A 230,686-nucleotide genomic window follows, 5' to 3' on the forward strand; every position below is an offset into this window, starting at 1 on the left:
GGCGGAGGTGTTCAGCGAGGTGCTGGGAGCGAAGCGAGTCGGGAGGAAGGACGACTTCTTCGAGCTGGGAGGGCACTCGCTGCTGGCGACGCAGGTGGTGGCGCGAGTGCGCGCACTCACCGGTATCGACCTCCCACTGCGCGCACTCTTCGAGGCCCCCACGGTCGAACAACTCGCGTCATGGCTCGAAGTCTCCCGCGGTGACAGTCCCGCCCGAGACTGCGTGACGTTGCAGTCCGAGGGTACGGGCACGCCGGTGTTCCTCGTTCACGCAGTCGGCGGAGCCGTGGGGCCCTACCGGTTGCTCTCGCGGTGGATGGGCACGGACCGACCGGTCTACGCCTTCCAGTCGCCGGGGCTCGACGGCATCGAGCCACCCCTCGAACACATGGACGCGCTCGTGCGGCGATACGTGGCCGCCATGAGAACCGTGCAGCCGGAGGGCCCCTATGTGCTCGGGGGCTGGTCCATGGGCGGCGTCGTGGCCTTCGAAATGGCGCGTGAACTCGAGCGTCAGGGACAGCGTGTCGAGAAGCTCGTGCTCCTCGACAGCTTCGCGTCCACGGATGAATTGCTCACGCAAGGACCCGACGATGCGCTGCTCCTCGCGGGGATGGCGATGGACCTCGCCCGGACGGCGGGAGTCGAGTCGACGCTCCGGCCCGAGTCACTCGCGGGGCTCTCCGAAGACGAGCAGCTCACGCGCGTCATCGCGCATGCACGGGAGTCCGGGTGGCTTCCCCGCGAGCTCCAGGACGCGGACCTCCGAGCCTGGCGCGACGTGACCCGAGCGAACCTCCGGGTCCTGTCCACGTTCCGTCCAGGGAACTACGGAGGCTCTGTGTTGTTGCTGCGCGCGAAGGACGCGAAGCGGGAGCGCTCGGTGGAGCCGACCCACGGATGGTCTCGCTTCGTGGCCCAGGAGAAGCTCGAGGTCGAGGACGTCCCGGGTACCCACTACAGCCTGCTGCACGCTCCGCACGTCCAGGCCCTGGCCGCGCGAATCGTGAAGCACGTCTCCGGGCCCTTCCCTCTGCGGGACGACGAACGGAACAAAGGCGCCTGAGCATCCTCAGTGCCTCGTCCCCTCGGCATGGGCACTCGCGCGCGGTACCTGGCGACGAGTGCCTATTGCCTCGTCGCGAGGTGCTGCTCGAGCCGCGCGAGCGTCTGCTGGCCACCTTCGATGGCGTACTTCGCCGCCTGCTCGCGTGCTTCGACGGTGGGCAGCGTGTGCTGCATCGTGACGCGCGTCTTCCCCGCCTCATCCTGGAAGGTGACGACGGCCTTGAACAGCACCTCGCCTTCCTTCGTGCCGTGATCCCACTCGAGCCGCTCGTTGGGGACGACCTTCGTGTAGACGATGTGGTTCGCGTAGTCGGTGCCATCGGGCCCGTGCATGGTGAACCTCCACGCGCCACCCGGACGCACCTCCTTGCTCACCGTGGTCGTGCGGAAGCCATTCGGCCCCCACCAATGGGAGATCATCTCCGCGTCGGTGAACGCCTGGAAGACCAGGGCGCGTGGGGCGTTGATGAGCCGCGAGAGCTCCAGCTGCCGCTTCGCGAGTTCGTTGAGGTCGAGCGCTGCGTTCATGGGTGTGCTCCTCGTTCCTACTTCTTCGGGGTTGGAACCTTGCGGGCGCGCGTCGGGCGCTGCTGCCCCTGGACATCGGCGAGGTAGTCCTCGAGTCGGTCGAGGCTGGCCTCCCAGAACTCGCGATAGTCCTCGAGCCAGTCATTCGCGACCTTCAGTGGCTTCGGTGCGAGTCGGCAGGGGCGCCACTGGGCCTCGCGGCTCCGCGTAATCAGCCCCGCGCGCTCGAGCACCTTGAGGTGCTTCGTCACGGCGGGGAGGCTCATGTCGAAGGGCTGTGCGAGCTCCGTGACGGAGGTCTCCCCCTTCGAGAGTCGCGCGAGGATCGCGCGGCGGGTCGGGTCCGCCAGTGCGGCGAAGGTGGCGCTGAGTGGGTCGGTCGTCATGGCTTGGTTAACCTGTCGTTAAAATAACCATCTGGTTAATAAAAGGGCAAGTGCGAATCGCATCGAGCGGCGCCTGCGCGCCTGCCCCATGAGCAGTTTCGCTGCCGTGCGGCTCAGGGTTGCTGCGTCGACACGTGCGTGGGCGGAGCGGGCGCGAAGGACTCCACGAGCCCCTGGGTCATCGCCGTGGCGAAGACCTCCAACGTGCGCTCCTCGCGCCAGCGCGCGGCCTCCTCGAAGTCGAGCGCGTGGTGCGTCTCCACGATGACCGAGGGCATCGTCGGCTTGCGCAGGACGAAGATCTGCCGGTGTGAGGGCTCACGGGACACGAAGACGCCGGGCTGCGCGGTGTCGGTGGCGTAGAGGCCCACGTAGTCCACGCCGTCGTAGTGGAGGAACCCTCCGCGCGACAGGTTCCGCGCCAGCGCTCGCGCGAGCTCCGCGCGGCGCCCCTGGAGTGGCGCGGGCGCATCCTCGGACCAGAGCACGCTGAAGCCAGGCGTCGTGTCCTGCCGGTTGCACGCCTGTCCTTCGGCGGGCGCCCACGGCTGCGACGTGCCTCGCGAGTCCGAGTGCAGGCTCACGAACACGTGCGCGCCCCAACGCTCCGCATCGGCGAGCCGGTTCGCGTACGGCACCCGCTGTCCTGGCTCACGGCTGATGCGCACCTCGAAGTGCCCCGTGGCCACGAGCCGCCGCGCCAGGTCCCGCGCCACGCGCAACGTGAAGACCTCCTCGTCCTCGCAGGTGACGGAGCGGTTGCCCGTGTTCCCCTCGGCGCCATGCCCCGCGTCCAGGTACACCCGACGTCGCGCGAAGCCCTTGGGCACGCTCGCGGGGACGAGCGTCAAGGTGGCGCCCGGCGCGGGCCACCTCGCGGAGGGAGGCGGCGTCCCAGCCTCGCCCCGGGTTTCGGGCGCCCGCGGACTCGAGGGTGGCTCGACCACCGTCTCCGGTGCGCGCATCGGCGCGTGGGGAAGGGAGCCCCTCGTGCCCTCCACGGACTCCCGGATGGCGCTCGGGTCGACGGGGAGCGCGCTCCGCTCCGGCGCTTCGGCTGGGGAGCGGGCCGCGTGCGTCGAGGCATCGGGGGCGACGTCGCTCGAGGCGCGCATGCAGGCGGTGCCCGTGAGCAGCAAGACTCCCAGTCCCCACACTCCAGCGGCGGATGTCGGCATGGCAGGTTCGACGCCTGGCGAACGAGCGTCGTTCCGCAGTGTGACCCGGAATGACGGGAAAGCGGAAGCCCGTGTGAGGAGCCCGCCTGCCCGGCCGCCATGTCGTCGCGCTTGCGTTTCCGTCGCGCATCGCGAAGAAGCGGGGAGCCATGTCCGTGGAGCGCCCGCAGCCCGATTCCTCCGCTGTCCCACACTTCGCCACGGAAGGCGCCCTGCGCTCCTGGTTGCGCGAGCACGGCGTCGAGCACCTGTCCCGCCTGAGTCTCACGGTGCTGTCGCCCTACGTGGACCCCGCGCTGCTGCCGCAGTCCCGCCCCGCGATGGCTCGCCGCCGGCTGGTGGAGATGCTCAACGAGGAGGGCCGTACTCGCTGGACGCAGGAGTCCCTGCCGTCGCCGAAGATGAAGGAGCTGCTGCCCCGGCTCGCGTGGCGCTTCGTCGAACAGGAGCGCAAGCAGGCGGAGGAGACCCACGCCTCGCTCGCCGCGCGACTGGCGCCTCCCGAGGACTCGCGCACGCACCGCGTCCATGGCCTGTTGTTGGACCTGCGCTCCCGCGCGCCCGCCACCGTGGCCTCGCGTCCCTTGCACGCGCTGCAACTGGAGTCGCTCCAACACGACGCCGAGCTCCCCGGCTTCCGCTTCCGTGAGACGCGCTGCTCGGAGCTGCCCTACGGCTCGCAGATGGGCTTCATCCTCCCCGAGGCCCGGCTGACCTTCACGCCCTCCGTTGCGCAGGGTGACTGCACCTGTGGCGCGCCGCCGTGTGTCCACCTCGTCGCCGCCATCGACACGGTGCTCTTGTGGCTGAACCAGCCCTGGACCGAGGGCTTCGGCGAGACACTCGAGGAGCTGGTGCGACCGGGTTGGGACCGCACGCTGAGGGCGCTGGAGCGCGCGCTCGACGAAGGGACGGGCAGCGGCGCGGCGGTGGAGGTCTCCTGGCGCGTCGACGTCATCGAGGGCTACGGCGTGGAGGTCCACCCGTACGTGCACCGGCGCAACAAGAAGGGCCAGCGCTCCACGGGGGCCAAGGTGAGCCGCCGCAAGCTCCTCCAGGAGCATGGCTCGCAGCTCTCCTCGCTCGACGCGCGTCTCGCGTCGCTGCTGCCGGATGGCGACGCGCCGGCCTCGCGCGCGCTGCTGCTGGAGCTGGTGGACCATCCCCGGCTGTACCAGGAGGGGACGCAGGACCTGCTGGTCCAGGTGGACCGCGCCAAGGTGGGCATCGTCGCGGCGGAGCGGGGCGGCACCGTCGTCGTCTCCGCGGGCGTGGATGGCGCGAGCCTGCCCGCGTCCATGGTGGACCGCGTGCGCCGCTCGAAGCCGGAGGAGGCCCTCTTCCTCTGGGACGAGGGCGCGCGCAGGCTCACCGTGCTGGACGCGGGGCCGGAGGTCCGGGCGCTCGTCTCCGTGCTCCAGCGCCACGGCAACGTCTTCCCACCCGAGAGCCACGGCGTGCTGCTGGAGAAGCTGGCGAAGCTCTCGGTGCGCCTGCCGGTGGCGATGCCTCGCGGCGTCATGGGCGAGAAGCTGCCTTCGCTCCAGCTCCCGGTGCTGCGCTTCGAACTCGAGCCTGGCAGCGCGGTGCGCGTGGAGCTGCGCGTGCGGGCGCTCCCGGACAGCATCAGCTTCATCCCCGGCGAGGGGCCGCGGGACGTGTACCTGCGCCGGGGCCTGGAGCCCGTCCACACGGTGCGCGACTTCGTGAAGGAGCTCGCGGTGGCACACGCGCTCCAGGTGAGTCTGCCTCTCGCCGCCGCGGAGGCGCAGGCGCTGCCGTTCAGTTTCTCGTTCCCGAACGTCCAGGGCGCGCTCGGGCTCTTGTCCGCGTGTCAGTCCCTGGAGTCGCCGCCGGAGCTGGAGTGGGGTGGCTCACCGCTGCGCCTCGTGGGCTCTCACGGCGCGAGCGCGCTGCGAATCACGGTGGAGCGCAAGCGCGACTGGTTCGGCGTGCTCGGAGGTCTGTCGGTGCAAGGCGAGCGCGTGGAGATGGCGCGCCTGCTGGACGCCGCGCGTCGCAAGGAGCGCTTCGTCCAGGTGAAGGACCAGACCTACGTGGAGGTCGAGGAGGCGCTGCGGCAGCACCTGGAGCGCCTGGCGGACCACGCCCACCTGTCGCGCCACGGACTGGAAGTGGGCCCGGCCGCGGCGGAGTCGCTGTCCGCCCTGGGCAGCGCGGGCGCGACGCTGGACGCGGACGCGACGTGGAGGGGACTCGTCGAGCGCATCTTCGCCGCCCGGGAGCTGAAGCCGAAGGTCCCCGCCACGCTGAAGACGGACCTGCGCGACTACCAGGTCGAGGGCTTCCGCTGGCTCACCCGGCTGGCGTCGTGGGGCGCGGGCGCCGTGCTCGCGGACGACATGGGTCTGGGCAAGACGGTGCAGGCGCTGGCCGTGCTGCTGGAGCGCTCGAAGCTGGGGCCCGCGCTGGTGCTAGCGCCCACCTCCGTGGCCTTCAACTGGATGGACGAGGCGAAGCGCTTCGCGCCGTCGCTGAAGATGCGCCTCTTCTCCGAGGCCGCGGACCGGGGCGGGCTGCTCGAGCGGCTGGGGCCTCGCGACGTGCTCGTGCTGAGCTATGGCCTCTTGACGCGCGACATCGGCCGGCTGTCCGAGCTGCGCTTCGCCACGCTCGTCTTCGACGAGGCCCAGGCCCTGAAGAACGCGGGCACGCACCGCTTCCGCGCCGCGCGAGCGCTGCAGGCGGACTTCAAGTTCGCCCTCTCCGGCACCCCGCTGGAGAACCACCTGGGCGAGCTGTGGAGTGTCTTCTCGCTCGTCTTCCCCGGGCTGCTCGGCAGCCACGACGCCTTCCGCACGCGCTTCGCGATTCCCATCGAGCGCAGGGTGGACCCCACCGCGGCGCCCGCGCTGGCGAGGGTGCTGCAACCCTTCCTCCTGCGCCGCACCAAGGCCCAGGTGGAGGCGCAGCTGCCGCCGCGCACGGACATCCGCGTGCCCGTCGTCCTCTCCACCCAGGAGTGGACCATGTACGAGGACGCGCGGTTGGCGGCGCTCTCCTCGCTGGAGTCCGCCCCGGAGGTGCTGCGCGAGCGGCAGTCGCGCGAGCTGGAGCGCCGCTTCGAGGTGCTCGCCGCGCTCACCCGACTGCGCCTGCTGGCCTCGCACCCGCGCCTCTACGACGCTGAGTCCCGCGTGGAGTCCTCCAAGCTGGAGCGCTTCATGGAGCTCGTCGAGGAGCTCCGCGCCGAGGGCCACCGCGCGCTCGTCTTCAGCCAGTTCACCTCACACCTGGCCCTGGTGCGCGAGGTGCTGGACGCGCGTGGCATCCGCTACGACTACCTGGACGGCTCGTCCACGCCCAAGGCCCGCGAGCAGGCCGTGCGCTCCTTCCAGGACGGCACCGCGCCCCTGTTCCTCATCTCGCTCAAGGCCGGCGGCTTCGGCCTCAACCTCACCGCCGCCAACACCGTCATCCACCTGGACCCGTGGTGGAACCCGGCCGTGGAGGATCAGGCGTCGGACCGCGCGCACCGCATCGGCCAGGAGCGCCCCGTCACCGTCTACCGCCTGGTGGCGCGAGGCACCATCGAGGAGCAGATGCTGTCGCTCCACGAGCACAAGCGCGCGCTCGTCGCGGACGTGCTCGAGGGCAAGGACGGCGCCGGGCGGCTCTCCACGAAGGAGCTGCTCGGCCTCTTGTCCCAGCGGCTCGCGGGCCCGGACGAGGAAGACGTCCCTCGGACCCGGCACTGAAAGCAGGGGAGGGCACCCCGCAAAGACAACGGGCAGGTCCCTCATGGAGGAACCTGCCCGCGTCAGGCTTCGAGTCGCTGAAGTCCGCCTCGCGTTACGCGCGGACCTCGGGCGCCCCGGGCTCGGTGGACGCAGGAGGCAGCGAGGCCTCCTTGCCCGGCTCGCCACCCGGAGTCCCCGCCGACGACTTGAACGGCGACGTCTCCAGCGCGGCCTTCAGGACCTCGTCCATCTGGCTGACGAAGATGAACTCCAGCTCGTTCTTCGCCTGGTCCGGCACGTCGATCAGGTCCTTGCGGCAACGCTCGGGCAGGATGACCCGCTTGATGCCCGCGCGGTGGGCCGCCAGCACCTTCTCCTTGATGCCGCCGACCGGCAGCACCAGGCCACGCAGCGTGGCCTCGCCCGTCATCGCCGTGTCGTGCCGCACCCGGATGCCCGTGAGCAGGCTGGTGAGCGCCGTCAGGATGGTGACGCCCGCGGAAGGACCATCCTTGGGGATGGAGCCCGCCGGGAAGTGCAGGTGGATGTCCGTCTTCTCCAGGAAGTTGGAGCTGATGCCCAACGACTCGGACTTGCTGCGCAGGTAGCTCAGCGCCGCCGTCGCGCTCTCCTTCATCACGTCGCCGAGCTGGCCGGTGAGCGTCATGCCGCCCTTGCCCGCCATCTTCGTCGCCTCGATGAAGAGCAGATCGCCGCCGGCCGCCGTCCAGGCCAGACCCGTGGCCACGCCCGGAACCTCCGTGCGCTCCGCGACCTCCGAGTAGAACATCTCGGGCCCGAGGATCTCCTTCACGCGCTCGGCGTTGATGGTCTGCTTGTCCAGCTTCCCACCCGCGACCTCCACCGCCACCGCGCGGCAGATGTCCGCGATGCGCCGCTCGAGGTTACGCACGCCCGCCTCGCGGGTGTACGAGGTGGTCAGCGTCAGCAGCGCCTCATCGGTGATCTCGATGTGGTCCGGGTTGAGCCCGTGCTCCTTGAGCTGCTTGGGCACCAGGTGGATGCGCGCGATGCTCTGCTTCTCCTCGAAGGTGTAACCCGACAGCTCGATGATCTCCATGCGGTCGCGGAGCGGACCGGGGATGGGATCCAGCTGGTTCGCCGTGGCGACGAACATCACCTTCGACAGGTCGAACGGCACGTCGAGGTAGTGGTCGCTGAACGTGTTGTTCTGCTCCGGATCCAGCACCTCGAGGAGCGCCGCGCTCGGGTCGCCACGGAAGTCGGCGCCGAGCTTGTCGATTTCGTCGAGCATCATGACCGGGTTCTTCGTGCCGGCCTTCTTCATGCTCTGGATGAAGCGGCCGGGCAGCGCGCCGACGTACGTGCGCCGGTGGCCGCGGATCTCCGCCTCGTCACGCACGCCGCCCAGGGACAGGCGCACGAACTTGCGGCCCGTGGCCTTGGCCACGCTCTGACCCAGCGACGTCTTGCCGACGCCCGGGGGACCGACGAGGCACAGGATGGGCCCGCGCATGTCGTTCTTCAGCTTGCGGACGGCCAGGTACTCCAGGATGCGCTTCTTCACCTTCTTGATGCCGAAGTGATCCTTGTCGAGCTGCTGGCGCGCGTTCTCGATGTCGAGGTTGTCCTCGGACAGCTTCGACCACGGCAGATCCGCGATCCAATCCAGGTAGGTGCGCGCGACGGTGTACTCGCTCGACGCCGCCGGAATCGTCTTCAGGCGGTTGAGCTCCTTGTTCGCGACCTTCTCCACGTCGGGAGGCAGGGCGGCCTTCTTCAGGCGCTCCTGGAGCTCGTCGAGCTCCTCCTCCTCCTCGCCCATCTCGCCGAGCTCTTCCTTGATCGCCTTGAGCTGCTGGCGCAGGTAGTACTCGCGCTGCGTCTTCGACATCTCGCCCTTCACGGCGGAGTCGATCTTGTTGGAGAGCTTGAGGATCTCGCGCTTGCGGTTGAGCAGCTCGAGCACGAGCTTCATCCGCGCCTTGAGGTCCACCGTCTCCAGGACGGCCTGCTTCTCCTCGATCGGCACGTCCACGTTGGCGGCGATGAGGTCAGCCAGGTGACCGGGGTGGGTGATGCTCTCCACCAGCTCCGTGGCGGCGGCCGGCAGCTCGGGCATCAGCTCGATGACCTCGCGCGCCAGCTTCTTGAGGTTGATGCCCAGGGCCTCGACCTCGACGTTCTCGGCGGAGGTCTTGTCCTCCACCGCGTCGACGCGGGCCTTGAGGTACGGGGCCTCCTGCACCAGCTCCACGACGCGGAAGCGGGCGAGTCCCTGCACGACGAGCGAGTAGTTGTCCTCGCCCATCTTCAGAAGCTTCACGATACGGGCGACCGTCCCCATGGTGTAGAGGTCGGCGGCGCCCGGATCCTCTTCCTCGGCGCGGCGCTGCGTGACGACACCGATGACCTGGTCGTCGCGCACCGCGTCCTTGATCAGGGCAATGGTCTTCTGACGGCCGACGGCCAGCGGGAGCACGCCGCCGGGAAAGAAGACGCTGTTCCGCAGGGGCAGGATCGGCAGCACCTGCGGGATGTCTTCCTTGTTGATGAGCCCGGGAGGGGCCATCGCGGTGGGCATTGCGCTCGCGGCGGTGCCCTTCTTCTTCTCATCGGACATGAAGTTCGGCCTCTTCCTTCTTCAAGCCCGGCCCTACGAGCGGCCAGGCCGGTGAACATCTGTCGGTTTTCTGCGGCAGATGAACCAACGTAACAACCAAAACGGCTGTGGCAAACGCCGTGTACGATTTTCCACGCTCAAGTCGGATGCCAGACGCTGCGTCCTTGTCTCGCGTCCGGGCCGGGGGTGGGGCATGCTTGCCCCCCCAGCCTCGATGCGACGCACCGCCCGGGTGCGCCGCTTTCCCCCTCAGGAGGACGCCATGAAGTCCAGAACCCGTGCCCCCCTGCTCCTGTTGCCGGCCCTCTGGGTGGCGTCCTGTACGTCGCCTGTCGACGAAGCCGGATCCACCTTGCCGGGCAAGTGTCAGAGCGAATCCCCGGTGGTGGCCCCGCAGAAGACGGACATCCTCTTCGTCATCGACAACTCCGGCTCCATGGCCGAGGAGCAGGCCGGAATCGCCACCGAATTGCCCGCCTTCATCCAGGGCCTGCGCGAGGGCGGCGGCGTCACGCAGGACTTCCGCGTGGGAGTGATCACCACCTCCGTGTACCGCCGCGTCTTCACCCAGGGTCGGGAGTTCTACTCGGAGTATCCGAGGGAGTCGGGGCTCTTGCAGAAGGTGCCCGCGGCGGACGGGAGCGCGTCGGAGGACCGCTTCGTCGAGAGCTCGGATCCGAACCTGCTGGAGCGCTTCCGGTTGCTGGTGAAGCAGGGGACGGGGGGCAGCGGGCAGGAGACCCCCTTCGAGGCCGCCCGACTGGCGGTCTCCGAGCCCCTGACCACCACCTCCATCGCCGAGGGTGGGAACGGAGGCTTCCTGCGGGACGGCGCGCGGCTGCTCGTCGTGGTGGTGACGGACGAGGAGGACTGCAGCTCCACCGCGCGGCCGCCGCCGGTCATCGTCACGGACGACACGTCGGTGGACAAGTGCCACGAGGGCGCGGCGCTGCTGACGTCGGTGGAGGAGTATGCGGAGGCCTTCAAGAACCTGCGCGACTCCAAGGGCGGACGTCGGGAGGTGCTGTGGGCCACGGTGGGCCCGGTGGCGCTGAGCGACAAGCGGGCGGAGCTGATCCAGGACGTGACGCCGCAGGGCACGTACGTGCGCAACGCGGATTGTCCCACGTCCTATGGGCCGGGCTACCGGCATCGGGCGATGTCGGAGAAGTTCGACTCGACCTTCGACAACCTGGACTCCATCTGCCGGGACAACTACCGGGACACGCTCTTGCACATCGCGGAGCTGGCGGCGGTGGCGCAGAGCCTGGACGTGGTGAACCTGCCGGATCCGCGGCTGGCCCGGGTGGAGATCACCCGCGCCGGGGGCTCGGTGGAGAGCTGCTCGGTGGCCGCCGGGGACCTGAGCTACGAGCCGTCCGGAGCGGACCGCCCCGCGCGGATCTACTTCGGCGGCAGCTGCCTGCGCCGCGCGGATGACCAGAAGGTCGAGGTGAAGGTCATCTGCGCCGGCTAGGTCCGCCGGAGGGGTGACGCCCAGGGGCGCGAAAACCCTGGCGTCGCCCCGGTGGATCCAAGCCACCACGTCGTGTCGCCGTGCCCATCGCCGTGCGTCCTGTGCGGGCGCACGTCAGACCCGTGAGCATACTGAACCGTCGTGCAGGCGTGCGTTCGGTGTGTCGGGTCCTGGCGAGGAGGCGAGATGAGCGCGGTGGCGGAGCAGCGCAGTGGCGGCGCGGTGGTCGAGCAGCTTCGCGAGCGCATCCGCCAGTTGCAGGCGGCGCCGCGCAGCTACCTGGCGGTGTTGCGCACGGGGATGGAGGCGGTGGACGCGCTGCTGCCCTCGGGTGGCTTCCCGCTGGGGCAGGCGGTGGAGCTGTGCGGTGAGGCGGCCTCCGGGCGGACCAGCCTGGCGCTGAGCGCGGTGGCGTCCGCGCACAAGGAGGCGCGGCTGTGCGCGTGGGTGGATGGACCGCGCGAGCTGTATGCCCCGGCGGCGGCGGCGCAGGGCGTGGACTTGGAGCGGCTGCTCCTCGTCCGGCCCAAGGCGCCCGAGCAGCGGGTGTGGGCGGCGGTGCAGCTGGCCCGGAGCGGAGCCTTCGCGTGCGTGGTGCTCGACCTGACGCGAGGGGTGGGCGCCACGGGGAGGCCGCTCCGGGTGGGGCTGGCCGAGGCGCGCAAGCTGGCGGACGCGGCGGAGCGTGGCGGCGGGCTGCTGCTGTTGCTCACCTCGCCGGAGGCGCCGGCGGATGGGGTGACGCGGCTGCGGACGGAGTCCCAGGGGGCGGAGGGCTGGGCGGTGGAGGTGGTGCGCAGCAGGCGCGGCGGCACGGGGACGCGGGCGGTGTTGCCGTGGAGCGCGCTGTACCCGGAGCTGGGGCTCGAGGACGGGGGGCGGGTGCTGGACGTGGGGCCGGTGGACGCGGACGCGACGCCGGACTTCCTGCGGGAGACGCCGTGGGTGGCGCGCAATGGGCTGGGGCACCAGGGCCAGCGGTCCGGGCGGGATGGGGACGCGACGCCGAACTCCGCGCGGCAGGCTCGCCAGGGGCTGGGCCATCAGGGCGCGCGGGGCGGACGGGATGGGGTGATGCCCTCGCTGCGGGTGGCGTCGGGCTTGGTCTCGGCGGCGCACTGAGGGCGCCATGCGCAGGGCCTATCTGCATTTCACGCGCTTCCCGGTGCAGCGCAAGGTCATCGAGTGTCCGGAGCTGGCGGGCCGGCCCTTCGTGCTGGTGGAGGAGTCGCGCGGCCAGCGGCGGGTGGTGGCGGCGTCCACGTCCGCGTTGAAGGCCGGCGTTCGCCCCGGGGTGACGCTCACCGCGGCGACGGCGCTGGAGCCGGGGCTGCGGCACTTTCCCTATCGGCTGGAGGAAGAGAAGCGGGCGCTGGTGTCGCTGGGGGAGGCGCTCATGAGCCTGGGGCCGGGCTTCCAGCTCTCCCTGCCGGATGGGCTGTGGTTGGACGCGGGGGCGGCGCACCTGTCGGGAGGTGAGGCGGGGCTGTGCTCGCGGGCGTTGGCGTTGTGCGAGGGGCTGGGGTACCGGGCGCACGTGGTGGTGGCGTCGGAGGCGTTCACCTCGCGGGCGTTGGCGCGCTTCGGCTCGCGGCGGGTGGAGGTGGTGGCGCCGGGGGCGTCGGACCAGGCGCTGGCGCCGTTGCCGTTGGCGGCGTTGGAGGGGCGGGAGTCCGCGCCGTTCTCCGCGTTGGGGTTGAGCACGTTGGGGGAGGTGGCGGAGCTGCCGCCGGGGGCGGTGGCGGCGCGGGGTGGGGTGATGGGGGCCCGGGCGCATGCGTGGTGTGGCGGGAGGGATGAGACGCCCTTCGTGGCGGAGGTGTTGGACGAGGTGTTGGAGGAGCGGCGGGTGTTGGAGTGGCCGGCGGAGTCGTTCGAGCCGTTGGGCTTCGCGCTGAAGACGTTGCTGGACAGGTTGGGTGCGCGGCTGGTGGGGCGGGGGCGGGCGGCGGTGCGCGTCACCTTCACGTTGAAGCTGGACCCCACGGGGCAGCAGCGGGTGACGCTGTCGCTGGCGAGGCCCACGGCGGCGGCGAAGCTGTTGTTGGACCTGGCGCGGCATCGGCTGGAGGAGCTGCGGTTGGAGAACCCGGTGGCGGAGGTGTCCGCGCGGGTGGACGAGCACTCGGAGGACCGGGGGCAGCAGCTCTCGTTGGGGGACGCGCCGGAGGGGGACGCGGCGCTGGAGGTGGTGTTGTCGCGGTTGGCGACGACGCTGGGGGAGGAGTCGCTGTGTTCGGCGGGATTGGAGCCGGTGCATCGGCCGGAGGGAGCGCAGGGGACGCGGGCGTTCCGACCGCCGGAGGCCCGCAGGGGATGGGGGGAGGCGCTGACACCGGTGGAGCGGAGGGAGGGTGGGCCGCGGGAGCGGCCGTCACGACTGCTGGCGGAGCCGGCGTGGCTGGATGCTGAGCTGGGGGACACGGGACGGCTGCTCGCCGCGCGAGTGGGCGGACGGCGTCACCGGGTGACGGCGGTGACGGGCCCCGAGCGACTGGGCGGCGAGTGGTGGGCGGAGACGCCCTTCCAGCGCGACTACTACCGGGTGCACTTCGAGGGACTGGGGCCCGCCTGGGTTTTCCAGGACACGCGCGACGGCCGCTTCTACCTGCAGGGGCTGTTCGACTGAGCTATGGAGGGTGACCATGCGCGCCTTCACACTCCTCCTGCTGTCGCTGCTCGCCACCGCGTGTTCCGCGCCGCAGGTCCGGCCTCCGGGCGCCATCCGCAAGGTGGTCGTCGTGGTCGGCACGCGCGTGGATTCGCTGCCCGTGGCGACCTACCGCGAGGACATGCTGGGGGAAGGCAACCCGCGCTCCGTCCTCATCGGACAGACGCAAGCGGTGCTGCGTGAGCGCGGCTTCGAGGTGGTCGGCTCGCGCATCTCCGACGCTCCGTCCCCCTCCACCGGCGAGGTCGTCGCCCTCATCCGCGAGAACAAGGCCGAGGCCGCCGTCATCGTCGTGCTCAACTGGGTGGACGTGTCCTCCATCCGCGCCATGGGCCGCGCCGAGGTCTTCCTGGAGGCCGGCCTCGTCTCGCCGAACGGCGACCTGCTGTGGCGCAAGGACTCCCGCACCGTCTCGTCCATCAGCATGTACCAGACGCAGACGGACTACAGCTCCTACCTGCGCAAGGCCGTCATCGACGCCGTCAAGGAAGTGCCCTGAGGCACCTCAGGGCTTCGGCTGGGGGCTCGCCAGTCGCAGGTGCTCGTGCACCGTCTCCGCGCGCAGGTAGAGGAACTGCGCGTCGCCGAACGCCAGCGTGTCCCCGTCGTTGAGCGTCACCTGCGCGCGGAAGCCCAGCGGCGCGCCGTTGATCCACGTGCCGTTCATCGACTGCGCGTCCCGCACCTGGAATCCACCCGTGGTCGCGCTCCACCGCAGCGTCGCGTGGTGCTGCGACACGGACGGGTCCGGCACCACCAGGTCGCAGTCCGAGCGCCCCACGGTGAGCTCCTCCCCATCCACCTTGGGGTTCAGGAAGTGGACCTCCAGGTTGTCGAAGTCGCGGAGCATCGCGAGCAGCCGCTCCGTCATGCGCGAGCGGTGCGCCATGCCCACCGTGCGAGCGCCCGTCAGCTGCTGGGCGACGTTCCGGAAGACCGGGTCCACGGGCTGCTGGATGAGCGCCACCGGACCGGACGCGGCCCGGAAGGCCTCCAGCGAGGCCGAGGCGAAGGGACGGAGCTGGTTCACGGACACCATGCCTCCCACCCTACGTCCAAGCCGGGACGACGGGAAGTCGCGTGAAGGTGCCCGCCAGTCCCCCTCATCGCCACCTCACCAGCGTGGCTTCCGACCCGAGGGCATGAAACCCTGACGCTTCATGCGGGTCCTCGTCACGGGCGCAGCGGGCTTCATCGGTCACCACGTCAGCGCGAAGCTGCTCGCCCGAGGTGACACCGTCATCGGCGTGGACAACCTGGACCCGTCCGGAGACGTCGCCCTCAAGCGCGCCCGACTGGCCCGGCTCCACTCCCTCCCCGGCGCGGAGCGCTTCACCTGTCACGAGGTGGACATCATGCAGGCTCCCGCGCTCGCGAGAATCTTCCAGCAAGAGCACCCCGAGCGAGTCATCCATCTCGCCGCGCGAGTCGGCGTGCGAGAGGCCGGGGCCTCCGCTTCGTCCTACGTGGACGCGAACGTCGTGGGCTGGCTCCACCTCCTGGAGCAGGGCCGCGCCGCGGGTGTCTCGCACCTCGTCTACGCCTCCTCGAGTTCCGTGTACGGCGCGGACACGCCGCCTCCCTTCCCTGAGAGCGCCCGGGCCGACCATCCCCTCAATGTCTACTCCGCGACCAAGCGCGCCGGAGAGCTGCTGGCCCACACGTACAGCCACCTCCACGGACTGCCCACCAGTGGCCTGCGCTTCTTCACCGTGTACGGCCCCTGGGGACGCCCGGACATGGCGCCGCTGCGCTTCCTGCGCGCGCTGAGAGAAGGCCGCGTCATCGACCTGTACGGCGAGGGACGCATGCTGCGCGACTTCACCTTCGTGGGGGACGTGGCGGAGGCGGTGCTGCGTGTCCTCGACCGACCTCCCGCGGGGAGCCCCCCGTATCGACTGCTCAACGTGGGACGCGGCGAGCCCATCTCCGTCAGGGACTTCGTCGCCGTGCTGGAGCGGCTCCTGGGGACGCGGGCCGTGCTGAAGCTGTTGCCCGCCCAGGCCGGGGAGATGGACTCGACCTGGGCGGACCCCACCGCCCTCGAGCGTGAGACGGGCTTTCGCCCCCGTGTGTCCGTGGACGAGGGGCTCGCGGCGCTCGTCGCCTGGGCGCGCGAGCACCCCCTCTCCTGAGCTAGAGTCCGGGCCCTCGTCACCCGGGCCGGCGAGTGACCCGCTTCCATCTCGATGCTCCTGGTCCTCCAGGAGGAGTGTCGTCATGCCCCGGACTCATCGCGTGAGCTCCCGTCTCACGTTCTTCGCGCTCCTGTCGCTGCTCGGCGCCTGCTCGGATTCCGAGGAGTCGTGTCGTCGCGGTGGCGTGGGCACCTACAGCCAGCCGAGCTTCGCCGCCCCGAACATCGAAGCGCGACGCGTGGACTGTGGCTTCCAGAGCAGCGTGAGCGACGTGGCCCTGGGCGAGGACGGCCTCGCGTGGATCCGCCGCGGCGAGTACGTGGACCGGGGCGAGGACACCTTCTTCTTTCCTCCGAGCAAGTTCCTCTCGAAGCTGGACCCGATGGGGAATTGGCTCGGGGAGTTTCCGCTGCCGGACTTCGTCACCCACCATGTCGTGCACCCCAGCGGTGAGGTCACCGTCTTCGGCTGGGAGAAGGATGCGGACCCGCGCGTCATCCAGGTGCGCCGCCTCCGCCGGGACGGTTCGCTCGTCGCGCAGCGGCGCTTCACCCAGGACATCCCTCCTGCCGAGCGCCTGGACTTCATCGCCCAGCCGGACGGCGCGGTGACGCGGGTGCGAACGCTGGAGTCGGAGCGCTCCGCCGCCATCCTGCTGGCGCGAGCGGATGGAGAGGAGGTGGTCTTCCTCGGGGCGATCGACGGGATGCGAGTGGGGCGTCTCGACGCGAGCCTGGAGACCTCGTGGCTCAGCCCCGTGGCGCCCACGGTGGCCCTGAAGGACTTCTCCACCGGGGAGCAGATGGCGGCGGTGGGCGCTCCCTGGGTGGGCTGGGGCCTGGATGTGGACGAGCGGCACCAGGTCCACGTCGCCACGCCGCTGATGGACCTGCAGCGGCGCGCCTACGTGGAGTCCTTCGAGCGCGAGCCCACGGGCGCGACGGGGCGCGCCTTCCTCCTGTCCTCCTTCTCACCCACGGGCGCGTTCGTCTCCGCGCGCGCCGTGTCCGCGCCCAAGCCCCAGGAGATCGTGGGCCTGGTGGTTCGCGCAGGGGCCTTCGCGCTCGGCGCCAGCGAGCGCGCCCGGGTGGGCGGCCGGGCCCTCTCCCCGGACCTGTACTTCGCCTCCGGGCGCCTGGAGGGGCCCGTGGAGGACGACCTCGTGCGCACGCTCGACGTCGATCGCGACGACGTGCCCGTGTCCTTCGTTCCGTGCGGTCGGGAGCGCTACTGCTTCGCGGGCGACACGGGCTTCGAGCAGGGCTCCACGGACCTCGAGCAGAGGAAGAGCAAGGGCTTCCTGCTCGAGGTCGATCCGCTGGGACAGCAGGTGGGCCTGTTCCAGATTCAGTACGGCGAGGGTGTCCACGTCCTCGTCGCCAGGGAGGGCCGCTGGGACAAGCCGGTGTTCGCGTTCAGCCTCGACGGCTCCCAGACCCCGGGTGGGGCCGGGAGCCGCGCGAAATCCAACCAGACATGGGTGGGCATCCTCTCGCCACTGTGAGCCTCACCCGCTCGTGACCTCCACCTGGCCGTGCTCCACGCGCCAGCACTCGGTGGTGCAGGCGCGCGCGAAGGCGGAGTCGTGACTCACCAGCAGCAGCGCGCCGGGGTACTCGCGCAGGGCCGCCTCCAGTCGCTCGATGGAGGGCAGGTCCAGATGGTTGGTGGGCTCGTCGAGCACCAGCGCCCAGGCGTGCTGTCCCAAGCCCCGCGCGATGAGCAGCTTGCGCACCTCACCGGGGGACGGCTGCTCCGAGCCGAGCAGTCGCTCCGGGTCCACGCCGAGCGCGGCCACGAGCGACAACACGCGGCCCTTCTCCTCGGGAGGCAGCGCGCGCACCGCGTCCAGGGTGGCCCGGGCCTCCTCGGCGCCCACGTCCTGCGGCAGGTACAGGATGCGCTCGCGCGGAACGCGGGTGTTCTCGAGCAGCGCGCGCACCAGGGTGCTCTTGCCCGCCCCGTTGGGGCCCTCGATGCGCACGCGCGCCTCGCGGCCCACCGACAACTTCACCGGGCCCAGCAGCGGCACGTCCCCGACGCGCAGCTCCGGTACGTCCACCGTGATGAGCCACGGGTTGGGCGAGCGAACGTAGTCGACGAAGATGGAGCGCCCCATCGTCTTGTCCGCGTGGAACTCGCCCACCGCCTCGCTGACGCGCTCGAGCTCCCGACGGAGGATGCCCACGCGGCGGCCCGCATGGTTCTCCGCCCAGCCGGCGACGACGGACGCGCCCATGGAGCGCGCGTCGTTGTCGTTCTTGTCCTTGAGCCGCTTGCGGGTGCTGCGCCCCGCGTCCGCGGAGGCCTGCTCTCGCCGGGCCTGGTCCAGCATCCGGGCCGCGCGTTTCTGCTCCGCGCGGGCCTGTTGATAGGCGCCCAGCTCCGCCTCACGCTCGGCCTCCCAGTGCTGCTTCGCCGCGGAGTAGGCCCCGGGCCACAGCCGCGCGTCGCCACCCTGCACACGCAAGGTGCCCGTGGTGAGCGACTCGAGCAGCGGCCGGTCATGCGACACCACCACGCCCACGCCCTTGAAGCGCTTGAGCGCGGAGACGAGCCAGGCCCGGGCCTCGGCGTCCAGGTGGTTGGTGGGCTCGTCGAGCAGCAGCACGTGCGGCTCGGCCGCGAGCGCCGCGCCCACCTGCCAGCGCTTGCGCTCCCCTGGTGACAGCGTGGACCAACGCTCCAACGCGGAGACATCCAATCCCAGCTGCCCATGCAGCCGCCGCGCGAGCGAGTCCCAGGACTCGGCGAACTCGGTGATGTCGGGCGTGAGCGCCTCGACCTCCTGCCGGCACAGCCGCAGGGTGGGGGAGGGCGGCTCGAACTGGAGGTGCCCCTCGGTGGGTGTCAGCTCTCCGGCCAGCAGGCGGAGGAGCGTGGACTTGCCAGCACCATTGGCGCCCACGAGCCCTGTCCAGCCAGCGGGCAGGTGGAAGTCGACTTCGGAGAGGACGGAGACAGCGTCGGAATAGGCGTACGACACGCGGTGCGCGCGGAGGGATGACATCTGAGGCGAACTCCTGAATCCAGGGCGCGAGCCCGCACGAGGCGGCTCAGCGCGATGACGACCGGAACGACCTGGGACTCAGCGGTTCTGCCTCAAGGGTGAATCGACCTCGCGTAGGGAGGGGTTGTCAGGCCCTCCGGTGGATGCGTGCCTTCAATCTATGACGCGCGTGGGGGTGGATTGCAACTCCGACGTGCCCGCCGTCCAGGTGTGACGGCGGGCGTGGAGCCTTCCAGACGACGGCGGGACTACTCGTCCTGCTCGGAGGGCGGGCGAGGGCGCCGCGGCGGCACGGCGGGGACGCCGGCGAGCGTGGCGGACTCGGAGAGCACGTTGCCCCGGGCAATCGCCTGCGCGCTGAGGGCCGCGGCGGTGGGCGCCTGACGCTGGGCGGGAACCTTCGCCTTGGTGGCCTCCTCGTCCTTGAAGAAGACCTCCTTGAGCGCGGAGACGGCGCCGAGCGTGGCGGTGGCCTCGTAGGGGATGAACATCTTGTTGTCCCCCTTGCTCATCTCCTGGAGGGTCTCCATGTAGCGCAGCGCGAGGATCTCAGGGGTGGCGCGGCCATTGTGGATGGCCTCGAAGGTGAGGCGCGTGGCCTCCGCCTTGCCCTCGGCCTCCAGCATGGTGGCGCGCTTGTGGCCCTCGGCGCGGGCGATCTCCGCGTCGCGCTCGGCCTCGGCGCGCAGGATGCGGGAGATCTTCTCGCCCTCGGCCTGGAGGATGGCGGCGGCCTTGTCACCCTCGGCCTTGGTCACCTCGGCGCGGCGCTCGCGCTCGGCGGTCATCTGCTTGGCCATGGCGGACTTGATGGCCTGGGGCGGCTCGATTTCACGCAGCTCCACGCGCGTCACCTTCACGCCCCACTTCTCCGTGGCCTCGTCCAGCACCATGCGCAGACGCGTGTTCACCGTCTCGCGGCTGGTCAACGTCTGGTCCAGCGTCAGGCCGCCCATGACGTTGCGCAGGTTCGTCATGGTGAGCTGCTCGATGGCCAGCGCCAGGTTCTCCACCTGGTACAGCGCCTTCGCGGGGTCGACGATCTGGTAGTAGATGACCGAGCCGACCTCCATGTTGACGTTGTCGTGGGTGATGACCTGCACCGTCTCGAAGCCCATGACCTGCTCACGCAGGTCCACCATGGTGCTGCGCATGTAGCGGTTGCCCGTGCGCATCTCGATGGGGCGGGGGCTGTCGATGAACGGGATGAGGATGTTGAGGCCGCTGGTGGCCACGTCGTGGAACTTGCCCAGACGCTCCACCACCATGACCTTGGCCTGGGGAACGATGCGCACGCAGGTGTAGAGCAGGAAGCCCAGCGCGCCCACCACGGCGAGTAGAAGTACAACCGTCCCTGCGTCCATCAGCGCTTCTCCTGGTTCTGTCCCCCGGGGGGAACCGATGACATCGTCGCCGAGGGGCGGCGCACCCAAAGCTTGAGTCCTTCGACCTGCTCCACCGTGACGAGCTCGCCGGCGAGGATGGCGCCCGTCAGCGAGCGGGCCATCCACAGCTCGCCGTTGATGCGCACCGTGCCGCCGTGAGGCGCGTCGATGGCCTCCGTCACCACGGCCTCTTGCCCCACCATGGCCTCGATGCCCGTCTTCAAATGCGAGGCATCCCGCATGAAAAGGTTCTTGAACAGGGTGCGCGAGGCGGCGATCAACCCGATGGCCACGACGCTGAAGAGCGCGAGCTGGAGCAGGAAGGTCAGCCCCAGGGCCGCGGCGAGCGAGGCGACGAGCGCCCCGGCCGAGAACCACACGAGCCCGAAGCCGGTGAGCTTGAGCTCCAGCACCCCGAAGACGAGGGCGGCGGCAATCCAGAGTTGCCAGGCGGAGGGGAACAGGTCCATGAAGGTCTCTTTGTCAGTCGATTCCCCTCCCTGTCAAACGGGGGTCGGCCGGGACGAAAGCGTCCTTCAGGAAATGAGCGGGCGAAAGGCGCCGCGTCCCCTCAACGCGGGGCTTCTCGGGTCTATTTCACCCGGAACAGCTCCCGGGTCTCGACGATGGGCTGATAGCCGCCCACGGTCCGGGTGAAGAGCAGCCGCTGGGGGACGCCGGTGCTGTCGCAGTCCAGGGCGTCCAGGGCGAGTGTCTCCTTGAAGACGAGCGTGTGCTGCTGGGGGGCCCTGGCGCGCGAGGCGGTCTTCTCGATTCCGGCGGTGCGGGGTGGCTCCTGGGGACGGACGGGGTAGGACTTCGCGGGGCGGCGGGTGACGATGAACTCCACCTTGGCGGGGGTGCGCTCCAGGTCGAGCACGTAGTCGCTGGTGTCGTTGTGGCTGGGGCCCACGGTGTCCGGGTTCAGGCTGTCGAACTGCACGTGGGTGTCCGCCCAGTAGGCGCCCCGCTCATCGCGGTGGAAGCGCACGGTGAGCGTGTAGTTGTTCTTGAGCAGGGCGTCATTGGCCATGCGGATCAGCGGGTCCTTGAGCTGCGTGTCGGTGAGCGGTGTCTGCCATTCCTTGAACACGCGGCCCTTGTAGGTGCCCAGGTACAGCTCGCGGTTGACGCCACAGGGGGCGGGCTTGCGTGAGGTGTAGCGCGTTTCCGCGCCCTGGCCCGGCGATGGGAACAGCAGGGCGGACGCGAGGATGAACAGGAAGGGAAGGGCGAAGCGGTTGAGGCCGTGCGACGACATGGGTCCTCCTCGTCGGGAGATGACGGGGCGACATGGGCCGATGCCGCCCTCCGGAGCGACTCGCGCCAGATGGGGCGAGAGCCGAGCGGACGACGACGGTAGGCACCGCGCACGGGCGTGACAGCGATTCTCAGGCGTTGAGCGTTGCTGCGCGGACAGCCTCGCGGGGTGTGGCGCGCGCGTGTCCGAGGTCGAACGCGGACCTCGGACGAAGGGCTGTCTGGAAACGTCGTGGTGAGGCGATGATGGAGGCGCGCGCGGACTGTTATGCCTTCAGGGTCATGAACAGCTCGACGACGCCGTCCTCGTGCTGCGCGTTCTGCTGGGGCTCCACGCGGAAGCCACACTTCTCGAGGACGCGGATGGACCCGACGTTGTGGGAGGCGACGCACGCGTGCAGCGGACGCGTGGGCTCCAGCGCGAGGAACTCCGACAGCGCGCGGGTCGCGATGCCCTGGCCCCAGTGCTCACGGCCGACCCAATAGGCGATGAGGCGCTCGCCGTTCTGCTCCCAACTGCTGATGTATCCGGCGACCTGCTCGTCGACGACGATGGTTCGGGTGACGTTCTGGGGGATCAGGACCTTCGTGCGCCAGTGCGCCATGAAGGCCTCGCGCTCCCGTGTCGGGAACGCGGCCATGTGCAGCGCGACCTCGTCGCGTTGGTGCTCGAAGAAGTGGGGGAGGTCTTCGTCCGTGACGTTGCGCAGGTGCATCAAGAGGGCCTGCCTCCGTGAGTCGGGTGGCGCGCCGGTTCTAGCCCTCGTCCTCTGTCGGGGTCCATGTCCCTGTTCCTCGGCCCGGGGGCGCGCTTCCGGGGACCGGCCCTCCGTGAATCGGCGCTGACGCGCAAATGACGCGTCAGTGGCGTGGCCCTGGCGCCACGACCCGCCCGCTCCCTCCCGGTGGGGCGTCCTCCTTGTCCGGCGTAGCGGTTGCACTGCCGCCAGCGCAACAGCTCGGACGAGCTCGAGAGGATGTGCACCTTGCCGCGATGGATTGACTTTCCCTCAGGCTGGCGGATCCCAGGCCTGCTGCTCGTGATGGTGTCAGCGCTGCTCTGGAGTGCGTGTGATGCCCCGCCGCGCAATGACCCGCCGGACGGGCCTCCACTCCAGGACTCCCGGCGCGGCGCGAGGCTGGCGGGCACGACGGGGCAGTGGAGCGCCATTCGCCCCCTGCTGACGGCGCGAGGCGGCCACACGGCGACCCTGCTGAAGGATGGCCGGCTGCTGGTCGTGGGCGGAGGCTCGTCTCCCTTTGGCATCGAGCCCATCACCGGGGTGGAGCTCTTCGAGCCCGACTCAGGCCGCTGGAGGGCCCTGCCGCCGCTGCCGCACGCCCGGGGTGGCCACACCGCGACCCTGTTGGGCAACGGCAAGGTCCTGGTCATCGGCGGGACGAGCAACGAGGGCGCGCTGGCTCGCGTGGAGCGCTATGACCCCCACCTGGAGCGATGGGAAGTCCTCCAGCCGCTGAAGCAACAGCGCTTCCTCCACACCGCGACGTTGCTCCCCAACGGCAAGGTGCTCGTCACCGGAGGGCTGGTGAGCCGGACGCAGCCCTCGCTGGACAGCGTGGAACTCTATGACCCCGAGACGCAGATCTCGACGGTGCTCCTGTCCATGGCGTTCAGGCGCTTCACGCACACGGCGACCCCGCTGCCCGATGGCAAGGTGCTGATCGCCGCGGGGGATCCGGGAATCCAGACGGGGCTGAACAGCGCCGAGGTGTTCGACCCCGCCACGAATGAATGGCGCCTGACGAGACCGCTGCTCACGGCCCGCTTCTGGCACACCGCCACGGCGCTGCCTTCGGGGCAGGTGCTGGTCACCGGTGGCGCGAGCGCTGATGGACGGATTCACGACGAGTCGGAGCTCTATGATCCGGTCACCCAGCAATGGAGCGCCGCCGGGCCCCTGAACACGGCCCGCAGCCTCCACGTGGCCGTGAGCCTGCCTTCCGGCATGGTGCTGGTCGTCGGGGGCGCGCAGACCGAACTGGCGCCCCTCTCCAGCATCGAACTCTACGAGCCGGACACGAAGCGCTGGCGCATCCTGGGCTCGATGAGCACGGCTCGTTTCGCCCACGGCGTGACGGTGTTCCCCTCGGGCCGGGTGCTGGTCACCGGCGGCGCGATCCGACTGGACGGCACGCTCGCCACCGTGGAGTCCTTCGAGCCCGGCGCCGGGAACTGGAGCACGACCTTCCCCTTGAAGACGGGGCGCTATGGGCACACGACCACGCTGCTGCCTTCCGGGGAGCTGCTGATCACGGGCGGGATGGATGTCGAAGGAAACCCGCTCGCCAGCGCGGAGCTTCATGACCCGGCCACCGGGCTCTGGCGAGAGACGGCGCGCATGGCCAGCGCACGCTACCGACACTCCGCCACGCTCCTCCCCTCGGGCGCGGTCCTGATCGCGGGTGGCGCGACCCTCGATGAGGCCTCGAACCACTCCGTCGCCCTCCGCGACGTGGAGATCTATCTCCCGGCTCTCGGCTCGTGGCGGAAGGTCACGGGGCTGCACATCGGCCGCGCCACGCATACCGCGACCCTCTTGCGCGACGGCAAGGTGCTGGTGACCGGCGGCGCGGCGAGCTCCACGGGCTTCGCCCGGACCGCGGAGCTCTACGACCCGGTCGAGGACCGTTGGTCGGAGACCTCGAGCGTGAACGCGTTTCGCGGCGCTCACACGGCGACGCTGCTGTCCGACGGACGGGTGCTCGTCACGGGCGGGCTCAGCGGAGAAGGCGCCTTCCTGGGTGTCTCGGAAATCTATGACCCGGGCCTGAACCGGTGGGAGGCGGTGGCACCCATTCGCCCCCGTGCGGGACATACGGCGACGCTGCTGCCGGATGGGCAGGTCCTGCTCACCGGCGGACTGACCGAGACCGGTCCCCTCGACGAAGTCCTCGTCTATGACGTGTCCAGGAACACCTGGACCGCGAGCCCCGCGCTCCTCCAGAGGCGCTCAGGACACTCCGCCACCCTGTTGTCGTCAGGCCAGGTGCTCATCACCGGTGGCTCGGGAACACGCGAGCCCCTGGTCAGCGCGGAGCTCTATGAGCCTGCCTCGGGGAGGTGGCGCGAGGCTCCGCCTCTTTCCGGAGCCCGTGAGGCGCATACGGCGACGCTGCTGCCCAGCGGCAGGGTGCTCGTGGCTGGCGGACGGGATGGGATTCCCACCATCGGTCTCTCCAAGAGCGTGGAGGTGTTCGATCCAGGCCTGGACCAGTTCCTCGCCACCGGTCCGCTGACCCAGGACCGCTGGCACCATACGGCGACGCTGCTGCCCGACGGTGACGTCCTCGTGGTGGGAGGCCAGGACGCGGGTCGGGCACCGCTCGCCACCGTGGAGCGCTATGCCTCAAAGGTCGGCCGTTTCGCCGCGGCGCCTTCGCTGCGAGAAGCGCGCAGCCGTCACACCGCGACCCTGTTGGTGAACGGAACGGTGCTCGTCGCGGGAGGCGAGTCCGCCCAGGCCCCGCTCGCCAGCGTGGAGGCCTACGATCCGTGCACCGGCGCGTGGACGGCGCTCCCCGCGATGAACCAGCCCCGGCATTCCCATACCGCCACGCTGCTTCCGGGGGGGCGGGTATTGGTCGCGGGGGGGCAAGGCCCAGCGGCCCTGTCGAGCGCGGAGCTCTACGACCCCCAGACGAACCGATGGACGCCCCTTCCACGGTCGATGAACCACCCCCGGTACTCCCACACGGCCACGCTGCTTCCCGGGGGGCGCGTGCTCATGCTGGGCGGGCGTGATGACACGGGCCCTCTCACCCCCTCCGCGGAGGTCTATGAGCCGGTCACGCACGCGTGGCTCCCGTTCACGCCGCTGAGCAAGGCGCGGTACGCACACACCACCACGTTGCTCTCCGGCGGGAGGCTGCTGGTCGCTGGCGGGTGGGGTCCGGACCTGGCGCCCCTGGCCCACGTGGAGCTGTACGAGCCCGCGACCGACAAGTGGGAAGAGAAGGGGGCCCTGTCCTGGCCGCGGCAATCCCATACAGCGACGCTGCTGCCAGGAGGGAGGGTCCTCCTGATGGGAGGAAACGATTCGAGTGGTGCCTTCTCCAGCGCGGAGGTGTACTCCCCGGACTCCCGCCGTTGGACGCCCACCGCGCCATTGACCGAGGAGCGACATGGTCGCTTCACGGCGACGCTCTTGATGGACGGGCGGGTGCTCGTCGTCGGGGGGGGGCTCGGCCCGCGCCGAAGTCCATGACAGCACGGGGGCGCTCCCGCGATGGCGTCCGAGCGTGACGCCCTCCCGTGTGACCGCCATGCGGGGCGAAGCGCTCGTCATCGGAGGCGAAGGGCTGTACGGCATCTCGGAGGCGAGTGGGGGAGGCCCGCAGTCCTCCAACGCCAATCATCCGATGGTCGGCTTGATTCCCGTGGAGGGCGGGACGCTCACCCTGCTCGCGCCCGTCCAGACGGCGGCGGAGGCACACCTGGCCGTCAAGCTCCCGCTGACGCTGCGCCCGGGGCACTACCGCCTGTGCGTCACGGCCAATGCCATCCACGGTGGCGCCATGTTGTGGGTGCAAGGGCTGGAACCCACCGCGCCCCAGCTCTCCGCTCCCGGGGATTTCGCCACCGTCAGTCGCCCCCTGTTCGAAGGAACGGCCGAGGCCAGGAGTCAGGTGACCGTCTGGCTGGAGGACAAGACGCAGGACCTGGGAACCACCACCGCGGATGACCACGGCTGGTGGTCCCTGTCCTCCGAAAAGGAGCTGGCCGAGGGGACGCACCGGGTGTTCTCCGTGGCACTCGGAGAGGCTGGCGACCTCAGCGCCGACAGCCCGGTGCATGCCTTCACGGTCGATACCCTGGCACCGGAGGCGCCGCGGATCCTCGAGCCACGCGGCCATGTGAGCACCCTTCGACCGACCCTGGGAGGCACCGCCGAGCCGGGAAGCCTGGTGAAGGTATGGCTGGATGACGCGGAGGCCTCGGCGGGGTCCGTCCAGACGGATTCAGAAGGGAACTGGCGGTTGACCCTGTCCGTGGAGATGGGAACCGGACCCCACCGCATCAAGGTGCGGGCGGAGGACCTCGCCGGAAACGACAGTGACGTCTCCGAGAACCACGCCTTCGTCATCCAGTTGAGCCATTACGGCTTGAGCTGCGCCACGGCTCCAGCCTTTCCCTGCCTCGGCGTCCTCGGACTGTTGGCGCTCCTGCTTCGAGGACCGCGGCACGGAGGCTCGCGACGGGCTCGTCCCACCTCTGACCGCGCTCCGAGACAGCCCCTCACGAGGGTCCTCCTCCTCACGTCCGGGCTCATCGCGGCCCTCGTGCCCCGGAGCAGTCTGGGACAGGTGGTCGCCGACGGCTTCGACAACCCGAGCCGCATCAACCGGAGCGCCTCTGCTGGGCATGCGCTGGTGAGCGGGACGCTGCGCTCCTTCGGTGGTGTCGACCTGGGCACCGGGGCCGACGGCGCTTGCAAACGGGATGAGGGGGAGCTCAGTCTCTCGGACGACTCGTGCGTCGGGCGCCAGCATCCCGACGCGGTCATCCACCCGGTGAAGGGCTTCGTCGGCGCGAACCAGGGCCGGATCTCCTTGTCGGGCACGCCGAACGGGCTCTCCGTGGGTGACGAGGTCCTCATCATCAATCTCCACGGCGCGGTCGACACGAGCTCGAGCGTGGGGCTCTACGAGACGCGTCGCATCGCCGCCATCACCGGCACCACCCTCCACCTCGACGCGAACCTGCTCCATGCCTACGACGGCACGCGAGACATCGTCGTGGTTCAGCGGGTGCCCAACTACTCGTCGGTCACCTTGGACGGCAACGCCAGACTCTCGGCGGGGGCCCATGATGGGAACCGCAGCGGGGTGCTCTTCCTCCGGGTGCATGAGACCCTGAAGGTCTCTTCCGCCGGGGCCATCGACATGAGCGAACGAGGCTACCGTGGCGGCGCGGGGGCTCCGGCAGGGGGCGGAGGTGGCTTGCGTGGCGACGGCCCCGACTCCCGACATGCCGACAAGGGCAGGGCGACCCAGTCCATGGGCGCTGGCGGCGGTGGCGATGCCAATCGCTGTCTCGCGGGTCAAGGAGGCGGGGGTGGCGGTTATGGAGGCCGGGGCGAGCAGGGCGGGGCGGAGTGGCGTGAGTGCGAGCAGCGCAACACCTGGTACTACGGCAAGGTCCGAGCCGAGGGAGGGGAGCTGTTTGGTCGCGAAGACCTCTCGAAGCTCTTTCTCGGCCCCGGCGGAGGAAGCGGGGGCATCGACGGCGACAACCCGGACCCGGGGGGAGCGGGCGGCGCAGGCGGCGGTATCATCGCCATCGCCGCGCAGGTCGTGGAGGTGGATGGGAGCATTCACGTGGCAGGCGCCGACGGCTCCACGGGGATCCGCGAAACAGGAGGAGGCGGCGGCGGCGCTGGTGGCTCCATCTTGATTCAAGCCCATGCGATGGATTTGGGGAATCAACGCGTCACCTCCTTGGGTGGGCAGGGGGGCTCCTCGCAGTACTTCCCGGAAAACCGAGGAGGAGCGGGCGGCCTCGGGCGTATCGCGCTGCGCGCTCATTCAACGACAGGCACCACCGTCCCCGGAGCTCACACCCAATCGCTCGCCTACGTCCCGGCCCTGGTGACGTCCACCAACCTGTTGGAAGGAACCCAATCCCAAGGCAGCATCAACTTCTTCGACTTCAGCGTGAGCTCGCTCCCCTCGGGCACGGACGTCTCCGTCCAGTTCAGCCAGGACGGGGTGCAGTGGTACGACGTGCACCATCAACCCCATCAATGGACGTCGCTCCCTCGTGGGCTGGAGCAGCGCCTTTCACTCGAGTCGCTCGGATGGTCAGGGGCGTCGTTCTACTACCGCCTGAGGTTGACGCCGACGGAGAACCGGACGCCCGTGGTGGACCAGGTGGCGGTGGTCTATTGCCGCGACGGCGTCGGCAATGTCTGCACGCTGGATACGGACGAGGATGGGGTCCTCGACGATGTCGACAACTGCCGGTGGGTCGCCAATCCGGGACAAAGAGACACGGACGGCGATGCCCTGGGAGATGTCTGTGATGATGACGACGACAATGATTCGGTGAAGGACACCCAGGACAATTGTCCGCTGAAGCCCAACCCGGAGCAGCGGGACCAGGACAGGGACGGGCTCGGCGACACCTGCGATGATGACCTCGACGGGGACGGCCTGACGAACGACACGGAGGGCCGGGTGGGAACGGATCCACGCCGCACGGATACGGACGGCGACGGCATCTCCGACACCCTCGAGTTGGGTGACCCCCTGGCGCCCTACGACACGGACGGCGATGGTCGCCTCGACGCGCTGGATGACGACTCCGATGGAGATGGGGTGTCGGACGCGGAGGAGAGGGGGCCGGCTCCGGCATCTCCCAGGGACACCGATGGTGACCTCGTCCCGGACTACCGGGACACCGACAGCGACGACGATGGCGTGGGGGACGGCACCGACAACTGCCGCCTCATCGAGAACGCGGCGCAGTCCGACCTGGACGAGGACGGGCCGGGTGATGCTTGTGACTCCGACATGGACGGGGACGGCCTCGAGAACGCGACGGAGCTGGAGGTGGGGACGGATCCTCTCGCGGCGGACTCGGATGGAGACACCCTCCGGGATGACCTCGAGCTGGCCCCTGGCGCTCGCGGCCGCGATACGGACGGGGACGGGGTCCAGGATGCGCGCGACCCCGACTCCGACGATGATGGCGTGCCCGACCAGGTGGAGAACACAGGCGCGCTCCCAGGCCAGTTGTTGGACTCCGACAGGGATGGGTTGCCTGACTTCAGGGACACGGACAGCGACAACGACGGCGCGGAGGATCGCATCGACAACTGCCGGCTCACGAGGAATCCCAGCCAGGCGGACCTGGACCGGGATGGTGTCGGTGATGGATGTGATTCGGATGCCGACGGCGATGGGCTGAGCAATGACCTCGAGACACGGTGGTCCCTCGACTGGATGCACGGGGACTCGGATGGCGATGGCATCTCGGATGCGGAGGAGTTCGGGGCGGGCGCCGTGACGCCTCGTGACACCGACGCAGACGGGGAGATCGACGCCCTGGATGAGGACTCCGACGGGGATGGCGTCCTGGACGACGAGGAGCGAGGTCTCTCCAGCTCTTCGGTGGACACGGACCAGGATGGCCACCCAGACGTCATCGATAGGGACTCGGACGGAGATGGGCACGATGATGGCCAGGACAACTGTCGGCTGACGTTTGCCATCGACCTGCGGGACCTGGATGAGGATGGTCAGGGCGATGCCTGCGACCCCGATGTCGACGACGACGCCGTGCTGAACGAGCGCGACAACTGCGCCCGGGTCTCGAACCCCGACCAGCTCGACCTGGACGACGACACGTTGGGAGACGCGTGCGACGCGGATGTCGATGGGGATGGCGTCGCCGATGTGGTGGACAACTGCCCGCGGCTCTCCAACGCGGGGCAGGACGATGTCGACCAGAATGGGCTCGGTGATGCGTGCCACCCCGTCGACGATCTCCAGATAGGCGGAGGCGGGTTTGCCTGCTCGATGGGCGCGGGCGGCGCGGCCTTCCTCGGTCCCCTGGGACTCCTGCTGCTGCTGCGCCCGGGGAGGGCGGGGCGCCACGGAGGCGCCGCCGCGGTTGATGGTAAGTGTCCCCCATGTCGAAAATCCTCATGGCGGCCCACCCCACGGCGGGCCACACCAACGCCCTGCGCGCCATGGGCGTGCGGCTGCGTGAGCTGGGGCACGAGGTCTCGATGGCCCTCGCCGCGCCGCCGCTCCCGGTCTCCAACCTCTGGCCCGAGCCCCTGCGCGTGGCGACGACGCTGCCCCAGGCCATCCAACGCGACGGCCTCCGGCTCATCCGTCTCCGGCCCGCGCCCTCCATGCTCTGGTATGGCGCCCGCATCCCCCACGCCCGCGGCGTCGACGAGCTGGCCCTGGCGCTCCGTCTGTTCACCGCGGGGATGAAGTCCCAGGCCCGCCACCTCGCCCGTGAAATCGAGGCGTCCAGCATCGACGTGGTGGTCGGCGACTACCTCATGCCCGCCGCGCTGCTCGCGGCCCGTCTGACGAAGCGGCCCTACGCGGCGCTCTACCACTCGGCGCTGCCGTTCCCCGTGGAGGGGGCGTCTCCCTTCGGCAGCGGCCTTCCCGACGACGCGCCTCGCGACGAGACATGGGCGCGCGCGGAGCAGGCCACCCAGGCGCTGGGCCAGTGGTTCGATGCGCGCGTCGCCAGGGACTCGCGCGCCCTGGGCGTGCACCTGCGTCCGGGCGGGCTGCTCTCCGCGCCCATCTCCGACGACCTCAACCTGCTGGCCACGATTCCGGAGCTGGAGCCCGGCCTGAAGCCCCTCACGGGCCCGGTGGAGATGACCGGCCCCTGTCTTCCCCGCGTGCGCGACGCGGACCAGGACGACCCCGTGCTGCGCGCCCTCCAGCCGGAGCGCCGCTACGTGTACGTGTCGCTGGGGACGGTGTTCAACGGCCAGCCCCGCGTGTTCGACGCCATCCTCGACGGCCTGGCGCGACATGACGTCCACACCGTCGTCAGCGCGGGCGCCAGCTTCGGACGGTTGGAGCGACGCGCGGGCCCTCGCACGCTCGTGTTCCGTCAGGTGCCCCAGGTGCCCCTGCTGCGGCGCGTGGACTTCGTGGTGACGCATGGCGGGAACAACACCGTGCAGGAGTCACTCGCCGCGGGTCGCCCCATGGTGGTGATTCCTTTCGGTGGAGATCAGCTCGCGAACGCGTGTCGCGTGGAGCGGCTCGGTGTGGGGCGCGCGGTGCTGCCTTCCTCGCTGGAGGCCACCTCGGTCGCCAGCGCGCTCTCCCGGCTCCTGGAGCCCTCCGTCAGGACCCGGGCCCGCGCGCTCGCCGCCTCGCTGGAGGGCGTGGACGGAACAGAGCGCGCGGTCCAGGCGGTGCTGCGCCTGGTGAAGTGAGCGCGGCGGCGCCGCTCAGTCCTGGACCCAGCGGAACGTCACGCGATCCCCGCCGGTGAGCCGCGCCGAGAGGTTCGAGAGCTCATACACGTCGGTATGGGTTCCGAAGAGGCCCTTCGACTTGCTGAAGAGGAACCGGGTCGACGGGTCCAGCACGATGCTCGACCACTCCGAGTTGGTGTCGCAGTTGGCGGTCGACGGCGACGGCCAGTTGCACCAACTGCTGCCGGACTCGTTCCACACCTTCCACGGCTGGCTGCTGCTGAGGACGGTCACCTGCTTCCAGCGGCCGATGCCCGACGCGGACTGGAGCCGGAACTCGACCACGTTCGAGGCCGCGATGCCGTGGTCGATGGTCACGTCGATGAGGTCCCCGTCCGGCAGCTCGACCCGCTCCGTCACCGGGAAGAGCGCCTTGTCACACGTGAAGCACCGGTTCGTGATGTCTCCCGGCGAGGTGCAGCCACTGGTGAAGTACTCCGCGGAGTACAAGCCGTCGGCGGCGCAGAACGCACATGAGTGCGCGTAGACGCTGGTGGCGCAGGAGAAGACATACTTCACCTGCGTCGCGGAGAAGTCCGCCCAGGAGATGCCTGTCGCGGCCATGGCGGAGACCCTGCCATCCACCTCTTCCCGTGGGGGCTCCGGCTGGGTGGGGTCCGCGGGGACTCCAGGCGTCTGTCCATCCTCTTGGGGCCCGCATCCAGCGCCCCCAACGAGGCCAAGGCCCAGCACGGTCGAGACGAGCCAGTTTCGCATCTGCATGGTGTGTCTGCTCACGGGTGACGCCCAGGGCGGGCGCGACGCATCGGGCTGCTCGAGCGACGAAGGTTCAGGATGAAAGACACGACAGCCGCCAGGCGCTCGCGGACCGTGTGTCGGTGGCCGCGAGCGCCTCGGTCCAGAAGGAATACGCACAGCCCTTCAAAAACGGGCTGTGGGCGGTGGTGCTTTCTTCCCGACGCGCGCTACGGCTTTCGCGGGCCCTGCGCGATGAAGTAGGGCTTCGCCGCGTCATCCGCGGCCTTGCGATACTCGGGGATGCGGCTCCGGTCCGAGGCGGCGAGGGCGGCCTTCAGCTTCGGCGCGTCGAGATCCTGGGTGTAGCAGGGCGTGCCTGGCTGCTGACGCCAGGAGCCCTCGAGGTCTCCCGCGTCGACCGGGTCGAAGCCGAGCGCGTCGATGAGACGCAGGACCTTGGCCTTGGCCTCGGCCGCGCCCGCGACGGGGAGCGCGATGCGGCCCGGCGTGCCTGGGGGCTGGCTCTTCTCCGCGAGGGAATGGGAGTAGATGTTGTTGAAGGCCTTGACCACCGGCCTGCCGAGCCGCTCGCTGACCCAGACGCTCTCCGTCTGGCCTGCCTCGAGCGCGGGGATGGAGCCGTCTCGGGTCGGGTAGTAGTTGCCGGTGTCGATGACGACCACGTCGGCGGGCACGCCCTCGAAGAGGCTCTTCTGTACGTCCAGCACCGCGCGCTGGGGGATGGTGAAGACCACGACCTCGCCACTTCTCGCCGCCTGCTCCGCCGTGACGGCCTTGGCGCCGATCTCCTTCGCGAGCTCCCGGAGCGACTCCGGTCCACGCGAGTTCGCCAGGGAGACCTCGTGCCCCAGCTTCACCCACTTGCGCGCCAGCGTTGCGCCGATGTTGCCCGCACCAATGATGCCAATCTTCATGTGTGCCTCCTGGGGGAGGGGAGCCGGCGATGCGTGCTCCCGACCGATGGGCTCGCCTGATAACCCCCGCACCGGCCGGCTGCTCGAAGGAAATCCAACTTTCGTGAAGAAGGGTCCGCCGTGGGTCAACCCTGCCCAATCGACGCCCTGTCCGATGGCGCCCGCATGGAGTCTGGGTGGAGGCAAGTCCTTGCCCCGCCATGCGCCAGGCGGTCGATGACTGTGTTTCACGAAGCATCAGCGACGCGTCCAATTGAACTGGAGGCTACTCGACAGCGCGCGCCGTGGATTCGACTCCTGAGCGACGCCCTCCTGCCCTTTGCGATGCTGCGTGGTCGTCTGGCCTTAACTTGATGTCCTCGAATCAAACAGGAGACGGATGGTGTCAGGGAGCCAGAATGCCGTTTTGCATCGCGCTGATTGCTCACGATACGAAGAAGGACGACATGGTTGCCCTGGCCACTGAGTACAGGGCCTTCCTCTCGACATGCACGGTCATCGCCACCGGCACCACCGGCGGTCGCCTGTCCGATGAGCTGGGACTGAAGGTGGACCGGAAGCACTCCGGTCCTTTCGGTGGCGACCTGCAGATCGGCGCGCTGCTGGTGGAAGGCAGGGTCGACTGCGTCATCTTCCTGCGCGACCGGATGACGCCGCAGCCGCACGAACCGGATATCAACGCCCTGGTCCGCGCCTGCGACGTCTACGATACGCCGTGCGCGACCAACGTGGCGTCCGCGCGTCTGTTGTTGTCACAGCTCCAGCAACGCGCGACCGACAAGCAACGCGCTCATCACTGACGCGCGTCCCGACTTCCTGGGCAACGGTATGGCGGGCTTACGGCGCGACCTGGGACCACAGGCTCACTTCGGCCGTGTGCTCGCCCTCGATGGCGTAGAGGGTGCCAGGGATGTACACGGCGTCCACCGTGTCGCCTTGCTTCAGGGCGGCCCAGGTCTCCTGGGACAGGTTGCAGTTGGTCCCCTTGGCCTCTTCGCCCTTCTGGGTCTTGAAGGCGAGCCGCACGCAGTAGGAGATCTTGTCGCCCGTGCGGCTGCTCCAGCCCGTCTTGTTGGAGGAGGTCTCGAGCACGGTGGCGGAGACGCGCACGCCGTCGGTGCGGACCTGCGCGGCCTCCTGCTCATTGAGGACGATGGCTGTGACCATGATGCCACCGAGCACGACGACACAGCCAATCGCGACGTAGAGGGCGGTCTTGTTCATGGCGCTTGCTCAGATCTTCTTGATGATTCCCAGGAGGGTGAGGGCCACCCCGAGGACGCCGAGCACGCCCGCGATGACGGCGACAGGGATTCCGGCGACGCTCCAGGTCTGGGGTTCCGAGCCGTCCAGGCCGCTCTTGGACACCCACTCCACTCCACCGAGGATCGCGGCGACGATGAGGAAGCCGATTCCCGCCTGCTTGACCGTCAAATCCCCACTCTTTGCCGCGGTTTGATTCGTCGCCGGATCCATGGTGCTCCTTCTGGGTTGTGCGGGCGACGCTGATAGCACGGGTGTAGTTTTGCAGAGAATACCCCGGTCGAAAATGACAGCACGGCGGTAGGGCGGTGCTCCGTCGGACGAGCCCCGATGGTGCCAATAGGCGCAAGTTTGTTGCTGTAACCTCTAGGTATCATTGGTTTCGGTGTGGTTGGAGCTCCGCCGGACCTGCTCGGGTCGTTTCGACCTCGAAGGGCTGTCCGGGGAAATGTCCCACGGAATGAGGGTCATGCGTCTCGCCAGGCGGGACGTGTCCCCGTGGGCGCCCGCACCGGGCGAGACTGACGACGGGGGCGGCAATCGACCCAGGGCGAGGTTCGTGCGTGGGCGATCCGGTGAACGAGGTCGAGCAGACCGAGGGCTACTACCGTCGCTATGGCGAAGCCGTGCATCGGCGGTGTCTGCGACTGCTTGGCGATGAGGCGCTGGCCTGGGACTCGACGCAGGAGGTCTTCCTTCGCGTCCATTCCAACCTGAAGCAGCTTCGCGCCGCGGGCTCCGCGTTGTCGTGGCTGCTCACCGTGGCGGACCGACAGTGTTTCTCGGTGCTGCGTCGCCGGCGCACCGAAGCCACCCACGCGCTGGCCCGCCTGTCGCCGCTCCCGGACGCCGAAGCGTCCCCCGAGGCCACGCTGGAGCGACTGCTGGTGGACGCGGACCTGGTCAGGCGCGTGCTCGCGCACTGTCCGGAGGACGTCCAGCGCATCGTCGCCCACCGCTTCATCGACGAGCTGGAGCAGGAGCAGATCGCCACGCTGCTCGACGTCTCTCGCAAGACGGTGCAGCGCAAGTTGCAGACCTTCTTCGACACCGCGCGGCGACTCCTGGAGATCGCTCCCCGCACCGAGCCTCGAAAGGGAACGGCCCCCGCATGAACCCCACCTCCATTCCTCGCTTCCCCGGCGTGCCGGACCTCCTGCTGGAGCGCTACCTGTGTGACGAGCTCACCGCGGAAGAGGCCCGGCACGTGGAAGAGGCGGCCCGCGCCTCTCCCGCGCTGGCCGCGCACCTGCGAGAGCGTCAGGCCGAGAAGGCCGCCTTCGCCCTCGTGCGCCCCTTCGGCCCCATGCGGGCCCGACTGGAGGCTCCGCGTCCGAGCCGCTGGAGCGGACCCTGGCGTTGGAGCCCGTCCTTGCTGGTGCTCGGCATCGCGCTCGCGGTGATGCTGCCTCGGCTCGTCACGCGCGAAGAGGTGGAGAAGGTTCGCGTGCGCGGCGGTCTCACCGCGCGGGTGCTCGTCAAGCGCGGCGACGCCGTCTTCGAGCAAGGGCCCGGCGTGGTGCTCCGCCCCGGAGACCGGGTGCGCGTGGAGGTGGAGGATGTGGACGGCGGCGCGCTCTACGTGCTGGCGCTGAGCGAGCACGGTCGCGTCACGCCGCTCCAGGGCTTCGAGACCACCGGCGGCGCGCTGTCCATGGGCCCGGGCCGTTGGGTGTTGCCCGGGAGCCTGGAGCTGGATGCCGCCCCCGAACAGGAGGTGCTGGTGGTGGTGCTCGCCTCCGACGTCCGCGACGCCCCGTCGCCCGAGGCCGTCCAGCGCTGGCTGGAGGACTCGGCGCGAGAGGTGGACTTCCCTCCATCGCCCACGCCGCTCCCCGGCACCCGCCACGCGGTGCGCGTGCTCACCAAGGAGCTGCCATGAACGTCCGGGCCCCGTGGATGCCGGGCATCCTGCTCGTCCTGTTCGTTACCTCCGTCGCGAGCGCGGAGAGCCGCTTCTCCATCAGCGTGGGCCACAACCTGGGCCGGGACACGGACGAGCCCCTGCGCTGGGCTCAACAGGATGCCGAGCGCATGGACGCCGTCTTCGGTCAGCTCGGCGGTGTCCCCGAGGACCGTCGCCTCCTGCTGCGCGGAGAATCCATCTCCAACCTCAAGCTCGGGCTCGCGCGGATGCGAGGGCGCATCGAGGAGGCACGGCGCGCCGGGGAGCGCACGCTGCTGTTCTTCTTCTACTCAGGCCACGGAGACGAGGTGGCGCTGCGCCTGGGCGGTGAGGCGCTCCCGCTCGCGGAGCTGCAACGCCTGCTGTCCGAAGTCCCCGCCACCGTCACCGTCGCGGTGCTGGATGCCTGTCACAGCGGCGCGCTCGTACGAGGCCGCTCCAAGGGCCTCAAGTCCGCGCCCGCGTTCGATGTCTCCTTCCTCCGGCAGGTGGGGCCGCAGGGGCGCGTGTTCATCGCCTCCGCCGGAGCGCATGAGGTGGCGCAGGAGTCGGACAGCCTCCGGGGTTCATTCTTCACGCACCACCTGATTTCAGGCCTGCGGGGCGCGGCGGACGTGGACGCAGATGGCCGCGTCTCGCTCACGGAGGCCTACGGCCACGTGTACCACCGCACGCTTGCGGGCTCGCATGCCTCCACGGCGGCGGTGCAGCACCCGGAGCTGTCCAGTCAGCTCGCGGGAGAAGGAGACCTGTTCCTGACCACGCTCTCGCGGGCCCACGCGCAGCTCGAGCTTCCTCCCCGGGTGGGCGACAGCGTCGTGCTCGTGGACGAGCGCACGCTGCAGGTCATGGCGGAAGTGGAGCCGCGAGGTGAAGCGCCGGTGCGCGTCGCGCTGCCAGCGGGGCGCTATCGGGTCCAGGTGCGGCGCGGTCCCCAGGTGCTCTACGGCAAGGTGTACCTGCCCTGGGGCGACCAGCAGCGCCTCGACCCCGAGACGCTGGAGGTGCGCACGCTGGCCCTGCACCAACGCAAGGGCGCGCTGTTGGAGGCCAGCAACTGGCGGCTGCAAGCCGCGTTGGGCGCGGCCCGCTCATCGACGCAACTGGGAGGATGGGGCCCCCAGGTGGGCGTGCTGCTCGCGCGCGAGAGCTCCGGAGGGCTGGGGCTGTCCTTCCTCGGAGGGCTCAGCCTGGGCGCCACCCGGGGCGCCACGGACGCGCAGCGGTTCGAGCAGGTGGAGCTGGGGCTGTGGAGTGGCCTGGGCCTGGCGGGCTCGGTGGGACGTGTCTGGATGGGCGCCCACGCGGGCCTCGGCGTGCTGGGCCTGGCACAACGCGCGACGAGCCCGGATGCGGAGCGCCGCCGTGAGCTGGGCCTCCCCATGCGGCGGACACGCACGGGCGCGGGAGCGGCCACCTTCGCCGCGCTCTCCGCCGAGGTGCCGGTGAGCGCCCGCGCGGGCCTGTTCGCCCGGCTGGGCGGACATGTCGCGCTGATGCGCGAGGACGAGAAGCTCAGGACGCAACTCGCGCCACAACTGATGCTCGGTTGCACCTGGGGGCTGTAGCGCATGAAGCCATGTCCCACGCCTCGCGGGTCGCGCGTCTCCTGGCTCGCATCGACTGGATGGCGCGAGCGCGAGGTGTGCGTGGCCGCCGGCTGATGCCTGTCACGTGACATGGGATTGCACCCATGGACCGGGAGGAAGGCCATATGACGACGCTGGGACGTGGTTTCTGGAAGTGGGGAATGGTTGCACTGGCATTGACGGGTTGTGGTGGGGTCATGGGTGAAGAGGCGGAGGACGAGCCGCTGCTCACGCTCGATGGCACGCTGCAGACCACCGCCTCATCCGACCTGGGCCACTCCGACCGGCTGCGCGCCGTGCTCCACTGGGTCACCTGGCCCAAGCCCGTGGTGGATTGCCTCGTCCAGGGAACGGCTCGGGGAGGCCTGGCCAATTGCCAGCGACTGAGCCCCAACTCGTCGTTCTATCACCCCGGGGTGGAGGTCCAGGTGGATGGCCGCTTCCCCAACACCTTCAGCATGCCCCTGCGCCGCCTTCCGGAGCCCGTGGCCCTGATGGGGGAGGCGGGCTCCAGGCTGGGGGTCGCCGATGTGTTGGCGTACGTGGACGGCAACGGCAACAGGAAGTTCGACCGGGTCCCGACCGAGGCCTACTCCAGTCCTGACATCGTCATCGGACTCCAGGATGGCTACCAGCCAGACGCGCAGGAGCACTCCTCCATCGTCTACCGCGAGGGGGCGCTCCACCCCCTCTTCTACAAGATGTTCCCGAGCTGCCCGGAGATCCCCCAGGGGTATTCCGTGCTGACGGTGCGCACCTTGGATGACTCCGAGGAGTGCTCCCTGAAGACGCGCAAGGTGGACCTGGACATCCGTCTGGAGTCGTTCCAGGCGCTCCAGGAGCTCGCTTGCGTGCAGCCCAACTTCCCGGCCCTCATGGACATGGTGCGCGCCTCGACCCAGGGGCAGCCTCCTCCGGGCAGCTCGCGGCACTGCGGCACGTTCCTGTATTCCGTGTCGCGCCAGGAGCAGGTGCTGTACGTGAATCACCACCCGGGTCGCTTCTGCACCGCCGCGAACACGGTGGTGTACACGCTGCGCGACTACTTGGATGGCACCTGGGATGACCGGGCCTCGCCGCCCTCGTGGTGGCCGTGCCCTGTGACCGCGCCCTGACGTGACGACCGAGGGGAGCAGGAAGGCGCGCTGCTCCTTCTCGGCGACTCGCGTGAGGCCCGCCGGTGCTCGAAGTCCGTATGTCGGGTGGCGCTCCCGGGCCCCTCATGGCGTGGGGTAGGAGCCCTTCGCTGCTTCCCGGCGGGCCCGCTCCGCGGCGTCGGACTCCTGGCGATGGCGGTCCGCTGACGCGCGCTCCGCGATGGCGCGCGTCAGCGCTTCTGGCGCCTTCTCGCGGAGGAGGGGCGCGAGCTGCTCGAGGGTGCGCTGGAGATCCGGGAAGGAGACCTGGCTCTTGTCGACCCGGATCTTCCACGGTTCGGAGACCGCGCCTCGCTCCAGGTTGAACGTGACCTGCCGCACCTGCTGCGCGGTGGGGACATCGATGCGGGCCCCGGCGAAGCGGTCCTGCTCACAGGCGCTGACCCGAACGTACTCATGCGAGCCCGACTTCATCCGCCTTCCTCGAACGCCGTACTGGATGCCGCAGGCATTCAGGGAGCGCAGCTGGGCCTGGATGCCGGCCATCTCCTGGAGCGCGCCGACGTCGATCTCCTCGCTGTCCCCGGCCCGTGACCCGCCCAGCATCACCCCGGCGCCCATGGCGCCTGCCATGACCGCCACGGCGGCGCCGGCGAAGAGAATGGCCTTGTTGGACTTGGGCGCGGGGGCTGGGCGGGCTGGGCTCATGGGCGAAACACCCTAAGTGGGGCCTCTCAGGGGGACAAATCGAAAGAGGAGAGGGGATTGCCAGGGCGGCCCGCCCCAAAAATCAGCCCGCCGGCGAGAGCCCCTGGTTGCATGCAATCCATGTATGCCAGAGTTTTCTGAATGCCCGGTTCCACATCTCGTGTTGTCGTCCACCGCCTCGCCGCCTGTCTCGTCACGTTGCTTTCGCTCGCGGGATGTCGGGAGGGCGATTCGACGGTGGCGCCACCGTCGGAGGTCGGGCGCTCATCCCTGCCGCTGACGGGCTCGGCCGCGGAGGGCCTGCCGTCCATCGCGCTGCGAAACGCGCTCGTGACGCAGCCCTTCGCGCCGGACCTGCTCACGCCGGATGGCCGGTTGGGGCTCGTGTTCGAAGGGACGCGGGTCCGCTTCATCGCCTTGGGCGACCCTTCCGTCGACGTGCTCTCCGGGGTGCCGCGCTTCACGGCGGGCATGGCGCAGGGGGAGAGCCTGCTCACGCTGCTGCCCGGGACCACGGCGCGGTCGGGAGATGTGTCGCGCTCGGATGGGACGACGTGGTTGCTCGCCTCCGCGTCCGTGACGCCCCGGTTCCAGTCCGGACAGGGCGCGCTGGTGATGGACCCGCGCTACTCGCCTTCGGGCAAGCCTTTCCCCACGGGCCATCCCGCCAACTGTCTCGACGCGACGGTCGCCACGCGCGACGCGAGCGTCTCCCTGGGTGGCCGGTATGACTGCTATCGGCTCCTGCACTTCCAGCCCTTCACCGCGTCGGTGAACGGCGATGGCTCGGTGGCGGTGCCTGTCTATCAGGCGGAGCTCGTCGTCGTGGTGGACGCGCGCCGCCCGGACACCGCGACCGGCGGTGTGGCGAGACTGCCAACGCCTGGCATCATGTGGGGCACGTACCTGTCTTCGTTCCAGCTCAGTCGCAGCGCTTCGCCCTCCAGCTTCTACACGTGGGGACAGGAGCTGAGCGCCACCGCGGATGGACGGTTGCTGGTCTCCGAGGGCGGCCGGTGGGCCTACAACGAGACGCCCTGGAACCCGGCGACCTGGACGCGGCAGCGGGAGCTCGGCGCGTTGTACGAGAGCGTCCTGCAAGACGTCGACGGGCTGAAGAACGTCTGTCGTCACCTGGTGTCGGGCGCTCCCTCGTGTACCGCGGCCCAGGAGGAGCCGTTCGCGCGCGTCTACCCGCTGGCCGCGCATCCCTTCTACCTGGCGGATGGCACCCGGCGTCTGGACGGCGGGCTGCCCACGCACCTGCGATGCGGTTACACCTGGGTGACGCCTGACGGGACGGATGTCTTCTGTCGTCCCAACCCGGCGAACAACGCGTCGGTGCAGCCGGCCGTCGCGTTGGAGCTGCCGAACGGGTTCGAGCGCTCCACGGGCATGCACACCTTCGCCATCGGGCAGCACACGGCCTGGATGTTCCAGCGCTTGGACAGCACCATCAACAGCCGGCGCTTCAACCCGGAGTGGGCCGTCTCGCCCCCCAATCCCAGTGAGCCCGTCCATCGCGCGTTGTCGCCGCTGCTGCTGAACACGGCGACCGGCTTCTGGGCGGAGAATCGCACCGGGGCCGCGCACGCGCTGCCGTTGGACCGACGGTGGCCGGTGTTCCAGTTCATGAGCCAGGACGACGGACTGCGCACGGCGTCGGGCCCGGCCTACGCGGCCCTGGGGTTGGTCCCGGAGTCCAACAACGGCGGCATGTGGACGAACAAGCACTACTGGGAGGCGTCGTTCGCGTGCGCCGTGAATCCCAGCTGTCTGCTCCACCTGCCGATGAACGAGCTGTTCTATGACCCGAGCTCCTCGCTGCTCGTCCCGCGAGCCCTCCGGCGCACGCCCGATGTCTCCGGCAACGCGCACTTCGCCGACAGCCAGGGCGGCGCGATGCCCTACGTCTACCCGTACGTGGGCGAGTTCGTCGGCGCGGTCCGCTTCATCGGCGAGGTCTACGGCGTCAGCGCCGACGAGCGCTACCTGTCCGGCTTTCGCGGGACGGGCGTGAGCCTGGGCGCCACGGGCGCGGTCTCCGTGCGGGCGGATGGCTTCGATGCGCCTTTCTGCGCGCGCAACAAGGGCTGCCTGACGGGGCAGGACTTCTCCGCGTCCGGCTTCACCGCGGAGCTGGCCTTCCTGCCGCTCTTTGATGTCTCCTCGTCGGACCTCGTCGTCGCCCGACACAACGGCTTGTGGCGACTGTGGCTCCAGGCGGGAAGCCTCTATGCGACGATCGAGTACTCCGTGGCCGGCGCGGCGCGGACGCACACCCTGGGGCCGATAGCGGTCTCCCAGTCCTCCTCGCTCACGGAGTCGCCCGCGACGCAGGCGTCGAAGTGGGTCCACGTGGCGTTGCGTGTGGACCCGAAGACGCGGCGCTACAGCCTGTGGGAGAGGGGCGCGTTGCTCTCGCAGGGACAGTTCGAGGCGGGGGCGACCTTTCAGGGGACGGTGGTGGAGGGCGAGGCCCTGCGTGTGGGGCCCGGTGCCGGTGGCTGTGTGGGGTGCCCCGCCGAGGACGCGTTCTTCATCGACGAGCTGGTCTTCCACGCGGCGCCGCGACCCGACGACGAGCTGGCCGCGGCGGCCGCGAGGTACGCCGGGCGCACGGACCTGCTGACCGCGGCACAGGCGCGCACGTTGCTCGCGCGTTACTTCTCCATCACCAACCCGCGCGGACTGCAGCTCCAGGCGGACGGGTTCCCGCGCCATCTGCGCGCCGAGGACCTGCGCATCCCCAGTGTCTTCAGCGCCTTCCTCACGCAGGGGCGTGAGGTGGCCTTCGCCCAGCTGGTCGACCTGGGGCAGCAGCTCTTCCAGTCGCCCGGGTTGGCCCACCATGCGCCGGGGGAGGTCCGCAAGCGGTGGGGAAGCGAGGTCCCTCTCGCCTGCGCGACGTGCCATCGATTGGATCGCTTCTTCACCGATGGGCTCGTCACGGGGATGGGCGCGGGGCCGGAGCCGCTGCTCAACGTGCCCACGTTGGTGAACCGCGCGCTGGCCACCCACCACGGCGCCACGCGACGCTCGGCGAGTCTGTTGGACGCGGTGGTGGAGGCCATCGAGGACCCCGGGCAGTCGCGCGCGAGCGTCGAGCAGGCGCTGGCGTACATCAATGGCTCACCTGAGCTGCGCTCCCGGTTCGAGGGCCTCTTCGCCGAGGCGCCGGTGAGTCGTGAGCGTCTCCAGCAGGCGCTCGCGGCCTTCCTGCTCGTGCAGCTCCAGGTGGAGTCCCTGGCGGACGCGGTGGCCGTCGCCGGCAAGCCCGTGGTCGACCTCCAGGGCAACCTGTTGCGAGCCGAGCAGGTGAGGTTGGGGAAGGAGCTGTTCCAAGGCAAGGCGCGGTGCATCGCCTGCCACGGTGGCCCCAACTTCTCCGACGAGCTCGCGCACGACACGGGCACGGATGACACGGGGGGATCGCGGCCCGTGGCCTACAAGACGCCCACGCTCTGGAACGTGGCGGAGACCGGGCCGTACTTCCACACCGGGAGGGCGGCGACCCTGCGCGACGTGCTCGACTTCTACAACCGGGGAGGGCACGCGCACCTGGGCGCGCTGGGTGGCCTGCGCCCGGTGGACCCGCAGCTGCGTCCGTTGGCGCTCGACGAGCGGGAGCTGGTGGCGTTGGAGGTGTATCTGCGCTCGTTGCGAGACGCGAGGCCGGTGCTGGCGGCGAACTTCGAGGGGCTCGCCTTCAGTGACCATGGACCCATCCCGGGCATGGTGTGCACGGCCATCACCGAGGGCTCGGACAGCCAGGGCTGGGATGACAACTATCTGTGTGCGCCTCAGGACCAGGGCTTCGTGTGGAGCAACGTGGGCGCTGTCTCGGGGATGCGCTGCACGCAGGTGCACGAGTCCGACGAGCCGTCGTCGAACGGCTGGGGGAACAACTACCTCTGTGTGCCCGAGGCCTCGCCGTTGCGGCTCTCGTGGTCATCCGCGGGCCCCGTGTTCAACAAGGCCTGTGTGCGCTTCCAGGAGCCCATCGAGAGCTACTCCTGGTGGGACAACTACCTGTGCCACGACGCGCCGTTGAAGGTGCGCTTCAGCGCGGCGGGCCCCATCGCGGGGATGACGTGTACGCAGATGCTGGAGACGGCCGATGTCGCGGGCGGCTGGTCGGACAACTACGTCTGCACGAACAAGGAGATCGGCCTGCGTTGGTACTCCTCCACGCCGCCGGCGTCGGCCGGGCGTTGCACGCCGATTCGCGAGCCGGCGGAGCCGTCTTCGACGACGTGGAACGACAACTACCTGTGCGTGCCCCCGGAGTCGCCGGCCGTGTTGTCGTGGTTCTACGATGGCGCGCGTTCGGAGGCGGGGCTCACGTGTACGGCGTTCCTGGAGCCCGAGGATCCTCACACGTGGACGGACAACTACCTGTGCTACCGCGAGGAGCCGCTGACGCTCGAGGTCCGGTTCGCGGGAGCGCCGTCGACGATGACCTGTACGGCACTCGACGAGCCCTCGGACCCTTCGGGCACCTGGTACGACAACCACCTGTGCTCGGACCGCGACCTCCAGTTGACCTGGAGCTCCACGGGCCCGGGTGGCAGCGGAAAGCGTTGCACGCGCGTCTTCGAGCCGAGCGAACTCTCCGGGTCGGGATGGGACAACAACTACCTCTGTGTTCCCAGCACGTCGCTGCTCGACTTCCAGTGGTCCCATTCGGGAGAGATACCGGGGCGGACCTGCATCTCCTGGGCGGAGCCCGCCGAGTCGTCCGCGTGGGCGGACAACTATCTCTGTTATTGACCCGCAGCGGGCAGCGGGGCGGGGAGAGAGCCGTGGAAAGTGGAGACGGCTGACGCGGGCATGCCGTCGTCGAGACATTGTGCAGGCCGTGCGGGTCAGAAAAGACCAACAGACCGCGATGACCGACGCGTGGGACACCGTCGCGGTCGCGAAGCGCCTGGCGTCGTAATGAGAGGCGTCACCTCACGTCAGTCTCACGGAATCGAAGGCGTCCGGTTCGAGCGCATCGTGTGCCTTTGCATGCGACGCTCAAGGAGAGACAACCGTGAGACCTTTCAACATCATCCGAAATACCCTCATGACGAGCACCCTGCTCGTCTTATCCCTCCCCGGCTGTCAGGGGCCAGACGCCCCCGATGTCGTCAGCCCTCCGGAAGAGACAGGCACGACGTCCCAGCCACTTGTCTGCGGCACCATCGTCCCGGTGATGACGGGGCCCACCACCCCCGGTGGGAGCGTCGTCCGCTCTGGCGTCTATTCCGCCGCCTACGAGGCGTGGATGGCCTTCGACAACTCCAGCAGCTACTGGGTCTCCGAGGTGATGCAGACTCCCGCCTGGATTGGCTACCAGCCCGTCACCACCACCACACTGCACCGCTACGCGCTCGTGTTCCACAACGGGGCTGCCCACACCGCGCGCGCACCGAAGGACTGGACGTTCCAGGGCTTCAACGGCTCCTCCTGGGTGGTGCTCGACACGCGCAACAACCAGACGAACTGGGCGGGCTACGAGCGCCGTGAGTTCACGCTGTCCTCGCCCGCGACCTACGTGCGCTACCGCCTGCACGTGACGGACGACAATGATGCGGCGCCGGGCGTCCACGTCGTCTCCCTCCGGACGCTGGAACTCATCACCTGCGTCAACGATGGGGTGACCAACCCCGTCTCCACCCTGTGGACGCAGACGTTCGGAGCCACGGAGGCCAACACCCAGGTGATGGACCTGGCGGGAGACTCGACGGGGAACACCTACGTCACGGGCTACACGGGGGGCGCCCTCAACGGCACGCCGATGGTGGGCCTGCTGGACTCGTTCCTCCAGGCCCGCAATGCGGGCGGAACCCTCCTCTGGTCCAAGCCGATTGGCGCTCCGGAGAACTTCGCCCTGGGCTACGGCATCGCGACGGGCCAGGTCTCCGACGACGTCTACGTGGCGGGCTATACCGCCGGCTCGGTGGACGGCACGCCTGTCATCGGATCGCCGGATGCGTTCGTGACGAAGTACAGCAAGACGGGCGTGCGCCAGTGGACGCGACAGGTGGGGGGCGCGGGGTTCGCCACGGAGGGGTATGACGTCGCGGTCGACGCTTCCGACAACGTGTTCCTCGTGGGGGTCGCCGAGGGAGGCCTGGACGGAAACACGCGCGTGGGCAACCGGGACATGGTCGTGACGAAGTTCGACACGGCGGGCAACAAGCTGTGGACCCGGCAGACCGGCGCCGCGGGCAAGAACACCCAGGGGCGGCGCGCGGCGACCGACGCGGCCGGCAATGTCTTCGTCTCCGGATGGACCGAGGGTGGAATGGACGGCAATGCCCTCATGGGCGTGCAGGACTTCTTCGTCGTGAAGTACGACTCCGCCGGCAACAAGCTGTGGACCCGGCAGCTCGGCTCGAGCGGCAACACGGTGTGGCTGTATGGCTCGGCGACGGATGCGGCGGGGAATGTCTATCTGACCGGCCAGAGCGGCGGCGGCCTGGATGGGAACCCCAACACCACGGCGGCTGGAGACGTCTTCCTCAGCAAGTATGACACCTCGGGGACGCGGCAGTGGACCCGGGAGTTCAGCGCGACGAATGGCATCTTTGCCTCCGGGATCTTCATCGACGCGTCGGGAATCTACGTGAGCGGTGGAGGCCGTGGTGACGTGGGCAACCCCTCCAACACCACGTACAGCGTGGCGCACAACTACATCGCGAAGTTCGACACGGCGGGCACCCGGCAGTGGGTCCTCCAGCAGAACCCGGCGATGGCGGCGGGAGCACCGGCCCCCGTCTATAGCAACGGCGTCAGTCGCGCCTCCAGTGGGGCCTTCTACCTGGGCGGGTACACCAGCGGAAACTTCAATGGCAACGTGCTCTTCGGAAACACCGACGGGTTCGTGACGAAGCTGCCGGCGCAGTGAACGAGTAAGGGCGCGGGGTCCCAAGGTCCCCGCGCCCTTTTCACACGAAGCCAGGGCGGCCCGACACGCGGCCGCCCTCACTTCAGCAGGGGCCTGGGGGGCGTTGACCCGTCTCCAGGCTGTTCTGGTAGTCCACCGGCTCGTCAGCCACCCGGGTGATTACTGCCCGAAACACTCCCACCTGAGCCTGGACGTCTGCTCGCAGATGCACACCCCGGGCGCGGTGCTGCTGAAGCAGCACTGCACCTGGACCCCAAACGAGCCGCAGGCCCTGCCGCTATAGGCAGAGCACCGAGGCAGGGAGTCAGGACAGGACGGGGGCGGCGGACACGCATACGTCGTCCCATCACACGTCACACCCACGTTGTTCGTCGCGGAGCAGGTGGTCGTCCCTGCCGGACAACTCACGGTGCCCGTGGGACACGTGGCCGAACACGCCGTGAGCTCCTCGGACGACACCGCGAGCTCCTCGACCGCGCCGCCCTCTACCGTGCCACCGCAGCCGAGTGACGACAGACCCAGGAACACAGCCACCAACAAGACATGACGCATCATCGACCTCTGGATACGGGGTTGAGTGCTCCTCCTTCAGCTCGGGTTGTGGGTCGTGGAGAGTCGCCTAGTGAGGCGCGGCGCCATCATTCATCGGAAGCGTGCGGGGCCGCCAGCGCTCCGCCAGCGTCGAACTCGGGTCTCCTGTGACGAAAGGACGTGAGAGGGCGGTGAGACACCGACCCTCTCCGCTACCAGGAGGGGTACCCATGACGTGCAGACACTGGAACTGGCGCTGGCGTGTCGCCGCCACCCAGAAGGAACTCGATGACGTGGCTCGCATCCGCTGGGCGGTCTTCGGTGGAGAGCTGGGCTTGTTGTCCGAGCAGTCCGCGGTGTCCCGGCGGGAGGTGACGTGTGTCGACACGCTCGACACCACCGTGCACGTGCTCGTCTATGCCGGCGACGAGCCGGTGGCGACGATGCGGGTGGCGCTGCCCAACGCGGAGGTGGCGGCGAACCTGGGTGGGAAGGTGGGGCTCGAGATGGAGCAGCGGGTGGACCTGTCGGGGCTGCTCCGGCCGGGCCGGGTGGTCGCGGAGCCCTCTCGCTTCTGTGTGTTGCCGAAGTGGCGGCGCTCGGAGGCCGTCACGTGGCTGCAGGCGGGCATGTACGCGGAGAGCCGTCGACGCGGGGTGACGCACTGGATTGCGTCCGCGAACCTGGAGACGGACTCGCCCGAGGACGCGCGCCTCGCGTGGTGGGTGGCGGCGCGGCGAGGATGGCTGAGCCCTCACTGGCGCGTCTCCGTGTCCGAGCCTTCCCGGGCCCCGGGGCAGGCTCGCAGCCCCTTCTACACGCCCGAGGAGCGGGCCCTCGCGGCGCGAGGACAGTGGGAGGGGCTGCGATTGCCCCGGGCGCCCGCGCTCTTCGCCAGGACGATGGGCGCGCGCTTCATCGCCGAGCCCCTCTACGACGCGTATTTCCAGTGGTTCACGCTGCCGCTCGTCATGGCGCTCGATGAGATTCCGACGGACTCCCTGGCGCGCTTCCACGCGCTGGAGCACGGCGTGAGCCTGGCCGCCTAGTCGGTAGCGGTTGCTTCCCTTCACCTTCAACACGCAGCGACCGGGAGCCCCCTGGGCACCGGATACAGGAGACGTACGTGCACACCCAGACGACGGAGAACCCCGTGGGAACGAATTGGTTGGCGGCGCTGGACGCGGAGGCGCGAGGACTGGTGGCGGCGGTGGACGCGCAGCCCGACGCCCGACGCCTCCTCGAGGGCACCCTCGACAAGGCGGGCTACATCCACTTCCTCGTCCAGACGTACCACTACGCCCGCTGGAGCACGCCCATCCTCGCCGAGGCGGGCGTGCGCCTGCGGCAGCAGGGCCGGCTCCCGGTGCTGGCGGCGTTGCTCATCCAGAAGGGCGAGGAGGAGCGGGGCCACGACCGGTGGTTGCTGTCGGACCTGAAGAACCTGGGGTGCTCGGAGGCGTCCGTGGAGTCGGCGGTGCGCAGCCCCGCGGTGAAGGCCTATACCGGGTGGAACTTCTTCACCTCCCGCGCGGGCGTGCCCACGGCGGCGCTGGGGACCGCGTACGTGCTGGAGTACCTGTCACAGACGCGGGCGGGCGTGTGGGCCGAGCGACTGAAGACGGTGTCCACCATCCCCAACATCCACAAGTCGGTGACGTTCCTGCGCAGCCACGGGGCGCTGGACGGAGACCATGTGGCGGAGATGGAGCGGCTCTTCGCGGGACTGACGGAGCCGGAGGACCAGGAGGCGATCCTCTTCTCGGCCCGTGTCGCGCGGTGCGTCTACCCGCGCATCTTCCGTCAGGGCGGTGACCTGTCGAGGTAGCGCCCCTCGCTCGTGAGTCGCAGGCGCCTCCCGTTCGCGGTGGGGCGCCTCACACCGGCTTGCTGAGGAGGGCGAGCTGGTAGAGGAAGTCCGCGCGGTCGTCGACGCCCAGCTTGCCGAAGAGGTTGCGCACGTGGGTCTTCACCGTCTGGTCGGAGATGCGGAGGTCATCGGCGATCTGCCCGTTGGACCAGTTGCGGAGCACGCCCTTCGCGATGTCGAGTTCGCGGGCGGTGAGCTCGCGCTGCATGTGCAGGGGCAGGGGGATGGAGTGGGGGAGCTCCGTCAGCAGGAGGGCCCACTGGCGGGGGCCGTCATTGGCGGGCAGCTCGATGAACCGGCACGTGCGGTAGCCATCGCGATGATTGACGACCCAGAGGTTCTTTCCGAGCCGCTCGTCCGCGTCCATCCGGCGCAGGGCGTCCAACTTCTCCTTGAAGTCCACTGGGAGCCCGGAGGCGTGGAGCTCCGACGACTTGAACCAGCGCTCCAGCAGGTAGGTGGCGTGCTGGGAGCGGAACACCTCGCGCCTGGGCGGCTCCAGGATGATGAAGGCCGAGTCGTTGCGCTGATAGAGCTCTTGCAGGAGCTGCGCGCCGGCGGTCATGTCCTGGAAGTCCTGGCAGTTGCCGAGGGTGTTCGCGAAGTGTCGGGTGAGGCTGGAGAGGGCGGTGATGCTCTGGGTGGGGAAGGGGGAGCGCTGGTGCCGGTAGAACGCGAGGGCGCCGACGAGGCCCGGGCGGATGGGCACGAGGACGGCCATGATGTGTTCCAGGGGCTGCTCCAGCTCCCGGCTGCGTTGATAGACGAGGGTGCGCTCGTAGTCCCTGCGTGAGAGCAGTTGCGTATCGCAGATGGGGACCCCGGGCTGGGCGAGGATGGGTTCCCGCAGGAAGTCGTGGTCGACGATGCCGGCATACTCCTCGAGGATGGGGATGCGGTGGCCGGGGACGTGCCAGCGGAAGTCGAGCGAGGGCGCGATGCGCATGAGGCACAGGGCCATGGCGTCGGCCTGGACGAACTCGAGCATCGACTTCCGACTGGCTTCGAGGACCTTCGGGACGGAGCGCTCGCTTCCGAGGGCGATGATGGCGTTGTCCCTGACCGCGAGCTCACGAGTGTTGAAGTCCGTCGGATTGAACATCCACCCCTCCTGATCAGGCCACCCCCGTGGGGTGTGCCGGCATGTCCTTCATCCATACATAAGTCCGGGCTGTAAATCTGTCCCTCACCCCACAGTGGTATGGACAGACGCCTCGGAGCGGCCACCGACACCGAGTCGGCGAAGACTCAGTCCCGGGTGTGTGGGAAGAGCGTGGCGACGAAGTCGAGGAACACTCGGGTGCGAGAGGGTAGGTTTCGGTCGGGTGGATGGAGGACGTGGATGGCGCGCGTCTGGGTTGCGTGGGTCGCCAGCACCTCGACGAGCGCGCCGGAGGCCAGGTCGCGAGCCACCATGAAGTCGAAGAGCCAGGCGATGCCGAGCCCCAACAGCGCCGCATCCCGCAGCGCGCCTCCGTGGTTGATGTGGAGGCCCGCGCGAGGCGCCATCGACACGTCGGTGCTGCCTTTCCGCAGGCGCCAGGGAAGGGGCCGGCCGTCGCGCATGAAGCCGAGGCAGTCGTGGCGTGCGAGGTCCTCGGGCGTCGTCGGCGTGCCACGGCGCTCCAGGTAGCGAGGTGAGGCGCAGGCCAGCAGTCGAGCCTGGGTCAGCTTCCTCGCCACCAGGGTCGAGTCCTCCAGCGCCCCCAATCGCAGATGGACGTCCGCGCCTCCGGTGACCGGGTCCGTGACTTCATCACGGAGCGTCAGGTGCAACGTGAGGTCCGGGTAGCGAGCGAGGAAGCGGGGCAGGGCGGGGACGAGCACCAGCTGTCCGATGACCTGTGGCGCCTCCACACGCAACACGCCGCTGGGGCGGACGCGGGCGCGGGACAGGGACTCCTTCGCTTCACCCAGCTCCGCGAGGATGCGTTGGCAGCGTGCATGGAAGTCGCGGCCATCCTCGGTGAGGCGCAGGGCGCGCGTCGTGCGCTGGAAGAGCTTCACGCCGAGCTCCTCTTCCAGCCGGGAGATGCGACGGCTCACCGCGGACGCCGTGAGGTGGAGCTTGCGCGCGGCGCGGGTGAAGTCGCCCTCCTCGACGACTCGGACGAAGGCGTCGATGTTGGCGAGCGAGTGCATGGGGCTTTCCGAGGCGGCATTCGTGCCCGGGACGCATGAATGTCGTTCCCGGACTTCACTCGCACTCTAGCGGAGCTGGCGGCACAAACCGGGGAGGGCGTGGGTCCGTTTGGCGCGGATGGCCCCGGAGGTGTTCATGTCGAAGCAGGTGCTCATCGTGGGGGGCTACGGACAGGTGGGACAGGCGGTGGCCAAGGCGCTGGCGCCGGAGTACCCGGGCCGGGTCGTCATCGCTGGACGGAGCCGGGAGCGCGCGGAGGCCTTCGCCGCGAGCCTGGGGCACGGCTCTCGGGGGCTGGCGCTGGATGTCCAGGTGGAGGGCGCGGCCGCGCGGCTCGAAGGCGTGGGGCTGGTCGTCATGTGCGTGGACCAGGAGCAGGACACGTTCGTCCGTGCCTGCCTGGAGGCGGGCGTGGACTACGTGGACGTGACGGCGCGCCATGCCTCGCTCGTGGCCTTCGAGCGGCTGGACGCGGTGGCGCGACGTTCAGGTGCCACCGCGGTCCTCAGCGTGGGGGTGGCGCCGGGGGTGAGCAACGTGCTCGCCGCGCGGGTGGTGGCGGGGATGGAGCGGGTGGAGCGCCTGGACCTCTTCGTCCTGTTGGGCGCGGGGGATGCGCATGGTGACGCGGCCATCGCCTGGACGCTGGACCAGCTCGACACGCCCTTCGAGGTGCTCGAGGAGGGGCGTCCGCGTCGCGTGCATGGCTTCAGCGAGCGGAGCTGGGTGCAACTGCCGGGTGAGGCGACGCCGCGCGCGGGCTGGCGTTTCGACTTTCCGGACCAACACACGGTGGCGCGGACCCTGGACCTCCCCACGGTGTCCACGTGGTTGAGCGTGGATCCTCGGTGGCTCACGGGCCTGTTGGCGCTCGCGGTCCGGCTCGGAATCGGACGGGTCCTTCGCCGCCCCTGGCTTCGGCGCGCGGTGATGTGGCTGCTTCACCGGGTGCGGATGGGCTCGGATGTGTGCGCCGTCGTGGCTCGCGCTCGAGGGTGGAGCGCGGGGCACGCGGTCACCCGGGAAGGTGTGCTCCAGGGACGTCGTGAGGCGGCGCTGACGGCGTGTGTGGCGACGGAGGTCGCTCGGGAGTTGCTGCGCGGCCCTGGCCCCGGAGGTGTGCTGCAGCTCGATCAACTCCCGGGTCGGGAGGCGCTCCTTCAGCGCGTGGTGGCCGCGAGCCCTGGAGCGCGGTTGTCCCTCCCTGAATCCGCGCGCTCTGGCGTTGGCGCGGCGGTGTTTGCGGTGCGGCCAACGCCTTCTTAGAGAGGCCCTCAGCCGCGCAGTGCTCGGACGTTTCCGGGCGTCCCCCGGCGAGTGGTCGCGCGGCGCGAACGCCACTTCGCCCTCACGAAAGCAACTCATGAACCGTTACATCGCAATTGCCGCAGTGGGCCTTGCCGCGTCCGTGCTCACCGCTTGTGGAGATGACGCCGAGAAGAAGCCGGGATCGTCCACGGAGGCGACAGAGGGCTACGCCTTGAGCGGCCAGGTGACGTCGTTGGTGCCCGCCATGGTGCCGGGGCGAAGCAAGGTGGCCATCGCCTGGGACAACTGGATGGGGTCCGGGGATGTCATCACCGTCCAGGGCAACCGCCTGCTCACCGGGAGCCTCCCTGGTGCGTTCACGTTGACGCTGGAGGGCGCACCTCCGACGGTGGCCCTCAACGATTTGAATCCCGGACTGCTGGGCACGGGGTACTTCGCCGTCTACGACGACGTGGACGGTGATGGCGTCATGGACCTGGATGACGACGAGGCGCTCCAGGGGCTCTCCATCCACCACGCGGTGCTCTACGTGCCGGAGGTGACGGAGGACGTCCTGGCGTGGCTGCGCACGAGGGGGCTGGTCACCAACCTGGAGGCGCTGAAGCCCGGCTTCAACATGGCGAAGGGTGTCTGCCGCGAGGACCAGTCGTTCGACGCTCTCGAGATCATCCCTGTCGAACCGGTGGAGGTGCTCGGGGGTGTCGACCTGAGCGACGGGTGCCTCAACATCCACTGAGCCGAGGCTCCGTGGAGCAGCGGGAGTGAGGTGCTCCATGCGACGCGGAGCAGGTGCGTCGCGTGGGGCTTCAGGTGCGCCTGTTCGCTCACCGTGCATTGACCCTGCGACAGGGTGCTCCTTAAGGTGCGTGCTCACCTCTGGAAGGATCACCTGGATGCATCGCCAGCTTGTCGCCGCGCTCTTCTGCGTGCTCGCCGTTGCTCCGATGGCCGCTCCGGCGGCGAAGACGGAGCTGGCCACCCGCCTCGACGCGCAACTGGAGCGCAACCGCGAGCGCTACGGTATCGCCGGACAGGCCGTGCTGATTCGCCACAACGGTCAGCTCGTCTATCGAGCAGCGAATGGCGAGAAGGACGTCGAGCGCCACGCGCCTGTCTCGACCGATACCGTGTTCAACGCCTATTCGTTGGCGAAGCTGCTGGCCAGTACGTTGGTGATGCAGTTGGTCGAGCAGGGCCACGTCGATTTGGATGCACCGGCCAGCCGCTACGCGCCCGACCTTCCCGCCGCGTGGAAGGCGATCAGCGTGCGCCACTTCCTCGACCACAGCTCCGGTGTGCCGGAGTACTTCGAGAATCACGAGGGGGCCCTGGTCTCGAAGGGGTATGCGGGGCTTGCCCCCACTTTGGAGACAGCGCTCGCCGGTCTGGCGGACACTCCGATGCAGTTCGCCACCGGCAGCAGCAATCGCTACACCCAGACGAACTTCCTGGTGCTGACCGCGCTGCTGCAAGCGCATTACCGGCAGCCCTATGCGGACATCGTGCGCCAGCGCATCCTGAAGCCATTGGGCTTGCGCAATACCTGGCTGGGGCCCTCGGGCGTGCCCGCCGCGCGTCTGGCCACCGCGTACATCGGCAAGGACGGCGCCCTGCGGCGGGAAGACGATATCGCGTGGCCGGCGTATGCGTTGGGTCATGCCAGTCTGCACACCACTGTGGGAGATCTCGATCGCTTCCTGCAGGCGCTGGCTGCCGGCAAGTTGGTGCGTCGGGCGACGCTCCAGACGTTGCTGCAGCCGCGGAAGCTCAGCACGGGCCGCGACAGTGGGTTCGTCGGTGGCTGGGAGTTCGGACAGAGCGGCGATTATCGGCTGATGAGCCACGACGGTGGCACGCGCGTGCGCGCGCGCCTGCTGTTCAAGGACTCGTTGGCCGGTGATACCTGGACGTTCGTCTATTTCACCAACGGCAGCGCGCGCAACGTCTGGTCACGCACGCTGGTGGACAGCGCCATGGCGCAGGTGGCCCCACGGTTGTTTCCGCGAGAGACGGTGTCCGAGCGCCTGTTCACCCATGCCCTCGCTGACGACGGCGCGGACGACACGGCGTTGAAGGCGTGGCTGCGTGACGGCAGCGGTATCGCCGCGGAGGCGTTGGAGCGGGCGATCAACGGCGCCGGCTATGCCATCCGTGGGAACCTGGGTGATCGCCCGGCGTTGAAGGTGTTCAAGCTCAACACCGTGCTCCATCCGGAGTCGGCCAATGCCTGGGACAGCCTGGCCGAATGCCACGCCGCGCTGGGCGATGCGACGATTGCGGCCGAGCTGTACGCGAAGTCGCGGCAACTGATCGAGGCCGCGAAGGCGAAGCCGTAATCCCGTGGCCCGCGAGACCTCGGTGCGCGATGGGCCACGGTGGAGCGGGGCGCGTCCATCCTGCGCTGAGCGAGGTTCCACTCAGCCGAGCGGGGTGATGCTCGGCTTCTCCACGGCAGGCCCCGCCGGTAGCGCGATGCCCGTGGCGGGCACGAAGGTGGCCACAGGCTCGCTCTTTCCCTTCACCGGCACAGGGGGCGCGGGGGACCAGGTGAAGGTTTCTCCCGCCGTTGCACGCGTGGTCGCGGACACGAGCAGGGGTGTTCCGACCTGCTTGGTGAGCCCTTCGATGCGGCTGGCCAGGTTCACCGCGTCACCAATCACGGTGTACTCGCGCCGCTGGGGGCTGCCGACGTCCCCCACGACGACGCGGCCGGTGTGGATGCCAATCCCGATGTGCAGCGGCTCCTCGCTCCTCGCAACGCGCTCCACGTTGAGCGTCGCCAGCACGTCGAGCATCTCCAGTCCGCACGCCACGGCCGCGCGCGCATGGTCCGGGTGGTCCAGCGGCGCGCCGAAGTACGCGAGGATGCCGTCTCCGATGAACTTGTCGAGCGTCCCGCCATGGCGGAACACCACCGCCACCATGCGCGACAGGTACTCGTTGAGCAGCGTGACCACCTGGGGGCTGTCCATCCGCTCGGACATGGAGGTGAAGCCTCGGATGTCGGAGAACAGCAGCGTCACCTCGCGATGCTGGCCATTCGTCAGCCCCGTGCCTCGCTCGGCGATGTGGCGGGCCACCTCGGGGGAGAAGTAGCGCCCCAGCCGCTCACGCCGGGCTTGTTCGCGGGAGATGCCGTGCAGCAGGTGCTGGATGCGGTGCGTGGCGTAGGCGAGCGTCAATGCCGTGACGCCGAGGATGACGACGAGCACGGGGGCGAGGTTCCAGGCCGCGGGTGGGCCCAGCTTCATCAAGGTGACCGAGAAGCCCATGCCCATCACGGCGCAGAGCGCCACGGTGCCCACGTCCAGGGACAGCACCGACAGCGCGAGGAGCACGCAGTAGACGCCGCAGGACATGGGCCCCACGAGCTCGGCGGGCACTCCGGCCTGGAGGGTGACGTATTGCTGGAGGAAGACCATGGGCGCGTCCACCAGCGCCACGGCCAGGCCCGCATGTCGGGACCCGCGGGTGATGCCCGCCGCTGCCCAGAGCGCACCCGCGAGCACCAGATAGACACCCAGCGCCGCCGGGGAGGCGGGCCACGAGAGGCTCAGGCTCAAGCAGAGCCAGGCGAGCACGCCGACGAAGCGCAGTGCCCCCAGGCGGCGGGCCACACGAAGCCGTTCGTCGACGAGGTTGCGCTCGAAGGCGATGGACAGGTCCGGCTCAGCTGGGTCGAGGAGAGGCGTCACGAGCTGCGGCAGCATGTATTCATGACGCTACCAGAGCCCGCCTGGGCTCTTTTGCTCGTGAATGACGTGTTACCCGCCGTGTGTTTCGAGAGGGGGCACCGTCACCCTGGGTGATACCTTTGGTTTCAGTCCGAGGATGTGTGGACTGCGTCGGAGGTGTCTCCGCACATGCTGGGGGACGAGTCCGAGCTGGAGGCACAGCCCTCGTTGGAGGTGCCATCCACCCAATCTGCTATCCAGCCGCGAATGCCGGTGAGCTCGAGTTCACGTTGGCTGTAGATGCCGAGGGCCGCTTCAGCGGCGGCCTGTCGACACTTTCGCGCGTAACGGTAACCGAGGACGACTGCCCAGCCTGCGCCCAGGAGACACATCAGGACCGCCAGCACCACCGCTGCTTGAAGTACCCAGGTCATGGACACCCCCTTGAGAGCCACTCTATCTCAAGTTCACTCGGCCGCTGATCTCCGGGAAGCGCTGTCAACTGTGCATGGCCGCCTGGGCTGAAGAGTCCATCCCTTTCCGACCCAGTGACTGTCACGGGAAAGCCTATGTCCCCGTTACACATGAGAGGGAATCCCCCATCGATTGTACTCGAGCGCCGACTTGTAGCGCATCGAAGCGCACTCCGTTCACGATGACATCCATGCCGGGATGGTGGGAACACGTCCTGACCCGCTGACTCAGGCTTTCGATTCGCGGAAGGCTCCCGCAGAGCGGGCTTCGTCGGCGCTTCATCCACCGAGCTGCTCCCGCGCAGCTCATATGCCTCCAACGCTTCCTCGATGACGACCCCCACCACCACGACACCCACGACGATCACCGCGCCCACGACAATCTCGTCAAGGAGGCTCGGTTCTAGACGGGCCCTCCGGAAGCACGTGGAAACAGGGGAATCGAACCCACCGCGTCCCTCGCACGTCGAACGAAGATCCGACCTAGCGCCTGAACGGCTGGTCAGTGTCTTGATCGGGCGTGGACTACGCCGAGCTCGTGTGTCGCTCCAACTTCTCGTTCCTGCGCGGGGCCTCTCATCCGGAGGAGCTGATTGTCACGGCCGCCCGATTGGGACAGCGCGCGCTGGCGCTGACGGACGCGGATGGCCTGTACGGGGCCGTGAAGGCGCACCTGGCGGCGAAGGAGCACGGCGTGCGCCTCATCCTGGGCGCGGAGCTGACGCTCGAGGACGGGCCTCCCGTGGTCGTCTACGCGGCGGACGCCGGGGGCTACTCGAACCTGTGCTCCCTGGTCTCCCAGAGCCGGATGACGCACCCCAAGGGTGAGGCGGGGCTGCCCTGGCGAGCCCTGGCCGAACGCTCCAGCGGGCTCCTCGCGCTCCTCCCCGAGCCCGCCCCCCTGGAGCGCGTGGCCCCCCTCGCCGAGGCCTTCCCGGAGCGCTTCCACGTCGGCCTCTGCCGCACGCTGTCCGCAGGAGACTCGGCGCGCGAAGCGCAAGCCGTCGCACTGGCCCGCGACCTGGGGACCCCCCTGGTCGTGCACAACGACGTGCACACGCACCACCGTCGACGTCAGCCGCTCCAGGACGTCCTGACCGCCGTGCGGTACGGCACCACGGTGGACCGCGTGGGCACGCGCCTGATGCCCAACGCGGAGCGCACGCTGAAGGGCCCCCAAGAGATGGCGCGCCTCTTCGCGGACCGGCCAGACGCACTGGAGCGCACCGTGGAGCTGGCCTCGCGCTGCCGGGCCTCGCTCGACGACCTGCGCTACCGCTTCCCGGAGGAGGACCTGCCCCCGGGGCGCACCGCGGACGAGCACCTGCGCGCCCTGACCCACGAAGGGCTCACCGTGCGCTACCCCTCGGGTGTGCCCCCCGAGGTGGTGAAGCAGATCGAACACGAGCTGCGCCTCATCGCCGCGCTGGACTTCGCGGGTTACTTCCTCGCGCTCTGGGACATCGTCGGCTTCGCGCGGCGGCGCGGAATCCTCTGCCAGGGCCGTGGCAGCGCGGCGAACTCGGCGGTCTGCTACGCCCTGCAGATCACCGCCATCGACCCGGTGCGCATGGGCCTGCTGTTCGAGCGCTTCCTCAGCATGGCGCGCAAGGAGCCCCCGGACATCGACGTGGACTTCGAGCACGAGCGGCGCGAGGAGGTCCTCCAGTACGTCTACGAGAAGCACGGCCGACACCGCGCGGGCATGGTGTGCGAGGTCATCTGCTACCGGGGACGGCTGGCCCTCCGCGAGGCCGGCAAGGCGATGGGCCTGTCCCTGGACCAGGTCGACCGACTCTCCAAGGTCTCCGCCGCCCACGGCTTCGAGGTGACGCCAGAGGTCCTTCTCGAGGCCGGCCTGTCCGCGTTCGACCGCCGCGTCCAGCGCACCCTGTCCCTCGCCGCCGAACTGGAGGGCTTCCCCCGACACCTGTCCATCCACGTCGGCGGCTTCGTGATGACCCGCGAGCCCCTGACGCAGCTGGTCCCCGTGGAGAACGCGGCCATGCCCGGCCGCACCGTCATCCAGTGGGAGAAGGATGACATCAACTCCATCGGCCTGCTCAAGGTGGACCTGCTGGCCCTGGGCATGCTCACCGCGCTGTCGAAGTGTTTCGCGTTGATTCGCGAGCACCACGGCCGTGAGCTGTCATTGGCCACCATCCCCGCCGAGGACCCGAAGGTCTACGACATGCTGTGCGAGGCGGACACCGTGGGCGTGTTCCAAATAGAGAGCCGCGCGCAGATGAACATGCTGCCCCGGCTCAAGCCGAGGACGTTCTACGACCTGGTCGTGGAGATCGCCCTCATCCGCCCCGGTCCCATCGTCGGGAAGATGGTCCACCCGTTCCTGCGCCGGAGGAACGGCGAGGAGACGGTGGTCTACCCGAGCGACGCCGTGAAGGAGATCCTCGGCAAGACGCTCGGCGTGCCGCTCTTCCAGGAGCAGGCGATGAAGCTCGCCATGGTGGCCGCCGGCTTCTCCGCGGAGGAGGCGGACGGCCTGCGTCGCGTGCTCAGCCACAAGCGCGCGGAGTCGATGCTGCTCCAGTACCGCGGCCGCTTCGTGGAGGGCTGTCTGTCACGCGGCTACGCACGCGCCCAGGCCGAGGAGTGGTTCGACAACTTCCGCGGCTTCGCGCACTACGGCTTCCCCGAGAGCCACTCCGCCAGCTTCGCGTTGATCTCCTACGCGTCCAGCTGGCTCAAGTGCCACCACCCGGCGGCCTTCACCACCGCGCTCCTGAACTCCCAACCCATGGGCTTCTACGCCCCGCATACGCTGGTCGCGGACGTGCAGCGCCACGGCGTGGAGGTGCGGCCCGTCGACGTGCGCGTGTCCCGGTGGGACTGCACGCTGGAGGACGAGGGCAGGGCGCTGCGCCTCGGGCTGCGGATGGTGCGGGGCCTGGGCGAGTCCGCGGGCCGCCGCGTGGAGACGGGCCGAGGCGAGCACGGCTACACCGACGTCGGAGACCTGGCGCGGCGGGCCCGCATCCCCCGGCACGAGCTGACACGGCTGGCGCTCGCGGGCGCGCTCGCGTCGCTGAGCGGCTCCCGACGACAGGCCCTCTGGGACCTCCAGGCGCTGGGCCCGCTGGACTCGGATGACCTGTTCTTCGGCATGTCGATGGACGGCACGAAGGTGGAGCTGCCCTCGATGGATGTGTACGCGCGCGTCTGCGCGGACTACGACACCGTGGGCCTGTCCCTGGAGAAGCACCCGCTGGAGCTCGTGCGCCCGCTGCTGAAGCGGCAGGGCGCGGTGACGGCGGAGGGCCTGAAGACTGTGGCCTCCGGGCGCGCGGTGACGGTGGGCGGGATGATGATCTGCCGCCAGCGGCCTCCCACGGCGCGCGGCATGTGCTTCATCTCCCTGGAGGATGAGACGGGCATCGCCAACCTCGTGGTGCCTCCGGACGTCTACGAGCGCTGCCGCAAGGCGCTCCACGGGGCGCTGTTCCTGGTGGGGCAGGGCGTGCTGGAGCGCTCGGGCAAGGTGACGAACGTGAAGGTGAAGACGGTCTGGGGCCTGGAGGCCGCCGCCCGCCTGGAGCCCTCGAGCGAGCGGCGCCGCACGTCCGCTTGAGCCGTGCGTCGGCCCAGGACGCACTGTGAGTCCGGCGTCACTCCAGACACAGCGCGGGTGCCTGCATACCCCTCTGCCGAGGAGCCCGCGTACCGCCGCGACGCAGCCGCGTCCTCGTGGACCGCGTCCCTCGCGGAGGACCCTGGGCTCACCGTGGGGAGCCGTCTCGGCACGCGGCTGGCAATAGGAGGCGCACCCTCCTCGACCCGGACGGAACTGGCATGCCGAAGGACGTCTTCACCGTGTGTTTCTGTGGAACCGGCTGCGCGCGTGACGAGGGCGAGGAGACCCGGTACTGGGAATACAAGACCTCGATCGTCCGCTTCTTCGCCAAGAACGAGCGTCAGCTCAAGAGCGACAAGGACATCTTCGATCCACAGACGGGCTACATCCCCGTGCGCCTTCACCGGGAGATCTCCGGCACGCGGCTCGACACGGACCTCAGCGGCACGGTGCGAGGCGTGGGCGAGAACGACTGGTTCGATCAGATGGACGCCTGCGACCCCCTGCTCAGCTCCCTGCAGCTGACGCCCGGAGCGCTGCGCAGCTACGTGTCGGGTTACTCCTCGGGCAACCAGCGCGGCATGCTGAACCAGGGGCTGGGGTGGGCCGACGCCGCGCTCGCGTTGCATGGCGCGAGCCTCGCGGCGGCCAGCGGCGCCAAGCAATACAACTTCATCGGACACAGCCGCGGCGGGGTCGAGGCCATCATGGCCGCGTGGTTCATCCATGCCTACGGGGGGGAGGCGTGCCGCGACATCCCCATCAACATCTTCGCCATCGACCCCGTCCCCGGGACGGGGCAGTGGTACAGCATCCAGACCCAGCTGGCCCCCAACGTCGCCAACTACGTCGGCGTCTACGCGTGGGACCACCTGGACGCGGGCTTCAGCGCGGTGATTCCCCGCCCCAACGCCCGGATGACCGGACAGCAGGCCCACCAGGACATCGAGGCGCGCGGGCTGGGGAGCACCTGGTCGTCGCTCGCGGACAACCGCCAGCTCCCCGACCCCCTCGTCCGTCAGCCGCTGCCCCAGCCAGAGGGCTACAAGCTCTACGCCATCCGGGGACGCCATGGCACCGTCGCGGGCATCTACACCACGGACGGGCTCTATGACGCGTCCAAGGTCAACGGCGACGTCGGCGCGGTCCCCCGGCTCGTCTACAAGATGGCTCGGGGCTACCTGACGCAGTGGGACACCGTCTTCCAGACGCGAAGCCGCGTGCGCGAGGACGTCAAGTCACTGCGCAAGCGGATCCACACGGCGCACTCCCACTTCGACACCATGGCGCTCGGAGAGGTCCGCACGTCCCGGCTGCCCTTGCGCCAATCCGTGCGGCGCGTCTCCTCCATCCACGGCAGCCTCAACTGGGACCGCTACTACCTGGAGGACGTGGTGGGCACGCCGCCCTACAACCTGACCTATCCCTGCACCATCGAGCAGGCCGGGGGCGGGTGGATCGACTGGACCTTCCTGTGAGCCCGCGCGGCCCCCGAGACATCGCAAATCCCTCCAGGCGTGGAGCTCGACGACGATGAGCAAGATTGACGAAGTGATGGCCGTGGTGCCCGAGAAGTACTTCACGCACGTGAGCCATGATTGTTATGTGCGGATGATGGACACGCCCCGCATCTGGGGGTTGCCCTTCGGTCCGGAGATCATGCAGGAGGCCCGGCGCCGCACCAACGAGTTCGAGCGCGCCCTGGTGGAGGTCCTCCAGAAGACGCGGTTCCGGTGCGACGTGGCCTCGCTGAACAGCCCGGACCCCGCCTGGGCGAAGATCATCCTGGGGGCCATCGACACGGCGATGATGGGCAACCAGCGCAGGCCCATCCAGATCCGGTTCCTCTTCGGGCAGACGCCCATGCTCTTCAAGGACGGCACGTCGCCCAACCTCATCGACTTCCAGGGCGCGCTGATTCGTCTGGTGCGCTCCCGCAGGGAGGCCTGGGGCGCGGTGCCGGAGATCTGGATGGCGAAGTTCTTCCGCCTCCAGCATGGCTTGATGTCGGGCTTGTCCGCCTTCGTCGGCGCGTCCCTGCCGTCGTGGCTGGCGCCAGACTCCGACGACGACTTCACGAAGATGACGTGGAACCACTCGAAGATCGTCGCCTCGGATGGCGCCGAGGCGCTGGTCGGCGGGCACAACCTCAACATGGACCTGTTCACCAGCTATCCCCCCGTGCACGACGTGTCCGTCGTCATGCACGGCGCGGGGGCCCTGGGCGCGCAGCGGTTCCTGAACAGGATGTGGTCCTGCAAGACGGACGTGGTGACCAAGGAGCTCCTGGACCCGGACACCCTGACGTGGGTGACCCGGGACGACGACAAGGCGGAGGTGCGAAGGCCCCTGGACCCGCTGGAGCTGAAGGCGGCGCAGGACCTGCGCGCCCAGCGCTTCGAGCTCTTCTCGAAGCTCCATCTCGGCGGCCTGCCGGTGGACAGTCCCCGCCCTCGCCGCCGCATCGGCATGGCGCCGTTGGACACCGTCTGGGAGGAGGAGCGCGACGAGGACCTCGTGCCGGACCTCATCCGTCAGGACGACCTCCAGACCCTGAGGGACCTCGAGGCGCCCGTCTTCGAGGAGGACCGGACCATCGGCTACGCGGGGTTGGGGGAGTACAAGCGCGCCAGCCGCGTGCTGTCCATCGGCAAGCACTGGTCCGGCCCGGACATGGAGAACGACTACGAGAAGGCGTCCGAGCTGATGAAGGAGACGCTCATCAAGGGCTGCACGAGCATCCTGCGGCTGTCCCAGATGGACCTGGTGAGCGCGTGGAAGAAGAAGTGGTCCTCACACGTCGTCTGTCATTGGATCATGGAGGCGTTGATCGCCCGGCCGAACCTGGTGGTCCAGGTCGTGGTGTCCCCCCTGGACGCGGGCGCGGGCGCGGAGGGGGACCAGTACTCGTTCGGTTCCGGGGCGTGCCGCACGTTCGAGCTGTTCCAGTACTACATGGCGAGGACGCTCGAGGACGAGCTGCGAGCGGACGCGGAGAAGCGGCTGCGTGCCCTGGACCGCCTGCACATCGCGCCGTTCTATTACACGGACGTCCCCAGGGACATGACGCGGGAGGGGGAGTCGTACTTCTGGCCGAAGCTCACGCCCGAGGGCTTCACCGCGACCTTGAAGCAGAAGGCGCTCTCCGAGGTGCCGCCGGTCAAGGGCATCATCGGCAACGCGGTGGAGTCCGTGAAGAAGGCCAGTGGCGCCATCTTCGACAAGGTCCCCTCGGCGCCGGGCAATCACTCCAAGATCATGATCGCCGATGACCAGGCGTATGTCGTCGGCTCGGACAACCTCTATCCAGGCTTCCTCTCGGAGTTCAACTACCTGGTGGAGGGGCCGAGCGCGGTGGGGGACATGCTGCGCACCTACTGGGAGCCGCTCTGGTCCTTCTCCGGCAAGCATTGCGTCAATCCCCGCTGTGACGGGGGCTGCAAGACGCTCAAGAACCCGCCCGGTCCCCGGGGGGGCCGTGGGCTGATGTCCGAGCAGCCCGCGAGCAGGTTGTTGATGGGCATGGGGCATGGGAGCCCGCTGCCGCGTCCCGAGCTCTTCGGCGGCCGCACGCCAGGAGGCCTCCAGTCCACCTCCTTCTTCGCCAGGAAGAGCGTGGGCCAGGATTGGTCCGAGCCGCTGCTGAACGACCACAACAGGGGGAGGGTCCTGCGGGTCGATCTGCGCGCGCCGCCGGACCTGATGGAGATCCTGAAGAAGGACGAGGAGACGGCGAAGAAGGAGAAGGAGGAGCGCGATCGCCTCAAGCGCCTGAACCCCGTGTCCGCGCCGACGCCCTCCACGGGGACGACACAACAGACCGGCTCCACGACGACGGGCGGGTCATCACCCTCGACGCAGAGCCCGGCCTCCAGCTCCTTCGAGAACCACGACAAGATCGAGGGGGCGCACTTCTACACGGACCAGCAGATCGACACGCTGCTTCGCCACTACCTGCGTGGCGTGCCGAACGTGGTGGTGCTGCGCGGCATCAACCTCTACGTGCTCAATCGCATCGCGCCGGACACGTATGACGAGGCGCTCCAGGGACTGGTCGCGGATGCTCCGCCCCGTGTCATCATCCAGCCCTACAACATCAATGGCAATCACTGGGGGCTCATCTACATCAAGGTGGCGCCCCCGGCGCGAGGTGTCCGGGGCCAGGCACGCGTGCTCTTCGTCGACCCGCTCGGTCCGCAAGGTGTCCCCAACCTGGGCTCGCTGCGGCGCGCGTTCCCGGACCTGCTGGTCGAGCGCTCCGGCATCCGTTACCAGGACGACGTGATGGGGAGCCACAAGGATGGCCAGCACAGCTGTGGTCCGTGGATCATCCAGATCGCGCGGCATCTCGTCGCGAACGATGGGGCCCTGCCTCCCACGGCGCGCCATCCTCGCGACGCGGCCATCGGGTTCCGCAGGGAGCATCAGCAGGTCCTGGACAACCTCAACCAGCAGCTCATGGACGAGTTCGTCGTCGTGGACGACTTCGACGAGTCGCCCAAGCCCTCGGTCAAGAGCGGGGACCTCCCGAAGCCACCGTCTCCCGTCGACACCAGCAAGAAGGGCAATGACTTGGACGAAGACGATTTCGAAATCGTCTGAATCCGGAACGGCCGGGTGCGCCACACGCGACGCCCATGACCGCCCGAGGAGCCACGCAGCGGAGAGTCCCGCTCCTGGGCTGACGCGTCAACCCAGGCCGCTCCGGGAGCGCATGACGTGTCAGCGATGTCCCGGGTCGGGGCTCGCGCGGGGCGCTCCCTCTGGGGGGCCCCTGGTTCACGCATTGCAATCCTCCGGTTCACCTGGAACTGGAGGATGCATTGCGTTTCGTGAGTCGCGTGGTGGTCGCGGTCGGGCTGTTGGGGTGTGGTGGTTCGGAGCTGGCGGTGCCCGAGGACATGGGGCAGGGGGCCCAGGAGATCGTGGGCGGCGTCGAGGCGCGTCCTGGCTCGTGGCCCTGGATCGTCAGCCTGCAACGGGGCGGGAGCCATTTCTGCGGTGGCAGCCTGATTCGGGTGGGCAGCATGCAGGAGACCGACATCGTCCTCACCGCCGCGCACTGTGTCGTGGAGGGATACGCGGGTGTGACGGTGGTCGCGGGAGCCCACGACTTCTCCCGGCCCACGTCCACGCAGGTGGCCGTCCGTGTGGAGAGGGCCGTCTCTCATCCGCAATACAACCCGGACACGACGAGGAACGACATCGCCGTCCTCAAGCTCGAGCGCCCCATCCGCATCGGGGGCACGTGTGGCGAGCCCGCCGTGCCCCAGCGCCCCAACCTCTCCGCCGTGGTGTCCCTCAACGCCGCGCTGAGCGTCCAGGCCGTGTGTCTGCCGGCCGTGGGCGCAGAGCTCGCGGAGGGCACCATGGCGTCCATCGCGGGCTGGGGTCTGACGCGGGAGGGGGGCTATGACACCTCCAGCCTCCTGCTGCAGGTCGATGTTCCCATCGTCGGGGACAGGGCCCTGGCGAAGAGCTATCAATCGCAAGGCATCGTGATCGACGGCCCCACGATGCTGGGCGCCGGGTACGCGCAGGGGGGCAAGGACGCGTGCCAGGGGGACAGCGGAGGGCCGCTGGTCGTGAGGTCAGGGACGAAGTACGTGCTCCACGGCATCACGAGCTTCGGCGTGGGCTGCGGGAGGCCGGGGCTTCCCGGCGTCTACACGCAGGTCTCCAGCTTCCTGCCGTGGATCCAGGCGCGAATCGCCGCCCTCAGCACCGTCCGGTAGCCGCGGCGCCAACGGGTCACCCGATGCGGCTCGCCATTCGCGGCGCGTAGTGACGCACGACCGCCTGGAGAGGGTGGACTCCCGGCCGTCGAGCCTCCAGGTCATCGCGCGATGAAATCGCACGGCGTGTCGGGGATGGAGGGCGCGGTGTCTGGCTTTACCACGACGGTCCCCCGCGACGCGGGGAACCGTGACGGCGCGGATGCGGCGACTAACAGGCGTTGCACTCGGTGATGACGTAGGGCGTGACGTCCTCCGTCTCCGAGCACGCGCTCTCACCGCAGCCGCAGGTGAGCGTCAGCACGTGCGTCGTGTACGTCGCGTCGGCGAAGTAGTGGAACGTGCACGCCTGGGGCTCCAGGGACTCATGCGCCTGTGCCCGTGTCGCATACGTCAGCTGGCCGAGAAACAGCATTCCGGGGATGGCCAGCAACAGCGCGCCGAGCGGTAACTTCTTCATGGTGTCTCCAGGTGGAAACGACGAGGAAGCAGGCAGTCTGTCGGCTCCCGTGAGCCCTGCCCATGTCTTCCTGGTAGGGCCGCTCCGAGTCGCACTTTGTGTATGAGTTCTGCCGGGAAATATTCTTTCCATCCGCGTTGATCTCTGCGATGGGTCCGATCCGCTCCGAGTCTGGGGCGGGGTGAACCCAGATCACCCGATTTCCGCGAAAAATGCAGTCGGGTTGCGATATTGCGGGGCCGCTGGATATAGTTCCCGCAGAGCGACGAATATGCAGATCAGTACACCTGGTGCGTCCCGGACCCACTCCATGGAACCAGCATCCCGAACGGTGACCCAGGTTTCACGGCCTGTATTGCGCACCGTCCTTCACGAGGCATTGGAGAGCCACCAGGGAGGTGAGGTGGTGGTGAAGTCCGCCAGCATCTCCGGGCGGATCTTCGTCGTCGGCCAGAAGGTTGCCTGGGCGGTCCTGAACGGGCCCGGCGTGCAGAACTTCTCGTCGGTGCTGATCCAACAGCAGCTCGTCACGCGTGACGATGTCGAGCAGGTCATGACGGAGTGCCGCAAGAGCGGCGGCAACTTCTGCGAGGTGTTGGTGTCGTGGGGGCTGGTGCCGCGCGAGACGTTGCGCGACCTGCTGCGCGAGCACATGGCCAGCCACGTCCAGGCGCTGCTGGCGGTGCCGGATGCCCAGGCGCTCTTCGTTCCCCAACCTCGCACCTACTCCAGCCAGCTGACGTTCACGCTGGAGGAGCTGCTGCAACCTGTCGAGCAGCACACCACCCACCCCCCAGTCGAAAGAGAAGTCATGGCGAACGTGAAGCAGACCCTGGAAGAGACACTGAAGATCGAAGGCGCCTTCGCTGCGTGCCTGGTGGACGCGAAGAGCGGCATGTGTCTGGGCTCCCAGGGTGGCACCCCGGCCTTCAACATCGAGACGGCGGCCGCGGCGAACACCGAGGTGATGCGCGCCAAGATGAAGGCGATGAATGTCATTGGCCTCAAGGACAAGATCGAGGACATCCTCATCACGCTCGGCGAGCAGTACCACATCATCCGGCCGCTCTCGACGCGGGACGGTCTGTTCTTCTACCTCGCGCTGAACCGCGCCAACGCGAACCTGGCGATGGCCCGCTTCAAGCTGGCGGACATCGAGAAGAGCCTGACGCTCTGAGACGGTCCACGTCGGCGCCCGGCTCCTCGTTGGAGCGGGCGCCGACTCGGGACTCACGGGCGCGAGCCGTCTAGCGGCGCTTGACGAGCACGACACCGTCCTGGTGCGCGCCGTGGACCTTCTGGAGCAGCTCGCGGACCTCGAAGAAGCGCGCCCACTTCGTCCGGATGTAGTCCGCCTTGAAGAAGGTGTGGATGTTGTGGAAGGGCGAGGGCATGTAGCGCAGCACCACCCGCTCGGAGGGCATCGGCTGGTCGAACCACGCCGAGGACACGGGCTGGGTGTCGGACTCCAGGCTGCGATACGGATGCAGGGTGAGGTCTCTCCGGATGGGGTGGTCCACGTCCCGGGCCATGGCGTCCCAGGTCCGCTCCGTGTGCAGGGAGATGAACGCGACGCCGCCCGGCTTGAGGACACGGCGGAACTCCATCAGCCACGACTCCTCGAACTCATCCATGTGCGTGAAGACCGAGCCACAGAAGATGAGGTCGATGGACGCGTCGGGGATGGGCAGCGTCGGGACGATGCTGGTCTGGAAGAAGAAGCCCTTGGGTGACAGGTACCGGTTCATCCACCGGATGGCGTTCGAGTAGATGTCCGAGCCGAAGACCTCCGCCTTGGGGGCGTGCGCGAGGAAGTGGCGCAGCACCCGACCCGACGAGCAGGCGAAGTCGAGGAAGCGGAAGTGTCCCTCCGGGTCGATGCCCGCGGACTTCAGCAGCCCCTTCAAGAACAGGTAGTCGCTCAGCCCGTTGAGCCAGTAGCTGACGTGCTGCTCACCGAAGTAGTGCGCGCGCTCCTGCATGGGCGGGAGCGGGGAGGTGTCCGCCGCGACGTAGGCCTGGAGCTGTTCCTCGGAGAGCGCCTGGAGCAGGCGGGTCTGGACGGTGCCGTCATCGCCGAAGAGGCCCTTGGCGACCTGGGTGAGCGACTCGCCGCCGTGCTTCTCGCGGAGCAGCTCCGCGACGGGCGGGAGCGCCACCTTCAGGGGCCGGTCCGGCAGCGTCCAGACGGCGCTGGTGAGGTCCGGAGCGGGGGCCGGAGCGGGCTCGGGCGCGGGGGGCGACGCGACGGGTTCGGGAGCCACCGCGGGAGGTGGCGGCTCCAGCCAGGGCTTCAGGCGATGGATGAAGTTGCGGGCCGCGGACTTCACCAGGGGCTTGAGATGCTGAGACAGTGCTTTGTGTGTCTGATTGAACATGTCGTTTGCTATCCGGCCCCTGGTTCGAAAGCGGCGCAGTTGACCGCCGCGAATCGCAAAAAGCAACCTGTCACAGGCCGCCGTCGCGCGAGCAGCCGCTGCTCGGAGTGACGCTCTTGCGACCGGTGCCGCCTCGTCGTCCCCCGTCATTTCGGGTAGGCTCGCTGGCGAACACCCTGGAGCGAGCACCGAATGACCCTGTTCAGGAGGCCGTCCCCCCCGACGGCGGGTGAGTCGAGCGACGATTCGAGTCGCAGCACCACCCCCACGGAGACGCCCGCGCAGTCCGACATCCTCAGCTCACCCCCTCGGCCCCGCAGCGGGTTGGCCGGCGCGTCCCCTGGGCTCGGTGAGCGCAGGCCCGGCGCTCCCATGCGACCCCAGGCCCCTGCGTCGAATGAGCCGGAGTTCCCCACCGAGCGGCGCACCGCTCCTCCCGGCCAGGGCGCCGAGCGCCGTCCTCCCCAGCAGTCAGGCCCGCTTCCTTCCGTCATCGTATCGAACCCGGAGGGCGCCCCTCGCCGGCCTCCCTCCGCCGCTCCAGGCGCCCCGGAGCGCCGTCCCCAGGCCGCCGCGGCCCCGGGCGGCGCCGAGCGCAGGACCGTGCCCCCACCTGCCTACGGAGGCCCGGAGCGCCGCTCCGCCGTCACCGGCTCCCGTCGCGCGCTCGAGTCGGGCGGCCCCGGGGCTCCGGACCGCTTCTGGCCCACCCAGCCTCGGGACTTGTCCGAGACGGGGCTCACCGCCACGTTCGTCGAGGAGCTGGTGCTCAAGGCGCTGTTCTTCGCCGGCGAGATGCGCGGCATGGACCTGGCCAGCCGCCTGCAACTGCCCACGTCGATTGTCGACGACATCATCGAGGGCCTGCGCCGCCAGAAGTACGTGGACATCCGCGGCGGCGGCGCGTCCGGCGTGGGCAAGTCGACGATGATCTACCAGCTCACGCCCTTCGTCACGGACGTGCTCCGGCAGATCACGGACCGCAACCGCTACAACGGCCCGGCGCCGGTGCCCTTCCAGGAGTACGTGGCGGCGGTGAAGCGGCAGACGGTGCGCGGCAATCGCATCACCCGCGCGCGGATGCAGGACAAGTTCGGCGACCTCATCATCCGCGACTACATCTACGACGGCATCGGCCCGGCGATGAACTCCGGGCGCGCCATCTTCTTCTACGGGCCGCCGGGCAATGGCAAGACAGCCATCTGCCAGGGCATGGTGAACTGCTTCGACGGGGACATCTTCATCCCCCACGCCATCCTCATCGACGACTTCGTGGTGCGCGTCTTCGACAGCAACCTCCACAAGCCCGTGGAGGAGGAGGGCGCCCCCTCGTACGACAGGCGCTGGGTGCGCTGCCGGCGGCCGCTCGTCGTCGTGGGCGGTGAGCTGACGCTGGAGATGCTCGACCTCGTGTACTCGCCGGAGGTGAAGTACTACGAGGCCCCGTTCCAGATGAAGGCCAGCAACGGGATGCTCCTCATCGACGACTTCGGCCGGCAGAAGGTCTCCCCCAAGGACCTGCTCAACCGGTGGATCGTCCCGCTGGAGAGCGACATCGACATGCTCACCCTGCACACCGGCAAGAAGCTGCAGGTGCCCTTCGATGTGTTCGCCGCCTTCTCCACCAACCTGGACCCCAGCGCGCTCGTGGACGACGCCTTCCTGCGCCGCGTCCGCTACAAGCTGGAGGTGCAGCGCCCGGACGAGGAGCAGTTCCATCAAATCTTCGAGGTGATGTGTCGCAAGCGCGGCGTGGCCTACAACGCCAACGCGGTCGAATACCTCATCGAGCAGCACTACCGGCCCACCGAGCGTCCCTTCGCGGCCTGCCAGCCCCGCGACTTGCTGGACCAGGTCATCGACATGTCCCACTACCTGGGGCAGGAGCCGCGCCTGGACCCGGCGCTGCTGGACGCCGCCGTGCGCAGCTACTTCGTGCGCTTCGACAAGGCCGCGGAGACCACCGCGGCCTCCGCGGACTGACGCACCCTTCAGCGTCCCTCGGGGGGCGCCGGCGCGAAGGGGCCCCACGGCGAGGGCTCCAACCACCGGCGCACCTCGTCCACGGGGACGTTGGACAACACGTCGACGATGGACATCCCCTGCACGAAGCGCCCGTCGCGCCCCTGCGCGTAGGGCGGGTGGCCGAAGCGCTGCCACAGCACGCGCACGTCCGCGCTCCGGAACAGCCCCACCTGGAGGTACAGCGACGAGCCCAACCCCGAGTAGTACGTGTGGGCCTTCAGCTGCCGGCAGTACTCCACCAGCCGCGCCGACTTCTCGTCGCCCTGTTTCTCCAGCGTGGACGCCAGGAGGATGCGCGGCGACAGCCCCAGCGGCGCGTGGAAGAGGGCGGTGCTCGCGAGCAGCACCCGCAGGAGCGAGCCGGGGCCCGCCTCCGCCGCCACGCCGTCATAGAAGGGCTCCAACAACGGAAGCACCTGGGTGGCGAAATGGGGCCGCCGCCCGTACAGCGTCACCAGTTTGTCCAGGTGCTTGCGCGCCCAGGGCTGACGCGAATCCACCGCCAGGTCCGCGATGAGTGTGTCGCGATGTGGGTCCTCCAGCGGAATGGACAGCCATTGGAAGCCGGGCTCGGTGGGCGGAGGTGTGGGCGCGTTGGCGGGGAGCGCCACGCGCGTCCTGCGCTGCCAGCCGCGCCGCAGCCATTGCACGTTGTCGAGCACCAGCAACGTGTCCGCGCGCGCCGTCTGCTCGTAGAAGTCCACCCAGGGCAGGTAGTGGGGTTGCTCGGCGACGACGACTCCTGGACTGCCCGGCACGCACGGCCTCTTTTCCGCTGAGACGTCCTGGGGTGGTGCGGCCCCTCACTGTCGGACCGGACGCGGTGGATTGCTTCTGCTGCTAGATTGTAACATTCCAAAGCCGGTCAGGGACCTTCGCCGAGGTGGAAACGAACGGATGAAGTACCTGTGCATCAGCGCGGACCCGCATCATCCCGTCGCGGAGGAGCTCCGACGTCAGGGGCAGGACGTGCTCGTCCGGGCCGAGGCGGCGGAGGCGGACGCGGAGCTGGTGCACGGCCGTGTGGACGTGCTCATCGTGGAGGCCGCGTCGCTCGCGCCGGATGCCCGGTGGTTGGATGCGCTGCGGGGGCGCGCGCGGCCCGAGGAGCCGCTGGTGCTGGGGCTGTGCGACGAGGCGACGGACGAGGCGCTCGCGCCGCTGTTGTCGGCGGGCGTGGAGGAGTTCCTCGTGGCGCCCTTCCACGCGGTGGAGGTGCGCGCGCGCAGGCTGCTGCTCGAGCGCCGCGCGGCGCGGCGTCGGCAGATGCAGAGCACCCAGGCGGCGGCGCGCGGGGAGATGGAGCGGTTGGCCTCCATCATCCAGACGCAGGCGGACGTGGCGCTGGCGGGGTTGGACCTGTCGGAGGTGATGGGCCTGCTCTGCGAGCGCGCGCGGGTGTTGTGCGGCGCGGACGGCGCGGCGGTGGCGCTGCTGGAGTCGGGCTACGTGGAGTACCGCGTGGCCACCGGCAGCCTGCGGCCGCACATGGGCTTCCGGCTGAGGGTGGAGGGCAGCCTCACCGGCACCAGCCTGCTGCGCGGCGAGGTGATGCGCACCGACGACACCGAGGACGACGTGCGCGTCAACGTGGTGGCCACGCGGCAGGTGGGCGCGCGCTCCATGGTCTGCGTGCCGCTGTGGCGCGAGGCGCGGCCCGTGGGGGCGTTGAACCTGACGTCGCACCTGCCCAACGCGTTCGATGACCGGGACGTGCGCACGCTGGAGTTGATGGCGGGCCTGTTGGGCGCGGCCATGGGGAACGCGGCGGAGGCCTCGGAGCGACATGCGTTGATGGAGGAGCGCGCGGAGGCGCTCGCGGCGCTGCAGGAGTCCCAGGCGCTGTTCGCGGCCTTCATGAACCACAGCCCCGCGGTGGCGTACATGAAGGACACGGAGGGGCGCCGCGTCTGGGTGAACGAACCCTACCGACGCTTCTTCGGCCTCGCCGATGGCACGGACGTGGAGGGGATGGACGACGCGCGGCTGATGCCCGCGGCCTCGGCGGAGCACGTGCGGCGCGAGGACCAGGCGGTGCTCGCGTCGGGGGAGCCCAGCGCGACGGAGGGCATGATTCCCGCGCCGGATGGCTCGGAGCGGCATTGGCTCACGTACCGCTTCATCGTGCGTGAGCACTCGGGGCGGCGGCTGCTGGGCGGCGTGTCGTTGGACGTCACGGACCGCAAGGCGATGCAGGCGCAGCTCGTCGTGTCGGACCGGCTGGCCGCGGTGGGCACGCTGGCGGCGGGCGTGGCGCATGAAATCAACAACCCGCTGGCCTTCGTGCTCTCCAACCTGTCGTTCCTCTCCGTGGAGCTGCAGAACGTGACGCGCGAGCTGCCTCCGGGGCGCACGTCCGAGATGGAGGAGGTGCTGCGCGAGGCGGTGGATGGCGCGCACCGGGTGCGGCAGATCGTCCGGGATTTGAGGACCTTCTCGCGCGGGGACGACGAGGTGGCCACCGCGGTCAACCTCCAGGCGGTGCTCGAGTCCGCCATCACCATGGCGCGCGGAGAGCTGAAGATGCGCGCGCAGATCATCCGCGACTTCGGCGACGTGCCTCCGGTGGAGGGCAGCGAGGGCCGCTTCGGTCAGGTGTTCCTCAACCTGCTCATCAACGCCGCGCACGCGATTGCGGAGGGCAAGCCGGAGCAGAACGAGGTGCGCGTGGTGCTGCGCGCCTCGGGAGATCGGGTCATCGTGGAGGTGAGCGACACCGGCGTGGGGATGACGCCGGAGGTGCGCGCGCGCATCTTCGACCCGTTCTTCACCACCAAGCCCGTGGGCGAGGGCACGGGCCTGGGGCTGTCCATCTGCCACGGCATCGTCACCGGCTTCGGCGGCGACATCTCCGTGGAGAGCGAGGTGGGGCGGGGCAGCACCTTCCGCGTCTCCCTGCCGGTGGGGCACCGCGCGCGCGCGTTGGGACGTCCCCCTCCGTTGCACCTGGTGGGCTGAGGCCGACGCTCAGTCGCGTCCGTGGCGGAACAGGGGGTGGAACACGCGGGGCGCCTTCTTCTTGCGCACGCAGCGGGTGTCCGCGCTCATGTAGCAGGCGGAGAACGCGCGGCGGCGGAGGCCCGGGCGGCCACGGCCGGAGCGGTGCCACAGGTGGTTGTGCACCAGGATGACCTCGCCCGCGAGCGCGGGGAGGGGCACCGCGCGGCGCTCCGCGTCCTCGGCGGCCACCTGGTCCGGGGGGATGACGCCGCCCAGCTCCGTGACCAGTCCTCGCCGGTGACTGCCGGGCACGACCTCCAGGCAGCCCCCGTCCTCGGGGGCGTCATCCAGCGCGGTCCACAGCTGGAGCTCGGGCTCCTGGGTGAGCCCCCACAGCCGACCTCCGTCCTGATGCCAGGGCAGGTTGCTGCCGCCGGCCTGGCCCTTGTGGAAGAGGATGGCGCGATACAGGACGATGTCGCCGGGGATGCGCGCGCGGACGAGGCGCTCGAACAGAGGGTTCTCCATCCACGCGAGGAAGCGCGCGTCCTTCTCCAGCTTCTCCAGCTTGCGGTAGTCCAGCGAGGGCCCCTGCCAGCCGAGGCCCAGGGGCGCGTCCTCGTAGCGTCCGGTGGTGGCGTCCGGCTGGAAGAACATGCCGGGGTAGACCACGCGGCCGAGCATCAGGTCGTCCGCCCGCTCGCGCAGGGCCACGAGGCCCTCCTCGCCCAGCACCCTCCCCAGCCGGGCATAGCCATGCTCGGCGTAGTGCGCGAGCACCGAGGTGAGGTCGAGCGCCTGCGCGTCGTCACGAAGCATGCGCCCTCATACCTCGGACCTCGCGGTGGAGGGAGTGTGACGACAGGGCTCCGGACACGCGCGGCTTGCGCGCCCGGCGTCCTCGCACCATGGTGAGGGCGCATGCCCTACCGTCGCACCACGCGCTTCGTCGTCGCTCCGGATGGAACCCGGGTGGCCTGGCATACGCACCTGGGGGAGCTGCTCGAGGAGTCCTCGGACCAGGCGCTCAAGCCACGCGCCACGGTGCTCCTGAGCAATGGCATCGGCTCCTCGGAGAACTTCTGGCGCCACGTCGTCGCCAGCCTGGAGCAGGACCACCGGGTGGTGCACTGGAACTACCGGGGCCATGGCGAAAGCGAGGAGTCGCGCGATGGCGACTACGACTTCTGCGTGCACGTGGGGGACCTGGAGCGCGTCACGGAGGCGGTGATGGCGCTCGGCGACGGACGGCCCCCGCACCAGGTGGCCTACTCGATGGGCGTTCGCGTCCTGCTGGAGCTGTATCGCCGCCGTCCGGACCTGGTGCCGGCGATGACGCTCATCGCGGGGAGCGCGGGAGCGGCGGGCTCGGGGGACGCGGGGCTGGCGGCGCGCGCCCTCCTGGGCACGGCGCGCGAGGCCCTCCGGCTGGCGACGCCCGCGGTGCCCCTGGCGACGCCGGTGGTGCGCGCGTTCCTGGGCAGCCGGCTGGCGTACCCGTTGGCTCGCGCGGTGGGCGCGCTGCGGCCCCGGGCTCCGCGGGACGACATCGACGAGTTCCTGTACGCGCTGCGCACGATGAGCCCCCAGGCTTATTGGCACACGCTGCGCGGGTTCGCGGAGGGGCACGCGTGGGATGTGTTGCCCCATGTCAAGGTGCCGACGCAGATCATCGCCGCGCGTCATGACACCCTCGTCCCTCTGCGGGAGATGGTGCGCATGCGTGACGCGTTGCCACATGCCCATTGGATGTTGGTGGAGGACGCCGGGCACGCGGGATTGTTGGAGGCCGGAACAGAAATCGCCGACGCCGTGCGCGGCTTCCTCATCGACCACGGGCTGCGGCCGGCGGAGGCGCCGTCTTCTTCGTCGTGACGGGAACGATGCTGGTCACGCTCCCTCCGGGCATGGAAAGCTCCGGTGTGCAGGGGGGACGTGCACATGCGACTGCTGCTCGTCGAAGACGAAGTGAAGATGGTGGTGTTGCTCCAGCGGGGACTGGAGGAGGAAGGCCACAGCCTGGAGGTCTGTACCGGCGGACGCGCGGCGTTGGAGCGGGGCCGCGAGGAAGGCTTTGACGTCATCGTCCTCGACTGGGCACTGCCCGAGGTCGACGGGGTCACGTTGCTCAAGCACTGGCGTGGCGTGGGCGTGCGCACGCCGGTGCTGATGCTCACCGCGCGAGGGACCACGCCGGAGAAGGTCACCGGGCTGCGCTCGGGCGCGGACGACTACCTGGTGAAGCCCTTCGATTTCGAGGAGCTGCTGGCCCGGTTGGAGGCGCTGGCGCGGCGTGGGGAGTCCGAGGATGGACCGGTGCGCCTGGGCTCGGTGGTGTTGGATCCACGTCGGCGGGTGCTGGGCCGCTCGGGTCGCGAGGAGTCGCTGACGGCCCGTGAGTTCGCGCTGTTCTCCGCGCTGGCGAAGCATCCGGGCGAGGCGCAGGTGCGCGCGCGGCTGCTCGCGCAGGCGTGGGGCCGGGACTTCGAGGGCCATGGCAACGTGCTCGACGTGTATGTCGGCTATCTGCGCGCGAAGCTGGAGCGCCTGTCGGCCACGGACGTCGCCATCCGCGCGGTGCGGGGCGTGGGCTACAAGCTGACGGTGTCGGAGGCCGTGACACCGTGACGTTGACCCGGCGGCTGTGGCTGCTGGGCGCGCTCGTTCCCGCGTTGGCGATGGTGGTCGCGTTGGGCAGCGCGGCGCGCTTGTTCCGCTATGACCTGGAGCGCTCGTTGGACCGGGCGCTGCTGGCGCAGGCGGCGGTGGAGAGCGCCAGCCTCTTCGACGGACCCGAGCGCAAGGCGCACCTCCACATGACGGGCTCCCCGTTGCTGGAGCAGGTGCGGCCCTTCGCGCCGCACGGTTATCTCCACGGCCCGGATGGCACCCTGGTGGCGCGCTATCCGCCGGGGCTCCAGGTGGATGAGTCCGAGTCGAGGCGGGTTCCCGGTGCGCCCGGGGCGCCGCCACAGCTCGTCACTCGCATCGGGCCGGATGGCGTGCGCTGGCGCGAGGTGCAGGTGGATGTCCGCTCTCCGCAGGGCGCGCCGTACGCGCTGCGACTGTCGGCGTCACTGGGGCAGGTGGATGGCTCGGTGGGGACGTATCACCGGCTGGCGCTCTTCCTCGCGGTGTCGTTGGGGCTGGCCTTGCTGGTGGTGCAGACGTGGCAGGCGCGCAAGCTGTCGCGAAGGCTGGCGGCCATCACCCGACACCTGCGTCGGCTGCGTGAGGGGGACTTCTCGCATGCGCCGGTGGAGGACCCGGCGCGCGATGAAATCGGGCAGCTGCGCGCCGTGCTGGCGGAGGCGACGGAGCGTCTGCGCGGCGCGCGCGAGGCACAGGAGCGGCTGATTGCTGGCGCGGCCCATGAGCTGCGCACGCCGCTGACGCTGATGCGCACGAGCATGGATCTGGCCCTGCGACGGGAGCGGTCGCGCGAGGAGCTGCGTGTGGGGCTGGAGGAGGCTCGGCGCGAGGTGGACAGGCTGGCGGTGCTCGCGGGGAATCTGCTCGACCTCGCGGTGGCGGGGCGGGGGGCGTGGGACCGGAAGCAGGGGGACCTCTCGCGGCTGGTCGCGCAGGCGGTGGAGGGAGCTCGCGCGGAGGCGGAGCGACGAGGGCTGCTCATCCGCGCGGAGCTGTCTGCGCCGGCCGAGGCCCTCTTCGACGCGGGGAGCCTGCGGCAGGCGGTGGACAATGTCCTGTCCAACGCGATGAAGTTCTCGCCCGAGGGCAGTGAGATTCAGGTGCGGCTCGTTCGCGAGGCGGAGCGGTATCAGGTCCGGGTCGCGGACGCGGGGCCGGGGATTCCCCTCGCGGAGCATCAATCCGTGTTCGAGCCGTTCCACCGATTGGCGGGCACGGCGCACACGCCGGGCACCGGGCTGGGGCTGTCCATCGTCCGCGAGGTGGCGGAGCAACATGGTGGCCGGGCCTATGTCGCCCTGGAGCCACGTCGTTCCGGGACCGAGGTGGTCATCGAGCTGCCGAAGGGGTCCGTGGAGGGCTCGGCGCGCGCGCGGTGAGTGCGACTGTCACGGTGACAGGGGGAGCCACTCTGACGCGGGCACGAGGCGACCGGTGCCTGGCTCCAGCGTGGCGAGCTGTCCTCCCTGGATTCCCACGCGCCGGTTGACCCCGAAGGTGAGCGGTGGCGAGACGCCCGTGTCGAAGTCCCTCAGGGATTCGAGCTGGAGCAACAGGCTCGCGCGGGTGACCTCGGCGCCTGTGCGCGTGAGGGCCTCCACGAACACTCGCGCCGCTGCGTAGGCTCCGAGCTGGAAAGCGGCGTGGCCTTGTTCGAGACCATGACGCGCCATGAACGCGGAGAAGTCCTCCAGGCTGGGGGCGCGCTCGCCCAGGCCCACGGGGGAGATGAATCGGAGCTGCCGCGAGAATGGACCGATGACCTCGGGCTGAGCGAGGCGGGCCGGCGCTAGTACGAGGACCGAGGGGGCTCGCTCTTCCATCCATCGGAGCAACGGGCTCAGACCCTCCGGTGCTCCCGCGTAGAGCACCGCGACGGGAGTCCGTGCTGGCCACGCGTCAGGGAGTCCGCCAGGCAGAATGAGCTCCGTGATGGACGGCAGCTCCCGGCGCGTCATCTCGTCCTTCACGGCGCGTGTCCACGCTTCGCCCGCCTCATCTCCCGAGTGCGCCACGACGAGGGATGCACGCCGCAGCCGCGGCTCTTGGTTGCTCGCGAGCCACTGCACCGCAAGACGCGCGAGCGAGGGCTCATCCGGGTAGAGGAAGAACACGGGGCTGTCCACGTCGGAGGTTCCGCCGCGCAAGGTCAGCGGCAACACGAGTGGAGCTCCCTCCCGGGTGAGCCTCGCATCAGAGGGTTGCGGCCCTCTCCGCAGGCTGCCCACCAGCGCGAACACGCCGCGCTCCAACAGTCGCTCCGTGGCATCGGCCTGCAGCGAGGGGGCCTGTGCCGCGTCATCCTCCACCACCAACTCCAGCCTCCTGCGGAACACGCCGCCCCGCGCGTTCACGTCCTCGAACACCGCGCGCAGGACGGCGGCCGCCTCCTGACCCGCGGGCCCCAGTCTTCCCGTGAGCGGCAGCGCCGCCCCCACCGTGATCGCCGTGGGACTCACTCCGGGGTCGGGGCGTTCACCCAGCTCCCCCAGGTACGCGAGCAGCTCCCGGCGTGAGACGTCGTCCAACTCATACCGAGGCATCGCCACGCTCAGCGCCCGTCCGCTGGCGGAGCGCCCCTCGGTGATGGCGCGCAGCAACGTGTCCCGCGTGTAGGCCGGTCGCGACCTGTCCTCCAATTCGCCCACGGCGCGCGGGCGCGAGTGGAAGAGCGCGCCCGGCGTGATGTCTGGCACTTCCACGCCGCCCTCGGCGCTGCCTCGTCCCGCGGGCCCGTGGCAGCGCGCGCACGCGGCCACCTCTCCGCCGAGCTCCACGCGCTCGGGCGCGAGGAATCCCATCAACGGCGTACCCCGGACGCTCTGTCCTCGCTGAAAGAGCATGCGCCCACGCCGGGCATGCTCCGGGTCCTCGGGCGTCGATGCCGACCTGCAGCCGAGCCACGCCGAGGCGAGCACCATCAGGACTCCGAGGACGCGCATGGGACTACCTCGGGGCATTCAGGTTCTCGACGGCATGGACGATGTTCTCCACCTGGGCCATCGCTGGCGACTTCACCCACACGCCCGTGGCCGCGTCACCGATGAGCAGCGTGGTGTTGTGCGCATCCGGGTCGTCCACGTAGCCGCCCAGCTTCTTGAGCACGCGCGTGATGTTCTCGCGCGCACCCGTGAGGAAGTACCAACCCGGCTTCACCCCGAGCTTCTTCGTGAAGGCCCCCAGGCTCTTCGGTGTGTCGTTCGCGGGGTCCACCGAGAGGGTGATCATCGTGATGTCCCGTCCCACGCGCTCGCCGAGCCGCTGCTGGACCTGCGTGAGGTGCTTCGTGATGGGCGAGCACGCCCCCTTGCACGACGTGAAGGCGAAGTTGATGAGCACCTTCCGGCCTCGCACCAGGTCCTCGTAGAAGCGGTGGGTGCGGCCGTCCTGGTCCACCAGCTCCGTGTTCGTGAAGTACTTCGCCGCGGCCTCATCCTGGGCCCGCGCGTCGTCCTGGGGCGCGTCGCCGCGCAGCTCGGAGGGGCCCGCCGAGGCGGCCTGCACCTCACGAATCGCGGCGAGCAACACGCTGGGCGCGCCCAGCCCATCCACTCGCGTCCACGTGTCGGAGACAGCGTTGCCCACCAGCACCGTGGGACGGTGGGCCTCCTTGTCCGGCACATAGCCCCCCAACGCCACCAAGGCCTGCTTCACCTTCGCGGGGTCGCCCGTGAGGAAGGACCAACCCGGACGGGGCTGGAAGGGCGCGGCGAAGCGCGCGAGGCGATCGGGCGTGTCATTGGCCACGTCCAGGGTGATCGAGATGAAGCGCACGGGGCTGTCGGCCCCCAGCTCCTTCTGGACGCGCGCGACGGTGGCCGTCATCGGTGAGCAGATGGTCTTGCAGCGCGTGAAGATGAAGTTGATGGCCACCGTGTGGCCTCGGACCAGATCCGACCACAGCTTCACCGTGCGCCCCGCCTGGTCCACCAGCTCCACGTCGGGCACCTCGACGCGCGGTGCGGTGGAGGCCTTGGGCGGCGTGGGCACCGCCACGTCCTCGGCCCCGGCGAGGGAACTCCACACGGTGAGCAGAACGAACAGCGAGCGCATGGACACCGTCATCGTGCGACCTCGGAGAGGGAGGCGCTCGCCGGGGCGGGAGCTTCGACGACGCCGAAGGTGAAGTGCGGCAGACGACCCAGGTCGATGTTCCGGCTCTCCACGCCCACCACCAGCTTGTACTGGCCAGGGGAGGGTGGGGCGAAGTCCACCTCGAACTCTCCGTCGGTGGTGAGGCGAGGCTCGGTGCGCCACTGCCACGTGCCGGGCGTCTTGAACATCAACACCCGGACCTCCTCGGGCCGCACCGGACGCGGGTCCATGCCCGGCATGGGCTCGAGGCGGAAGCGCAAGGGCGTGGTGGTCCCCGCCGTGAAGTGCCGCGCCGGGTCGAATCGAGGCGTGAGCTTCAGCGGGAGCTTCTTCGCGAGCGCCGCGTCCTCGGGCACCCCCCCCACCTTCCACTCCATGCAGACGATGGTGCGCGGATTGTCCAGGAGGAAGGCCACGTCGTAGGTGCCGTTCTCGCGCACCGTGGCGGTGGCCGCGTAGGTCCCGGCCTCCACCTCGCGCAGCGAGCGGTCCAGCACCAGCACGGCCCGAGGCTCGCGGCCGTAGTTCAGGTGCGTTCCCCGCGGCGCCATCATGCCCTCCTGGTAGAGGAACAGGGCCCGGTCCGCCGCGCCCGCGACGATGACGCCGTTGCCCTCGGGGAGCGCGGCGATGGGGTCCGAGCGTCCCAGCCCGCGCGCATCCGCGGGCGCCAGCTGCCCCATGGTGACGTTCACCACGGACGGACTGCTCGCGCCGCCCAGCGTGCTCAGCTCCACCAGGGACACGCGACCGCTGGTGGTGTTGCGCACGTACGCGAACGCATCCGTGAAGACGACCGAGTCCGGCGCGGCGAAGCCCTCGAGCGAGTGCGCCACCTGGCTGGTCGCCGCGTCGATGATGTCCACGCCGCCCGCGTCCGGGTGGAGCAGGAAGGCCCAGCGCCCCGTGCGGTCGAACCTCAGCGCCCCCAGCCCCGGCTTCACCGAGATGCGGCGGGATACCTCGCGCCGCGCCACGTCCAACACCAGCACCTCGCTCGTGCGCGGCTGCGCCACGAAGACCGCCCGCGCCACGGCACTCCACGCGACGTCTCCCGCGCCCACACCCACGCTCACGGTGCCCAGCACCTCGCGTGATGCGACATCCACCGCCGTCAGCACGTCGGCCTCCGTGCTGGTGATCCACGCGGTGCGACCCTCGTCCGAGAATGTCACCTCGTGGCGCCCCGCGCCCACGTCCAGCGACGCCAGCTCCGTGTGCGCCGTGGTGTCGAGGATGCTCACCGTGCCGTCCCCGTCATTGCTCACCCAGGCCGTGCGGCCATCGGGCGCCACCACGATTCGTCCGGGGCGCTGACCGACGCGAATCGTCCGCGTCGTGAGGAATCGCTGCAGGTCCACCACGGACACGCTGTCGCCGCTGGCCACCGTCGCGTACATCGCGGAGCGGTCCTTCAGGAGCGCCCAGTCCGCCACCTCTCCACCCAGCGACACCAGGCTGTGCAGCTTGGTGCGCTCGAAGGCGAGCTGCGGATTGATGACGGACACCGTCTGGTCGTGGTTCAGCGTGAGGAACCAATAGGCGTTCAGGTCCACCTCCGCCTTCGTGGACAAGAGGCCCCCCAGGTACGACTTCACGCGCTCCTTGCAGGCCGCGTCGTCCGGAGCCGCCTCACCCGGGGCGCGCGGAGACATCCAGCCCAGCACGCGACGCCCCTGCAGGGACGCGCCGGTCTTCGCGTCCGCGAGCACGAAGCGCGCGGTGCCCTGCAGCGCGGACCCGGCGGCGGCCTCCCGGGGGCGTGCCCTCAGCGCGAGGTCGAAGGACACGCGGACGCCCTCTCGCTCCGCGAAGACAGGCGCCACGGGTGCCGGAGGAGGTGAGTCCTCGGGAGGAGGCGGCGACGCATCGGGGCGCGTGGCGACGCGCACGGTGGCGAGGGCGCCCGCGAACAGCACGCCCGAGACGAGGAGGACCAGGCTCTTGCGCATCATGAGGAGGGTGCTTCGAGACGACGAGAGGACGGGGCGGCGCGGCGCCGACTCGCGCCACGCCGCCCGAGGGTTGCCACACGCGCGCTACTCCACCCGGAGCACGCCCCACAGCCCGCCGCCGCTCCACAGGAAGCTGGAGTGGTCGCGGTACAGGTAGTCACCGGTGGACTGGGTGATGCCGCCGGCGCCGTACTCGGGAATCATCGTGTACGACTGCATCACCGACGCGCCGCCCTGCGTGGAGATGATGGGCGACGAGGCGTTGGGGCCCATCACCCGCGACTGGCTGCCCGCGCGCCACGGATTGCGTCGCCACTCCGCGCCGTGCACGGAGAGCGCGTGCTGACGCGAGTGCCCGGACGGGTGACCGAAGCGCCAGCGCAGCGGGTCCCCAGGCTTCGCCCGGAACAGCGGCGTGGCCGGGTCCAGGTGGACGCTGGAGGCGAGGATGTGGTGCAGGTCGAAGTCGTTGATGGCCTCCGGGCTCGTCTGCGGCGGAACGCCCAACCGGGCCCACAGCGGCTCGGTGCGGTAGTTGAACGCCTTCTGCCCTGTGTCCTGCGAGTCGTCGATGCCCGCGGTGTTGCGCAGCGCGGTGCCGCTCTCCAGTCCGTCGGTGTCCCAGAACGTGGAGTCGTCGCTGTGCAGGCCCAGGTCATCCTGGAGGAGCGCGACCAGCTCGCGGAACGTCTCCTGGGTGCCGTCGGGCAGGGTGTGCGAGACATAGGCCTGGGCCTCGGTGCCCGGGTCCGTCATCCAGTACGCGTTCGTCGGCTCGATGATGAGCGCGCCGATGGCGCCGTGCATGCCGTGGTTCACCACGTCCGCCATGTTGCGCAGGTTGACGATGCCCAGCTCCATCGGCGTGCGGCGTCCGAAGGGGAAGGGGAACCCGAAGGGCGAGCTCTTGAATTCTCCCGCGAACCACCGGTACGTGCGCACCCCGCCGGGCGGCACCGTCTGCACCGCGTTGAGGCCCACGTTGGCGCCGTCATCCACGTTCACGTCGTAGTTGACGAGCTGCGGATGCAGCGACACGTGGTTCGACATCCGCACCTGGTTCACGTTGAAGTAGGGCGTGATGGCGGCGTGGTGCGCCCAGGTGTCCAGCTTCGACAGCGAGCCCGAGGGCAACCGGTTGGTCAGCACCACCTGGACGCACTCGCCCGCGCGGGCGCGGAGGATGAGCGGCTCGGGCTTGCGGGTGCCGTTCTTCAGCGCGGGCAGGTGCGCGTCCTGCGCGAAGATGATGGCGTCCGGGTCGTAGATCTTGTGCAGGTCGTTGTAGACGAGCCGCTTGCCGTACAACCACGTCTTCGCGTCGATGGCGGACACCCGGTACAGCCGCACCGGCGCGCCCTTGGGGCACGAGTCCGTCTTGACGGGCTTGATGCCGAACCAGCCGAGTTCCTCGTATTTGAGCACCAGGTCCTTGTCGATGCGCATCATCCCGTCGCGGTCCGCCATGACGTGCTCGACCAGGCGCGGCTTCACCGGCTTGCCTTCCTCGTCCACCTCGTAGGAGTCCTGGACGGAGTCGCGCTCCTTCTCCGGGTCCATCACCTCCAGGCCCGCCTCCTCGGGCAGGTCGAGCAGCTCCATGGGCGGGTACGCCTGCGCCTGGGGCTCCGCCGCGCCGCGCGTGGTGAAGATCTGCAGCTTCGGGTTCTCGTCCGCCGCCAGCATCGCCACGTCCGCCAGCGAGCGCAGGCCGCGCTGCCGGTGCTTGTACGTGCGGAGGATGCCCCACAAGCCGTTCCACAAATCGCCCGTGGACGCGCTCATGTACATGTAGTCCGCCGTCTCGTACGGGCCGATGATCTGCGGCAGGCCTCCCGTCAGGTTGAACTCGAAGTGCTCGGAGATGCCGATGGCCTGCGCGTTGTAGTAGCCGCTGTCCGGGTCATACATCTCCTTGAGCCACTTGTTGCCGTGCAGCGTGAAGGAGTGCTGCTCCTCCTGCGCGCCCTGGATGAGGCGGATGCGGATGTTGTCGCCCGGGTAGCCCGCCATCACCGGCGTGTACGGGTCGCCGTGGATGTCCGAGCGGAACACGTTCGCCATGTCGCCCCGCGCGCCGAGCCGTTGCACGCGGCCGCTGCAGCTCAACCGGCTGCTGATGCGCAGGGGGATGGGCTCGTTGTGGTAGTTGACGGTCATCCCGCCCGGGTCCGCGGCGCTGATGGCCTCCGGCATGGGCACCGACTCGAAGTCCACGGCCCACGGCAGCTTCGTCTCCTTGTAGTTGGGCGGGTTCACCGGCTGACCGCACTCGTCGTACAGCGGCACGTAGTCCGCGAAGGCGAGCCCGAACTCACGGAAGCTGTCCGCGGGGTTGGCGGCGATGATGTCCGCGCGCCAGCTCGTCGGCCCTCCGTCCGCCACGCGCGAGCCGAAGTAGATGCCCGTGCGCGGGTCCCTCCACTTGGAGCCCTCGGGCTCGACGATGAGCGCGCCGTAGAAGCCGTGCTGTTGATGGGACGACGGGCCGAAGTGGTCGTGCGTGAAGACCGTCTCCAGCGGGTTCTTCCGGCCGGTGTTGCTCGGCAGCGGGTCCGCCCACCAGCGCTGCACGGTGGTCTGCGCGGTGCCCGGCGCGCGAGGGATGCGTGGGTGGGTGGCCGGCGCGCTCAAGTACACGCGCGCCCCCGACTCGCCCACGGTGCCGTCCGCAACGAACGCGCCGCCCGCCGCGTTGGCCAGGTGGATGCGGTGCGCCACCGTGTCCGAGGACAGCGTGCCGTCCTCGTAGTTCCAGCCGTTGCCGGCGCCGTCCGCCGCCATCACGTCGAACTTCACCAGGTGGATGTGCTGACCGATGACATCCGTGGGCGTGTAGATCTGGAAGTCGTCCGGGTTGAGGTGCGCGGGGATGATGTTGGTGGCGTAGAAGTTGATGCACTCGCCGGACGCGGCCCGGAAGAAGAAGGGCTCCGGCGCGCGCTTGCCGTCCTGGGTGGCGGCCACGTCCTCGTTGAGCACCATCAGCCGCGCCTGTGGGTCATGCCACCCGGCGCGGTTCACCCGCTGCATCGCGACCTGGAGGTACGTCGCGCGGTAGTTGCGCTTCGTCGTGCGCTCGGGGCACGGGTCCGCGAAGGGCGCGCCGGCCACGGGCTTGCGGCCGTTGATCAGGAACCGCCCGGTGCCTCCCAGCGCGGTGTAGCCGGGATAGTACCGCGCCATCTCCGCGAAGGCGGGGTCGGCGTGGAGCGGCGCCACCGTGGGTGCGACGGCGCCGGCGCTGCTGGGGAACTCGCCCGCGTGGAACGCCATGGCGGCCTTCTCCGTGGGCGTGCCGTCGTGGGGCAGCAGCTTGATGTTGAGCGCGGTGGGGTCCACGTCGAACCGCCCCGAGTTGCCATAGGCCACCGGGCCCACCGCGTTGGTGACGATGTGCCGAGGCAGGCCGCCGTCGTACTCCAGGTCCAGCGGTGCCTGCGGCGCGCGCCGGCCGGGCATGCCGGCGATGTAGAAGGGGAAGCCTGGGAACGCGGGCCGCGACATCGGGCCCGAGGGCGTGCTCACCGTCGAGGCGACGTACGTGGGCATGGGCGCCATGGCCCGCTGGGGGATGGGGATGACGGCGGGGTTGGGCGTGCCGCCGGAGATCTCCGGGTCCGGCAGTCGGCGGTCCTTGGTGCCGGCCTCGAACACGTCGTGCACGCGCCACAGCGCCCACATGCCCTGCGCGAAGTGCGGGTAGAGGTGGCAGTGGTGGATGGAGTCGCCCGCGGTGAAGTTGCGGTTGCCCGAGCCACCGAAGTTGATGTCGTAGGTGAAGGCGGAGCCGGGACCCACCGTCTGCGAGTCCAGGTAGTTCGAGTCCTCGACGCCGGGCGAGTGCTTCCACTGGTGCGCGTGCAGGTGGAAGACGTGCGTCTCCGCGGGGCCCGCGTGGATGTTGCGGATGCGCACCGGATCTCCCAGGTAGCTGTGGTGCACGTTGGAGGGGTCGTCCGGGTAGAGCGCGTTCACCGCCTTGCCGCTGGCGTCCTTCTCCACGTTCATCGCGGGGTCGCCGTTGGCCCATGATTCGAGGAAGAACTCCTCGTACTCGCAGGTGACGCAGTCCTTGGTGGGGCCGATCTTCGCGCGATTGGCGAGCAGCTCCGCGCCCAGTCCCGCGACGCCGTAGTTGACGCCGAAGCCGTCCCGGACGCTGTGGAAGGTGGGGTTCCACTCCAGCTCGTCGAACGCCTGCACCGCCTTGATTTCATCGTGGTAGATGGCGGTGAGCTCGCGGAAGTGGCCCTGGTCGATGGAGGAGCGCGTGCCCATCACCGTGCTGGAGTAGCCGGTGATGATGGCCTCCAGGTCGCCGTGGCGGATCTTGTGGTTGGCGTCGAGGATGGCCAGGTACGGGCGCCCGGTGCCGTCGAGCTTCGCGTAGTCGATGAGGGGCGTGCCGTCCGGGTTGGTGCTGGTGGTGACGGACTTGAGCACCGACGCGCTCACCTTGGAGCGGTACCAGACGCTCCCAGGCGGCTCGACGTTGACGGCGCCGAAGAGGCCCTGCGCGGTGGAGCCGCCGTCGCCCTCGCCGCCGAACGAGGCGCCCATGCTGTGGAAGAAGAAGACGCCTTCGTGGTCGGCGTACCAGTGGTAGTCCGTCTGTCCACCGGACGGGACCAGGCTGCTGGTGTTCTGACCCACCCAGGCCCCGTCCGAGTCGATGCTCCAGTACTGCAGACCCTGGATGTGGAGCGAGGCGTGGCGCGTGGCGGGGGAGTTGTCGCGGTGGTCGTTCTCCGCCTCCAGCTCCTGACCCCACCAGAACCACCGTCCGCCCACGGCCTTGTTCTGCACCAGGGATTCGACCGGGTCATACGTGGGCGTCCACACCCACGAGGGCAGGACCTTGCGCAGGAAGGAGAGGGTGGTGGAGCCCTCCGCCTTGCTCACGCCGGGTTGGGATTGATTCGCGCTCGGGATGGCGGAGCGCGTCGGCGCCAGCCAGTTGAAGAACTTCACGTGAAGGCAGTCCCCCACGTTCGCGCGCAAGGTGAGGGGGCGGGGCCGCTTGCTCGTCTTGAGCCGCGTGTTGCCGGGCCCCAGGGGCTTGCTCGGGCTGATGGGCTCCACGTCCTCCATCAGCGCGTAGATCATCCCCGTGGGATTGAACGAGCCCAGCCGGTTGTAGGTGTACACCTGGTCCAGCGCGACGACGTCCGCGTGGACCGTGCGCGCGCAGCGGGGCGCCGCGACCTTCCGCGGCGCGGGGTCCACCTGCCGCGTCTGCGCCTCCGCCATGGGCTGGTTCCCCGGCGCGCTGTCCGCCGTGGCGGAAGGGTCGCCGTCGGGCTGACAGGATAGGGTGAGGAAGGTGGTCGCCGCCAGGAGGAGCCGCCGTCGCGTGCGCTCCACCGGACCCCGGGGTGGAGGTGGTCCACCCGGGTGTTGTCGTTTCTCGCTCGAAGACACACTTCCCCCAGTATCGTCCCCCGCTGGGGGCGATCTCTGATTAAGCCGTCAGGCGTGATACTTCTGTTTCTGAGAGACTTCTCACAAACCCAGACGGTGTCTGTGTCTGGGATGTCTCACTATGGGTGCTGGCCGCCGGAAGTAAACACAGCGTGTAACCACCCGGACTCGTGGCACTCCTCGGACGTTCCAGGAGGTTGTCTGAGAAGTTTCAAAGGAACGGGGAGTGCGGGGTTGTCTTGGACGTACGCGTAATTGTTTGAATTGCTTGAATTTCCCTGGGGTAAAACACACCCCCTGGGTGGCAATTTGCTACGCCGATGTTGGAATTTTGCCAGCTCGAAGGAGGAGCGAGGGTTGTAGGCTGCAAGCCCCCCCGCTGGTCACATCTACTTCGGAGCCTCTCCTTCATGTCTTTCCGCCAATTGCTGGCGCCGCTCACGGCGCTACTCCTGGTCGTCACCGCTTGCGGCGATGATGACCCTCCCAGTCCGGTCTGTGGCAACGGTGTCGTCGAGCGCGGCGAAACCTGTGACGACGGAAACACCACCAACGGCGACGGCTGTGAGAGCTCCTGTCAGCCGACCCCGAAGCCGGATGCCGGCCCGGGCGGAGGCGACGCTGGGCCGGGCGAGCCCGACGCGGGTCCTGGTGAGACGGACGGCGGTCATGTCGAGCCTGACGCCGGTCCGGGCGAGACGGATGGCGGTCATGTGGAGCCCGACGCGGGCCCCGGTGAGACGGATGGCGGCGCGGGGACTCCCGACGCGGGTCCGGGTGAGACGGACGGCGGCTCGGGTACGCCCGACTCCGGTCCGGGTGAGACGGACGGCGGCTCGGGTACGCCCGACTCCGGTCCCGGTGAGACGGATGGCGGCTCGGGTACGCCCGACTCCGGTCCGGGTGAGACGGACGGCGGCTCGGGCACTCCCGACTCCGGTCCGGGTGAGACGGACGGCGGCTCGGGCACTCCCGATGCGGGCCCTGGCGAGACGGACGGTGGCTCGGGGACTCCTGACGCGGGTCCTGGCGAGACGGACGGCGGCTCGGGCACTCCCGATGCGGGCTCCGGTGGGACGGACGGCGGCTCGGGTACGCCTGACGCGGGTCCTGGTGGCGGCACGGTCGTGATGTGCCCCGCGGCGAACCTGCCTCCTCCTCCGACGGGGAGCTGCACGGTGTCGTCGGGTAACTCGGCGAAGCTGTTCACCGGCATCGTGTTGGCGCCGGACAAGGTCTATCACGGGGGTCAGGTGCTCGTGGACGCCACGGGTGTCATCCAGTGCGTGAGCTGTGATTGCTCGCAGGCCGCGGGCGCGGCCTCGGCCACGCAGATCACCTGCCCGCAGTCGGTGGTGTCGCCGGGCCTCATCAACGCGCACGACCACATCACCTTCCAGAAGGCGCCCTTCGCCCGGACGGACGAGAAGTACGAGCACCGTCACGACTGGCGCCAGGGCAACAACCAGCACACGCGTCTGGCCGCGGGCAACACGGCGGGCGCGGACGGCATCCGCTGGGCGGAGCTGCGCCAGGTCATCGCGGGCACCACGTCCATCGCCGGCTCCGGCGGCGCGAAGGGCCTCTTGCGCAACCTGGACGCGCCGAACACGTCCGACACGGGCACCAACCAGGAAGGCCTGGGCGCGGGCTCGGGCGCGGAGTACCAGACGTTCCCCCTGGGTGACTCGGATGGTCGCGAGCGCGCGAGCGGTTGTGATTACGCGCGCGTCGACTCGCCGTCGGTCATCCCGGCCGCCTCGGCCTACCTGCCGCACATCGCCGAGGGTATCGAGACGAGCGCTCGCAACGAGTTCCTCTGTCTCTCCGGTCAGCAGTCCGGTGGCCAGAACATCCTCAGCTCCCGCACCGCGCTGGTCCACGGCATCGGCCTGAGCGCCAGCGACATCCGGATGATGGCCACGTCGAGCACCAGCCTGGTCTGGTCGCCGCGCTCCAACATCGGCCTGTACGGCGACACCGCGGCCATCCCGCTCTACAAGTACCTGGGCGTCAACATGACGCTGGGCACCGACTGGCTGCAGTCCGGCTCCATGAACATCCTGCGCGAGCTGCGCTGCGCGGACGACCTGGACAGCGATTACTTCAATGACTCGCTCAGCGACGCGGAGACGTGGGCGCTGGTGACGGGCAACGCGGCGCACGCCTTCCAGGCGACGAACACCGGCGCGCTGGTGCCGGGCAAGGTGGCGGACGTGGCCATCTTCCGGCTCAACGGCCACGCGTCCTCTCCGCACCGCGCCGTCATCCGGGCGGAGCCCGCGGACGTGGTGCTGACGATGCGCGGCGGTAAGGCGCTCTACGGAGAGACGGCCGTCGTCTCCGCCCTGAGCGGCGCGGGCTGCGACACGCTGGACGTCTGCGGCGTCGAGCGCTCCGTGTGCCTCCAGACCGAAATCAGCATGTCGCTGTCCACGCTCCAGTCGCGCAACTCCGGCGCCTACCCGCTGTTCGCGTGCGGCGTGCCAACGGACGAGCCGACGTGCGAGCCGTCCCGCACCTCCACCAACGCGCGCTGGCCGGCCTCCGTGTCGGGCTCCACCGTGTACTCCGGTGGCCTGTCGGGCGCGGACGTCGACGGCGACGGCATCCCCGACGAGGTGGACAACTGCCCGGGCGTGTTCAACCCGGTGCGCCCGATGGACCAGGGCGTGCAGCCCGACATCGACGGCGACGGCGTGGGTGACGCGTGCGACGTGTGCCCGTTCGCGCCCGGCACCACCGAGTGCGCCCGCCCCAACCCGAACGACACCGACGGCGACGGCGTCCCGAACGCCGTGGACAACTGCCCCAACACGCCCAACCCGGACCAGGCGGACTCGGATGGCGACGGCAAGGGCGACGCGTGCGACCTCTGCCCGACGCCCAACCCGGGTGACGCGGCCTGCTCGCTGTCCATCTACACGGTGAAGCAGCCGGGGCCGGGTGGAACGTCTCCGTGGGTGGGCATGCGCGTGGCGCTCTCCAACGTCACCGTGACGGGCGTGGGCTCCACGGGCTTCTTCGTGCAGGTCAACCCGCTGGACCAGGGCTACCAGGGTCCGGACTACTCCGGTGCCTTCGTCTTCACCCGCACGGCGCCGCCGAGCGCGGTGGTGGCCGGCTCGCGCGTGAATGTCGACGCGACGGTGGCCAACTACTTCGGCCAGCTGCAGCTGGCCTCGCCCACGGTGGAGGTCCTCACCCAGGGCAACACGCTGCCGCCTCCGCAGCAGGTGACGTCCGTCGAGGTGGCCACGAACGGCTCGCGCGCCACGCCGCTGGAGGGTGTGCTGGTGCGCGTGTCGCAGGTGCAGGTGACCAACACCGCGCCCGCCCCGGGCGGCGGCGACACCGCGCCCACCGGTGAGTTCGAGGTGGACGGCGCGCTGCGCATCAACGACTACCTGTTCTCGTTCCCGCTGCCGGCGCTGGGAGATCGCTACTTCTCCATCACCGGCGTGCTGGAGCTGCGCAACGACCACTCGAAGATCGAGCCGCGCTCCGCCGCGGACCTCGTGCCCGCGAGCACGGGCGAGGTGTCGCTGGCCTCGCTGGCGCCCACGGGCGTCTTCGTGCGCTCGGGTGTCAACGGCCCGACGTTCCCGGAGCCGCTGACGGTGACGCTCACCGGGCCGGTGACGGTGAACACGGTGGTGACGGTGGCGTCGTCCAGCCCCGCCGTCTCCGTGGTGGGTGGCCAGGTCGTGATTCCCGCGGGCGAGCGCTCCGCGGTGGTCCTCCTGAACACCGACTCGGCGTTGGACCCGGACGCGAAGAAGGCCACCCTCACGGCCACGCTGGGCACGGTGTCCCGCGATGCCACGGTGACGGTGCTGGCGGTGGACCAGCCGGCGGCGCTCGAGCAGCTGTCTCCCGAGCTCGTCGTGGTGACCGGCGGCGGGACGGCGACGCTCACGGTGACGCTGGATGTGCCTCCGTCGGTGGACACGGTGGTGAACCTGTCGGTGCAGCCGTCCAGCCTGGGCGCGGTGCCGGCCCAGGTGGTGGTGCGCGCCGACACGCTGTCCGCGAAGTTCGACCTCACGGCGGCCAACGTCAGCGGCCAGGGCCAGGTGGTGGCGAGCCTGGGCGGTGAGTCCGTGTCCGCGCAGCTGCGCGTCACGGAGCAGCCCACGGGCGCCAACCACGTGGTCATCAGCGAGACGGCCCCGGCGGGCCCGGGCGGCGCGAACGACGAGTTCGTCGAGCTGTTCAACCCGACGACCAGCCCGGTGAACCTGTCCGGCTGGAAGCTCCAGTACAAGAGCGCGACGGGGACCACGTACCTGTCCTTCACGCTGCCCGCAGGCTCGGTCATCCAGCCCCGGAGCTTCTTCCTGCTGACGCACTCCGGCTACGGCGGGGCGACGGCGGGTGACGTGAGCTGGGGGACCGTGTTCTCCATGTCCGCCAGCCGCACCGGCGGCGGCAACCTGCGCATCGGCGGACCGGGACTGGGCACCAACATGAACGACCCGGCCACGGTGGATGCCTTCGCCTACGGCACCGGCAATGCGCCCGAGGGCACCGCCTTCCCGAGCATCCCCGCGGAGGCCGGCTCCTACGAGCGCAAGGCGAAGATCTCCTCGACGGCGGCCACCATGGAGGGTGGTGGCGTGGACGAGGCGGCGGGCAACGGGTATGACTCGGACGACAACGCGTCCGACTTCATCCTCCGCACCCAGCGCCAGCCCCAGACCACCGCCAACGCCGCGGAGTAGTTGACTCGGGCCTTCCGGCCCCTACCGGGTCCATCAACCGGTAGGGGCTGGAAAACCCGACGCAGCCGGGCCATAAGCGTTCCCGTGCGAGTCGTCTCATGGAACGTGAATGGGCTGCGCTCGGCCCACACCAAGGGCTTCCTGCCCTGGCTGTCGAGCGCCCGGGCGCAGGTGGTGGCGTTGCAGGAGGTGCGCGCGCGCCCCGAGCAGCTGCCCAATGAGGTTCGTGCTCCGGCCCGGTGGAAGACGCACTTCTCGGCCGCGGAGCGTCCTGGCTACAGCGGGGTGGGGCTGTTCTCCCGCGACGAGCCGGACCTGGTGGAGACCCGGCTGGGTGTCCCCGAGATGGACGTGGAGGGGCGGCTGCAGCTCGCCCGCTTCGGCAAGCTCACCGTGGCCAACGTGTACTTCCCCAACGGCAATGGGAAGGACCGCGACTTGAGCCGCATCCCGTTCAAGCTGGCCTTCTACCGGCGCCTGTTCGACCAGCTGGAGAAGCCGCTGCGGGACGGTGAGCGGCTGCTGGTCGTGGGCGACTTCAACACCGCGCACCAGGACATCGACCTGGCCCGGCCCCGGGAGAACCGCGAGACGAGCGGCTTTCGTCCCGAGGAGCGCGAGGAGCTGGACCGCTGGCTGCGCGCCGGCTGGGTGGACAGCTTCCGACACTTCCACAAGGGCACCGGCCACTACTCGTGGTGGAGCCAGCGCTTCGGTGTGCGCGAGAAGAACATCGGCTGGCGCATCGACTACGTGCTGGCGTCCCCCGCGGCCATGGCCTTCGTCAAGCGCGCCGCCCTCCATCCCGACGTGTCGGGCTCCGACCACTGCCCGGTGAGCGTGGACCTGGACTCCGCCGTCCGCTGACTCCCCTCGAGGCTCTCAATGAACGCACTGCTCTCCATCTGGACCTGGGTCGAGATTGGCATCGTCGCGCTGGTCGGCTTCTTCGTTCAGCTCGTCATCGCCATCGTCACGTTGCCGTTCGACAGGAAGCGCTACGCGGTGGGGCGGTGCTTCCGCCTGGTGGGTGTCACCGCCGCGAGGCTGACGCCGTACTGGCGCTTCGGCATCCACGGCCCCGTGCCGGACCACGTGGCCCCCAACACGGTGGTGGTCAGCAACCACGAGTCCAACGCCGACCCGTTCCTCATCTCCCGCCTGCCGTGGGAGATGAAGTGGCTGGGCAAGGCGAGCCTGTTCAAGGTGCCGGTGGTGGGGTGGATGATGGGCATCGCCGGGGACATCCCCGTGCACCGCGGCGACAAGGAGTCCGCCACGGGCGCCATGGCGCGCTGCAAGCAGTGGATGCTCAAGGGCATGCCGGTGATGATCTTCCCGGAGGGCACGCGCTCGAAGACGGATGAGCTGCTGCCCTTCAAGGACGGCGCCTTCCGCCTGGCCATCGAGCAGCAGGCGGACGTGCTCCCGCTGGCGGTGAGCGGCACGCGCAAGGCGCTGCCCAAGCACTCGTGGCGCTTCTCCACCTCGCGCGGCCTGGTGACGGTGGGCACGCCCATCTCCACCAAGGGCATGACGCTCGACGACGTGGAGAAGCTCAAGACGCTGGTGCGCGAGCAGATCCTCGCCCTGCGCGCGACGCTGCTGCCGCTCACCCAGGATGCCGCGGCGCCGGGGACTCCCAGCGCCGCGTAGTCACCTTCGTGGGGGATGACGGGGACGCCCGCTCAGGCGTCCGTGACGTCGTCGTTGTCGATGATGTGGCAGCCCGAATCCTTGTCGAGCGCGTCCTCGATGAAGCCGCGCAGCAGGTCCTTCCCGCCGATCTCGAAGGACAGGCTGATGCGGTCCCCCTCGATGTGGACGTCCTTGTCCGTGGTCAGCTTGCCGCCCAGGGCCACGGCGCTGCCCTCGACGCGGGCGTTGCCCTGGAGGCGGACCTCGCCGCCCATGGACACCGCGTCGCCCTTCACCACGGCGCCGGCCTCCACGATGACGCGGCCCCGGATGGCGACCGCGTCGTCGACGGTGGCGCCCTTGCGGATGATGATGTTGCCCTCCACGGCGACCACGTCCTTGGCCTTCTCGCCCGCCTCGATGACCAGGTCCGTGCCCTGCACCACGCGGCTGCCGTCCTTGGCCGTGGTGGCGCAGACGACCTTCACCGGCAGGGAGGACTTCTTGGCCGCGTCATCGGCGGCGAAGGCGGGCAGGGCCAGGGTGGACGCGAGAGCCAGGGTGGGGAGGAAGCGTGAGCGCATGGACGGCTCCTGGGACGACCGGGTTGAGAGGTCTACGCGGCTCGCCCACACCCATTGCATGGGTTCGTTTCCCTCCCCGGAGGCGGGTCGGGGCGCGCGGCTTGCAGTAGGGTGGGACAGGCCCTGGCCCGCATGCACCGAGGTTCCCCCTGGCCACTTCGTCGACGCAGCAAGACTCCTCCGCCCATGACCTGACCATCTGGGCCTATGCCTTCGGTTATTTCGCGGCCTATGCCCCCTACAGCGCGCTGACGAAGGCGCTGTCGAGCGGCTCCCTGCCGGGCATGGAGGAGGGCATCGTCGGCTTCACGCTGCTGCCAGTGAGCGCGGCGACGTCGATGGTGGGGATGTTCGTCTTCCTCTCGCTCAAGCGCTGGTGGCGCTTCGCGACGCACCGCCAGGTCATGGGCCTGCGGGTGCCTTCGCCGGGGGCGTGGACGTTCCTGTCGGGGATGTGCTCGGCGGCCATCATCGGCACCACGACGCTGGCGTACACGCTGGAGGGCACCTCCATCGTCTTCATGATGTTGCTGATGCGCGGCGGGGTGCTGGTGCTGGCGCCCATCGTGGACGTGCTCAGCCGCAGGCACGTGCGCTGGCCCTCGTGGGTGGCGCTGGTGCTGAGCTTCGCCGCGGTGCTCGTCGCGGCGGGCAAGGACGCGCGCGCCACCATGACGTGGGTGGCCGCGTTGGACGTCGGCGTGTACCTGCTGAGCTACTTCATCCGCCTGCGCGCGATGAGCCGGCTGGCCAAGTCCGAGGACAAGAGCCTGTCCATCCGCTACTTCGTGGAGGAGCAGATGGTGGCCACGCCCTTCCTGGTGCTGGTGCTCGCGCTGGTGGCGGTGTGGGGCGGCGCGGGGCCGGCGCTGGACATCCGCGAGGGCTTCACCGGGATGTTCGCGCGCGGGAGGCTCCTGGAGGAGATGTTGGTGGGGCTGTTGTCCCAGGGCACGGGCATCTTCGGCGGGCTCATCCTGCTGGACGCGCGCGAGAACGCCTTCTCCGTGCCGGTGAACCGCGCCTCCAGCGTGCTCGCCGGCGTGGTGGCCACACTGGGGCTGTCGCTGTGGCTGGGGCTGCCCGGGGTGGGGCCGCGGGAGATGCTGGGCGCGGCGCTGGTCATGGTGGCCATGACGGTGCTGGCGGTGCCCACGGTGCTCGCGGCGCGCAGGCGCGAGGCCGCCCTGAAGGCGGCGCTCGGGCCGTGAGTCCCTGACGCCTACTTCTTCGTGTCCTGCGGGACGTGCAGCGTCAGCACGGGGCAGGGCGCGCGGGAGACCAGCTTCTGCGCCACGCTGCCCAGGAGCATGCGCGAGAGCCCCCGGCGCCCATGGGTGCCCATGATGATGAGGTCGAAGGCCTCCTTCTCCACCAGCTCCAGGATGGTGGAGGCCGCCTCGCCCACCACGACCCGGTGCTTGAGCGTGACGGAGGGTTGCTCCATCTGCTGGAGCAGCGTGGCCAGCTCCTTGCCCGCCGTGTCCATGGCGACCTGCTGCAAGGAGAGCGGGTTCCACCCGGGGGCGGCGACGAGCAGGTCCGGCGCGACGTACTGCGGAGGCTCCCAGGCGTGGAGCACCTCCACCGACGCGTTGAAGGGTCGGGCGAGCTGGAGGGCGTAGTCGATGATGGAGCGAGAGCCCTCGCTCAGATCGACGGGGACGAGAATTCGGGATGGCGCTGCCATGGTCGGCTCCTCGCTGAGGTGGAAAGGCCCTCTCATGGGAATGGGGCCGACCGTCCTCAGGTGGAAGTTGCGTGCCAGCGCCTGCCCGCTTGTTCGCTGCGGTGTCGCGCAAAGCTTGCGGGGAGGCGAGCGCGGTCGGTGATTCGTGCGCAGGATGGCCCGCATGCGCCCTCCCATTGATCAGGCCACGGTCCTCATCACCGGCGCGGCAGGGGGAATCGGCCGGGAACTCGCCCGGCTGTTGTCCCGGCGCGCCCGCACGCTGGTCCTGGTGGACCGCGAAGTGGCGCGGCTGGAGCCGCTGCGTGAGGAACTGCTCACCCGCTATCCCACCCTGGGCGTCATCCTCCATGCCTGCGACGTGTGCGAGCCGCGCGAGGTCGACGCCATGGTGGCCTCGCTGGAGTCGCAGTTCATCCGGGTGGACGTGCTGGTGAACACCGCCACGCTGGGCCTCCGGGGGCTCTACGCGGAGGCGCGCTGGGGTGGGCTGGAGGAGCTCTTGCGCTCGAACGTGTGGGTGCCCGCGCTGCTGACGCACCGACTGCTCGCGCCCATGCTGGAGCGGGGACGGGGCGGGGTGCTGAACATCGGCTCGGGCGCGGCGCAGCTCCTGCTGCCCGGCTCCGCGATGTTCGCCGCCACCCAGCGCTTCCTCGACGGCTTCACCGAGTCGCTCCGGCTGGAGGTGGAGGGGCGCGGCGTGGTCATCACCCGCGTGGCCCCCGGGCCGGTGGGGGATGCGGGCGCCGAGGAGGCGGGGAGGGCGCCCTTCTTCCAGATTTCACTCGAGCGCTGCGCGCGCGCCGCGCTGGCGGCCTTCGAGCGGGGCGAGGCGCTGGTGTACCCGGGCTGGGGACACCGGTGGGTGATGCGGCTGTTGCCCCTCTTGCCACGGGGGCTCCAGCGGAGCCTGGGGCGGCTGGCGCTGCGCGGTGTTCGCCGCGAGGCCCTGGCCGCGCCCGAGGCCCTGCCCGTGGGGCTCGCGTCGCCCGTGCTGCTGGCGCGCGAGCCCAACCCGGCGTGACGGATTAGAGGCCGATCTCCGCCAGACGCGCCTTCACGCGGGTGGCCTTCACGCCGGTGTTGGCCGTGCCGCGGCCCTGCGAGTTGCCGCCCAGGCCGATGTGGTGCAGGCCCACCACCTGGTTCGTGGACGTCGACAGCACCGGCGAGCCCGACGAGCCGCCCAGCGTGTCCGCGTCGTAGGACAGGTCCGTGGTGGAGTAGTTCGCGTTCTTCACCACGCCCGGCGACAGCTTCTTCGTCGGCACGCAGCCGGACGACGTGTAGTAGTCGCAGTTCTGGTGCACCACGTAGATGCTCGCGTTGGTGGCCGCGTTGGCGCTCGCCACCGTCAGGAAGCCGTGCACGTTGCCCGGGAGCTGGCCGTTGGTGGCCGAGCAGCGCAGCGCCGTCATGTCGTCACCGGACCACGTCTTGATGAACGTGGCGCAGGTGTACCAGACGCGGCTGCCCGAGGCGACGCCGTCGATGTAGTTGAAGGACACCCGGGCCCCCACGGCCTCGGACGCGCTGCCCACGCAGTGGTTGTTGGTGATGATGACATCCGGTGACACCAGCCACGCGGTACACCGGCTGCCCACCGCGGGGATGGACAGGTAGCCCACCGCGTTGGCGCGGGTGGCCTGCGTGCCCGACAGCGTGGTGGAACTCACCCAGTTCACCGAGCCGACGATGACGTTGGATTCCTGCGACTGCAGCGGCTCGGTGCCCTCCAGGTCGGGGACATCGGGGGACTGCTCGGTACCGCAGGCCGACAGGGCACCCATCACGAACAACGCACGCAGGCTCTTGGCGATCATCGGGTCTCCTCCACACGCGGGATTGCGCGCGGCGTGCCCAAGGCACTCCCCATGCCAGCGTCACGCGCGGGACACTCCCACTCGACAGCCCGTGGCGCGCCAGCCCCCGAGTGGTGCGCGCGTGCTCCGCTCGGCCGCGCGCGGGTGTAAAGCCCCTTCGCGTCGCCTCGGAGAGTCTTCATGATATTCATGATTTACAATTATTTCTGGAGCTGTCCTGTTCTTGGACGTTCCAGGCGCCCGGTGTCGTGGTCCCGGACAGCGGCGGAAAAATCCACGGGCCGCGTTCCGCGCGCTCGGTGAGGAGGGGGAACGCGGCCCGAGGGGCGCGCGGGGCGTGGCGCGGAGGCCTAGCCGATGATCATGTCCTCGCGCTCGAGGGCGCCCTCGGAGAAGCGGCGCAGGTTGAAGCGGGTGAAGAGCTCGTCGGACTCGCCGGTGCGCATCCACTTCGCCATCCGCTCGGCGACGGCGGGGGCCATCATGAAGCCGTGGCCGACGAAGCCGGACATCTGGAGCAGGTTGTCCAGGCCCGGGGTGCGCCCGAGGATGGGGTTGTTGTCCGGCGTCACGTCGTAGCAGCCGGCCCACTGGCGCAGCACCTTCACGTGGCCCACGTGGGGCAGTTGCTCCATGAGGGCCTGGGCGAAGCGGGACACGAAGCGCAGGGTGCTGCCCATGTTGAGCCCGGCGGGCTCCTTGGGGTCGCCCATGCCGCCCACGATTTCGCCGCGCATGGACTGGCTGAAGTACAGGCCCGAGTCGAGCACGGACACGAGCGGCCCCAGGAAGGGCTTGAGGGGCTCGGTGCTGAGGATTTCGTGGCGGTGCGGCTCGTTGGGCAGCTGCACGCCGACGAGCTTCGCCACCTCGGGGCTCCACGCGCCGGAGGCGAGCACCACCGTGTCACAGGCGATGTCGCCGCGGTCCGTCTTCACCTTGCGAATCTGCCCGCCGCTGACGTCGAAGCCGGTGACCTCCGTGTACGTCTCCACGCGGACGCCCTTCTTGCGGCAGCCCTGCGCGTAGCCCCACAGGAAGGGCCAGGGGAAGATGACGCCGTCCTCGGGATTGAAGGACGCGGCCACGCAGCCCTTCATCGTGAGGCCGGGGACGATGTCGCGCGCGGCGTCCGGCGTGACGAGCCGGGTGGGCACGTCGAAGCGGTTGTGCAGCGCCACGTTGCGCTCCAGCCGCTTGGCCACCGCGTCCGTGCGCGCGAGGAACAGGTAGCCGCCCTGACGCAGCCACACGTTGATGCCCATCTCCCGGGCGAAGCCCTTCATCAGGTCGATGGAGCGCTTGGCCAGCTCCACCAGCGCCGGGGTGCCCCACTGCATGCGCACGCCACCGCCGTTGCGGCCGGACGCGCCCGCGCAGAGATAGCCGCGCTCCAGCACCACCACGTCCGTCTCGCCCTCGCGCGCCAGGTTGTACGCGAGCGCCAGGCCCATGACGCCGCCGCCGATGATGACGACCTTGGCCTTGGCGGGCAGGGGCTCGGTGGGACGCAGCCCCTTGGGGAAGACATCCACCTCCTGGGGCACGCCACCCACGGGAGGCTGGGACTCGTCCACCGGGGCGCTGGCGAGCAGCCGCAGCTCGGTGGGGTAGAGCGGGGGCCGGGGCGTGAAGGGCACCACCGCGTCGGCCTTGAGCGCCTTCTCCTGCTCCAGGAGCGCGGCCACGGCGGACAGGCAGCTCTTGCCCTGGCAGATGCCCGTGCCGAAGCCCGTGTAGCGCTTCACCGACTCCACATCGCAGTAGCCCCGGGAGACCGCGTGCCGCACGTCGTCCGCGGTGACGTCCTCGCAGGAGCAGATCATCGACTTGCTCATGACAGTCCCTCCACCAGCGCCTGGGCGGCGCGGCGGCCCGCCTCGGACGCCTCCTTCGCGCTGCCTCCGCCCGTCACGTCTCCCGCCACGAACACGTCCGCCGCGTCGGTGCGGCCCTCGGGGCTCGCCTCCACCCGGAACAGTCCACGCGAGGCCTCGAACGAGACCTTGGCGCCGCCCTGCCGCGCCAGCTCGAAGCTGGGCGTCACCGGCACGGACACCAGCACCGCGTCACAGTCCACCTTGCGCCGTCCGCCCTGGCGCGGCGTGAAGCTGAAGGAGCTCACGTGCCGCAGGCCGTGGGCCTTGGGCTCGGAGCCCTCCAATGTCGTCGGGTGGGCTCCCGCGCCCGGCGCGCCCTTCAGGTCCACCACCACCTGGACCTTCACGCCGTGCGCCTCGAGCAGCTTCGCCAGCCCCTGCAGCTCCTGGCCCCAGCCGACCAGCGCCGCGCGCTCCGGCGCCACCGCGTGCCGACGCAACAGCAGGCTGGCCGCGCGGCCCGCGTAGACCCCGGGCAAGTCGTTGTTCTCGAAGGGCACCATCGGCGGGTGTCCACCGGGCGTCAGCAGGAAGCGCTCCGCGTAGACCTTGAGCAGGCGCGCCTCGCCGTTCTCCCATGCGCCCACCGCGAGGTAGCGACCCTGCTCGTCGTCGTACAGGCCCAGCGCCGTGGCGCGCGTGACGACGCTGTCACGGGCGAGCGTGGCCACGTCGTCGATGGTGGGCGCGTCCGCCTCCGGGGCGCCGTGCGCCAGCCGGCCACCCACGTGGTCCTCGCGCTCGAACATCAGGAAGGGGGTGCCCCGTCCGGTCAGCTCCCGCGCGGCGGCGAGCCCGGCGGCGCCCGCGCCCACCACCGCGACGCGGGTGCGCAGCGTGCGCGACGGCGGAGGCGCCGGGGCGGCGTCCTTGGGCAGCAGGCCCAGGCCCGCGAGCTGCCGGGCCACCTTGGCCATCACCGTCTCCGCGATGGGGACGCCGGCGAACATCTCGTGGTGGTCCAGGCCGTTGGGGAAGAACCAGTCGATGGTCTCGAACACGTCCACCTTCGCGGAGGGGTACGCGTTCTGCCGCTCCAGCTTCATGCCGTCGCGCGCGGGCGTGCGGCACGTGTAGACGTTGGGCAGCCCGTCCACGCGCATCAGGCACTGCGAGCACGCGGCGGCGAAGCAGAAGGGCCCGCGAGGGCGGTGGTACTTCACGGAACGGGCGAGCATGGGCTCGCCCGCGGCGACGAGGGAACATGCCACCGGCTCGCCCTCGATGGCGGGGATGCTCTCGCCCTCGAGGTCCACGGTGATGGCCCTGCCGCGCAACGAGGCATCTGGGAGACGTCGCATGGGTGCCGCGCAAAATGGCGTAACGGCCCCGGGTGGTCAAAGCCTGTCGGCGCATGACGCACCCCGGTCATGAGGCCCATCCGACAGTCGAGGTGATGGCGCGCTGGAACTTCTCTAAGACTCCCGCAGAACGTCACCGGGGACCGCGACGGGCCGTCTCAGGCCTCGTGGCGATCCCCGGTGGGTGGAGCAGGCGGGCGTGCCGCCGTCCTTGACGCGCCGGGCAATCCCCGGCGCGGGTGCGTCAGAGCGACTGCTCCCCGTGGGGGTGGATGGGCTCGGGGATGCCCATGCCGCGCGGCCGGTAGCCGAAGCGGGTCCGGATGACCGCGCCCAGGGCGATGAGCACCACCAGGAAGGAGACGATGGCGCCGAAGACGGGGATGGCGCCCACCACCAGCAACACCAGCAATCCCAGCGCGAGCACCACCGCCTGCGTCTTGCGACCGCGCATCACCGGCAACCGCGTGCCCAGCTCGCTCGCCACCGCCGCGAAGCCCAGCGCCGCCGCCAGGGGCGCCGCCATCCACAGCACCAGCGCCGCGGGGATTCCGATGATGGTGATGGCCAGCACCACCGTGAGCGGAACCATCGCCACCACCCCGAGCAGGCCCGTCAGGCCGCTCTGCACCGGCCGCGCGCGGATCTCGTCACCCAGCTGCTTCATCCGCGACGGGAAGAACATCTGTCCCAGGAAGCCCAGTCCGAAGAGCACCGCGAACGTCAGGATGAACGCCGCGAGCCCGCCTTCGTTGTCGTCGTCACGGTTGTGCCGCCGCTCCTTGCCCTCGTTGCTGGATTCATTGAGGCCCTGGTTGAGCTCCTTCGCGACGAGGCGGCCGATGTTGGCGCCGCCGAAGGTGTTGATGCTGCCCTCCACGTTCGCGCCGTCCTCGCGGTCCACGATGCCTCCGAAGGAGGACACGTCGCCTTCCACCGTGGCGCCAGGCTTGAGGACCACGTTGCCGCCGAAGGCGTGCGCGTCTCCTTCCACGTGGCCGTGGATGATGAGGTTGCCGCCGAAGGCCACCGCGTCCTTGTCGACGTTGCCCTTCACCACCAGGTTGCCGCCGTACACCACGGCGCTCTCCACCGTCTGTCCCTCCTTCACCTCCAGGGACTGACCGCGCGCCACCACGTTGCGGGCACCCGAGCGCCGCGAGCGCTTGAGCTCGTCGCGGGTGCGGTGCATCTGCTCGCGGATCTGCTCGCGCACCTCGCGCATCGCCTCCGCCTCCGAGCCCGAGGTCTCCTCGCTCTCGTCATCATCCGAGGCGACCGCGGGCGCCTCCGGAGCGGCAGGCGCGGGAGGGGCCGGGGGGGCGGCGACAGCCTGGGGCTCCGGTTCGGCGACGGGGGAGGGCGAGGCCGCCGGGGCGAGCCCCTGGGCCGCGGCCTCCTTCTCCGCCGCCGTCATGGGGCGCAGGGTGATGATGGAGCCGTCCTGCTCCATGCGCAGCGAGTAGGCGCGGGACACGGTGCGCAGGGCCTGGTCGGCGGAGACGCCGCGCAGGTGCACCTCGGCGGGGACGTCCAGGTCGCCAGTGACGACCAGGTTGAGGCCGCCCTTGTCGGCGATGGTCTTCAGCGCGTCGCGCAGGCTGCCGCGGAAGGAGACGTCGATGCTCTTCGCGGCGGGCGCGGACTCGGCGGCGCGGGCGGCGGGCGCGGACTCGGCGAGCGCGAGGGGAGCGCCCATGAGCAACGCGGGGATGAGGATTCGGGAGGAGATCTTCATGGAACGCTCAGGCTTCGGAGGGGGTGGGAGCGCTGCCCGCGAGCCGCTTGAGACCGGCCAGCGACGTCAGGATGAGGAACGCGAGGAATGCGGCCACGGCCAGCCCCTCGGTCGACCACAACGCGCGGGCGCCGCTCAGCACGCCCTCGGCCAGGAAGCGGCCCTCGACGAGGAAGGACGCCACGCTGGTGCCCAGCCGGCCGAGCGCCTGGTCGTTCATCACCAGGTAGCCCAGCCCGCCGAGCAGCGAGGTCATCAGGATGGCGAGCCCGGACCAGACCTCACGACGCTGAGGTACGGGCTCGGCCGCCACGCGCGCCATGACGCTGGCGACCAGGGTCGGCGGCGGGAGGGGATCCGCCAACCGGTACAGGTCCTGCTCCATCAGCCGGTGCTCTTCGAGGACACCCGCGCAGGCGTCGCACCCGGCGGCGTGGTCCAGCGCGGGGCCTTCACCTTCCTCCAGCTCGGCGAAGAGGACCTCGAGGTCCGGGCAGGGGTGCACGCTCATCGGGGGGCCTCCTCCGTGCTCATCTTCTTGCGAAGCTTCTCTCGGGCCCTGAAGAGCCGGGCCATGATGGTGCCAGGGGCGCACCCGAGGATCTGGGCGATCTCCTTCGTCGTGCGCTTCTGGACGTAGTAGAGCGCGAGGACTTCACGGTCATCGACGGAGAGCGTGGCCATGGCCTCCTCGAGGGACTGGCGCTCCTCGCGGGCGATGGCGCCCTCCTCCTGGGAGACCTCGTTGCTGGGGAGCACCTCCTTCATGGGCTCCAGCTCCTCGGTGCGCACCTTGGTGCGGCGGCGGAGCAGGTCCAGGCAGAGGTTGCGGGTGATGGCGAGCACCCAGAGGTCGAACGGGCGCGCGTCGTCGTACCGGTGGAGGTTCTGGTAGGCGCGCAAGAGCGCCTCCTGGGAGATCTCCGCGGCCTCGGCCTCGCTCTGCAGCAGCCGGAGCGCCAGGCCGTACACCTGGCGCTGCACGCTGCGCACCAGGGACTCGAAGGCGGACGGATCTCCACGGCGGGCCGCCTGCACGTCGGCCTTCCAGGGGAGCGGGACGGCGTCGTCAGCCATCAGCATCCCGATGGCGTGGGCGAGTGTCCCGGGAGCGTCGTCGAGGGCAAGAGCGTTCACGCCTTGGTCTACGGTGTGCGCGCTCCCCCATTGCGTCCAGGTGTTTCATCGCCGTTGCAGGTTTATTTCTTCCGTGATTTCGGGCGCTTGGCGGCGGTCTCCGCCCGGGCGACCTCGCGGGCGGCCTTGCGCTGGCGCTGTTTCTCACGGAAGCCGAGCGGGGCGGCGGGCTCCACCTTGGGCTTCGGCTCGGCCTGCTGGGCGAGCGAGCGGCCCCGGGTGGGCGTCTCGGAGACCTCTGCGGCGCTCCGTCGGCTGGGCCGGCTGGGGGCCTCGCCGCGCGCGGGGGCCCGGCGGTCCGAGGCGCGCGGACGCTCCTCGTCGAAGGAGGCCTCGGCGCGGCGGCCCGTGGCTCCACGGGCGGCGGGCGCCCGGCGGCCGGTGCCACGCTCGTCGCGGACGGGGGGGCCGCGGCGGCTGGAGGGGGCGCCCTCGGCCTGCTCCTGCTCGACGAGGTGCGCGCGCTGGGAGGCGCGGATCTCCTCCGCGGTGTCCTCGGCGTACTCGAAGTGGAACAGGCGCTTGACGACGAGGGTGGCGTACGCGCCCGGCGGCAGGGTGAAGGCGACGTTGACCTTGATGTTGTCCCGGTTGAGCTCGTCGCTCTGCGTGCGGCCGATGACCAGCTTGTGCGGGAAGGAGAGGACCGGGCGCTCCTCGTGCTTGAAGAAGAGCATCCGCTCGGCCCCGGGGACGACCAGGTCCGACAGCTTCAGCTTCTCGCGGCCGAGCACCCAGCGCACGGCGTCCTCGACCTTCGGATCCTTGAAGGTGCTGTTGGGCGCGAGCAGGGGGAAGGTCGCGTCGCGCAGCACGCGCAGCGTCTCCGGATCCGCGTCCTTGTGGAACAGGAGCGAGCCGGCCTGGTAGCGCATGGGGAACAGCGACTCGCGCGGCAGCAGCAGCTGCAGGTAGCGCCGCACGCCCTCGTTCCAGAGGTAGCTCTGGTAGGTGAACAGCTGCATCGCGCGGTAGTCCGCGTCGATCTGCAGGAAGGCGCGGGCGAAGTCCTTGGGCTCCTCGCGCAGCGAGCGCAGGACGCGGTGGTACTTCTTGGTGCCCTCGAAGGGGACGCGCGAGTCCCACTGGCCCCAGTTGTCGCGCCAGAAGGCCTTCACCTTGGCGTCCTCGGAGCGATCCAGCTCCGATGGCTTGGCCAGGTAGTTGTGCAGCGCCGCCTCGAAGTCGCCCCGGATGAGGTCCTTGGCGATGAAGCCCTGCCCGTGCTTGAGCGAGCCGAAGCGCTGGCTGTCGAAGTAGTTGATGACGCCCAGGCGGTTCACCTCGGCGGCCGCCACGTTGAGGGGGCCCAGGGAGGACTCCTCCAGGGCCCGCACCGTCACGGAGAAGCGGTTGGACGTGATGTTCGCCGAGGACAGGGCCTTGTTCGTCCGGCCCAGGTACTTCAGGCGGAGGTCGGGCTCCTGCATGTCCACGTCGGCGCCGTCCACGGCGATGAGCTGCTCGGTGCGGCCCTGCTTGTCCTTCAGGCCGCAATAGCTGATGGAGCCCGGCTTGAGACCGAACGCGTCCCGCAGGCGTGCCACGGCGTCGAACGTGGACAGCTTCTGCTTGTCCATCAGGTAGACGCGGAAACGCCCGGAGGCGACTTCATCGAAGCGGTAGGATTCCTTGACGCTGAAGTCTTCGGGCTTCTGTTTGATTCGCACGGGCCCCCCTTACCAGTGTGGGCCCTGGGAGAGAAGCGGGGCGGAGGGCGGGAGCCCAGGGGGTGGGGGTGGCGGGAGCTGACGCGCCGTCCCAGGAGCTGGACCCTGACCGGCCGTGCAGCCCTCCGGCGGGGGCCCTGGTCGGCCAGCGCCACCAGACGTTCCCCGCTTCCCGAGCGGCTCTGGTAGTGTCCGGGCCGGTGAGGATTCGCGCGTGAGCCAGGTTCCCGCCCCATTCGCTCCGAAATCCGGGCAACAGCTCCGAGGCCCCCGGCTGACCGGGCGCTTCGCGGACGGCACTCTGGGGGAGTTCCCCCTGGGGCCGTTGACGTCGCTCGGCCGTCATCCGTCCAACACGCTGCGCCTGGTGGACCGCGAGGTCTCCAAGGAGCACGCGACCATCGAGAAGGTGGGCAAGGACTTCGTCCTCAAGGACCTGGGGTCCTCGAACGGGACGTTCGTCAACGGCAAGCGGGTGAAGGAGCTGCGGCTGAAGGACGGGGACGAGATTGCCCTGGGCTCCTCGCGGCTCATCTTCCACAGCGGTGAGCAGCCGGTCATCCCCGCGCCCGCGGCGCCCGGCGTGACGGTGGTGGCGCAGTCGGTGTCCATGCCCGCGTTCCTGGCGCAGATGGACCAGGTGCCGCAGAACTTCCGTCCGGTGGACCAGATGACGGACGGCGAGGCGCTGCGCCGCGACTACGAGAAGCTGCGCATCGCCCACGAGTTCCACCGGCAGGTGAGCACGCAGGGCAGCCAGACGGGGCTGTTCGAGCAGATCCTCAAGGTGGCCTTCCAGCTGCTCGCGGCGGACCACGGCGTCATCCTGAAGGTGGCCGGGGACGGGGAGTTCATCCCGGCGGCGGTGCACCACCGCACGGGCAAGCCGGTCAACGTCATGCTCTCCGACACGGTGCTCAAGCGCGTGGTGGAGACGGGCAAGGCGGTGCTGACGGCGGACGCCATCATCGACGAGCGCTTCTCCGCGGCGGAGAGCATCGTGGCGCAGGGCATCCGCTCGGCCATGGCGGTGCCGCTGATGGTGAACTCCAAGATTCAGGCGGTGCTCTTCCTGGACAGCCGCCAGCAGATCAACGCCTTCTCGGAGAAGGACTTGAACATCCTCTCCGGCATCGCCTCGCAGGCGAGCATCGCGCTGGAGAACGCGGCGCTGGGCGAGCAGATCCGCGCGGAGGCGGTGACGCGCGCGGAGTTGAGCCGCTTCCTGTCCAAGGCGGTGGCGGACGCGGTGATCTCCGGCGAGACCGAGGACCTGCGGCAGAGCCGGCTGGCGGAGGTGAGCTGCCTGTTCGCGGACATCCGCGGCTTCACGACCATCTCCGAGAACGAGTCGCCGCAGGAAGTGGTGTCGATGCTGAACACGTTCTTCACGGCGATGGCGGACGTGGTGTTCCGCTACGAGGGGAACCTGGACAAGTTCATCGGCGACTGCGTGATGGCGGTGTGGGGTCCGCCGCTGTCGCATCCGGACGACGCGGCGCGGGCCGTGCGGGCGGCGCTGGAGATGCAGGAGGCGGTGGATCAGATCAACCGCAACCGTGTGGCGGCCGGCAAGGCGCCCATCGAGGTGGGCATCGGCATCAACACGGGCCAGGCGGTCGTCGGCTACATGGGCAGCGCGGAGCGGCACGAGTTCACGGCCATCGGCGACACGGTGAACACGGCCTCCCGGTTGTGCGGCATGGCCAAGAGCGGCGAGGTGCTCGCGTCGGAGTCGACGGTGCGCAGGTCCGGTACCGGCTTCGACGTGGAGGAGCTGCCGGCGATGCAGGTCAAGGGCAAGGAGAAGGCCGTCCCCACCTACCGCGTCCATGGCGTGGAACATACGACCGCCGCCTCCCCGCGCCGATGACGACGACCCAGGAGTGTCCCAACTGCGGGACCCAACATGACACCCGGGTCTATGTCAGCGGGCAGAAGCTGACGTGCCGTTGCGGCATCCGCTTCGAGGTGCGTCGTCAGGAGGCCGGCGGCGCGAAGCCGGGTGGGTCGGTGCACTCGAACATCACGTTCGCGCCGCACCGTGCGCCGCCGGCATCGAACGAGCACACGCGCGACACGGTGATTCCGGGACTGGGTGGGGAGGAGCGTGCGTCGCGGAGCCCCAGCTATGCGAATGGTGGGGCGCTGAGGGACGCGTCCGCGGGGTCGAGCGGCATCGATTGGAGTGAGGAGCGTGAGCCCGGCTCGTCGAGAGTCGGAGCGGCTCCGAGTGGCATCGCGAGGGCGGGTGCCTCGTGGGTGGGAGGGACGTCCGCGGCCGGCGTGGCGTCGGGCTCCGAGGCGCGAGCGCGCCTGGGCGCCGCTGTGAGCGCGGGCGGTGACGCCGCGTCAGTGGGCCCGGTGGCGCGCGTGGACGCGTCGTCGGGTGTGGCCGACATGAGAGACGTGGAAGCGGCGGGGGGACAGGGCTCCGCCTCGCGCGACAGTGGTGTGGAGGTGTCCTTCGGGGACACGGACGTGCCCGGCCTGCGCGTGACGGGGACCACCGTCGACTCCTCGCAGGGTGGCGTCGCGCTGCCGGGCGTGAGCGTGGGTGGCGATGTGTCCGGACATGGCGCGATGGCCTCGAGTCCTGTCGGCGGCGATGCATCCGTTCGTGGCGCGGCAGCCCCCGGTGCGCAGTTCGGAGTGGCCCTGCCAGGCGTGGGCGTGGCGGGGGATGCACAGGTCCGTGGCGCCGCGTCCGCGAACATGGCGGGTGGTGATGCGCCCGTGCAGGGCGGGGCATCCCCCGGTGCACCCTTCGGCGTGCCCCTGCCGGGCGTCCGCGCGGGGGGCGAGATGCCCGTGCGTGGCGCGCATGCCCCGGACGCAACAGGGGGTGGTGACGGCCCAGGCAACGGTCTGGAGGCTGTCCCGCAGTCCTCGAGTGGGTCCGGTGGCGTCGGCCCGAATGGCGTGGCGCTGCCTTCGTCGACGCCGGGGACGGATGCTCCCGTGGACGCGACGGTGGTGCGCTCGACGCGGCCGACGGGGCGTGGCGATGCGGACTCGGACCTGGACATCCACTCGGTGGAGACGTTCGTGGCGGCGGCGCGGGTGACGCTGCCTGGGTTCGAGCTGAAGGAGCTGCTGGGCCGCGGTGGCATGGGCGAGGTGTGGCTCGCGCGCCAGACGTCGCTGGGCCGCACGGTGGCGGTGAAGCTGCTGCCGCCGAAGCTGGCGAAGGACCCAGAGTTCGTGGCGCGGTTCGAGAAGGAGGCCACGGCGCTGGCCGCGCTCAACCACCCGAACATCGTGCAGATCATCGACCGGGGCGTGGCCGGTGAGCACTACTACTTCGTGATGGAGTTCGTGGAGGGCCGCTCGCTGCGCGAGGCCATCTCCACTGGCTCGCTGACGCCGCAGCAGGGCCTGAAGCTGATGCTCCAGGCGGCGCGCGCCATCGAGTGCGCGCACGACAAGGACATCATCCACCGCGACCTCAAGCCGGAGAACATCCTGCTGGACGGGCGCGGCAACGTGAAGGTGGCGGACTTCGGTCTCGCCGGCATCCGTCAGTCCGAGGCCCGGCTGCAGCTCACGGCGACGGCGGTGGCCATGGGCACGCTCAACTACATGGCCCCCGAGCAGCGGCGCGACGCGAAGAGCGTGGACGGCCGCGCGGACCTGTTCTCGTTGGGCGTGGTCCTCTACGAGCTGCTCACCGGGGAGCTCCCCCTGGGGCGCTTCAAGCTGCCGTCCAAGCGGGTGCCGGGGTTGGACCCGCGCGTGGACCACATCATCGACCGGCTGCTGGAGACGGACCCCGAGGCGCGCTACGCGAAGGCCACGGAGCTGTGCGAGGCGTTGGAGTTGCTGGTCGCCTCGACGTCCGCGCCCAACCAGACGACTCGGCCGACGCATCAGATCGAGGCGCGGCGCAAGTCGACGAGTCAGATCACCCGCAAGCTGCGGATGGGTTGGCGTCGGGTGCGTGCCGGCCTGTCGGTGGTGGGCGGGCTCGCGGTGTTGGGGCTCGGTGCGCGGTGGGTCAACGGGCGCATGCCCGAGAAGCCGTTCCCCGCGAACACGTATACCGAGACCTACTCCGTTGCGACCCTGGTCGAGGCGGCGACGCCGGACGGCGAGTCGCGCTTCGAGGTGTCCTTCGACGACAAGGGCCCGGAGGAGCTCAACCTCCACAGCGGTCTGTGGAAGATCGAGGGCGGACAGCTCCGTGCGTGGCAGGGCGGTCAGGATGCGGGGGGGCGGCGATTGGTGCCGCGCGCCTACGTGGCGACGCGCTACTTCGCGGCGGACCACTTCGACGCCTCGGTGATGATGGACGTGAAGCCGCTCGGGGACGAGTACCCTCCGGACGAGCCGGACTCACAGCACTACGGCGAGCTGTCCTTCCGCATCCGGGACCTCCAGGTGTCGGCCTTCGCGATTCCGGAGGTCGGCATGCGCCTGGCGTGGCGCTACTTCGCCGAGGACGGGCAGGAGATAGTCGGCAACAGCGCGCAGGACACGGACGGGCTCGTCGAGGACGAGATGCCGCTGCCGGACCGGGGGCCCTACCAGGTGCGTCTGAAGCTCAGCCGGGTGAAGGGTGGGGTGCTCGCGGAAGGGTTCCTCGGGCGGCAGCGCTTCGCCCGGAAGCTGCTGCCCGGACTGGAGAACCGCGTCGCCAAGGTGGCGGTGGGTTGCCGCAACCTGGCCTGCACGTTCGATGACCTGAAGGTGAAGGGGCAGTTGCGAGAGCAGCCGCTGCGCCGGGCCTCGGCGGGCCAGGAGCAGTAGCCGGCTAGTCGTCGAGGATGCCCCAGTAGACCTCGAGCCGCAGGGCCGCGGAGAGTCCACGCGCGCGCAGCGTGGGCGACAGGCGTGAGAACCGCGCGGCACCCTCGGCGCCGACGTGCAGGAAGTTCCACTGCCACCAGCCGCTCAGGCCCACCTCGTGCTCGCGGAAGGAGCCTCGCGTGAGCTCGCGCCCGTACCGGTAGCTGAGGCGAAGGAAGGGGATGTCCAGGGCGTGGAGGGGGATGGCCGATACTCCCGACTCCAGCAGCCCCAGGTCCCCAGGACCGTCGACCTGCGTATGGACGTAGCGCGCGTGGACCGTGAGCGGGAGCTTCCCGAAGGGCACGAACCACCACGTCAGCGCGGGAGCGACGGCGCCGATGCCTCTGTCACCCAGGACGATGGGCGTGAGCTGCGAGGCAAACCCGCGGCCCTCGTTGGCCTCGACGTCCAGGCTCGCCACGGACGGCATGAAGCTCCACGGCGCGGGGAGCGCGAGCGAAGCGCCCGTGCCCGCGGACCAGGCGGTACGACCTGGATCGCCGGGGTCCAGGGCGGGGTCCGAACCGAGCCGAGAGACCGAGAGGCGCCCGCGCAGCATCACGTCCGCCAGCCACCGCTGTTGAACCTCCGCGTGGGCGAACTTGCCACCATAGGTGATGTCGGGCGCGGCCTCGGGGCTCAGCTTCTGATTCGCGAGCCCCGCGCGGACGTCGACATGGTTGTAGAGATTCCCCGCGGGATGCGGGGAGCCACACATCTCGCCAGGGCCCTGGCCGCAGTCAAGGAGGATGCAACCGACGCCCTTCTGGGTGCAGATGCCGCAGCTGTCGTTGCAACAGCGCTCATCCGTCTCGCAGTAGTTGGCACCACATCGCGTCCTCGCCGCGCAAGCCCACTGCGAGCACGCCCCGATCACGAGGAGGACGATGCCCATCCACCTGCGCAGGCGTTGTGGGGCACGTGTCGCGGGGGCGAGGGGAAACGGGTGTGGGCTCACGAGATGTCGGCTCCTGATCTTCCCGAGTGTGGGAGGGCGGCAGGAGAGCGGACGGGCCCCTGACGGGGCATCATGGAATCCTCACGTTTCCAACATTTGTCTCGCACGACCTGTCCACGGTGCCGTCCGGCAGGAGGCGGTTCATGGGGCACATGTTCCATTGAGGACGTGGCGTGCCCCCGGGCGACCTTGCGCGAGCCTGTCCGGCGCACCACCTTCCCTCGGTATCCGGGGCCTGTCGTGGAGCAGGCCCTGTTCGTGCGGCCGGGGGACGGGATGGAATTCTGGCGCGCCGTGCTGGCGCCCATCTATGCGGCGCTCCTGGCGGGACTGGTGGTGGCCGTGCTGACCGTGGGACGGCGGGGGCCGGACTCGCGAGTCCCCCGTCTGCCGCTGGTCTGGTTCGGACTGCTGGCCCTCGGGGGCTTCCTGCTCGTCTCCGGGCTGGGCAACGCCGCCTTCGTGGTGTGGTCGTCCGAGTCGTTCGGTCGGTCGCTGGGCATCGCGCTGCTGGTGGCGGCGGCCCTGCTCGCAGTGCGGGGGACCCGGGTCCGCTCGGGGTCGGAGCTGCTGCGCGACTCGGCGCCGAAGCACCTGGATGACGCCGTGGCGGAGCTGCGCGCTGGCGCCCCCTCGAGCTGGGGTGTCTTCCAGGGCACGCTCGATGCGCAGGAAGAGCTCACCTCGCCGGGCGGAGTCGGCTGCGCGTTCTACGAGGCGGAGCTGCGAGAGGTCGCGTCAGATGGACACAAGGGGACGCTGCTGTCACGTGAGCGCGCGTACTCACCGACGCTGATGTTGCGCGGCGCACGCATCCGGGCGCGAGTGCGGTTCTCTCCCGCGTCGTTGATGGCGCCGGTGCGGCCCCGTCGCTGCCGGACGGTCTGCATGCCGACGCCTTCCGCGTGGCCCGAGGAGCGGCCGGTGACGCCAGAGGGCGCCGCGGTGCCCGAGGCACGTCAGCTGACAGACGAGCCCTGGGCTCTCTCGTGGGAGCGCGTGGGAATCGCGGGGGAGACGTGCTTCGTGGTGGGCGAACTCAAGCGTGGCCTGAGCGAAGGCTCCTACGAGCTGTGCGGTCGCGGCGGCGGCCCCGCCCTGGTCGTCTTGGGGCCCGAGGCACAGGACACGCGAGGCACGCTGGCGCGCCGCGCCTGGACGCACTTCACGGCGGCCGGGGTGATGTCCGTGGCCGCCGCGCTGATGCTGTCTCGCACGCTGTGAACGCCGTGTCCTGACGACGTTGACGACGAACAGGGCGCTCGGTCCACGGCCGCCGCGCTCATGGTGTCGCGACCGCTGTGAGCCCCGCTCCCTGACTACGTCGTCGACGACGGGCCCCATGCGGTGGAGAACACGAACTGCTCCTGGCTGCTCGCGACCCGCACGGTGAACGTGCGCTCGATGCCACCGAGTCCACGCGGAGTGGCCTTCGCGACCTCGGCCAGCAGCGCCCCCGCGGCGCGCAGGTGGAACCCGGTGTTCCACATCCCCTCCAGCTCACCGTGCACCGCGCGCAGCTCCTCGCCGCTCCGGCGCTCGTCGATGGCCCGACGCAGACGCACCATGCCCTCCACGAACCGGCGGCACTTGCCGAGTGTCCCGCTGTTCGCCTGCGTCACCTCCGCGAAGGTGAACTTGCCGCCCACGCCGCTCCACGTCTTCTCGCGCAGCAGCAGGTCCGAGGCGAGCTGCTTGACCGTCGCGTCGCGCTCGATGAACCACTGGGCGATCTGCGCGGCGCGGGTAGGGGAGAGGTCCCCGGAAAGGAAGCTGCCCTTGTCGAGCACCTCGTTCAGATACGACTCCCAGATGGGCGCGTACACCAGCTTGCGGAACTCCGGGGACACACGCGCCGTCTGCTCACTCCAAGGCATGGCCCGGGCGAGCGCGCGGGAGAACAGCTTGACGTCGAAGCCCTGCAGTCGCGGCAGGAGCTCGCGCAGCATGTCGTCCGACACCTTGAGCTCCAGCTGCGTCTCCACGTCCGACTTCCACACGGACGCATCGAGCTTCGTCAGCACCGTGGCGGCGTCGTTCCCGTCCAGCACGCCCCACACGACGGCGTCATCCACCGCCTCGCGCAGCTCCTGCTTCGACAGCTTCTTCTTCTGGCCCCACAGCAGCATGTGCAGACCCAGCCGGAAGTCCGGCGCCGTCGGAGCCAGGGTGAACGTCTCCATGTCCGCGCGGAAGTCCACCACCCACCGGCCCCGGTGACCCAGGAACGAGTCCTCGTACGCACGCTGCCCCAGGAACGCCTGCCGCCGCGCACCCTGGAAGTTCTCCTGGTTCACCCAGGTCTGCTTCCGCGTGGAGCGCGCCTTGAGCACCTCGAAGCTGCCCAGTCCGAGCGTGAAGCCCACCGTCGACTGCAGCGTCGCGGACGCCGTGTTCAGGTAGTTGCGCAGCGTGTAGCTCCCCGCGTTCGCCGGCTCTCGCAGCCACGCGAGCAGGTCCACCAGGCTGCCGCGCAGGAGCGAGCCGTGGAAGCGAAGCGCGGTGGCCTCGTCCAGCTCCACCTCCAGCAGCGTGGAGGACTCGGAGACCCGCAGGTACTCGTACTGGAAGGACGCCGCCACGCGCGCCTTCACCAGCGTGTCGAGCGCGCTCGAGACCTTCTGCTTGAGCTGCTCCCACTCCTGCTTCAGGTGGTCGAGGACGACGAGCTGCGGGTCCAACCCCAGCCGCTCCAGGATGCCCCGCAACACGGCCTGCTCCTCGGCGCTGAGCACCTTGTCGAGCGCCTTGTCGACGAGCTCCTCCACCTTCGCCTCGGCCTGGCCGGTGATGGCCGTGAGCACCTCGCCGAGCCGCTTTCGCACCGCCTCCGCGTCGGCCAACTCCACCTGGAGGTTGAGCCCCGCGCCCAGCGTGGCCTCGCGCGACTTCGCCTTGCGCACCGCCAGCTGGATGCGGCTCGCCGCGGGGCGGGAGAAGACGAGCTGGTAGTCATCCGTGAGCGACACCCGCGCGCCCACCTTCGCGTCGAGCGCCGTCTTCAGCTCGATGAGCTCGCTGGTGCGCACGAACGCCAGGTTCGCCAGGTTCGTGGTGAACAGGTCCGCCCAGTTCAGCTCGAGCCCCGCCTCCAGCGTCCCCCGCACCTGCCACGCCACCGCGTCGCCCGGGCCCAGCTTGGTCAGGTCCGTGGACAGCACCAGCAGGCGCGGATGCGACAGGTCCTCCTTCGCCGCCTCGCGCATGTTCCGCGTCAGCGGGTGCGCCCGGTAGTCGCTGAGCGTGGCGAACACCTCGCTCTTGCCCTGGCCCGACACGAAGGGCAGCGAGCCGGTGGACCCCGCGGACTTGATGCGCGCCGTGGCCTGGTAGCGCATCCAGCCGAGGTTGCCTCCCAGCAACAACTGGGGCCGGGAGCCATCGGAGGCCGGCGCGTTGGCGGCGGCGGGCTCGCCCACCACGCCGTTCTCGTCCACGTCACCGGGCGAGTTGAAGTTGCGGACCGTGGCCTCCACCGCCGCATCGAACGAGAGCGTGAAGTCCGCGAGGCTCAGCTTGGGCGGCAGGATGTTGTCCCGCGTGAGGCCCTCCTGCTCGAGCGTCACCCGGATGTCCTGGTCCTGCAGCTTCACGTCCGGAAGCTTCTCGGCCAGCGCCTGCGGAAGTTGGGCGAGCAGCGACTCGATGACCTTCATGGGCTTCCCCTCGGACGGAATGAATCAGCCGCGCCAGCATGCTCCAGGTTCTACCGGGAGGCACGTGCTGTCGGTTCCAAGGGATAATTCTGGACTGACCCGGAAGGCCGCCTGCCCACCGGGGAGCGGCGCTCACGCCTCGTCGGCGAGGCCGTACTCCTTGAGCTTGCGGGCGAGCGTGTTGCGGCCAATCTCCAACACCTTCGCGGCGGCGGTGCGGTTGCCCTTCACGGCGTCCAGGACGCGCAGGATGTGCAGGCGCTCCACCTCGGCCAGGGACTTCAGGCCCGTCTCGGACACCGCGGGCGTCGCGGCGCGCACGGGCTCCGCGGGCGTGCTCCCGGGGACGCGGTCCATGTCCGGCAGGGGCAGGTGCTCCTCGAGAATCTCCCCCTCGCACAGCACCACGGCGCTCTCGATGCAGTTCTCCAGCTCGCGCACGTTGCCGGGCCACCGGTAGCGCTTGAGTCGCTCCAGCGCGGCGGGGCTGAGGCGAGGTGTCACCAGCCGGTGTCTCCGCGCGGCGGTGGCGATGAAGTGCCGGGCCAGCCGCTCGATGTCCTCGGCGCCGCGCTCGCGCAGCGGGGGCAGCACCACCTCCACGACCTTGATGCGGTAGTAGAGGTCCTCGCGGAAGCGGCCCTCGGCCACCATGCGCGCCAGGTCCCGGTGCGTGGCCGCGACGATGCGCACGTCCACCTTGATGGCCTGTGTGCCACCCACGCGGTCGAACTCGCGGTCCTGCAGCACGCGCAACAGCTTGCCCTGTACGGGCAGGGGCAGCTCGCCAATCTCGTCGATGAACACGGTGCCGTTGTCGGCCGCCTCGAACTTGCCGGGCATCCGGTGGTCCGCGCCGGTGAAGGCGCCCTTCTCGTGGCCGAACAGCTCGTTCTCGATGAGCGTGGCGGGCAGGGCGGCGCAGTCGACCTTGATGAACGGCTTGTCGCGGCGAGGACCGTTGACGTGCACGGCGCGCGCGAACAGCTCCTTGCCGCTGCCGCTCTCTCCGCGCAGCAGCACGGTGGCGTCGGTGGGCGCGGCCTTGCGCACCAGCCGGTAGATGCTCTGGAGCTGGGGGGACTCGCCGATGATGCGGTTGAAGAAGTAGCCCACCGGCGCCTGGGGCTGGTCCTTGGCGCGCTGCAGCTCCTGGTAGAGGCTGGTGCTCTGCAGCGCGGAGCTCACCTGCGAGGCGATGGCGTCCAGCCGCTCGGTGTCCTCGGGCGTGAAGCGGTCCGCGCCCCGGCGGTTGAGCACCTGGAGCACGCCGTACAGCGCACCATCCACGTCACGCAGCGGCACCGCGAGCAGGCTGGTGGTGCGGTAGCCCGTCATCCGGTCGATGTCCGCGAAGAAGCGCTGCTCGCCGCGCGGGTCCGGCACGTTGATGGGCTGGCCCTGCTGGGCCACGGTGCCGGCCACGCCCTGGCCCAGCTTCACGCGAATCTGGGACACCTCCGGCAGGTGCGCCGCGCGGCTGAACAGCTCGCGCCTCGCCGGGTCCAACAACCACAGCGTGCCCCGGTCCGCCTGCATGGTGGCGGCGATGCGGTCCATCAACGTCTGGAGGAAGGCGTCGAGGTCCACCTCACGGCCCACCAGCGCCCCGAAGGGGAGGAGGACCTGGGTGACATCCGGGGCGGGGGGCATGGTGGGCAGGGGCGGGAGGATGAAGGCCGAAGCGTCACCATAGCATCCGTGTGGCATCGTCCGGCCCACCTCTCAGGCCGCGCGGCCCAGCACCAGTCGTTGACCCTCGCGCGCCGGCTCGCACACCGGGAACAGCTCCCGCGCCTGCTCGGCCATGTCCTCCAGCACCTCGTCCGAGTGCGCCGGGTCATGATGGAACAGGCACAGCCGCCGGGCGCCCACCGTCTTCGCCACGCCCGCCGCGTCCATCATCGTCGAGTGGCCCCAGCCCTTCTTCGGGATGCCCTTCTTCCCGTTGTACTCGTCGGGCGTGTACTGCGCGTCCAGACACAGCACGTCCGCGCCCTCGAACAGCCGCGCCACCTCCGGCGACAGGTCCTCCATCCGCAGCTCCACGTCCGTCGCGTAGATGAACGAGTGCCCGTCCGCCTCCACGCGGTACGCCAGGCACCCCTGCGGGTGCGGCACGTCGATGGGCGTCACCTTGAACGGCCCCACCTCCACCGTCCTCGCGTGCAGCGCGGACAGGAAGTCCATCTTCGAGCGCATGGTGCTCAGCGGCACCGGGAAGTGCGGCGGCTGCATCTGCGCCGCCAGCTCCGACTGGAGCGCCTGCGCGCCATTGGCGCCGGGGCCGTACATCGTCAGCCGCGACGTGGGCAGGTACGCCGGCGTGAAGAAGGGGAAGCCCTGCACGTGGTCCCAGTGCAGGTGCGAGAAGAACATCGTCACGTCGTGCGGAATCGGCTCGCGCATCATCGACTCGCCCAACGCGCGGATGCCCGTGCCCGCGTCGAGGATCAGCCGGTGGCCCTGGCTCGTGACCTCCACGCAGGCCGTGTTGCCGCCGATGCGTGAACCAGAAACCGCGATGCTGCCGCGAACGCCGTAGAACCGGATATCCATGAAATGCCTCCTCAAGCTGGCGGGCCTCCTCGGGAGGACGCCCTGATGCCCCGTGCTTCAGCACGTGGGATGCCATGGCCAAGTGGCTGGAATTATTGGCGGGAGGTCTGACATTCCGGGGCGTTGCACCATTCTGGAGCGCCCCTGGATGGTGCGGCCGTACCATTCCGGAGCGTCCGGAATTCAGGGGTGTTCTGAGAGGTGCCGGGGCGCCAGAGGGCTCGCGTGGGAGGTCGGTGGCGGCGTGGGAGATCCGGTATAGGACGGGCCCATGGCGTTGATTGCGTTCTGCACCATCAAGGGCGGCGTGGGGAAGACCACGCTCTGCGCGCACGTGGCCTCCGCGCTGGCGGACGCGGGCCGGCGGGTGCTCGTGTTGGACATGGACCCCCAGGCGCACGCGTCGCTGGTGCTGGGGTTGGAGAGCCGCGAGGGGCCGTGCATCGCGGAGGCGTTGGGGCCCCGGCCGAAGTACCGGCTGGACGACGTGGTGGTGGCGTCACCGAAGCGGCCCACGCTCTTCATCGCTCCGGCCGCGCCGCGCATGGCGGCGATGGAGCGCGAGCTGTTCCAGTGGGGTCACCGGCTCCAGGCGATTCCGCGCGCGCTCAAGACGCTGAGCTGGACGCCGGACGTCATCCTCGTGGACACGCCGCCGAGCATCGGCGCGTACACGGAGGCGGTGCTGGCGTTCGCGGACCTGGTGGTGGCGCCGGTGCCCACGGGCGCGTTCGCGCTGCAGGGCTTGGGAGAGATTGAGGCCGCGTGGCGCGACGTGCGCGAGGCGCAGGGCGGCGATCTGGTGGCGGTGGTGAACCTGTGGGACCGGCGCACGCCTGCGACGAACGGGGCGATGGAGGAGGCGCTGAAGGACTCGACGGTGCCGGTGTTGCGGGCGCGCATCCCGCGCTCGGAGTCCATCAATCAAGCGGGGCTGGGCTACGAGGTCGTCTTCGACACGAGCCCCGCGGCGCCGGGTGTCGAGGAGCTGCGCTCGCTGGCGCAGGAGCTGTCGAAGCGGGTGGGGCTGCGCTGAGGGAATCGTCGACGCCCGTCCCTCTCGACGGACGGGACGGGCGCCTCGAGGGCCCTCAGAGGTGGTAGTGGCCCGCGGCCTCGGGCTGGTACGGCACGGCGACGATGCGCAGCCGCTTGGTGCGGCCGTTCGGCAGCGGCCAGACGATGGACTGGCCCACGGACAGGCCGATGAGGGCGCTGCCGATGGGCGCCAGCACGGAGATGCGGCCCTCGTCGCTGCGCGCGTCCTTCGGGTAGACGAGCGTCACCTGACGCTGCTCGCCGGTCTGCTCGTCCTCGAAGAGCACGGTGCTGTTCATCGTCACCACGCTGGGGGGCACCGTCTGCGAGCTCATGACATGCGCGCGGCCCAGCTCCGACTCGAGCAGTTCGACGAGCTCGGCGGTGCGGCCCCCTCCATGGTGGTCGATGACCTGGCGCAGACGGTCCAGGTCGGTATCAGTCACGATGAGGGACTGCTCGCTGGTCATGGCGATGACTCCGGGGAAAAAGGAATGAGGATAGGGTGAACACTGCGGCAACGGTTGGGAGAAATATCTATTCCCGGCGAGCCCGGAGAGGCCTTGCGGGGGGCGGATTCATTCGCGCTCGCGCGAAGCAGGGAGCCGCAGGACCCACCACTCGATGCCCTGGGCGCCGTCGTCCGCGAGGAAGAAGGTCTGCGTGTTCGTGGGCGTGAACACGTAGGGGAGCGAGCCCCGTTGTCCGGGGGCCAGCTCCTGGCGCAGGACGGTTCCCGCCGTGGTGCCGTTGGACTCCCAAAGCTCGGCGCCGTTGCGGCCGTCGTCGGCGTGGAAGAGGACGAGCGCGCCGACGGAGGTCATCCATCGAGGCTCGGAGCCCTGGGGGCCGGGGTTCAGGTCCTTCACGAGGACGGCGTCGTCGGGGGTCCGGTTCGCGCGCCAGGGTTCGCGGCCGTGGACCCCGTCGTCCGCGCTGAAGAGGACGCTCGGCCCCAGGGCCGTGAAGTCCTCGGGATAGGAGCCCGAGGGGCCGGGGTTCACGTCGAACACGCGCGCGGTGCCGGGACGGGTGGCGTCGGTGGACCAGGGCTCGCGGCCGACGGAGGGCTCGGTGGCGGCGAAGTAGACGCGATCTCCCGTCGCGGTGAAGGAGGCGGGGGACGAGCCCTCGGGGCCGGGCCAGAGGTCCCCGAGGAGATAGGTGCCGGGCGCGGTGCCGTCGCTGACCCAGGGCTCGTCTCCCTGCCGTCCATCGTTCGCCGCGAAGACGATGCGCTGGCCGCGAACCGTGAGCGAGGACGGGAAGGAGCCCGCGGGCCCCGGGCGGATGTCCTTGACGAGCCGGGTGCCTGCTTCGGTGCCGTCGCTGACGCACAGCTCCCAGCCCAGGTCGGGGACGTCGGCGGTGAAGAAGATGCGCGAGCCCAATGGCGTGAGGTGACGGGGTGAGCTGTCGTCGACACCCGGGGCGAGGTCCTTGACGAGCACGGTTCCCTGCGGAGTTCCGTCGGTGCGCCAGAGCTCCTCGCCATGGAGCGCGTCGCGAGCGTTGAAGTACGCGACGCCGTTCATCACCACGGGGGTGCCCGCGCCCTGACTGCTTCCCAGGCCGGGGCGGATGTCCTTGATGAGGGTGGTGCCCTGCGAGGTGCCGTCGGTGCGCCAGAGCTCGCGGCCGTGCACGCCGTCATCGGCGAAGAAGAGGACCCAGGGGCCGAGGACGACGAAGCCGGAGGGCTCGGAAGAGAGGGGGCCGGGGCGGAGGTCCTTGATGAGCACGGTGCCCTCGGCGGTTCCGTCGGTGCGCCAGGGTTCCTGACCCACGCTGCCGTCGTTGGCGTCGAAGAAGAGGGTTCCCGCGCGAGTCACCCAGGCATGGGGATCGGGGCCGCCCGCGCCGGGATGGATGTCCTGGATGAGGCGTGCGGGGCCAGAGGTGCTCAGGCGCGCGTCCTCGTCGTCGCTCGTGCGCGAGAGGCGGCGGGAGAGGACTCGGAAGTCGTAGCCCAGGTCTCTGGCCCAGAGCTCCGCGCCGGCGGCCCGGGTGTTCGCGGTGAAGAAGACGCGTCGGCCGCTGACGGTGAAGTCGCGAGCGGAGGAGGAATACGCGCCAGGGGCGAGGTCTTCCATGCGCGAGGTGCCGCGTCCGGAGCCGTTGCTGGTCCACGGCTCGTGTCCCTTCCCGGGCTCCCTCGCGGAGAAGTACAGCCGGCCGAGGGTGGCGCGCAGGAATGCGAGCGCCGAGCCTTCGGGCCCTGGAGTGATGTCCTTGATGAGCACGGTGCCTTCGGCGGTGCCATCGCTGCGCCACAGCTCGTCCCCGTGCTCGGGGGTCCACGCGGAGAAGTAGAGGCGTCCGTCTAGCGCGGTGAGCTCGCGAGGATTGGCGCTGTCGGGACCCGGGGCGATGTCGCGCACGAGGAAGGTGCCATGAGAGGTGCCATCGCTGCGCCACAGCTCGTCCCCGTGCGTGGAGGTGTGGGTGACGAAGAAGAGGAGGGAGCCCGCGGCGACGGCGCGGGGTGAGGCGTCGACGATGGGGAGCGAGAGGTTGGTGACGTGCTTCGTGCCATTCGGGGTCCCGTCGCTGGTCCAGAGCGAGAGGAACGGAGGCAGGGCGGGGAGGTCGTCCTCGCGTTCGTGGCGCACGAAGAAGAAGAGCTGTCCGGCGACATCGGTGAGCGCGCTGGGGCGGACGAGGGTGCCGGGCGGGGCGTCGAGGCTCCGAACGGCGTGGGTGCCCCGGGGCGAGCCGTCGCTGCGCCACAGGGTGTTGCCCATGAAGAAGAAGAGGCGGCCATTCGACGGGGTGAGGTGCGTGGGGAGGTCGTCCTCGTCGCGCTTGGCGAGGTCCTGGATGCGCTGTGTGCCGGAGGGGGTTCCGTCGGTTCGCCAGAGCTCGGTGCGAGACGCTGCCTGTGTGGCGAGGAAGTAGAGCGAGTCGTCGAGCACGGTGAGCGCCTGGGGGCTCGAGCTCTCATTGCCGGGCATGAGGTCCGTGACGAGCCGGGTGGAGGAGGCCTTGCCGTCGCTGCGCCACAGCTCCTCGCCGTGGATGCCATCATCGGCGACGAAGAAGAGGGTGTCTCCCAGGGCGGTGAGCTCGCGAGGCCGTGAGCCGAGGCGGCCTGGGCGGACGTCCTTGACGAGGAGGGTGCCCTGGTCGGTGCCGTCGCTCTTGAAGAGCTCGGTGCCACGGGCGCGGTCCGTGGCGACGAAGTAGAGCATGCCGCCGACATCGGTCAGTGCATGCGGGTTGGAGCTGAGGCGACCTCCGGCGAGGTCATCCACGGGGTAGGGGGCGTCCTGGACCTCAGGCGCTCCACCGAGGCCACGGGTCGACTGGGATTGTGCGTCCTGGTCCCCGCAGCACAGGCCCGTGAGCAGCAGCAACAGGTACAGCGAGGAGCGGAGGAGCCGCGGGTCCATGGGAGGGCACCGATGCGATGGGGCGCACAAAGGTGGCTTGTTCGACGCGCGTGTGAAGCCACCCCATGGGGATGGGGAAGTGTTCGCTCGAAGGGCATCCCTTCCAGTTGTCCATCCGGCATCGGAATGTTCCGACGGCGATCCAGCCCATGCCTAGGTCCCTGACGAGGTCTCTTCCTCGTCAAGGACCTGTCGAGCCGCATAGACGGTGATGGCGAGGGTGCCTCGGAGACGGGCTACCTTCGTCAGGGTGTCGACCTGCAGAGGCCAGATTGTCGAACGGGGCTCGGTCCCACCCTCGATGCCGATGTCGAAGCTTCGGGTCGTGCACGCATCCCAGAGGTCTCGTGCCCGACCCTCGAGCGCTTCGATGACCGCGCACAGGCCCTGGATGGCCTCGTCGGGATCCGTTCGTGCCATGGGGCACCATCATGCTCAGAACGGACTGTCCGCGCCGCGCGTCGGCAACACCGAGACGCCGCCGGACAGATATGCGTCGATGGACTTCGCGGCCTCCCGTCCGTCTGACAGCGCCCAGACGATGAGGCTGGCCCCTCGGCTCGCGTCGCCCGCGCCGTAGACGCCCTCCGCCGACGTGGCGAAGCGTGAGTCCACCTGCACGGTGCCCCTGGGCGAAATCGCCACGCCCAGCTCCTCCAGCCCCGTGGTCTCCGGCCCCGTGAAGCCCATCGCGAGGATCAGCAGGTCCACCTCGAGCGTCGTCTCCGAGCCCGGTACCTCCACGAGCCTCGCCCCTCCGCCCACGGAGCGCTGCACCTCCACCTTCACCGCGTGCAGCCTCTCCAGCTTCCCGTCCGACCCCTCCAGCCGCTTCGTCATCATCGCGAACGAGCGATCGCCGCCTTCCTCCTGGCTCGACGACGTGCGGAACACCACCGGCCACCGGGGCCACGGGTTCTCCGTCGAACGAATCACAGGCGGCGCCGGGAACAGCTCCACCTGCCGCACGCTCTTCGCGCCCTGGCGCAGCGCCGTGCCCAGGCAGTCCGAGCCCGTGTCACCACCACCCAGGATCACCACGTTCTTGCCCGACGCATCCAGCCGCGCCTGCGCCTCTCCATGCCCACCCACGAGCCGGTTCTGGTGCTCCAGGTACTCCATCGCCTGCACCACTCCCGCCAGCTCGCGCCCCTCCACCTCCAGCTCACGTGCCCTGCGCGCGCCCATCGCCAGCAGCAGCGCATCATGCCGACCGCGCAGCTCGCGGAAGCTCACCGAGCCCCCCACGTCCACGCCCGTGCGGAACACCACGCCCTCCGCCTCCATCAGCGCGATGCGACGCTCCACCACGGACTTCTCCAGCTTGAAGTCCGGGATGCCGTAGCGCAGCAGGCCGCCGACGTGCGCATCCCGCTCGTACACCGTGACGGTGTGTCCGGCCGCGTTGAGCTGCGCCGCCGCCGCCAGGCCCGCGGGCCCCGACCCCACCACGCCCACCGTGCGCCCCGTCCTCCGCTGCGGCGGCCGAGGCTTCACCCAGCCCTCCGCGAACGCCCGTTCGGAGATCTCCTTCTCCATCTGTTCGATCGTCACCGCGTCCCGGTCGATGGCGAGCACACACGCCGCCTCGCACGGCGCGGGGCACAGCCGCCCCGTCATCTCCGGGAACCCGTTGGTGCGACTCAGCAGCTCATACGCCTCGCGCCAGCGGCCCCGGTACACCGCCTCGTTGAAGTCCGGGATGAGATTCCCCAGGGGACACCCCTGGTGACAGAAGGGGACGCCACAGTCCATGCAGCGTCCGGCCTGTCGCTTCGCCTCCTCGACGGAGAGCGGCAGCGCGAACTCGCGGTAGTCCCCGAGCCGCTCCTCCTTCTCACGCTTCGGCGCGTGGACACGGCCCCACTCAGTGAATCCGGTCGGCTTGCCCATGACTCAGCCCCTCCCGCCCACGACGTGTTGGAGCTGCGCACCCACCGAGGTCTCCGGGGGCTTCTTCGCCGCGCGCCGCGCCTGCAGCACGCGCTTGTAGTCCGTCGGCATCACCTTCACGAACCGGGGCACCATCAGCTCCCAGTTGTCGAGCACCCGCCGCGCCAGCGAGCTGTGCGTGTGCTTCAGGTGCCGCTCGATCATCCCGTGGACGAGCCAGATCTCCGACTCGTCCACCAGTGACTCCAGCTCCACCATCTCCAGGTTGCACCGCTGCCGGAAGGCCATCTCCCGGTCCAACACGTACGCCGTACCCCCACTCATGCCCGCCGCGAAGTTGCGGCCCGTGGGTCCCAGCACCACCACCACGCCGCCCGTCATGTACTCGCAGCCATGGTCGCCCACGCCCTCGACCACCGCCTGCGCGCCGCTGTTGCGCACCGCGAAGCGCTCACCCGCGAGCCCACGGAGGTACACCTCACCCGCCGTCGCGCCGTACAGCGCCGTGTTGCCCACCAGCACGTTCTCCTCGGCCACGAACCGGCTCGACTGATGCGGGTAGACGATGATGCGCCCACCCGACAGCCCCTTGCCCACGTAGTCGTTCGCGTCGCCCTCCAGCTCCAGCGTGACGCCGGACACCAGGAACGCACCGAAGCTCTGTCCCGCCGAGCCCTTCAGCCGCACGTGCAGCCGGCCATCCGGGAGCCCGCGCGCGCCATGTCGCCGCGCAATCTCGCCCGAGAGCATCGTCCCCACCGCGCGGTGCGTGTTGCTCACCGGCCGCGTCAGCAACATCGCCGGGCCACCCTCCAGCACGGCCTGCGCGTCACGCAGCAGCTCGTGGTCCAGGTGGTCCGACACATCCTTGGACCGAGCCTCGATGCAGTGCCGGGGCTCGCTCTCCGGCGCCGCGGGAGCCGCCAGCAGCGCGGACAGGTCCACCCGCCGCGCCTTCCAGTGGTCCACCGCCGCGCGCTGGCGCAAGAGGTCCACCCGACCCACCAGCTCCTCCAGCCGCCGCGCCCCCAGCTCCGCCATCTTCCGCCGCAGGTCCTCCGCGATGAGCAGGAAGAAGTTCACCACGTCCTCGGGCTTGCCCTGGAAGCGCTCGCGCAGCGCGCCGTCCTGCGTGGCGATGCCCGCCGAGCACGTGTTGAGGTGGCACTTGCGCAGCATCACGCAGCCCACGGCCACGAGGCTCGCGGTGGCCATGCCGAACTCCTCGGCCCCCAGGAGCGCGGCCACCAGCACGTCGCGCGCGGTGCGCAGACCTCCGTCCACCTGCACCCGGATGCGCGAGCGCAGCCCGTTGTGCACCAGCACCTGCTGCGTCTCCGCCAGCCCCAGCTCCCACGGCAGCCCCGCGTGGTGGATGCTCGAGATGGGGGACGCCCCCGTGCCGCCCTCGTAGCCCGAGACGACGACGCAGCCCGCGCCCGCCTTGGCCACGCCGGCGGCGATGGTGCCCACGCCCACCTCGCTCACCAGCTTCACGCTCACCCGCGCCGACGGGTTCGTGGACTGGAGGTCGTAGATGAGCTGCGCCAGGTCCTCGATGGAGTAGATGTCGTGGTGCGGAGGAGGGGAGATGAGCGTCACGCCCGGCGTGGACCACCGCACACGCGCGATGCGCTCATCCACCTTGTGGCCCGGGAGCTGGCCGCCCTCACCGGGCTTCGCACCCTGGGCGACCTTGATCTGCAGCTCGTCCGCGTTCACCAGATACTCGGTGGTGACGCCGAAGCGCGCGCTCGCCACCTGCTTGATGGCGCTGCGGCGCAGGTTGCCGTCCTCGTCCGGCGTGTAGCGACGCGACTCCTCGCCACCCTCGCCACTGTTCGAGCGCCCACCCAGTCGGTTCATCGCGATGGCCAGCGTCTCGTGGGCCTCCGCGCTGATGGAGCCGAACGACATGGCGCCCGTGACGAACCGACGCGCGAGCGACAGCGCCGACTCGACCTCGTCCAGCGGGACAGGGCGACAGCGCTCCGTCGAGACCTCCAACAGCCCGCGCAGGTTACAGTGCTCGTGCGTCTCGTCGTCCGCCAGCCGTGAGTACTCGGTGAACAGCGCCGCGTCGTTGCCGCGCACCGCCGCCTGGAGCTTCGCGATGGTGGCCGGGTTCCACTTGTGCCGCTCGCCCTGGCGTCGCCACCGGTACTGGCCTCCCAGGGGCAGCTCGCCCTCGGACGGCTCGAAGCCCCGGGCATGTCGCTCCGCCACCTCGCGGCCCAGCTCGGGCAGACCCACGCCCTCCACTCGCGAGGACGTGCCGGTGAAGTGCCGCTCGATGAGCCCGCGCTGGAGCCCCACCGCCTCGAAGAGCTGCGAGCCTCGGTAGGACTGGAGCGTGGAGATGCCCATCTTGGACATCACCTTCATCAGCCCTTCCTCCACCGCGTGGACGTAGCGGTCCTGCGCCTTCTCCGCGTCCACACCCAGCTCGCCCGAGTCCGCCAGCGAGCGCACCGTGTCCAGCGCCAGGTACGGATTCACCGCCGCCGCGCCGTAGCTGAAGAGGCAGGCGAAGTGGTGCACCTCCCGCGCCTCCGCCGTCTCCAGCAACAGGCCCGTGTACATGCGGATGCCGTCGCGCACCAGGCGCTGGTGCACCGCCGACATGGCCAGCAGCGCGGGAATCGCCGCGTGCGTGACGTCCACGCCTCTGTCGCTGAGGAGCAGGATGCTCGCGCCCGCGTCCACGGCGTCCACCGCCGCGGCGCACAGCTTCTCCACCGCGTCCTCCAGCGCGCCCTCGCCGCCCTCCAGCGGATAGAGCAGCGACAGGCGCCGCGTCTCGAACAGGCCCTCGCCCCGGATGCTCGCGAGCCGCGCGAGCTGTCCGTTCGTCAGGATGGGGCCGGGCAACGACAGCCGGTGGCACTGCTCCGGCGTCTCCTCGAAGGTGTTGCTCTCCGGGCCCAGCGCCGTGGCCAGCGTCATCACCAGCTTCTCTCGCAGCGGGTCGATGGGCGGGTTGGTCACCTGCGCGAAGAGCTGATGGAAGTACGAGAACAGGCTCGGGGCCTGGTCGCTGAGCACCGCGAGCGGCGTGTCCGTGCCCATGGAGCCCACCGGCTCCTTGCCCGTCTCCGCCATGGGCGTGAGCACCGTGCGGATGTCCTCCACCGTGTAGCCGAACGCCCCCTGCAGCCGCGTCAGCTCGTCACCGCGCAGCCGCTCCGGCGCGGCCACGGTGGGCAGGTCGTCGAAGGTGAAGACGTTGCGCTCCAGCCACTTGCGATACGGCCAGCGCGAGCTGATGTCCCGCTTCACCTCCTCGTCCTCGAGGATGCGGCCCTCCGTGGTGTCCACCAGCAGCATGCGGCCCGGCGTCAGCCGTCCCTTGCGGCGCACCTGCGCGGGCGGCACGTCGATGACGCCCGTCTCCGAGGCCAGGATGATGCGGTCATCCTCGGTGACGAGGTAGCGCGCGGGCCGCAATCCATTGCGGTCCAACGTCGCGCCGATGAGCTGCCCGTCCGTGAAGGCGATGGCCGCGGGCCCGTCCCACGGCTCCAAGAGCGCGGAGGAGTACTCGTAGAACGCGCGCTTCTCGTCCGACATCAGCGCGTCGCCCTCCCACGCCTCCGGAATCATCATCATCATCGCGTGGGGCAGGGTGCGCCCACCCAGGTAGAGCAGCTCCACCATGTTGTCGAACTGCGCCGAGTCGCTCTTGCCCGGGACGATGATGGGCCACAGCGGCTCCAGGCTCCCGCCCAGCCGCGCCGTCTGGAGCAGGCCGCGCCGCGCCGTCATCCAGTTGCGGTTGCCACGCAGCGTGTTGATTTCGCCGTTGTGCGCGATGAAGCGGAACGGCTGCGCCAGCTCCCACGTGGGGAACGTGTTGGTGGAGAAGCGCGAGTGCACCAGCCCCAGCGCGCTGACGAACTCCGGGTGCTGCAGGTCCACGAAGAAGCGGGGCAGGTCGGCGGGCAGCAGCAGGCCCTTGTAGATGAGCGTCTCCGACGAGAGGCTGGCGATGTGGAAGCGGCCCTTCGGGTCCACGCCGCGTGCCTGCACGCGGTTCTCCGTCAGCTTGCGGATGCGGTACAGCTTGCGCTCGAAGGCGCTGGGCACCACGCGTCGCCGGGCGATGAAGAGCTGCCGGATGACGGGCGCGGCCTCCAACGCCACCGGCCCCAGGTGCTCGGGCGCCACCGGCACGTCGCGCCAGCCCAGCACGCGCTGGCCCTCCTCGGCCACCACCTCCTCGAGCGCCGCCTCACACGCGGCCCTCGCGTCCACCTCCTTGGGCAGGAACACCTGCGCCACGCCGTACTGCCGACGCGGGGGCAGCTCGAAGCCCAGGCCCGGCGCCTCGTGCTCGAAGAAGCGATGCGGCAACTGCACCAGGATGCCGGCGCCGTCGCCCGTCCGTGGATCCTTCCCCGCCGCCGCCCGGTGACTGAGCCGGTTGAGCAGCTCCAGGGCGTCCTCCACGATTCCTCGAGAGCGCTCACCTCGCAGGTGGGCCACGAAGCCCACCCCGCAGGCGTCGTGTTCGGTCTCGGGCTCGTAGAGGCCGTACCGGCCGGGGAGGATCGCGGTCATCAACTTCCCCTTTCCCGCCTGACGCGGGAGGTCATCGCTGTGTGGCCCTACGCTAACGCGTCGCGTTGACTCCCGTAAAGACGGGCGGGAGCAGGGGGCCGGCAGAGGGGTGGCGGGGCGAGGTGCCAACAAGGGCCTCCCCTCGGACGCAGGCTCATGGTGAGGTGCGCGCCCATGCCCTACTCACCCATCATCGGCACCCTGGGCTACGTGATGTCGCCGGATCAGCGCCGCGTGCTGCTCATCCACCGCAACGCGAGGCCGGAGGACGCGCACCTGGGCAAGTACAACGGCCTGGGCGGGAAGATGGAGCGCGACGAGGACGTGGCCGCGTGCATGCGCCGCGAGATCCGCGAGGAGGCCGGCATCGAGTGCACCCGGATGGTGCTGCGCGGGACGCTCTCCTGGCCCGGCTTCGGCAAGCAGGGCGAGGACTGGCTCGGCTTCGTCTTCCGCATCGACGCCTTCGAGGGCACCCCGCTGGAGCGCAACGCCGAGGGCACGCTCTCCTGGGTTCCCCTCACCGAGCTCCCCCGCCTGCCCATGTGGGACGGCGACAGGCATTTCCTGCCGCTCGTGTTCGACGAGGACCCGCGCGTGTTCCACGGTGTGATGCCGTATTCCGGCGGTCGCGCGGTGAGCTGGAATTACACCCGGCTGTGAGGTGGGCCGCGCCGTGCGTTGACGCTGCCCGGGAATGGGCGTACTCCTGCGAGCGGCAGTGGCGATAATGATTCTCAATATCGACACCTTCTCCGACGCTCCCGTCGCGACGCCGTGAAGTGAAGCGCCCATGGTCCTCCCGTTTCGCAAGACGCTCTTCTGGATTCACCTCGTGGTTGGACTCGTGGTGGGGCTGGTCGTCGCCCTCATGTCGGTGACAGGGGTCGCCATCGCCTTCGAGCGACAGGTCCTCGAGTGGGCGGAGGCCGGCTCACGCACCGTGTCCGCTCCCGGGCCGAACGCGCCGCGCTTGTCGCTGGAGGACCTGGTCGCGAAGGCGCGCGAGGCGAAGCCGGACGCGCAGGTGTCGGGCATCACCGTGTTCCCGTCGGAGACGGCGGCGGTGCAGGTGGCGTTGGGGCGCGCGGGCGTCGTCTTCGTGAATCCCTACACGGGGGCGGTGCGTGAGAGTGACGCGAAGGGCTGGCGCTCCTTCTTCCAGGTGATGACGGAGTGGCACCGCTGGGTGTCGATGGCGGGGGACAACCGCCCGGTGGGCAAGGCCATCACCGGCGCTTGCAACGCGGGCTTCCTGTTCCTGGCCCTCTCCGGGCTGTACCTCTGGTGGCCGCGCAAGTGGACGCTGAAGACGGTGCGGCCGGTGCTGTGGTTCCGGCGGGGCCTGAAGGGCAAGCCGCGCGACTTCAACTGGCACAACGTCATCGGCTTCTGGACGCTGCCCGTGCTCATCGTCCTCACGGCGTCGGGCATGGTCATCTCGTACAAGTGGGCGTCCGACTTCGTCTACACGCTGACGGGCAACACGCCTCCGGCGCAGCAGGGCCCGGGCTCGGCGGGCGTGAAGGTGACGCCGCCGACGGAGGATGCCCCGCGCAAGGACCTGGGCTCGATGCTGGGCGTCGTGGAGGAACAGACGCCCGCCTGGACGAGCATCACGTACCGGGTGCCGTCGCCGCCACGCGAGGCGAAGGGAGGCAAGCCCGACGCCGCGGTGGACGCCGTCACCTTCAACCTGAAGCAGGACGGCTGGCCCTACTTCGCGACCACCCAGGTCTCCGTGAATCCCTTCTCGGGTGAAGTCGCCAGGAGCGAGGGCTACGCGGAGTTCAACAGCGGCCGCAAGGTGCGCACCTGGCTGCGCTTCCTCCACACCGGAGAGGCGCTCGGCTGGCCCGGCCAGCTCATCGCGGCCATCGCCTCGCTGGGCGGCGTCTTCCTCGTGTGGACCGGCTTCGCCCTGTCCTGGCGGCGCTTCTTCCCGAAGCGCCAGCCGCGCGACACCGTGGCTTCACCGTCGGGGACACCCGAGGCCTCCGCCTGAGACCGGGTGTCCCAGGCGGCGCCCCGGGTCCTTCGCTCAGCCCCGGTCCTTGCGGACGACGACCTTGCGGCCGCGAATCGTCGCCGCCTTCAGCGCGGCGATGACGCGGTTGGCCTCCGGCTCCGGCACCTCCACCAGCGAGAAGCCGTCGCCAATCTGGATGGCGCCGATGTGCGACGAGTCCAGGCCCGCCTCGCCCGCGATGGCGCCCACCAGGTCCGCGGGGCGAATGCCGGCCTGACGTCCCGCGCCGATCCACAGGCGGGTGACATCCCAGGTCGGGGCGGCTCGACGAGGTCCCCCTCGCTCGGGACGGCCACCAGGACCGGAGCGCCCCGCGGGGGCACCGGGACGGCCCGGGCGCTCCTTGCGCTCCTCCCTCGGCGCGACGGCGGGGATGTCCTCCTCCTCCTTCGCGCGGCCCTCGTCCTGGGCGTCCTGGAGCAGCTTCACCGCGGCGGCGGCGATGTCGAGCGGCTCGAACTCGCTGGCCAGGTCCTCCACCAGCCCCCGGAACGAGTCCTGTCCCCCTGCCACCAGCGTCTCGCGCAGGGTGGCGCGCAGCAGCTCCTGCCGCTTGGCGCGCAGGTCCGCCACGGTGGGGACGGTGGCCACCTGGATGCGCTGGCCGGTCACCTTCTCGATGTTGCGCACGAGGCGGGCCTCGCGCGGCTCCACCAGGGTGATGGCCACGCCCTCACGGCCGGCGCGGCCGGTGCGGCCGATGCGGTGCACGTACGCCTCGGGGGCGTTGGGCACGTCGAAGTTCACCACGTGGGACAGGCGCGGGATGTCCAGGCCGCGCGCCGCCACGTCCGTGGCCACGAGCAGGTCCGTGCCGTGGGACTTGAGCTGCTTGATGACCCGGTCTCGCTGCTCCTGCGTCATGCCGCCGTGGAGCGCGTGCGCGCGCCAGCCCCGGCCGTTGAGCGACACGGTGAGGTCATCCACCTCCGTGCGCGTGCGGCAGAAGATGATGGCGGCGGTGGGGGACTCCACGTCGAGCAGGCGCCCCAGCGCGGCGATCTTGAACGCGCGCGGGACGATGTACGCCGTCTGACGGATGCGCGGCAGCTCGCCCGGCTCCACCTTCTCCTTGGCGATGCGCACGCGCACCGGCTGACGCAGGTGGCGCTCGGCGATGCTGGCGATGCGCGGCGGCAGGGTGGCGGAGAAGAGCGCCGTCTGGCGGTCCTCGGGCGTGCCGGAGAGGATGGCCTCGAGGTCATCGGCGAAGCCCATGTCGAGCATCTCGTCGGCCTCGTCGAGCACCACGGTGCGCACGTTGTCGAGCTGCAGCGTGCCCCGGCGCAGGTGGTCCAGCGCGCGGCCCGGGGTGGCGACGACGACGTCCACGCCCCGCTTGAGCACGCGCAGCTGCTGGCCGATGACCTGCCCGCCGTAGAGGGGCAGCACGGTGGCGCCGAGCTTCTGGCCGTAGCGGTGGATGGCCTCGGAGACCTGCATGGCCAACTCGCGCGTGGGCACGAGCACCAGCGCGGAGGTGGCGTGGGCGCCGGCCTCCCCCGGGACCAGGTGGTGCAGCAGCGGGAGGGCGAAGGCCGCCGTCTTGCCGGTGCCAGTGGCGGCGATGCCCAGGAGGTCCTTGCCCGCGAGCAGCGGCGGCAGGGAGGCGTTCTGGATGGGCGTGGGCTCCTCGTAACCGAGGGCGGTGAGCGCCTCCACGAGCTGGGGCTTGAGGCCCAGGGATTCGAAGGTGGCGTCGGGGGGCGAGGACGGCGGTGCGGAAGTCACGCGGGGCTTGTACCACCGGCTTCCTCCCTCGTGCCTCGAAGAATCGCCGTTCTGTCCCACATCTATCGCCCAGGCGTGCGTGTCGGCCTCAGCGGACAGGCAGTGTGCCCAGGTGGGTGACCTCCTGGAGGGCGCCCCGGGAGGACTGGAAGATGGCGAAGGCCTCCGCGCCCTGTTCGACACTCGCCAGACAGCAGACCGGGGTGGCGGCGCCGGAGGGCCACTTCAAGGCGCCGCGATAGCGTTTGTGCAGGTGGCCGCAGAGCACGAGCCGGGGCTGGAGCGCCTCGGCCACCAGTCGGGCGTACTCGTTGCCCACCGCGTCCGCATGAGGGCTGCGGCGCTGGTGCTGGAAGTCCTGGCGGTCCTCGTCGGCGACGAGGCCGGAGGGCCAGTCATGGACGAGGAGGATGTCCGCCCGCGCGAGGCCCAGGGCCCGCTCGATGTCCTCCTCGTTGAAGCACGCATAGTCCTTGTTGGAGACGGTGCCGAGCAGGGACAGGGCGGGGTGGGGCTTCTGGAAGCCCGGGGCGTCGTGGATGCCGGAGAGGCCGGCGATGCGCAGCCCGCGGGTCTCCACGACGCCGACGCGGCCCAGGTAGTGGCAGTTCGCGGTGAGCAGGAAGCCCTCGGGGGCCGAGTCCAGGTAGCCGTGGGGCTCGTGGTTGCCGCCGATGAAGTACACGGGCCAGGGGAAGCGCCGGCGCTTCTGGTGGTAGTCCGCGAAGTCGCCCAGCTGCTTGTAGCGGGCGGGGGCGGCCATGGTCGCGAGGTCCGCCTCGTCGCGGTGGGGCTCGAAGTCACCGACCTGGAGGACGAAGGCCAGCTCCCGGTTCGCGCTCTTCGTCCAGGACTGGAGGATGGACACCATCCGGTCCATCCGGCCGTGCACGTCGCCCACGGCGGCGAAGCAGAAAGTGTCGGGAGGCGTGGCCATGGGTGACTCCAGCATGGCGCATCCGCGCGCCGGGCGGCGCAGCGACGCGGTGGGCGTCCGGCGGCTGACCGGGCTCGCGCCTCAACCGACGAGCGAGGGCCAGTTGCGGCCGACCCAGGCGCGCTGCTCGACCTCGTCCCGCCACCGTGGGTCCTGCCGGTCGATGCGGCGCGAGGTGGCGAAGAGGGCGTCGAGCGCCGCGAGCATCCGCTCGGTGAACGGCGTGTCCTCGACGACGAGCAGCGCCTCGCTCTCCCAGTACGCGGCGGTGACGTCCAGGTTGGCGCTGCCCACCGCGACGGCGCGGGTGTCGCACACCAGGACCTTCGCGTGGACGTGGGGGAAGAGGCGCTCCAGCTCCGGCTCCCAACCAGGCCGCGAGGGCAGCGCCAGCTCGTGGGCGATGCCTCCCGCGGCGATGACCGCGTCCAGGCGGCTGCGGACATAGCGGTCGGCCACCTCGCGAATCGCGCCTCCGGGGAAGTAGGTCCGCGCGTCGCCGTGGTGGGGCCGCACGCTGCCGAAGAGGACCTCCACGCGGACACCCCGCTGGAGGGCGGCGATGAGCGCGTTCTGGAGCTCGAGCAGCAGGGGGAAGGTGTTCACCAGGACCAGGCGAGAGCGCGCATGGCGGATGAGCGCGAGCTGCGTGTCCAGGGTGTGCGTGTCCTTGAGTCCCTCGTGCAGGGCGATTCGGGCCGCCATCGTCCCCGCCGGCGCGGAGGGCGTCACGGTGAACGGCTCTCCTCCCGCGCGCGTCCACTCCGCGAGGAACGCGTGCTCCAGGTCGGTGACCAGCGGTCCTTCCAGTCGCGCGCCACAGTCGAGCCAGGGGATGTCGCGGTAATGGGTGTCGCGGCCGAGTGGCACCTCGTCGAAGCCCGTGTAGTACGGCGCGCCGAGATTCCGGCCCGAGACGAATGCGAGCGTGGAGTCGACGAGCGTGAGCTTGCGGTGGTTGCGCTGCTTGAGCTCGTAGAGGTTGGGGCCTCCGACGAGCGGAGCAATGGCGCGCACCTCGACGTTGGGGGGGCCGGAGAGCCCGACGAGGGCGGGGTTGAGCGCGCCGAAGGAGTCGTGTCCGCTGTAGAGCGCGTCGGCGAGGAAGCGCACGCGGACACCTCGGGTGGCGGCCCGCTTCAGCGCCTCGGTGATGCGGGCGGTGATGGGGTCGTCCTCGACGATGTAGCACTGCCAATGGACGGTGCTTCGCGCGGCGTCGATGGCGGCCAGGACGGATTCGCGGGCCTGGGCGTTGTCGAGCTCGAAGTCGATGTGATGGCCCTCGGTGCGCGGGCTGCATCCGGCGAGCGTCAGCTCCCGGGCCCAGGCGTCCTGCTCGGATGGGAGCGGGAGCGGCTCCAGGGGGGTGTTCCTGGGCAGGGCCTCGCACTCCTCGGGGCTGAGCGTGCGGAGGGCGGGATGGATGGGTTTGTAGGCATCGCGCGTGATGACCGCGGCGATGGGCACGTGCGCGGCGGCGAGCCGGGTGGCGACGCGCAACAGACGCTGTCCATCGACCTGCCGGGGCACGTCATCCGCCCGGGCATCGTCGAGCCACGCGCTGGCGTCGAGCAGCAGGGGCCACGCGAGGTCGGGCAGGTGCTCACGCAGCCGCGCGCGCTGCTCGTCGAGCGAGTCGCTGTCTCGCATCCGCACGAAGCTCAGGTGGTACCGGTCCGCGGCGAGCTCGCGGACGGCCAGGAGCGTGTCCTCCTCGACGAGGCTGTCCACCAACAGCAGCGGCTTCTCCGGCGCGAGCACATGGCTGGGCACCAGTTCGCGCGAGGCGGAGGGGTCCGCGAAGGAGAAGGCCAGGGGATGCAGCCCGTGCAGGTGCCCGAGCCACGCGGCGTCGATGATGGCGGTGCCACCCTGGTGACGGACCTCGCCGAGCGCGGTGCCGTTCGCGAACACCGTCACGAGGCCCGGCTCCAGGAGGGTGACGCTGGACAGCAGCCCGACGCGCTCGACAGCGAAGCGCGGGGACAGGCCGGGCGCCACGAGTGAATCGGAGACGGCGTGATGGTCCTCGAAGAGCGTCAGCCCTGTCTGGGTCCGTGGCAGGAGGAGGGTGGGGACCCGGGCCTCCTGGAGCGCACGGGCGCCCGTCAGCCCGACATACAGGGCCTCCAGGTCGGCGAGGGAGTCGGCGGGGACGACGAGCAGGCTCGCCCCGGAGCGCAGCGCGACGTCGTCGAAGGCCTCCGCGCGACTGCTGGCGGCGTTCCCGGTGAGCGACTCGACGGCCAGCGTCTGGGTGATGCCCAGCGCTTTCGAGAGGGCCTGGAGCGCTCCGGTCTGCTCCGGCGCCAGGCCGGTGGTGAGCGCGATGAGCTCCGAGGGCTGCGCGCAGTGGGGCAGGAAGCTGGCCACGGCGCCGAGTCCCCGGCCGTCCGGTGCGATGGCCAGGGCCATGCGGAATGGCTCGGTGCTGACCCTGTCCGGCGCGCGTCCCAGGGAGAGCACGGGCAGGTGCTCGCGGAGGGCGAGCAGCAACATCGCGCCCACCCGGGCCCGGGGCGACGTGTCCAGGAGGGGGCCCAGCACGACGAGCTCCGCGCCGTGTCGCCGCGAGACCTGGACCAGGTCGCCGATGTCGAGGTGCGTCTCCAACGCGCCGGTGACCTGGATGGCGGGGCTCCAGTCCTGGAGGGTGTGCCGGAGCCGGTCCAGCACGGTGAGACTGGTGGGCGGCGGCGCCTCCAGCTCACTGCGCTCGGGGACCAGGCCGTACAGGTAGACGGCTTCGGGCTCGGAGGTCAGCCGTCGTACGGCGTGAAGGACGTGCTCGGACTCGGAGCCTGCATCGAAGACGACCACCAGACGTCGGAACATGGTGCGCGCGATTCCCGGGACGGCCCCTTCACCGACGCTCGGTTCCGGGGCGACAAGGGTCCCATCATGCCGGGAACCGGCCCGGTTGGCGTCACCGGAACGAGGGGGCCGGGATTCCGGGACCCACCGTGGCCGTGTCCGCCCCATGCCTTGCCCGAGTCCCGCCGCTCCGCGAAATTGCAGGCGGAATGAAAGTGGTTGCCTGAGTCAACCAGTCTGTCTTTGCCGTGCTAGGCTTCAGGGTATGACCTCTTCATCGCGTTGCAGGAGCCGTCAGTGGGTGGCGCTCGTCGTCGCGTGCGTCGTCCTGGGCTGTGGGACCGAAGTGTCGGAGCTCCGGGAGGGCCAGGCGGTAGCGTCAGCTCCCCTGGTGGACTTCGCGCTGGGCATCTCCGACTCGGATGCGGAGACCTTCTCCCATCCCGCGTGGGATGGGCTCAACGTGCAGCGGGCGCGAGTCGTCGTGCCGTACGACGTGGCGCTGCGTCCCGCGAATGACGCCCGACGCCTGAAGTTCGAGGCCTGGATGCAGGCCGCGGCGGCGAAGTCCGTGGAGCGCTACGTGACGCTGGGGCCGAGTGATCTGCGCAAGGCCGCGAACGGGAAGTTCCTGGCCCCCACGGATGTGGAGTACCGCGCGGCGTTCGAGGCCTTCCATGCCACGTATCCGGCCATCTGGCTGGTGGGCGCCTGGAACGAGCCGAACTTCCCGAACACGGTGCTCCAGAGCGGAGTCCCGTTGGACCAGCCGACCTGCGCCAGCGAGGATCTGGAGTCCTGTGGCCCGCTCCGGGCGGCGTTCTATTACCGGTTGGTGGTGAGCATCTGCGCGGAGTGCACGGTGGCGGCGGGCGAGTTCGACGCCACGCCGAATGACCCCTACTGGGATCGCTACCGCGTCTTCCTGCGGGGACACCGGCCCAAGCTGTGGAGCATCCACCCGCACCACGACGCCAATCGCTATCAGGCGAGCGGTGCGCACTGCATCCCGGGGGACCCGAGCTGCACGACGCGCACGTTCATGAACTGGCTCGGCGGGCTGGACTCGACCTGGGACGTGGGCCACGTGTGGCTGACGGAGGTGGGGGCCTTCTACCGGAACGCGGATGGGCGCGTGTTCAGCGATGCCTCTCAGCGCGACACGACGAAGTTCATCCTGCGCCTGCCGAACCTGAGCGGACGCATCACGCGCATCTACTATTACAACTACACCAACCAGTGCTCGACGGCCGCGAACTGCGCCATGCAGGACCGGGGCATCATCGCGCCCCAGCCGTGGGATGGCAGCCCGCTGTCCTATGACACCGCGGGCCGCATCCGCCCCGCGTATGCCGTGTTGCGAGACCGTGACACCAACGGCCCCTGAGAACACGCCCCGCCCGGTGTCGACGCATCTCTCCGCTCAAGCTGTAAATCGAGCTTAGTCTGTCGATCTTGCAACTGACTTGCTAACGTCACGGGCTCCACCCGAGCTGGAGAGGAGTCACCATGTCGACACCGCGGCGCATCTTGTTGGGGTTGGTCCTGCTGGCCGTGCAGGGCGCGTGGGCAGCGCAGGGCGACATCATCGCGCGTCCCATCAATACGGTGCCTGGGATGGATTTCGGGTACTGGGAGTACCTGCCGCTGGGCTACGACGACAACCCGACGGCGACCTATCCCCTGGTGGTCTTCCTGGGTGGGGAAGGGCAGGCGGGGAACGGAGGGGTCGCGGACCCCAATGGCCTCGAGCGGATGATGGGACCGACCGCGCCCCCTCTGCTGGTGAGAAACGGGAGGCATTTCCCGTTCATCCTCATCGCGCCCCAGCGCTTCAACGCCTACTGGCCGACGGACCGGATCGACCACGTCATCGAGTTCGCCAAGAGCCACTACCGGGTGGACACGAATCGCATCTACCTGACGGGGCTCTCCGCGGGCGCCATCGTCACATGGTCCTATGCGGCGGAGTATCCCCACAAGCTCGCGGCCATCGTGCCGATTGCCGGGAATGGCAATGGCGTCAACGTCTGCAACATGTGGGACGTGCCGGTGTGGGCGTTCCACGGGACGGCGGACAACGTGGTGTCACAGTGGGGCTCCATCGATCCGGTGAACAAGCTGAACACCGTCTGCAACCCGCGCGCGAATCCGCCGGCGAAGCTCACGCTCTACCAGGGCGTGGGGCACGACTCGTGGTCGCGGACGTACAGCGGCTCTGCGGGGCATGACATCTACACCTGGATGTTGAGCTACTCGCTCTGACGTGAGGGTGGGCTCGCTCGCCGCGGCACCGCAATGCGACGAGCGAGTCCATTCGTGTTCAGAGTGACTTGAGGAACGTCAGCACCGCGCCGCGCTCGTCCGCGCTCAACGCCTCGAACTGGGTGCGGCTGGAGTCGGCCTCGCCGCCATGCCACGCGATGGCCTCCATCAGCGTGCGCGCGCGGCCATCGTGCAGGTAGCGCACGTTCTGTGCGCCTCCCTGAACGGACTCGAGCGAGCCGAGCCCCCAGAGCGGCGCGGTGCGCCACTGTCGAGGCCCCGCCTGTCCCTGCGTCAGCGTGTCCGCCAGCCCCGGCCCCATGTCGTGGAGGAGCAGGTCCGTGTACGGGTGAATCGTCTGGTTGCGCAGCTCGGCGAACGGGTGGTGGGCGCCGGTGGTCAACGTGGCCGTGTGGCAGTGGGTGCACCGCGCCTGGGCGAACAGCGTGGCGCCGCGCTGGATGCGGACGGGGTCCACGTCATGCTCGGGCGAGACCCGGATGCCATCGAGGAAGGCGCTGCGCAGGCTGCGCTGGGCTGGGACTCCCAGCAGCGCGAGGTAGCTGGACAGTCGCTCCAGCTCGGTCTCGGAGATCTCGGTCGCCGCGCTCGTCGTGTTGCACCCCGGGACGCCGCGCTGGCAGTCGAGCGTCTTGAAGACGGGAGAGGTGATGCCCATGTCCTTGAGCAGCGCGTCCGCGGACTGCTGCCGCAGCGTCGCCTTGCTCGCCTTCCATCCGAAGCGCCCCAGGTGCCGGCTGCCCGTCTCCGGATTGATGACCCAGTTGGGCAGACCGCGCACGCCATCTCCGTCTCGGTCCGTCGGGTCGGCCAGCGCCAGCACGGTCGACTCGTCCACCGCTTCGAGCAGGCCCATGCCGATGACCTGCGGCGCCTGACGGACGGAGAGCTGCGCCGGCACGGGCCCCGTGAAGGCATACACGGGCTTGCGCAGGGAGACCGTCTCGCCATCGGGCAGCGTGTGGACGTGCTCCTCGTGGGATGGGATGGACACGGCATGGTCCGTGGCGCCAGCCTCGACGCCGCGCTGCTGGACGTTCAACCCGTAGGTCGCATCCGGGACGACCTGAGTGGACGAACTGGACGCCGCCACCTCGATGGCCATCGCATCCAGCCGCGCGCCGGGCGCCGCGACCGGGCTGCGTCCGTTGAGGGCATGACAGGAGATGCAGCTCACGTTGTTGTAGCGAGGCCCGAGCTGGTTCGCGTGCTCGGTGAAGACGGGGTTCACGTTCGGGCTCTCGGAGTGCTTTCCGTCCGCGAACGAGATGTGGAACAGCCGGCGCCCCTCGACGAAGCGCTGGGTGTTGGCGATGCCGATGTTGTTGGCCATCTGCTGGAACACCCGGTGCGGCTCCTCCGAGTAGTTGTAGGAGACGCTGGCCTCGCCGCCCGAGAGCGTGTGCGCGGGCAGCGGCGCCGCGTCGAGGATGGGCGCGATGCCGTACCAGGGCCGCATGCCCACGCCGACCTGGTAGAGCTGCTCGAAGGAGTAGTAGCGGCTCCCGCCTCCGTCGATGACGGCCCTGTTGTCGGGCGTGTGGACCAGGAACGGGGCCGGGGCCAGCTCGATGACATCACCCACCTTGAAGGGCGTTCCTGGCTTGGGTCCGCGCCAGTTGTCGCGGATGACGACCATGCAGTCCGTCCTCGCCGACGTGGAGTGGCAGGTGTTGGCGCCACCTTCGTTGGGGTTGGTGAAGCCGACGTTCATCATCCAGCCGTAGTCACGGATGTTGGCGTCGACGCGGCGGAAGGCGCTGAGGCCTGTGTTGACGAACGTCCCCGCGTTCACTCGCAAGGAGACCTCGACGCGTGAGCGGCCGGCGGGGACCTCGTCTCGAATCATCAGGCCGAAGGTGCGGTTCTGGAAGTACCAGGTCGGGAAGGTGAAGTAGTTGCCAGGGCCAACGTCCGGCGACTCCCACGGTTCACCGCGCTCGCGTGCGTGACGGTTGGTGGGACGGAAGCCCGCGAGCGTCACCCGTGTGCCGTCGGACTCCGTGTACTGAATCTGCTCGAACACCTGTTGGCCGGCGCCATACAGCGGCACGTACTCCGTCGCACCCAGGCCCGGGGTCGTCACGGGGACGGGAGGCGGCTCGACACGCGGTGGCGTGGGGAGCTGGGGCTGCTCGGTGGCGTCTCCGTTCTTGGGGGACGTGCTGTCTCCGCACGCGGAGAGCGACAGCATCACCGAGAACGCGAAGGGGAGGACCACGGCCGAGGATGTCCGCGCGGAGCGACGCGCGCGGCTGGCGAAGGAGGAAGGGGGCATGGCCTTGTCCTGCTCGGGGAGGGGGCTTTCTTCATAACGACCCCTGCTCGAAACGGACAAGGACTTCACAGGGTGACCCTGCGTCGTGACCTGTGCGTGTCTCGGGGTACAGCGGTGCTCGGAGTCCTACGACCGGAGCGGAATGCACCCCCACCCTCGAGAGACGGGTGGGGGCTCATTGTTGGCGCGTGGCTCAGTACGTCACGGTGAGCGCGGCACCCACGCGGAGGTTGTTGTCCGTGAAGAACTCGACCACCGAGGGCGGAGCCCTCAGGACCGCGCCCGGGTGGTAGCGGCCGATGGGCGCGTGGCCGGGCGGCACCGTGAAGGTGCCCGTGGTGCACTGGCCCGGCTGCAGAGCGGGAGCCTCCGTCATGCCCAGGAAGCGATCATCCGGCTGTCCGATGATGGCGTCGTTCGGGCTCAGGACGAAGTGCAGCTGCGCCTGGGACGCCGACACCGTCCCCTGGTTGCAGACCTCGTATGCGAGGTTGAAGGGCTGGTTCGTGGACACGCTCGCGGGGCCCGTCAGCGATGTCACGACGAAGTCGGCCTTGTCGCCCACGCCGAGGCGCCCGGCGGCCTTCGTGTTGTTCTCGTCGGAGAACTCCGCGATGCCCGGGGAGCGCAGCTCCACGTGGGCACCGAGGAAGTACGTGCCCGCGGGAATGCCCAGGGCCGTCGCGTTCACCGTCGTGGTGTGGCACGCCCCGGCGTCCAGCCCGACGTCGAGGTACTTCGTGGCGACGTGCAGGTCCTGCCCCGGCTGCCCACCCGTCCCCGGCGTGATGACCTCATCGTCCGACGCGTAGAGGTGGACGATGGCCTGGGTCCCCAGCGTGCCCTGGTTGCACACCGTCACCTGGACATCGAACGGCTCGTTCACCCGGACGCTGCTCGCGCCGCTGAGAGCCGTCACGACCAGGTCGGACCGCGAGCCGATGTCGATGCGGGCCCCCGAGGTCGAGTTGTTGTCCTCGACCAGCTCCGCCACGGTGTTCGCACCGTCGACGCGAGCGACCAGGACGCCACTTCCTTCCACGGGGTGGCCGAACAGGTCCGGCGTCGCCGTGAGCGACAACACCTGACACGCCCCCTCGGAGAGCGCGGGGACCGACGCCGACCCGAGCGACGACTCCTCGCCGTGGTAGTTCGTGTCCAGCGCCAGCCGCAGCTCCATCGTGGTGGGCACCGAGGCCGCCGTGCCCTGGTTGCAGACCCGCACCTGCGCCGCCAGCGATTGACCGAACGCCAGACTCGAGGGACCCGACACCTCGGTGACGACCAGGTCCGGGCCATGGCCCACGCCCAGCCGCGCGCTCAGGCGGGTGTTGTTGGCCTCACTCAGCTCCTGGACGCCGTTGTCGAGGTCCACCCACGCGCCCAGGTAGTACGCCCCGGGCGTGACGGACGGCGCGTTCGCCTGGAACGGCAAATCCCGGCACGCCCCGGGCTCGAGCATCCCGCTGTCCTGGCTGCCCAGGACGAAGTCGGGGAGCTCGAAGCCGAAGAACGTCCCCGCGAGCCGCTCATCCGCCGACAGCAGCAGCGTCACCGGCGCGCGCCCCGCCTGCGTCCCCTGATTGCACACCCGCGCTTGCGCGGTCAGTGCCTGCCCGAAGGCCAGACTCCCAGGCCCCGCCACGGACGTCACCACGAGGTCGGGCCGGAACCCGATGCCGATGGGCGCGCTCGCGCGGCTGTTGTTCTCCAGGTCCAACTCCGGCGCGAGGTTGCTCGCCACGGCCATCACGCCCACCGTGTAGGGCCCCTCCAGGACGGGACTCGCCGACACGGGATGACTCACGCGCTGGCACTGCCCCGGTTGCAGGTGGCCCACCGTCACCTCGCTCAGGAACGTGTCCGAAGCGGGCGTGAGCGGCACATGCGAGACGATGGTGGCATCCGCGCTCAGGTAGAAGCGCGCCGAGACCGAACCGGAGCCCGTCCCCAGGTTGCAGACCTTCGCCGAGGCGAGGAATGGCTGGTTCTTCAGGGCGCTCGTCGGCGCGGTGACGGAGGTGACGACGAAGTCGGGTTGATTCCCCACGCCCACGCGGGGGCCCACGCGCACGTTGTTGTCCAGGTTCCGCTCAGGCACGGGCGGCGGACCATGGCGCGGGTTCGCCCAGGCGGCCAGGTAGTAGGCACCCTGGACATTCACGGGCCCGTCCAGCGTGACGAAGGGCCTCACCGTCGCGCATTGCCCGGGCGCCGGCGCCGGCACCTGGACCATCGAATACGCGCCGAGGCGCACGTCCGAGGCGGGGACGAGCGGCCTGTCGGGCGTGATGACGGTGTCCGCCGACAGGTAGAGCTCCACGGGCACCGAGCCCCCGGACGACGCATCCCCCTGATTGCACACGGTGACGACGGCCTGGAGCGCGGCTCCGAGCTGGAGGCTCGCGGGCCCCTTCACGGACGTCACCACGAAGTCCGCCATCGGAGTCGTGGGGACGAGGGATGAGAGGGATTGCGCTGACCGCGCCGACGTCAGCGGTGTCGGGTCAGGTGAGGCTTGCGGGGTGGAAGTGGCGTCCGTGGGAGGGACTTCCCCGTTGCAGGCGCCGAGAGACAGACACGTCAGGAGACCCGCGGCGAACCGCAGGGGGACTCTTCTTGGGTGCATGATGGGCATCTCCTCGCGGAGTCGCTCCGGCCGGGCGTCCGTCGAGTGAGCCTGTGACGCCCCGTTGCACCTGGAATTCAATCGCAAACGCAATTTTGTCGCGTCAGTCCTTCCAGAGAATCTTCCACGGGTGCTTGCGCAAATCGGTGACGAGCGTTCTCAGCTCGTCATACAGCGTGGGGTCCTGGAGGACCGCGCCCGCCGTGCCTTCTCCGGCCTCGATCCGGGCCAGCACCCGGTCCGCGCGCGCCGCGATGCTATCGAGCTGTCCCGCCGCGGCCGTGAGCTTCTCCAGCGCCAGCTTCACGCGCTGCCCGTCCTCGGGCCCCAGGGAGCCGGTGAGGGCCGCGAGCCCATCCAGCGTGGTGCCCGCGGACTTCGTCAGCCCCGGCAGCTCGCCCCTCAGCACCGCCGCCGTCGCCGCCGCGTCGTCGAGCAGTCGCGCCGCCTTGCCTCCGGGCTGGAGCGCCTCGCGCGCGAGCTGTGAGAGCTGACGCAGGTCCTTCGACGCCGCCGCCAGCTCGGAGGCCAGCACCTTCACGTCCCCCCGGTTCTCCGTCAGCACCTCGTCCAGCGTCCGAGTCAGGCGCGAGATGTTCGCCACCAGCCCCGTCACCGCCTCCGGGTCCTTCTCCAGCATCTCGGAGAACATCTCGATGAAGCGCGAGAGCTTCTCCGCCAGCAGGTCCAACCGGGGTGCATCCGAGCCGCGCACGGCCTGTCCCGAGGGCAGCGCGCTCGACTGCGTGCCCGGGTTCAGCTCCAGGTACGGCTCACCCAACAGGCCCACCGTCGCCACCGTCACGCGCGCATCCGAGCGCAGCGCGCCGAGCGACTCCGGCGACACCGCCAGCTCCATGCGGACGGGCAGGGGACGGCCCTGGGCATCCCGACGCTCCGGCATCAGGCGGATGGCCTGCACGCGCCCCACCTGCACGCCGCCCAGCTTCACCGGCGCTCCCTCCACCACGTTACCCGTGTGGCCGAAGTCCACCGGCAGCACCGTGCTGGAGCCGAGCGACAGCTCGCCCATCAACCACAGCAACACCAGCACGCCCATCACCGCCGCCAGCACGAGGGCGCCCACCTTCAATTCCAACCGTCGCTCATCCATCCGTCGCACCCTCCATGAACGGCGCCGTCAGCACGCGAAGCTCCGGCGCGGAGGACTCCAGGAAACCCTCGGGAGGCCCCAGGTACGCGCACTGGCCCTGGGCCACCACCAACACCCGGTCCGCCAGCCCTCGCAGCTGGCGATAGTCATGCGTCACCACCAGGCCGCCCAGCCCTCGCGCCTTCAGCGAGGCCATGACCTCTTCCACCTGCATCGCCGCCCTCCGGTCCAACCCCGTGGTGGGCTCGTCGAGCAGCAGATAGCGCGGTGAGAGCACCAGCGCCCGCGCGATGGCGGTCCGCTTCTTCGCCCCGGGCCCCAGCTCTGGAGGCATCCGGTCCGCCCACTCGAGCAACCCCACCTGCTCCAGCGCGGACTCCACGGCCTCGGCGGGCGCGGCAGGGTCCGCCAGCCACACGTTCTCGCGCAGCGTGCGCCAGTCGAGCAGGGCCGGGCCCTGGACCAGGTACGGTGCCCGACGCCGCAGCTTCACCAGCGCTCGCTCCGGCCGCGTGTCCACCCGCTCGCCCCACAACTCCACGCTGCCCGAGTCCGGCCGCAACAGGCCCACCGCCATCCGACACAGCACGCTCTTGCCCGAGCCGCTCGCGCCCGCGATGAAGGTCAGCTCCCGCGTGGACACCTCCGCCGTCACGCCGTCCAACACGCGCCGTCCCCCCTCGAACGCGACGCGCACGTCCGTGAAGCGCAGCGTGTCGGGAGGGGCGTCGTTCGCCATCACAGTCGCACGAGGTGGAAGGCGAGGGACACGGCCAGGTCGATCAACAGACACCCCAGGCTCGCGGCGACGACGCCATCGGTGGTCGCCTCGCCCACGGCCTCCGCGCCTCCGCGTGCGCCCAGGCCCGCCACGGCCGCCGCCAGGGGGATGTACAGCCCACACGCCACGGCCTTGAGCCCCGCCGCCAGCAAATCCCAGCCATCCACGTAGCGCGGGTCCATGAAGGCCCGGCCATCCACGCCGAAGACGAGCCCCGCCACCGCCGCGGCGGACAACGTCGCGGCCACCGTCCCCAACATGCTCAGCAGCGGAACGCCCAGCACGCCCGCCACCACGCGCGGCGCCACCAGGTCCGAGTAGGGGTCCCCCGCGGACATCTCCAGCGCCTCCACCTGCTCGTTGACGCTCATGGTGGACAGCTCCGCCGCGTGGCTCGCCCCGGCGCGGGACGCCGTCAGGAGCGCGGACACCACCGGCCCCAGCTCGCGAATCAGGAGCTCGAAGTAGGCGGGCCCCAGCACCGCCACGTTCCCCACGAAGCGCCGTGCCTGGCTGTTGGCGATGGTGACCAGCACCGCCCCGAAGAACGCCATGCCGGTCAGCACCAGCCACACGCTGCGCCCGCCGAGCTCGTGGAGCTGCACCAACGACTCGCGCCAGGACACGCCTTCACGCAGCCCGGCCCGCGTCGTGCGCGCGAAGAGCACCACCGGCGCGCCGAAGAAGCGCAGCACCCGGTTCATGTCATCCACCCGGCGAGCGTGAGCGTGAGCACGAAGTCGATCACGAAGATGGCCGCGCACCCGCGAACCACGGCGCTCGCCGCCGCGCGTCCCACCGCCTGGGCGCCTCCTCGCGCGGACAGCCCCACCGCCGTGGACACCAACGAGATGGCCAGCCCGAAGGCCCCCGTCTTCAACACGCCGCCCAGGATGTCCAGCGGGCTCAGCATGTGCGCGAAGGTCCCGAAGAACGTCCGGAGCGGCAGGTCCAGGGTGAGCAGCGCGGCCAGGGCCTCGAACAGGATGGCCACCAGGAACGTGAAGGTGCTCATCGCGAGCATGCTCAGCTCCATCGCCACCACGCGCGGCGCCACGAGGATGGCGAAGGGGTCCAGCCCGATGCCGCGCAGGCCCTCGATCTGCCCGCCCACCTGCATGGTGGCCAGCTCCGCCGCGTTCCTCGCGCCGATGCGCGCGGACATGATGAGCCCCAGCAGCAGCGGTCCGAACTCCCACAGCACCCCGTAGCCGGCGGCCCACCCGAGGAACGCACGCGCCCCGAAGCGCTGGATGTACAGGCCCGACTGCAACACGACGATGACGCCCGCCAGCGCCGCGGTGGCCAGGGCCAGGGGCAGCGAGTCGTAGCCGAACTGCACCAGCGCCCGCGCGAGCTCGCGTCGCTCCAGCCGTGGCAATCCCAACACCGTGCGCGCCGCGACCAGGGCCAGCGCTCCCGCGCCGCGCACCGCCTCCAGCCCCACCGCGCCCGCGCCACGCACGGTCCTCAGCCCGGGGCTCTCGACGCGCGGCGATGGGCTCACGGGAGCACCTCGTCCTGTTCGCGCTCCAGCTCCGGCGCGGGTCCCCCGTCGTATATCAACCGCCCGCCTCGCAGGTAGAGCCAGCGGGGCAGGGGAAGGTCCACCGGCGCCTCGGGCGCGGCGACCAACAGCGTGCCGCCGCGCGACACCTCGAGCAGCACCCGCGCCACCTGCCGCGCCGTGCCCGGGTCCAACCCCGCGAAGGGGTCATCCGCGAGAAGTACCGACGGACGCGCCGCCAGCGCCCGCGCCAGCCCCGCGCGCTTCTTCATGCCTCCGGACAGCCGCTCCGGCAGCGTGTCCGCCGCGTCCGTCAGGCCCACGGCGCGCAGCACCTCGTCCGCGCGCGCCTGCGCCTCGGCCTCCGGTACGCGCCGACGCGTGAGCGGAAAGAGGACGTTCTGCCGCACCGTCAGCGAGTCGAACAGCGCGTCCGTCTGGAACACCATGCCGAACGAAGCCTGCCGCACGCGACGCTCGGCGGCGGACAGGCCCGCCACGTCCTGGCCATCCCACAGGACGCGCCCGCTGAACGCGGGGACCAGCCCCGCGAAGGCCTTGAGCAGCGTCGTCTTGCCCGAGCCCGAGCGGCCCAGCACCACCGCCTGCGTCCCCGGAGGCAGCGCGCAGGCCACCTCCGCGAGCACGGTGCGCGCGCCATGCCTCACCGTCAGGCCCTCCGCGCGCAGGTCCATGGTGGGACTCGGCTCCTTCCGGTCAGGGCTTCCAGCGCGTGAGCAGGCCGTCGTGTCCGGTGGCCCAGACCTCGCCTGGGCCGAAGCCGCCCAGCGCGTTCACCGTCCTGGTCGGGGTGGCGACAGTGCTCCACGCGGTGCCGTTGAAGAAGTGGAGGTCGTTCACCACCGAGGACGCCGCGTAGATGCCCGTGCGGCCGAACGCGATGAAGGCCCGAAGGTTCGGCACCACGCCGCCAGTCACGGTGAGCACCGGCTTCTGCGTCCACGTGGCTCGTGACTTCTCCAGCAGCAGCCCGCGGTCGCCCGCGACGTACACCATTTGGGGCGTGAGCACCTGGACGCCATTGAGGAAGCCCGTGGTGGTCTCGGGCAGACCGAGCACCTCGCGAGTCCAGGTCGTCCCACTCTCGGGTGAGCTCCACGCCACCGGACGCTGTTCGCCGTTCACCGTCTCCGCGCCCACCACGAACAGGGAGTCGGCTCGCAGGCCGTCGATGTCCCGCAGGTTCGCCGCGAACTGGGTGACGGTCGTCGGGTCCGGCTGGTTCCCCGAGGAGCCATGGTCGTAGCTCCAGGACACGACGCGCCCCGTACTGGAGACGCCATACACGTTGAAGACGTTGCTGTTCGGGTCCGGGAAGCCCACCAGGCCGTTGATGGCTCCCGTCTGGCCGCTCGAGCGGGTCTCGCAGGGGGTGGTGAGTGCGTTGGGCATCAATGTGGCGAACCGACCGTCGCTCGAGCCCAGGAACACGCGTCCGTTGGGCGCGGCCCAGGCGGACTTCCAATCTCCCGCACAGCTCGTCGCAGCCGTGAAGGTGTTGCCGTTCACATGGACGACGCGGTCGTTCGGGCCAGCCAACCACCCCAGTCGCTCGCCATAGTTGGCCACAGCGTCGTACCGCGTGCTCCCGTTGTTGAGCACCGTCACTGCGTTCCAGGCGACCGCGGCGCAGCCCGGCACCCCGTCATCCACTCCATTGACGCAGTCGTTGTCCAGCCGGTCGCACACCTCGGCAACACCGACGAACGAGACGCGGGGGGTTCCCTCGTCGCAGTCGTTCTTCTCCGTCGTCGCACCCAGTTCGGGCGCCTGGCAACTGAGCCCCAGGGACGTGCCCGCCTGGCCGTCGCCATCGTCATCCGCGAAGTACTCCACGGGCACCTGAGTGCTGACACAGGCCGAGGCCTGCGTGGACTGGCACTGCCGGGTTCCCGCGCAGAGTTGCTCCGTGACGCAGGTGACGCCCACGTCGAACGGGGCGTTGTCCGCGGCGCCATCGCAGTTGTCGTCCTTGCCGTCGCACCGGAACTCGTCCTGGCCCGGATGCACCAGGGGGTCGTTGTCGTTGCAGTCGCCCGCTCGCGTCGCGAAGCCCACGGGCGCCGCGCAGCCCATCTGCGGTTGGGTGGTGGCATCGCCGTACCCATCCCCATCCTCATCCACCCAGTACTGGACGTTTCCCGGCGCGTCGCTCTCGCCCGCGACGCAGTTGTTGTCCACGCCGTCGCACACCTCGGTGGCGCCGGGGTGCACCTCCGGGCGCGTGTCGTCGCAGTCGGTGCCGGGGTAGTCGCCCTTCATGGCGAAGAAGCCGTCGTCGTCGAGGTCCTCGGCGCGCAGATCCAGCTTCAGGTCCGTCAGGTTCTCCTCGGGGAGCTGCACGTCCGCGGACTGCCGGGCGATGACGGGGCCCTCACACGAGCCCTCGTGCGCCTGGGCGATCACCCGGAGGTCCTGACTCCAGCCCGCCTGCTTCAGGATGACGCCGACGCGCGTGTCGCTCCGGGCGTCCGCGTCCACCGTCACCACACCCGACTCCCGGCGCGTGGGCTCCCGACGGTCTTCCACGGACAGCGTCAGGCACTTGGGCCGGAAGGTCGCATACGTGATGAAGACCCGGAACCCGCCCTCATTGGTCGAGGTCTTGCTCTTGCAACCCGCCATCGAAAGTGTCAGCAGCGCTACACCGACCAGGAATAAACGCACCATCAATGCATTCTCCGGCGCGCCGAGGCGCCCACTGTCGTGACGTCCCGTCGTAGACCCCAGGACATCCGGAACTCCCCCTTAGACCGCCGTGCTGGCATCGTCCAGCAGCCCACTCCGCCGGGTTCGCCGTTTCGCTCGTCGGGCCCCAGCACGCACACCCCGCACTCCGTCGGCCCGAGCCTCGACTTCCCGCTCATGTCCACTGTCCGAACCGCCCTCGTCGCGCCCCTGTGTGCCTGGATGGTGCTCTCCCCATCCCAGTCCCAGGCGCTCCAGAGCGACGCTCCCGTGGCTCCCACCCCCTCGCGCGAGGCTGCGGATTCCGCACCCGGGGCTGCGAAAACCGCACCGACCGCTGCGGATTCCGCACCGGGAAGCACCACCCCCGCGGGCTCGGCGCTGACGTTCGAGCAGGCGGTGTCGATGGCGGCCGAGCGCAACGAGTCCGCGCTCGCCGCCCAGGAGCGCGTCAAGGCCGCCGAGGCCCGGGTGTCGCGGGCCCGCGCGTTCTTCTTCCCGGAGTTGACCGCGACGGGCACGTACACGCGCCGCCCCAACCAGACCACGCGCGAGGTCGGCGGACAGCAGGTCATCATCCAGCGCTACAACGCCTTCGGCGCGAACCTCGTCGCTCGGATGACGCTCTTCGACGCGCGCGGCTTCCCCCTGTACCGCGCCGCGAAGCGGGAGAGCGAGGCGGTGGGCATGGAGTCGGTGGAGGCCCGGCGGCAGGTCTCGTTCGAGGCCGCCAACGCCTTCCTCATCACGCTGCAGGAGCAGCAGGTCTTCCAGGCCGCCGAGCAGCGCATCGCCTTCGCCCGGCAGTCGCACGCGGACGCGCAGGCCCGCGCCAAGGCGGGGCTCGCCAGCACCAACGACGTCACCCGCGCGGAGGTGGAGGTGGCCACCGCGGAGGTGGAGCTCATCAGCGCCCGGAACCTGGCGCAGACCAGCCGCCTGGAGCTCGGCTATCTGCTGGTGGAGCCGGTGGAGGGAGCGCTCGCGGCGCCCCAGCGGCTGCTCGAGGACGCGGCCCGTCCGCTCGACACGCACGACCGCATCATCCCGGGTGCGGTGGAGCGGCGGCCGGACATCCTCGCGGGGCAGCTGCGCGTGGAGTCGCTGCAGGCCAACGCGTGGGAGCCGCTCGCGCGGCTGTTGCCCGCGCTCGGCGTGTCCGCGACCTACCGGCTCACCAACGAGCAGGGCCTCGCGGGCCGCACGGGGGATGGCTTCCTGGCCGCGGACCTGACGTGGAACCTCTTCGACGGCGGCGAGCGGTACGCGGAGCGCCACGAGCGGGTGGCCCTGGCGCGCGCCGCGGAGCTGGAGCTGGAGCAGGGCACCCGGCGCGTGGATGTGGACATCCAGCGGGCGCGGGTGGCCCTGGAGAACGCGCGGGCGGCGCTGACGCAGAGCGAGCTGGCGACGCGCGCGGCGAAGCAGAACGCGGAGGAGCAGGGCATCCTCTACCGCCAGGGTCTGTCCACGGCGCTGACGTTGGCGGACGCCTCGCTGCGCCTGTTCGAGGCGGAGGTGGCCGTGGCCCGCAGCCGGTATTCGCTGGGCGTCGCCCTGTTGGGCTTGAGGGCGGCGGTCGGACTCGATCCTTTGGGGAAGGAACCGTGAAGGTGATGCGACGCGCAGGAACGCTGACCTTGGCCGTGGCGATGCTCGCCATGGGGGCATGCAAGAAGGACGGGGAGGCGTCGAAGGGCGAGGCTCCCGCGGCGGGTGGGAAGGCGGGCGGTCGCCCCGGTGGCGGCGGCCGGGGCCCCATCCAGTTCCCCGTCGAGGTCGCGCCCGTCGAGGCACGCGACGTCGAGTACGTCGTGAACGCGGTGGGCTCCGTGGAGGCCTTCGAGCGGGTGCAGATCACCGCCCGCGTGCCGGGCGCCGTGGAGCGCGTGCTCTTCATGGAGGGGCAAGGGGTGAAGAAGGGGGACGTGCTCGCGGAGATCGAGCCCGCCCGCTACGCCATCGCCGTGCGGGCGGCCGAGGCCACGCTGGCCAAGGCCCGCGCCTCGCTGGTGGAGGCCCAGGCCGGCGCCGAACGTCGCACGGCCGTCAACGAGGCCAGTCCCGGCCTGTTGCCCGCCGAGCAGCTTGAGACCTTCACGGCGCGCGCGCGCACCGCGGAGGCGGACGTGGCCTCCGCGCGGGCCCTGCTGGACCAGGCGCAGCTCAACCAGCGCGACGCGTATGTCCGCGCGCCCATGGACGGCGTGCTGCAGACGCGCACCGTGCAGACGGGCCAGTACGTGCAGCCCGGCCTGGTGCTGGCGACGCTGCTGCGCAGGGACCCGCTGCTGCTGCGCTTCACGGTGCCGGAGGCGGACGTGGCGCGCATCAAGCCGGGGCTCTCGGCGCGCTTCACGGTGCGCTCGGAGAGCGGCGCGTTCACCGCGAAGATCACCCACGTGGCGCAGGCCGCGGACGAGGCCAACCGCCTGGTGCCGGTGACGGCGGAGGTGTCCGCCGAGGACGCGGCGAAGCTGCGCCCCGGCGCCTTCGCGTCGGTGGCGGTGCCGGTGGAGACGCGCGGCGGCAGCCCGGTGGTGCCGCAGACGGCGGTGCGCGCCAGCGAGCGCGGCTTCCTGGCCTTCGTGGTGGATGGCGAGAAGGCGCGCGAGCGGGTGCTGGAGTTGGGCATGCGCACCGCGGACGGACGGGTGGAGGTCCGCGAGGGATTGAAGGCGGGCGAGACGCTGGTCATCCGCGGCGGCGAGGCCCTGCGTGACGGCGTGACGGTGAGGGTGGTGCAGGAGAAGAAGCCCACCCTGACGGCGGAGCCGCGCGCGGAGGATGGCGGCCAGGGAGCGCGGCGATGAACCTGACGGAAGCGTGCATCAAGAAGCCCGTCCTGGCGTGGATGATCATGGCGGCCACCATCGTCTTCGGACTGGTGGCGGCGCAGCGCATCGGCATCAGCCAGTTCCCGGACGTCGACTTCCCCACCATCAACATCAGCGTGACGTGGGAGGGCGCCAACCCCGAGGCCGTCGAGACGGACGTCATCGAGCCCATCGAGGAGGCGGTGACGCAGGTGGAGGGCGTCACCAGCATCACCTCCAGCGCGCGCCAGGGCGGCGCCAACATCACGGTGGAGCTGGACCTGTCGCGCAACGTGGACATGGCGCTGCAGGAGGTCCAGACGAAGATCAGCCAGGCGCAGCGCCAACTGCCCGAGGACATCGACCCGCCCATCGTCACCAAGACGAACCCGGAGGACCAGCCCATCATCCAGGTGGGCGTGTCCGGGCCCTTCTCCCAGCAGGTGGTGAGCGACTTCGCCCGCTACCGCGTGAAGGAGAAGCTGCAGACGGTGCCCGGCGTGGGCGAGGTGTCCGTTGGTGGCTCGTTGGACCGCAACATCCGCATCTGGGTGGACTCGGCCAAGCTGGACGCGCTCGGGCTGACGGTGACGGACATCACCTCCGCGCTGCAGCGTGAGCACGTGGAGCTGCCGGCGGGGCGCATCGAGGCCGAGGGGCGCGAGGTCAACGTCCGCGTGCTCGGCGAGGCGCTGGACCTGGAGACGCTGCGCGACATCGTCGTGCGCGAGCAGGGCGGCCAGCCGGTGTACCTGCGCGACGTGGCGCTGGTGGAGGACGGGTTCGAGGACGTGCGGCGCATGGCGCGCGTCAACGGCACGCCCGCGCAGGGCCTGGGCATCCGCAAGCAGCGCGGCGCCAACGCGGTGTCCGTGGCGAAGGGTGTGCGCGAGGAGCTGGCGCGCATCCAGAAGGACGCTCCGGAGGGGATGGACGTGGCCATCCGCTTCGACACCACGCAGTTCATCGAGGAGAGCGTCCACGAGATCGAGTTCGAGCTGATGCTGGCCTGCATCCTCACGGCCTTCGTCTGCTGGCTCTTCCTGGGCTCGCTGTCGAGCACGATGAACGTGGTGCTGGCCATCCCCATGTCGCTGTTGGGGACGGTGGCCGTCATCTACTTCCTGGGCTTCACGCTCAACACCTTCACGCTGTTGGGCCTGGCGCTGGCGGTGGGCATCGTGGTGGACGACGCCATCATGGTGCTGGAGAACATCTTCCGACACTCGGAGGAGGGGAAGGACCGGGTGCGCGCGGCGCGAGAGGGCACCGCGGAGATCACGTTCGCGGCGCTCGCGGCCACCGCGGCCGTCATCGCCATCTTCCTGCCCGTCGTCTTCATGAAGGGCGTCATCGGCAAGTTCTTCCTCCAGTTCGGCGTCACCCTGTGCGTGGCGGTGATGCTGTCGTACGTGGAGGCGATCACCCTGGCGCCGGCGCGCTGCGCCCAATTGCTGAAGACGTCCCGTGAGGGGCGCAGCAAGGTCGGCGTGTGGGTGGACAAGGCCTTCACGAAGCTGGAGCACGCCTATGGCCGGGCGCTCGGGTGGGCGCTGGTGCGGCCGTGGCGGGTGCTGGCCGGGGCGCTGGTCATCCTGGCGGCGAGCGTGTTCGCCTTCCGCGCGCTGCCCGGTGAGTTCGTGCCGTCGCAGGACCAGAGCCGACTGATGGTCCGCATGCAGACGGCGGTGGGCAGCAGCATCGAGGAGACCAACCAGCTCTTCCAGAAGGCGGAGGCGTTCGCCGCCTCGCGGCCGGAGGTGACGAGCGTCTTCGCGTTGGTGGGCGGCGGTGGTGGCGGCGTGAACTCGGGCTTCATGATGCTCACGCTCAAGCCGCCCGACGAGCGCATGACGCAGTCGGAGTTCCAGCAGGTCCTCCGCAAGGAGCTCAACGGCTACCCGGGCCTGCGCGCGGTGGTGCAGGACCTGTCGCAGCAGGGCTTCTCCGCGCAGCGTGGCTTCCCGGTGGAGTTCAGCGTGCGCGGCTCGGACTGGGACGCGCTGGTGAAGGCCAGTCAGGAGATGCGCGACAAGGTCCAGGCCAGCGGCAAGGTGGTGGACGTGGACACCGACTACCAGCTCGGCATGCCGGAGCTGCGCATCACCCCGGACCGGGCGCGCGCGGCGGACCTGGGCGTGCCGATGCAGACGGTGGCGACCACCATCAACGCGCTGGTGGGCGGCGTGCGCGTGGGCAAGTACAGCACGGGCGGGCGCCGCATCGACGTGCGCCTGCGCCTGCTCGCGGGGCAGCGCTCGCGTCCGGAGGACCTGGCGCTGCTCAAGGTGCGCACGGCCAGCGGCGCGCTGGTGCCGCTGTCGGCGCTGGTGTCGCAGGAGGAGCGCCCGGCGCTGCAGGCCATCACCCGCAGGGACAGAGAGCGCGCCATCAGCATCTTCGCCAACGTGGCGCCGGGCTCCAATCAGGAGGAGGCGCTGGCCACGGTGGAGCAGCTGGCGAAGGACCTGCCGGGCGGCGTGCGCGTGGTGCCGGGCGGCGCGAGCGTGGCGTTCCGCGACTCGATGGGCAGCCTGTTCTTCGCGCTCTTCCTGGGGATTGGCGTCGCGTACATGGTGCTGGGCGCGCAGTTCAACTCGTTCCTGCATCCCGTCACGGTGCTGACGATCCTGCCGCTGTCGGTGGCGGGCGCGGCCTTCGCGTTGTTGGGCACGGGCAGCACGCTGAACATCTTCAGCATGATTGGTCTGTTGCTGCTGATGGGCATCGTGAAGAAGAACTCCATCATCCTGGTGGACTACGCGCTCCAGCAGCGGGAGTTGGGGTTGGGCGCGGTGGAGGCGATGCAGCGCGCGGGGCCGGTACGCCTGCGGCCCATCCTGATGACGTCCACGGCGACGATGATGGCGGCGGTGCCGGCGGCGCTGGCGTTGGGCGCCGGCAGCGAGACGCGCGCGCCCATGTCCATCGCGGTGCTGGGCGGGCTGTCGGTCTCCACGGTGCTGAGCCTGGTGGTGGTGCCCGCCTTCTACGTGGTCGCCGACCGCATGAAGACGCGGTTGTCCAACTGGCGCGGCAAGCGTCCGGACGACGAGGAGGGCAGCCCCACCGCCCACGGCAGCCCGGGCGGCGACGAGCCTCGCCCCGCGGCGCACGGCTGAGGCAAGCAACGGGCCCGTCGCTGCCCGAGGTGAGCGTAGCCGAGCGAGCACGTCGTCCCAGCAGTGCCCACCGTGACTGACACGCCGCGAAGCGCGCGCGTCTGCGGCGAGCAAGGAGACGACCCCATGGCGCAGGAGACGGAGCTTCCCACCACCATCACCCCGGTGAAGGAGCGCGACGAGTCGCTGGACCTCCAGGCGTTCCTGGACGAAATCGGCAACAGCCAGGAGGTCCGCGTCAACAAGCTGGATGGCCGGACCGCCGCGCACGCCGTGCTGTGCACGCTGGCGCGCAGGCTGTCGGACGGCGAGGACGTGAAGCTGATGCGCGCGCTCGGCGACGACATCGGCGAGATCCTCGGCGAGTGCACCATCCTGCGCGGCCCCTCACACGCGAAGCGCATGAAGCGCGAGGAGTTCATCTCCGACGTGGCGGACCATCTGGGCATCCCGGTGGACCAGGCGTTCCGCGTGATGACGGTGGTCTTCACCGCCGTGAGAGACCGCATCCCCGAGGACGAGGTCTCCGCGGTGGCCTCACAGCTCCCCGCGGACCTGGCGGACAGCTTCCGACGGCCGGTGTAGCCCGGCCAGGGGCCCGGACCCGGGCATGCGGCTTCCGGGGCCGGGCCGCCAGCCCCCGCTACAGCTCGTTGAAGATGATGAGGCCGCGCGCCGATTCCACGACGTACACGTAGCCATCGCCAGGGATGCGCACGCCGAAGGCCCCCTCCAGGCTGCCGGCCCTCCGGCCCGGGTCGGCCTCGCCGTAGGTGTTGAAGTGGGCGACCTGTCGGGGCTGGGTCGGGTTGGAGACGTCCAGCACGCGCAGGCCCTCCTGATACCAGGCGACGTAGAGGCGGTCGCCGCGCAGCAGCATGTTGTGGATGGACGTGGGCGCCCGCATCCGGAACGTCCCGATGAGCGGGATGTTCGTCGGGTCCGTCACATCGAGCACTCGCACGTGGGTGCCAGGGCCTTCACCGCCCTCGAAGGCGATGGTGCGCCCCGCGAACGTGCCCACCGCGCTGTGATGGGCGTAGACGAAGCTCCCAGGTGGCATGTAGTCGCCGAGGTGCTGGACGTTGTCCAGGTCGGTGACGTCCATGATGGAGTAGCCCGAGTCCGCGTTGCTGACGTAGAGCCGGCTCCCGTAGACGAAGACATCATGCGGACCGCCGCTGAAGCCTCCGGGCGTCGGCGTGACGAGCTGGCGCAGGGCGGGCGCGAGCGGCGTGGTGATGTCGTAGACGTAGGTGGCCACGCCAGCGCTGTTGGCGTAGAGGCGGTCGCCGTCGACGAGCACGGTGTGGACGTGGGACGGGCCCTCGGCGCGCCGCACGAAGACGGGATTGGCGGGGTCCGAGATGTCGAAGACGACGAGCCCCGACGAGTCGCTGGCGATGTAGAGCGCGTCCCCCTTCGCCCAGACGCCGTTCCAGGCATGGTCCCCAGGGATGTTGATGGTCTTGACGAGCGTGGGGTTCGTCCGCTCTCTCACGTCGAAGACCGAGAGGCCGCCCAGCAGGGGAGCGCGGGTCAGCGAGACGACGTAGGCGTGCTCCTTGGCGACATAGACGTCCACCGGCATCCCGATGGGCGTCGAGGCCTCTCCCACGCGAGCGATTCCTCCAGAGGACTCGCCCTCACCCGGGGCCCACGTCATCCGGTAGGCCTCGAAGGTGCCGAGCGTCTTGCTGTAGCCCGTGACGGGACTGTCCGTGCAGGTCACGTAGCAACCGGTGATGACACCGGGAGTGGGGACGTGGCAGCCGGCGAACGCGGTGGTCGTGATGATGTTGCCGTAGGGCGTCGTGAGGGTGCGGCGCCCCGCGACGAAGAAGGTCCCACCCTCCGTCACGCGGGCCACGAGCGGCGCGTTGCCCATCGCGTCGCGGGAACCATCCTGGCTGAGCATGAAGGCGTTGCTGCCGTTGGAGATGCCGGTGGAGTTGGGGCGGTCGGGGCGGACGCGCAGCTCCGAGCGGGTGTTGAGCTGGTAGATGCCCTTGCCCTCGAGTCCGGAGAGCTGCTCGGTGGAGCAGCTCGACAGGTCGAAGCTCGACAGGCTCTGGCACAGCTGCGGGTCCAGGTTGTCGGCGTCGAGGAACTGGCACGTGTCATAGCGCCCCGTGTCGATCCAATCGCCCAGGTCCTCGAGCACCGTATGGGTGCCATCCCAGGGCGGCGAGCCGCTGTCGGGCGTGCCCGCGTCCTCGGGAGGTGCGCCGCCATCCGGAGTGCCTGCGTCGGAGTCTCCGCAGGCGATGAGGAGCGGCAGGAGGACACAGAGGAAGCGCCACGAACCCGGCGGGGACAGCGGTGTCTGCATGGAAGGCCTCGGGAAGACCACCCGTGAAGCCGCGAGTGGTGTCTCCAGCAAGGGCGAGGCGTGCGCCCGACGCCAATGCGGGCCTCCGGTGCTTGCCGGATGATGACGGAATCGCGGCCACGTGCCGTCAACGCCGCCCGCCGGAACGTCCGGGCCGTGTCCTTGCAAATGACACGGCCCGGGTCCGGAGCTACCGCGCGGGCCTACAGTGCGTTGACGATGATGAGGCCGCGTGACGAGTCGACCAGGTACACGAAGCCATCCCCTGGGACGCGCACGCCGAAGGCGCCCTCGAAGATGTTGTGCCCTCGACGCGGGTCGGTCTCCCGGTAGGTGTTGAAGTGGGCGATCTGCCGAGGCCGGGTCGGGTAGGAGACGTCCAGGACGCGCAGACCCTCGTGGTACCACGCGACATAGAGCAGGTTCCCGCGGAGCAGCAGGTTGTGCATGGACGTGTGGGGGCGCATCCGGAACGTGCCGATGAGCGGGACGTTCGTGGGGTCCGTCACGTCGAGCACCCGCACGTGGGTGCCCGTGTACTCGCCGCCCGCGAAGGCGAGGGTGCGCCCCGCGAAGGTGCCCACCGCGTTGTGATGTGCATACGCATCGGCGAAATCCGGCTGCAGGTAGTCCCCGAGGTGCCGGACGTCGTCCAGGTCGGAGATGTCCATGATGTGGAAGCCGGTCCCCGCGTTGCTGATGTAGAGCCGGTTGCCGTGCACGAAGATGTCATGGGGACCGCCGGTGTAGCCCTCGGGGGCCCACGTGATGAGCTGGAGCAGCACCGGGGCCAGGGGCGACGTGATGTCATAGACGTAGGTGCCCGTGCCAGAGGAGTTGGCGAAGAGCCGCGCCCCCTCGACGAACACGGTGTGCACGGCGTCGGGGCCCTCGGCGTGGCGGACGAAGACGGGATGGGCCGGGTCCGTGATGTCGAAGACGACGAGCCCCGATGAGTCGCTGGCGACGTAGAGCGCGTCACCCTTCGCCCAGACGCCGTTCCACGCGCCGTCCCCGGGGATGGTGACGGTCTTGACGAGCGTGGGGGTCGTCCGGTCCTTCACGTCGAACACGGAGAGTCCCCCGACGAGGGGCGCCTTGCTCAACGACACGACGTAGGCGTGCTCCTTGGCGACGTAGACGTCCACGGGCAGGCCGACGGTGGTGGAGGCCTCGCCCACGAGCGAGAGCCCGCCGGAGGACTCGCTCTCGCCGGGGGCCCAGCTCATCCGCTCGGTCTTGAAGGTGCCGACCGACTTGGTGAAGCCGGACGTCGGATTGTCGGTGCAGGACACATAGCAGCCGGTGATGACGCCAGGAGAGAGGACGTGGCAGCCCGCGAGCGCGGTGGTCCTGACGATGTTCCCCCAGGGGCTGCGGGTGGAGCTCCTCGCCGCGAGGAAGAACGTGCCGCCTTCGGTGACGCGGGCGATGAGCGGCCCGGAGCTGTACGCGTCCTGGGTTCCGTCGGCGCTGAGCCGGAAGCCCACGAAGGAGTTGGTGACGGAGGCCGTCGGAGGCCGGGTCGCGGAGTAGGTCATCTCCTGGCGGACGTTGATCTGGAAGATGCCCTGGTTCTCCACGCCGGAGAGCTGCTCGCTCGAGCAACTCGACAGGTCGAAGGACGCGATGCGCTCGCACAGCTGCGGGTCCAGGTCCTCGGGCGTGACGAACTGACACGTGTCATGGCGTCCGCTGTCGATCCAATCGCCCAGGTCCTCGAGCGCGGTGTACGTCCCATCCCAGGGCGGAGGACCTGCATCGGGCGTCCCCGCGTCGGGTGGCCCGGCGTCCTCGGGAGGCGGGCCGCTGTCCGCGACGCCCGCGTCGGAGCCCGAGTCCGGGAGCGAGCCCGCGTCATCCCCCGAAGAGGCGTCGTCACAGGCGGACAGCAGCAGGAGCATGAGGGGGATGCAGCGCCAGGGGCCCAACGGATGGGGCGATGTCGTCATGGAGCGCCTCGGGTGCCCCCCGCGACAATGCGGGCGGCCTTCCCGGATAGGACAGTGCGGGCTCCCGATTCCATCGTGGGTTGCCGCTGATTTCGACCAGCGGACAGCGGCAACCCCAAGTGGGCGTCAGGCGCCCTTGGCCAGCTCCGCGTCGATGGCCTGCACCAGGCGCGGGTCCTCCGCGGTGACGTCCGGGGCGAAGCGAGCGGCCACGCGACCATCCCGGCCGATGACGAACTTCTCGAAGTTCCACTGGACCTCGGGAATGGGGTTCGCCTCGATGCCGTAGCCCTTGAGGCGCGCGCGCATGGGGCCCTCACCGGTGGCGTCCGGGAACGCGCGCGTCAGCTCCTGGTAGAGCGGGTGCTTGTCCTCGCCGACGACGGAGATCTTCGAGAACAGCGGGAACTTCACCGCGTAGTTGAGGTCGCAGAACTGCTTGATCTCCTCCTCGGAGCCCGGCTCCTGGCCCATGAAGTTGTTCGCCGGGAAGCCCAGCACCTCGAGCCCCTTCGCGCGCTTCTCCTCGTAGAGCTTCTCCAGTCCCGTGTACTGCGGCGTCAGGCCGCACTTGGAGGCCACGTTCACCACCAACAGAACCTTGCCCTTGAACTGTCCCAGCGTGCTGGGGGCGCCATCGATGGACTTCACGGGGATGTCGAAGAGGGTGCTCATGTGCGGCTCGCTTCCGGAGAAAAGTGGGAGGGCATCCCGCGTGGGAGGGCCCGCGAGGTATACAGGACGAAATCCCCGGTCCCGGCAAGCAACATCCCTGGAGTCGGACCTGGGAATCAGACGGCCGGTCCACCAGTGGACGGGGCCTTCCGGGTCACCCGTCGCGGGTGGAGCGCCGTCGGAACGGGGGGATACACCTCGCAAGGGAGTCCCATGTTTCCAAGCAAGTCCGTCTCGTGGTTTTCCGTGGTGCTGTTGTTGCTGCTGCCGCTGTCGTCGAGCGCGCTCACGTTCGTGAACGCCGGCGCCTACACCGCGCCGAAGACGGCGGCGGTGGGACAGACGGTGGGCTTCACCCTCGTCCCCCAGTCCCCGGAGGCCGTCTCCAACGTCACCTTCACGTTCCAGGTCCGTCCCTATTCGGCGGATGGCACCATCTCCCCCTCGGCCGTGTTCACGCACCGGGTGACGGGCCAGTCCTTCACCGCCGGGGAGAAGCGTCAGTACAAGGTCGCCTTCACCATCCCCGCGTCGTTGACGACGGGTGAGTACGTCTGGACGACGCGCGCCACCAACGCCGCGGGCACCGCCGTCTACATGAGCATCGCGCGTGTCGCCTCCAACTTCACGTTCCACGCGGACGCCGCACCCGCGCGCCGCTACGTGCGGGGCGTCAACCTCATGGACCTGGGCAACGCCGGCGGCGTGCTCCCGGGCGTCATGGGCACGAACTACCCCAAGCCGACGCTCGCCGGCCTGCAGCGACTGAAGGCGCGCGGGCTCGACGTGGTGCGCGTCCCGTTCCTCTGGGAGCGCATCCAGCCCGTGCTCAACGGCGCGCTGAACACCACGTACCAGAACTACCTGCTGGACACGCTGGAGGACGCGAACCAGGCGGGGCTGGGTGTCATCGTCGACATGCACAACTACGGGCGCTACACGTCGGGTGGGGTGCAGCGTCCCTTCGGTGCTCCGGGCGCGCCGACGAAGGCGCAGTACGCGGATGCCTGGAGGCGGATCGCCACGGCCATCCGGAGCAGCCCTTCAGCGTATGCGTCCGTCCATGCGTTCGACCTGATGAACGAGCCCTTCGGCCTGCCGTATGACGAGGGGACGTACGCGAGCCCGGTGACGTTCGCCTCGTTCGAGTCCGGCGTGGAGGGCTGGGCCCCGAGGTCCGCGGCGAACACGGCGGTGGCGAGGGTGGCCCGCAACGGGCAGGGCTCGCTGCGCATCACCACGCAGGCCACGTCAGGGAGCGGCCTGGTGCTCGGCGCGGGCGTGTCCGCGTCGACGAAGCGCGCGGAGCGGGCCCAGGGCGCGACGTTCCAGGCGAAGGTCTTCGTGCCCACCACCACGCCGGGCAGCGTCCGGGTGCGGCTGGTGATGGTGGATGGTGCCTACACGTACCAGTTGGGCGAGCCGTTCGCGGTGACGAAGGGCGTGGACACACGCGTGTACTTCAAGCCGCCCGAGACGGCGTGGAGCAACAACAAGAGCTTCTCCGTCGAGTTCATCGTGGATGGGAGCGACGGCAGCGCGCCCCTGGTGTTCTTCATCGACCACGTGGCGCAGGGGACGCAGAGCGGACAGCGCACGCCGCAGCAGGTCTGGGAGGACTACTCCCAGGCGGCGGTGACGGCGCTGCGCGAGCTGGGAGAGACGAAGCTCCTCATGGTGGAGGGCTACGAGTACGCCTCCGCCGAGCAGTGGCCGAAGAACCACCCGACGAAGTGGGTGAGCGACCCGCTCGACAACATCATGTACCACGCGCACTTCTACTTCGACCGCAGCGGCGAGTACGAGGTGAGCCACGCGGCGCTGCTCGCGAGCGCGAAGAGCGCGGGCCACGCGACGGTGGGGCAGATGGGCATCGCGCGGATGAAGAACTTCACCGACTGGGTCGAGGCACAGGGGACCCGGGGCTTCATCGGCGAGCTGGGCTGGCCGAACACGGTGCGACGTCCGACGGAGGGCGCGGCGTGGAACGCGGACGGCGAGGAGCTGCTGTCGTTCCTGGACTCGGTGGGCATGGGCGTGACGATGTGGACCACCGGCACGTGGGAGAAGGCCTCCAACCCGAGTGTGAACATCAACACGCTGTATCAAATCGAGCCGTCGTTCCTGCCGCTCTCGCAGGCCGAGGTGTTCGAGCGCCACCTGGGCAAGCCCTGAGTGACGAGAGCCGTGTCACGGTGACTTTCCACCGTGGAATGGCCAGGCGGGCATGGCCGTGAACGGAATCACGGCCTGCCCGCAACGAGGCTTGCGCGCCAGGGAGCACGACGGCAACTTCCCCCTCCGCTTCATCCCCCCCTCAGGAGAGAGACGCATGCGTTTCCTGTCGATGCCCCTCATCGTCGCCGCCCTCCTCGTCGGTTGCAGTGACGACCCCGACCCCACGCCAACGCCGGACTCGGGCGCCCCACAGCAGGACGCGGGCAATCCGCCCGAGGACTCGGGCACCCCACAGCAGGACGCAGGTGTGCCACCGGAAGACGCGGGCACCCAGGAGCCGGACGCGGGTGTTCCCCCGGAAGACGCGGGTCCGCTGCCCAGCGGGCCCCCCGTTCCCCAGGGGCCGCCCAACGTGCCCGAGTTCCCTCCGGCCTTCCCCGGACAGACGCGCGCCCCGGCCGTCCAGTCGCAGACGCAGCTCCAGGTCACCGAGATTGCCTCCGGCTTCAGGAATCCCTGGGCCATCGCCTTCCTGCCAGACCAGCGCATGCTGGTGACGGAGAAGGCCAACGGGCGGCTCTACATCGTCACCCAGCAGGGCGCGAAGTCGCCCGCCGTCACGGGGCTGCCCGCGGTGGACGCCCGGGGCCAGGGCGGGTTGCTCGACGTGGAGATCGGCCCCGACTACGCGCAGAGCCGGCTCATCTACTGGACCTATACCGAGCCGCGTGAGGGCGGCAACGGGCTGGCGGTGGCGCGCGCGAAGCTGGTGGACGGCGCACAGCCCGCCGTGGAGAACGTCCAGGTCATCTTCCGCATGATGCCCACGCTCGAGTCGACGTTGCACTCGGGCGGACGGTTGGTGTTCACGCCCGACGGCAAGCTGTTCGTCACGCTCGGGGAGCGCTCCATCCTCGAGGGCCGCAAGCAGGCGAGGGACGTGAAGAGCCACTTCGGCAAGGTGGTCCGCATCAACCCGGATGGCTCCGTGCCGCAGGACAACCCCTACGTGAACACGCCGGAGGCGAAGCCGGAGATCTGGTCGGTGGGCCACCGCAACATCCTGTCGGCGGCGCTCGATGGGCGGAACCGCCTGTGGATCGTGGAGATGGGGCCGCAGGGCGGTGACGAGCTGAACCGGCCCGAGGCGGGCAAGGACTACGGCTGGCCCACCATCGGCTATGGCGAGGAGTACTCGGGCGCGCCCATCCACGACAGCCCCGTGGGCGAGGGCATGGAGCAGCCGGTGTACTACTGGGATCCGGTGATTGCTCCCTCGGGGATGACCATCTACTCGGGGACGCTGTTCCCCGAGTGGCGCAACGACATCTTCGTCGGCGGTCTGGCGGCGCAGACGCTGGTGCGGCTCATGGTTCGCAATGACCGGGTCGTGGGTGAGGAGCACCTGCTCAAGAACCGCAACGAGCGCATCCGCGAGGTGGTGCAGGGGCCCGAGGGCGCGCTCTACCTGCTCACCGATGCCACCAACGGCAAGCTGCTCAAGCTGACGCCGCGCTGAGGTCTTCATCCAGCCACCGCAGCAACGCGCGCCCCGGGGCAATCGCTCCTCGGGGCGCGCGGTCGTTTTGAGGGCTGGGGCGACAGCCCTGGATGCCCATCAATACGAGTAGGTGATCTCCAGCTTGGGGCGCCGCGCCGGGTCCGCGGTCTCGCGTGAGTAGTAGTACCCCTTGTAATCCCCGGCCACGATTCGGAACGAGATGCGCCGGTCCGTGGCATCCGAGGCATTCTGGACGGCGGGGATGAGCAAGGGGCTGTCATTGACCGCGAGCCGATCGAGCGGGTCGAAGTTGGGGTACCAGACGAACCACGAGCCCAGGGCCTCGCCCGAGGTCGGCGGATGGTTGGTGTAGTTGAGCGTGTGCTCGCCCCACGAGTTGTCGGGGACCAGGTAGGTGGAGACGAGCCCATTGCCTCCCGGCGACGTGCCTTGCCTCGAGACGGCGGAGAGCTTCACGCTCTTGATGAGCGCGCCCGCGGGGAGGCTGCCGAGGTTGAAGCGCAGGAAAGGGGACTCGGGCCAGAAGAGCGTGCCGGGGAGGATCTCCGCCGAGCCGTAGTCGGCGGTGGCCTCCCACGGATGCCCGGAGATATAGGTGTCCGCCTCGGGCTCCAGCGTGGTGACGACCTCCGGCGGCGAATACGTATACGCGATGACGAGGCGAGGCCGCTGGGCGACGAAGGACGACTCGCGCGACCGATAGACGGTCTTGTACCCCGGGGAGTGCAGCCGGAGGCTGAGGAGCTTGTCTCCGTCGAGCTCGCCCTGGACCACGGGGATGAGCGCCGGACTGGCGTTGACGCCCAGCTTGTCTTCGGGCGTGGCGCCGTACGAGAGGTACCACTCGCCCAGCGTGTCTCCGGTGGCGGGGGGCTTGTTGTTCCAGACGAGGGCCGTCTCCGACCAGGAGTCATCGGGCACGAAGGTGGTGTAGACGTTGCCGTCACCGCCGTGGGCGACCCCCATGAAGGCCGTCGCCTCCAGGCGGACGGACGTCACGGTGGCACCGGCGGGCAGCCCGCCGAGGTCGAACCGCAGATAGACGTGGCTGAACTGGCGATTCACCTCCCAGGCCCCTGACGTGCCGTAGTTGGTGGTGGGCGAGGAGGGGGTGACCTGGGTGTCCGCCACGGGCGCGAGCGTCACGCTGCCCTCGAGCGCGGCGGTGCGGGTCGACATGGAGGGCGGCTGCTCCTCGGAGGAGGGAGCGCCACAGCCCAGGGAGGACAGGAGCAGCAAGGTGTTCGCGGCGAGTTGTCTCGAGCAACGCATTCGGGATGCCTTCGGCAATGAGGTGCCGCGGCGCTATGCAAGACAGCACCCAAGCTCACACAAGGGGTGTGAACAGGGATGGACGTGCGGCGTTGCGTGTCAGGAGGACGCAGGGCTCCGGATTCCGCGTTCCGAGACAACGAATCTCGCGGGGTGTGTCCGGTGACGCATGGGTCTCGGGTCACCTGGTGCGTTTCAGGGTGAACGCGTCGAGCGTCTCGCGGGGCCGCTCGTCACCGACGTGACGCAACCGATGCCCCCGATGCTCAGGAGCCCGCAGAGCCACGCCGAGCCGTTCATGGGAGCACAGCGACGCGTTCACGGGGTGTCTACGCGCTGAGCGCTTGCTTGTCAGGGGCGCAGCCCGAAGCCAGTGTGCCGCGCGCAATTCCTGGGACACCTCCCCCCTTCACATCGAGGACTCGCCATGCGTCCGAGGTTGAGTCATGCAATCCGCTGCATCCGCGCCTGGTCGAGCGGAGCGCTGGCCGTGTGGTTCCTGTCGAGCCTCGCGTGGGCCCAGCCTCCCGCGGGCGAGCCACCCCGCGCGGTGCTCTTCCAGGGCGTTCGCGTGTTCGACGGCAAGTCGAAGGGGCTGACAGGTCCCGTCAACGTCCTGATTGAAGGCAACAGGATCGCGCGCATCGCGAGCAGTCCCATCGCGCGCAAGGGCGAGGTGCGCGTCATCGAGGGGAAGGGGCGCACGCTGATGCCGGGGCTCATCGACGCGCACTACCACATGATGATGGCCTCGGTGCCGCTGACCGTGGCGTTGGCGGGGCCGGAGGGGTACCTCACGTTGGTGGCGGCCCGTGAGGCGAAGGCGACGCTGTTGCGAGGCTTCACCAGCGTGCGCGACATGGCGGGGCCGGTCTTCAGCATCAAGCGGGCCATCGACGAAGGGCTCATCGAGGGGCCGCGCATCTGGCCCTCGGGCGCGATGATTTCGCAGACCAGCGGGCATGGGGACTACCGTCGGGCGGAGGCGCTTCCTCGGACCGCGATGTCTTCGCTGACGTTTGCCGAGCGCGTGGGAGGGGCGGCCATCGCCGACGGGCAGGACGAGGTCCTGCTGCGGGTTCGTGAGCAGTTGATGCTGGGGGCCTCGCAGATCAAGCTCGCGGCGGGGGGCGGCGTGTCCTCGGACCACGACCCGCTGGATGTGTCTCAATACACGGAGGCCGAGCTCCGGTCCGCCGTGGAGGCCGCGGAGAACTGGGGGACGTATGTGGCGGTGCATGCGTACACGCCGCGCGCCATCCAGACGTCCATCCGGGCGGGAGTGAAGGTCATCGACCATGGGCAGTTGATGGACGACGCCACCGCGAAGCTCATGGCGGAGAAGGGCATCTGGCTGAGCCTCCAGCCGTTCCTCGACGACGAGGACGCGACGCCCTTTCCGGAGGGCTCCGACAATCGCGAGAAGCAGTTGGAGATGACGCAAGGCACGGACAAGGCCTATGCGTTGGCGAAGAAGTACAAGCTGAAGACCGCGTGGGGGACGGACTCGTTGTTCGACCCGAAGGTGGCGGCGCGGCAGGGGGCGCAGCTGGTGAAGATGACGCGGTGGTACACGCCGGTGGAGGCCCTGCGGATGGCCACGGGCACCAACGCGGAGCTGCTGGCGCTGTCTGGCAAGCGCAGCCCGTACAAAGGGCGACTCGGCGTCGTCGAGGAAGGGGCGCTGGCGGACCTGTTGCTGGTGGAGGGAGATCCCGTGGCGAACTTCGAGTTGATCGCCCACCCCGAGAAGAACTTCCTCGTCATCATGAAGGACGGGCGGATCTACAAGGACCTGCTCGGGCCTTGAGCACGGGTGTCCGGTGGCCCGTCAATCGAAGGCATTTGCGCGTCAATTGACGCGTCAGCCGTGAGGCCCGTGTCGAGGGGAGGAGCGTCCGTGCCCCTTGGAGCCGAGGGGTCCGTCATTTGCACAAGGCCTTCGTGCGGATCCCTCCACGAGGCCACTCATGCCACCTGTTCCCAGAGACATGTCGAGGCTGCTCGCGCGTCTGCTCCTGTTTCTCGCGTTGCTGTGGTTGGCGTGCGGTGAGCGGAGGCGCGTCGAGGACCAGAACCCGCGTCAGACCCAGGCCCTTCAAGACACGGCCCTGGAGACGTGGCGGCCCACGGGATCCATGGCCTCGGGACGCGTGGGCCACACTGCGACGTTGCTGCCAACAGGACAGGTGCTGGTCTCCGGCGGCGATGACCAGGAAGACTATTTCGCCGTCGCCAGCACGGAGCTCTACAACCCGATGACGGGACAGTGGAGCTCGACAGGCTCCATGGTCACGGCACGCCATCTCCACACGGCGACATCGTTGCCCTCAGGGCAGGTGCTGGTCTCCGGTGGGATTGGCCCAGAAGAAGATCTCGCCAGCGCGGAGGTCTACGACCTGGAGAAGGGACAGTGGAGTCCCACGGAGCCCATGACCACGGCTCGCGTGGGCCATACGGCGACGTTGTTGCCCTCGGGCAAGGTCCTGGTCTCCGGTGGTGGTGGCGCGGCGGACGCCCTCGCCAGCACGGAGGTCTACGACCTGGAGAAGGGACAGTGGAGTCCCTCGGCGTCCATGACCACGGCACGCAGGGGCCATACGGCGACATTGCTGCGCTCAGGTCAGGTGCTGGTCTCCGGGGGGGGAATCCCAGGCGACGACAGGCCCAACGCGGAGGTCTACGACCCGGGCAAGGGACACTGGATGCCCACAGGCGCAATGGTCGCGGCACGCCGTGACCATGAGGCGACGCTCCTGCCCTCGGGCCAGGTGCTGGTCTCCGGTGGCCTTGGCCCTCAAAGAGCCCTCGCCAGCGCGGAGCTCTACGACCCGATGACGGGACAGTGGAAGTCCACGGGCGCCATGGCCACGGCACGCTCTGGCCATACGATGACGTTGTTGCCCTCGGGCAAGGTGCTGGTCACCGGAGGGAGTGACCTGGAAGATTTCCCCTCCAGCGCGGAGCTCTACGACCCGATGACGGGGCAGTGGAGCCCGACGGCCCCCATGGCCGCGGTTCGCTCTGGCCATACGGCGACGTTGTTGCCCTCGGGGCAGGTGCTGGTCGCCGGTGGCTATCACCTGGGCCGCGACCGCTCCAGCGCGGAGGTCTATGGCCCGACGTCGGAGCAGTGGCGTCCCGCGGAGTCCATGACCCTGGCACGCAGTTCCCACACGGCGACGTTGTTGCCCTCGGGGCAGGTGCTGGTCTCCGGTGGCAATGGTCCCGAGGACACCCTCGACGGCGCGGAGGTCTACGACCCGTCGACGGGGCAGTGGAGTCCCACGGAGCCCATGACCACGGCACGCCGTTCACACACGGCGACGTTGTTGCCCTCGGGGCAGGTGCTGGTCGCCGGTGGCCAGGGTCCAGAAGGCGCCCTCGACAGCGCGGAGGTCTACGACCCGACGACGAGAAAGTGGAGCTCCACGGGCGCCATGGCCACGGCACGCCGTTACCACAAGGCGATCCTGCTGCCCTCGGGCAAGGTCCTGGTCTCCGGAGGCAATGGCCCCGCAGCAGCCCTCGAAAGCACAGAGGTCTACGACCCGGCGACGGGGCAGTGGAGTCCCACAGGGGACATGATCACGGCACGCTATTCCCACACAGCGACGTTGTTGCCCTCGGGCAAGGTCCTGGTCTCCGGAGGTCACGGCCGGGAGAACCACCTCGCCAGCGTGGAGCTCTCCGGCGGTAACAGCGACGAGGACTACCTCGACAGCGCGGAGGTCTACGACCCGAGGACAGGACTGTGGACGCTCACGGGGGCGATGGACCGGGCACGCCTGGCCGCGACGGCGACGCTGCTGCCCTCGGGCAAGGTCCTGGTCTCCGGTGGCCAGCACCCAGGCGGCATCCACACCAGCGCGGAGGTCTACGACCCGATGACGGGACAGTGGAAGGTCACGGGCGACATGGCCACGGCACGCCAAGACCACACGGCGACGTTGCTGTCCTCGGGCCAGGTGCTGGTCTCCGGTGGCCAGACCCTCGGTGGCACCAGCACCCTTGCAGAGGTCTACGACCCGGCGACGGGACAGTGGAGTCCCACGGGCCCCATGGCCAATGCGCGCCGCTACCACACCGCAACGTTGCTGCCCGCTGGCCAGGTGTTCGGCAAGCTCCTGGTCTCCGGCGGCAGGGGCCCGGGCGGAGACCGCGCCAGTGCGGAGGTGTACGCGTTCTTGCTGGACACCACGCCGCCGGCAGCCCCAGCGTTGCTCACTCCCGTCAGCGGAATCACCACCAACGACGCTCGGCCCACGTACAGTGGCACGACGGAGCCGGGCAGCACCGTCACGGTGATGGTGGATGGGACGGTCGTGTGGATCACGGTGGCCAGTGTCTCGGCCGCGTGGAGCGTCATGCAGCTCGGGGCGCTGGCGGATGGCGCCCACTCCGTGAAGGTCTGGGCGACGGATGCCTCGGGCAACACCAGCCCCGAGTCCAACACCCATCCATTCACGGTGGACACCAGGCCGCCGGTGGCCCCGGAGGTCCTCACACCCGCCACCACCAACGCCTGGCCCACCTACAGCGGCACGGCGGAGCCAGGCAGCACCATCACCGTGACCCTGGATGGGGGCGTGGTTGGAACCACCACGACGGATGACACGGGCCGTTGGAGTTACCGCCCCGCCATGGAGTTGTCCCGAGGCGCCCACATCGCCGAGGTCACGGCCACCGACTCCGGGGGCAACGTCAGCCCCATCACCGTCTACGCCTTCACGGTCGACTCCGTGGCGCCCAGGATGCCTGAGCTGACGGCGCCTGGAGCCTGGGTCAATACGTCGATGCCTGTCATCGGCGGCAGGGCGGAAGAGGGCAGCACGGTGACGGTGTGGCTGGATGAACAGGAAGCAGGCCACGCCCTGATGGACGCTGCGGGCAATTGGAGCTTCGCGCCAACGACTCCGCTGTCCGAGGGCGCGCATCGGGTATCCACCGCGGCCAGGGATGCCGTGGGAAATGACAGCCTCCGCTCTCCGGACGCTCACTTCACGGTCGACACCCTGCCTCCGCCGGCGCCGGAGGTGCGCTCGCCCAGCACCATCGCTCCCTCCCAGAAGGTCACGGTCCGCGGCGTGGCGGAGCCGGGCACCACGGTGATGGTGTGGCTGGATGGTATTGCCGCGGGAACAGCCCAGATGGATGAGGTGGGAAACTGGAGCCTCGTCCTCACCACGACGCTGACCGACGGCCGCCACCTGGTCGTGGCCTCCGCCACGGATGAAGCCCTCAACACCAGCCCGCTCTCCAGGGCGCATCCCATCTTCGTCTCCGAAAGCCACTACGGCTGGAGTTGTGCCACCACGCCCGCCCTGCCTGCCACCTGGGCCTTGCTGACGCTGGCCTTGCTCCTCCGCAGGCACCGGCCCAGCCGCCCCATCTGAACAGGTCAGTAGGTGGGGATGAGCGTCACGGTGAATGCATCCACCGCCGCCGTGTTCCGTCCCCACACGACTCGCTGGTACCCCACGAGGAACTGGAGGTCCTCACTGAAGAGGACCTCCACTCCGGCGCCCACCATCACCTCTCCGAGCGAGCCCTCCGCCTCCTGGACGCCGTCGAGCCGGGTCGGCCCCTGGTGTATGCCGCTCACCTCCAACATCAAGGCATAGCGCTCCTGGAGGAAGGGCCACTCCCCGGCGGCGCTCCAGGAGAACGTGTCCCCATATCGGGTGTCCACGCCACCGACGCGCGCCTCGAGCGCACGGGTGTAGAGCACCTCCAGGTGCAGCAGCACGGGCCGCAGCCCCTTGGTGACATCCACGCCCACCGTCAGGTCCACGTTCCCCGTGCCGCGCACGTCGGTGTCGAGCAGGGTGTTCCTCGCGCTCGCCTCACGCCCCGTGGGGAGCTTCACCTGGGCCTGGAGCGTCACCTCGGGCCTCGCGCCCGGTGTCTCGCTCAACAGGACGCCCCGCGCGAAGAGGAGGGTGTCGCTCATCCCCGTGGAGGAGGCCCGCTCCGCCACCTCGCGTCGCCGGTTGTGCAGCACCGCCAGCTGCGCCCCCACGGCCAGTCGGTCCAGGACGCCGTACTCCATGAAGAGGCTCAGCGCGGCGCAGTGCTCGGACTCGTCCTCCGAGAAGGGCGTGTAGCGCTCCCGCGCGTCATATGCCCCCCGGGTGGGTGAGACGGACAGGATGGGCTGGAACAGGAGATATCCGCGCGGCGTGGTCAGCGCGGTGAAGGTGACGAACGGACCCGCGGTGGTGGGGCGGAACACCTCAGCGCCCTGCGGGGCAACCACGGCGCCAGGCTCCTCCGCCCTCGAAGGCCGCCCGAAGACGAGGGCAATCAACAGGGCTATGGGAAGGGCCCATCGGCGAGGGGACATGCGGCCGAGGGTAGGGACCCACCCTCGCGCCCCGGTATCGGACCAGCATGCGGCCTCAGGGTCCTGAACCGAGCCAATCCCCGCGTCACTTCCGCTTCGGCCCCTTCAAGTACTTGCTCAGCCGCACCTTGCCCAACCCACGTCCACCGAACAGGTACCAGGTGATGGCCGCGCCGAAGAGCGCCGCCGCCAGCGCGATGCCCAGCGCCCCGAGCACCGGGATGTTCCCGTACATCCACGGCTTGGGCGCGAAGGAGATGAACGCCCCGACGATGAGTCCGCAGGCACACAACCCCATGAACATGATGACCGAGGCGCTGCGCAGGTTCTCGTTCAGCTTCTCGAACTGGTCCGCCCGCACCGTCACCGTGAACTTGCCCGACTCCATGTCCAAGAGAATCTGCGACAGCTGCGTGGGCAGGTCCGCCGCCATCGACTGGATGCGCAGCAGCGTGCGCATCAGCCCGCCCTGCAGCTGCATCGGGTCATAGCGCCCCGCGAGCAGCTCCTTCGCGTACGGCAGCACCACCTCCACGATGTTCATCTCCGGATACAGGCTGCGCAGCATGCCCTCCGTCGACACCGACGCGCGGCTGAGCAGCGCGTACTCCTTCGGAATCCGGATGCGGTACTTCACCGCCAGATCCAACAAGTCCCGCAGCAGCGAGCGCGTGTCCACCTGGCCCAGCGTCGTGGGCAGGTGCTGTCCCAGGATGCTCTCGATGTCGTTGCGGAAGCCCACCAGGTTGGCCCGCGCGTCCGGCACGCCCACCCGGTAGAGGATGCGCGCCACCGAGTCGCTGTCCTTCAGCGCCACCGCGAGGCACAACATCACCAGCGTCTCCTGCATCGGCCGCGTCAGCCGACCCACCACGCCGAAGTCCAGCAGCGCCAGCCTGTTGCCCTCCAGCAGCAACACGTTCCCCGGATGCGGATCTCCGTGGAAGAGCCCGTCGTCGAAGAGCTGCCGGAAGCTCGCCTCCAGGATGTGGTGGGCGATGGCCTTCCGGTCCTCGTCCGACAGCTCCGCCTGGCTGATCTTCAGCCCGCGGATGAACTCCAGCGTCAGCACCGTCCGGCTCGACAGCGCCGCGTAGACGCGCGGAATCTTCATGTACTCGCGCTCCCGGTGGTTCTCCAGGAACGCGCGGATGTTGGCGGCCTCGTTGATGAAGTCGAGCTCCTCGTGGATGGCCCGGTCGAACTCGTCGACGATGCCCGTGGGCGTGTAGATGCCCGTCTCCTCCACCACGGCTTCCAAGAGGCGCGCCAGGTTTCGCAGCACCACCAGGTCCGAGTCGATGCTCGCGGCGATGCCCGGCCGCTGCACCTTCACCACCACCTCGTCGCCCTCCAGCGTCACCGCCCGGTGCACCTGGGCAATCGACGCCGCCGCCAGCGGCGCCTCGTCGATGTGCTTGAACAGCTCGCGGGCGTCCTTGCCCAGCGACTCGCGAATCTGCGCGTGCACCTGCTCCAGGGGAATCGGGTCCACGTTGTCCTGCAGCAGCGCCAGCTCGTCCACGAACTCCGCGGGCAACAGGTCCGCCCGAGTGGAGAGCACCTGGCCCAGCTTCACGAAGGTGGGGCCCAAATCGTTGAGCAGCATCCGGAAGCGCCGGGCCGTGGACGCACGCTGCGCCTCCGGCGACACCTCGACCTTCTCCTGCCTCCCGAGGATGCGCCACAGCCCCGCGCGCTCCAGCACCTCGCCGAAGCCGTGACGGGCCGCGATGACCGTAATCTGCCGCACACGGTTCAGGTCCTGGAAGTTCACGGAAACGCTTTCTCCTCGCGACGACGTTAGACCGCGACCGCCGGCTTCGCCACGAAGCGCAGGAGGACATACCCCACCAGCGCCGACAGCAGCGAGCCCACCACGATGCCCAGCTTCGCTTCGTTCAACACCGAGGGCTGGTCCCCGAAGGCCAGCCCCGCCACGAACAGCGCCACCGTGAAGCCGATGCCCGCGACCACCGCCACCCCGTGCAGCTGGGAGAGGCTCCCGCCGCCCGGCATCGACGACACGCCCAGCCTCACCGCCCCCCACGTGAAGGCGAGGATGCCCACCTGCTTGCCCACGAAGAGGCCGACGATGATGCCCAGCGGCACGGGCGACACGAGCTGTGCCCAGCCCATGCCCGCCAGCGAGATGCCCGAGTTCGCCAGCGCGAACAGCGGCACGATGCCGTACGCCACCCAGCCCTTCCACAGGTGCTCGAAGCGGTTGAGCGGCGGCTCGAGCTCCTCCAGGCGCTCCTCGATGTAGAGCAGCTGCGCGCCCCGCATGGACTCGTCCTCGGAGCGCTCGGTGCAGTCCCGGATGTAGACGGACAGGTCGTCGAGCACCTCGCGCCCGGGCCTGGTGGGCCGCGAGGGGATGCACAGCCCTATCACCACACCCGCCAGCGTGGCGTGGATGCCGCCGCGGTGCATCGTGTACCAGAGCGCCGCGCCTGCGAGCAGCCATGGGATGCCATTGCGGACATAGAAGCGATTGAACGCGACCAGCACCGCCACCACCGCGCCCGCGGCCAGGAGCCATCCGCCGTGCACACCGGTCCCGTAGAACAGCGCGATGACCAGGATGCCGCCGATGTCATCGAAGATGGCGAGCGCCGTGAGGAACACCACCAGCCCGTGGCTCACGCGCGAACCCACGAGTGACAGACACCCGATGGAGAACGCGATGTCGGTGGCCATGGGGATGGCCCAGCCCGCCTGCGCGGGAGTGCCCGTGTTGATGACGGCGTAGATCAGGCCCGGCACCACCATGCCGCCCAGGGCCGCGATGAGCGGGAGCACGGCTCGGGCCGGCGTGCGCAGCTCCCCGGCGCTCAGCTCGCGCTTGACCTCCATGCCGACGAGGAAGAAGAACAACGTCATCAGCCCGTCGTTGATGAGCTGTCGGACGGTGAAGGTCGCGTGGGTGCTCGCCACCCCGAAGGACAGCCGGGCATCGAAGAGGCCCTCATAGGACGTGGCCCATGGGGAGTTGGCCCAGGCCATGGCGAGGACAGCGCAGAGGGCCAGGAGGATGCCGCTGCTGGTCTGGAGCTGGAAGAAGGCGCGCAGCGGCGCGACCGCCACGCGAAAGAGGGCGGGCACGGGCGTCGGGCTGCGTGTCCTGGGGGCGGTCGAGGGGGGAGGCGACTCCATGGCGGCGCGGAAGATGCACTCGCGCATGGAAGGCCGCATCCGTTTTCGCGACGGCGCGAGCGGAAATGTCGGTGGTGGATGATAGGGAAACCGGGCGGGTAGGGTCAGCGGTTCGTTGATCCAGGGGTGGGGGCATGAGAGAAGGGCGGGGATGGCCGTGACGCAGCAGATGAAGGCAGCCAAGGCAGCAGCGATGGAGCTTCCCGTGGACCCGACGCAGGACGTCGCGCCGGATGGGGAGAAGGCGAGCGAAGGCTCGGGCGCGAGGGAGATCGCGTCCCTGACGCCGATGATGCGCCAGTACCTCGAGGTGAAGGCGCTGCACCCGGACTCGGTGCTCTTCTTCCGGCTCGGGGACTTCTACGAGATGTTCTTCGAGGACGCGGTGAAGGCCTCGGAGATCCTCCAGATCACGCTCACCGCCAGGGCCAAGGGCGCCGACAAGGTGCCCATGTGCGGCATCCCCTACCACTCCTCGCGCCGCTACATCGCGCGCCTCATCGGCGAGGGGCTGAAGGTCGCCATCTGCGAGCAGGTGGAGGAGGCCGGCAGCGGGCCCGGCATCGTCCGGCGCGAGGTGACGCGGGTCATCACCCCCGGCATGGTGCTGGACGAGGAGGTGCTCGAGCCTCGCGACAGCAACTTCCTGGCGGCGGTGTTCTGGAACGAGAAGGGCTGGGGTGGGGCGCTGTTGGAGGCGTCCACCGGCGAGTTCCTCGCGATGGAGGCGGGCTCGGCGGCGGAGCTGGCGGAGTCGCTGTCGCGCGTGGAGCCTCGGGAGCTGTTGGTGCCCGCGGGGCAGCGCAATTCGGCGGAGGTGGCGCAGCTGTGCTCGCGGCTGCCTCGCGTGCCGGCGGTGGCGGAGGGCGAGCTTGCGGCGTTCGAGCCTGCGCGTGCCGCGGGCTTCCTGCGGTCGCACTTCGCGGTGCAGTCGTTGTCGGCGTTCGGGTTGGATGACGCGCCGCTGGCCACGGGGGCTGCGGGCGCGGCGCTGCGGTATCTGAAGGACACGCAGAAGACGCCCGCGGCGCACGTGGACCGGCTGAGCCGGCAGGAGCGCTCGGGCAGCCTGCTGATGGATGAATCCTCTCGCGCGAACCTGGAGGTCCTGCGCTCGCAGCGGGATGGTGGGCGCAAGGGTTCGCTGCTCGGAGTGCTGGACCGGACGGTGACGAGCCTGGGGGCGCGGAAGCTGGCGCGCTGGCTGGCCTCGCCGCTGGGGTCGCTCCCGGAGATCCACGCGCGGCTGGACGCGGTGGAGGAGCTGTCCGCGAAGAGCGTGTGGCGTGAGGAGCTGTCGGGCATCCTCAAGGAAGTGGCGGACCTGGAGCGGCTGACGGGCCGGCTGTCGTTGGGCGCGGGGAATGCGCGGGACCTGCGGGCGCTCGGGGTTTCACTGGCGCAGCTGCCCCGGTTGGGTGCGGCGCTGGCGCGGTGTCAGGCGTCGTTGCTCCAGTCGCTCGCGGGGCCGCTGACGGCGCTGCCGGAGCTGGCGAACCTGTTGGCGCGCTCGGTGGTGGACGAGCCTCCCGTCGCGCTGAAGGAAGGCGGCTTCATCCGGCAGGGGTACCACGCGGAGCTGGACCGCCTGGTGGAGCTGTCGACGTCCGGCAAGGACGTGCTGCTGAAGATCGAGGCGCGGGAGAAGGAGCGCACCGGCATCGGCTCGCTGAAGATCCGCTACAACAAGGTCTTCGGGTACTACCTGGAGGTGACGAAGTCGAACCTGCACCTGGTGCCGGCGGATTACATCCGCAAGCAGACCACGGTGGGGGCGGAGCGGTTCGTCACGCCGGAGCTGAAGGAGCACGAGGAGCAGGTGCTGACGGCGGAGGAGCGCCGGTGCGCGCTGGAGCTGCAGCTCTTCGAGGAGCTGCGGGCGAAGGTGGCGCAGGCGGCGCCGCGCATCCGTTCCGCGGCGGAGGCGGTGGCCACGGCGGACGCGCTGTTGTCCTTCGCGCGGTGCGCGTCGGAGTACGGCTACACGCGGCCGGAGGTGGACGCGTCGGAGGTGCTGAGCATCACCGCGGGGCGTCACCCGGTGGTCGAGCGGATGCTGGGGGCAGGGGAGTCCTTCGTTCCCAACGACGTTCGGATGGACCCGGAGGACGCGCAGCTGCTGGTCATCACGGGCCCGAACATGGCGGGCAAGAGCACGGTGATGCGGCAGGTGGCGCTGACGGCGCTGATGGCGCAGGCGGGCTCGTTCGTTCCGGCGAAGGCGGCGCGGATTGGCCTGTGTGATCGCATCTTCACGCGCGTGGGCGCGGCGGACAACCTGGCGCGCGGCCAGTCGACGTTCATGGTGGAGATGACGGAGACCAGTCACATCCTCCACCATGCGACGAACAAGAGCCTCATCATCCTGGATGAGATTGGCCGTGGGACGTCGACGTTCGATGGTCTGTCCATCGCGTGGGCGGTGGCGGAGCACCTGCACGACCACGTGAGCGCGCGCACGCTGTTCGCGACGCACTACCACGAGCTGGTGGACCTGGCGCGTGAGCGGTCCAAGGTGAAGAACCTGTGCATCGCCGTGAAGGAGCAGGGCGGCAAGGTCATCTTCCTGCGGAAGCTGATTCCGGGCGGGGCGAGTCGCTCCTACGGCATCGAGGTGGCGAAGCTGGCGGGCCTGCCGACGGAGGTGGTGGGGCGGGCGCGCGAGCTGCTCCAGAACCTGGAGTCCGGGGAGCTGGATGACGCGGGGCGGCCCCGGGTGGCGGTGCGGCAGAACCCGAAGAAGGCGGCCGTGGCGGCTGGGCAGTTGGGGCTGTTTGGTGAGCCCGTGGCTCCGGCTCCCGCGCTGCCTGCGTCACATCAGAAGGCACTGGAGGCGCTGAAGTCAGCGGCCATCAACAACCTGACGCCGCTGGACGCGCTCAACCTGTTGGCGAAGCTCCAGCGCGAGCTGGAGTAGCAGCGGGCCGGGCGAGGTTCGCGGACCTGCACCCGGCGCCGCGGCCATCGCGACTACTTCTTCTTGGCGACGCTCAGGGGAACGGAGACCTGGGTGTTCTCCCAGGCGATGTTGAGCGCGGGGGCCTTCTCGTCGAGGGTGATGGTGAGGGCCTCGTAGGTGTCGGCGGACTTCTTCGTGGGGACGTCGACGCGCAGCACGTCCTTCGTCTTGTCGTACTTGTACGCGCCCCACTGGCCCACGTCCTTGCTGACGATGAGGGTCCACTTGTCAGCCTGGGGAATGGTGAAGAGCGAGTAGGTGCCGGCGGCGAGCTTCTTGCCGGCGAGCTCGATGTCACCCGTGGTGGTCAGCTCCGTGGCCTGGTTCGCGCCCAGGCGCCACACCTCGCCGTAGGGGACGAGCTTGCCGAAGATCTGCCGCTTCTCGCCCGTCTTGGGGTCCTGGATGCGGGGCGAGTTGTACGTCACCTTCACGTACGTGGTGTCGTCCAGCTTCTTCGCCGTCATGGCGAGGGGGCTGGCAGGTGCCTTCTCGGGAGGAATCGACTTCTGGGCCACAGCGGGTGTGGCCGCGAGGAGGAAGAGCGCGGCGAGGGCGGGGATGCACAGGTGCCACGAGAGTCGATGGTTGGTCATAGGGGCGCCCATAGTACACACCGCGTGGCGGCACATCACCTCGAGACGCCCCGTCCGCGTCACCCGTCTCGGTGGCGCTCTCGCGCTTCAATCTGGCCACGCGCGCCGAGCGCTCGGAGAAGACGTCTGCGGAAGCAGGCGCTCATTTCAGGCGCCCAGGCGTAGCCAGTTCGATGCGGCCCTCCGAGTCGATGACGATGTCGGCCCGCCGGGTGGAGACGAAGAGTCGCCCATTCAACAGGAGCCCAGACTTCAGGGCCTGCCCCGGCAGGGCTCGCCAGGGGCGGGCCACGTAGCCATCCCCTTCCTGGATGATTCGGTACAGCATCCCTTCATCCAGATAGCGCGAGAACGTCCCGGTGACGGCGACGAGGTGTCGACCCAGTCTGTGGAGCTTCGACACGTTGGCGGTAAGGACCCGGCTCACCCCGCCATCGTCACCGACGTGAACGAGCGTCCCTCCCCAGAACCGAGGGTTCGAACCCAGGAGCCGCCCGTCGGAAACACGCATGCCGCAGTCGGGCCCCGGAGGAACCGGCACCTGGGCGGGACGTGCCATGGCGTGTTCGGGAACGAGCGCGGCGAAGTCGATTGCGTCGAGCTCGGCGCGCGAAATCGCGCCCGGCCCGTCGTCGACGACGGTGTCGGGAGAAGGCTTCATGGCTTCGCGAGTCAGGGGCGGGCGCAGGGGCGCGAACCTGTCGGAGTAGGACGACCTGTGTCGAATGATGTCCATGGCCTGGTAGGCGGCATTCCGTACGTCGGACATCACGTGTCTCCTTGCGACCCTCTTCAGACTGGGAAGCGCTTCGACCGCGTGCATCGCCCCCAGCGACTTGCATGCGAAGTACACACGTTGCCAGTCCTCGGAATCCTCCAGGAGGTTGATGAGCGAGGCCGTGGCGCCGCGGTGTTGGATGGCTCCGAGGACCTGGATGGCGGCGAGCTTCACGTTCCACTTCTTGCTGTCGAGAAATGGGAGGACGTCCGCTCCCGCCGAATCAGCGCGGCTGAGGAGATTGCCGATCAGAAGAAGGGCTTCGGCCGAAGGCTCGTCGTGGAGGGTCTCGAGGAGCTTCGGTAATTCGGCGGGGGGATGCAGCGCCTTCCGGGTCTCCTCGACCGCCACTCGAAAGGTCCCATCGCCGCCGGCCAGTTGTTCGAGTGAGGGGAGGCTGCTCCGAGCGGAGGGACCGATACACCCCAACAAACGAATGGCGTGCCACCGGTTCCGCGGAGAGACCGTGTCGTCCATGGCGACGGACAACAACGCGGAGACGCCTCCGCGCGCCCCTGCTTGCATCTCCCACAGCACGCCGCAGACCGCGTTGACATACATGGGAAACAGTGGGTCCAGGGAGGTCGAACCACGCAAGGTTTCGGCGAGCGCGACGGCCGCATCGCTTCCCGCGATGACCAGGCCCTGGGTGACATGGACGTTGCCCTGGGGTTGGAGCATCAACTGCCGGATGAGCCAGTCGATGGCGCGGGCGCTTCCCAGGCGTCCGATCGCCACCTCGATGTAGCCACTTCCACGCGCGTGGGCACGTAGCAAGGCGGGCAGGTGCTTCGCGTTCAGCCCTTCGATGTCGCTGAGCGCATGACTGGCGTGCCTCCTGACTCTCTCCGAGGGGCTCTCCAGCAGCGCCATCAGGGAGGGAATCGCCTCGGCTCGATAGGCCTGGATCTGTCTCGCGGATTCCTGGGCCTTCTCGTCGATGTAGTCATGGCTGTCGTTCGCGCGGGCGACCAGGTCCTGCACGAGCGCCTGGAGGTGGGGATTCTTCCTGGCCTCGGCCCGTTGCAGGGGACAGAGCAGCAGCAGGAGCAGACTCCAGAAGACACGGGGGTGGCACGCTGGGGACATGGGGGCCTCGCGGTCGAGCCGGTGAAGGGTCCCCCAGTTCGCGAGTGGTGGCCTCACGTCGCGCGCACGGAAGCATCATGGCTTCATCACCGAGCTGCCTGCGCAGTCGGCCCTCCAGCGCTCAGCTCCCGTGGTCGTGCAGGCACGTCTGACACGTATTGGGGAGCAGCAGGCACGGGACGAACTGCGAACAATCGCAGCCCATGACGTAGCACGAGTGCAGGTTGTCGTAGCGCCCACCGGAGGGGTGGGGCGAGAACGTCTGCATCGACACCTTGCTCACGCTGGTGGTCGGCGTGGGGAACGACGACCCTCCGTAGCCGATGAACAGGGGCTGGGGGATGGGGTCCGTCTTCAATGCCTTCGGACCCTGGCTCCGCGGGCTGGCCCACAACAGCAGCTTCACCAGGGGCACGTCGTTCTTGCCCGGGTCGGGCAGGCGTACCAGCACGCGGAAGTACAGCGCCCTCGTCGCCCAGTGCTCGGGTGACTGGAAGTCCCAGAACAGCTCGCTGACCGTCGCGACGGTGGGGTGGACCGAGCTGCCTCGATACGCCCCGAGGCCCTTGTACTTGTCGACGTGCATGACGGCCTTGGAGCAACGGTCCATCACGAACATCCACTGCTCCTCCTCCGCGTGCTCCAGCGACGTCTGGAACTTCGCGGTGCTGGCCTTCACCTCGAAGAAGGCCCAGCGGGGACTGGTGGGCGTGTGCTTGAGCTTCGCCGTGATGTCCACGCCGTTGCCGGTGTTGTTCTGCACCGGCCCGCGGATGTCGAACCCGAGCTGCGCGAGGAACTGCATCGCGATGCGCTCGCCGATGTCGCCAATCCAGCTGCTGTCCATGTACGTGATGCTGTTGCACTGGGGTAGGAGCGTCATCAGGGTGCCGCCTGTGACTCCCGTCTCGCCCCAGGGGTATCGGACCGCGGTGATCGGCGCGCCCTGGGTGTACTCGTCGCTGCCGAAGCGGGGCATCGACACGCGGATGAGGTGCAGCTCGAACTCAGCGCCCTTGTTCATGGCGCGCTCGACCGCCCCCGCCCCCTGGAGGGCGTCGTCGCCGTAGTCTCCCCCCAGCGCCCGCTTGATGCGGTCATTGACGAACTCCTGGGCGTTCTTCTGGGCCTTGGAGCATTGCGCGTCATTCACCTTCACCTCGACGCAGTGGATGACGCGGCCACGCTTGACCTGGATGCGCGACGTGCGCTCCCGCGAAGGATAGCGCGAGGTGCTGACGTGGACCGTCGGGGCCACGCCCATGCACTTCATCAGTTTGTCGTAGTCGTCGTCGCCGTTCGTGATGAAGACCAGGTCGATGCCGTTGTTCCTGCTGACGCAGATGGAGTCGATGTTCGTCTGGGCCTTGATGAAGTTGCGGAAGAGGGTCTCCGCATGGACGCCGCCATGGTACTGGGGGACGTCCAGCTTCTCCTGGCTCATGGTGATGATCCGCTCTCCGGCCAGTCCCTCGTAGTACTGCCGCGAATAGCAGTCCGCGCAGGTCGTCCGGGACGTGCATGCCCAGAACAGCCGGGTGCAATCCTTCGTCGAACAGGTCTTGATGCTGGAGGACTGCTTCATCGCGCAGGAACCACAGATGAACTGGCTGAAGTCCGAGCTGCTGAACCAGTCACTCCCTGTCCCGTACTTCTCCAGATCCAGCGGCGTCGTGCACACCGTGCACTTCTTGCGGTCATCCCGGAAGACGAAGCCCTGAGTGAAGGTGACCTTCGGCGTCTCCAGCTCTTTGCACCGCTTCTCCATGTACGCGATGACCGTCCCCACGACGGTCTCGTTGCCGAAGGACTTGAAGCGCAGCGCGGTGATGGCCTGTTCGAGCTTCCAGGTCTCCACGCAGGTGTTGATGGCACGCGCGAGCGCGTCCTTCTGGGAGGTGTTGTCCGTCTCGTAGTCGATGCCGTCGAAGGTGATCTTCATGCGAGGGACCCACGTCACGCGAAAGGGTGGAGCCCCGGAGCACGCCTCCACGGGACCATGGCCGACCCCGTGAGCAAGGGCCGTACCGGGGCCCAGGGGCCGCGCGCCAGGGAGTGGCTGTCGTCGTCCTGCGTTCCCCGACGACGCAGGTGCGTCTCGTGGTGACGCTTACTTCCGGTAGCGCAAGGGACTGTTGCTCAGCCCACACTCACGTCACGAGGGCTTCCCGCGCGGCTGGCCCGTGACGAGATCTGGGGGTCTATGAGGCTGGCCTCCATCATCCTGGGAATCTGCGTGACGGGCTGTGCGGCCCGTGGTGTCTCCTCGGCGCCCGAGCGCGCTCCGGCCTCAGGTGGCTCTGGGCGGGATGTCCTCGTGTTCGAGGGCATGTGTGATGCCTCCGGCGCCGTGGCCCTGGGCGGCTCGCTGTTCGTCGTGGGCGATGACGAGGACAACATCCTCCGTGTCTACGACGCGCGGCGCGGCGGCGCTCCCGTGCAGAGCGTGGACCTGTCGCCGGACCTGGAGCTCCCGGCCCACAACCCCAGGAAGAAGCCTCCCGAGGCGGACATCGAGGCGGCGACGGGGCTCGGCGCTTACTCGTTCTGGCTCACGTCCCACGGACGCAACAGCGCCGGCAAGAAGGCTCCCAGCCGGCTTCGGTTCTTCGCCACCGAGGAGGTCGACGGCAAGCCCCAGCTCGTGGGCCGGCCCTATACACAGCTCCTCGACGACCTGCTCGCGGCGCCACAGCTCGCGGGCTTCCGGCTGGCGGAGGCGGAGACGCTCGCGCCCAAGGCCGAGGGCGGTCTCAACATCGAGGGCATGACGTCCATGGCGGATGGCTCATCCATCTACGTCGGCTTCCGCAGTCCCGTGCCACAAGGAAAGGCGCTCCTGGTGCCCGTGCTCAACCCCGTGCAGATGGTGCTCGAGGGTCAGTCCGCGCGCGTGGGAGAGCCCCGCCTCGTGGACCTGGGGGGCATGGGCATCCGCTCGCTGTCCTGGTGGCACGGCCGGTATCTCATCATCAGCGGCGCCACCGATGGCTCGGGCACGTCGCGTCTGTTCACCTGGTCCGGCGGGGACGACGCGCCCGTGCTCGCGAGCGACGTCGACCTCGCGGGATTCAACCCGGAGGCGTTCTTCACGCCCGAGGACGCGGAGGAGATCCTCCTGCTCAGCGACGACGGCACCGTTCCCGTCGGTGGCACCGCGTGCAAGAAGCTCAAGAACCCGGCGCGCAAGCGCTTCCGCGGCGTCTGGGTGAAGCTCCCAGCGCAGGGCTGACAGCGTCGACGCAGCCGCGCGGGGCGCGCCGTCCCGCATCGAAGGCGCGACCTGCGCGCCTCGACATGGCTCCTTGCCTCGCGCCCATGCGCAGGCCCACTGGCAAGGGGAGCAGACCCGCATCGAAGGCGTGTCCTGCGCGCCTCGACATGGCTCCTTGCCTCGCGCCCATGCGCAGGCCCACTGGCAAGGGGAGCAGACCCGCATCGAAGGCGCGACCTGCGCGCCTCGACAAGGCTCCTTCCTTCGGGTCCGTACGCGGGGCGGCTGCACCCACCTGCATCGAGGGCGTGACCTGGGCGCCTCGACAAGGCGCCTTGCCGCGCGCCCGTACGCGGGCCTCTGGCGCGGAGGCGGATCGCGTGTAGGCTCGTGCCGCCATGCAGCTCGCCATCCCTCATGCACCTCGGAAGATTCGTCTGACGCAGGTCCCCGGCGCGGTGGGCCGCCTCGCGCGTGACGCCGTGCTCGGGCTGGCCTTCGTGGCGCTGCTCGGCGCGGTGGCCCTGTGGGCCGGCCGCCACTTCGTCGAGGAGCAGGGCTTCGCCTCACGCGCCGAGGAGGTCGACGGGACCATCGTGTCCACGCGCCTGCCTCCCGTCGATGCTCGCGTCGGCGCGGAGGCCACCCTGGAGGTCCTCTACACCTTCCAGGACGTGGAGCACTCCGTCTCCGGTGTCAGGACCTTCGCCGAGGACGCCGAGGGCCTCGGCAAGGGCGCGATGGTGAAGCTGCTCGTGGACCCCGCCGACCCGGGCAAGCCCCGCGAGGCGCGCTTCGCTCGCGCCCAGGCCCTGCGCACCAACCTGGTCCCCTGGGGCGTGCTCCTGGGGTTGATCCTCGCCGGCATCTTCTTCACCCGCGAGGCGAAGCGACTCGTGCGCTCCGAAGTGGAGCCCCTCCGCCTGGGCGCGCTGGTGTGGCTGACGCCGGACGGGCCGCTGCCGGAGGAGGGCGGCGAGGTCGTGTTCCCCGCGCACTACTTCCGTCAGGACGTGAAGATGGAGGTCCGCGCGCGGGTGCGGCCGGGCAGGGCGCCGGTGCGCAACGGGACGAAGGTGCTCGCGGCGGTGGTGCCCCGGGAGCCCGGCTGGGCGCGCGTCATCGACCAGGACCTGGCGGGCGTGCTCGGGTGGCTGCGCTGACGGGCCCTCGGTGGGGGTCGAAAATTTGCCGGTGACGTGGGGCTGTGTGACACACGCCTGTAGCTCCCAGTCCGCCGGAGGTTCTTCATGTCCCCACGCCTGTTGCTCGCGCTGCTCGTCCTCCTGCTCCTCCCGGGCACGGTGGGCGCAGCGAAGCGGAACGAGGCCGAGGACGCCTACCAGGGAGCCCGGCGCGCCTACTACGCGCTGAAGGACGACGCCGCCCGGCGCAAGCTGCGCCACCACTGGCTCAACGTCGTGCACAAGTTCCAGGCGGTGGCCAAATCCCACCCCAAGTCGGACCGCGCGCCCGACGCCCTCTTCACCGCGGGCGAGCTGCTCCAGGAGCTCAGCCGCATCTCCTTCGTCGAGGAGGACCTGAAGGCGGCCATCGCGGACTACGACAAGCTGCGCACCGACTACCCCAAGCACCGGCTCGCCGATGACGCCGCGCTCGCGCTCGCGCGCATCCACGTCCACCGCGCGGACCGCCCCGACGAGGCCCGTCGCGTCCTGACCGAGATGCTCGCCGTCAACAGCAAGGGCGACCAGACCAAGGAGATGAAGGCGCTGCTCGCCTCGCTCCCCGCGTCCAAGGCCACGCCGCCCCCCGCGCGCAAGCCGTCCCCCACGCCCGTCCCCGTGAAGGAGGACAAGGGCACTGCCATGGCCCAGGTCGAGACGCCGGCCGAGAAGCCCGCGTCCGCGCTCGTCGGCGCCATCGAGAAGCTGGCCCGCGAGCCGTCCCCGATGATTCCGCGCCTGGACCCCGCCACCCCCGTGGGCGGTGAGCCGTCCGGTGAGAGCAAGGGCGGACTGGACGCCGCCGTCGCCTCCGCGCTGGCCTCCAAGGAGACCCAGACGCCCACGTCGAAGCCCGTGGAGACGGCGAAGGTCGCCGCCGTGACGAAGCCCGTCGAGCCGGCGCCGCAGCCCACGCCCGTGGTCGACGTGAAGACGCCCGCTCCGGTGGCGGTCGCCCCGGCGAAGGTGGAGGCCCCGCGCGCGCAGGAGCGTCGTCCGGAGCCCGAGCCCGTCAAGGTCGCCGTCGAGCCGCCCAAGCCCATCACCCGTCCGGTGGACGACGAGGTGGCGCAGGCGCGACTCAAGGCGGTGGCGAAGCAGTCGCGCCGCGCGGAGCTGACGCTGGCGGAGCAGCTCGGACTGAAGGTCCGCCGCGTCATCATCGACCCCGGTCACGGTGGTCACGACTCGGGCGCCATCGGCAAGGAGGGGACGCGTGAGAAGGACGTGGCCCTGTCCATCTCCCTCAATCTGGCGGACCTGCTGCGCGAGAAGGGCCTGGAGGTGGTGCTGACCCGCGAAGATGATCGCTTCATCCGCCTGGAGGACCGCGCCAAGTTCGCCAACACCGAGCGCGGCGACCTGTTCATCTCCGTCCACTGCAACGCGGCCAGCAGCCGGAAGCTGCGCGGCATCGAGACGTACACGCTGAACACGTCCGCGGACCGCTACTCCATCCGCCTCGCCGCGCGCGAGAACGCGTCGTCGGAGAAGGGCATCAGCGACCTGCAGTTCATCCTCGCGGACCTGGCGACCAAGGCGAACACCGAGGAGTCCTCGCGGCTGGCGAACCAGGTGCAGCGCAGCCTGGTGACGGAGCTGTCCGGCAAGTACTCGGACATCAAGGGTCTGGGCCACAAGGAGGCGCTGTTCTACGTGCTGCTCGGCGTGAAGATGCCGGCCATCCTCGTGGAGACCGCGTTCCTGTCCAACCCGGACGAGGAGAAGCGGCTGGCCTCCGGCGCGTACCAGACGGACGTCGCCAAGGCGATTGCGCACGGCGTGGAGGAGTTCCTCGGCGACCGCAACCGCGTGGCGAAGGTGGACTGAGGCCGCGCCCGCCTCAGTCTCGCGAGAGCACCAGGCTCACCAGCGCACCCAGACACGCCAGGGTCCGCACGTGATTCCACGCCGTCCATTCTGACTGGTAGCGCTCCCAGTACGCCGGAGCCTCCGCGCTGTCCGCCTGGAGCCTCGCCAGCGCATCGTTGCGCGGGACGTTGAACCCGGCCGTCACCCCGAAGCAGCCCACCAGGTAGAGCATGCCGCCCAGCAGTCGCAGGCGCGCGGCCGGTTGGGCCCAGGTGAACACGCAGGAGACCACCAGTCCCGCGCACACCAGCGCCGTGGCCATGAACACCACCAGGAACACGCTCGGCATCACGGCGGTGTTGATGCCTTGCATGGCGGCGATGCCCGTCGCCGGAGGCACTCGCTCCAGGCCCTTCATCACGAAGGTGGAGAAGGCGAAGAACACTCCGGCCATCAGACCGCAGCCGAGCAGGGACGCCCACGTCAGGAGGGGCAGCAGGGTTTCGAGCATGGTGGTCGTTCTTCCTCAGTGGGACGCGGGGAGTCGCAGCGCGGCGACGAAGTCCTCGAACCGCGTCGGGGTCGTGTTGTCGCGAGTCCTGCCCGCCCGAGGTTGGATGCGCCCCTCGTTGAAGGCGCGCGTCATCTCGACATAGAGCCCGGCGAACGTCTCGGAGATTCCAGCCTGCATGAGCGCCTGGCGCATCGCCTCGGGCGGGAGCTGCACGTAGTCGAGGCCGGGGCGACCCAGTCGCGCACCGAGGATGCGGGTGGCCTCGCGGTAGCTGATGTCCCTTGGACCGAGCAGCTCGCGGACGGAGACGCCCGTCCAGTCGCGCCGAACGAGCGCTCGGGCAGCGACCTCCGCGATGTCGCGTGAGGCGATCATCGGGAGCGCGAGGTCCGGCGTGACGGAGTCCGCGTTGACGCCCTCGTGCTCGATGACGGGGAGCGCGTCGAGGAAGTTCTCGAAGAAGGACACGGGACGCAGCAACATCACGTGCGTGTCCTTCAGCGTCCCGAGCCGCTGCTCCTGCGCATGCAACGTGGCGAGCAGGCCCGTGCCCTCGGCGAGCTCCGCGCCCAGGCTGCTCAGCGCGACGACGTGTCGCACGCCGCTGTCACGCAGGGCCTGGACGATGGCCTCGCCCTTGCGGCGCTGGGATTCGTGGTAGCTCGCGGACTCGCGGTCCGTGGGGAGCAGCGTGTAGACAGCCTCCGCTCCACGGAAGGCCCGCGTCAGGTACGCCGCGTCCTCGGACTCCCCCGCGAGCACCTTCGCGCCTCGCGCGGCCAGCTCACTCAGACGCTCCTTCGAACGCCCCAGGGCCAGCACTTCCTGGCCCTCGGCCAGCAACAACTCCACCACCTTCTTGCCGGTGTTCCCGGTCGCTCCCATCACGGTCAGCATGTGTTCTCCCAGGGCCTGGGGCCCCACGGCATTGGCTTGCCTGGAGTCCAATATCGGGCCGGGAGACAGGACTCTCAATGACGCCAAGTCGCTGGTTCATGCTCATTCGTCCAGGCTGGGCTGGACTTGGAGGAGGGCAGGGCGCATCGTCGCGGCATGGCGGAACTCAGACCTCCAGTCGACGCGCTGGGCGAGGCGCTGCACTTCCTGCGGATGAGCGGCACGTTCTATTGCCGCTCGGAGCTGACGGCGCCGTGGGGGCTCGACCTTCCCGCGACCGAGGGGAGCCTCATGTTCCATGTCGTCACCACGGGACAGTGTTGGCTCGAGGTCGACGGCGTGGAGGCGCGGCTGCTCCAGCCGGGCACGTTCGCGCTCGTGCCACACGGCGCGGGTCATCGACTGGTGCACGAGCGAGGCGGGTCGGCGCGCAGGCTCGAGGAGCTCCACGAGGAACTCGTGAGCGAGCGCTACTCCATCCTGCGGCACGGCGGCGGCGGCGCACCCACGACGCTCATCTGCGGTGCTGTCCGCCTGGACCATCCCGCCGCGCGACACCTCATGTCCCTGCTGCCGGGCATCATCCTGGTGGAGCCGTCCAACTCACCGCGCATGGACTGGCTCCAGAGCACGCTGCGCTTCATGGCCGCCGAGGCGCAGGAGCTGCGGCCCGGTGGCGAGACGGTCATCACGCGGCTCGCGGACGTGCTCGTGGTGCAGGCCCTGCGCGAGTGGATGGCCCAGGACTCCCAGGCGAAGTCCGGTTGGTTGGGCGCGCTTCAGGACCCGGACGTGGGCCGCGCGCTCGCGCTCATCCACCGTGAGCCCACGCGGCCGTGGACGGTGGCTTCGCTGGCATCGAGCGTGGCGATGTCCCGCTCCGCGTTCTCCGCGCGCTTCACCCAGCGGATCGGCGAGCCGCCCATGCACTACCTCGCGCGCTGGCGGATGTACGTCGCGCACTCGGCGCTCAAGGACGAGCGTCCCGGGCTGGGAGAGCTCGCCACTCGCATGGGCTATCAATCCGAGGCCGCGTTCAGTCGCGCCTTCAAGCGCTTCATGGGCGTGTCTCCCGGCGCGGTCCGGAAGACGGGCACGTCCATTCTCCGAGCCTGAGGTCAGAGCCCGATGGCGCTCATCGGGATGCGGTACATGTCGCCCGTGCCGCTGCCGATGCCCTGGAGGTTGGCGTCATCCCGGGGCGAGTCGAAGCGCTCGCCCGTGTCTCCGGTGAAGGGCCGCGTGCTGCTGAAGTAGAGCCACTTCCCGTCGGGCGACACGCTGTGGTTGTACTCGCTGTCGCGCGTGTTGATGCCTTCGCACAGTCGCCGTGCGGGCTCCCACTTCCCGTCGACCTTGCGGCTGAGGAACAAGTCGTACCGGCCCAGTCCTTCGGGGCGTCGCAGCGCGCTGAAGAGGAGGTAGCTCTCGTCGGGGGCGATCCACGGCTCCAGCTCGTGCAGCGTGGAGTTGATGGCGGGCCCCAGATTCTCCGGTGCCTGGTAAGCCCCATCGACCCAGCGGGAGACCCAGAGGTCGCTGCCGCCCCGCGTGCCCTCCCGGTCTCCGCCGAAGTAGAGGTTGCCGTTGGCGGCGACCGCAGGAGACCACTCGTCGCGGCTCTTGTCGTTGACGGGGGCGGGCAAGCGGCGCGCGTCCTCCCACTCGCCATCGGCCCCCAGCGACGCGGACCAGATGTCATAGGTGGCGCGAGGCCCGGGCTCACCTGGCTCGGGACGGTCCGAGATGAAGAACACCGTGCGCCCATCGGGCGACAGATGCGGGTCCGCGTTGCTCCACTCAGTGGCGAAGCGCGGATGTGTCGGACGGGACCAGTGTCCCTTCGCGTCGAGCCGTGTCTCGTACATCGCGAAGCGCTCGAAGGCGTCATCCGCCCGGCCGAAGAGCACGCGCCGCTGGTCCGGCGAGAACGCCATGAAGAAATCCCAGGCCCCGGTGGTGAAGAGCCCCGCGCCGTAGAGCTCCGGCGTGCAGGGCTCCGCGTGCTTCGCCGGTGTCACCCGCTCACCGCCGAGGTGCGCGCCGCACCCCAGGCCCCACAACCCCAACGTCAGAAGCACGCCGCGCATCGACGACAACCCCGCCATGTGCCACTCCTCCCGAGCAACGATTCCGTCCTTCGGAGGTCGGAGTAGCATCGGCCCATGACGCGAAACTTTGGGAATGTTGCCATGCTCCCCGAGCGCGCCCCCGGCTACCACGTGCTGGAGGAGGGCGACGCGTTCGACGTCAGCGACTGCGTCTGTCGCGCGGGCTGCCACAGTCCCGTCGTCGAAGGCATGCACACCCGGGTCTGCGTCAGCGTGGTGCTGTCGGGCGTCTTTCATGCGCGAGGACCCGAAGGAGACGCGGTGGTGGGGCCAGGCGCGCTGCTGCTCGGCAATCGCGCGGCGCCCTATGAGTTCCGCCACGTCGATGAGGGAGGAGACCGCTCACTCGTCATCGAGTGCTCGGACGCGATGCTGGACGAGGCCCTGGATTCACGGGGCGATGACGTGAGGAGCACGCGTCCCTTCGAGCGGACCTGCGTCCCCGCCTCGCTCGCGTCACTGGAGGCGGTCCTCCTGGCGCGACAGGCCCTGGAGCCGGGCGACGCGGAGGACCTGCGTCAGGTGGTGCTGGCGGTGGTGGACGTCGCGCTGCGCCTGGGCGGTGAGCGCGCCGATTCGCGGGTGGAGCGCTCCGAGCGACAGGTCCGGAGCGTGGCGCGTGTGCTGCGCTACCTGGAGTCCCATGTCGCGGAGGACTGCTCGCTGGAGACGCTGGCGAGCATCGCGGGACTGACGCGCTTCCACTTCCTGCGCGTGTTCCGCGCGGTGACGGGACAGACGCCCCGGCAGCTCGTCATCGCCACGCGATTGCGCCTGGCTGCGAATCTACTCAGGGCAAGTCGGACCCGGGTCACGGATATCGCACTGGAATCGGGCTTCGGTGACCTGTCCCATTTCACGATGAGCTTCACGAGAGCGTTCGGTATTTCACCTCGCGCCTACCGGGTGCGTGCTCTTGGACGCGGGTGAACACCCGCCTTGGAATCCATCGGCACCGGCGGGATGATTCCAGGGCACCCTTCGAGATGTGAGGACCCGTGGTGAACCGTGCCCAGTCGTTGGATGAATCCGTGTCCCGCCTTTCCTCCTCGGACCCGCGAGGTGTGTCGGAGGCGCTGGAGACGCTGGGCGACGCGCTCTGCGCGGAGGACCATCAGGTCCGTGAACGCGTCGCGCGGCTCCTGCTGAAGGAGCTGGAGCGTCCGGAGGCGACGAAGGCGTATGGCCCCATCCTCCACCTGCTCCAGACGACCTGGTGGCCGCCGCCCGTGTCGCTGACCCAGCCCGCGATGGTGGCGGTGCTGTCCGCGGTGTCCCGCATGGATGCCGATGCGCCCCCGCTCGATGACGCGGCGCTGCTCGTGGCGAACCTCTACCGAATGGCGCCCCTGCCGCTGAGCGCGTTGGAGCAGGCGCTGGGGCACTCGCAGGCCTCGGTCCGCCGCGTGGCCGCGGGCGTCGTGGGCCGCGTGGGCGAGTCCGCCGTGTCGTTGCTGCCGCGTCTGCTGACGGCGCTGGAGGATGTCGAGCCCGTGGCGGGGGCCGCGCTGGAGTCCCTGGGTTCGCTCGCGCCGGCGGCGCCGCAGCTCGCCGTGCCCGCGCTCGTGGACCAGGTGGGCCGCGCGGACGGCACGCGTCAGTACCTGGCGCTGATGTCCCTGCGCAGCCTGCTGGAGGATGACCGCCGCGAGGGCCAGGCCGCGCCCGAGCTGGCCGCGCTGGAGCCCGTGCTGTTGAAGGCGGCCGAGGACCCGCAGGCGCCCATCCGGTTGGAGTCCGTGTCGTTGCTCGGACTGGGGCGGCTGTCCTCGCTCGCGACGGTGGCCACGCTGCGTCGTCATCTGCTGGACGAGAGCCCTCGCGTGGCCGCCAGCGCCGCCGTGGCGCTGCTGCGCGTCGGCGCGCCTCCGCAAGAAGCCGCCACGCTGTTGTCGACGCTGCTCACGTCGGAGGACTCGGAGAAGGACACCGCGGCGCTCACCGCGCTGGAGGGCGTGGAGTCCGCCACGATCGGCCGCATCCGGGACGCGCTGGAGCAGGCCGCGAACAGGGCGAAGGGGCTGGTCGCGGAGGCCATCCGCGAGCTCCTGCTGGCATGAGACAATTCCGGAAATTCTAATAATCCGGCTTCAAGTCCTCCGCATGAAGTGATGGAGTCCCGGGCCGCAGCGCCCGGCGTGTGTCCGCGCTCGCCGGGAATCACCCGTTGTCCTGGGGGCGAACGTCATGCGCCAGCAAGCGATTCTTCGTGTCGTGTTGAGCAGTGCCTCGCTGTGCCTGGGAGGCTTCGGTGGAGCAGCGTGGGCCGGTGGGCCGACCACGGAGCCGGCCAACGTTTCTCCTGCCGCCCGTCCTCGGACGTTGGACGACGCGCTGCTCGAGGTGGAGCGCTCGGCGCCGGGCTTCGCCGGCATGTACCACGATGAGAAGGGGCGCCTGGTGGTGCGGCTGGTGAATGCCTCCGCGGCCCCGGCGGCGCGCGGCGCCATCGCCTCCGTGTTCGGCGCGGAGAAGATCCCCGCGGCCGGCGTGGTGACGGAGCCGGCGACGCGGACGTTCTCCCAGCTGAAGGCGATTCAGGAGCGGCTCACGCCGGAGGTGCTCGCGCTGCCGGGCGCCGTCTTCACGGACGTGGACGAGAAGTCGAACCGCGTGGCCATCGGCGTCGAGCGCGCCGAGTCGCGCGCCCGCGTGGAGTGGACGCTCGGGCGGCTGGCGGTGGACCGCGACGCGGTGGACGTCGTCGAGGTGGGCCCCATCCGCCCCGCCAGCGTGCAGAGCGGATGGACGCCGGTCGCGGGCGGACTTCAAATCGAGACGCCGGGCAAGTACTGCACGCTCGGCTTCGCGGCCCTGCAGGGCGGGACGCTGGGCTTCGTGACCAACTCCCACTGCACCACGGTGCAGGGCGGCGTGGAGTCGACGATTGCGTATCAGGCGGTGTACCCGTGGCAGGTGGGGACGGAGACGACGGACCCGTTCTACGCGACAGGGGGCAGCTGTCCCGCGGGGCGTCGTTGCCGCTACAGCGACAGCGCCTTCTTCCGCGCGGATGCGGCCATCAGCTCCCGCGTGGTCCAGACGCCTGGGGCGTTCAACCTGAACATCTCCGCCTGGAACGAGGTGACGGGGAAGGTGCTCTACCCGTCGCAGGGGCAGACGGTGTTCAAGACGGGCCGCACCTCGGGCACCACCAGCGGCACCATCCAGTGGGCCTGCGCCACGGTGAACGGCGGCGGAGTCCCCGACACGTTCTACTGCAACTACATCGCGACCAGCGGCGCGCAGAACGGCGCGGGCGGTGACAGCGGCTCTCCCGTGTACGTCTTCACCGCGAACGGCGTGGCGCTGACGGGCCTCATGTGGGGCGCGGGCTCCAACCCCTGGAACTTCGGCTTCGCGCCCCTGGGCGGCGTGGAGTTCGAGCTGGGCATCGTCCCGTACTGCTGGGGCAACGTGGGCTGCTGAGCTGCGCGCGCCCCTGGGGGAGGGACCTGGGGGCGCGTGGAGGGCGGGTTACTTCCGCCGGCGGCTCGGAGACGTATACGCGAGCACGGGCTGGCCGCGTCGGACGTAGGCGGCCAGCTTCTCCGTGTCGATGGCGTCGATCCACGGCTCATCAGGGTCGACCTCCTCGTCCTCAAACATCTCGTCGGCGAAGCGCTTGAGCAGCTTGGGCGAGAGGAGGTCGCGGACCTCGCGCTCGGTCTCCTCGATGAAGGCGACCTTCTGAGGGCTCCGGATGTACTTCCCGTCTCCGGTGACGAGGCGGGCCTTCACGCCGCCGTGCACCTTCACCGCGTGGGAGCTGGTGTAGACGAAGGGCGCGCGGACATCTCCGAAGACCTCGCAGCACGCGTCGTTGTCGAGGAAGAGGATCGACCGCTCGGCGATCAGCTCGCCCTGGACCTCGAGGAAGCCCCTGGTGATGACATCCCCCGCGCGGAGGGTGCCCGTGACGATGACGACGGACTCGGGGTCGAGCGAGTCCTCGTAACGTCCCTTCACGTGGAGGTCTCCCTCGACGATGAGCAGGCCGAGCCGAGGCCGCTTGCCGGTGGCGAGCTCGTCGAGGACCAGCCGTCCCTCGTGATGGAGGATGTCGCTGTCCTTCCGGGCCCCCGCGAGGCGCTCCTCGACGAAGCGTCGGGCCGCGCGCAGGGTGCTCGACTGCGCGAACCTCCCACGGAGGGTCCGCTTCAGGAGCGCTGGGAGGTCCTCCGGAAGGAGGGTTCCATCCGTGAGTCGCTTCGCCTTCGAGCGTGGCTGCTTCTTCGTGGTGGGCACGTCACCACCCTACTGCGGGCTGGCGGTCTCCCGCCAACCCGCGACACCCCGCGCACTTCAGCGGGGGCGCTTGCTCTCCTGGAACGTGACCTCGAGCGGCAGCTCCTTGCCGTCGCGAACCACGCGGGCCTCCACCGTCTCACCGGGCTTGGAGGCGTTGAGCACGAACATCAGGTCCTCCACGCCGCCGATGACGTGCTTGCCCAGCTTCACCAGCACGTCGCCGCGCAGCATGCCGGCCTGGTCCGCCGCGCCGCCCGCGCGCACGCCGGCCAGCAGCATGCCCTTCAGTCCGTTCGGCGGGCCCGCGTAGTCCGGCACCGTGCCGAGCGACGCGTTGAAGCTGCGCATGTCTCCGCGCGGCGTGGGGGAGGGGACCTTGCGGTACGTCAGCGTGGTGGCGCCATCCAGGCCCAGCGCGACGACGGACGCGACCTGCGCCACCTGCGCGGTGCCCACGGCGTTGAGCCCCTCCACCGTGTCGGAGGGCTTGTGGTAGTCCGTGTGCGTCCCCGTGAAGAAGTGCAGCACCGGCACGCCCGACGCGTAGAAGGGCGAGTGGTCGCTGGGGCCATAGCCATCACCGCTCGGGTTGCACGAGACGCGCGCCTCGGCGCACGCGCGGGTGAGCAGCGGGGCCCACTCGCTCGCGGACTCGGCGCCCAGCACGGAGAGCCCGCCCGCGCGCAGCCGGCCCACCATGTCCAGGTTCAGCATCGCGGCCACCTGCTTCATGCCCGCGTCGCCCCGCTGACGGGTGAAGTGCGTGGAGCCCAAGAGGCCCGACTCCTCACCGGAGAAGGCCAGGAAGAGCACGTCGCGCTTCAGCTCCGCGCGGCGCTCCTTCAGCGTGCGGGCAATCTCCAGGAGGCCCGCGACGCCCGAGGCGTTGTCGTCCGCGCCAACGTGCGGCTCGTGCCGGTCCGGCGTCAGCGAGCCACGACCGCCGAAGCCCAGGTGGTCATAGTGCGCGCCCACCACGATGACGCCGGGCGCCTTGCCCTCGCCGGCCTCCAGCAGGCCCGCGACGTTGAACGCCGAGCGCTGCTCGACCTCCAGCTTCACGCCGACCTTCGCGTCCACGCGCTGGCCCTTGGTGAGCGAGGCCCACACCGGCTCCAGCGCCGCGCGCTTCACCACGACGACAGGCAGCCCCGCATCGCCAGGGCCCTCGGGGTGCAGCGTGGGCAGCGTCGCCTCGGGCGGTATCTGCCACTCCTTGGGCGCGGGCGTCGGGGCCTGCGGCCAGTCCACCACGATGAGCGCCTTCGCGCCCCGCTGCGCCGCCTGCCACGCCTTGTAACGGAGGTCACCGAAGCGCCGCTGCTTGTCCGTGTCGGAGAACGCCGCCGTGTCCGGGACGAAGCGCCGCACCACGACGATCTTCCCCTTCACCGACAGCTTCGCGTAGTCGTCCACGTCGAGCGACGGCTCGACGATGCCGTAGTTGGCGAAGACCAGCGCCCCTTGCGCCTGCTGCTGCGCGGAGAAGCCGAGCACCGAGAACGCGTCGCCCGTCAGCGCCGTCTTCCCGATGCGCACCTCGGTGCCGACAGCGGGCCGCACCGCGGTGACGACGGGGAACGCCTGACGGAAGGAGTCCGTGTCCCCCGCGGGCTTCAGGCCCAGCTCCTGGAAGCGCTTCTCGATGTAGCCGCCGGCGGCCTCGATGCCATCCGTGCCGATGCCACGGCCCTCGCGCTCGGACGAGGCCAGCCAGGTGACATCCTGACGGACGCGGTCCGCGGCGGCGGACGCGGCGGCCACGGGCTTCGCGTCCTCCACCCACCGGGCGATGAACAGGTTGGTGTCGCTCTTGCCCGGCGCGGTGGCGCGGTTGCTGGAGAACGCCAGCCACTTGCCGTCCGGCGAGAACATGGGGAAGCCGTCGAAGCCCGGCGCGTGGGTGATGCGCTCCAGATTGGAGCCGTCGACGTCCACCGCCCAGATGTCGAACTCGCGGCCCTTCGGGTCGCCGTGGTTGGACGAGAACAGGATGCGCCGGCCGTTGGGGTGGAAGAAGGGCGCGAAGGCGGCGCCGTTCAGCCAGGTGATCTGCTTCGCCTCGGAGCCGTCCGCGTTGGCCACGTACAGCTCCAACTTGGTGGGGCGCACCAGCCCCTTCTCGAGCAGGGCCTTGTAGTCGTCCAGCGCCTTGCCCGGCGCCGGCCGCGACGCGCGCCAGACAATCTTGGAGCAGTCCGCGTTGAAGAACGCGCCGCCGTCATAGCCGGGCGTGTTCGTCAGTCGCTTCACGTTCTTCCCATCGCGGTCCATCCGGTACAGCTCCAGGTCTCCATCCCGCACGGAGGTGAAGATGATGGAGCCGTCCTTCGCGCAGACGGTGCCCTCGGCGTCGTAGCCCGGCGTCTCCGTCAGCCGCGTCAGGCCCGAGCCATCCGCGTTCGACTTGAAGACGTCGTACGAGTCATAGAGGGCCCACACGTAGCCCATCGAGTGGTCCGGCCGGGGAGGGCACGCGGCGCCGCCCAGGTGCGTGGACGCGTAGATGACCTCCTGGTCACCGGGCAGGAAGTGCGCGCACGTCGTGGCGCCCTGGCCGCTGGAGACGGGCGTCACCTTGGCGGCCGCGCCGCTCGCCGGGTCCACCTCCATCCGGTAGATGCGGTCACAATCCATGCCCTCGTGCCGGGCCTGGAGCGAGAGCTGCTTGCCGTCGAAGGACCAGTACGCCTCCGCGTTCTCACCGCCGAACGTCATCTGCCGCAGGTCCGCCAGCCGGACCTCTTCCGGCAACGCGGGGACCTGCGACGCGGTGGTGTCCGAGCCCGGTGTCGTGGTGCTCGAGGGAGTGGCGCAGGACGCCAGTGCCAATAAGGAGAGGAGTGAACGCTTCATGGGCGCGACCATGTCAAAGGCCGCGCCCGCACTCAACGTTCCACCCCGGTTTCGTGAAGCGCCCCTACTGGAGCACCGCGAGCAGGTCTCCGCCCTGGACCGCGGCCTTCAGCGTGGTGGCCACCTCCGCGAGGGTGCCCGCGCGAGGAGCGCGCACCACCGTCTCCATCTTCATGGCCTCCAGCGTGACGAGCGGCGCGCCGGCCTCCACGCTGGCCCCGGCCTTCACGTGCACCGCGATGACCGTGCCCGGCATGCTCGCGGCGACGTGGTTGGGGTTGGCGCGGTCCGCCTGCCGACGGGCCTCCACGCGCGCGGCGCGGCTCCGGTCGCGCACCTGCACGGTGCGGTTGTGGCCGTTGAGCGCGAAGTAGACGGTGCGCAGGCCATCCTCGTCCGGCTCGCCCACCGCGGACAGGCTGATGACCAGCGTCTTGCCCGGCTCCAGGTCCACCCAGATCTCCTGGCCCACCTCCATGCCGTAGAAGTAGTTCGGCGTGTCCAGGATGGACACGTCCTCGAAGCGGCCCGCGTCGTCCAGGTAGCCCGCCATGACGCGCGGATAGAGCGCGCTGGAGATGGCGTCCGCGTGGGAGATGGGCTGGCCCGTCTTCTTCGCCAGCTCCGCGCGCAGCGCCTCCAGGTCGAGCGCGGGCATGCTGGCCGAGGGACGTCCCTCCACGCGCGGCAGCCCCTTGAGCACCGCGGCGCGCAGGTCCTCGGGGAAGCCGTTGGGTGGCTGGCCCAGCTCGCCTCGGAAGTAGCCCACGACGCTGGAGGGGAAGTCGAGGCGGGGCGCCTCGACGATGAGCTTCTGGTGGGTGAGCGTCGCCGCCTCCGCGAGCGTGGCCGCGCGCACCATCAGGTCGTTCTTCAGGAGGAAGATGGCGAAGTCGCCCACCATCTTCGACGACGGCGTCACCTTGGGGATGTCGCCCACCAGCACGTTGACCAGCGCGAACGCGTCCTTCACGTCGTTCCACCGGTTGAGCAGACCCATCTCCGCCACCTGCGGCCGGAGGTTGGAGTACTGACCGCCCGGAATCTCGTGGTAGTAGACCTCGCTCGTCGTGCTCTTGAGGCCGCTCTCGAAGGGGGCGTAGTACTCGCGCACGTCCTCCCAGTAGTTGGCGAGCGGCTGCAGTCGCGCGTTGGCCAGCCCCGTCTCACGCGGGTGGCCCCGCAGGGCGCTGACCAGCGCGTTGAGGCTGGGCTGGCTGGTGAGGCCCGCCATGCTGCCCAGCGCCACGTCGACGATGTGCACGCCGTGCTCGATGGCCTCCAGGTAGCTGGCGACGCCGTTGCCCGCGGTGTCGTGCATGTGCAGGTGGATGGGCAGCTTGGTCACCTCGCGCAGGCGGTCCATCAGCATGGCCGCGGCGCGGGGACGCAGCAGGCCCGCCATGTCCTTGATGCACAGGAAGTGCGCGCCCGAGTCCTCGATGCGCTTCGCCAGGTCCGCGTAGTAGTCCAGCGTGTACTTCTTGCGCTTGGGGTTGGCGACGTCGCCCGTGTAGCAGATGGCCACCTCCGCCACCTTGCCCGTCTTGAGCACACGCTGGATGGACACCTCCATGCTGCCCAGGTCGTTGAGGCTGTCGAAGATGCGGAAGACGTCCACGCCCGCCTCCGCCGCCTCGTCGATGAAGGCCTCCACCACGTTGTTCGGATAGCTGGTGTAGCCCACGGCGTTGGCGCCGCGCAGGAGCATCTGGAGCAGCAGGTTCGGCGCGGCGGCCTTGAGCGAGCGCAGGCGCGCCCACGGGTCCTCGTTGAGGAAGCGGTACGACGTGTCGAACGTGGCGCCGCCCCAGCTCTCCAGGCTGAACAGCTCCGAGGCTAGGTGCGCGGTCGCCGGGGCCACCCGCAGGATGTCGCGGGTGCGCATGCGCGTGGCGAGCAGCGACTGGTGTGCGTCCCGCATGGTGGTGTCCGTCAGGAGCACGCGCTTCTGCGCGAGCACCCACTCGGCCAGACCCCTGGGGCCCTTCTCCGCGAGGATCTGCGCGGTGCCCTTCGGCACGGGGCCAGGGGGCGCCACCGGCACGCGGGGCTCCATGAACTGGGTGGGCTTGAGCCGCTGGTGCTTCTTGATGGTGGGGTGGCCGTTGACGATGACCTCGGCCAGGTACGTGAGCAGCTTGCTCGCCCTGTCTCTCCGGGGCGTGAGCTGGAACAGCTCCGGCGTCTCGTCGATGAAGCGCGTGTACGTCTCACCGGCCAGGAAGGCCGGGTGGCGCAGCACGTTCTCCAGGAAGGGGAGGTTGGTCTTCACGCCGCGGATGCGGAACTCGCGCAGCGCGCGCTGGCCCTTCATCACCGCGCCCTCGAACGTCGGCGCGTAGGCGATGACCTTCACCAGCATGGAGTCGTAGAACGGCGAGATGTGCGCGTTGGTGTAGCCGTTGGAGCCGTCCAGGCGGATGCCGAAGCCGGTGGCCGCGCGCCACGCGGTGATGATGCCCGCGTCCGGCATGAAGTTGTTGGTCGGGTCCTCCGTGGTGACGCGCAGCTGCACCGCGTAGCCGCGCGGCTGGAGCGACTCCTGCGAGGTGATGCCCACCTCGGGCGAGCCGAGCGCGTAGCCCTCCGCGATGCGAATCTGGCTCTGCACCAGGTCCACGCCCGTCACCTGCTCGGTGACGGTGTGCTCCACCTGGAGCCGCGCGTTGCACTCGATGAAGTAGAAGTGGCCCTCGGAGACCAGGAACTCCGCGGTGCCCGCGCTGCTGTAGCCCGCCTCGCGCGCCAGCCGCACCGCCGCGTCGCAGATGGCGCTCCGCAGGGCCGGGGCCAGGTTGGGCGCGGGGGCGATTTCGATGACCTTCTGGTGCCGCCGCTGCACCGAACAGTCGCGCTCGTGCAGGTGGACCAGGCCGCCGTGCAGGTCGCCGAGCAGCTGCACCTCGATGTGGCGCACGCGCTCCAGGAACTTCTCCAGGAACACCGCCGAGGAGCCGAAGGCGCTCTTCGCTTCGGAGCGCGCGGACGTGAGCGCCGCCTCCAGCTCCTTCTCCTCGCGCACCACGCGCATGCCGCGTCCGCCGCCGCCGTGGGCCGCCTTCACCAGCACCGGGCCGCCGTGCTCCTGGAAGAACTGGCGGGCCTGGGCGAGCACGCTCGCGTCGTCGCCCTCCAGCGTGGTGCCCGGGACGGTGGGCACGCCGACCTGCTTCGCCAGCTGCTTGGCGGCGACCTTGTCGCCCATGGTCCGCACGACGGCGGACGTGGGGCCGATGAACCGGATGCCCCGGCGCTCACAGGCCTCGGCGAAGCCAGCGTTCTCCGACAGGAAGCCGTAGCCGGGGTGGATGGCGTCCACGCCGGCGCGCTCGGCCACGTCGAGGATTTCGTCGATGCCCAGGTAGGCCTCCACGGGGCGCTTGCCGCGGCCCACCAGGTAGGCCTCGTCCGCCTTGTGGCGGTGCTCGTGGGTCCGGTCCTCGTCGCTGTAGATGGCGACGGTCCGGATGCCGAGCTCGTTGCAGGCCCGGAACACGCGGATGGCGATCTCACCGCGATTGGCGCACAGCACTTTCTGGATGGGTCGGATGGAAGAGGGAGCCATGGCTTGAGTCCAGGGGATAGGGCGGCGGGGGTACCGGGTGCAACCGGCCCGAGGGCGGACGTCGGGTTCAGGTCAGTGGAGGACACCTTGACGGCTCGGAGATGACCAGCGCAAATCGGGCCATGGACACCTCCGTGAACTCACCCTCCGGGCGCCGCGTGGCCGGCCCCCGGGGACTGCCCGTCCTGGGGAGCTTCTTCCCCATGCTCAACGAGCCCCTGGCGCTCGCGAACAAGCTCCATGCCGAGTACGGCGACGTGTCCCTGGTCCGGGTCTACGGCACCCCCATCGCGTTCCTGCGAAACCCCGTGGACGTCAAGCGGGTGCTCATCGACGAGCCCCACCTGTTCCCCAAGCCGCGCATCGAAAACCCCTTCAACGGCAATGGGTTGACGGTGAGCCGGGGGGACCACTGGAAGCGCCAGCGGCACATGGTCCAGCCGCTGTTCAGCAAGGAGAAGGTGCGCCTGTGGTCCGGGCTGTTCTCGGACGAGCTGCACAAGGGCGTGGAGCGGTGGATGGCGCTGGGCGCCAAGGGACAGTCCTTCGACATGTACACGGAGGCCGCGCGCCTGATGTTCGGGGTGATGTGGCGCACGTGCTTCGACGAGAACCCCCGCGAGGAGCACTTCGCGCGCATCATGGACGCCATCGACGTGTTCGGCCGGCGCCACTCGGCGTGGGGCGTGCTGTTCTACAAGCTGCTGCCCCGGTTGGACCCCAAGTCCGAGCGGATGGGCATGGCGCTGTGGCTCATCAACGGGTGGATCTACGGCCGGCTGAGCAAGCGCCGTGAGCGCGGCACCCGCGACGGCGACATCACGCTGCTGTCCATGCTGGTGGAGGCCCGCGCGCGGGAGACGGCCGAGTCGATGAACGACAAGGAGGTGCGCGATGAAATCGTGAACCTCTTCGGCGCGAGCTTCGAGATGATCGCCACGTCGCTCACCTGGGCGGTGCACGCGTGCACCCAGCACCCGGAGGTGGTGCGCCGCATCCGCGAGGAGGTCCAGGAGGTCTGCGGGGCGGAGGCGCCCAGGTACGAGGACGTGGCGAAGCTGACGTACACCACGCGGGTGGTGCAGGAGATCAACCGGCTGAGCCCTCCGGCGTGGACCATCCTGCGCGAGACGGCGGAGGACGTGGAGGTGGGCGGCGTGGCGCTGCCCAAGGGCACGCAGCTGCTCATGTGCCCGTACGCCATCCACCGGCACCCGGACCACTGGAAGGACGCGGAGACGTTCGACCCGGACCGCTTCCTGCCGGAGCGGCAGGTGGGGCAGCACAAGTGCGCCTACGTGCCCTTCGGGGCCGGGCAGCGCATCTGCGTGGGCCAGCACATGTCCCAGGTGGACACGGTGCAGACGCTGGCCTTGCTGCTCCAGCGCTGCGACGTGGAGTACCTGGGCCGCTCGCCGGTGGAGTGGCAGACGCGGCTGACCTTCGTGCCCAAGCGCGGCATGCCCATGCGGGTGCGCGCGCGCCAGGGCTGAAGGGCGGCTCAGGAGGCCTGGGGGCCGGTGCTCGGCGCGGTGGCCGCGTCGGGGCCGGTCTCCTCGTAGTCGAGGTCGCGGTGGAAGGTCTCCTCGATGCGGGTGAGCGCGATGAGGGCCAGGCCGAAGCAGATGGTGCCCACGGTGAGGGCGGCGGCGGGCACGCTGATGTGGCCCTTGAGGACGGCGAACCCGCTGGCGGCGATGGCGGCGGAGCCCCGGACGAAGTTGGGCACCGTCGTGGCCACCGTGCCGCGGATGTTGGTGCCGAACTGCTCGGCGGCCATCGTCACCAGCACCGCCCAGTAGCCCACCATGATGCCGATGAGGAAGCTGAGGATGTAGACCATGGTGCTGGTGAGCCCGGGCACCAGCCCGTAGACGAGCATCAGCAGGAAGCCGCCGACCAGGTTGAGCGCCACGGCGCGCTTGCGGCTCTTGAGCCACTGGCTGAAGAGGCCCGCGAGCAGGTCGCCAATCGTCAGGCCGATGGAGCCGTAGAGGATGGCGTTGCCGGCCGTCACGGTGCCCTGGACGTTGAGGCCCGCGGTGAGCTCCGGCGCGAAGGTGAAGAGGATGCCCGTGGTGAAGTAGATGGGCACGCCGATGAGGATGCAGCAGATGTACTTGAGGAAGCGGTTGCCCTGCAGCAGCAACAGCGGGTTGGCGCGCGACGGGTCCGTCTTCTTGGTGAAGAGCTCCGACTCGGAGACCTTGAAGCGGGCGAACAGCAGCGCGATGCCCATGATGCCGCCGGTGAAGTAGGCGACCTTCCAGTTGAGGTGCTGGCCCACGAAGGCCGCGGCGACGATGCCGAGCATGCCCAGCGTCGCGACGATGGTGGTGCCCAGGCCGCGCTTCTCCTTGGGGAGTGACTCCGCGACCAGGGTGATGGCCGCGCCCAGCTCGCCCGCGAGCCCCACGCCGCCCAGGAAGCGGAACACCGCGTAGCTCGTCACGTCCCACGCGAAGGCGTTGGCCAGGTTGGCGAACGAGTACAGCAGGATGGAGCCGAACATGACGGACAGCCGTCCGCGCTTGTCGGCGAGCACGCCCCACAGCAGGCCGCCCACCATCATCCCCACCATCTGGCAGTTGTAGATGAGGATGCCCTTCGACAGCACCTCCTCCGGGCTGGTGATGCCGATGTCGCGGAGCGAGGCGGCGCGCACCACGCCGAACAACGTGATGTCGAAGAGGTCGACGAAGTAGCCGAGCCCCGCCACCAGCACCGTCAGGTTCAGGACCGAGCGCAGCTCACGCAGGAATTTCATGAGCACCATTCAATGGGTTGGGTCGCTCTGCGGCAAGGCCGATTCTTTCGACGCAGCGCGTGCAAGACAGGCCCGCTTGCAAGGGGCTGGAAAATATGAACTTTGATTCAGGTCTCATCCCTGGCGGGGGCGGTTTCGTCCCGCCTCCGGGCCGTTTCGTCACTCTCCTCCCGGCCGTTTTCCGGGGGGCCGGTATCTCCGTGGACCACCGGGACCCCATTGGCGGGGCCCGTGGCGGGTCGAAGGAGAGACACCATGAGAGGCGTGAAGGCGGTACCAGGGTGGGCGTTGTTCGGCGCGCTGGCGCTGGGGGGCTGCCAGGGTGGTGAGCCACCTGTCGACGGCCTCCAGGAAGAGCTGGCGAGCTCGGCGCGGGCGCTCGACAACTGCGTGAACATCCTGCCGGTGATGACGAGCGCGACGAGCCCTTCGGGCATCGTCACCAGCTCCGGTGGATGGGCGTCGAACCCCACGATCTACGAGGCGTACAAGGCGTTCGACAACACGAGCGCCTTCTGGCTGTCCACGAAGAACGTCGCGCCCGCGTGGTTGGCGTACGAGTTCCCGGGGCTGCCGCGCATCATCCGGCGCTATGCGATCAGCTACAACAACGGCGGCATCACCTCGAGGGCGCCGCGCAACTGGACGATGGAGGGCTGGAGCGGCAGCGCCTGGGTGGTGGTGGACACGCGCACCGCGCAGACGGGCTGGGCGGGCGTCGAGCGGCGTCAGTTCGATGTGGCCTCGCCCGGGTCCTACAAGAAGTACCGGCTGAACATCACGGATGACAACGATGCTCGCGCGGGCATCGAGGCCATCGCGATCAACCTGGTGGAGATGTACGAGTGCCGGGCCTTCCCGACGGTGGATGACCTGTGGACGAACACCTCGGGCGCCACGGGTGGGTTCACCCGCATCCACGACATGGCGGGCGACCCGGCGGCGCGGACGTACACCACGGGCATGACCAACGTGGGGCTGCATGGCTCACCGCTGGTGGGTGGCATGGACGCGTTCCTCACCTCGAGAGACCCGAACGGCACCGTCAGCTTCCACAAGCAGTTGGGCGTGCCGAACGGCATCGTCGTGGGTGAGAGCGTGGCGCGCAATCGGCGGTTCGAGGAGATCTACGTCGCCGGCTACACGAGCGGCTCGCTGCAGGGGGCGCCCCTGATTGGCAGCAAGGACGCGTTCCTGCTGCGCTACCGCTACACGGGGGTGCACGGCTGGACGCGGCAGGTGGGCGCGCCGGGGGCTGGGACGGAGGGGCTCGGGGTGTCCATCGACCACGTCGACAACGCGTTCCTGGTGGGGCAGACGGAGGGGGCGCTGCCGGGCAACACGAAGACGGGGGTCGCGGATGGGTTCGTGAGCAAGTTCGACGCGGCGGGCACGCTGCTGTGGACGCGGCAGTTCGGCGTCGCGGGGCAGCGCACGCGCGCCAATCGGGCCGCCGCGGATGACTCGGGCAACGTCTACGTCGCCGGCATCACCGCGGGCAACCTGGACGGGCAGGTGCTGACCGGTCCGGAGGATGCGTTCATCATCAAGTACGACGCGGATGGCGTGAAGCAGTGGACGCGGCTGTTGGGGGCGCCGGGCACGAACGCCAGCCTCCGGGACGCGGTGGTGGATGTGAACGGCCAGCTCTACGTGACGGGGTACAGCGGCGGAGGCATGGATGGGCTGCCGGTGGGCACGCCCCAGGTCTCGACCTTCGTCGCGCGCTACAACCCGGCGGGCACGCGGCTGTGGGTGAAGGAGCTGGACTCCGGGGCGGGCAACTACGCCTGGAGCATCTTCAGCGACCCGTTCGACGCCGTCCTCTACGTGGCGGGGACGGGCCACGGGGACGTGAGCACTCCTTCGGACACCACGGGAGGCGCGGGACATCCCTTCGTCTTCAAGATGGACACGGCGGGCACCATCCAGTGGCTGCGGCAGACGGCGCCGGCGGTGCTCGGCGGCGTGGAGAAGCCGGTGTACCCGATGGGCGTCGTCCTGGACCAGAACGACAACGTGTACCTGGGCGGCTACCTGGAGGGGAACTACGAGGGCAACACGCTGCTGGGCAATCCGGACGGGTTCGTGACGAAGCTGCCCGCGGTCGTGCCGTGAGGTGAGGATCACTCCTCTTCGTGGGCGCCGATGTTGAGCACCGTGGCGCGGGCGCGGCTGATGCGCTCGCCGTCGGGGTCCTCCTGGCGGAAGGCGGCGAGGCGCTCGCGGGCCTCGGCGTAGCGGCGCAGACCGACGAGGGAGGTGAGCTCCGCCTCCCTCGCGTAGCGCAGGTCGGCCTTCTGCGCGGGGGTCGTCGCGCTGGCGCCCCAGGTCTCGTAGTACGTGCGGCACGGAGCCAGGGCATGGACGCGGAAGCGCGGGTGGTTGTTGTGCTCCAGGCAGCGACGGATCGCGAGCTTGCGGTGCTCCTCCTTGACGGGCTTGCCCTTCTTCTCCAGTTCGGCGATGCGCAGGGCCACGGCCTGTTCTTCCGTGGCGAGGTCGGCGCGCATCTTCTCGAAGTTCCGTTGGCCGTCAGCCACGTTGCTCGCGGTGGTGCGCAGCATCATGTCCACAAAGGCCGACAAGGGGCTGAGCGGCCAGCGGCGCAGGAAGTCCTCGCCCGCGACACGTTGAGATGCCCAGTCGTCGAGGTAGCCGAAGGCCTGGAAGCGATAGATCGAGGCCTCCTCGGAGGGACGGCGACCGAGGTGCTCGGGCAGGTCGAACGCGAGGATGCGCTCCGAATCACGGATCAGCGTGCGCCAGCGTCCTCGCGTGCGGGTCAGGTGGATGAGCTGGAGGGCCGCGGCCGAGCGCTCGTCAGGGGGACGCTTCAAGTCCTCCATGACGACGCGCAGGCGAGCCTCTTCGTCCTTCACCTCGGGCTCGACCTTGCGCGCGAGTTCGGCCAGGCGCTGGTCCATCCGGGACAGCTCCTCCTGGGCGTAGGCGAAGTCCGGCGATCCGGCCAGCGTCGCACGCAACAGCCAGGCGCGCTCATCGGGCGAGGTGGTGGCCAGGGCGCGCCCGTAGGTCTCGAGCGCGAGCACGGCCGCCTTGCCCGAGGGGCGCCCCGCGCGTGGCTTCACGGGCTCACGGAGCAGCCGGCCACAGACCTCGTCCTGGAGTGCGAAGATGCGCTCCAGGGGTCCGGTGACCTTGGCGGTGTCCAGGACGACGCCTGTCTCCACGTCGATGAAGCGCGCGTTGATGCGGACCTGCTGGTCCGCGCGCTGGATGCTGCCGAGCACCAGGGTCCGGGCCCCGACGAGCCGGCCCACGCGGACGGCCGAGGACTCGGTGAGCTGTTGTCGCTCCGCGGCGTTCAGCTCGGCGAGCGCCGCTTCGAGTTGCTCACGTTCGACGACCTGGACGTGTCCGCTGGCGCGCAGGTCGGAGATCAACGTCTCCGTCATGCCGCGCGCGAGCCAGTCCATGGACGTGTCGCCATTGAGGTTGCGGAACGGCATCACCGCGGCGGGGCCGGGCGGGGGCTTGGGCGGGGTGGCCGCGAGGGCGGTCTGGGCGAGAAGGAGGAGCAGGAGCGCGCGAGCGGGGCTCATGGACGCAGCCTCGCGCTCAGTGCAGGGAGGAGCGCGCGCACCTGCGCGGTGAGGGCGTCCTGCACCTCGAAGGGCTGCTGTGCGGGGCCTTCGACGCGCGCGGTGTCGAGCACCTCGCCGGTCTCCACGTGGACGAACCGGGCGGCGACGCGGAGCAGGGGACCGGAGCGCTGGATGCTGCCGAGCACGACGACCTCGGCGCCGATGAGGCGGCCCAGGCGCGCGCGGGTCTCCGGGTCCACGCGGTCCGACTGGTGGAAGTCCTGTTCCTTCATTGGCAGGTCGAGCTGCTCTCGCTCGACGATGCGCAGGCCGGGGTGCGCGCCGATGTCCGTGATGACAGCCTCGGCGAGGGCGAGCTCGAGTGAGGAGTCCTCGTTGATGTCGCGGAACTTCAGGACGCAGATGCGCACGGGGCCCGTGGGGGCGACGGCGCTGGCCGCGGGTGCGGACACAGCGGGGTGTTCGCGGGCCGGGGCCGCTGTGACGGGGCGCAGCAGGTAGGCCGTCATCCCCGGGAGCGCGAGCCCCACGGCGACGAGGATGGCGGTCCCCGCCTGTCGAGCGAGCCCGCCCCTCGCGGGTGGAGCCTCCATCAGGTTCGCTCCCTGAGAGCCGACGTCACGCAAGGAGCGGTGACGGCTCATCCTCCCTCGGAGGTTCCACCCCCGTTGCCGCAGCTATAGCAGGACGGCTCGCGCCCGCAGGCGTTCGGGCCACGCGTGGTCGAGCACCACGGTCCGCACGCCTCACAGTTGGGCTCCGTGCCGCACCACCAATCGCTGCTCCGGGTCTCGGAGCAGGCCGGACAGGCGTAGCAGTTGGGCTCGGTCCCGCACCAACCCGCGCCGCGCCCCTGAGAGCACGCCACCGGGCACAGGGAGCAGCTGGGCTCGATGCCACACCAGGTCGGGCCCCGGGTCGACGCGCAGGACTGCGGGGTTCCAGGTTCGGCTTCCCACTCAGGAGGAGAGGGCGGGCTTCCGAACTTCGTGCACCAGGGTTCCATCCCTCCCCAGCCCGCGCCGCGGGTCTGGTAGCACGGCGCATCCCACATCGTGCGGCACCGCGACATGGAGGCATCCCACTCCTGACCCGCGGGACAGTTCTGGAGGGTGTAGAGGGATTCGGCGAATCCCTCGCCGCCGACGGCTTCATCGTCCTGCTGGGTCCAGGACGCCTGTGTCTCCACGTCCTCGTCGACACAGCCGGACTGGAGGAGGGCAAGACACAGACAGCTCAAGAGCCCGATTCGGGGCAGCACGTCGAGTCGCGTCCACATGTCGTCGTCTCCCGATAGGGCACGAGAAGCCCCCCCACGGACGCCGCCATTATTCTGGGGTTCGAACGGGCGCACAAGGTCGCACGAACCCCAACCGACGCGTCATCGCCGCTACTCGTAGTCGGCCTGTTCGTAGAACAGCACCGTCCCGGAATGGGCGAAGAGGATGACGTAACCCTGGTAGTACCGGGGGAGCCGATGGTGTTGATAGGCGGCGACGAAGACCTCCTCCTCACCGTCCCACCAGTTGTTCAGGTAGGCGTCCGCGAGTGGTTGGAAGGGGTAGTAGAGCCGGGTCGCGAACTGCTCATACGTGAGCGTGCCAGCGCTGATGAAGTTGGGATTGAAGCCCGGCATCGCCGCGATGGCGCGCGCGGCCATCTCCACCGTGGGCGCGTCCTCGAACTCCCAGGAGAAGGTGAAGACACGCGTCCACCCCTGGCACTGGCCGAGACAGCGGTGGTACCCCTGCATCTCCAAGTCCTGGATGTCCCCAGGCGTGAACTGCTCCTCCAAATCCAGTGCATGGCCCGGGGGCGCCGTCTGGGCATTCGCGGCGAGCGGGGTCACCCACAGAAACAGCGCCACACACATGAGCGACAGTCTGCGATGCATGCGTTCTCCTTGAGGATTGTGTCGCGACGAGGGTCTCACGCAACACGCCTATCCAGAAAGAGCGGGAACTGTGACATCGCGATGGCCCTCGGTGAAGCAGGGGCCGCAACATCCGTGACCCACGGCATCCTCAGGGCCTCCTGGAGAAACGCCGCGCGCCAACGAAATAGCTCGCGCTGAACGTTCGTTGTGCCAGAGGGGTGGGTAACCGGCGACACGGAGCCGTCTTCCACTGAGGGAGTTCAACGAATGAGCCGCATGGTATCCCAAACCTGGCGCCTCCGGATGCTCTCGCTTGTGGCGCTGGGGAGTGCCGCGTGCGCCGCGCCGTCCGTGCGTGCCGTGTCTGCCTCCGGGGTACCCGCGTTCAGCGAAGACATGCTGTCGCCCGAATTCTGGATCCGCCGCGCCCCCGCTCCTGACGAGGTGCTGCTCGATGCCGAGCAGGTGGCGGCCAAACGCACGCGCGCCTTCGGTCCGGAGGGCGGCCTGATGGATTTGAAGCGCATGCCGACCGCGCTGACGCGGGCGCAGGTCGCCGGGTGGATCAAGGATGCGCAACAGACACCCATTCAGGCCGTCATCGACGAGCAGGGCCAGCCGGTGACGGAGGCGATGCTCGAGGAGCTGCGCCGGAACGCCGCGACCGGGCACCTCCCCGAAGCCTCGCCTGCGCGCTACGGCCTGAGCGTGCGGCGCACGCCCCTGCGGTCACTGCCGTCCGACCGGCGGTTCTTCGCGGCGGAGGACCTGCGCGACTACGAGAGCCTGCAGGCCGGCATCCTGTTCCCGGGTGAGCCCGTCGTCATCGCGCACCACAGCGCGGACCAGCTCTGGTTGTTCGTCCAGACCGCCCAGGGCCCCGCGTGGGTCCGGCGAGAGGACGTCGCGGAGGGCACGGCGGACGCGGTGTTCTCGTACGTGGCGAAGGCGCCCGGACGTGTCGTCACGGGCGACCAGGTGCGCACGGTCTTCACACCGGAAGCGCCCGGGGTGTCCGAGATCGAACTCGACATGGGGGTCGCGCTGCCTCGGGCCGACGTGGCACCCGGCGAGCCTGTCAACGGCGCCAGCAGCTATGCGTCGTGGCCGGTGATGCTGCCGGTCCGCGAGCAGGACGGCACGCTGGCCTTCCAGAGTGCGCTGCTGCGCCGTACCGCCGACACCGCGCCAGGCTATCTGCCGGTGACCCGCGCCAACATCCTCCGTCAGGCGTTCAAGTTCCTCGGCGAGCGCTACGGTTGGGGGCACCAGTTCAATGCGCGCGACTGCAGCGGACTGACCAGCGAGGTGTACCGCAGCCTGGGCCTGTTCCTGCCGCCCAACTCCGGGATGCAAGGCAAGAGCGCGGCGCTCAGCCACCGCCTCTTCACGGCGCGCGACTCGCATGCCGAGCGGCTGCGCGCGGTCGCCCAGGCGCAGGTGGGTGACCTCATCGTCGTTCCCGGTCATGTCTTGATGATCATCGGCCACGTGGATGGCGAGCCCTACGTCATCCAGGATGTTCCGTTCGCCGTGTTCAGGGACCCGGCCACGCAGCAGCTCCGCAAGACGAAGCTGAACCAGGTGGCGGTCACCCCGTTGCTGCCGCTGCATGCCGATGACACGACCCTGTACGTGGACGCGATGACGAGCCTCGTGCACGTCACGCGCCCATAGCCCCAGGGCACCGCGACGGACGGGCGCCTTCAACCGGCGAGAAGTGTGGTGAAGTCACGAGCGCCCGGCGACAGCCTGAAGCCGAGAGGGGGCGCACCGTGAGAAAGGCCTGGCTGTTGGGGATGGGGCTCGGCCTGCTCGCCGCGTTGCCGCAGGCGCTGACGGCACAAGTGCGTGGGCAGCAAGGCTTCTTCCTGGCGTTGGCGATGGCCCTGGTTCCCTACAGCGTCTGGGCGCTGCTGGCGACGCTCCTGCTGGCGACGTTCCGCCGGGTGTCGCGCGATGCACCGCTCGAGGCTCGGACGTGGGGATGGCTCATCGCGCTGGGCGGCGGCTTCGTCCTGGCCCATGCGGTGCTGCTCGCAATGGGCCTCTCGGCGCTCGAATCGTGGTCGGCTCGCGGGCTCTCGTTCACCGAGGGGCTCAGGAGACTCCTGTTGGAGCGAGGCGTGCTCGGGGCCTTCGAGTACCTGCTGTTCCTCGCGGCCTGGGCGACGCTGGGCGCGTTCCGCCGGGCCCGTGAACGCGAGTTGAGTGAAGCGCGGCTCGCGGCTCGGCTGGCTGAGGCGCGGCTGGAGGCGCTCCGGGCGCAGCTCGACCCACACTTCCTCTTCAACACGTTGAACGGCGTCGTCTCGCTCGTTCGCCAGACGCGGAACGCGGAGGCCGAGGATGCGCTCGTGGAGCTGGGAGCGCTGCTGCGAGCCAGTCTGGAAGGACGACACGAGCACTCCATCACGCTGTCCGAGGAGCTGGACCTGGTCCGCCGATATCTCGGCATCGAACGTCTCCGCTTCGGCAGCCGTCTGGGTTTCCATCTGGACCCGGAGCCGGAGACGCTCGGCGCACGCGTGCCCATGCTCATCCTTCAACCCCTGGTCGAGAACGCCATCAAGCACGGCACCTCACGCCGCGCGGCCCGAGGGAACATCTGGGTGCGGTGCATGCGCCGGGGCGAACGGCTGGTGCTCGAGGTCCGCGACGACGGTCCCGGGCTGCGTCCGGGGAGCGCTCCCGGAACGGGAATCGGCGTGGCGAACACGCAGGAGCGCATCCTGCAACTCCATGGTGAAGGCTATGGTGTGACCCTCCAGGACGCACCGGGCGGCGGCGCCCTGGTCCGCGTGGAGCTGCCGTTCCAGGTGTCCACGGCGGAGCCGTTACAGCAGGGGAGGGCAGCGCATGGGTGAGGGGAGCGAGGCAGGCTGGCGGGTGCTGGTGGTGGATGACGAGCCGCTGGCCCGCGACAACGTGCGCCACCTCTTGTCGCGCGCGCCCGACGTCACGGCGCTCTGGGAATGCGAGAGCGGCGGTGACGCGGTGGACGTCATCCTCCGCGAGAAGCCGGACCTGGTGTTCCTCGACGTCCAGATGCCCGAGGTCGACGGCTTCGACGTCCTGCGCGAAGTCGGGCCCGAGCTGATGCCCCCCGTCATCTTCGTCACTGCCTTCGACCAGCACGCCGTGCGCGCCTTCGAGGCGAATGCCCTCGACTACCTCCTCAAGCCCTTCAGCGCGGTCCGCTTCCAGGAGGCACTCTCACGCGCCCGCAAACAGCGTGAACAGGGCCGGGAGCGGGCGCTCCTGGAGCGACTGTCCTCCCTGCTCGCGGGCTACACACCGGCGAACGAGCCGCCCCCGGACAGCGGACAGTACCTGGAGCGCATCGCGGTGAAGACGGACGGCAAGGTGGTTGTCGTGCCCGTCGCCGAGCTGGATTGGTGCGAAGCGGAGGGCAACTACGTCGTGCTGCACTCCGCGGGCAAGCGCCCCATGTTGCGCGAGACACTCCACCGGGTGGAGCAGTGGCTGGACCCAAAGAGCTTCGTGCGCGTCCACCGGTCCACCCTGGTGAACGTGAACCGCATCAAGGAGCTTGAGCCCGACGTGGACAAGGGCTGGGTCGTCATCCTGCGCGACGGCACCCGCCTGCGCCTCAGCCCGGGGCGCAAGGCCGCGGTGGAGGCCGTGCTGCGCCAGTCGTTCTGAGCCTCACTCCCCCGAGCGCTGGAGCCGCTGTCGGTACTCGCTCGGCGACTCTCCGGTCCACTGCTTGAACGCTCGCGAGAAGATCTTCTCGTCCGCGTACCCCACGTCCAGCGCCACGTGCTTGATGGGCACCGAGGAGCGCCCGAGCAACTCCAGCGCCTGCCGTCGCCGCACGTCGTCCTTGAGGTTCTGCAGCGACGTCCCCTCGAGCGCCAGCTGTCGATGCAGCGAGCGCACCGAGACATGCAGCGCGGACGCCACGTGCTGCGCGGTGGTCCCCGAGGCGCGAGGGTCGCTCAGCTGCGTGCGCACCCGCTCGACGAGCCGCCGGTCCCTCCGGTACTGCCGCACCGTCAGCGGCAGCGCCCGCTTGAGCATCGCCCGCAGCGCCTGCTCGTCACGCTTGGCCGCCAGCTCCAGGTAGCCCACGTCGAAGCTCATGCTGGCGCGGGTGGCCGAAAAGCGCACCGGCCCCGGGAACAGGAGCGGGTACACGGACTGATGGGCCGGCGTCGCGAAGGGGAACGTCACCTCTCGCAGCGGCAGCTGGGAGTTGACCAGCCAACAGGCGAACCCGTGCACGTAGCGCAGGCTGCTGAGCAGACAGAACTCGCGCATCGCCCGCAGCTCGTGCCGCTCCTCGAGGACGAGCCGCGCCGTCGCGCCCTCCACCTCGAGCGAGAGCAGGACGTCCTCGGTGAGCAGCCGGTGGTGGCGGCACCAGCGCTGCAGCGCGATGCCCAGCGTCGGTGAGCTGAGCGAGGCCCGACACAGCATCCCGTACGTCCCCCAGGGCAGCCTGCGGGTGAACCAACCCAGGGCCTCGTCATCCAGCTCCTGCATCGCCGTGGCCGACAGCGTCTCGAACTGACCGGCGTTGATTCGCGCCGAGACCCGGCCGAGCTGCGCCCGCGTGATCTCCGCCTTTCGCAGTGCGTCGTGCGGGTCGACCCCGTACTTCTCGTAGGCGAGCACGATGGCCCGGACGAAGGCCATGGGCGTCTCCGCGCGCGGCAGGGGTTCGGGGGAGCGCTGGAGGCGTCGAGGCATCGGCGAGCAGCATGGCCGGGTTGGCACGATTTGCAACCACCCTGGCGCACCCGGGCCCTCCCTCATACCTAATGTCCGCAAGCCACCTCGAGACGCTGGTTGGGAAACGACTTCATGGCTCACTTCGCAGAGCTGGGCTTCGCGCTCGGTGAATCCGTCGAGATGTTGCGCAGCACCGTGCGTGCCTTCGCCGCCAAGGAGATTGCTCCCCGGGCGGCGGACATCGACCGGGAGAACCTGTTCCCGGAGGACCTCTGGACGAAGATGGGCGCCCTGGGCGTCCTCGGCATGACGGTGAGCGAGGAGTATGGGGGGGCGGGCCTCGGCTACCTGGCGCACATCGTCGCCATGGAGGAGATCTCCCGCGCCTCCGCGTCCGTCGGCCTGTCCTACGGCGCGCACTCGAACCTGTGCGTGAACCAGGTCTACCGCAACGGCAACGAGGCCCAGCGGCGCAAGTACCTGCCCGGGCTCATCAGCGGCGAGCACGTGGGCGCGCTGGCCATGAGCGAGCCGGACGCGGGCTCGGACGTCGTCAGCATGAAGCTGAAGGCCGAGAAGCGCGGGGACCGGTACATCCTCAACGGCGCCAAGATGTGGATCACCAACGGCGCCAACGCCAACGTGCTGGTGGTCTACGCCAAGACGGACGAGGCCCTGGGCCCCAAGGGAATCACCGCCTTCATCGTCGAGGGCGGCTCCCCGGGGCTGAGCTTCGGCACCAAGCTGGACAAGCTGGGCATGCGCGGCTCCAACACGTACCCGGTCTTCTTCGAGGACTGCGAGGTGCCGGAGGAGAACGTGCTGGGCGGCGTGGGCGCGGGCGTGAAGGTGCTCATGTCGGGGCTCGACTACGAGCGCGCGGTGCTCGCCGGGGGCCCGCTGGGCATCATGGGCTCCTGCATCGACGTGGTGCTGCCGTACGTCCACGAGCGCAAGCAGTTCGGGGAGAGCATCGGTCAGTTCCAGCTCATCCAGGCGAAGCTGGCGGACATGTACACGTCCTGGTCGGCGTGCCGCGCGTACGTCTACGCGGTGGGCCAGGCGTGTGATCGGGCGGACCACGCGCGCACGCTGCGCAAGGACGCCGCGGGCGCCATCCTCTACTCCGCGGAGAAGGCGACGTGGATGGCGGGGCAGGCCATCCAGATCCTCGGCGGCAACGGCTACGTCAACGAGTACCCCACGGCGCGCCTGTGGCGTGACGCCAAGCTGTATGAGATCGGCGCCGGGACGTCCGAGATCCGCCGCATGCTCATCGGGCGCGAGCTGTTCGCCGAGACCGCCTAGGGAACCCCATCATGGCCATCCTCAAATCAACCACGGATACCCGCTCCGCCGACTTCCGCGCGAACGCGGAGGCGATGCAGAAGCTGGTCGGTGACCTGCGCGAGAAGGTGGCGCTCACGGCCAAGGGCGGCGGCGAGAGCTCCCGTCAGCGCCACGTCTCGCGCGGCAAGCTGCTGCCTCGAGACCGCGTGGAGCGCCTGTTGGACCCCGGCTCGCCGTTCCTGGAGATCGGCCAGCTGGCGGCCTGGAACATGTACGGCGGTGAGTCCCCGTCCGCGGGGATGATCGCCGGCATCGGCCGGGTCCAGGGCCAGGAGTGCATGATCGTCGCGAACGACGCGACGGTGAAGGGTGGCACGTACTACCCGATGACGGTGAAGAAGCACCTGCGCGCGCAGGAGATCGCCCAGGAGAACCGCCTGCCGTGCGTGTACCTGGTGGACTCCGGCGGCGCGTACCTGCCGCGCCAGGACGACGTGTTCCCGGACCGCGAGCACTTCGGCCGCATCTTCTTCAACCAGGCGCAGATGAGCGCGGCGGGCATCCCGCAGATCGCCGTGGTGATGGGCTCGTGCACGGCGGGCGGCGCGTACGTGCCGGCGATGAGCGACGAGACCATCATCGTCAAGAACCAGGGCACCATCTTCCTGGGCGGCCCGCCGCTGGTGAAGGCGGCGACCGGCGAGGTCGTCACCAACGAGGACCTGGGCGGCGGTGACGTGCACACGCGCATCTCCGGCGTGGCGGACCACCTGGCGGAGAACGACGCGCACGCGCTGTTCCTCGCGCGCCGAATCGTCGCGAACCTGAACCGCTCGCGGCCGCACACGGTGGTGCTGGAGCGCTCCGAGGAGCCGCTCTACGACCCGAGCGAGCTGGGCGGCATCATCCCGTTCGACGCCCGCAAGCGCTACGACGTGCGGGAGGTGATTGCCCGGCTGGTGGACGGCTCGCGGCTGGACGAGTTCAAGGCGCGCTATGGCACCACGCTGGTGACGGGCTTCGCGCACCTATATGGGATTCCGGTCGGCATCATCGCCAACAACGGCATCCTGTTCGGCGAGTCCGCGCAGAAGGGCGCGCACTTCATCGAGCTGTGCTCGCAGCGCGGCATCCCCCTGGTGTTCCTGCAGAACATCACCGGCTTCATGGTGGGCCGGAAGGTGGAGAACGCGGGCATCGCGAAGGACGGCGCGAAGATGGTGACGGCCGTGGCCACCGCGCGGGTGCCCAAGGTGACGATGCTGATTGGCGGCAGCTTCGGGGCCGGCAACTACGGCATGTGCGGCCGGGCGTATTCGCCGCGCTTCCTGTGGATGTGGCCCAACGCGCGCATCAGCGTGATGGGCGGCGAGCAGGCTGCGTCGGTGCTGGCCACCGTGAAGCGGGACGGAATCGAGGGCCAGGGCGGCGCGTGGGCGAAGGAGGCGGAGGAGGAGTTCAAGGCGCCCATCCGCGCGCAGTACGAGGAGCAGGGGCACCCGTATTACGCCACCGCGCGACTGTGGGACGACGGGGTCATCGACCCCTCGCAGAGTCGTCGCGTGCTCGGCCTTTCACTCTCGACCGTGTTGAATGCTCCGATTCAGGAGACTCGATTCGGCGTCTTCCGGATGTAGGGCTCGACCATGTTCGAAAGTCTGCTCATCGCGAATCGCGGCGAGATTGCCTGCCGCATCATCCGCACGGCGCGTCGGCTCGGTATCCGCACGGTGGCCGTCTATTCGGACGCCGACGCGGGCGCCCGTCATGTCCGGCTGGCGGACGAGGCCGTCCGGCTGGGGCCTCCGGCCGCGCGCGAGTCGTATCTAGTGGTCGAGAAGCTCATCGACGCGGCGAAGAAGACGGGCGCCCAGGCCATCCACCCGGGCTACGGCTTCCTGTCGGAGAACGCTGTGCTCCCCGAGGCCTGCGCGGCGGCGGGAATCGTCTTCGTGGGGCCGAGCGCCGAGTCCATCCGGGCGATGGGCTCCAAGTCCGCGTCCAAGGCGCTGATGGAGCGGGCGAAAGTGCCGACGACGCCGGGCTATCACGGCGACGAGCAGGGCGTGGATCGGCTCCGGGAGGAGGCGAAGCGCATCGGCTTCCCGGTGCTCATCAAGGCGAGCGCGGGCGGCGGCGGCAAGGGCATGCGCCGCGTGGACCGGGTGGAGGACCTGGAGGCGCAGCTGGCGTCGTGCCGGCGCGAGGCGCTGGGCGCGTTCGGTTCGGACCTGGTGCTCATCGAGAAGTACGTCGAGCGGCCCCGGCACATCGAGGTGCAGGTGTTCGGTGACACGCACGGCAACTACGTGCACCTGTTCGAGCGGGACTGCTCGGTGCAGCGGCGTCACCAGAAGGTGCTCGAGGAGGCGCCTGCGCCGGGGATGACGGAGGCCCTGCGCGCGAAGATGGGCGAGACGGCCATCCTCGCCGCCAAGGCGGTGAACTACGTGGGCGCCGGCACGGTGGAGTTCATCGCGGACCCCTCGGGGACCTTCTACTTCATGGAGATGAACACGCGTCTCCAGGTGGAGCACCCCGTCACGGAGGAGATCACCGGGCTGGATTTGGTGGAGTGGCAGCTGCGGGTGGCTTCGGGTGAGCGGCTGCCGAAGACGCAGGCAGAGCTGTCCATCCGGGGCCATGCGATGGAGGCGCGCATCTACGCGGAGAACCCGGACGCGGGCTTCATCCCGTCCGTGGGTCGGCTGGTGCACCTGGTGCCGCCGGAGACGTCGCGGCACGTGCGCGTGGACACGGGCGTGGAGCAGGGGGATGAGATCTCCACGCACTACGACCCGATGATCGCGAAGCTCATCGTCTGGGGCGAGGACCGGCAGGCGGCGCTGCGGCAGCTGCGCGAGGCGCTGGAGCGCTACCAGGTCGTCGGCGTGGCGAACAACGTGGAGTTCCTGGGGCGACTGGTGAGGACGGCGTCGTTCTCCCAGGCGAACCTGGACACGAGCCTCATCGAGCGTGAGCGCGAGGCGTTGCAGCCGCCCAAGGGGGAGATTCCCGACGACATCTGGCGGCTGGGCGCGGTGGCGGTGCTCTCGCGGGCGCGTGACGAGGCCGCGAAGGAGGAGCCGGGCTCGCCGTGGGCGCAGTTGGATGGCTTCCGCCTGGGCGCGGTGGCGCCGTTCCTGGTGACGCTGCGCCAGGGGGACGTGGTGCGGGAGATTCGAGCCGAGCAGACCGGGCCTGGGGCCTATGTGATGCGGGTGTCCTCGCCAGGGGGGCAGGACAGCGCGGCGCGGGTGCCGGTGCGGTTCACGGTGGGCGAGCGGGACGCGGTGACGCTGGCGTCGCCCGACGGGACGGTGCACGCGACGGTGGTCCCGGTGGGGGCTCGCTGGAGTGTGTTCGCGTTGGGGCGGCGGTGGGAGCTGGAGTCGTTCGATCCGCTCGACGTCGAGGCGTCGGCTCCGGAGGCGGAGGGTGGGCTGCGCGCGCCGATGCCCGGCAAGGTGATCGCGCACCTGGCCGAGGTGGGGGCAAAGGTCTCCAAGGGCACGCCGCTGCTGGTGATGGAGGCGATGAAGATGGAGATCACCATCTCCGCCCCGCGCGACGGCGTGCTCGCGAGCTTCCGTCATCACCCCGGTGAGCAGGTGAGCGAGGGGACGGAGCTGGCGGTCATCGAGGAGAAGGTGGCCTGAGGGCGAAGCGGGCCGCGCCAGGAGGACCGCGCGGCCCAGGCGTCACTCGTCCAGGAGGTCCCTTTTCCTGTTCGCCGCAGTCAGCGTGTCGACGAAGGTCGGCTGGAGGGGAAACCTGAGTGGCAGGGCCACGCTGTCGTCGAGCAGGTGCAGCGAGACCTCTTTCCGCCAGTGCTCTGGTACGCCCACCATCATGTTGGCCTTGCGCAGCTTCTCATCCCAGAGCTGCAAGGGGAGCCGCCGCGAGCGGCGCCCGAGGATTTGCTTCATCTTCTCACTGGCGAGCAGTTCGTCGCAGGCGTACTCGGACAAACGCCAAACGGTCACCTCGGCGACGCTGATGTTCATCGCCTTTCGCTTGGCAGCATGCCTCCTGATGTCACGAGGGAGCGTCGATGCCGGCTTCACGACTGGAAGAAGGTAGAACTGGATGTCTCCCAAGGGGGCGAGCTGGAGGAGGTCGACAAGGCCCATGAAAGTCTTGCCGGTGGCGGAGTAATCCACGAAGCCGACCTGGAGCCCTCTTGCATCCGGTACGCCGTCCTGCGCGATCTTGCCTCGGAGGTACGCGAACCACGCAGCCAGCTCATCCTGGGAGAACGCTTCGATGGCGACGCCACTGAAGCTCCCGGAGACTTTCTTGATGACAGTGGTCCCTTTGCCATCCCTCATCTGCGCGGCCACGAAGTGCTTGATAGGCGCCAGGCTTTCTCCCAGGAAGAGGAGGGTGTCGAGCTCGCATTCGTTGCAAACACCGATGATCTCCTTGGCGATCTCCTTGGCCGCCGTCCGGTCCTTGTCCGTCCATTCGATGGTCGACTCGTGCGAGTCGGGATCCAGCCAGGGGATGGCGTGAGCCGATTCCTCTGCGGCTCTCCCCAGGAGTCTCATTCGTGCGGCCAGCTTCCTCTGGCGTCTGCCCTCCTCGTTGGCGAGCTGTTGCTGTGCCTCGAACTGGCGAACGCAGTCATCGTTACCACAGGTATCGCGCTCGACGAGGCCGAAGAGGATGTCGTCCTCCTCGGGGCGATCCTTGACCTTGCAGATGGGGCATAGGGCGGGCACGGCGCACCTCTCTTTCGCGACGCGTCGTCGCTGGGACAGGGGCCACGGCTTCCGTCAGGCGGGGGCGTGATTCGGTGCGCCATGGACCCTTTGGGGATCTGCCGCCACTGCACCCGCCATGCCTTATCCGCTTTTAAGTAGAATTCAGGAGATGCATTTTTTGCAGGCACCACTGGGCGTCAAAAAAGAACGCCTGTGCGTCACAGCGAGACGCAGTCGCAGACACTGAACGAACTCTCAGGCATTTTCGCGAGAGATTTGGACGACCATCGGCCGCATCTTCGGCGCACAATGCCTACATGAACTAATTATCAGGGGTTTTTCGCGGGCAGTCGCCCATCGCGAGGCGATCCCTGGCCCCCAATACCTACATGAACAGCTCTTCAGCCATTTTCCAGGGCCCGTGTCTCGGGCCGCGCACAGCCCTGCCTACATGCACGCAACAGCAGGTAGGGCAGGGGCGCAGGGAATCAGAGGGCATTCGCCCACAAATAAAGACAGACATCTCGTAAATCAAAGCAAGACATGTCTGTCTTTATTTTGATGTGTCGTGAAACTACTCGCCCGCGCGCTGGCGGTTGAGCCGGTCGTAGTGGCGGTAACCCAGCTTGTCGAGAGCGCTCGGCGGCGCCAGGCCGATGTCCACGAGCGTCTTGATGTCATACGTCCCCGCGAGCACCGGCGGCGCGTAGCTGCGAATCGCCGAGGGCGTGCGGAACTTCTCCAACGGGAACAGCACCGCACTGGTGTGCACGTGCACGAAGTGCGCGGCGGACTGCCGCTGCCATCCAGCAACTCCGGGCGCCGTAATCACGTGGGGCGTCGCCAGGAACGTGCCGCCCGTGAGGATCTCCAGCTGCTGCCCCACCTGCGCCACGATGCAGCCCGCCGGCGCGGTGCCACGGACCTTGCGACCCTGCGGATCCTCATCCGTCGCGCGCGTGCGCAGATACAGCCCACTCTTGTCATCCGGGCTCGGCGCCGCCTTGCCCTCGGGGTTCAGGAACCGTCCACCGGGCAGCAGCGTGAGCAGGTTGAAGTCCGTGTGCTCCTCGCCCCAGACGATGTCCGTGTTCACCTGCTCCGGCCGCAGCGGCAGGTACTGGAGCGCGCGGGTGATGTGCGGCGCCCGCTCGCACAGCGCCGTGAAGGTGTCCTCGGGCAGCCCCAGCGCCACCGCCGAGCCTCGCAGCAGCTTGAGGCCCGCCTCGTGGAGCGAGCGCCCCAAAGTCACGATGCCTTCCTGGAAGTACTCCGGCGCGTCGGGGGGCCAGACGTTCTCCGGATACAGCTCCGGGAACTCCATCGCCGCCACCTCGTCGTTGGGGTAGGGCGCGACGAAGTAGCACTCCTTGAAGTCCGGCTGACCATTGCCGGCCACCGCCACCTCGGTGTTCGGCGGCGTCCAACCGCGCTGGTACCAGAGCTCCGCGCGACCGTAGGGCTTCTTCGCCTCGGCCGAGCGCGCGATGAAGGCCGCGAAGGCGTCGTAGTAGCGGTGGAGCGCCTGCGTGTCGACCCCGTGGTTCTTGATGTAGACCAGACCGAAGACGCCGAACGCCTCACGCAGCGCCGCCGCGGCGCGCTCGATGCGGCTCGCATCGCCCGAGGCAAGGTCTGCAAGGTCGACAGTGGGGATGTTCAGCGAAGAGGTCTCGGCCATGGTGCCCCCAGGTTTATCGCTCCTGGCGACCAAAAGGGAGGGCCTCGTGGGAGCCACTACCCCTGGTATCAGCGCCCCGCTCCAGGCGGGGCCGAACCACCAGGACGCCCCTCACCGCACCACGGGCAGCGGGAAACTCCAGGGCTTCCCATCCGAGGCCACCGCGTGCCCCGTCACCTCCGCCGCCCCATGGCCCTGTCGCTGTGGCCTGAACGTGGCTTGCGGATTCCTCGCGGAGGCCTGCCCGCCATGGAACACGGCGAAGCGCGCCGCCACCGCACCCACCGTCGTCAGCATGTCCGCCGCCACCTGCTTCCAGCGCTGCCTCCCCGGGAGCGCATCCACCACCAGCCCCGCCAATGAGCAGGCCCGGGACGTCTTCCAGAGCGTCCCAGACAGGCCCTCGGACAGCGGCCGGGCGACCTCCGGGGCTCGGCGCGCGTCGAGCTCCACCGCGTGCGCCATGACCACCTCCGCGGCCTTGCCCGCGAGGCGATAGGGCCGCAGCACCTCCGCCTCACGCTCGGTGTGCGGGGCCAGGGACAACAGGCTCCCCGCGCTCGCGCTCGCCGAGGCCATGAAGAACAAGGGCAGGGTGCGACGCGTGGACTGCCACAGCGGTATCGCCGTGTTGTTCAGCAGCACCGCCGTGTACCCGGCCAGCGGCATTCCCAGCATCGCGGCCGAATACCCCGCGACCTTGCCCGTGACCCCCAACACACCTCGCGAGCGCCCCAGCACCAGGCCCACCGAGTTGAGCGCCCCCGACAACGCCAGCACCCACGAGCCCACGCTCATGGGCGACGTGGGCCGGAACACCCGGAGCATGTTCAGGAAGCGCGTGGGGCGACCGAGGTCGGCGATCAACAACCCCGCACTCAGCATGTCCCCCGCGGTCCCCAACAGACGACAGCGTCGCGCGAGCGGCTCCATCGACTTCTCGCCGAGCACATCGATGGCCAGTCCCAGCAGGCTCGCCGCACCCGCGACACCGCCCACGAAGAGATACGCCGGCACCGTGGCGATCCACACCGGCTGCTTGATGGCGGCCAGCCCGTGGTAGCTCGGCGCCTCCGCGGTGTCCGCGACGAAGTGGGACGGAACCTGTGCCTGGAAGCCATGGGCCGGATTGGCGCGGTCCAGGTCCGTCACCCGTTGCTGGGCTCCCTCGCCGAGCAAGGTCCCCAGCGCGGGGTTCACGTTGCGGCCATCCGAGCGCCGCTGGAGCCTGTCCAGGAAGGTGTCGTCGCCGTCACGCGCGCTCATGAGTCCCCTCGGCGGCCGAGCAACACCGCGCCCACGGCCATGGCCGCCATCCCGAGCGCTCCCACGGCCACGGCGCCCCAGGCCTGTCCGGCCTTCATCGTCGGGACCACGGGGTCGGGTGGCAGGTTGTAGGCCTCCGGGCGATCCACGAGCAGGAAGAAGGCGTTGAGCCCGCCCGTCCCCGGCTGGTTCTTCGCGTCCTTGCCGTAGAGATAGGCGCTGATGATGCCCTGTGAGTGCAGCTCACGCAGTCGGTTGTCCGCGCGCTCATGCAGCACATCGAGGTCCCCGTAGACGATGGACTCGGTGGGGCACGCCTTCGCGCACGCGGGCGTCATGCCCTCGCCAATCCGGTCGTAGCAGAGGGTGCACTTCCACGCCCGACCGTCATCCGGTCTCCGGTCGATGACGCCGAAGGGACAGCCCACCACGCAGTAACCGCAGCCGTTGCAGACATCCGGCTGGACGTAGACGGTGTCGAACTCGGTGCGGACGATGGCGCCCGTGGGACACGCCTCCAGACAGCCCGCGCGCTGACAGTGCTTGCAGACGTCCGACACCATCAACCACGAGAAGTCGCCCACACCCGTCGAGTGGCCCGGCATCGGCACCGGACGCTCCACGAAGGCCACGTGCCTCCAGGTCGAACAGCCCAAGTCCCCGGTCTGGTCATAGGACATCCCGGTGAACTGGAAGCCGTCATCGGGGAGCTGGTTCCATTGCTTGCAAGCCACCTCACAGGCCTTGCAACCAATGCACACCGTCGAATCGGTGAAGAAGCCCTTGCGACTCATGCGCTATTGCTCCTCGTCCTTCTTCTCCTGCCAGGGGACATGATCGATTTCGCCGACCGACAGGCGGTCGCGTCGGTGCGGCGCCAGGTCCGCGGGCAGGGCAGGGGGCGTGGCACCCGTCGCCGCCCGAGCCCCGGTGGCGTGTCGGCCCGCGATGACGTCGCAGGTGAGCGCCTTCGACTCCTGGATGTCCACGTTGGGGTCCGCGACGAAGCCCAGCAGCTCGTTGGCGCCATCCGCGCGCGTGCGTCCCGTCACGCCCCAGTGATACGGGATGCCCACCTGGTGAACCGACGTCCCGTTGAGCTTCAGCGGGCGCAGCCGCTCGGTGACGAGCACCCGGCACTCCAGGTCTCCGCGCGCCGTGCGCAGCGTGGCCCAGCCTCCGTTGCGCAGCCCCCGCTCGCGCGCCAGCTCCACGGAGACCTCGCAGAACTGTTCGGGCTGGAGCTCGCTGAGCCAGGACAGCCAGCGACTCATTCCGCCCGCCGTGTGGTGCTCGGTGAGTCGGTATGTGGTGAGGATGAAGGGGAAGCGCGGGTCGCCCCACGCGCGGTGGTAGGGGTTGCCCTTGCGGCGCCACTCCAAGCGCGTCGGATTGCACTGCTGCCCGTAGAGCGCGTTCTTCACCGGCGACTCCATGGGCTCGTAGTGCGTGGGCAACGGGCCATCGAGCATCCCGCTCGGCGCGAAGAGCCAGGCCTTGCCGTCGGCCTGCATGATGAATGGCTCGTCCCCCGCCAGGGACTCGATGCCCTTGGCGCCGGGCGGAGGTCGGTAGTCCGGTGGCCGGTCCGCGATGCAGTCGGGCACGTCCTCGCCGGTCCACTGGCGCTGCGTCTCGTCCCACCAGACGTACTTCTTGCGCTCGCTCCAGGGACGGCCTTGCGGGTCCGCGGAGGCGCGGTTGTAGAGGATGCGGCGGTTGGCGGGCCATGCCCAGCCCCACTCGGGCGCCACCCAGGTCTGCGCGTGTCCCGGCTTGCGGCGCGCGGCCTGGTTCACGCCGTCCGCGTAGGCTCCGGAGTAGATCCAACAGCCGCACGCGGTGGTGCCGTCATCCTTCAGCGCGGTGAAGCCGCTCACGGGCTGGCCGTCCGCCACGGTGTAGCCGTTGATCTCCCGGAGCACCGCCTCGGCGCTCGGCTCCTCGAGTGCGCCGTGGGTCGGATAGTCCCACGTCAGGTGGCGCAGGGCCTGGTCCTTCGGCGCTCCCGAGGCCGCGTACAGACGCTTGAGCCTGCGGCCCAGGTGGAAGGCGAAGTGCAGCTCGCTGCGCACGTCCTCGCGGGGCTCCACCGCCGCGTGGTGCCATTGGAGCATCCGCTGCGTGTTGGTGAAGGAGCCGTCCTTCTCCGTGTGCGCGGCGGCCGGGAAGAAGAAGACCTCCGTGCGGATGTCCTCCGTCTTCACGTCGCCTCGCTGGATTTCGGGGGCCGTGCGCCAGAACTCGGCCGTCTCGATGAGCGTGAAGTCGCGCACCACCAGCCACTCGAGCTGGCGCAGGCCCTTGCGTTGGAGCGCTCCGTTCATCGAGCCCACCGCCGGGTTCTCGCCCATGACGAAGTAGCCCTGGACGCGGCCCTCGGCCATGTCGACCACCGTCTGCATGTGCGAGTGATTGCCGGTGAGCCGGGGCAGGTGGCGGAAGCCGAACTCGTTCTCCTCGGTCGCCGCGTCCCCGAACCAGGCCTTCAGGAGCGAGACGACGTATTTGGGATAATTGCTCCACCAGCCCGTGCTGGACGTGTGTGACTCCAGGTAGTCGGCCAGCGCGGGCGACTGCGCGGAGCTCGGCATGGGGAGGTAGCCGGGCAGCAGGTTGAACAGGGTGGGGATGTCCGTGGAGCCCTGGATGGACGAGTGCCCGCGCAGCGCGAGGATTCCGCCGCCGGGCCGGCCGATGTTTCCCAACAGGAGCTGGAGGATGGTCGCGGTGCGGATGTACTGCACGCCCACCGAGTGCTGCGTCCAGCCCACCGCGTAACAGAAGGCCGTGGTGCGCTCGCGGCCGGAGTTGTCGCAGAGCGTCTGGGCGACCTTCAGGAACTGCTCCTCGGGGACGCCGCAGACCTTGGCGACGATGGCCGGGGTGTAGCGCTGGAAGTGGCGCCGGAGGACCTGGAACACGCAGCGCGGGTGCTGGAGCGTGGGGTCCTTGGTGGCCTCGGTGATGAGGGTGGCGTGCGTCTCGCCTTCGCCCGCGCCGGGCTCCGAGTAGAGCTCCTTGTGGCCGGAGGCAGGGGTGGGGCCCTCGACGCCCTCGTAGCTCCAAGAGCGGACGTCGTACTTGTTCTCCTTCGGCAGGAAGCCGCTGAAGAGCCCGTCCAGGTCCTCCGTGTCTTGAAAGTCCTCGCGCACCAGGTTGGCGGCGTTGGTGTAGTGGACGACGTACTCCTTGAAGTAGCGCTCGTACTCGAGCACGTAGCGCACGAGCCCTCCGAGGAACGCGATGTCCGAACCGACGCGAATGGGCACGTGTTGATTCGCCACGGCGCTGGTGCGCGTGTAGCGAGGGTCCACGTGGATGACCGTCGCACCCCGGGCCTTGGCCTCCATCACCCACTGGAAGCCCACCGGGTGACACTCGGCCATGTTGGAGCCCTGGATGAGGATGCAGTCAGAGTTGCGCAGGTCTTGTTGGAAGGTCGTGGCCCCGCCACGCCCGAGCGTGATGCCCAGACCGGGCACCGTGGACGAGTGTCATATTCGAGCCTGGTTCTCCACCTGGACGATGCCGAGGGAGGTGAAGAGCTTCTTGAGGAGGTAGTTCTCCTCGTTGTCGAGCGTGGCGCCGCCCAGGTGCGCGATGCCCAGCGTGCGCTGGACGCTGAAGCCGTTGACGTCGGCGGCCTCCCAGGTCGCGTCGCGGGTGCGCTTCACGCGCGCGGCGACCATGTCCATGGCCTGCTCGAGGGGGAGGCGTTCCCACGCGGTGCCGCCGGGACGGCGGTAGAGGACGTGTTGGACGCGGTGGGTGCCGGTGACGAGTTGGAAGGTGGCGGAGCCCTTGGGGCACAGGCGGCCTCGGGAGATGGGCGAGTCCGGGTCGCCTTCGATGTCGATGATGCGCTCGTCCTTGACGTAGATGTCCTGCCCGCAGCCCACGGCGCAGTACGGGCAGACGGATTTGACGACACGGTCCGCGAGGGAGGTGCGGGGCGTGAGCGTCCGACTGCGCTCCGTCATGGCCGTCTCGCCGAGCGCCTTGACGTCGCCACGTGCGATTTGACGCAGGACGGGCCAGCGGAACAGCAGGTCGAGGATTCCCACGGTGGACCTCCTGGTCGGCGTCACGCCGGCTTCTGCGCCGTGATGATGGAGGTCGAGCGCGCATGAAGCCTTGCACAAGAGGGCGCGCGCCCCCGCACACGTCAGCGGCCGGACGGTTCCGCGGATGAGTTGTCTTCAGGTGGATGGGTGTCTCACGTCGCCCCCGCACCCGGCTGTCGTCATTCCCCGCACCGCTCGGAGATGTGAGTCATTCCGCCGGACACACTTCGGGTTGTTGCTGAACATTGAGCTGATTATCGTGCGTGGACGCGACCAGCGATTCCGCGGACAGGCATTCCCTATCCGTCTGCCATCAGCCTGGTGCTGATTCTCCCCTGGACAGCCAGAATGACACCCTCGAAGACAGGTCTGCCTCGTGTAGAAATTCCGTATCCAGCTGGGTTCAGCCCGGACCTGGAGCGCACCCATACGATTCATCTGCACTGGATGGAGGCACAGGGGCTGGTCGTCGGCCCCGACGCCCTGAGGGCTTACGACTCGATAGGCGCCGAGGTGCTTGGTGCAAGGGCGTACCGAGATGCCCGCGGGGCCGGACTCGAACTCGCGACTGACTTGATGGGCTGGTTCTTCATCTTTGATGACCAGTTCGATGGGCCACTGGGGCGAGACATCGAGGCGACCCGCTCCACGCTGGAGGAGTTCCTGGCGATGGCGCGAGTCGGCGGGAGGGTGCGCCATCCCTCGTCTGTCCTGTGCACATCCTGGCTCGACCTGTGGTGTCGAGCGACTCGAGGAATGAGTGACGCCTGGATCGAGCGCTATGCCGGAGACTTCTTCCGGTTCTTCCAATCGTTCGAGCAGGAGGCACTGGACCGATCTCGAGGCCTGCCCGTCGAGATGGAAGGCTACCTGGCGAATCGACGGGTTTCGATTGGCGTGGTACCCGCGCTGGACCTCTGTGAGCCAGTGGGAGGTTACGAACTCCCGCAGGAGATTCACGCCTGCGAGCCGATGGTCACCATGCGGCAGGCGTGTACGGACGTCATCCTGCTGGAAAACGACATCTACTCGGCGTCGAAGGAAGCAGCGATGGGGCAGGTGCACAACGTCGTGCTGCTACGGATGCGCGATGTGGGGTGCGGTCAGGAGGAGGCTTCGCAGTGGGCAATGGCTCTCCTCCAGGAACGACTCCTCCTCTTCGCGAAGGCCGAGCAGCAGCTGCGAGAAGGTGTCCGGTCCCTCAAGACCTGGGGCGCGATCAATCGTGGCATCTCCGCGATGAAGAACTGGATGCAAGGCCACCACGACTGGACCCTTGCGTCGGGTCGATACAACGACACCCGCCTTCAATTCCCCGAAGGACCGGAGCGATGGGCGTCGCTGCTCAACCCAGCGCAGGAACAAACCAAGGCGTCATGAAGGCAAATGGGAGGTTCCATGCATGCCGCTGCTCCTCAAATCGACCTTCGCCATGTCGCGGGCATCAGTCCTGATGTCGAGGCCACTCGGGCGCATACCCTTCATTGGCTGGCCGTCCATGGACTCATCGTCCAGCCAGCGGCCCTTCAGACCTACGACGCGAGTCGGTTCGATCGGCTGTCCGCGAGAATGTGTCCGAATGGTCGAGGAGCTGGCCTCGACCTGGTGAGCGACTGGATGGGGTGGTTCTTCGTCTTCGACGATCAGTTCGATGGACCGATTGGGCTCGACCTCGATGCGACCCGCGCCTTGCTGGACGAGTTGTTGTTGGTGACCCAGAGCACGGCCGCCCAGCGGTATCCTTCATCGCTCCTGGGAGCCGCCCTGGTGGAGTTGTGGGGGCGGTCGACGTCTGGAGCGAGTGCGTCCTGGAGGGCGCGGTTCACCCAAGACCTCGCGGAGTACCTCGAGTCCTACTACCAGGAAGCTCGGGAGCGCACGCAGGGATGGCCCGTGGACATCGAGACCTATCTGCGCACGCGACGTCTATCGATCGGCGTCCTACCGAGCCTCGACATCTGCGAACGGGCCGAGGGGCTCGACGTTCCGCCCGCCGTGCATGGCACCGACGACATGACGACGCTGCGCTCGCTGTGCACGGACGTCGTGGTGATGGTCAACGACATCTACTCGGCGCCCAAGGAGGCCGCGAGCGGGCAGTTGCACAACATGGTGCTCCTCCAGGTGCGTGATGCGGGCTGCGGGCAAACCGCCGCCATGGACTGGGTCGCGGGTGAAATCGCGAAGCGGGTGGAGTCCTTCGCGGCCGTGGAGCGGCGGATACGACAAGGTGTCCAGAGCGTCGAGACCTGGAGCGCCGTCGACCGGGAGATCGCCGCGATCAAGAACCTGATGCAGGGCACCACGGATTGGACACTCGAGTCTGCTCGCTACGCCCATCCCGCTCAGGGCGCCCGCGTGAGGGTGACAGGATAGGTCCTCGTGTCGCGCCGGATGAGCAGGATGGCGGGGCTGCCCGGCGCTCCCAGCTCGCGCTCGCGGGCCTCGCCCGCCGTGAGCACCGTCGCTCCATCGATGGACTGGACGATGTCTCCCACGCGGAGCGCGTCGCCGTGCATGCTCTCGAGCACACCGCGCACCAGGACGGCATCTCCGGCCATTCCGAAGAAGATGCCCAACCGCCCGGGCTCGATGCGCGGTGGACCGAGCTTCCAATCGCCCACGTCCTGCGGCTTCCCCACCACCAGCGTGAGCTTCTTCTCCGCGCGCTCCGTCTTCTCACTCCAGGCAATGAGCCGGTGCTGGCCGGGCGCGGCGTCCTCCACGCGGAAGCGCCCATCCGCGCCCGTCGGCGCCGAGGTCAGTCCATCCACATCCACGAAGGCCTGCGCAATGGGCTTGCCCGCATTGTCGACCAGCCGGCCCGTGATGGCGCCTCCCGCCTCCACCATGACGTCGACCTGGGTCGTCTGTCCCGCGACGCTCGTCGTGTCCACCTTGCCCGCGCGGCCGTCGGGCAGTGTCACGGACACCGTCACGGCCCCTGGGTTGACGTCCTCGACCACGAAGCGATCTCCCGCGAGCTCCAGCTCCTGTCGCGAGAGGAAGTCGTCCTCGCTCTTCGTCGCGGAGACCACCAGGCGGAAGCCCTCGATGCTCCGGCCTCCCGCCGAGCGGACTGTTCCCGTGAGTCGTCCCGCCGGCTGGAGCTGGAGGACCAGTGTCTTCTGCGTGGCAGGCACGGAGGGCAGGTCACCTCGGCGCCCGCCATTCGTGGCCCAGAGGTGCAGCGGCTGCGTACCCAGGGAGTCCGCCACGAGCGTGACGTGCCCAGAGGCATCCGTGGAGTCCTCGAGGAAGATCTCGTTCTTGCCCGCCTCGGCCCCCATGACCGTGGCCGAGACGCTCGGCGCGCCATTGGGCTCCAGCACCGTGACGGAGAGGGGACGCGCCGCCTCGCGGACCTGCAGGTCCACGCGCTCGGTCACGCCCACCTTCAGGTCGACCACCTTCTCCTGATCGCCGTTCTGATTGCCCACGTCGACGAGCCACGCGGCGACGCGATAACGCCCGGCGCGCACGCGCATGCTCCACGTTCCGTCCGCCGCGGTGGGGACTTGATGCGCCTCCGTGCGCGCCGTGTCCTTGAGCTGCGCGAAGACCGTGACGGCCGCCGTGGGGACGCGCCCGTCCGCGAGCTTCACGGTGCCCTCGAGCGTGCCTTCGCCTCCCAGTTTGAGCTTCACCTGGTGCGTCTGGCCGGGGCTCACCGCCACGCGCTCGCGGACGTGGATCTGACTGCCTGGCCTTCGCGCGGCGACGAAGACGTCACCCGGGGAGACGTCCTCGAGGACGAAGGCTCCTTGTGCATCGGTCACCACCGTGATCACGCCCTCCATCGGCATCATCCGCCAACGACGTTCGGGGGTGACCTGGACTCCCGAGAGGGGCTGGTCGCTCTCGTCGACGATTGTGCCCTCGATGCGTCCATTGGCGTCCATTTCGGCCAACAACTCGAAGCGCTGGCCCGCGAGCACCGTAATGCCTTCTCGTCGCAGAGCGCGAAAGCCCTTCGCTCGGACCGTCACTGAGTAGGAACCCG

At 69.5% G+C, this 230,686-nt stretch carries 153 protein-coding genes (1 of these 153 cut by a window edge); 72 read left to right on the forward strand and 81 right to left on the reverse strand.

Going from position 1 to position 230,686, the window contains the following annotated elements; all coding sequences use genetic code 11:
* The coding region (locus LXT21_RS22005) for a thioesterase domain-containing protein (protein ID WP_254040136.1) at window positions 1–1,066 on the forward strand (1,066 nt) is incomplete at its 5' end.
* A gap of 62 nt (window positions 1,067–1,128) precedes the next feature.
* Here the strand turns inward: LXT21_RS22005 and LXT21_RS22010 are convergent.
* From LXT21_RS22010 to LXT21_RS22020, 3 genes are all read right to left on the reverse strand, one after another.
* Window positions 1,129–1,596: an SRPBCC family protein gene (locus LXT21_RS22010; RefSeq protein WP_254040137.1), complete on the reverse strand. Its 468-nt coding sequence runs from the start codon at window positions 1,594–1,596 to the stop codon at window positions 1,129–1,131.
* A 17-nt stretch (window positions 1,597–1,613) separates the two neighbouring features.
* A complete protein-coding gene (locus LXT21_RS22015; protein ID WP_254040138.1) occupies window positions 1,614–1,982 on the reverse strand; it encodes an ArsR/SmtB family transcription factor in 369 nt (122 codons plus the stop codon).
* Between the two features lie 113 nt (window positions 1,983–2,095).
* On the reverse strand, window positions 2,096–3,160 hold the full coding sequence (locus LXT21_RS22020) for an N-acetylmuramoyl-L-alanine amidase family protein (protein WP_254040139.1): 1,065 nt from the start codon (window positions 3,158–3,160) through the stop codon (window positions 2,096–2,098).
* 149 nt (window positions 3,161–3,309) lie between these two features.
* Here LXT21_RS22020 and LXT21_RS22025 point away from each other — a divergent pair, with 149 nt between their 5' ends.
* Complete coding sequence (locus tag LXT21_RS22025; protein ID WP_254040140.1) at window positions 3,310–6,879, forward strand: DEAD/DEAH box helicase; 3,570 nt, start codon at window positions 3,310–3,312, stop codon at window positions 6,877–6,879.
* Window positions 6,880–6,973: 94 nt separating this feature from the next.
* On the opposite strand, the gene lon is transcribed toward LXT21_RS22025, so the two are convergent.
* Entirely contained in the window at window positions 6,974–9,466 is a 2,493-nt protein-coding gene (gene lon / locus LXT21_RS22030; RefSeq protein WP_254040141.1) for an endopeptidase La, read from the reverse strand.
* Window positions 9,467–9,728: 262 nt separating this feature from the next.
* Between lon and LXT21_RS22035 the strand changes: the two genes are divergently transcribed.
* From LXT21_RS22035 to LXT21_RS22050, 4 genes are all read left to right on the forward strand, one after another.
* Window positions 9,729–10,943: a vWA domain-containing protein gene (locus tag LXT21_RS22035; protein WP_254040142.1), complete on the forward strand. Its 1,215-nt coding sequence runs from the start codon at window positions 9,729–9,731 to the stop codon at window positions 10,941–10,943.
* Window positions 10,944–11,129: 186 nt separating this feature from the next.
* Window positions 11,130–12,065 carry an ImuA family protein gene (locus LXT21_RS22040; RefSeq protein WP_254040143.1) on the forward strand — a complete coding sequence of 312 codons (936 nt, stop codon included), beginning with the start codon at window positions 11,130–11,132 and terminating at the stop codon, window positions 12,063–12,065.
* 7 nt (window positions 12,066–12,072) lie between these two features.
* The gene (locus LXT21_RS22045) at window positions 12,073–13,572 is read left to right on the forward strand and encodes a Y-family DNA polymerase (RefSeq protein ID WP_254040144.1); all 1,500 of its coding nucleotides are present in this window, start codon (window positions 12,073–12,075) and stop codon (window positions 13,570–13,572) included.
* Between the two features lie 16 nt (window positions 13,573–13,588).
* Entirely contained in the window at window positions 13,589–14,113 is a 525-nt protein-coding gene (locus LXT21_RS22050; protein WP_254040145.1) for a hypothetical protein, read from the forward strand.
* A gap of 6 nt (window positions 14,114–14,119) precedes the next feature.
* Here LXT21_RS22050 and LXT21_RS22055 read toward each other — a convergent pair whose 3' ends face one another.
* Window positions 14,120–14,653, reverse strand: a complete 534-nt coding sequence (locus tag LXT21_RS22055; RefSeq protein WP_254040146.1) for an FHA domain-containing protein — start codon at window positions 14,651–14,653, stop codon at window positions 14,120–14,122.
* A 121-nt stretch (window positions 14,654–14,774) separates the two neighbouring features.
* Between LXT21_RS22055 and LXT21_RS22060 the strand changes: the two genes are divergently transcribed.
* Window positions 14,775–15,749, forward strand: coding sequence for an NAD-dependent epimerase/dehydratase family protein (locus tag LXT21_RS22060; RefSeq protein WP_254040147.1), 975 nt, complete (start codon window positions 14,775–14,777; stop codon window positions 15,747–15,749).
* A 103-nt stretch (window positions 15,750–15,852) separates the two neighbouring features.
* Window positions 15,853–17,256 carry a hypothetical protein gene (locus LXT21_RS22065; RefSeq protein WP_254040148.1) on the forward strand — a complete coding sequence of 468 codons (1,404 nt, stop codon included), beginning with the start codon at window positions 15,853–15,855 and terminating at the stop codon, window positions 17,254–17,256.
* 3 nt (window positions 17,257–17,259) lie between these two features.
* Here LXT21_RS22065 and LXT21_RS22070 read toward each other — a convergent pair whose 3' ends face one another.
* From LXT21_RS22070 to LXT21_RS22090, 5 genes are all read right to left on the reverse strand, one after another.
* On the reverse strand, window positions 17,260–18,762 hold the full coding sequence (locus tag LXT21_RS22070) for an ATP-binding cassette domain-containing protein (RefSeq protein ID WP_254040149.1): 1,503 nt from the start codon (window positions 18,760–18,762) through the stop codon (window positions 17,260–17,262).
* A gap of 248 nt (window positions 18,763–19,010) precedes the next feature.
* Window positions 19,011–20,126, reverse strand: a complete 1,116-nt coding sequence (locus tag LXT21_RS22075; protein ID WP_254040150.1) for an SPFH domain-containing protein — start codon at window positions 20,124–20,126, stop codon at window positions 19,011–19,013.
* Window positions 20,126–20,617 (reverse strand): NfeD family protein, encoded by a 492-nt coding sequence (locus LXT21_RS22080; protein ID WP_254040151.1) that lies wholly within the window; start codon window positions 20,615–20,617, stop codon window positions 20,126–20,128. Before LXT21_RS22080 ends, LXT21_RS22075 begins: the two co-directional genes overlap by 1 nt.
* A 122-nt stretch (window positions 20,618–20,739) precedes the next feature.
* Entirely contained in the window at window positions 20,740–21,408 is a 669-nt protein-coding gene (locus tag LXT21_RS22085) for a hypothetical protein (RefSeq protein WP_254040152.1), read from the reverse strand.
* Window positions 21,409–21,673: 265 nt separating this feature from the next.
* Window positions 21,674–22,123 (reverse strand): GNAT family N-acetyltransferase, encoded by a 450-nt coding sequence (locus tag LXT21_RS22090; protein WP_254040153.1) that lies wholly within the window; start codon window positions 22,121–22,123, stop codon window positions 21,674–21,676.
* Between the two features lie 327 nt (window positions 22,124–22,450).
* Here LXT21_RS22090 and LXT21_RS22095 point away from each other — a divergent pair, with 327 nt between their 5' ends.
* From LXT21_RS22095 to LXT21_RS22105, 3 genes are read left to right on the forward strand one after another with little or no spacing between them, the layout of a single operon-like run.
* Entirely contained in the window at window positions 22,451–25,633 is a 3,183-nt protein-coding gene (locus LXT21_RS22095; RefSeq protein WP_254040482.1) for a kelch repeat-containing protein, read from the forward strand.
* 34 nt (window positions 25,634–25,667) lie between these two features.
* Window positions 25,668–30,374 carry a thrombospondin type 3 repeat-containing protein gene (locus LXT21_RS22100; RefSeq protein WP_254040154.1) on the forward strand — a complete coding sequence of 1,569 codons (4,707 nt, stop codon included), beginning with the start codon at window positions 25,668–25,670 and terminating at the stop codon, window positions 30,372–30,374.
* Window positions 30,290–31,351 (forward strand): glycosyltransferase, encoded by a 1,062-nt coding sequence (locus LXT21_RS22105; RefSeq protein WP_254040155.1) that lies wholly within the window; start codon window positions 30,290–30,292, stop codon window positions 31,349–31,351. Before LXT21_RS22100 ends, LXT21_RS22105 begins: the two co-directional genes overlap by 85 nt.
* A 15-nt stretch (window positions 31,352–31,366) precedes the next feature.
* Here the strand turns inward: LXT21_RS22105 and LXT21_RS22110 are convergent, their stop codons facing one another.
* Window positions 31,367–31,957: a hypothetical protein gene (locus LXT21_RS22110; RefSeq protein WP_254040156.1), complete on the reverse strand. Its 591-nt coding sequence runs from the start codon at window positions 31,955–31,957 to the stop codon at window positions 31,367–31,369.
* 362 nt (window positions 31,958–32,319) lie between these two features.
* Window positions 32,320–33,027 carry an NADPH-dependent F420 reductase gene (locus LXT21_RS22115; protein WP_254040157.1) on the reverse strand — a complete coding sequence of 236 codons (708 nt, stop codon included), beginning with the start codon at window positions 33,025–33,027 and terminating at the stop codon, window positions 32,320–32,322.
* A 398-nt stretch (window positions 33,028–33,425) separates the two neighbouring features.
* Between LXT21_RS22115 and LXT21_RS22120 the strand changes: the two genes are divergently transcribed.
* A complete protein-coding gene (locus LXT21_RS22120; protein WP_254040158.1) occupies window positions 33,426–33,827 on the forward strand; it encodes a methylglyoxal synthase in 402 nt (133 codons plus the stop codon).
* Between the two features lie 37 nt (window positions 33,828–33,864).
* On the opposite strand, the gene LXT21_RS22125 is transcribed toward LXT21_RS22120, so the two are convergent.
* Together LXT21_RS22125 and LXT21_RS22130 are read right to left on the reverse strand one after the other, a co-directional pair.
* Window positions 33,865–34,251, reverse strand: a complete 387-nt coding sequence (locus tag LXT21_RS22125; RefSeq protein ID WP_254040159.1) for a DUF3592 domain-containing protein — start codon at window positions 34,249–34,251, stop codon at window positions 33,865–33,867.
* A gap of 9 nt (window positions 34,252–34,260) precedes the next feature.
* Window positions 34,261–34,503 (reverse strand): hypothetical protein, encoded by a 243-nt coding sequence (locus tag LXT21_RS22130; protein WP_254040160.1) that lies wholly within the window; start codon window positions 34,501–34,503, stop codon window positions 34,261–34,263.
* Between the two features lie 350 nt (window positions 34,504–34,853).
* On the opposite strand from LXT21_RS22130, the gene LXT21_RS22135 reads away from it, so the two are divergent.
* The 4 genes from LXT21_RS22135 (at window position 34,854) to LXT21_RS22150 (ending at window position 38,900) form a co-directional block, all read left to right on the forward strand.
* Window positions 34,854–35,405, forward strand: coding sequence for an RNA polymerase sigma factor (locus LXT21_RS22135; RefSeq protein ID WP_254040161.1), 552 nt, complete (start codon window positions 34,854–34,856; stop codon window positions 35,403–35,405).
* On the forward strand, window positions 35,402–36,172 hold the full coding sequence (locus LXT21_RS22140; protein ID WP_254040162.1) for a hypothetical protein: 771 nt from the start codon (window positions 35,402–35,404) through the stop codon (window positions 36,170–36,172). The genes LXT21_RS22135 and LXT21_RS22140 overlap by 4 nt, the downstream gene beginning before the upstream one ends.
* Complete coding sequence (locus tag LXT21_RS22145; RefSeq protein ID WP_254040163.1) at window positions 36,169–37,764, forward strand: caspase family protein; 1,596 nt, start codon at window positions 36,169–36,171, stop codon at window positions 37,762–37,764. The genes LXT21_RS22140 and LXT21_RS22145 overlap by 4 nt, the downstream gene beginning before the upstream one ends.
* A 182-nt stretch (window positions 37,765–37,946) precedes the next feature.
* Window positions 37,947–38,900: a hypothetical protein gene (locus tag LXT21_RS22150; protein WP_254040164.1), complete on the forward strand. Its 954-nt coding sequence runs from the start codon at window positions 37,947–37,949 to the stop codon at window positions 38,898–38,900.
* A gap of 105 nt (window positions 38,901–39,005) precedes the next feature.
* Here LXT21_RS22150 and LXT21_RS22155 read toward each other — a convergent pair whose 3' ends face one another.
* Window positions 39,006–39,590, reverse strand: a complete 585-nt coding sequence (locus LXT21_RS22155) for a hypothetical protein (RefSeq protein ID WP_254040165.1) — start codon at window positions 39,588–39,590, stop codon at window positions 39,006–39,008.
* A 237-nt stretch (window positions 39,591–39,827) separates the two neighbouring features.
* On the opposite strand from LXT21_RS22155, the gene LXT21_RS45415 reads away from it, so the two are divergent.
* The 4 genes from LXT21_RS45415 to LXT21_RS22175 all read left to right on the forward strand — a co-directional run bounded on the left by LXT21_RS45415 (window position 39,828) and on the right by LXT21_RS22175 (window position 48,847).
* On the forward strand, window positions 39,828–44,363 hold the full coding sequence (locus tag LXT21_RS45415) for a cytochrome-c peroxidase (protein ID WP_254040166.1): 4,536 nt from the start codon (window positions 39,828–39,830) through the stop codon (window positions 44,361–44,363).
* 265 nt (window positions 44,364–44,628) lie between these two features.
* A complete protein-coding gene (locus LXT21_RS45420; protein WP_254040167.1) occupies window positions 44,629–46,488 on the forward strand; it encodes an SBBP repeat-containing protein in 1,860 nt (619 codons plus the stop codon).
* Window positions 46,489–47,249: 761 nt separating this feature from the next.
* Window positions 47,250–48,068: an N-acyl amino acid synthase FeeM domain-containing protein gene (locus tag LXT21_RS22170; RefSeq protein WP_254040168.1), complete on the forward strand. Its 819-nt coding sequence runs from the start codon at window positions 47,250–47,252 to the stop codon at window positions 48,066–48,068.
* Between the two features lie 77 nt (window positions 48,069–48,145).
* Window positions 48,146–48,847 carry an iron-containing redox enzyme family protein gene (locus tag LXT21_RS22175; RefSeq protein ID WP_254040169.1) on the forward strand — a complete coding sequence of 234 codons (702 nt, stop codon included), beginning with the start codon at window positions 48,146–48,148 and terminating at the stop codon, window positions 48,845–48,847.
* A gap of 49 nt (window positions 48,848–48,896) precedes the next feature.
* Here the strand turns inward: LXT21_RS22175 and LXT21_RS22180 are convergent, their stop codons facing one another.
* Both LXT21_RS22180 and LXT21_RS22185 read right to left on the reverse strand, forming a co-directional pair.
* Window positions 48,897–49,991: a helix-turn-helix transcriptional regulator gene (locus LXT21_RS22180; RefSeq protein WP_254040170.1), complete on the reverse strand. Its 1,095-nt coding sequence runs from the start codon at window positions 49,989–49,991 to the stop codon at window positions 48,897–48,899.
* A 146-nt stretch (window positions 49,992–50,137) separates the two neighbouring features.
* A complete protein-coding gene (locus LXT21_RS22185) occupies window positions 50,138–51,031 on the reverse strand; it encodes a LysR family transcriptional regulator (protein WP_254040171.1) in 894 nt (297 codons plus the stop codon).
* Between the two features lie 118 nt (window positions 51,032–51,149).
* Between LXT21_RS22185 and LXT21_RS22190 the strand changes: the two genes are divergently transcribed.
* From LXT21_RS22190 to LXT21_RS22200, 3 genes are all read left to right on the forward strand, one after another.
* Window positions 51,150–52,298: a saccharopine dehydrogenase NADP-binding domain-containing protein gene (locus tag LXT21_RS22190; protein ID WP_256571899.1), complete on the forward strand. Its 1,149-nt coding sequence runs from the start codon at window positions 51,150–51,152 to the stop codon at window positions 52,296–52,298.
* Window positions 52,299–52,395: 97 nt separating this feature from the next.
* Window positions 52,396–53,037 carry a hypothetical protein gene (locus tag LXT21_RS22195; RefSeq protein WP_254040173.1) on the forward strand — a complete coding sequence of 214 codons (642 nt, stop codon included), beginning with the start codon at window positions 52,396–52,398 and terminating at the stop codon, window positions 53,035–53,037.
* Between the two features lie 157 nt (window positions 53,038–53,194).
* Entirely contained in the window at window positions 53,195–54,637 is a 1,443-nt protein-coding gene (locus tag LXT21_RS22200) for a serine hydrolase domain-containing protein (protein WP_254040174.1), read from the forward strand.
* Window positions 54,638–54,718: 81 nt separating this feature from the next.
* On the opposite strand, the gene LXT21_RS22205 is transcribed toward LXT21_RS22200, so the two are convergent.
* Complete coding sequence (locus tag LXT21_RS22205) at window positions 54,719–56,011, reverse strand: adenylate/guanylate cyclase domain-containing protein (RefSeq protein WP_254040175.1); 1,293 nt, start codon at window positions 56,009–56,011, stop codon at window positions 54,719–54,721.
* A gap of 957 nt (window positions 56,012–56,968) precedes the next feature.
* Here LXT21_RS22205 and LXT21_RS22215 point away from each other — a divergent pair.
* The 4 genes from LXT21_RS22215 (at window position 56,969) to LXT21_RS22230 (ending at window position 65,775) form a co-directional block, all read left to right on the forward strand.
* Window positions 56,969–60,037 (forward strand): error-prone DNA polymerase, encoded by a 3,069-nt coding sequence (locus tag LXT21_RS22215; protein ID WP_254040176.1) that lies wholly within the window; start codon window positions 56,969–56,971, stop codon window positions 60,035–60,037.
* 221 nt (window positions 60,038–60,258) lie between these two features.
* On the forward strand, window positions 60,259–61,518 hold the full coding sequence (locus LXT21_RS22220; RefSeq protein WP_254040177.1) for a Tat pathway signal protein: 1,260 nt from the start codon (window positions 60,259–60,261) through the stop codon (window positions 61,516–61,518).
* 55 nt (window positions 61,519–61,573) lie between these two features.
* On the forward strand, window positions 61,574–64,642 hold the full coding sequence (locus tag LXT21_RS22225; RefSeq protein WP_254040178.1) for a phospholipase D-like domain-containing protein: 3,069 nt from the start codon (window positions 61,574–61,576) through the stop codon (window positions 64,640–64,642).
* 230 nt (window positions 64,643–64,872) lie between these two features.
* Window positions 64,873–65,775 (forward strand): serine protease, encoded by a 903-nt coding sequence (locus tag LXT21_RS22230; protein WP_254040484.1) that lies wholly within the window; start codon window positions 64,873–64,875, stop codon window positions 65,773–65,775.
* A gap of 211 nt (window positions 65,776–65,986) precedes the next feature.
* Here LXT21_RS22230 and LXT21_RS22235 read toward each other — a convergent pair whose 3' ends face one another.
* Complete coding sequence (locus LXT21_RS22235; RefSeq protein ID WP_254040179.1) at window positions 65,987–66,235, reverse strand: hypothetical protein; 249 nt, start codon at window positions 66,233–66,235, stop codon at window positions 65,987–65,989.
* 355 nt (window positions 66,236–66,590) lie between these two features.
* Here LXT21_RS22235 and LXT21_RS22240 point away from each other — a divergent pair, with 355 nt between their 5' ends.
* Window positions 66,591–67,412, forward strand: a complete 822-nt coding sequence (locus LXT21_RS22240) for a hypothetical protein (protein ID WP_254040180.1) — start codon at window positions 66,591–66,593, stop codon at window positions 67,410–67,412.
* A 70-nt stretch (window positions 67,413–67,482) separates the two neighbouring features.
* On the opposite strand, the gene LXT21_RS22245 is transcribed toward LXT21_RS22240, so the two are convergent.
* On the reverse strand, window positions 67,483–68,613 hold the full coding sequence (locus LXT21_RS22245) for a class I SAM-dependent methyltransferase (protein ID WP_254040181.1): 1,131 nt from the start codon (window positions 68,611–68,613) through the stop codon (window positions 67,483–67,485).
* Window positions 68,614–68,805: 192 nt separating this feature from the next.
* On the opposite strand from LXT21_RS22245, the gene LXT21_RS22250 reads away from it, so the two are divergent.
* Window positions 68,806–70,596 carry an ATPase gene (locus tag LXT21_RS22250; RefSeq protein ID WP_254040182.1) on the forward strand — a complete coding sequence of 597 codons (1,791 nt, stop codon included), beginning with the start codon at window positions 68,806–68,808 and terminating at the stop codon, window positions 70,594–70,596.
* Window positions 70,597–70,604: 8 nt separating this feature from the next.
* Here LXT21_RS22250 and LXT21_RS22255 read toward each other — a convergent pair whose 3' ends face one another.
* Window positions 70,605–71,396: a WbqC family protein gene (locus LXT21_RS22255; RefSeq protein WP_254040183.1), complete on the reverse strand. Its 792-nt coding sequence runs from the start codon at window positions 71,394–71,396 to the stop codon at window positions 70,605–70,607.
* 139 nt (window positions 71,397–71,535) lie between these two features.
* Between LXT21_RS22255 and LXT21_RS22260 the strand changes: the two genes are divergently transcribed.
* Entirely contained in the window at window positions 71,536–73,596 is a 2,061-nt protein-coding gene (locus LXT21_RS22260; protein ID WP_254040184.1) for a sensor histidine kinase, read from the forward strand.
* Between the two features lie 9 nt (window positions 73,597–73,605).
* Here LXT21_RS22260 and LXT21_RS22265 read toward each other — a convergent pair whose 3' ends face one another.
* Window positions 73,606–74,397: a phytanoyl-CoA dioxygenase family protein gene (locus LXT21_RS22265; protein WP_254040185.1), complete on the reverse strand. Its 792-nt coding sequence runs from the start codon at window positions 74,395–74,397 to the stop codon at window positions 73,606–73,608.
* 102 nt (window positions 74,398–74,499) lie between these two features.
* Between LXT21_RS22265 and LXT21_RS22270 the strand changes: the two genes are divergently transcribed.
* The 3 genes from LXT21_RS22270 to LXT21_RS22280 all read left to right on the forward strand — a co-directional run bounded on the left by LXT21_RS22270 (window position 74,500) and on the right by LXT21_RS22280 (window position 77,609).
* Complete coding sequence (locus LXT21_RS22270; RefSeq protein ID WP_254040186.1) at window positions 74,500–75,453, forward strand: alpha/beta fold hydrolase; 954 nt, start codon at window positions 74,500–74,502, stop codon at window positions 75,451–75,453.
* Between the two features lie 66 nt (window positions 75,454–75,519).
* On the forward strand, window positions 75,520–76,206 hold the full coding sequence (locus tag LXT21_RS22275) for a response regulator transcription factor (RefSeq protein WP_254040187.1): 687 nt from the start codon (window positions 75,520–75,522) through the stop codon (window positions 76,204–76,206).
* Complete coding sequence (locus LXT21_RS22280; protein WP_254040188.1) at window positions 76,203–77,609, forward strand: sensor histidine kinase; 1,407 nt, start codon at window positions 76,203–76,205, stop codon at window positions 77,607–77,609. The genes LXT21_RS22275 and LXT21_RS22280 overlap by 4 nt, the downstream gene beginning before the upstream one ends.
* 9 nt (window positions 77,610–77,618) lie before the next feature.
* Here the strand turns inward: LXT21_RS22280 and LXT21_RS22285 are convergent, their stop codons facing one another.
* From LXT21_RS22285 to LXT21_RS22300, 4 genes are all read right to left on the reverse strand, one after another.
* Window positions 77,619–79,172, reverse strand: coding sequence for an ABC transporter substrate-binding protein (locus LXT21_RS22285; RefSeq protein ID WP_254040189.1), 1,554 nt, complete (start codon window positions 79,170–79,172; stop codon window positions 77,619–77,621).
* Between the two features lie 4 nt (window positions 79,173–79,176).
* Entirely contained in the window at window positions 79,177–80,295 is a 1,119-nt protein-coding gene (locus LXT21_RS22290) for an SCO family protein (protein WP_254040190.1), read from the reverse strand.
* Window positions 80,292–82,280: a YncE family protein gene (locus LXT21_RS22295; RefSeq protein WP_254040191.1), complete on the reverse strand. Its 1,989-nt coding sequence runs from the start codon at window positions 82,278–82,280 to the stop codon at window positions 80,292–80,294. Before LXT21_RS22295 ends, LXT21_RS22290 begins: the two co-directional genes overlap by 4 nt.
* A gap of 84 nt (window positions 82,281–82,364) precedes the next feature.
* Complete coding sequence (locus tag LXT21_RS22300) at window positions 82,365–87,533, reverse strand: copper oxidase (RefSeq protein WP_254040192.1); 5,169 nt, start codon at window positions 87,531–87,533, stop codon at window positions 82,365–82,367.
* A 581-nt stretch (window positions 87,534–88,114) separates the two neighbouring features.
* Here LXT21_RS22300 and LXT21_RS22305 point away from each other — a divergent pair.
* The 3 genes from LXT21_RS22305 to LXT21_RS22315 all read left to right on the forward strand — a co-directional run bounded on the left by LXT21_RS22305 (window position 88,115) and on the right by LXT21_RS22315 (window position 94,084).
* A complete protein-coding gene (locus LXT21_RS22305; protein WP_254040193.1) occupies window positions 88,115–92,428 on the forward strand; it encodes a lamin tail domain-containing protein in 4,314 nt (1,437 codons plus the stop codon).
* Window positions 92,429–92,512: 84 nt separating this feature from the next.
* The gene (locus LXT21_RS22310) at window positions 92,513–93,295 is read left to right on the forward strand and encodes an exodeoxyribonuclease III (RefSeq protein ID WP_254040194.1); all 783 of its coding nucleotides are present in this window, start codon (window positions 92,513–92,515) and stop codon (window positions 93,293–93,295) included.
* Between the two features lie 18 nt (window positions 93,296–93,313).
* A complete protein-coding gene (locus tag LXT21_RS22315; RefSeq protein ID WP_254040195.1) occupies window positions 93,314–94,084 on the forward strand; it encodes a lysophospholipid acyltransferase family protein in 771 nt (256 codons plus the stop codon).
* A gap of 32 nt (window positions 94,085–94,116) precedes the next feature.
* Here the strand turns inward: LXT21_RS22315 and LXT21_RS22320 are convergent, their stop codons facing one another.
* Window positions 94,117–94,650: a hypothetical protein gene (locus LXT21_RS22320; RefSeq protein WP_254040196.1), complete on the reverse strand. Its 534-nt coding sequence runs from the start codon at window positions 94,648–94,650 to the stop codon at window positions 94,117–94,119.
* Window positions 94,651–94,934: 284 nt separating this feature from the next.
* On the opposite strand from LXT21_RS22320, the gene LXT21_RS22325 reads away from it, so the two are divergent.
* On the forward strand, window positions 94,935–95,861 hold the full coding sequence (locus LXT21_RS22325; protein ID WP_254040197.1) for a hypothetical protein: 927 nt from the start codon (window positions 94,935–94,937) through the stop codon (window positions 95,859–95,861).
* Window positions 95,862–95,872: 11 nt separating this feature from the next.
* On the opposite strand, the gene LXT21_RS22330 is transcribed toward LXT21_RS22325, so the two are convergent.
* Window positions 95,873–96,340 (reverse strand): universal stress protein, encoded by a 468-nt coding sequence (locus LXT21_RS22330; protein WP_254040198.1) that lies wholly within the window; start codon window positions 96,338–96,340, stop codon window positions 95,873–95,875.
* Window positions 96,341–96,503: 163 nt separating this feature from the next.
* Here LXT21_RS22330 and LXT21_RS22335 point away from each other — a divergent pair, with 163 nt between their 5' ends.
* On the forward strand, window positions 96,504–97,367 hold the full coding sequence (locus tag LXT21_RS22335; RefSeq protein WP_254040199.1) for an SDR family NAD(P)-dependent oxidoreductase: 864 nt from the start codon (window positions 96,504–96,506) through the stop codon (window positions 97,365–97,367).
* Window positions 97,368–97,371: 4 nt separating this feature from the next.
* On the opposite strand, the gene LXT21_RS22340 is transcribed toward LXT21_RS22335, so the two are convergent.
* From LXT21_RS22340 to truD, 7 genes are all read right to left on the reverse strand, one after another.
* Entirely contained in the window at window positions 97,372–98,166 is a 795-nt protein-coding gene (locus LXT21_RS22340; RefSeq protein ID WP_254040200.1) for a trypsin-like serine peptidase, read from the reverse strand.
* A 350-nt stretch (window positions 98,167–98,516) separates the two neighbouring features.
* A complete protein-coding gene (locus tag LXT21_RS22345; protein ID WP_254040201.1) occupies window positions 98,517–100,004 on the reverse strand; it encodes an FAD-dependent oxidoreductase in 1,488 nt (495 codons plus the stop codon).
* On the reverse strand, window positions 100,001–101,347 hold the full coding sequence (locus tag LXT21_RS22350) for a 2Fe-2S iron-sulfur cluster-binding protein (protein ID WP_254040202.1): 1,347 nt from the start codon (window positions 101,345–101,347) through the stop codon (window positions 100,001–100,003). Before LXT21_RS22350 ends, LXT21_RS22345 begins: the two co-directional genes overlap by 4 nt.
* A gap of 244 nt (window positions 101,348–101,591) precedes the next feature.
* Window positions 101,592–103,085: a polymer-forming cytoskeletal protein gene (locus LXT21_RS22355; protein ID WP_254040203.1), complete on the reverse strand. Its 1,494-nt coding sequence runs from the start codon at window positions 103,083–103,085 to the stop codon at window positions 101,592–101,594.
* A 7-nt stretch (window positions 103,086–103,092) separates the two neighbouring features.
* Window positions 103,093–103,596: an anti-sigma factor gene (locus tag LXT21_RS22360; protein WP_254040204.1), complete on the reverse strand. Its 504-nt coding sequence runs from the start codon at window positions 103,594–103,596 to the stop codon at window positions 103,093–103,095.
* On the reverse strand, window positions 103,593–104,162 hold the full coding sequence (locus LXT21_RS22365; RefSeq protein ID WP_254040485.1) for an RNA polymerase sigma factor: 570 nt from the start codon (window positions 104,160–104,162) through the stop codon (window positions 103,593–103,595). Before LXT21_RS22365 ends, LXT21_RS22360 begins: the two co-directional genes overlap by 4 nt.
* A 122-nt stretch (window positions 104,163–104,284) precedes the next feature.
* Window positions 104,285–105,892, reverse strand: a complete 1,608-nt coding sequence (gene truD / locus LXT21_RS22370; protein ID WP_254040205.1) for a tRNA pseudouridine(13) synthase TruD — start codon at window positions 105,890–105,892, stop codon at window positions 104,285–104,287.
* Between the two features lie 214 nt (window positions 105,893–106,106).
* Here truD and LXT21_RS22375 point away from each other — a divergent pair, with 214 nt between their 5' ends.
* Entirely contained in the window at window positions 106,107–107,765 is a 1,659-nt protein-coding gene (locus tag LXT21_RS22375; RefSeq protein ID WP_254040206.1) for an adenylate/guanylate cyclase domain-containing protein, read from the forward strand.
* Window positions 107,762–110,641, forward strand: coding sequence for a serine/threonine-protein kinase (locus LXT21_RS22380; RefSeq protein WP_323394799.1), 2,880 nt, complete (start codon window positions 107,762–107,764; stop codon window positions 110,639–110,641). Before LXT21_RS22375 ends, LXT21_RS22380 begins: the two co-directional genes overlap by 4 nt.
* Window positions 110,642–110,645: 4 nt before the next feature.
* Here the strand turns inward: LXT21_RS22380 and LXT21_RS22385 are convergent, their stop codons facing one another.
* Window positions 110,646–111,401: a hypothetical protein gene (locus LXT21_RS22385; protein WP_254040207.1), complete on the reverse strand. Its 756-nt coding sequence runs from the start codon at window positions 111,399–111,401 to the stop codon at window positions 110,646–110,648.
* Between the two features lie 429 nt (window positions 111,402–111,830).
* Here LXT21_RS22385 and LXT21_RS22390 point away from each other — a divergent pair, with 429 nt between their 5' ends.
* Window positions 111,831–112,865 carry a hypothetical protein gene (locus tag LXT21_RS22390; RefSeq protein WP_254040208.1) on the forward strand — a complete coding sequence of 345 codons (1,035 nt, stop codon included), beginning with the start codon at window positions 111,831–111,833 and terminating at the stop codon, window positions 112,863–112,865.
* Window positions 112,866–112,960: 95 nt separating this feature from the next.
* On the opposite strand, the gene LXT21_RS22395 is transcribed toward LXT21_RS22390, so the two are convergent.
* The 3 genes from LXT21_RS22395 to LXT21_RS22405 all read right to left on the reverse strand — a co-directional run bounded on the left by LXT21_RS22395 (window position 112,961) and on the right by LXT21_RS22405 (window position 117,856).
* Window positions 112,961–115,297, reverse strand: a complete 2,337-nt coding sequence (locus tag LXT21_RS22395) for a hypothetical protein (RefSeq protein WP_254040209.1) — start codon at window positions 115,295–115,297, stop codon at window positions 112,961–112,963.
* Between the two features lie 132 nt (window positions 115,298–115,429).
* Complete coding sequence (locus LXT21_RS22400; protein WP_254040210.1) at window positions 115,430–117,007, reverse strand: sigma-54-dependent Fis family transcriptional regulator; 1,578 nt, start codon at window positions 117,005–117,007, stop codon at window positions 115,430–115,432.
* A gap of 15 nt (window positions 117,008–117,022) precedes the next feature.
* Window positions 117,023–117,856, reverse strand: a complete 834-nt coding sequence (locus LXT21_RS22405) for an MBL fold metallo-hydrolase (protein ID WP_254040211.1) — start codon at window positions 117,854–117,856, stop codon at window positions 117,023–117,025.
* Window positions 117,857–118,127: 271 nt separating this feature from the next.
* On the opposite strand from LXT21_RS22405, the gene LXT21_RS22410 reads away from it, so the two are divergent.
* Window positions 118,128–118,892, forward strand: coding sequence for a ParA family protein (locus LXT21_RS22410; protein ID WP_254040212.1), 765 nt, complete (start codon window positions 118,128–118,130; stop codon window positions 118,890–118,892).
* Between the two features lie 55 nt (window positions 118,893–118,947).
* Here LXT21_RS22410 and rnk read toward each other — a convergent pair whose 3' ends face one another.
* The 4 genes from rnk to gltB form a co-directional block, all read right to left on the reverse strand.
* Complete coding sequence (gene rnk / locus LXT21_RS22415) at window positions 118,948–119,364, reverse strand: nucleoside diphosphate kinase regulator (protein ID WP_254040213.1); 417 nt, start codon at window positions 119,362–119,364, stop codon at window positions 118,948–118,950.
* A 108-nt stretch (window positions 119,365–119,472) separates the two neighbouring features.
* On the reverse strand, window positions 119,473–122,286 hold the full coding sequence (locus tag LXT21_RS22420) for an ELWxxDGT repeat protein (protein WP_254040214.1): 2,814 nt from the start codon (window positions 122,284–122,286) through the stop codon (window positions 119,473–119,475).
* Window positions 122,287–122,721: 435 nt separating this feature from the next.
* On the reverse strand, window positions 122,722–124,179 hold the full coding sequence (locus tag LXT21_RS22425) for a glutamate synthase subunit beta (protein ID WP_254040215.1): 1,458 nt from the start codon (window positions 124,177–124,179) through the stop codon (window positions 122,722–122,724).
* A gap of 3 nt (window positions 124,180–124,182) precedes the next feature.
* Window positions 124,183–128,739: a glutamate synthase large subunit gene (gene gltB / locus LXT21_RS22430; RefSeq protein ID WP_254040216.1), complete on the reverse strand. Its 4,557-nt coding sequence runs from the start codon at window positions 128,737–128,739 to the stop codon at window positions 124,183–124,185.
* 174 nt (window positions 128,740–128,913) lie between these two features.
* On the opposite strand from gltB, the gene LXT21_RS22435 reads away from it, so the two are divergent.
* A complete protein-coding gene (locus tag LXT21_RS22435) occupies window positions 128,914–129,402 on the forward strand; it encodes an NUDIX hydrolase (RefSeq protein ID WP_248542736.1) in 489 nt (162 codons plus the stop codon).
* 130 nt (window positions 129,403–129,532) lie between these two features.
* Window positions 129,533–130,744, forward strand: coding sequence for a PepSY-associated TM helix domain-containing protein (locus LXT21_RS22440; protein WP_254040217.1), 1,212 nt, complete (start codon window positions 129,533–129,535; stop codon window positions 130,742–130,744).
* A gap of 36 nt (window positions 130,745–130,780) precedes the next feature.
* Here LXT21_RS22440 and LXT21_RS22445 read toward each other — a convergent pair whose 3' ends face one another.
* The 3 genes from LXT21_RS22445 to LXT21_RS22455 all read right to left on the reverse strand — a co-directional run bounded on the left by LXT21_RS22445 (window position 130,781) and on the right by LXT21_RS22455 (window position 136,274).
* Window positions 130,781–132,499 carry a DEAD/DEAH box helicase gene (locus LXT21_RS22445; RefSeq protein WP_254040218.1) on the reverse strand — a complete coding sequence of 573 codons (1,719 nt, stop codon included), beginning with the start codon at window positions 132,497–132,499 and terminating at the stop codon, window positions 130,781–130,783.
* Window positions 132,500–132,587: 88 nt separating this feature from the next.
* Window positions 132,588–133,436 (reverse strand): metallophosphoesterase, encoded by an 849-nt coding sequence (locus LXT21_RS22450; protein WP_254040219.1) that lies wholly within the window; start codon window positions 133,434–133,436, stop codon window positions 132,588–132,590.
* 81 nt (window positions 133,437–133,517) lie between these two features.
* On the reverse strand, window positions 133,518–136,274 hold the full coding sequence (locus LXT21_RS22455; protein WP_254040220.1) for a phospholipase D-like domain-containing protein: 2,757 nt from the start codon (window positions 136,272–136,274) through the stop codon (window positions 133,518–133,520).
* Between the two features lie 280 nt (window positions 136,275–136,554).
* Here LXT21_RS22455 and LXT21_RS22460 point away from each other — a divergent pair, with 280 nt between their 5' ends.
* Both LXT21_RS22460 and LXT21_RS22465 read left to right on the forward strand, forming a co-directional pair.
* Complete coding sequence (locus LXT21_RS22460) at window positions 136,555–137,640, forward strand: hypothetical protein (protein WP_254040221.1); 1,086 nt, start codon at window positions 136,555–136,557, stop codon at window positions 137,638–137,640.
* Window positions 137,641–137,762: 122 nt separating this feature from the next.
* On the forward strand, window positions 137,763–138,518 hold the full coding sequence (locus LXT21_RS22465; RefSeq protein ID WP_254040222.1) for a carboxylesterase family protein: 756 nt from the start codon (window positions 137,763–137,765) through the stop codon (window positions 138,516–138,518).
* A gap of 58 nt (window positions 138,519–138,576) precedes the next feature.
* Here LXT21_RS22465 and LXT21_RS22470 read toward each other — a convergent pair whose 3' ends face one another.
* The 8 genes from LXT21_RS22470 to LXT21_RS22505 all read right to left on the reverse strand — a co-directional run bounded on the left by LXT21_RS22470 (window position 138,577) and on the right by LXT21_RS22505 (window position 149,539).
* Window positions 138,577–140,817, reverse strand: coding sequence for a di-heme oxidoreductase family protein (locus LXT21_RS22470; RefSeq protein WP_254040223.1), 2,241 nt, complete (start codon window positions 140,815–140,817; stop codon window positions 138,577–138,579).
* 193 nt (window positions 140,818–141,010) lie between these two features.
* On the reverse strand, window positions 141,011–143,260 hold the full coding sequence (locus tag LXT21_RS22475; protein ID WP_254040224.1) for a CARDB domain-containing protein: 2,250 nt from the start codon (window positions 143,258–143,260) through the stop codon (window positions 141,011–141,013).
* 289 nt (window positions 143,261–143,549) lie between these two features.
* The gene (locus LXT21_RS22480; RefSeq protein WP_254040225.1) at window positions 143,550–144,560 is read right to left on the reverse strand and encodes an MlaD family protein; all 1,011 of its coding nucleotides are present in this window, start codon (window positions 144,558–144,560) and stop codon (window positions 143,550–143,552) included.
* Window positions 144,553–145,299 (reverse strand): ABC transporter ATP-binding protein, encoded by a 747-nt coding sequence (locus tag LXT21_RS22485; protein ID WP_254040226.1) that lies wholly within the window; start codon window positions 145,297–145,299, stop codon window positions 144,553–144,555. Before LXT21_RS22485 ends, LXT21_RS22480 begins: the two co-directional genes overlap by 8 nt.
* Complete coding sequence (locus LXT21_RS22490; protein WP_254040227.1) at window positions 145,299–146,045, reverse strand: MlaE family ABC transporter permease; 747 nt, start codon at window positions 146,043–146,045, stop codon at window positions 145,299–145,301. Before LXT21_RS22490 ends, LXT21_RS22485 begins: the two co-directional genes overlap by 1 nt.
* On the reverse strand, window positions 146,042–146,848 hold the full coding sequence (locus LXT21_RS22495; protein WP_254040228.1) for an MlaE family ABC transporter permease: 807 nt from the start codon (window positions 146,846–146,848) through the stop codon (window positions 146,042–146,044). Before LXT21_RS22495 ends, LXT21_RS22490 begins: the two co-directional genes overlap by 4 nt.
* Window positions 146,845–147,543, reverse strand: a complete 699-nt coding sequence (locus LXT21_RS22500) for an ABC transporter ATP-binding protein (protein WP_254040229.1) — start codon at window positions 147,541–147,543, stop codon at window positions 146,845–146,847. The genes LXT21_RS22495 and LXT21_RS22500 overlap by 4 nt, the downstream gene beginning before the upstream one ends.
* A gap of 22 nt (window positions 147,544–147,565) precedes the next feature.
* Window positions 147,566–149,539, reverse strand: coding sequence for a putative metal-binding motif-containing protein (locus LXT21_RS22505; protein ID WP_254040230.1), 1,974 nt, complete (start codon window positions 149,537–149,539; stop codon window positions 147,566–147,568).
* 195 nt (window positions 149,540–149,734) lie between these two features.
* On the opposite strand from LXT21_RS22505, the gene LXT21_RS22510 reads away from it, so the two are divergent.
* From LXT21_RS22510 to LXT21_RS22525, 4 genes are all read left to right on the forward strand, one after another.
* A complete protein-coding gene (locus LXT21_RS22510; protein WP_254040231.1) occupies window positions 149,735–151,168 on the forward strand; it encodes a TolC family protein in 1,434 nt (477 codons plus the stop codon).
* A 5-nt stretch (window positions 151,169–151,173) separates the two neighbouring features.
* Window positions 151,174–152,370 (forward strand): efflux RND transporter periplasmic adaptor subunit, encoded by a 1,197-nt coding sequence (locus LXT21_RS22515; RefSeq protein ID WP_254040232.1) that lies wholly within the window; start codon window positions 151,174–151,176, stop codon window positions 152,368–152,370.
* Window positions 152,367–155,495, forward strand: coding sequence for an efflux RND transporter permease subunit (locus tag LXT21_RS22520; protein WP_254040233.1), 3,129 nt, complete (start codon window positions 152,367–152,369; stop codon window positions 155,493–155,495). Before LXT21_RS22515 ends, LXT21_RS22520 begins: the two co-directional genes overlap by 4 nt.
* A 126-nt stretch (window positions 155,496–155,621) precedes the next feature.
* Window positions 155,622–156,080, forward strand: a complete 459-nt coding sequence (locus LXT21_RS22525; RefSeq protein WP_254040234.1) for a DUF2267 domain-containing protein — start codon at window positions 155,622–155,624, stop codon at window positions 156,078–156,080.
* A 58-nt stretch (window positions 156,081–156,138) separates the two neighbouring features.
* On the opposite strand, the gene LXT21_RS22530 is transcribed toward LXT21_RS22525, so the two are convergent.
* From LXT21_RS22530 to LXT21_RS22540, 3 genes are all read right to left on the reverse strand, one after another.
* On the reverse strand, window positions 156,139–157,827 hold the full coding sequence (locus LXT21_RS22530) for an LVIVD repeat-containing protein (RefSeq protein WP_254040235.1): 1,689 nt from the start codon (window positions 157,825–157,827) through the stop codon (window positions 156,139–156,141).
* A gap of 203 nt (window positions 157,828–158,030) precedes the next feature.
* Complete coding sequence (locus LXT21_RS22535; protein ID WP_254040236.1) at window positions 158,031–159,779, reverse strand: LVIVD repeat-containing protein; 1,749 nt, start codon at window positions 159,777–159,779, stop codon at window positions 158,031–158,033.
* Window positions 159,780–159,905: 126 nt separating this feature from the next.
* Window positions 159,906–160,454 carry a glutathione peroxidase gene (locus LXT21_RS22540; RefSeq protein ID WP_254040237.1) on the reverse strand — a complete coding sequence of 183 codons (549 nt, stop codon included), beginning with the start codon at window positions 160,452–160,454 and terminating at the stop codon, window positions 159,906–159,908.
* Window positions 160,455–160,667: 213 nt separating this feature from the next.
* Here LXT21_RS22540 and LXT21_RS22545 point away from each other — a divergent pair, with 213 nt between their 5' ends.
* The gene (locus tag LXT21_RS22545; RefSeq protein WP_254040238.1) at window positions 160,668–162,629 is read left to right on the forward strand and encodes a glycoside hydrolase family 5 protein; all 1,962 of its coding nucleotides are present in this window, start codon (window positions 160,668–160,670) and stop codon (window positions 162,627–162,629) included.
* Window positions 162,630–162,786: 157 nt separating this feature from the next.
* Window positions 162,787–164,151 (forward strand): PQQ-dependent sugar dehydrogenase, encoded by a 1,365-nt coding sequence (locus LXT21_RS22550; RefSeq protein WP_254040239.1) that lies wholly within the window; start codon window positions 162,787–162,789, stop codon window positions 164,149–164,151.
* Between the two features lie 99 nt (window positions 164,152–164,250).
* On the opposite strand, the gene LXT21_RS22555 is transcribed toward LXT21_RS22550, so the two are convergent.
* Window positions 164,251–165,333, reverse strand: coding sequence for a CBM96 family carbohydrate-binding protein (locus LXT21_RS22555; protein ID WP_254040240.1), 1,083 nt, complete (start codon window positions 165,331–165,333; stop codon window positions 164,251–164,253).
* A gap of 520 nt (window positions 165,334–165,853) precedes the next feature.
* On the opposite strand from LXT21_RS22555, the gene LXT21_RS22560 reads away from it, so the two are divergent.
* A complete protein-coding gene (locus LXT21_RS22560) occupies window positions 165,854–167,236 on the forward strand; it encodes a metal-dependent hydrolase family protein (RefSeq protein ID WP_254040241.1) in 1,383 nt (460 codons plus the stop codon).
* 181 nt (window positions 167,237–167,417) lie between these two features.
* Window positions 167,418–170,822, forward strand: coding sequence for a kelch repeat-containing protein (locus LXT21_RS22565; RefSeq protein WP_254040242.1), 3,405 nt, complete (start codon window positions 167,418–167,420; stop codon window positions 170,820–170,822).
* Window positions 170,823–170,827: 5 nt separating this feature from the next.
* Here LXT21_RS22565 and LXT21_RS44890 read toward each other — a convergent pair whose 3' ends face one another.
* The 3 genes from LXT21_RS44890 to nhaA all read right to left on the reverse strand — a co-directional run bounded on the left by LXT21_RS44890 (window position 170,828) and on the right by nhaA (window position 174,931).
* On the reverse strand, window positions 170,828–171,685 hold the full coding sequence (locus LXT21_RS44890) for a transporter (RefSeq protein WP_254040243.1): 858 nt from the start codon (window positions 171,683–171,685) through the stop codon (window positions 170,828–170,830).
* Window positions 171,686–171,857: 172 nt separating this feature from the next.
* Window positions 171,858–173,549, reverse strand: coding sequence for an ABC1 kinase family protein (locus LXT21_RS22575; RefSeq protein ID WP_254040244.1), 1,692 nt, complete (start codon window positions 173,547–173,549; stop codon window positions 171,858–171,860).
* A gap of 26 nt (window positions 173,550–173,575) precedes the next feature.
* A complete protein-coding gene (nhaA, locus tag LXT21_RS22580) occupies window positions 173,576–174,931 on the reverse strand; it encodes a Na+/H+ antiporter NhaA (protein ID WP_254040487.1) in 1,356 nt (451 codons plus the stop codon).
* 151 nt (window positions 174,932–175,082) lie between these two features.
* On the opposite strand from nhaA, the gene mutS reads away from it, so the two are divergent.
* Entirely contained in the window at window positions 175,083–177,848 is a 2,766-nt protein-coding gene (gene mutS / locus LXT21_RS22585) for a DNA mismatch repair protein MutS (protein ID WP_254040245.1), read from the forward strand.
* Window positions 177,849–177,901: 53 nt separating this feature from the next.
* Here the strand turns inward: mutS and LXT21_RS22590 are convergent, their stop codons facing one another.
* The 3 genes from LXT21_RS22590 to LXT21_RS22600 all read right to left on the reverse strand — a co-directional run bounded on the left by LXT21_RS22590 (window position 177,902) and on the right by LXT21_RS22600 (window position 182,295).
* Entirely contained in the window at window positions 177,902–178,486 is a 585-nt protein-coding gene (locus LXT21_RS22590; protein ID WP_254040246.1) for a DUF2911 domain-containing protein, read from the reverse strand.
* A gap of 142 nt (window positions 178,487–178,628) precedes the next feature.
* Window positions 178,629–180,353 (reverse strand): HEAT repeat domain-containing protein, encoded by a 1,725-nt coding sequence (locus tag LXT21_RS22595; RefSeq protein ID WP_254040247.1) that lies wholly within the window; start codon window positions 180,351–180,353, stop codon window positions 178,629–178,631.
* Between the two features lie 121 nt (window positions 180,354–180,474).
* Window positions 180,475–182,295, reverse strand: a complete 1,821-nt coding sequence (locus LXT21_RS22600) for a hypothetical protein (protein ID WP_254040248.1) — start codon at window positions 182,293–182,295, stop codon at window positions 180,475–180,477.
* A 261-nt stretch (window positions 182,296–182,556) separates the two neighbouring features.
* On the opposite strand from LXT21_RS22600, the gene LXT21_RS22605 reads away from it, so the two are divergent.
* From LXT21_RS22605 to LXT21_RS22615, 3 genes are all read left to right on the forward strand, one after another.
* Complete coding sequence (locus LXT21_RS22605; RefSeq protein ID WP_254040249.1) at window positions 182,557–183,585, forward strand: DUF3616 domain-containing protein; 1,029 nt, start codon at window positions 182,557–182,559, stop codon at window positions 183,583–183,585.
* A 380-nt stretch (window positions 183,586–183,965) separates the two neighbouring features.
* Window positions 183,966–184,730, forward strand: a complete 765-nt coding sequence (locus LXT21_RS22610; protein WP_254040250.1) for a DUF3592 domain-containing protein — start codon at window positions 183,966–183,968, stop codon at window positions 184,728–184,730.
* A gap of 87 nt (window positions 184,731–184,817) precedes the next feature.
* Window positions 184,818–186,584 (forward strand): N-acetylmuramoyl-L-alanine amidase, encoded by a 1,767-nt coding sequence (locus tag LXT21_RS22615; RefSeq protein WP_254040251.1) that lies wholly within the window; start codon window positions 184,818–184,820, stop codon window positions 186,582–186,584.
* A gap of 13 nt (window positions 186,585–186,597) precedes the next feature.
* Here the strand turns inward: LXT21_RS22615 and LXT21_RS22620 are convergent, their stop codons facing one another.
* The gene (locus tag LXT21_RS22620; RefSeq protein ID WP_254040252.1) at window positions 186,598–187,077 is read right to left on the reverse strand and encodes an anthrone oxygenase family protein; all 480 of its coding nucleotides are present in this window, start codon (window positions 187,075–187,077) and stop codon (window positions 186,598–186,600) included.
* Window positions 187,078–187,092: 15 nt separating this feature from the next.
* Window positions 187,093–187,977, reverse strand: a complete 885-nt coding sequence (locus tag LXT21_RS22625; RefSeq protein ID WP_254040253.1) for an NmrA family NAD(P)-binding protein — start codon at window positions 187,975–187,977, stop codon at window positions 187,093–187,095.
* Between the two features lie 156 nt (window positions 187,978–188,133).
* On the opposite strand from LXT21_RS22625, the gene LXT21_RS22630 reads away from it, so the two are divergent.
* Window positions 188,134–189,093 carry an AraC family transcriptional regulator gene (locus LXT21_RS22630; protein WP_254040254.1) on the forward strand — a complete coding sequence of 320 codons (960 nt, stop codon included), beginning with the start codon at window positions 188,134–188,136 and terminating at the stop codon, window positions 189,091–189,093.
* 2 nt (window positions 189,094–189,095) lie between these two features.
* On the opposite strand, the gene LXT21_RS22635 is transcribed toward LXT21_RS22630, so the two are convergent.
* On the reverse strand, window positions 189,096–190,085 hold the full coding sequence (locus LXT21_RS22635; RefSeq protein WP_254040255.1) for a TolB-like translocation protein: 990 nt from the start codon (window positions 190,083–190,085) through the stop codon (window positions 189,096–189,098).
* Window positions 190,086–190,169: 84 nt separating this feature from the next.
* Here LXT21_RS22635 and LXT21_RS22640 point away from each other — a divergent pair, with 84 nt between their 5' ends.
* From LXT21_RS22640 to LXT21_RS22650, 3 genes are all read left to right on the forward strand, one after another.
* Window positions 190,170–191,018 carry a helix-turn-helix transcriptional regulator gene (locus LXT21_RS22640; RefSeq protein ID WP_254040256.1) on the forward strand — a complete coding sequence of 283 codons (849 nt, stop codon included), beginning with the start codon at window positions 190,170–190,172 and terminating at the stop codon, window positions 191,016–191,018.
* A 101-nt stretch (window positions 191,019–191,119) separates the two neighbouring features.
* A complete protein-coding gene (locus LXT21_RS45425) occupies window positions 191,120–192,148 on the forward strand; it encodes a HEAT repeat domain-containing protein (protein ID WP_254040257.1) in 1,029 nt (342 codons plus the stop codon).
* 127 nt (window positions 192,149–192,275) lie between these two features.
* A complete protein-coding gene (locus LXT21_RS22650) occupies window positions 192,276–193,517 on the forward strand; it encodes a S1 family peptidase (protein ID WP_254040258.1) in 1,242 nt (413 codons plus the stop codon).
* Between the two features lie 48 nt (window positions 193,518–193,565).
* Here the strand turns inward: LXT21_RS22650 and LXT21_RS22655 are convergent, their stop codons facing one another.
* From LXT21_RS22655 to LXT21_RS22665, 3 genes are all read right to left on the reverse strand, one after another.
* A complete protein-coding gene (locus LXT21_RS22655) occupies window positions 193,566–194,336 on the reverse strand; it encodes a bactofilin family protein (RefSeq protein ID WP_254040259.1) in 771 nt (256 codons plus the stop codon).
* A 57-nt stretch (window positions 194,337–194,393) separates the two neighbouring features.
* On the reverse strand, window positions 194,394–197,195 hold the full coding sequence (locus tag LXT21_RS22660; protein WP_254040260.1) for a M20/M25/M40 family metallo-hydrolase: 2,802 nt from the start codon (window positions 197,193–197,195) through the stop codon (window positions 194,394–194,396).
* A 64-nt stretch (window positions 197,196–197,259) separates the two neighbouring features.
* Window positions 197,260–200,763, reverse strand: a complete 3,504-nt coding sequence (locus tag LXT21_RS22665; RefSeq protein WP_254040261.1) for a pyruvate carboxylase — start codon at window positions 200,761–200,763, stop codon at window positions 197,260–197,262.
* Between the two features lie 134 nt (window positions 200,764–200,897).
* On the opposite strand from LXT21_RS22665, the gene LXT21_RS22670 reads away from it, so the two are divergent.
* Window positions 200,898–202,256, forward strand: coding sequence for a cytochrome P450 (locus tag LXT21_RS22670; RefSeq protein ID WP_254040262.1), 1,359 nt, complete (start codon window positions 200,898–200,900; stop codon window positions 202,254–202,256).
* Window positions 202,257–202,264: 8 nt separating this feature from the next.
* Here LXT21_RS22670 and LXT21_RS22675 read toward each other — a convergent pair whose 3' ends face one another.
* Window positions 202,265–203,530 (reverse strand): MFS transporter, encoded by a 1,266-nt coding sequence (locus tag LXT21_RS22675; protein ID WP_254040263.1) that lies wholly within the window; start codon window positions 203,528–203,530, stop codon window positions 202,265–202,267.
* A gap of 255 nt (window positions 203,531–203,785) precedes the next feature.
* Here LXT21_RS22675 and LXT21_RS22680 point away from each other — a divergent pair, with 255 nt between their 5' ends.
* A complete protein-coding gene (locus LXT21_RS22680; RefSeq protein WP_254040264.1) occupies window positions 203,786–205,648 on the forward strand; it encodes an SBBP repeat-containing protein in 1,863 nt (620 codons plus the stop codon).
* Window positions 205,649–205,656: 8 nt separating this feature from the next.
* Here LXT21_RS22680 and LXT21_RS22685 read toward each other — a convergent pair whose 3' ends face one another.
* The 3 genes from LXT21_RS22685 to LXT21_RS22695 all read right to left on the reverse strand — a co-directional run bounded on the left by LXT21_RS22685 (window position 205,657) and on the right by LXT21_RS22695 (window position 208,993).
* On the reverse strand, window positions 205,657–207,096 hold the full coding sequence (locus LXT21_RS22685) for a FlgO family outer membrane protein (RefSeq protein WP_254040265.1): 1,440 nt from the start codon (window positions 207,094–207,096) through the stop codon (window positions 205,657–205,659).
* Complete coding sequence (locus LXT21_RS22690) at window positions 207,093–207,692, reverse strand: CsgG/HfaB family protein (RefSeq protein ID WP_254040266.1); 600 nt, start codon at window positions 207,690–207,692, stop codon at window positions 207,093–207,095. Before LXT21_RS22690 ends, LXT21_RS22685 begins: the two co-directional genes overlap by 4 nt.
* A gap of 797 nt (window positions 207,693–208,489) precedes the next feature.
* Window positions 208,490–208,993, reverse strand: coding sequence for a hypothetical protein (locus LXT21_RS22695; RefSeq protein WP_254040267.1), 504 nt, complete (start codon window positions 208,991–208,993; stop codon window positions 208,490–208,492).
* A 378-nt stretch (window positions 208,994–209,371) separates the two neighbouring features.
* On the opposite strand from LXT21_RS22695, the gene LXT21_RS22700 reads away from it, so the two are divergent.
* From LXT21_RS22700 to LXT21_RS22710, 3 genes are all read left to right on the forward strand, one after another.
* Window positions 209,372–210,652 (forward strand): SH3 domain-containing protein, encoded by a 1,281-nt coding sequence (locus tag LXT21_RS22700; RefSeq protein ID WP_254040268.1) that lies wholly within the window; start codon window positions 209,372–209,374, stop codon window positions 210,650–210,652.
* 98 nt (window positions 210,653–210,750) lie between these two features.
* Complete coding sequence (locus LXT21_RS22705) at window positions 210,751–211,842, forward strand: sensor histidine kinase (RefSeq protein ID WP_254040269.1); 1,092 nt, start codon at window positions 210,751–210,753, stop codon at window positions 211,840–211,842.
* Window positions 211,835–212,641 carry a LytR/AlgR family response regulator transcription factor gene (locus LXT21_RS22710; protein WP_254040270.1) on the forward strand — a complete coding sequence of 269 codons (807 nt, stop codon included), beginning with the start codon at window positions 211,835–211,837 and terminating at the stop codon, window positions 212,639–212,641. Before LXT21_RS22705 ends, LXT21_RS22710 begins: the two co-directional genes overlap by 8 nt.
* 3 nt (window positions 212,642–212,644) lie before the next feature.
* On the opposite strand, the gene LXT21_RS22715 is transcribed toward LXT21_RS22710, so the two are convergent.
* The gene (locus tag LXT21_RS22715) at window positions 212,645–213,637 is read right to left on the reverse strand and encodes an AraC family transcriptional regulator (protein ID WP_254040271.1); all 993 of its coding nucleotides are present in this window, start codon (window positions 213,635–213,637) and stop codon (window positions 212,645–212,647) included.
* Between the two features lie 168 nt (window positions 213,638–213,805).
* Between LXT21_RS22715 and LXT21_RS22720 the strand changes: the two genes are divergently transcribed.
* From LXT21_RS22720 to LXT21_RS22730, 3 genes are read left to right on the forward strand one after another with little or no spacing between them, the layout of a single operon-like run.
* Entirely contained in the window at window positions 213,806–214,981 is a 1,176-nt protein-coding gene (locus tag LXT21_RS22720; protein ID WP_254040272.1) for an isovaleryl-CoA dehydrogenase, read from the forward strand.
* An 11-nt stretch (window positions 214,982–214,992) separates the two neighbouring features.
* Window positions 214,993–216,600: a carboxyl transferase domain-containing protein gene (locus LXT21_RS22725; protein WP_254040273.1), complete on the forward strand. Its 1,608-nt coding sequence runs from the start codon at window positions 214,993–214,995 to the stop codon at window positions 216,598–216,600.
* A gap of 9 nt (window positions 216,601–216,609) precedes the next feature.
* The gene (locus LXT21_RS22730) at window positions 216,610–218,622 is read left to right on the forward strand and encodes an acetyl/propionyl/methylcrotonyl-CoA carboxylase subunit alpha (RefSeq protein WP_254040274.1); all 2,013 of its coding nucleotides are present in this window, start codon (window positions 216,610–216,612) and stop codon (window positions 218,620–218,622) included.
* A 42-nt stretch (window positions 218,623–218,664) separates the two neighbouring features.
* On the opposite strand, the gene LXT21_RS22735 is transcribed toward LXT21_RS22730, so the two are convergent.
* From LXT21_RS22735 to fdh, 5 genes are all read right to left on the reverse strand, one after another.
* A complete protein-coding gene (locus LXT21_RS22735) occupies window positions 218,665–219,687 on the reverse strand; it encodes a type 2 periplasmic-binding domain-containing protein (protein ID WP_254040275.1) in 1,023 nt (340 codons plus the stop codon).
* Window positions 219,688–220,243: 556 nt separating this feature from the next.
* Window positions 220,244–221,350: an isopenicillin N synthase family dioxygenase gene (locus tag LXT21_RS22740; protein WP_254040276.1), complete on the reverse strand. Its 1,107-nt coding sequence runs from the start codon at window positions 221,348–221,350 to the stop codon at window positions 220,244–220,246.
* A gap of 111 nt (window positions 221,351–221,461) precedes the next feature.
* Window positions 221,462–222,616, reverse strand: coding sequence for an NrfD/PsrC family molybdoenzyme membrane anchor subunit (nrfD, locus tag LXT21_RS22745; protein ID WP_254040277.1), 1,155 nt, complete (start codon window positions 222,614–222,616; stop codon window positions 221,462–221,464).
* Window positions 222,613–223,410: a 4Fe-4S dicluster domain-containing protein gene (locus LXT21_RS22750; protein WP_254040278.1), complete on the reverse strand. Its 798-nt coding sequence runs from the start codon at window positions 223,408–223,410 to the stop codon at window positions 222,613–222,615. Before LXT21_RS22750 ends, nrfD begins: the two co-directional genes overlap by 4 nt.
* A gap of 3 nt (window positions 223,411–223,413) precedes the next feature.
* On the reverse strand, window positions 223,414–226,683 hold the full coding sequence (gene fdh / locus LXT21_RS22755) for a formate dehydrogenase (RefSeq protein WP_407667014.1): 3,270 nt from the start codon (window positions 226,681–226,683) through the stop codon (window positions 223,414–223,416).
* A gap of 348 nt (window positions 226,684–227,031) precedes the next feature.
* On the opposite strand from fdh, the gene LXT21_RS22760 reads away from it, so the two are divergent.
* On the forward strand, window positions 227,032–228,063 hold the full coding sequence (locus LXT21_RS22760) for a terpene synthase family protein (RefSeq protein ID WP_254040279.1): 1,032 nt from the start codon (window positions 227,032–227,034) through the stop codon (window positions 228,061–228,063).
* A 225-nt stretch (window positions 228,064–228,288) separates the two neighbouring features.
* Window positions 228,289–229,059, forward strand: a complete 771-nt coding sequence (locus LXT21_RS22765; RefSeq protein ID WP_254040280.1) for a terpene synthase family protein — start codon at window positions 228,289–228,291, stop codon at window positions 229,057–229,059.
* Here LXT21_RS22765 and LXT21_RS22770 read toward each other — a convergent pair.
* Window positions 229,029–230,686: the 3' portion of a carboxypeptidase regulatory-like domain-containing protein gene (locus LXT21_RS22770; protein WP_254040281.1), read on the reverse strand. 1,030 nt of this gene lie beyond the right edge of the window; 1,658 of the gene's 2,688 nt are visible here — the last part of the coding sequence; its start codon lies off the right edge, out of view — the gene reads right to left on this strand; the stop codon is at window positions 229,029–229,031. The two genes, LXT21_RS22765 and LXT21_RS22770, sit on opposite strands and share 31 nt — an antisense overlap.

The sequence above is a fragment of the Myxococcus guangdongensis genome, from assembly GCF_024198255.1.
GTDB classification, from domain to species: Bacteria; Myxococcota; Myxococcia; order Myxococcales; family Myxococcaceae; genus Myxococcus; species Myxococcus guangdongensis.

What these genes read in the sequence shown, in the direction of transcription:
- LXT21_RS22010 (WP_254040137.1), bottom strand. Translation starts at nt 1,596, where the DNA reads ATGAACGCAGCGCTCGACCTCAACGAACTCGCGAAGCGGCAGCTGGAG.
- LXT21_RS22015 (WP_254040138.1), bottom strand. Translation starts at nt 1,982, where the DNA reads ATGACGACCGACCCACTCAGCGCCACCTTCGCCGCACTGGCGGACCCG.
- LXT21_RS22020 (WP_254040139.1), bottom strand. Translation starts at nt 3,160, where the DNA reads ATGCCGACATCCGCCGCTGGAGTGTGGGGACTGGGAGTCTTGCTGCTC.
- LXT21_RS22025 (WP_254040140.1), top strand. Translation starts at nt 3,310, where the DNA reads ATGTCCGTGGAGCGCCCGCAGCCCGATTCCTCCGCTGTCCCACACTTC.
- lon (WP_254040141.1), bottom strand. Translation starts at nt 9,466, where the DNA reads ATGTCCGATGAGAAGAAGAAGGGCACCGCCGCGAGCGCAATGCCCACC.
- LXT21_RS22035 (WP_254040142.1), top strand. Translation starts at nt 9,729, where the DNA reads ATGAAGTCCAGAACCCGTGCCCCCCTGCTCCTGTTGCCGGCCCTCTGG.
- LXT21_RS22040 (WP_254040143.1), top strand. Translation starts at nt 11,130, where the DNA reads ATGAGCGCGGTGGCGGAGCAGCGCAGTGGCGGCGCGGTGGTCGAGCAG.
- LXT21_RS22045 (WP_254040144.1), top strand. Translation starts at nt 12,073, where the DNA reads ATGCGCAGGGCCTATCTGCATTTCACGCGCTTCCCGGTGCAGCGCAAG.
- LXT21_RS22050 (WP_254040145.1), top strand. Translation starts at nt 13,589, where the DNA reads ATGCGCGCCTTCACACTCCTCCTGCTGTCGCTGCTCGCCACCGCGTGT.
- LXT21_RS22055 (WP_254040146.1), bottom strand. Translation starts at nt 14,653, where the DNA reads ATGGTGTCCGTGAACCAGCTCCGTCCCTTCGCCTCGGCCTCGCTGGAG.
- LXT21_RS22060 (WP_254040147.1), top strand. Translation starts at nt 14,775, where the DNA reads ATGCGGGTCCTCGTCACGGGCGCAGCGGGCTTCATCGGTCACCACGTC.
- LXT21_RS22070 (WP_254040149.1), bottom strand. Translation starts at nt 18,762, where the DNA reads ATGTCATCCCTCCGCGCGCACCGCGTGTCGTACGCCTATTCCGACGCT.
- LXT21_RS22075 (WP_254040150.1), bottom strand. Translation starts at nt 20,126, where the DNA reads ATGGACGCAGGGACGGTTGTACTTCTACTCGCCGTGGTGGGCGCGCTG.
- LXT21_RS22080 (WP_254040151.1), bottom strand. Translation starts at nt 20,617, where the DNA reads ATGGACCTGTTCCCCTCCGCCTGGCAACTCTGGATTGCCGCCGCCCTC.
- LXT21_RS22085 (WP_254040152.1), bottom strand. Translation starts at nt 21,408, where the DNA reads ATGTCGTCGCACGGCCTCAACCGCTTCGCCCTTCCCTTCCTGTTCATC.
- LXT21_RS22090 (WP_254040153.1), bottom strand. Translation starts at nt 22,123, where the DNA reads ATGCACCTGCGCAACGTCACGGACGAAGACCTCCCCCACTTCTTCGAG.
- LXT21_RS22095 (WP_254040482.1), top strand. Translation starts at nt 22,451, where the DNA reads ATGGTGTCAGCGCTGCTCTGGAGTGCGTGTGATGCCCCGCCGCGCAAT.
- LXT21_RS22105 (WP_254040155.1), top strand. Translation starts at nt 30,290, where the DNA reads ATGCTCTGGTATGGCGCCCGCATCCCCCACGCCCGCGGCGTCGACGAG.
- LXT21_RS22110 (WP_254040156.1), bottom strand. Translation starts at nt 31,957, where the DNA reads ATGGCCGCGACAGGCATCTCCTGGGCGGACTTCTCCGCGACGCAGGTG.
- LXT21_RS22115 (WP_254040157.1), bottom strand. Translation starts at nt 33,027, where the DNA reads ATGAAGATTGGCATCATTGGTGCGGGCAACATCGGCGCAACGCTGGCG.
- LXT21_RS22120 (WP_254040158.1), top strand. Translation starts at nt 33,426, where the DNA reads ATGCCGTTTTGCATCGCGCTGATTGCTCACGATACGAAGAAGGACGAC.
- LXT21_RS22125 (WP_254040159.1), bottom strand. Translation starts at nt 34,251, where the DNA reads ATGAACAAGACCGCCCTCTACGTCGCGATTGGCTGTGTCGTCGTGCTC.
- LXT21_RS22130 (WP_254040160.1), bottom strand. Translation starts at nt 34,503, where the DNA reads ATGGATCCGGCGACGAATCAAACCGCGGCAAAGAGTGGGGATTTGACG.
- LXT21_RS22140 (WP_254040162.1), top strand. Translation starts at nt 35,402, where the DNA reads ATGAACCCCACCTCCATTCCTCGCTTCCCCGGCGTGCCGGACCTCCTG.
- LXT21_RS22145 (WP_254040163.1), top strand. Translation starts at nt 36,169, where the DNA reads ATGAACGTCCGGGCCCCGTGGATGCCGGGCATCCTGCTCGTCCTGTTC.
- LXT21_RS22150 (WP_254040164.1), top strand. Translation starts at nt 37,947, where the DNA reads ATGGTTGCACTGGCATTGACGGGTTGTGGTGGGGTCATGGGTGAAGAG.
- LXT21_RS22155 (WP_254040165.1), bottom strand. Translation starts at nt 39,590, where the DNA reads ATGAGCCCAGCCCGCCCAGCCCCCGCGCCCAAGTCCAACAAGGCCATT.
- LXT21_RS22170 (WP_254040168.1), top strand. Translation starts at nt 47,250, where the DNA reads ATGACGTGCAGACACTGGAACTGGCGCTGGCGTGTCGCCGCCACCCAG.
- LXT21_RS22180 (WP_254040170.1), bottom strand. Translation starts at nt 49,991, where the DNA reads ATGTTCAATCCGACGGACTTCAACACTCGTGAGCTCGCGGTCAGGGAC.
- LXT21_RS22185 (WP_254040171.1), bottom strand. Translation starts at nt 51,031, where the DNA reads ATGCACTCGCTCGCCAACATCGACGCCTTCGTCCGAGTCGTCGAGGAG.
- LXT21_RS22190 (WP_256571899.1), top strand. Translation starts at nt 51,150, where the DNA reads ATGGCCCCGGAGGTGTTCATGTCGAAGCAGGTGCTCATCGTGGGGGGC.
- LXT21_RS22195 (WP_254040173.1), top strand. Translation starts at nt 52,396, where the DNA reads ATGAACCGTTACATCGCAATTGCCGCAGTGGGCCTTGCCGCGTCCGTG.
- LXT21_RS22200 (WP_254040174.1), top strand. Translation starts at nt 53,195, where the DNA reads ATGCATCGCCAGCTTGTCGCCGCGCTCTTCTGCGTGCTCGCCGTTGCT.
- LXT21_RS22205 (WP_254040175.1), bottom strand. Translation starts at nt 56,011, where the DNA reads ATGCTGCCGCAGCTCGTGACGCCTCTCCTCGACCCAGCTGAGCCGGAC.
- LXT21_RS22220 (WP_254040177.1), top strand. Translation starts at nt 60,259, where the DNA reads ATGCCGAAGGACGTCTTCACCGTGTGTTTCTGTGGAACCGGCTGCGCG.
- LXT21_RS22225 (WP_254040178.1), top strand. Translation starts at nt 61,574, where the DNA reads ATGAGCAAGATTGACGAAGTGATGGCCGTGGTGCCCGAGAAGTACTTC.
- LXT21_RS22235 (WP_254040179.1), bottom strand. Translation starts at nt 66,235, where the DNA reads ATGAAGAAGTTACCGCTCGGCGCGCTGTTGCTGGCCATCCCCGGAATG.
- LXT21_RS22245 (WP_254040181.1), bottom strand. Translation starts at nt 68,613, where the DNA reads ATGTTCAATCAGACACACAAAGCACTGTCTCAGCATCTCAAGCCCCTG.
- LXT21_RS22250 (WP_254040182.1), top strand. Translation starts at nt 68,806, where the DNA reads ATGACCCTGTTCAGGAGGCCGTCCCCCCCGACGGCGGGTGAGTCGAGC.
- LXT21_RS22260 (WP_254040184.1), top strand. Translation starts at nt 71,536, where the DNA reads ATGAAGTACCTGTGCATCAGCGCGGACCCGCATCATCCCGTCGCGGAG.
- LXT21_RS22265 (WP_254040185.1), bottom strand. Translation starts at nt 74,397, where the DNA reads ATGCTTCGTGACGACGCGCAGGCGCTCGACCTCACCTCGGTGCTCGCG.
- LXT21_RS22270 (WP_254040186.1), top strand. Translation starts at nt 74,500, where the DNA reads ATGCCCTACCGTCGCACCACGCGCTTCGTCGTCGCTCCGGATGGAACC.
- LXT21_RS22275 (WP_254040187.1), top strand. Translation starts at nt 75,520, where the DNA reads ATGCGACTGCTGCTCGTCGAAGACGAAGTGAAGATGGTGGTGTTGCTC.
- LXT21_RS22285 (WP_254040189.1), bottom strand. Translation starts at nt 79,172, where the DNA reads ATGCGCGTCCTCGGAGTCCTGATGGTGCTCGCCTCGGCGTGGCTCGGC.
- LXT21_RS22290 (WP_254040190.1), bottom strand. Translation starts at nt 80,295, where the DNA reads ATGACGGTGTCCATGCGCTCGCTGTTCGTTCTGCTCACCGTGTGGAGT.
- LXT21_RS22295 (WP_254040191.1), bottom strand. Translation starts at nt 82,280, where the DNA reads ATGATGCGCAAGAGCCTGGTCCTCCTCGTCTCGGGCGTGCTGTTCGCG.
- LXT21_RS22300 (WP_254040192.1), bottom strand. Translation starts at nt 87,533, where the DNA reads ATGGCGGAGGCGCAGACGCGGCAGGTGGACCCCGCGCCGCGGAAGGTC.
- LXT21_RS22305 (WP_254040193.1), top strand. Translation starts at nt 88,115, where the DNA reads ATGTCTTTCCGCCAATTGCTGGCGCCGCTCACGGCGCTACTCCTGGTC.
- LXT21_RS22315 (WP_254040195.1), top strand. Translation starts at nt 93,314, where the DNA reads ATGAACGCACTGCTCTCCATCTGGACCTGGGTCGAGATTGGCATCGTC.
- LXT21_RS22320 (WP_254040196.1), bottom strand. Translation starts at nt 94,650, where the DNA reads ATGCGCTCACGCTTCCTCCCCACCCTGGCTCTCGCGTCCACCCTGGCC.
- LXT21_RS22325 (WP_254040197.1), top strand. Translation starts at nt 94,935, where the DNA reads ATGGAGGAGGGCATCGTCGGCTTCACGCTGCTGCCAGTGAGCGCGGCG.
- LXT21_RS22330 (WP_254040198.1), bottom strand. Translation starts at nt 96,340, where the DNA reads ATGGCAGCGCCATCCCGAATTCTCGTCCCCGTCGATCTGAGCGAGGGC.
- LXT21_RS22335 (WP_254040199.1), top strand. Translation starts at nt 96,504, where the DNA reads ATGCGCCCTCCCATTGATCAGGCCACGGTCCTCATCACCGGCGCGGCA.
- LXT21_RS22340 (WP_254040200.1), bottom strand. Translation starts at nt 98,166, where the DNA reads ATGATCGCCAAGAGCCTGCGTGCGTTGTTCGTGATGGGTGCCCTGTCG.
- LXT21_RS22345 (WP_254040201.1), bottom strand. Translation starts at nt 100,004, where the DNA reads ATGAGCAAGTCGATGATCTGCTCCTGCGAGGACGTCACCGCGGACGAC.
- LXT21_RS22350 (WP_254040202.1), bottom strand. Translation starts at nt 101,347, where the DNA reads ATGCGACGTCTCCCAGATGCCTCGTTGCGCGGCAGGGCCATCACCGTG.
- LXT21_RS22355 (WP_254040203.1), bottom strand. Translation starts at nt 103,085, where the DNA reads ATGAAGATCTCCTCCCGAATCCTCATCCCCGCGTTGCTCATGGGCGCT.
- LXT21_RS22360 (WP_254040204.1), bottom strand. Translation starts at nt 103,596, where the DNA reads ATGAGCGTGCACCCCTGCCCGGACCTCGAGGTCCTCTTCGCCGAGCTG.
- LXT21_RS22365 (WP_254040485.1), bottom strand. Translation starts at nt 104,162, where the DNA reads ATGGCTGACGACGCCGTCCCGCTCCCCTGGAAGGCCGACGTGCAGGCG.
- LXT21_RS22380 (WP_323394799.1), top strand. Translation starts at nt 107,762, where the DNA reads ATGACGACGACCCAGGAGTGTCCCAACTGCGGGACCCAACATGACACC.
- LXT21_RS22385 (WP_254040207.1), bottom strand. Translation starts at nt 111,401, where the DNA reads ATGTGTGGCTCCCCGCATCCCGCGGGGAATCTCTACAACCATGTCGAC.
- LXT21_RS22395 (WP_254040209.1), bottom strand. Translation starts at nt 115,297, where the DNA reads ATGAAGGTCATCGAGTCGCTGCTCGCCCAACTTCCGCAGGCGCTGGCC.
- LXT21_RS22400 (WP_254040210.1), bottom strand. Translation starts at nt 117,007, where the DNA reads ATGCCACACGGATGCTATGGTGACGCTTCGGCCTTCATCCTCCCGCCC.
- LXT21_RS22405 (WP_254040211.1), bottom strand. Translation starts at nt 117,856, where the DNA reads ATGGATATCCGGTTCTACGGCGTTCGCGGCAGCATCGCGGTTTCTGGT.
- LXT21_RS22410 (WP_254040212.1), top strand. Translation starts at nt 118,128, where the DNA reads ATGGCGTTGATTGCGTTCTGCACCATCAAGGGCGGCGTGGGGAAGACC.
- rnk (WP_254040213.1), bottom strand. Translation starts at nt 119,364, where the DNA reads ATGACCAGCGAGCAGTCCCTCATCGTGACTGATACCGACCTGGACCGT.
- LXT21_RS22420 (WP_254040214.1), bottom strand. Translation starts at nt 122,286, where the DNA reads ATGGACCCGCGGCTCCTCCGCTCCTCGCTGTACCTGTTGCTGCTGCTC.
- LXT21_RS22425 (WP_254040215.1), bottom strand. Translation starts at nt 124,179, where the DNA reads ATGGGCAAGCCGACCGGATTCACTGAGTGGGGCCGTGTCCACGCGCCG.
- gltB (WP_254040216.1), bottom strand. Translation starts at nt 128,739, where the DNA reads ATGACCGCGATCCTCCCCGGCCGGTACGGCCTCTACGAGCCCGAGACC.
- LXT21_RS22435 (WP_248542736.1), top strand. Translation starts at nt 128,914, where the DNA reads ATGCCCTACTCACCCATCATCGGCACCCTGGGCTACGTGATGTCGCCG.
- LXT21_RS22440 (WP_254040217.1), top strand. Translation starts at nt 129,533, where the DNA reads ATGGTCCTCCCGTTTCGCAAGACGCTCTTCTGGATTCACCTCGTGGTT.
- LXT21_RS22450 (WP_254040219.1), bottom strand. Translation starts at nt 133,436, where the DNA reads ATGGCCACGCCTCCCGACACTTTCTGCTTCGCCGCCGTGGGCGACGTG.
- LXT21_RS22455 (WP_254040220.1), bottom strand. Translation starts at nt 136,274, where the DNA reads ATGTTCCGACGTCTGGTGGTCGTCTTCGATGCAGGCTCCGAGTCCGAG.
- LXT21_RS22465 (WP_254040222.1), top strand. Translation starts at nt 137,763, where the DNA reads ATGTCGACACCGCGGCGCATCTTGTTGGGGTTGGTCCTGCTGGCCGTG.
- LXT21_RS22470 (WP_254040223.1), bottom strand. Translation starts at nt 140,817, where the DNA reads ATGCCCCCTTCCTCCTTCGCCAGCCGCGCGCGTCGCTCCGCGCGGACA.
- LXT21_RS22475 (WP_254040224.1), bottom strand. Translation starts at nt 143,260, where the DNA reads ATGGCGGACTTCGTGGTGACGTCCGTGAAGGGGCCCGCGAGCCTCCAG.
- LXT21_RS22480 (WP_254040225.1), bottom strand. Translation starts at nt 144,560, where the DNA reads ATGGATGAGCGACGGTTGGAATTGAAGGTGGGCGCCCTCGTGCTGGCG.
- LXT21_RS22485 (WP_254040226.1), bottom strand. Translation starts at nt 145,299, where the DNA reads ATGGCGAACGACGCCCCTCCCGACACGCTGCGCTTCACGGACGTGCGC.
- LXT21_RS22490 (WP_254040227.1), bottom strand. Translation starts at nt 146,045, where the DNA reads ATGAACCGGGTGCTGCGCTTCTTCGGCGCGCCGGTGGTGCTCTTCGCG.
- LXT21_RS22500 (WP_254040229.1), bottom strand. Translation starts at nt 147,543, where the DNA reads ATGGACCTGCGCGCGGAGGGCCTGACGGTGAGGCATGGCGCGCGCACC.
- LXT21_RS22505 (WP_254040230.1), bottom strand. Translation starts at nt 149,539, where the DNA reads ATGGTGCGTTTATTCCTGGTCGGTGTAGCGCTGCTGACACTTTCGATG.
- LXT21_RS22510 (WP_254040231.1), top strand. Translation starts at nt 149,735, where the DNA reads ATGTCCACTGTCCGAACCGCCCTCGTCGCGCCCCTGTGTGCCTGGATG.
- LXT21_RS22515 (WP_254040232.1), top strand. Translation starts at nt 151,174, where the DNA reads ATGCGACGCGCAGGAACGCTGACCTTGGCCGTGGCGATGCTCGCCATG.
- LXT21_RS22520 (WP_254040233.1), top strand. Translation starts at nt 152,367, where the DNA reads ATGAACCTGACGGAAGCGTGCATCAAGAAGCCCGTCCTGGCGTGGATG.
- LXT21_RS22525 (WP_254040234.1), top strand. Translation starts at nt 155,622, where the DNA reads ATGGCGCAGGAGACGGAGCTTCCCACCACCATCACCCCGGTGAAGGAG.
- LXT21_RS22530 (WP_254040235.1), bottom strand. Translation starts at nt 157,827, where the DNA reads ATGCAGACACCGCTGTCCCCGCCGGGTTCGTGGCGCTTCCTCTGTGTC.
- LXT21_RS22535 (WP_254040236.1), bottom strand. Translation starts at nt 159,779, where the DNA reads ATGACGACATCGCCCCATCCGTTGGGCCCCTGGCGCTGCATCCCCCTC.
- LXT21_RS22540 (WP_254040237.1), bottom strand. Translation starts at nt 160,454, where the DNA reads ATGAGCACCCTCTTCGACATCCCCGTGAAGTCCATCGATGGCGCCCCC.
- LXT21_RS22545 (WP_254040238.1), top strand. Translation starts at nt 160,668, where the DNA reads ATGTTTCCAAGCAAGTCCGTCTCGTGGTTTTCCGTGGTGCTGTTGTTG.
- LXT21_RS22550 (WP_254040239.1), top strand. Translation starts at nt 162,787, where the DNA reads ATGCGTTTCCTGTCGATGCCCCTCATCGTCGCCGCCCTCCTCGTCGGT.
- LXT21_RS22555 (WP_254040240.1), bottom strand. Translation starts at nt 165,333, where the DNA reads ATGTCGACCCGCACCGCCGCGCTCGAGGGCAGCGTGACGCTCGCGCCC.
- LXT21_RS22560 (WP_254040241.1), top strand. Translation starts at nt 165,854, where the DNA reads ATGCGTCCGAGGTTGAGTCATGCAATCCGCTGCATCCGCGCCTGGTCG.
- LXT21_RS22565 (WP_254040242.1), top strand. Translation starts at nt 167,418, where the DNA reads ATGTCGAGGCTGCTCGCGCGTCTGCTCCTGTTTCTCGCGTTGCTGTGG.
- nhaA (WP_254040487.1), bottom strand. Translation starts at nt 174,931, where the DNA reads ATGGAGTCGCCTCCCCCCTCGACCGCCCCCAGGACACGCAGCCCGACG.
- mutS (WP_254040245.1), top strand. Translation starts at nt 175,083, where the DNA reads ATGGCCGTGACGCAGCAGATGAAGGCAGCCAAGGCAGCAGCGATGGAG.
- LXT21_RS22590 (WP_254040246.1), bottom strand. Translation starts at nt 178,486, where the DNA reads ATGACCAACCATCGACTCTCGTGGCACCTGTGCATCCCCGCCCTCGCC.
- LXT21_RS22595 (WP_254040247.1), bottom strand. Translation starts at nt 180,353, where the DNA reads ATGTCCCCAGCGTGCCACCCCCGTGTCTTCTGGAGTCTGCTCCTGCTG.
- LXT21_RS22600 (WP_254040248.1), bottom strand. Translation starts at nt 182,295, where the DNA reads ATGAAGATCACCTTCGACGGCATCGACTACGAGACGGACAACACCTCC.
- LXT21_RS22605 (WP_254040249.1), top strand. Translation starts at nt 182,557, where the DNA reads ATGAGGCTGGCCTCCATCATCCTGGGAATCTGCGTGACGGGCTGTGCG.
- LXT21_RS22610 (WP_254040250.1), top strand. Translation starts at nt 183,966, where the DNA reads ATGCAGCTCGCCATCCCTCATGCACCTCGGAAGATTCGTCTGACGCAG.
- LXT21_RS22615 (WP_254040251.1), top strand. Translation starts at nt 184,818, where the DNA reads ATGTCCCCACGCCTGTTGCTCGCGCTGCTCGTCCTCCTGCTCCTCCCG.
- LXT21_RS22620 (WP_254040252.1), bottom strand. Translation starts at nt 187,077, where the DNA reads ATGCTCGAAACCCTGCTGCCCCTCCTGACGTGGGCGTCCCTGCTCGGC.
- LXT21_RS22625 (WP_254040253.1), bottom strand. Translation starts at nt 187,977, where the DNA reads ATGCTGACCGTGATGGGAGCGACCGGGAACACCGGCAAGAAGGTGGTG.
- LXT21_RS22630 (WP_254040254.1), top strand. Translation starts at nt 188,134, where the DNA reads ATGGCGGAACTCAGACCTCCAGTCGACGCGCTGGGCGAGGCGCTGCAC.
- LXT21_RS22635 (WP_254040255.1), bottom strand. Translation starts at nt 190,085, where the DNA reads ATGGCGGGGTTGTCGTCGATGCGCGGCGTGCTTCTGACGTTGGGGTTG.
- LXT21_RS22640 (WP_254040256.1), top strand. Translation starts at nt 190,170, where the DNA reads ATGCTCCCCGAGCGCGCCCCCGGCTACCACGTGCTGGAGGAGGGCGAC.
- LXT21_RS22650 (WP_254040258.1), top strand. Translation starts at nt 192,276, where the DNA reads ATGCGCCAGCAAGCGATTCTTCGTGTCGTGTTGAGCAGTGCCTCGCTG.
- LXT21_RS22660 (WP_254040260.1), bottom strand. Translation starts at nt 197,195, where the DNA reads ATGAAGCGTTCACTCCTCTCCTTATTGGCACTGGCGTCCTGCGCCACT.
- LXT21_RS22665 (WP_254040261.1), bottom strand. Translation starts at nt 200,763, where the DNA reads ATGGCTCCCTCTTCCATCCGACCCATCCAGAAAGTGCTGTGCGCCAAT.
- LXT21_RS22675 (WP_254040263.1), bottom strand. Translation starts at nt 203,530, where the DNA reads ATGAAATTCCTGCGTGAGCTGCGCTCGGTCCTGAACCTGACGGTGCTG.
- LXT21_RS22680 (WP_254040264.1), top strand. Translation starts at nt 203,786, where the DNA reads ATGAGAGGCGTGAAGGCGGTACCAGGGTGGGCGTTGTTCGGCGCGCTG.
- LXT21_RS22685 (WP_254040265.1), bottom strand. Translation starts at nt 207,096, where the DNA reads ATGAGCCCCGCTCGCGCGCTCCTGCTCCTCCTTCTCGCCCAGACCGCC.
- LXT21_RS22690 (WP_254040266.1), bottom strand. Translation starts at nt 207,692, where the DNA reads ATGGAGGCTCCACCCGCGAGGGGCGGGCTCGCTCGACAGGCGGGGACC.
- LXT21_RS22695 (WP_254040267.1), bottom strand. Translation starts at nt 208,993, where the DNA reads ATGCATCGCAGACTGTCGCTCATGTGTGTGGCGCTGTTTCTGTGGGTG.
- LXT21_RS22700 (WP_254040268.1), top strand. Translation starts at nt 209,372, where the DNA reads ATGCTGTCGCCCGAATTCTGGATCCGCCGCGCCCCCGCTCCTGACGAG.
- LXT21_RS22710 (WP_254040270.1), top strand. Translation starts at nt 211,835, where the DNA reads ATGGGTGAGGGGAGCGAGGCAGGCTGGCGGGTGCTGGTGGTGGATGAC.
- LXT21_RS22715 (WP_254040271.1), bottom strand. Translation starts at nt 213,637, where the DNA reads ATGGCCTTCGTCCGGGCCATCGTGCTCGCCTACGAGAAGTACGGGGTC.
- LXT21_RS22720 (WP_254040272.1), top strand. Translation starts at nt 213,806, where the DNA reads ATGGCTCACTTCGCAGAGCTGGGCTTCGCGCTCGGTGAATCCGTCGAG.
- LXT21_RS22725 (WP_254040273.1), top strand. Translation starts at nt 214,993, where the DNA reads ATGGCCATCCTCAAATCAACCACGGATACCCGCTCCGCCGACTTCCGC.
- LXT21_RS22730 (WP_254040274.1), top strand. Translation starts at nt 216,610, where the DNA reads ATGTTCGAAAGTCTGCTCATCGCGAATCGCGGCGAGATTGCCTGCCGC.
- LXT21_RS22740 (WP_254040276.1), bottom strand. Translation starts at nt 221,350, where the DNA reads ATGGCCGAGACCTCTTCGCTGAACATCCCCACTGTCGACCTTGCAGAC.
- nrfD (WP_254040277.1), bottom strand. Translation starts at nt 222,616, where the DNA reads ATGAGCGCGCGTGACGGCGACGACACCTTCCTGGACAGGCTCCAGCGG.
- LXT21_RS22750 (WP_254040278.1), bottom strand. Translation starts at nt 223,410, where the DNA reads ATGAGTCGCAAGGGCTTCTTCACCGATTCGACGGTGTGCATTGGTTGC.
- LXT21_RS22760 (WP_254040279.1), top strand. Translation starts at nt 227,032, where the DNA reads ATGACACCCTCGAAGACAGGTCTGCCTCGTGTAGAAATTCCGTATCCA.